The 230,686-nt window shown below is 63.3% G+C and carries 158 protein-coding genes and 1 tRNA gene (2 of these 159 only partly in view); 56 read left to right on the top strand and 103 right to left on the bottom strand.

The window, feature by feature from the left end; genetic code table 11:
- The 7 genes from S7S_RS05865 to S7S_RS05835 form a co-directional block, all read left to right on the top strand.
- Window positions 1-914: the 3' portion of a ribonucleotide-diphosphate reductase subunit beta gene (locus S7S_RS05865; RefSeq protein WP_035204996.1), read on the top strand. It extends 367 nt beyond the left edge of the window; the window shows 914 of its 1,281 coding nt (coding positions 368-1,281); its start codon lies off the left edge, out of view; it ends in the stop codon at window positions 912-914.
- Between the two features lie 199 nt (window positions 915-1,113).
- Window positions 1,114-1,314, top strand: coding sequence for a hypothetical protein (locus S7S_RS05860; RefSeq protein WP_008737916.1), 201 nt, complete (start codon window positions 1,114-1,116; stop codon window positions 1,312-1,314).
- A gap of 293 nt (window positions 1,315-1,607) precedes the next feature.
- Window positions 1,608-1,952 carry an SMR family transporter gene (locus S7S_RS05855; RefSeq protein ID WP_008737914.1) on the top strand — a complete coding sequence of 115 codons (345 nt, stop codon included), beginning with the start codon at window positions 1,608-1,610 and terminating at the stop codon, window positions 1,950-1,952.
- Window positions 1,949-2,269, top strand: a complete 321-nt coding sequence (gene mdtI / locus S7S_RS05850) for a multidrug/spermidine efflux SMR transporter subunit MdtI (RefSeq protein WP_008737913.1) — start codon at window positions 1,949-1,951, stop codon at window positions 2,267-2,269. The genes S7S_RS05855 and mdtI overlap by 4 nt, the downstream gene beginning before the upstream one ends.
- Before the next feature lie 167 nt (window positions 2,270-2,436).
- Window positions 2,437-4,077 (top strand): acetolactate synthase large subunit, encoded by a 1,641-nt coding sequence (locus tag S7S_RS05845; RefSeq protein ID WP_008737912.1) that lies wholly within the window; start codon window positions 2,437-2,439, stop codon window positions 4,075-4,077.
- 38 nt (window positions 4,078-4,115) lie between these two features.
- Window positions 4,116-5,543 (top strand): aldehyde dehydrogenase family protein, encoded by a 1,428-nt coding sequence (locus tag S7S_RS05840; RefSeq protein ID WP_008737911.1) that lies wholly within the window; start codon window positions 4,116-4,118, stop codon window positions 5,541-5,543.
- Between the two features lie 119 nt (window positions 5,544-5,662).
- Window positions 5,663-5,974, top strand: a complete 312-nt coding sequence (locus tag S7S_RS05835) for a DMT family transporter (protein WP_008737910.1) — start codon at window positions 5,663-5,665, stop codon at window positions 5,972-5,974.
- Between the two features lie 47 nt (window positions 5,975-6,021).
- Here the strand turns inward: S7S_RS05835 and S7S_RS05830 are convergent, their stop codons facing one another.
- The gene (locus S7S_RS05830) at window positions 6,022-6,999 is read right to left on the bottom strand and encodes an NAD(P)H-dependent flavin oxidoreductase (RefSeq protein ID WP_008737908.1); all 978 of its coding nucleotides are present in this window, start codon (window positions 6,997-6,999) and stop codon (window positions 6,022-6,024) included.
- A 164-nt stretch (window positions 7,000-7,163) separates the two neighbouring features.
- On the bottom strand, window positions 7,164-8,813 hold the full coding sequence (locus S7S_RS05825) for a cation:proton antiporter (RefSeq protein ID WP_008737906.1): 1,650 nt from the start codon (window positions 8,811-8,813) through the stop codon (window positions 7,164-7,166).
- Between the two features lie 140 nt (window positions 8,814-8,953).
- Between S7S_RS05825 and acnA the strand changes: the two genes are divergently transcribed.
- Window positions 8,954-11,704: an aconitate hydratase AcnA gene (gene acnA / locus S7S_RS05820; RefSeq protein WP_008737902.1), complete on the top strand. Its 2,751-nt coding sequence runs from the start codon at window positions 8,954-8,956 to the stop codon at window positions 11,702-11,704.
- Between the two features lie 9 nt (window positions 11,705-11,713).
- On the opposite strand, the gene S7S_RS05815 is transcribed toward acnA, so the two are convergent.
- Complete coding sequence (locus S7S_RS05815) at window positions 11,714-12,115, bottom strand: CBS domain-containing protein (protein ID WP_008737900.1); 402 nt, start codon at window positions 12,113-12,115, stop codon at window positions 11,714-11,716.
- 165 nt (window positions 12,116-12,280) lie between these two features.
- On the opposite strand from S7S_RS05815, the gene S7S_RS05810 reads away from it, so the two are divergent.
- Together S7S_RS05810 and S7S_RS05805 are read left to right on the top strand one after the other, a co-directional pair.
- Window positions 12,281-12,538: a hypothetical protein gene (locus tag S7S_RS05810; protein ID WP_008737898.1), complete on the top strand. Its 258-nt coding sequence runs from the start codon at window positions 12,281-12,283 to the stop codon at window positions 12,536-12,538.
- A gap of 23 nt (window positions 12,539-12,561) precedes the next feature.
- The gene (locus S7S_RS05805) at window positions 12,562-13,125 is read left to right on the top strand and encodes a GNAT family N-acetyltransferase (protein WP_008737896.1); all 564 of its coding nucleotides are present in this window, start codon (window positions 12,562-12,564) and stop codon (window positions 13,123-13,125) included.
- A gap of 77 nt (window positions 13,126-13,202) precedes the next feature.
- Here S7S_RS05805 and S7S_RS05800 read toward each other — a convergent pair whose 3' ends face one another.
- The 9 genes from S7S_RS05800 to S7S_RS05760 form a co-directional block, all read right to left on the bottom strand.
- The gene (locus tag S7S_RS05800) at window positions 13,203-14,492 is read right to left on the bottom strand and encodes a TRAP transporter large permease (RefSeq protein WP_008737894.1); all 1,290 of its coding nucleotides are present in this window, start codon (window positions 14,490-14,492) and stop codon (window positions 13,203-13,205) included.
- Window positions 14,489-14,977, bottom strand: coding sequence for a TRAP transporter small permease (locus tag S7S_RS05795; RefSeq protein WP_008737892.1), 489 nt, complete (start codon window positions 14,975-14,977; stop codon window positions 14,489-14,491). Before S7S_RS05795 ends, S7S_RS05800 begins: the two co-directional genes overlap by 4 nt.
- Before the next feature lie 7 nt (window positions 14,978-14,984).
- Window positions 14,985-15,983 carry a TRAP transporter substrate-binding protein gene (locus S7S_RS05790; RefSeq protein ID WP_008737890.1) on the bottom strand — a complete coding sequence of 333 codons (999 nt, stop codon included), beginning with the start codon at window positions 15,981-15,983 and terminating at the stop codon, window positions 14,985-14,987.
- 50 nt (window positions 15,984-16,033) lie between these two features.
- On the bottom strand, window positions 16,034-16,873 hold the full coding sequence (locus S7S_RS05785; protein ID WP_035204994.1) for a TRAP transporter TatT component family protein: 840 nt from the start codon (window positions 16,871-16,873) through the stop codon (window positions 16,034-16,036).
- A 144-nt stretch (window positions 16,874-17,017) separates the two neighbouring features.
- The gene (locus S7S_RS05780) at window positions 17,018-17,875 is read right to left on the bottom strand and encodes a rhomboid family intramembrane serine protease (RefSeq protein WP_008737887.1); all 858 of its coding nucleotides are present in this window, start codon (window positions 17,873-17,875) and stop codon (window positions 17,018-17,020) included.
- Window positions 17,872-18,930: an aminopeptidase gene (locus tag S7S_RS05775; RefSeq protein ID WP_008737885.1), complete on the bottom strand. Its 1,059-nt coding sequence runs from the start codon at window positions 18,928-18,930 to the stop codon at window positions 17,872-17,874. Before S7S_RS05775 ends, S7S_RS05780 begins: the two co-directional genes overlap by 4 nt.
- Window positions 18,930-19,496, bottom strand: a complete 567-nt coding sequence (gene efpL / locus S7S_RS05770; protein WP_008737883.1) for an elongation factor P-like protein EfpL — start codon at window positions 19,494-19,496, stop codon at window positions 18,930-18,932. Before efpL ends, S7S_RS05775 begins: the two co-directional genes overlap by 1 nt.
- 116 nt (window positions 19,497-19,612) lie before the next feature.
- Window positions 19,613-20,392: a lysophospholipid acyltransferase family protein gene (locus S7S_RS05765; protein WP_008737882.1), complete on the bottom strand. Its 780-nt coding sequence runs from the start codon at window positions 20,390-20,392 to the stop codon at window positions 19,613-19,615.
- Window positions 20,389-21,255, bottom strand: coding sequence for a GNAT family N-acetyltransferase (locus S7S_RS05760; protein ID WP_008737879.1), 867 nt, complete (start codon window positions 21,253-21,255; stop codon window positions 20,389-20,391). The genes S7S_RS05765 and S7S_RS05760 overlap by 4 nt, the downstream gene beginning before the upstream one ends.
- A gap of 89 nt (window positions 21,256-21,344) precedes the next feature.
- Here S7S_RS05760 and S7S_RS19190 point away from each other — a divergent pair, with 89 nt between their 5' ends.
- A complete protein-coding gene (locus S7S_RS19190) occupies window positions 21,345-21,566 on the top strand; it encodes a CDGSH iron-sulfur domain-containing protein (protein ID WP_008737877.1) in 222 nt (73 codons plus the stop codon).
- A 75-nt stretch (window positions 21,567-21,641) separates the two neighbouring features.
- On the opposite strand, the gene ppc is transcribed toward S7S_RS19190, so the two are convergent.
- Complete coding sequence (gene ppc, locus S7S_RS05755; protein ID WP_008737875.1) at window positions 21,642-24,308, bottom strand: phosphoenolpyruvate carboxylase; 2,667 nt, start codon at window positions 24,306-24,308, stop codon at window positions 21,642-21,644.
- 193 nt (window positions 24,309-24,501) lie between these two features.
- On the opposite strand from ppc, the gene S7S_RS05750 reads away from it, so the two are divergent.
- Both S7S_RS05750 and S7S_RS05745 read left to right on the top strand, forming a co-directional pair.
- Window positions 24,502-25,452: a hypothetical protein gene (locus tag S7S_RS05750; RefSeq protein ID WP_008737873.1), complete on the top strand. Its 951-nt coding sequence runs from the start codon at window positions 24,502-24,504 to the stop codon at window positions 25,450-25,452.
- A 74-nt stretch (window positions 25,453-25,526) separates the two neighbouring features.
- Complete coding sequence (locus tag S7S_RS05745) at window positions 25,527-26,918, top strand: trypsin-like serine protease (RefSeq protein WP_008737872.1); 1,392 nt, start codon at window positions 25,527-25,529, stop codon at window positions 26,916-26,918.
- Here the strand turns inward: S7S_RS05745 and S7S_RS05740 are convergent.
- Entirely contained in the window at window positions 26,816-28,495 is a 1,680-nt protein-coding gene (locus S7S_RS05740; protein WP_008737870.1) for an FAD-dependent monooxygenase, read from the bottom strand. The genes S7S_RS05745 and S7S_RS05740 overlap by 103 nt on opposite strands.
- Before the next feature lie 127 nt (window positions 28,496-28,622).
- Here S7S_RS05740 and S7S_RS05735 point away from each other — a divergent pair, with 127 nt between their 5' ends.
- Both S7S_RS05735 and dinB read left to right on the top strand, forming a co-directional pair.
- Window positions 28,623-28,994, top strand: a complete 372-nt coding sequence (locus S7S_RS05735; protein ID WP_008737868.1) for a cupin domain-containing protein — start codon at window positions 28,623-28,625, stop codon at window positions 28,992-28,994.
- A complete protein-coding gene (gene dinB / locus S7S_RS05730) occupies window positions 28,987-30,096 on the top strand; it encodes a DNA polymerase IV (RefSeq protein WP_008737866.1) in 1,110 nt (369 codons plus the stop codon). The genes S7S_RS05735 and dinB overlap by 8 nt, the downstream gene beginning before the upstream one ends.
- Before the next feature lie 99 nt (window positions 30,097-30,195).
- Here the strand turns inward: dinB and S7S_RS05725 are convergent, their stop codons facing one another.
- From S7S_RS05725 to S7S_RS05715, 3 genes are all read right to left on the bottom strand, one after another.
- Window positions 30,196-30,447 carry a hypothetical protein gene (locus S7S_RS05725; RefSeq protein WP_008737864.1) on the bottom strand — a complete coding sequence of 84 codons (252 nt, stop codon included), beginning with the start codon at window positions 30,445-30,447 and terminating at the stop codon, window positions 30,196-30,198.
- Between the two features lie 89 nt (window positions 30,448-30,536).
- Window positions 30,537-31,517, bottom strand: a complete 981-nt coding sequence (locus S7S_RS18785; RefSeq protein WP_008737862.1) for an MBL fold metallo-hydrolase — start codon at window positions 31,515-31,517, stop codon at window positions 30,537-30,539.
- 64 nt (window positions 31,518-31,581) lie between these two features.
- Complete coding sequence (locus S7S_RS05715; RefSeq protein ID WP_008737860.1) at window positions 31,582-32,352, bottom strand: 3-hydroxyacyl-CoA dehydrogenase; 771 nt, start codon at window positions 32,350-32,352, stop codon at window positions 31,582-31,584.
- A 257-nt stretch (window positions 32,353-32,609) separates the two neighbouring features.
- Between S7S_RS05715 and S7S_RS05710 the strand changes: the two genes are divergently transcribed.
- Window positions 32,610-33,155 carry an acyl-CoA thioesterase gene (locus S7S_RS05710; RefSeq protein ID WP_008737858.1) on the top strand — a complete coding sequence of 182 codons (546 nt, stop codon included), beginning with the start codon at window positions 32,610-32,612 and terminating at the stop codon, window positions 33,153-33,155.
- 35 nt (window positions 33,156-33,190) lie between these two features.
- On the opposite strand, the gene S7S_RS05705 is transcribed toward S7S_RS05710, so the two are convergent.
- Window positions 33,191-33,847 (bottom strand): DUF2846 domain-containing protein, encoded by a 657-nt coding sequence (locus S7S_RS05705; protein ID WP_008737856.1) that lies wholly within the window; start codon window positions 33,845-33,847, stop codon window positions 33,191-33,193.
- Window positions 33,848-34,015: 168 nt separating this feature from the next.
- Here S7S_RS05705 and S7S_RS05700 point away from each other — a divergent pair, with 168 nt between their 5' ends.
- The 4 genes from S7S_RS05700 to S7S_RS05685 all read left to right on the top strand — a co-directional run bounded on the left by S7S_RS05700 (window position 34,016) and on the right by S7S_RS05685 (window position 39,023).
- Window positions 34,016-34,531, top strand: a complete 516-nt coding sequence (locus tag S7S_RS05700) for a DUF1289 domain-containing protein (RefSeq protein ID WP_008737855.1) — start codon at window positions 34,016-34,018, stop codon at window positions 34,529-34,531.
- A gap of 228 nt (window positions 34,532-34,759) precedes the next feature.
- Window positions 34,760-35,605 carry a metal-dependent hydrolase gene (locus S7S_RS05695; protein WP_008737854.1) on the top strand — a complete coding sequence of 282 codons (846 nt, stop codon included), beginning with the start codon at window positions 34,760-34,762 and terminating at the stop codon, window positions 35,603-35,605.
- Between the two features lie 145 nt (window positions 35,606-35,750).
- Window positions 35,751-38,048 (top strand): acyl-CoA dehydrogenase, encoded by a 2,298-nt coding sequence (locus S7S_RS05690; protein ID WP_008737853.1) that lies wholly within the window; start codon window positions 35,751-35,753, stop codon window positions 38,046-38,048.
- A gap of 81 nt (window positions 38,049-38,129) precedes the next feature.
- Window positions 38,130-39,023 (top strand): alpha/beta hydrolase, encoded by an 894-nt coding sequence (locus tag S7S_RS05685; protein ID WP_008737852.1) that lies wholly within the window; start codon window positions 38,130-38,132, stop codon window positions 39,021-39,023.
- 116 nt (window positions 39,024-39,139) lie between these two features.
- On the opposite strand, the gene S7S_RS05680 is transcribed toward S7S_RS05685, so the two are convergent.
- Entirely contained in the window at window positions 39,140-39,859 is a 720-nt protein-coding gene (locus S7S_RS05680; protein WP_008737851.1) for a YebC/PmpR family DNA-binding transcriptional regulator, read from the bottom strand.
- A gap of 89 nt (window positions 39,860-39,948) precedes the next feature.
- Window positions 39,949-40,389: a hypothetical protein gene (locus S7S_RS05675; protein ID WP_008737850.1), complete on the bottom strand. Its 441-nt coding sequence runs from the start codon at window positions 40,387-40,389 to the stop codon at window positions 39,949-39,951.
- A gap of 191 nt (window positions 40,390-40,580) precedes the next feature.
- Here S7S_RS05675 and S7S_RS05670 point away from each other — a divergent pair, with 191 nt between their 5' ends.
- The 4 genes from S7S_RS05670 to S7S_RS05655 are packed head-to-tail and all read left to right on the top strand — an operon-like array spanning window position 40,581 to window position 47,340.
- Complete coding sequence (locus S7S_RS05670; RefSeq protein WP_008737849.1) at window positions 40,581-42,080, top strand: DUF3375 domain-containing protein; 1,500 nt, start codon at window positions 40,581-40,583, stop codon at window positions 42,078-42,080.
- Complete coding sequence (locus S7S_RS05665) at window positions 42,081-42,827, top strand: DUF4194 domain-containing protein (protein ID WP_008737848.1); 747 nt, start codon at window positions 42,081-42,083, stop codon at window positions 42,825-42,827.
- Window positions 42,827-46,174, top strand: a complete 3,348-nt coding sequence (locus S7S_RS05660; RefSeq protein ID WP_008737847.1) for an ATP-binding protein — start codon at window positions 42,827-42,829, stop codon at window positions 46,172-46,174. Before S7S_RS05665 ends, S7S_RS05660 begins: the two co-directional genes overlap by 1 nt.
- Window positions 46,171-47,340, top strand: a complete 1,170-nt coding sequence (locus S7S_RS05655; RefSeq protein WP_008737846.1) for a DUF3322 domain-containing protein — start codon at window positions 46,171-46,173, stop codon at window positions 47,338-47,340. The genes S7S_RS05660 and S7S_RS05655 overlap by 4 nt, the downstream gene beginning before the upstream one ends.
- A gap of 28 nt (window positions 47,341-47,368) precedes the next feature.
- Here S7S_RS05655 and S7S_RS05650 read toward each other — a convergent pair whose 3' ends face one another.
- The 3 genes from S7S_RS05650 to S7S_RS19185 form a co-directional block, all read right to left on the bottom strand.
- A complete protein-coding gene (locus S7S_RS05650) occupies window positions 47,369-48,100 on the bottom strand; it encodes a phage Gp37/Gp68 family protein (RefSeq protein WP_008737845.1) in 732 nt (243 codons plus the stop codon).
- An 11-nt stretch (window positions 48,101-48,111) separates the two neighbouring features.
- Entirely contained in the window at window positions 48,112-48,966 is an 855-nt protein-coding gene (gene tcmP / locus S7S_RS05645) for a three-Cys-motif partner protein TcmP (RefSeq protein WP_008737844.1), read from the bottom strand.
- A 456-nt stretch (window positions 48,967-49,422) separates the two neighbouring features.
- Window positions 49,423-49,890 (bottom strand): DUF6933 domain-containing protein, encoded by a 468-nt coding sequence (locus S7S_RS19185; protein WP_202966529.1) that lies wholly within the window; start codon window positions 49,888-49,890, stop codon window positions 49,423-49,425.
- Between the two features lie 202 nt (window positions 49,891-50,092).
- On the opposite strand from S7S_RS19185, the gene S7S_RS19555 reads away from it, so the two are divergent.
- Entirely contained in the window at window positions 50,093-50,284 is a 192-nt protein-coding gene (locus S7S_RS19555; RefSeq protein ID WP_144401604.1) for a hypothetical protein, read from the top strand.
- Window positions 50,285-50,443: 159 nt separating this feature from the next.
- Here the strand turns inward: S7S_RS19555 and S7S_RS05640 are convergent, their stop codons facing one another.
- The 3 genes from S7S_RS05640 to S7S_RS19800 all read right to left on the bottom strand — a co-directional run bounded on the left by S7S_RS05640 (window position 50,444) and on the right by S7S_RS19800 (window position 51,601).
- Window positions 50,444-50,761: an addiction module antidote protein gene (locus tag S7S_RS05640; RefSeq protein ID WP_238582944.1), complete on the bottom strand. Its 318-nt coding sequence runs from the start codon at window positions 50,759-50,761 to the stop codon at window positions 50,444-50,446.
- Window positions 50,751-51,119, bottom strand: a complete 369-nt coding sequence (locus S7S_RS05635; protein ID WP_238582943.1) for a type II toxin-antitoxin system RelE/ParE family toxin — start codon at window positions 51,117-51,119, stop codon at window positions 50,751-50,753. Before S7S_RS05635 ends, S7S_RS05640 begins: the two co-directional genes overlap by 11 nt.
- Window positions 51,120-51,355: 236 nt before the next feature.
- Entirely contained in the window at window positions 51,356-51,601 is a 246-nt protein-coding gene (locus S7S_RS19800; RefSeq protein WP_008737841.1) for a hypothetical protein, read from the bottom strand.
- Window positions 51,602-51,716: 115 nt separating this feature from the next.
- On the opposite strand from S7S_RS19800, the gene radC reads away from it, so the two are divergent.
- The gene (gene radC, locus S7S_RS05625) at window positions 51,717-52,211 is read left to right on the top strand and encodes a RadC family protein (RefSeq protein ID WP_008737840.1); all 495 of its coding nucleotides are present in this window, start codon (window positions 51,717-51,719) and stop codon (window positions 52,209-52,211) included.
- Window positions 52,212-52,304: 93 nt separating this feature from the next.
- Window positions 52,305-53,264, top strand: coding sequence for a DUF932 domain-containing protein (locus S7S_RS05620; protein ID WP_008737839.1), 960 nt, complete (start codon window positions 52,305-52,307; stop codon window positions 53,262-53,264).
- A 157-nt stretch (window positions 53,265-53,421) separates the two neighbouring features.
- On the opposite strand, the gene S7S_RS20095 is transcribed toward S7S_RS05620, so the two are convergent.
- Window positions 53,422-53,550 (bottom strand): hypothetical protein, encoded by a 129-nt coding sequence (locus S7S_RS20095; protein ID WP_274544716.1) that lies wholly within the window; start codon window positions 53,548-53,550, stop codon window positions 53,422-53,424.
- 322 nt (window positions 53,551-53,872) lie between these two features.
- Between S7S_RS20095 and S7S_RS18780 the strand changes: the two genes are divergently transcribed.
- From S7S_RS18780 to S7S_RS05605, 3 genes are all read left to right on the top strand, one after another.
- On the top strand, window positions 53,873-54,373 hold the full coding sequence (locus S7S_RS18780) for a hypothetical protein (RefSeq protein ID WP_008737838.1): 501 nt from the start codon (window positions 53,873-53,875) through the stop codon (window positions 54,371-54,373).
- On the top strand, window positions 54,370-55,371 hold the full coding sequence (locus S7S_RS05610) for a YqaJ viral recombinase family nuclease (protein WP_035204985.1): 1,002 nt from the start codon (window positions 54,370-54,372) through the stop codon (window positions 55,369-55,371). The genes S7S_RS18780 and S7S_RS05610 overlap by 4 nt, the downstream gene beginning before the upstream one ends.
- A 106-nt stretch (window positions 55,372-55,477) precedes the next feature.
- On the top strand, window positions 55,478-56,371 hold the full coding sequence (locus tag S7S_RS05605) for a recombination directionality factor (protein WP_008737836.1): 894 nt from the start codon (window positions 55,478-55,480) through the stop codon (window positions 56,369-56,371).
- Here S7S_RS05605 and S7S_RS05600 read toward each other — a convergent pair.
- The 13 genes from S7S_RS05600 to S7S_RS05540 form a co-directional block, all read right to left on the bottom strand.
- The gene (locus S7S_RS05600; RefSeq protein ID WP_008737835.1) at window positions 56,368-56,700 is read right to left on the bottom strand and encodes a helix-turn-helix domain-containing protein; all 333 of its coding nucleotides are present in this window, start codon (window positions 56,698-56,700) and stop codon (window positions 56,368-56,370) included. The two genes, S7S_RS05605 and S7S_RS05600, sit on opposite strands and share 4 nt — an antisense overlap.
- A 271-nt stretch (window positions 56,701-56,971) precedes the next feature.
- A complete protein-coding gene (locus S7S_RS05595) occupies window positions 56,972-60,205 on the bottom strand; it encodes a DEAD/DEAH box helicase (protein WP_008737834.1) in 3,234 nt (1,077 codons plus the stop codon).
- Window positions 60,198-62,012, bottom strand: a complete 1,815-nt coding sequence (locus S7S_RS05590) for a phospholipase D family protein (protein ID WP_035204982.1) — start codon at window positions 62,010-62,012, stop codon at window positions 60,198-60,200. The genes S7S_RS05595 and S7S_RS05590 overlap by 8 nt, the downstream gene beginning before the upstream one ends.
- Window positions 62,006-63,235 (bottom strand): DUF6361 family protein, encoded by a 1,230-nt coding sequence (locus S7S_RS05585; RefSeq protein ID WP_008737832.1) that lies wholly within the window; start codon window positions 63,233-63,235, stop codon window positions 62,006-62,008. The genes S7S_RS05590 and S7S_RS05585 overlap by 7 nt, the downstream gene beginning before the upstream one ends.
- 49 nt (window positions 63,236-63,284) lie before the next feature.
- A complete protein-coding gene (locus S7S_RS05580; protein WP_202966528.1) occupies window positions 63,285-64,868 on the bottom strand; it encodes a DEAD/DEAH box helicase in 1,584 nt (527 codons plus the stop codon).
- A gap of 25 nt (window positions 64,869-64,893) precedes the next feature.
- On the bottom strand, window positions 64,894-67,545 hold the full coding sequence (locus S7S_RS05575; protein WP_035204975.1) for a hypothetical protein: 2,652 nt from the start codon (window positions 67,543-67,545) through the stop codon (window positions 64,894-64,896).
- Window positions 67,545-69,707 carry a DNA methyltransferase gene (locus tag S7S_RS05570; RefSeq protein WP_008737831.1) on the bottom strand — a complete coding sequence of 721 codons (2,163 nt, stop codon included), beginning with the start codon at window positions 69,705-69,707 and terminating at the stop codon, window positions 67,545-67,547. Before S7S_RS05570 ends, S7S_RS05575 begins: the two co-directional genes overlap by 1 nt.
- 22 nt (window positions 69,708-69,729) lie before the next feature.
- Window positions 69,730-72,684, bottom strand: a complete 2,955-nt coding sequence (locus tag S7S_RS05565) for a type I restriction endonuclease subunit R (protein ID WP_008737830.1) — start codon at window positions 72,682-72,684, stop codon at window positions 69,730-69,732.
- On the bottom strand, window positions 72,677-73,855 hold the full coding sequence (locus S7S_RS19175; RefSeq protein WP_008737829.1) for a restriction endonuclease subunit S: 1,179 nt from the start codon (window positions 73,853-73,855) through the stop codon (window positions 72,677-72,679). The genes S7S_RS05565 and S7S_RS19175 overlap by 8 nt, the downstream gene beginning before the upstream one ends.
- Complete coding sequence (locus S7S_RS19170) at window positions 73,852-76,179, bottom strand: AAA family ATPase (protein WP_082027640.1); 2,328 nt, start codon at window positions 76,177-76,179, stop codon at window positions 73,852-73,854. The genes S7S_RS19175 and S7S_RS19170 overlap by 4 nt, the downstream gene beginning before the upstream one ends.
- On the bottom strand, window positions 76,163-77,683 hold the full coding sequence (locus S7S_RS05550; RefSeq protein ID WP_008737827.1) for a type I restriction-modification system subunit M: 1,521 nt from the start codon (window positions 77,681-77,683) through the stop codon (window positions 76,163-76,165). Before S7S_RS05550 ends, S7S_RS19170 begins: the two co-directional genes overlap by 17 nt.
- Complete coding sequence (locus S7S_RS05545; RefSeq protein WP_008737826.1) at window positions 77,680-77,907, bottom strand: hypothetical protein; 228 nt, start codon at window positions 77,905-77,907, stop codon at window positions 77,680-77,682. Before S7S_RS05545 ends, S7S_RS05550 begins: the two co-directional genes overlap by 4 nt.
- On the bottom strand, window positions 77,904-79,397 hold the full coding sequence (locus tag S7S_RS05540; protein ID WP_008737825.1) for a type I restriction-modification system subunit M: 1,494 nt from the start codon (window positions 79,395-79,397) through the stop codon (window positions 77,904-77,906). Before S7S_RS05540 ends, S7S_RS05545 begins: the two co-directional genes overlap by 4 nt.
- A gap of 248 nt (window positions 79,398-79,645) precedes the next feature.
- Here S7S_RS05540 and S7S_RS05535 point away from each other — a divergent pair, with 248 nt between their 5' ends.
- On the top strand, window positions 79,646-80,533 hold the full coding sequence (locus S7S_RS05535; RefSeq protein WP_008737824.1) for a helix-turn-helix transcriptional regulator: 888 nt from the start codon (window positions 79,646-79,648) through the stop codon (window positions 80,531-80,533).
- Between the two features lie 29 nt (window positions 80,534-80,562).
- Here S7S_RS05535 and S7S_RS05530 read toward each other — a convergent pair whose 3' ends face one another.
- From S7S_RS05530 to S7S_RS05520, 3 genes are all read right to left on the bottom strand, one after another.
- Window positions 80,563-81,720: an ATP-binding protein gene (locus S7S_RS05530; protein WP_238582942.1), complete on the bottom strand. Its 1,158-nt coding sequence runs from the start codon at window positions 81,718-81,720 to the stop codon at window positions 80,563-80,565.
- Window positions 81,721-81,817: 97 nt separating this feature from the next.
- Entirely contained in the window at window positions 81,818-82,012 is a 195-nt protein-coding gene (locus S7S_RS05525) for a helix-turn-helix transcriptional regulator (RefSeq protein ID WP_008737822.1), read from the bottom strand.
- A 57-nt stretch (window positions 82,013-82,069) separates the two neighbouring features.
- Window positions 82,070-82,771: an inovirus Gp2 family protein gene (locus S7S_RS05520; RefSeq protein WP_082027639.1), complete on the bottom strand. Its 702-nt coding sequence runs from the start codon at window positions 82,769-82,771 to the stop codon at window positions 82,070-82,072.
- 521 nt (window positions 82,772-83,292) lie between these two features.
- On the opposite strand from S7S_RS05520, the gene S7S_RS18775 reads away from it, so the two are divergent.
- On the top strand, window positions 83,293-84,180 hold the full coding sequence (locus S7S_RS18775) for a hypothetical protein (protein WP_008737820.1): 888 nt from the start codon (window positions 83,293-83,295) through the stop codon (window positions 84,178-84,180).
- Between the two features lie 190 nt (window positions 84,181-84,370).
- On the opposite strand, the gene S7S_RS05510 is transcribed toward S7S_RS18775, so the two are convergent.
- The 7 genes from S7S_RS05510 to S7S_RS05480 form a co-directional block, all read right to left on the bottom strand.
- Entirely contained in the window at window positions 84,371-85,237 is an 867-nt protein-coding gene (locus S7S_RS05510) for an IS3 family transposase (protein WP_041025831.1), read from the bottom strand.
- Window positions 85,234-85,527, bottom strand: a complete 294-nt coding sequence (locus tag S7S_RS05505; RefSeq protein ID WP_041025832.1) for a transposase — start codon at window positions 85,525-85,527, stop codon at window positions 85,234-85,236. The genes S7S_RS05510 and S7S_RS05505 overlap by 4 nt, the downstream gene beginning before the upstream one ends.
- A gap of 59 nt (window positions 85,528-85,586) precedes the next feature.
- Window positions 85,587-86,696, bottom strand: coding sequence for a tyrosine-type recombinase/integrase (locus S7S_RS05500; RefSeq protein WP_008737501.1), 1,110 nt, complete (start codon window positions 86,694-86,696; stop codon window positions 85,587-85,589).
- Between the two features lie 175 nt (window positions 86,697-86,871).
- Window positions 86,872-86,956 (bottom strand) — tRNA-Leu (locus S7S_RS05495).
- A gap of 80 nt (window positions 86,957-87,036) precedes the next feature.
- Window positions 87,037-87,927 carry a coiled-coil domain-containing protein gene (locus tag S7S_RS05490; RefSeq protein ID WP_008737500.1) on the bottom strand — a complete coding sequence of 297 codons (891 nt, stop codon included), beginning with the start codon at window positions 87,925-87,927 and terminating at the stop codon, window positions 87,037-87,039.
- An 80-nt stretch (window positions 87,928-88,007) separates the two neighbouring features.
- Complete coding sequence (locus S7S_RS05485; protein WP_008737499.1) at window positions 88,008-88,550, bottom strand: hypothetical protein; 543 nt, start codon at window positions 88,548-88,550, stop codon at window positions 88,008-88,010.
- Between the two features lie 195 nt (window positions 88,551-88,745).
- Window positions 88,746-89,324 (bottom strand): superoxide dismutase, encoded by a 579-nt coding sequence (locus S7S_RS05480; RefSeq protein WP_008737498.1) that lies wholly within the window; start codon window positions 89,322-89,324, stop codon window positions 88,746-88,748.
- 421 nt (window positions 89,325-89,745) lie between these two features.
- Between S7S_RS05480 and S7S_RS05475 the strand changes: the two genes are divergently transcribed.
- Together S7S_RS05475 and S7S_RS05470 are read left to right on the top strand one after the other, a co-directional pair.
- Complete coding sequence (locus S7S_RS05475) at window positions 89,746-90,927, top strand: acetyl-CoA C-acyltransferase (protein WP_041025934.1); 1,182 nt, start codon at window positions 89,746-89,748, stop codon at window positions 90,925-90,927.
- A gap of 160 nt (window positions 90,928-91,087) precedes the next feature.
- Window positions 91,088-92,929, top strand: coding sequence for a beta-ketoacyl synthase (locus S7S_RS05470; RefSeq protein WP_008737494.1), 1,842 nt, complete (start codon window positions 91,088-91,090; stop codon window positions 92,927-92,929).
- Window positions 92,930-92,963: 34 nt separating this feature from the next.
- On the opposite strand, the gene S7S_RS05465 is transcribed toward S7S_RS05470, so the two are convergent.
- Both S7S_RS05465 and S7S_RS05460 read right to left on the bottom strand, forming a co-directional pair.
- Window positions 92,964-95,033, bottom strand: a complete 2,070-nt coding sequence (locus S7S_RS05465) for a CocE/NonD family hydrolase (protein ID WP_008737492.1) — start codon at window positions 95,031-95,033, stop codon at window positions 92,964-92,966.
- A gap of 123 nt (window positions 95,034-95,156) precedes the next feature.
- Window positions 95,157-95,444: a hypothetical protein gene (locus S7S_RS05460; RefSeq protein WP_008737489.1), complete on the bottom strand. Its 288-nt coding sequence runs from the start codon at window positions 95,442-95,444 to the stop codon at window positions 95,157-95,159.
- An 84-nt stretch (window positions 95,445-95,528) separates the two neighbouring features.
- Here S7S_RS05460 and S7S_RS05455 point away from each other — a divergent pair, with 84 nt between their 5' ends.
- Window positions 95,529-96,968: a phospholipase D family protein gene (locus tag S7S_RS05455; RefSeq protein ID WP_008737488.1), complete on the top strand. Its 1,440-nt coding sequence runs from the start codon at window positions 95,529-95,531 to the stop codon at window positions 96,966-96,968.
- Window positions 96,969-97,019: 51 nt separating this feature from the next.
- Here S7S_RS05455 and dsbG read toward each other — a convergent pair whose 3' ends face one another.
- The 3 genes from dsbG to dsbD are packed head-to-tail and all read right to left on the bottom strand — an operon-like array spanning window position 97,020 to window position 100,371.
- Window positions 97,020-97,775 (bottom strand): thiol:disulfide interchange protein DsbG, encoded by a 756-nt coding sequence (gene dsbG / locus S7S_RS05450; protein ID WP_008737486.1) that lies wholly within the window; start codon window positions 97,773-97,775, stop codon window positions 97,020-97,022.
- Window positions 97,776-97,779: 4 nt separating this feature from the next.
- Entirely contained in the window at window positions 97,780-98,610 is an 831-nt protein-coding gene (locus S7S_RS05445; RefSeq protein WP_008737484.1) for a TlpA disulfide reductase family protein, read from the bottom strand.
- Window positions 98,611-98,613: 3 nt separating this feature from the next.
- Window positions 98,614-100,371: a protein-disulfide reductase DsbD gene (gene dsbD / locus S7S_RS05440; RefSeq protein WP_008737481.1), complete on the bottom strand. Its 1,758-nt coding sequence runs from the start codon at window positions 100,369-100,371 to the stop codon at window positions 98,614-98,616.
- A 119-nt stretch (window positions 100,372-100,490) separates the two neighbouring features.
- Here dsbD and S7S_RS05435 point away from each other — a divergent pair, with 119 nt between their 5' ends.
- Together S7S_RS05435 and S7S_RS05430 are read left to right on the top strand one after the other, a co-directional pair.
- Complete coding sequence (locus S7S_RS05435) at window positions 100,491-101,162, top strand: response regulator (RefSeq protein ID WP_008737480.1); 672 nt, start codon at window positions 100,491-100,493, stop codon at window positions 101,160-101,162.
- A complete protein-coding gene (locus S7S_RS05430; RefSeq protein ID WP_008737478.1) occupies window positions 101,159-102,490 on the top strand; it encodes an ATP-binding protein in 1,332 nt (443 codons plus the stop codon). Before S7S_RS05435 ends, S7S_RS05430 begins: the two co-directional genes overlap by 4 nt.
- On the opposite strand, the gene S7S_RS05425 is transcribed toward S7S_RS05430, so the two are convergent.
- A complete protein-coding gene (locus tag S7S_RS05425) occupies window positions 102,451-103,149 on the bottom strand; it encodes a DUF3592 domain-containing protein (RefSeq protein WP_008737476.1) in 699 nt (232 codons plus the stop codon). The genes S7S_RS05430 and S7S_RS05425 overlap by 40 nt on opposite strands.
- A 122-nt stretch (window positions 103,150-103,271) precedes the next feature.
- Entirely contained in the window at window positions 103,272-104,906 is a 1,635-nt protein-coding gene (locus S7S_RS05420; RefSeq protein ID WP_008737474.1) for a cyclic peptide export ABC transporter, read from the bottom strand.
- A 115-nt stretch (window positions 104,907-105,021) separates the two neighbouring features.
- Here S7S_RS05420 and fhuF point away from each other — a divergent pair, with 115 nt between their 5' ends.
- From fhuF to S7S_RS05395, 5 genes are all read left to right on the top strand, one after another.
- Window positions 105,022-105,771: a siderophore-iron reductase FhuF gene (gene fhuF, locus S7S_RS05415; protein ID WP_008737471.1), complete on the top strand. Its 750-nt coding sequence runs from the start codon at window positions 105,022-105,024 to the stop codon at window positions 105,769-105,771.
- Between the two features lie 46 nt (window positions 105,772-105,817).
- Window positions 105,818-106,918 carry a GNAT family N-acetyltransferase gene (locus S7S_RS19930; RefSeq protein WP_008737469.1) on the top strand — a complete coding sequence of 367 codons (1,101 nt, stop codon included), beginning with the start codon at window positions 105,818-105,820 and terminating at the stop codon, window positions 106,916-106,918.
- Window positions 106,919-106,928: 10 nt separating this feature from the next.
- Window positions 106,929-108,239, top strand: a complete 1,311-nt coding sequence (locus S7S_RS05405) for a lysine N(6)-hydroxylase/L-ornithine N(5)-oxygenase family protein (protein WP_008737468.1) — start codon at window positions 106,929-106,931, stop codon at window positions 108,237-108,239.
- 260 nt (window positions 108,240-108,499) lie between these two features.
- Window positions 108,500-110,653 carry a TonB-dependent siderophore receptor gene (locus S7S_RS05400; RefSeq protein WP_008737465.1) on the top strand — a complete coding sequence of 718 codons (2,154 nt, stop codon included), beginning with the start codon at window positions 108,500-108,502 and terminating at the stop codon, window positions 110,651-110,653.
- 73 nt (window positions 110,654-110,726) lie between these two features.
- On the top strand, window positions 110,727-111,656 hold the full coding sequence (locus S7S_RS05395; RefSeq protein ID WP_008737463.1) for an alpha/beta hydrolase: 930 nt from the start codon (window positions 110,727-110,729) through the stop codon (window positions 111,654-111,656).
- A gap of 91 nt (window positions 111,657-111,747) precedes the next feature.
- Here the strand turns inward: S7S_RS05395 and S7S_RS05390 are convergent, their stop codons facing one another.
- The 3 genes from S7S_RS05390 to S7S_RS05375 all read right to left on the bottom strand — a co-directional run bounded on the left by S7S_RS05390 (window position 111,748) and on the right by S7S_RS05375 (window position 115,617).
- Complete coding sequence (locus tag S7S_RS05390; protein WP_008737461.1) at window positions 111,748-112,935, bottom strand: fatty acid desaturase family protein; 1,188 nt, start codon at window positions 112,933-112,935, stop codon at window positions 111,748-111,750.
- Window positions 112,936-112,945: 10 nt separating this feature from the next.
- Complete coding sequence (locus S7S_RS05385) at window positions 112,946-114,058, bottom strand: ferredoxin reductase (protein ID WP_008737459.1); 1,113 nt, start codon at window positions 114,056-114,058, stop codon at window positions 112,946-112,948.
- Between the two features lie 641 nt (window positions 114,059-114,699).
- Window positions 114,700-115,617, bottom strand: coding sequence for an alpha/beta hydrolase (locus S7S_RS05375; RefSeq protein ID WP_008737455.1), 918 nt, complete (start codon window positions 115,615-115,617; stop codon window positions 114,700-114,702).
- Window positions 115,618-115,736: 119 nt separating this feature from the next.
- On the opposite strand from S7S_RS05375, the gene S7S_RS05370 reads away from it, so the two are divergent.
- Window positions 115,737-116,300 (top strand): TetR/AcrR family transcriptional regulator, encoded by a 564-nt coding sequence (locus S7S_RS05370; protein WP_008737453.1) that lies wholly within the window; start codon window positions 115,737-115,739, stop codon window positions 116,298-116,300.
- Between the two features lie 29 nt (window positions 116,301-116,329).
- Here the strand turns inward: S7S_RS05370 and S7S_RS05365 are convergent, their stop codons facing one another.
- Both S7S_RS05365 and S7S_RS05360 read right to left on the bottom strand, forming a co-directional pair.
- Window positions 116,330-116,968 (bottom strand): TetR/AcrR family transcriptional regulator, encoded by a 639-nt coding sequence (locus S7S_RS05365; RefSeq protein WP_008737450.1) that lies wholly within the window; start codon window positions 116,966-116,968, stop codon window positions 116,330-116,332.
- Between the two features lie 95 nt (window positions 116,969-117,063).
- Entirely contained in the window at window positions 117,064-118,644 is a 1,581-nt protein-coding gene (locus S7S_RS05360) for a bifunctional 3-(3-hydroxy-phenyl)propionate/3-hydroxycinnamic acid hydroxylase (RefSeq protein ID WP_035204777.1), read from the bottom strand.
- A 147-nt stretch (window positions 118,645-118,791) separates the two neighbouring features.
- On the opposite strand from S7S_RS05360, the gene S7S_RS05355 reads away from it, so the two are divergent.
- The 5 genes from S7S_RS05355 to S7S_RS19795 are packed head-to-tail and all read left to right on the top strand — an operon-like array spanning window position 118,792 to window position 124,838.
- Window positions 118,792-119,769, top strand: a complete 978-nt coding sequence (locus S7S_RS05355) for a phytanoyl-CoA dioxygenase family protein (RefSeq protein ID WP_008737445.1) — start codon at window positions 118,792-118,794, stop codon at window positions 119,767-119,769.
- A complete protein-coding gene (locus S7S_RS05350) occupies window positions 119,766-120,842 on the top strand; it encodes a VOC family protein (RefSeq protein WP_238582941.1) in 1,077 nt (358 codons plus the stop codon). The genes S7S_RS05355 and S7S_RS05350 overlap by 4 nt, the downstream gene beginning before the upstream one ends.
- A gap of 15 nt (window positions 120,843-120,857) precedes the next feature.
- The gene (locus S7S_RS05345; RefSeq protein ID WP_008737441.1) at window positions 120,858-121,817 is read left to right on the top strand and encodes a fumarylacetoacetate hydrolase family protein; all 960 of its coding nucleotides are present in this window, start codon (window positions 120,858-120,860) and stop codon (window positions 121,815-121,817) included.
- Window positions 121,814-123,784 (top strand): acyl-CoA synthetase, encoded by a 1,971-nt coding sequence (locus S7S_RS05340; RefSeq protein ID WP_008737439.1) that lies wholly within the window; start codon window positions 121,814-121,816, stop codon window positions 123,782-123,784. Before S7S_RS05345 ends, S7S_RS05340 begins: the two co-directional genes overlap by 4 nt.
- Window positions 123,785-123,803: 19 nt before the next feature.
- Window positions 123,804-124,838: an alcohol dehydrogenase catalytic domain-containing protein gene (locus S7S_RS19795; RefSeq protein ID WP_008737437.1), complete on the top strand. Its 1,035-nt coding sequence runs from the start codon at window positions 123,804-123,806 to the stop codon at window positions 124,836-124,838.
- Between the two features lie 213 nt (window positions 124,839-125,051).
- On the opposite strand, the gene S7S_RS05330 is transcribed toward S7S_RS19795, so the two are convergent.
- From S7S_RS05330 to S7S_RS05275, 12 genes are all read right to left on the bottom strand, one after another.
- Window positions 125,052-132,800, bottom strand: coding sequence for a non-ribosomal peptide synthetase (locus S7S_RS05330; RefSeq protein ID WP_008737436.1), 7,749 nt, complete (start codon window positions 132,798-132,800; stop codon window positions 125,052-125,054).
- 172 nt (window positions 132,801-132,972) lie between these two features.
- Window positions 132,973-144,900 carry a non-ribosomal peptide synthetase gene (locus S7S_RS05325; protein WP_052269210.1) on the bottom strand — a complete coding sequence of 3,976 codons (11,928 nt, stop codon included), beginning with the start codon at window positions 144,898-144,900 and terminating at the stop codon, window positions 132,973-132,975.
- A 24-nt stretch (window positions 144,901-144,924) separates the two neighbouring features.
- Window positions 144,925-148,041 carry a non-ribosomal peptide synthetase gene (locus S7S_RS05320; protein WP_052269209.1) on the bottom strand — a complete coding sequence of 1,039 codons (3,117 nt, stop codon included), beginning with the start codon at window positions 148,039-148,041 and terminating at the stop codon, window positions 144,925-144,927.
- A gap of 29 nt (window positions 148,042-148,070) precedes the next feature.
- Entirely contained in the window at window positions 148,071-154,715 is a 6,645-nt protein-coding gene (locus S7S_RS18770; RefSeq protein ID WP_008737432.1) for a type I polyketide synthase, read from the bottom strand.
- Window positions 154,712-157,957, bottom strand: a complete 3,246-nt coding sequence (locus tag S7S_RS05310; protein ID WP_008737430.1) for a non-ribosomal peptide synthetase — start codon at window positions 157,955-157,957, stop codon at window positions 154,712-154,714. Before S7S_RS05310 ends, S7S_RS18770 begins: the two co-directional genes overlap by 4 nt.
- Before the next feature lie 17 nt (window positions 157,958-157,974).
- The gene (locus S7S_RS05305) at window positions 157,975-158,946 is read right to left on the bottom strand and encodes a TauD/TfdA family dioxygenase (RefSeq protein WP_008737428.1); all 972 of its coding nucleotides are present in this window, start codon (window positions 158,944-158,946) and stop codon (window positions 157,975-157,977) included.
- 23 nt (window positions 158,947-158,969) lie between these two features.
- Window positions 158,970-159,626, bottom strand: a complete 657-nt coding sequence (locus S7S_RS05300; protein ID WP_008737426.1) for a 4'-phosphopantetheinyl transferase family protein — start codon at window positions 159,624-159,626, stop codon at window positions 158,970-158,972.
- A complete protein-coding gene (locus S7S_RS05295) occupies window positions 159,604-160,356 on the bottom strand; it encodes a thioesterase II family protein (protein ID WP_041025933.1) in 753 nt (250 codons plus the stop codon). The genes S7S_RS05300 and S7S_RS05295 overlap by 23 nt, the downstream gene beginning before the upstream one ends.
- A complete protein-coding gene (locus S7S_RS05290) occupies window positions 160,353-160,580 on the bottom strand; it encodes an MbtH family protein (protein ID WP_008737422.1) in 228 nt (75 codons plus the stop codon). The genes S7S_RS05295 and S7S_RS05290 overlap by 4 nt, the downstream gene beginning before the upstream one ends.
- 330 nt (window positions 160,581-160,910) lie before the next feature.
- Window positions 160,911-161,108, bottom strand: coding sequence for a FecR/PupR family sigma factor regulator (locus S7S_RS05285; protein WP_008737421.1), 198 nt, complete (start codon window positions 161,106-161,108; stop codon window positions 160,911-160,913).
- Window positions 161,109-161,364: 256 nt separating this feature from the next.
- Entirely contained in the window at window positions 161,365-161,877 is a 513-nt protein-coding gene (locus S7S_RS05280; RefSeq protein WP_008737419.1) for an RNA polymerase factor sigma-70, read from the bottom strand.
- Window positions 161,878-162,197: 320 nt separating this feature from the next.
- A complete protein-coding gene (locus S7S_RS05275; protein ID WP_008737416.1) occupies window positions 162,198-162,902 on the bottom strand; it encodes a class I SAM-dependent methyltransferase in 705 nt (234 codons plus the stop codon).
- A gap of 166 nt (window positions 162,903-163,068) precedes the next feature.
- Here S7S_RS05275 and gloA point away from each other — a divergent pair, with 166 nt between their 5' ends.
- A complete protein-coding gene (gloA, locus tag S7S_RS05270) occupies window positions 163,069-163,620 on the top strand; it encodes a lactoylglutathione lyase (protein WP_008737414.1) in 552 nt (183 codons plus the stop codon).
- 18 nt (window positions 163,621-163,638) lie between these two features.
- On the opposite strand, the gene S7S_RS05265 is transcribed toward gloA, so the two are convergent.
- From S7S_RS05265 to S7S_RS05245, 5 genes are all read right to left on the bottom strand, one after another.
- Window positions 163,639-164,622 carry an Rpn family recombination-promoting nuclease/putative transposase gene (locus S7S_RS05265; protein WP_008737412.1) on the bottom strand — a complete coding sequence of 328 codons (984 nt, stop codon included), beginning with the start codon at window positions 164,620-164,622 and terminating at the stop codon, window positions 163,639-163,641.
- A 115-nt stretch (window positions 164,623-164,737) separates the two neighbouring features.
- Window positions 164,738-165,715: a bile acid:sodium symporter family protein gene (locus S7S_RS05260; protein ID WP_008737410.1), complete on the bottom strand. Its 978-nt coding sequence runs from the start codon at window positions 165,713-165,715 to the stop codon at window positions 164,738-164,740.
- Window positions 165,716-165,916: 201 nt separating this feature from the next.
- The gene (locus S7S_RS05255; protein ID WP_008737409.1) at window positions 165,917-166,846 is read right to left on the bottom strand and encodes a patatin-like phospholipase family protein; all 930 of its coding nucleotides are present in this window, start codon (window positions 166,844-166,846) and stop codon (window positions 165,917-165,919) included.
- A complete protein-coding gene (locus tag S7S_RS05250; RefSeq protein WP_008737407.1) occupies window positions 166,830-168,317 on the bottom strand; it encodes a flavin-containing monooxygenase in 1,488 nt (495 codons plus the stop codon). The genes S7S_RS05255 and S7S_RS05250 overlap by 17 nt, the downstream gene beginning before the upstream one ends.
- Complete coding sequence (locus tag S7S_RS05245; protein WP_008737406.1) at window positions 168,314-169,171, bottom strand: SDR family oxidoreductase; 858 nt, start codon at window positions 169,169-169,171, stop codon at window positions 168,314-168,316. The genes S7S_RS05250 and S7S_RS05245 overlap by 4 nt, the downstream gene beginning before the upstream one ends.
- Before the next feature lie 125 nt (window positions 169,172-169,296).
- On the opposite strand from S7S_RS05245, the gene S7S_RS05240 reads away from it, so the two are divergent.
- Genes S7S_RS05240 through S7S_RS05230 form a run of 3 tightly spaced genes read left to right on the top strand, consistent with a single transcriptional unit; the run spans window position 169,297 to window position 171,967 of the window.
- Window positions 169,297-170,328 (top strand): AraC family transcriptional regulator, encoded by a 1,032-nt coding sequence (locus tag S7S_RS05240; protein WP_008737404.1) that lies wholly within the window; start codon window positions 169,297-169,299, stop codon window positions 170,326-170,328.
- A complete protein-coding gene (locus S7S_RS05235; RefSeq protein WP_008737403.1) occupies window positions 170,325-171,647 on the top strand; it encodes an MATE family efflux transporter in 1,323 nt (440 codons plus the stop codon). Before S7S_RS05240 ends, S7S_RS05235 begins: the two co-directional genes overlap by 4 nt.
- Window positions 171,644-171,967 (top strand): antibiotic biosynthesis monooxygenase family protein, encoded by a 324-nt coding sequence (locus S7S_RS05230; RefSeq protein WP_008737401.1) that lies wholly within the window; start codon window positions 171,644-171,646, stop codon window positions 171,965-171,967. The genes S7S_RS05235 and S7S_RS05230 overlap by 4 nt, the downstream gene beginning before the upstream one ends.
- Here the strand turns inward: S7S_RS05230 and S7S_RS05225 are convergent.
- The gene (locus S7S_RS05225; protein ID WP_238582940.1) at window positions 171,939-173,561 is read right to left on the bottom strand and encodes a C13 family peptidase; all 1,623 of its coding nucleotides are present in this window, start codon (window positions 173,559-173,561) and stop codon (window positions 171,939-171,941) included. The two genes, S7S_RS05230 and S7S_RS05225, sit on opposite strands and share 29 nt — an antisense overlap.
- A 133-nt stretch (window positions 173,562-173,694) precedes the next feature.
- Window positions 173,695-175,560 (bottom strand): DUF1302 domain-containing protein, encoded by a 1,866-nt coding sequence (locus S7S_RS05220; protein WP_008737397.1) that lies wholly within the window; start codon window positions 175,558-175,560, stop codon window positions 173,695-173,697.
- A gap of 363 nt (window positions 175,561-175,923) precedes the next feature.
- On the opposite strand from S7S_RS05220, the gene S7S_RS05215 reads away from it, so the two are divergent.
- Window positions 175,924-176,976: a lipid A deacylase LpxR family protein gene (locus tag S7S_RS05215; RefSeq protein WP_008737395.1), complete on the top strand. Its 1,053-nt coding sequence runs from the start codon at window positions 175,924-175,926 to the stop codon at window positions 176,974-176,976.
- An 8-nt stretch (window positions 176,977-176,984) separates the two neighbouring features.
- Here S7S_RS05215 and S7S_RS05210 read toward each other — a convergent pair whose 3' ends face one another.
- Window positions 176,985-177,692: a ZIP family metal transporter gene (locus S7S_RS05210; RefSeq protein WP_008737393.1), complete on the bottom strand. Its 708-nt coding sequence runs from the start codon at window positions 177,690-177,692 to the stop codon at window positions 176,985-176,987.
- Window positions 177,693-177,865: 173 nt separating this feature from the next.
- On the opposite strand from S7S_RS05210, the gene S7S_RS05205 reads away from it, so the two are divergent.
- The gene (locus tag S7S_RS05205; protein WP_008737391.1) at window positions 177,866-180,826 is read left to right on the top strand and encodes a parallel beta-helix domain-containing protein; all 2,961 of its coding nucleotides are present in this window, start codon (window positions 177,866-177,868) and stop codon (window positions 180,824-180,826) included.
- 44 nt (window positions 180,827-180,870) lie between these two features.
- Here the strand turns inward: S7S_RS05205 and S7S_RS05200 are convergent, their stop codons facing one another.
- The 21 genes from S7S_RS05200 to S7S_RS05095 all read right to left on the bottom strand — a co-directional run bounded on the left by S7S_RS05200 (window position 180,871) and on the right by S7S_RS05095 (window position 228,277).
- Window positions 180,871-181,581 carry a hypothetical protein gene (locus tag S7S_RS05200; RefSeq protein ID WP_008737390.1) on the bottom strand — a complete coding sequence of 237 codons (711 nt, stop codon included), beginning with the start codon at window positions 181,579-181,581 and terminating at the stop codon, window positions 180,871-180,873.
- A 162-nt stretch (window positions 181,582-181,743) separates the two neighbouring features.
- Window positions 181,744-182,286, bottom strand: a complete 543-nt coding sequence (locus S7S_RS05195) for a porin family protein (protein WP_144401600.1) — start codon at window positions 182,284-182,286, stop codon at window positions 181,744-181,746.
- A gap of 32 nt (window positions 182,287-182,318) precedes the next feature.
- On the bottom strand, window positions 182,319-182,912 hold the full coding sequence (locus S7S_RS05190; RefSeq protein WP_008737387.1) for a porin family protein: 594 nt from the start codon (window positions 182,910-182,912) through the stop codon (window positions 182,319-182,321).
- 182 nt (window positions 182,913-183,094) lie between these two features.
- Window positions 183,095-183,475, bottom strand: a complete 381-nt coding sequence (locus tag S7S_RS05185; protein WP_008737385.1) for a VOC family protein — start codon at window positions 183,473-183,475, stop codon at window positions 183,095-183,097.
- A gap of 43 nt (window positions 183,476-183,518) precedes the next feature.
- Entirely contained in the window at window positions 183,519-183,857 is a 339-nt protein-coding gene (locus tag S7S_RS05180; protein WP_008737384.1) for a zinc ribbon domain-containing protein YjdM, read from the bottom strand.
- Window position 183,858: 1 nt separating this feature from the next.
- On the bottom strand, window positions 183,859-185,436 hold the full coding sequence (gene prfC / locus S7S_RS05175; protein WP_008737382.1) for a peptide chain release factor 3: 1,578 nt from the start codon (window positions 185,434-185,436) through the stop codon (window positions 183,859-183,861).
- A gap of 69 nt (window positions 185,437-185,505) precedes the next feature.
- A complete protein-coding gene (locus tag S7S_RS05170) occupies window positions 185,506-187,578 on the bottom strand; it encodes a sensor histidine kinase (RefSeq protein ID WP_169745551.1) in 2,073 nt (690 codons plus the stop codon).
- Between the two features lie 97 nt (window positions 187,579-187,675).
- Entirely contained in the window at window positions 187,676-189,703 is a 2,028-nt protein-coding gene (locus S7S_RS05165) for a sensor histidine kinase (RefSeq protein ID WP_008737379.1), read from the bottom strand.
- A gap of 12 nt (window positions 189,704-189,715) precedes the next feature.
- The gene (locus S7S_RS05160; protein WP_169745550.1) at window positions 189,716-194,365 is read right to left on the bottom strand and encodes a CshA/CshB family fibrillar adhesin-related protein; all 4,650 of its coding nucleotides are present in this window, start codon (window positions 194,363-194,365) and stop codon (window positions 189,716-189,718) included.
- A 2-nt stretch (window positions 194,366-194,367) separates the two neighbouring features.
- Complete coding sequence (locus S7S_RS05155; protein ID WP_144401598.1) at window positions 194,368-197,247, bottom strand: DUF11 domain-containing protein; 2,880 nt, start codon at window positions 197,245-197,247, stop codon at window positions 194,368-194,370.
- 18 nt (window positions 197,248-197,265) lie between these two features.
- Entirely contained in the window at window positions 197,266-197,856 is a 591-nt protein-coding gene (locus tag S7S_RS05150; protein ID WP_008737372.1) for an OmpA family protein, read from the bottom strand.
- A complete protein-coding gene (locus S7S_RS05145) occupies window positions 197,853-204,116 on the bottom strand; it encodes a DUF11 domain-containing protein (RefSeq protein WP_008737367.1) in 6,264 nt (2,087 codons plus the stop codon). Before S7S_RS05145 ends, S7S_RS05150 begins: the two co-directional genes overlap by 4 nt.
- Before the next feature lie 115 nt (window positions 204,117-204,231).
- Window positions 204,232-207,153, bottom strand: coding sequence for a beta strand repeat-containing protein (locus S7S_RS05140; RefSeq protein ID WP_008737363.1), 2,922 nt, complete (start codon window positions 207,151-207,153; stop codon window positions 204,232-204,234).
- A gap of 161 nt (window positions 207,154-207,314) precedes the next feature.
- Window positions 207,315-207,794: a DUF11 domain-containing protein gene (locus tag S7S_RS05135; RefSeq protein ID WP_008737361.1), complete on the bottom strand. Its 480-nt coding sequence runs from the start codon at window positions 207,792-207,794 to the stop codon at window positions 207,315-207,317.
- 429 nt (window positions 207,795-208,223) lie between these two features.
- On the bottom strand, window positions 208,224-210,860 hold the full coding sequence (locus S7S_RS05130) for a hybrid sensor histidine kinase/response regulator (protein WP_082027634.1): 2,637 nt from the start codon (window positions 210,858-210,860) through the stop codon (window positions 208,224-208,226).
- Window positions 210,861-210,863: 3 nt separating this feature from the next.
- The gene (locus S7S_RS05125; RefSeq protein ID WP_082027633.1) at window positions 210,864-211,661 is read right to left on the bottom strand and encodes a response regulator transcription factor; all 798 of its coding nucleotides are present in this window, start codon (window positions 211,659-211,661) and stop codon (window positions 210,864-210,866) included.
- 136 nt (window positions 211,662-211,797) lie between these two features.
- Window positions 211,798-212,274: a ribosomal protein S18-alanine N-acetyltransferase gene (gene rimI / locus S7S_RS05120; protein WP_035204749.1), complete on the bottom strand. Its 477-nt coding sequence runs from the start codon at window positions 212,272-212,274 to the stop codon at window positions 211,798-211,800.
- The gene (locus S7S_RS05115) at window positions 212,267-212,962 is read right to left on the bottom strand and encodes a hypothetical protein (protein ID WP_008737353.1); all 696 of its coding nucleotides are present in this window, start codon (window positions 212,960-212,962) and stop codon (window positions 212,267-212,269) included. Before S7S_RS05115 ends, rimI begins: the two co-directional genes overlap by 8 nt.
- Window positions 212,963-212,989: 27 nt before the next feature.
- Complete coding sequence (gene rrtA, locus S7S_RS05110; protein WP_008737351.1) at window positions 212,990-213,601, bottom strand: rhombosortase; 612 nt, start codon at window positions 213,599-213,601, stop codon at window positions 212,990-212,992.
- A gap of 210 nt (window positions 213,602-213,811) precedes the next feature.
- A complete protein-coding gene (locus tag S7S_RS05105) occupies window positions 213,812-227,656 on the bottom strand; it encodes an autotransporter outer membrane beta-barrel domain-containing protein (protein WP_144401597.1) in 13,845 nt (4,614 codons plus the stop codon).
- Window positions 227,657-227,743: 87 nt separating this feature from the next.
- A complete protein-coding gene (locus tag S7S_RS05095; protein WP_008737342.1) occupies window positions 227,744-228,277 on the bottom strand; it encodes an invasion associated locus B family protein in 534 nt (177 codons plus the stop codon).
- Window positions 228,278-228,459: 182 nt separating this feature from the next.
- Between S7S_RS05095 and S7S_RS05090 the strand changes: the two genes are divergently transcribed.
- Together S7S_RS05090 and S7S_RS05085 are read left to right on the top strand one after the other, a co-directional pair.
- On the top strand, window positions 228,460-229,116 hold the full coding sequence (locus S7S_RS05090) for a response regulator (RefSeq protein ID WP_144401596.1): 657 nt from the start codon (window positions 228,460-228,462) through the stop codon (window positions 229,114-229,116).
- Window positions 229,113-230,686, top strand: partial view of a sensor histidine kinase gene (locus S7S_RS05085; RefSeq protein ID WP_008737339.1) — the 5' portion only. It continues 220 nt past the right edge of the window; 1,574 of the gene's 1,794 nt are visible here — the first part of the coding sequence; its start codon is at window positions 229,113-229,115; its stop codon lies off the right edge, out of view. Before S7S_RS05090 ends, S7S_RS05085 begins: the two co-directional genes overlap by 4 nt.

The following is a 230,686-nucleotide window of genomic DNA, read 5'->3' as shown; positions in this document are numbered from 1 at the left end:
ACGGCTGCTCCAACCACTGGATGCCGCAGGAAGTGAACATGTCTGCGGACGTGGCGCTGTGGAAAAACCCGGAAGGCCTGACCGACGACGAGCGTCGCATCGTCAAGCGTTCGCTGGGCTTCTTCTCCACCGCCGACTCGCTGGTGGCGAACAACCTGGTGCTGGCCGTGTACCGGCTGATCACCAACCCGGAGTGCCGCCAGTACATCCTGCGGCAGTCATTTGAAGAAGCGATCCACACCCACGCCTACCAGTACTGCATCGAGTCGCTGGGCATGGACGAAGGTGAAATCTTCAACATGTACCGTGAGCTGCCGGCGGTGGCCAAGAAAGCCCAGTGGGGCATCCAGTACACCCGCGAAATGTCTGATCCGGAATTCAAGACCGGCACCGTGGAAACCGACAAGGCCCTGCTGGAAAACCTGATCGCGTTCTACTGCGTGCTCGAAGGCATCTTCTTCTACTGCGGCTTCACCCAGATCCTGTCCATGGGCCGCCGCAACAAGATGACCGGCGTCGCCGAACAGTTCCAGTACATCCTGCGCGACGAGTCCATGCACGTGAACTTCGGCGTCGACGTGATCAACCAGATCAAGATCGAGAACCCGCACCTGTGGGACGCGCAGATGCGCGACAAGGCCACGCAGATGATCCTGGAAGGCACCGAACTGGAAATCCAGTACGCGCGCGACACCATGCCGCGCGGCGTGCTCGGTATGAACGCGAAAATGATGGAGGAATACCTCCAGTTCATCGCCAACCGCCGGCTGGCCCAGCTCGGCCTGCCGGAACAGTTCAAGGGCGTCGAAAACCCGTTCCCCTGGATGAGCGAGATCATGGACCTGCGCAAGGAGAAAAATTTCTTCGAAACGCGCGTGATCGAGTATCAGACAGGTGGCTCGCTGAGCTGGTAACACCCATGACGATGACGGTCCCCCACACACTGCGCCACGGCACCATTCGACAGTGTGATGTGACCGTACATCGCCATGCGAAAAAACAAGGGCGCCTGCGGGCGCCCTTGTTGTAGTATCAGGGTAAGTGAGCCGGCACTGTCCCTGCAGACGCATCACCGCCGGCATCATGTGACCAAGCCACTACAGGAGCACACGCATGAGTGATCACCTGGAACTGGATGCAGATGACCTGCTCACCACGCTCGAGCAAGTGGAAGAAACCCTGTCGGTCATGACCGGCGTGGTCGGCCACCTGAAAGAACAGGTACTGGCCCAACTCGACGAAGACGCCGTGCTGGAACTGAGCGCCGAAGAATTCCTGGAGCGCTGCGACAACACCACCGGCACCTGGCACTGATTTCCCCGGCCGCCACCTGACGCGCGGCCGACATCGACGACGCGGTACTGTCCAGGCGGGCGCCACGGCTCCGCCGGACCCACTGCCTCTGCGGGCCTGGCAGCAAATCTTTTTGCGGCCTGCTATACTGCCCGCCATCATGACACCCGTTACGCAATCTCCCGCTTTCGTGACCAGCGAACACTGCTGGCGCCACCGTCTCTAGGCCACGGCCCGCGCGCGCCTGCGCGCCTTTCCTGATCCGTTCCGACCTGAACGCTCTGTGCCCGCTCTGGGCGCCGTGGAGTATTGTCATGATTTACTGGTGTTTTCTGATGGCGGCGATCATCGCCGAGGTGCTGGGAACCAGCGCCATGAAACTGGCCAGCGGCAACGCGCCGCTGGTGGGCTATCTGGCCATGTACCCCCTGATTGCCCTGTCCTACTACTGCCTGGCCCGCGCCGTGGAACGTATTCCGCTCGGCGTCGCCTATGCGCTCTGGGAAGCGCTTGGGCTGAGCCTGATTGCCGTGGCCGGCGCGCTGCTGTTTGCCGAATACCTGTCGGCCCTGCAACTGCTCGGTATCGGGCTGCTGCTGGGCGGCATAGCGCTGCTGAAAGCGGGCACCCACGAACCGGCAGCGGAGGTGCACTCATGAACAGCCCCGCCCTGCTGTGGCTGCTGCTGGCCGTGGTGCTGGAAGTCGCTGCCAATATCCTGCTGAAGTACTCCAACGGGTTCCGGCGTCACGGCATCGCGGCAGTGTCGATCCTGTGTGTGCTCGGTGCCTTCACCGCACTGGCCCAGGCGGTACGCGACCTGGACCTGGCCGTGGCCTATGCCCTGTGGGGTGGCTTCGGCGTGCTGGCCACGGCCGCCGCCGGCGCGCTGCTGTTCGGCCAGCGGCTGGACATGCGCGCCGGGCTGGGTCTGCTGATCCTGTGTCTCGGCATGGGCTTGCTGAAGTTCGGCTGACGTCCGTGTGAATCATCAATGTAACAGATCATTCTGATAGACACCGGCCGGGCTACAACCCGGCCCGGTATCGCTATAGTGTAGGGCCTGTTCACGCCCCGCCTCAGCGGCGGGGCCAGTTTAGACGCGGCCCGCCAGCGGCCGCCTCCTGCCACCGGAGCCCCTGCATGAAAGCCTCGGACCTGTTCGTCAAGGCACTGGAAACCGAAGGTGTCGAGTACCTGTTCGCCATTCCCGGTGAGGAAAACCTCGACTTGCTCGAATCACTGCGGCATTCCTCCATCCGCCTGATCGTGACCCGTCACGAGCAGGCCGCCGGTTTCATGGCCGCCACCTACGGCCGTCTGACCGGCCGCGCCGGGGTGTGCCTCTCCACCCTCGGCCCGGGTGCCACCAATTTCGTCACCGCCGCCGCCTACGCGCAGCTGGGCGGCATGCCGATGGTGATGCTCACCGGCCAGAAACCGATCAAGAGCAGCAAACAGGGTCAGTTCCAGATCATCGACGTGGTCGACATGATGCGTCCGCTGACCAAGTTCACCCGACAGATCGTCAGCGGCGACAGCGTCCCCTCGCGCATTCGCGAAGCCTTCCGGCTGGCACAGGAAGAGCGCCCCGGCGCCACCCACCTTGAATTGCCGGAGGACATTGCCCGCGAGCACAGCAACATGTCAGTGCTGCTGCCCAGCTTTGGCCGCCGGCCGACGGCGGAAGAAAAAGCCGTGCGCGCTGCGGCCGACGCCATCCGCCAGGCCAAGCGCCCGCTGCTGCTGGTCGCCGCCGGCGCCAACCGCAAGCTGACCTGCAAGATGCTGCGCCAGTTTGTCGACAAACTCGGCATCCCCGTGGTCACCACGCAGATGGGCAAGGGGGTGATCGACGAGACCGACCCGCGCTTTATCGGCAATACGGCGCTGTCAGATGGCGACTTCGTGCACCGCGCCATCCACGCCGCCGACCTGATCATCAACCTCGGCCATGACGTGGTCGAAAAGCCGCCGTTCTTCATGCGGGCCGGCGGGCCGAAAGTGGTGCACATCAACTTCAACTCCGCCCAGGTGGACCCGGTGTACTTCCCGCAGATCGAAGTGGTGGGCGACATCGCCAACAGCCTGTGGCAGTTGAAAGAAAGCATCGAGCCGCAACCGCACTGGGATTTCTCCGAGTTCCAGCGCATCCGCGATGCCCTGAAAACCCACATCACCGAAGGCGCCGACAGCGATGCCTTCCCGATCATTCCACAACGGCTGGTGCGCGATATCCGCAAGGTGATGCCGGAAAACGGCATCATCGCGCTGGACAACGGCATGTACAAAATCTGGTTTGCGCGCAACTACCCCGCCTACCTGCCGAATACCGTGCTGCTGGACAACGCCCTGGCCACCATGGGCGCCGGCCTGCCGTCGGCGATGGCCGCCAAGCTGGTGTACCCGGATCGCCGCGTGATGGCGATCTGTGGCGATGGCGGCTTCATGATGAACTCGCAGGAGATGGAAACCGCCGTGCGGCTGGGCCTGGACCTGGTGGTGCTGGTGCTGCGCGATGACGGCTACGGCATGATCAAGTGGAAGCAGGCGCAGATGAACTTCGACGACTACGGGCTGGATTTCGGCAACCCGGATTTTGTCGACTATGCCCGCGCCTACGGCGCCAGCGGTCACCGCGTGGAAAAGACCGCCGACCTCGCCCGGCTGATCGAGGAATGCTACAGCGCCGGCGGCGTGCACCTGATTGATGTGCCGGTGGACTACAGCGACAACGACCGCATTCTCAACAACGAAATCCGCGAACTGAGCCAGGCGCTGTAAGCGCCCCTTCTCACCCGGCAGAGCCGAAGGAGAGCAGTATGTTGAAGGAAGCCTATCCCTACTACCTCGCCAACGAGGCGGTGTACGCGAACAAGGACCTGGAAGTCACCGATAAATATTCCGGTGAGGTCGCCACCTATGTCGCCATGGCCGATGCCAAGGCGATTGACCAGGGCATCGCCGCCGCCGTGGACGCGACCAGCGCAATGGCCGCACTGGCCCCCTATGAGCGCCAGGCGATCCTGAACCACTGCGTCAAGCGGTTCCAGGAACGTGCCGAAGAACTGGCCATGGCGCTGTGCATTGAAGCCGGCAAGCCAATCAAGGATTCCCGTGGAGAAGTGAGCCGCCTGATCGACACGTTCCGTGTCGCCGCCGAGGAAGCCGTGCGCATCGAAGGCGAAGTGCTGAATCTGGAAATCTCTGCGCGCGCCAAAGGCTATCGCGGCTTCACCAAGCGCGTACCGATTGGCCCCTGCTCGTTCATTTCGCCGTTTAACTTCCCGCTGAACCTGGCCGCGCACAAGGTCGCCCCGGCCATCGCCGCCGGCTGCCCGTTCGTGCTGAAACCCGCCAGCCGCACACCGATTGGCGCACTGATCATCGGCGAAGTGCTGGCCGAAACCGACCTGCCGAAAGGGGCATTTTCGATCCTGCCATGCCACCGCGAAGGCGCGGACCTGTTCACCGTGGACGAGCGCCTGAAACTGCTGAGCTTCACCGGCTCACCTGCGGTTGGCTGGGATCTGAAAGCCCGCGCCGGCAAAAAACCGGTGGTACTGGAACTCGGCGGCAACGCCGCCTGTGTGGTGGACAGCGACGCCGACCTGGAAGACGCCGTGGCACGCATCGTGTTCGGTGCCTTCTATCAGTCCGGCCAGAGCTGCATCGGCGTACAGCGCATCTATGTGCACACCACACTCTACGACAAGTTCAAACAGAAACTGGTGGAAAAAACCAAAGGGCTGCGCATGGGCGACCCGCGTGACGAAGACACCTTTATCGGCCCGGTGATCTCCGAAGGTGAGGCCAAACGCCTGGAGAACTGGATCAACGAAGGCGTGGAGCGTGGCGGCACCCTGCTCTGCGGCGGCAAGCGCGACGGCGCCATGCTTGAACCGACCCTGCTGGAAAACGTACCCGCCGGTTGCAACATCGTCGAGGAAGAAGCCTTTGGCCCGGTGGCCGTGCTGGAACCGTTCGAGGATTTCGACACGGTGCTGGAAAAAGTCAACCAGAGCACCTTTGGCCTGCAGGCCGGTATCTTTACCCGCGATCTGTACAAGGCCCAGAAAGCCTGGGACGTGCTGGAAGTCGGCGGCGTGGTGATCGGCGATGTGCCGTCCTGGCGGGTGGACAACATGCCCTACGGCGGTGTGAAGGATTCCGGCCTGGGTCGTGAAGGGATTCGCTGGGCTATTCGCGACATGACCGAAGAACGTCTGCTGGTCATCCGCACACCGTAAAATAACCTCCCCGCCCTTGAATTCGGGGGCGGGGACACTATCCTGACCCGGCTGGCAGAGACGACTCTGCCAGCTTCATATTGCTCCAGGGGACGGCCCCGCTTGATGAGGAAGCTGTCATGTCCTGGATTCTCCTGTCTGTCGCGGGTCTGCTTGAAGTGGTCTGGGCCGTGGGCCTGAAACGCCTCGGCGCGGATGCGCCGGTGCTGCTCTGGTTCGGTGTCGGCGCTGCACTGGCCGGCAGCGTCGCGCTACTGGCGCTGGCCATGCGCGAATTGCCGCTGTCACTCGCCTATCCGTTGTGGGTCGGTATTGGCCTGCTGGGGTCGGTGCTGGCCGGCATGCTGCTGTTCGGGGAAAGTATTTCGCCGCTCAAGTGGGCCAGCATCGGCCTGATCGCGCTCGGCATGCTGGGCCTGAAAGCGCTGTAGCGCAGGGCTGCGGGACGGGTTGCACTGCACCCGCCCCGCAGATCAGGTCAGAACGGGGCGGTGTAATCGATGAAACGCCCGCGCGCGTCGGCAAATTCCGCCTTCAGACGCTCCACCAGTTCCGCCACCGGCGGCGCATCGGTGATACCGCCGATGCCCTGCCCGGAACCGAGAATATCCTTCCAGACTTTCTTGTCGCTGTTGCCGCCGGAACCGAAATTCATTTTCGACGGATCGGATTCCGGAAGGTCGTTCGGATCGTAACCGGCTTCCACCACCGACTGCTTGAGATAGTTGCCATGCACGCCGGTGAACAGGTTGCTGTAGAGCACGTCCTCGGCGGTCCCTTCAATCAGCAGGCGCTTGTAGCGCTCGTCGGAATTAGCCTCTTCGGTAGCAATGAAACGTGTCCCCATGTAGGCAAAGTCCGCGCCCATCGCGACGGCACCCGCAATCGCATGGCCATCACCGATCGCACCGGACAGGATCACGGTGCCCTTGAACCATTGCTTCACTTCGCGCAGCAGCGCGAACGGGCTTTGCGTGCCGGCATGGCCACCCGCACCGGCGGAGACCAGAATCAGGCCATCCACGCCCTGCTCGGCGGCCTTGCGCGCGTGGCGCTGGTTGATCACATCGTGGAATACCAGGCCACCGTAGGAATGGGCCGCTTCCACCAGCTCCGACGGCGGGCGCAGGCTGGTGATGATGATCGGCACCTGTTCTTCCACGCACACTTTCATGTCGTCGATCAGGCGGTCATTGCTGGCGTGGCAGATCTGGTTCACGGCAAACGGCGCCACCGGCTTGCCCGGATTGGCGTCGGCGTATTCAGCCAGCTCGCGCTTGATGCGCTGGATCCACTCGCGCAGCACCGACTGCGGACGCGCATTCAATGCCGGAAACGAACCGACGATGCCGGCCTTGCACTGGGCAATCACCAGCTCCGGACCGGAGACAATAAACATCGGTGAGGCAATCACCGGCAGCGACAAACGACCTTTGAACAACTCAGGCAAAGCCATGCACACTTCCTCTTTCCTGCGGGTCTTGTCGGGCGGCCAACGCGCCCGGCAACCTGGATAATCAAGGGGATGTTTCACGAACGGTCAGGGACATTAGCAGCTTTGCGCACTCACCGGCAGTGACCGGATATGACATTCCCCCCCTGGCGCCAGCGACTTTCCGGTCATTGAACCGGGTACGATTGTTCACTGACCAGCGTCGCCGCATAGTCCGCCGCATCGCGGTAAGGGCGCAGCACATGGCTGACCCCGGCACGCGTCAATGCCTCGGCGTCGCGCTCATGATGGAGCGTGGCCGCCACCGCGCCGGCATAGCCGCGCGCCCGCAGCACGCCAGCCAGATTCAGGTTGGCGCCCAGCTCCGGCACCGTGCTGATCACCCAGCGCACCTGCTCCAGCGGGAGATGGTCGATGAAGTCGCCACTTTCCAGATCACCATAGGCCACCTGATAGCCGTCACGGCGCATATGGCGAATGATCTCGGGATCAAAATCCAGCCCCAGCACCTCGATACCCTGTTCGCGCAAACGCTGCATCAGACGGCTGCCATAACGGCCAAGGCCAAACAGGATCACCGGCGCGCCGCTGGCCACTATCGGCGCGGTGGTATTTTCACGAAACGGATTGCGGCGCTCGAACGGCCGCAGCCACGGCGAGAGCCAGTCAAACAGCGGGTGTGAGTAAAGGATCAGATAGGTGGACAGGGTAATGGTGATGATACCCACCAGCGTGATCAGCCCCAGCGTGCTGTCATCCACGTGGCCGAGGCTGATACCCATGGCGACGAAGATGATCGAGAACTCGCTGATCTGCGCCACCGTCAGCCCGGCCAGGAAACCGGTGCGGCGGCGGTAGCCCATCATTCCCATGATCACCATCACGATCAGCGGGTTACCGACCAGCACGAACAGCGAAAAAACCGCCGCTGGCAGTAATTCGTTGCCGAGCGCAGCGAATTCCAGTTGCGCACCAAGATTGACGAAGAAGAACAGCAGCAGGAAATCCCGCACGCTGCTCAACCGCGCATTGACCGCCTCGCGGTAGCGCGTGGAGGCCAGCGAAAAGCCGGCCAGAAACGCCCCCACTTCCTTGCTGAAACCGGCCAGCTCACCCAGTGTCGCCAGTGACGTGCCCCAGGCCACGGCGAAGATCAGCAGCAGCTCCGGTGAGCGCGCCAGCACCTCCATCAGGCGCGGCAGGACATAGCGCATCATCAGCACCACCAGCAACAATGCCACCGCCAGCCGCGCGATGATCGACAGCACCAGCAGGCCGGTCTGGCCGGCGTCGGTCACGCCGCCGGCACTGAGGCTGCCGACCACCATCATTGCCACCACCACGGCGATGTCCTGCACGATCAGAAAGCCCATGGCGATACGGCCGTGCAGTGAATCGATCTCGCGTTTGTCCGACAGCAGCTTGACGATGATGATGGTGCTGGAGAACGTCAGCGCCACGGCCACATACACCGCCTTGATCCAGTCCATGCCCAGCGCCAGGCCAATCAGAAAACCGAAAACAATGGTAAAAAGCAGTTGCCCCAAACCGGTCGCCAGCGCCACCGGCCCGAGGTGCCGGACCAGGTTCATGTCCAGCTTCAGCCCGACCACAAACAACAGCACGGTGACGCCGATCTCCGCCAGCAGACGGATCTCCGAATGCGCCGTCACCAGATCCAGCGAGGCAGGCCCGATCAGGATCCCGACCAGAATGAAGGCGATGATCAGCGGTTGCCGCAGACGGATCGCCAGCACCCCGAGCACCGTGGCGGCGAACAGCACCACCGCAAACTGGTAATACACATGTTCCATCATGGGTCCCCGCACCCGCACGCCGACGGACGGTTGTGATGATTGATTCTGCCTATAACCTGTCGACTCAGGTCGCTATTCATGTCTCTGTCCCGTGCGCGTAGTATGAAAGGCCCCCCGAATTGCCGACAAGGGAGCATGTCATGACACAGATCGGTCACGATACCCTGAAGACCGCGACTGAGCTCAAGGTAGGTAACAAGCAATATCACTATTTCAGCCTCGACAAGATCGCCGACAAAGGCTGGGGTGACATCCATCGCCTGCCCTTTTCCCTGAAAGTCCTGCTGGAAAACCTGCTGCGTTTCGAAGACGGCCAGACCGTCACCACCGACGATATCCAGGCCCTGGTCCGCTGGCCCGAACAACGCACCTCCGACCGCGAGATCGCCTACCGCCCGGCACGGGTACTGATGCAGGACTTCACCGGCGTGCCCGGCATCGTTGACCTGGCGGCCATGCGCGATGCCATCGTCGCCGCCGGCGGCAACCCGGACCGCATCAACCCGCTGACCCCGGTCGATCTGGTCATCGACCACTCGGTGATGGTGGACAAATTCGGCAACCCGCAGGCCTTTGCGGAAAACGTGGAAATGGAATTCCAGCGCAACCGCGAACGGTACGAGTTCCTGCGCTGGGGCCAGAAAGCCTTCAACAATTTCCGCGTGGTGCCGCCGGGCACCGGTATCTGCCACCAGGTAAACCTGGAATACCTGGCCCGTGGCGTCTGGTCGTCCAGTGACCTGAACGACAACGGCAAGACCTGGGCCTATCCCGACACACTGGTCGGCACCGATTCGCACACCACCATGATCAACGGCCTGGGCGTGCTCGGCTGGGGTGTGGGCGGCATCGAGGCCGAGGCCGCCATGCTGGGCCAGCCGGTGTCGATGCTGATTCCGGAGGTGATCGGCTTCCGCCTGGACGGCAAGCTGCGTGAAGGCGTCACCGCCACCGACCTGGTACTGACCGTCACCGAGATGCTGCGCAAAAAAGGCGTGGTGGGCAAATTCGTCGAATTCTTCGGCGACGGCCTGGCCGACCTGACCCTGGCCGACCGCGCCACCATCGCCAACATGGCCCCCGAGTATGGCGCCACCTGCGGTTTCTTCCCGATTGACGAACGCACCATCGAGTACATGCAACTCTCCGGCCGCGACGACGACACCATCGCGCTGGTGGAAGCCTACTGCAAGGCCCAGGGCCTGTGGCGCGTGCCGGGCCAGGAAGCCCCTGCCTTCACCGACACCCTGACTCTGGAACTGTCCGAGGTGGTGCCCAGCCTGGCCGGCCCGAAACGCCCGCAGGACCGTGTCCCGCTCACCGGCGTACGCGCTGCCTTTCTGGATGTGCTGAGCCAGTCACTCGGCCCGCACTCCACCGAGGAAGCCAAGCTGGAAAGTGAAGGTGGCGGCCACACCGCCGTCGGCTCGGATGAGCACGCCGGCGCCGTCCCGCTGCAGCTCAACGGCGGACAGCATGTGCTCAACCACGGCGACGTGGTCATCGCCGCCATCACCTCCTGCACCAACACCTCCAACCCGAGTGTGATGCTGGCCGCCGGCCTGCTGGCGCGCAACGCCGTCGCCCGTGGCCTGCACAGAAAACCCTGGGTCAAGACGTCGCTCGCACCCGGCTCCAAAGTGGTGACGGACTATCTCGCCAAGGCCGGTCTGGACGACGATCTCGACAAACTCGGTTTTGATCTGGTCGGCTACGGCTGCACCACCTGCATCGGCAACTCCGGCCCGCTGCCGGAAGCCGTCGACAAGGCCATCGCCAAGGGCGACCTGATCGTGGCATCGGTACTCTCGGGCAACCGCAACTTCGAAGGGCGCGTACACCAGAGCGTGAAAACCAACTGGCTCGCCTCACCACCGCTGGTGGTGGCCTATGCCCTCGCGGGCACGGTAAAGATCGATTTTGAGAAAGACGCACTCGGCCACGACAGCGACGGCAAGCCGGTCTACCTGCGAGACATCTGGCCGAGCAGCGCCGATATCCAGAAAGCCCTGCTGAGCGTCAGTGGCGACATGTTCCGCAAACAGTATGCGTCGGTGTTCGAAGGCGACGAGATCTGGCAGTCACTGCCGGTGGGCGACGCCCAGACCTACGGCTGGAGCACCAAGTCGACCTACATCCAGCATCCGCCCTACTTCGAGGGGCTGACCGCCGAGGTGCCGCCGGTACAGCCGGTGAAAAACGCCCGCATCCTGGCGCTGCTGGGTGATTCCATTACCACCGACCACATCTCGCCCGCCGGGGCGATCAAGGCCGACAGCCCCGCCGGACATTACCTGCAGGGGCACGGCGTGGAACCGATCGATTTCAACTCCTACGGCTCGCGGCGCGGCAACCACGAAGTGATGATGCGCGGCACCTTCGCCAACATCCGTATCCGCAACGAAATGGTCCCCGACGTGGAAGGCGGCTTTACCCGTCACATCCCCGGCGACGAGGTATTGCCGATCTACGGCGCGGCAATGCGCTATCGCAAGGACGACGTACCCACCGTGGTGGTTGCCGGCAAGGAATACGGTACCGGCTCCAGCCGCGACTGGGCCGCCAAGGGCACCGTTCTGCTGGGTGTGCGCGCGGTGATTGCCGAGAGCTTCGAGCGGATTCACCGTTCCAACCTGATCGGCATGGGCGTGCTGCCGCTGCAATTCCCGGCCGGCACTGATCGCAAGACGCTGGGCCTGGACGGCAGCGAAGAGGTGGATATTCCCGAGCTGAACAACGATGTCAGCGCCGGGCAAACCATCGAGGTGACGTTCCGCAAGGGCGGCCAGTCACAGACCGTGCCGATGCTGTGCCGTCTGGATACTGCCACCGAAGTGGAATACTTCCGCCACGGCGGCATCCTGCATTACGTGCTGCGCAGAATGATGTAACGCCCGCGCTCAGGCGGCGTCATCGCCGCCTGACGGCAGGAAGGGTTCGCGCAGCCGGGCGGCAAAGGCATTGCAGGCATCCGTCCAGGTAAAGATCCCCGCCAGCCGGTCGTGGTGACACAACACCACGATCGACTGGTGCGTCTCCGCCATCATCTCCAGCACCTCATCCGCGCGGGTGTGGACGTCCAGCCTTGGCACCGGCATCAGCCAGTCCGCCACTGGCTCCGGCGTGTCGGGGATAGCGCCCAGACTGAGCAGGCCCAGCACATGATGGTCGGGGTCGGTCACTGGCAGGTGATGGATACCATGGCGCAGCATCAGCGCGCGGGCCGCCTGCACGGTGGCCGAAATATCCAGATGCCAGGGAAACGGCGTCATCAATGTGCCGATCGAGGGAATACGTTTCATGGCGCCCTCCTGCGCCGCGGGGCTGTAGAGCATCATGCCACGAGGCGGACAGGCGGGGCACGCGGGGCGAGAGAGTACGGGCCGCAAGTCTGCTATCATCGCCCTCCCGGCACCGTTGCGACCGCCGGGCACCTATCCCAGAGGCGAACAGGACCGGGGGTTCTCATGCGCCGCGCCGTCACATTGTTGTTGTTTGCCAGCCTGTCCGGCCCGGCCCTGGCCGCTGACGACAGCGAGGCACTGCTTGCCGAACAGCGTGATGCCGCGCAACGCGAACGCCAGGAACTGGCCGAGCGCACCGACGCCCTGGCGGCACAACTGGCCGAAACACAGCGTCTGCTGAAGCTTCAGGACGCCTACCTGGAACGGCTGGCCGAGGAACTGGCCCGCCAGAGAGAGACAGCGGATGAACCCACTGAATAACCGTCCCGCCACGGAGCCGGCCCATGTTTGACTGGTTGCGCCGCCGGCGCACCGGACCCGGGCTGGAGACACCACCGGACACTGACGACAGCCTGCCGGTGATGGATGGCGGGCCGTTTTTTATTCGGCCCATGGAAGCGGCCGACGCCGAACTGTTGCCGCGCATTTTCCGCGCCGCCATTCACGGCCAGGGCGCCGCCTTCTATTCCCCCGCGCAACGCAAGGCCTGGGCCTCCGCCGCCGACGACGCGGCAGCGTTCGTCGCTGGCCTTGAACAAGGCGTCACCATCGTTGCCGACCTCGACGGCCGTGCCGGTGGCTTCGCCCAACTGCATCCGGAAAATACCCTGCACATGATGTACGTCGCACCCGGCCTGGCCGGCTACGGCGTCGCCACCCTGCTCTGCCAGTATCTGGAAGACGAAGCGCGTATCCTCGGGCAGGACGTGCTGCACACGCATGCCAGCCTGGCGGCGAAGCGCTTTTTTGAGCAGATGGGGTTCAAGATGGAAGCCGAGGAAACCGTCACCCGTGCCGGTGTGACGATTCCGCGTTTCAGCATGACGAAAATTCTGCGCAGGACCTGATCGATAAGGGCGGGAACAACACAGCGCCTCCCGCCACGTTCAGGCATCACCTCACTCCCGCAAACCCGGCATCACTTTTACCGCACCAGAAACAGACTCAACTGCGGCACATAGGTAATCAGCAACAGCGCCAGGATCAACACGAACATGAAGGGTATCGTGGCCGAATACAGCTCCGTAATGGACTTGCGGAAACGGTAGCTGGCAATGAACAGGTTCATCCCCACCGGCGGCGTAAAATAGCCGATCTGCATATTGGCCACGAAGATGATCCCCAGATGCACCGGATCAATCCCGTAGCCCACCGCCACCGGCAGCAACAGCGGCACCATGATCACCAGTGCCGCAAAGATATCCAGCAGCGCGCCAAGAATCAGCAACACGATATTCAGCAGGATCAGGAACATCAGCTTGCTGGAAACGTGTTCCTGCATAAAGGCGAACAGCTTCTCGGGCACGCCGGCATAGACCAGATAGCCGGTGAACGACATCGCCACCGCCAGGATCAGCAGAATCCCGCCGACCATGACCATCGATTCGCGCATCAACCCCGGCAGGCGCCGCAGGCCGATCTCACGGTACACAAACACTTCCACGATCAGCACATACAGCGCCGTGATAGCCGCCGCCTCGCTGATCACCAGGAAGCCGGAGAAAATACCGCCCAGCACCACGAATGGCAGCGGCAGTTCCCAGCGCGCTTCCCAGGCCGCGTTGCGCAGTTCACGCCATGCAAACGCCTGGCGCGGAATCGGATTCTTGCGGGTGGCCCACAGGCAATAGCCGTACAGCAGCCCGATCATCAACAACGCCGGCACGATGCCGGCCAGGTACAGGTCGACGATCTCCACCGACGGCATGTCCAGTTGCTGCGACATCTGCTGGGCAATGATGCCGTAAATGAGCAGCGGCACCGACGGCACCAGCAACAGCCCGAGGCTGCCAGAGGTGGTCACCAGCCCGGTGCTGAAACGCTCCGGGTACTGGCCTTTCAGCAGTGCCGGCAGCAACAGGCCGCCCAGCGCCACGATGGTCACGCCGCTGCCACCGGTCAGCGCGGTGAAAAAGGCGCAGGCAATCAGCGCCACGAACGCCATGCCGCCCGGCATCCAGCCGAACGCCGCCTGCGACAGCCGCAGCATGCGGTCAGCGGTTTTCGCCTCGCTGAGCAGGAAGCCGGCAAAGGTGAACAGTGGCAGTGCCATCAGCACCACGGAATCACTGAGCTGGTAGATATCGATGTGCAGCACCGACAGGTCGATGTCGAGGCTGTAATACCCCACCGCCGCCGCAGCGATCATGATGGCGAACAGCGGCGCACCAATCAGCGCCATCACCACCAGTAGCAGAATCAGCAGCCAGATCATGCGTCCGCCAGCCCCGGCCGGCGGCCGGCCATGTTGAGCACAAACAGCACCGCGTAGCGCAGTGCAATCAGGGTGAAGCCCACCGGAATGATGATCTGCAACCACCAGGCCGGGATGCCGGAAAAGGCGTTCATGCCCAGTGACGCCTCATCACGCACCGAGTGCAGGCTGAACCAGGCCACCACCGCGCACACAGCACAGGTGAACAGGTCCACCAGCAACGACAGGGCGCGGCGCAGCAAGGGCGACAGATAGTGCGAGGCGATATCGATACGGATATGTTCGTCGTTGCGCGAAGCAATCATGGCACCGAGCATGCCGATCCAGAGCACCGCGTTCTGCAACAGCGGATCGACCCAGACCAGGCTGGTGCCGTTGAGATTGCGCAGCAGGATCTGCGTCACCGCCAGCAACACCATGCCCACCAGCACGATCACAATCAGCGCATCTTCAAGCCGGTGCAGCCAGCGCAGCAAGGTGTTCATGCAGGCATCACTGTTGGGCGCGGAAATCGTTGAGCAGGCCGTTCAGACGGTCCAGCATGCCCTGGCTGATTTCACCGTTTTCCACCAGCCGCTCGGTGGCGCGCTGCGACCGGGCACGCCACTCGGCCAGTTGTTCGGCATTCGGCGTAACCACTTCCAGGCCCTGCGCCTTGACGGCGGCAAAGGCCTCGCGATTGCCCTGCCGCTCGGCGCGGTCCAGTTCGGCAAAGGCGGTGGTCAATACCTCGCGCAATACCTGCTGGTCTTCGTCGGAGATACGCGCCAGATGCTGCTTGCCGATCGCCAGCACGCCGTAGGTGTACAGCAGCGGCATGTCTGTGAGATGGCCCACACGGGTGTACCACTGCAACGTCAGCGCCGCCACCGGCGGCGCGGCAAAGGCATCGATCACGCCCGTCTGCAACGAGGTGAGCACCGCACCGATATTCAGCACCACCGGCGACACATCAAATTCCTTCACCGCCATGGCCGAGCCGGAATCATTCGCCGGCAGCCAGACTTTCTGGCGCTGCAGGTCGGCCACACTGGCCACCGGGTTGACCGTCATCAGGTAAGCGAAGCCACCGTCCGCCGGGCCGAAGACCACCCAGCCGTTCTCCTCGAAGCCCTGCCGGATGACCGGATCAAGCGTCTTGCGGACATGGTCCACTTCTTCGTAGGAACGAAACACCAGCGGCAGGTTGAGCACCTGGCTGTCGCGGTAATAGCTGGCAAACGCCCCACCCTGGGCCATCATCCCGTGCAGCTGGCCAATGCGGATGCGGCGCTGCACAGCACGGTCGTCGCCCATCACGCCGCCGGCATAGACACGCAACGTCACGCGGCCGTCGGTCTTCTGCGCCAGCTCTTCGCCGGCCTGTTTCAGCCGCGTCACCGAGGCCGTGCCGTCCGGATACAGGGTGGAAATCTTCAACTCGAACGCAGTGACGCCGGCAAACGGCAGCATCAGGACGATCAGGCTGACAATACGTACAACACGCAACATGCTCACTCCGCCAGCGTACCGCCCGCAGGGCAGCCGCTTATCAAGGCTGTTCAGAAATAATCGTCGGCTTCCGCCAGCAACTGTTCCGCCTGCTGCTGCGCAAAGGTGTTCTGCAGCGTCAGGCCATGCTCGGCGGGGTCGGCTTCCAGCACCTGCTGCAACAACCGGTCATGCAGCGGCCGGTCAAACGTCATGCGGGCATAACGCTCGGCGTACAACACCATCGCCATCAGGTTACGGCTGTCAGACAGGGCAATGGCTTGTTCAAAATGGGCTTTGGCGGACGCCGGCTGGCCCCCCAGGGCCTCCGGCAGCAGGCTGTCGAGCACAGCCAGGTACATATGCGCCTGGCCGCGCTCGTAGTGTTCGTCCAGCGCGATCACGCGCTCCAGCAGCGCACGCACGCGAGCCAGATCGGCCACGGCGTTCCAGTCGCTGCTGTGAATCTGGATATACCCGGCCCAGACCGTGCCCAGCGTGTAGAGCACGGGCACATCGCCGCGACGGGTATCCTCCAGGGCCTTTTCCAGCGCCAGCACATTCAGGCTGCGCACATTGCACAGCGCGTCATCACGCTCGCAGGCCGCCCGCACGGCGTAGCCCAGTGCCTTGGTGGAAAGTGTCGAGGCGCGCTCGGGGTCCTGCACGAACAGACCGGCGTAGGCACTGTACAGGCCCGCGCCACCGCGCAACAGGTTTTCGCTCTCAGGCCAGTTGGTGATCAGGCCGTCGATCATCAGCAGGTAGGTCGGCAGGCCATCGCGCACCAGCTCGACATCGTTATTGTTCAGCACGCCGTACGGCAGATTGTCCCCGACACGCGCCACCGCACAGCCGTGCAGCGCGACAAGACAGGACAGACTCAACAACAAAGAAACTAATCGGGACACCGGATTATCCGTTCTGATGCATGATGACGAGGCCTCCTGGCCCGCCGGCCGCTGACGCGGGCGTGCGGTCTTTATAACAGGGCACCCACCCCAACTCAAACGCCGATCATGCCATTGAAAGATGACGGGCCGCTTGCAAATCAATCATTTATCCGTTTGTTCATAAAAGCGGCGCCGACGATAGTAGCCGGTCAGCGCGCCCAGTACACACCCGCTGATCAGGCCGGCCAGGTGCGCTTCGTTGGCCACGATGCCGGCCAGCCCGACGTAACAGATCACCAGCCACACCAGCATGAAGATCACGATCTCGCGACGCAGCGCATAGCCCGCCCGTGGATTGACTCGTCCATACAGCCACAGGTAACCGAGCAGTCCGTAAACGACCCCCGACAGGCCACCGAAGGCCGGGCCACTGGCCAGAAATTGCGCCAGCGAGGAAATGCCGCTGGTCACCAGCGTCACCCACACCAGTTGCAGGCTGGACTGATAACGCTCGATGGTACGCCCGAGATCGAGCCACCAGAGCAGATTGAAGGCGATGTGCAGCACACCGAAATGCAACAGCATGGGCGTGAACAGTCGCCACGGCTGGCTCAGCAGCCCCTCCAGTGTCGGCGGGAACATCAGCGCGCGATAGATGCCACTGCCGAACAGCATCGGCGAGAGATAGACCAGCAGCGTGACGATCAGCACCAGTTTTGTCACCGGCCCCATGCCGGCCAGCCAGCGGCCACTGAACAACGGCGGCTGGCCGCCCTGCCCCTCGCGGTGTTGCACCGGTTCACTGGCCTGCCAGGCGGCATCACTGAAGCGCGGGTCATTCGGATTGCGCGCGAAGGCTTCCAGCAGCGTACGGGCCTCATCAAAGCGCGCCGGGTCTTCCAGGTGCATCACCGTCTGCCCGCCCTCTTCATGCAGCACACTGGCAATGCCCTGGGCTTTCAGCACCCCGGCGAACATCCGCGCCGGTTGCGCGTGCGGGAAACGGGCAAGTTCGATCATGGTGTCATCCACTGGTTGAGTGCCGCAGTGCGTGCCGGCAGCGGGAGATCGGCCAGCCGCTCGACCGCCTGCCAGAAGCACGTCCACTGGCCACCACACTGCAGCAACAGGGCGTCGAACGCGGGCACCCACTGATTGTAGTCGCTCAGGGTGTTCAGTTGGGCATTGTTGAGCGGGCCGTCGAACCAGCGCTGATAAGGCGCCAGGGACGGATCCAGCGCCAGCGCGGCGCGATAGTCCTCGCGCAGGCGCGCCTGGATCGTGGCCTTGCCGGCGCGTTGCGCACTCTCGCTGGCGGGGCTGGCGTACAGGGTGGCCAGCTCGCCACGGGCGGCCTGCACCAGCTCGATCACCCTGGCACGGGCGCGCTCGCTGTCCTGCAATGCGTTCATCTGCGACGGGTCACCGTGGGCCGCCAGCCAGCGGCGTGCGCCTTCGCGGCCCACGCTGGTGGCCAGGCTCTCGTTAAAGCGGGTATCGCCGGGCAGATAAAAACGGCGGTGCGCCAGTTCGTGAAACAGCAGTTCGGCCACGTCGGCGTCGGTGCCGCGCAGCATCGGCGTGGTCAGCGGGTCGCTGAACCAGCCCAGGGTGGAATAGGCAATCGCACCGCCGCCATACACGTCCAGGCCCTGTTCCCGCATGCGCTGGGCATCCCGCTCGGCGCGGGCCAGATCAAAGTAACCGCGATAGCTGCTGCACCCGGCGATGGGAAAACACCAGGTTTCGGGTGTGAGGGACAGCGCCGGCGCGGCGAACAGGTTCCAGACCACAAAACCCCGCTCGAGCGCCACGAACGTACGGTAAGCGTCGTCCACCGGCAGGGCCAGCGCCTGCTCGGCAAAGCTGAGCATGCCGTCGACCTGCGCCAGCCGCTCGCGCAATGCCTCGGGGGTGGCGGGGTCGGCGATCACCGTCTCGACCGGCACCCGCTCGCGCATCAGGGCCGTGTGGCCGCGCGCCAGATGCCAGTAATAGCCGGCCTGGCAGCCGGTCAGGGTAAACAGCAGGCAGGCGGTCAGCCAGACACGGCAGCCGCCCCGGAGTCCGGTCATCAGGCCCGCGACATGAAGCGACGCTCGGCGGTGTTCACGCGCACGCGCTCGCCGGGTTCGATGTATTCCGGCACCTGCACCACCAGCCCGGTACTCAGCGTGGCCGGCTTGGTGCGGGCGCTGGCCGAGGCGGCTTTCATGGCCGGGGTGGTCTCCAGGATGTCCAGTTCCACCACGGCCGGCAGTTCCAGGCCGATCACCTGATCTTCCACGCGCAGCACCAGCAAGCCCTGGGTGCTTTCAGTGATAAAGGCCAGCTCATCTTCGATGTCGTCGCGCTTGATCGGGTACTGGGTAAAGTCCTCGTTATCCATGAACACGTATTCGTCGCCATCGATATAGGACAACTGCACCGCGTGGCGGGTCAGCGCCACGGTGGTGACCTCCTCGTCGCCCTTGAAGCGCTCTTCATATTTCTGGCCACCGCCGACGGCGCTGGCACGCACCCGGTACAGGGTGGCCGCACCACGGGCGGAGGGTGACTGCACGTCGATCTGGCGCACCACGAACAGGTTGCCATTGACGCTCAGTACATCGGATCGTTTCAGTTCACTGGCCTTGGTCATACCGGGTTTCCGATCAGTCTTGTCTGGGGCGGGTGGGCAGATGCTACCCGAGGAACCTGACGACTGTCAGCGGCTGACGAAGGCCCGGTGGTGCATGGCCGGCAACAACCGGGCAATCAATGGCCGGTAACGGCCTGAAGGACGGTGCGGTGACATTGCTGCGACAGCATTTCCGGTGTCTCGTCGGTAGCGATCACCGGCTCACCGAACGTCACGGTTACCGGCACGTCATCGCGCAGCAGCATGGCCCACAGGTGGGTATGGAAGGCGTCGTCGTTGATAAAGGCGATGCCCCGGTCCGGCTCGCCGTGGCGATCCCGGTAGCGCAGCGCGACCGGTTGCACCGGCGCCTGCGCCAACAGCGGCGCCGTAAACAACTGGCGGAAGAACCGCCGCACGGATCGCCCGTCGGTGGTGGTGCCTTCCGGGAAGACCAGGATGTTATGCCCATTGCGCAGATGGCCGGCGATCTCTTCGGCTTTCTGCCGCGACTCGCCACTGCCGCGCCGGATGAACAAGGTGCCGGCAGCGGCGGCCAGATGCCCGATCAGCGGCCAGTTGCGCACTTCCGCCTTGGACAGGAAATACACATCGGTCTGGGCAGCCAGCACCGGGATATCAAGCCAGGAAACATGGTTGGCAACGAGAAAATGCCCGGCCACCGGCGGCGCTCCCTGCACCGTCACCTGTACGTTCAGGATGCCGAGCAGATGCTGCAGCCACCAGCGCGCGATTCGGCGCACCACCGGACGGTACGGCGCCCAGAAGGCACCGAACACCAGCGCCAGCACAAAGCCGAGCAGAATATGCGCCAGCACCCGCGCCACCCGCCACAGGCGGCGCAGTTGCGGCCAGGCGCCCTGGCCTGTGGCAGCGGAGACGGCCTCGGTGGTCATACCGCCTGCGACAACGTCTGCTGCCGGGGTTGCAGGAAGTGCTGCACATAGCGCTCCGGCAGCTTGTCCACCGCCATCAGCACAAAGAAATCCAGGCAGTTGAAGTCCGGGTCCCAGCAAGGTTCGCCGCAGATCTCCGCGCCCATGCGCAGGTAGGCCTTCAGCAGCGGCGGCATGCGCGCGCTGCCCTCGCCCGCCTGCGGCAGGGCCGGCAGGGTGTATTTCGGGTGTACCCGGTGCGCCGGTGCGCTCAGGTGCCGGTCACGAATCTGTTCAGCGATCGCGCCCACGTCATAGCCTTCGCTCAGTGCCAGGCTCGCGCAGCCGATCAGGTAGCGGATATTTTCCTCGATCATGAACTGCGCCAGGCGCGCCCACAGCACGGTGATCACCGCGCCACCACGGTAGTCGCGATGGATGCAGGTGCGGCCGATCTCGGCCACACGGCCATCCAGACGGCTGACCATGCCCAGGCTGAACTCGCTGGCGGAGTAAAAACCGCCGGTTTTTGCCAGCCGGTCGTCGGTCAGCACGCGGGTGTAGCCGACCAGTTCGCCGGTCTGGTTGTCCCGCACCATCAGGTGCAGGCAATGCTTGTCGAAACGATCACGATCCAGCCCGAACGGGGCCTTGATATTGGCGCCGTACTCTTCGCTGAAGATACGGTAGCGCAGCCGCTGCGCGCGCATGATCTCGCGCCGTGAGCGGCTGAAGTAGGCGCTGAATCGGGCCGCTGTCCCTGCGGACTCCGCCTCCTCTCCCTGAGGCCTGAACCGGTCGGCCGTGGCGAGAAACGGCTTCGCCAGTGCCTGTCTGATCTGCGGGCTGAACGCTTTGATTTTCACTGCGGTCTGCGCAAGCATACTCGCACTCCCTGAAGGTATTGGGCGCAGTGTCAGCCGCAGCGATTGCCGGTTGATGAAATGTTTATGACAGTTCCGGGACAGCCCGCATGCCCAGATCCAGCGATCCGCAGCCAGTGCGTGTGACAAAAGGGGAGACGTACCAGTGGTGTGCCTGTGGGCACAGCGGCGAGAAGCCGTTCTGTGATGGCCGCTCCTGCGGCGGCATGGCGCCGATGCCGTTCACGGCACCGCGCAACCAGATTGTGTTTTTTTGTGGGTGCGGGAAAACCGGGACCGCGCCTGTGTGCGATGGCAAAAGTCATCGGTGAGGGCTGCCGGGGGCAGCCCAGCGACGAACTACGAGCAAACAGGCCTGTTGCCTTTGGCTCGCAGCTCGCAGCTTTTTACCCCGTATTGCGCATCCCTGCCGCGATGCCGGTGATGGTCACCATCAACGCACTTTCCAGCCGCGCATCGGCCTCCGGCTGATCCCGCAACCGGCCCATCAGTTCAGCCTGCAGCAGATGCAACGGATCGGTATAGGGGTTGCGCACTTTGATCGACCAGCGCATCACGTCGTTATTGGCCAGCAGGTCCTGGTGGCCGGTGATGCGCTGCAGCGCCGCCACCGTGGCCAGCAACCGTTCGCGCAGTTCGCTGCCGAGCTGGCGCAGCGCCGGGTCGTCGGTGAGGCGTTCCTCGTAATAACTGGCCACCGCCACGTCGGCTTTCGCCAGTACCATTTCCAGCATGTCCAGCACGCCCTGGAAGAATGGCCAGTCGCGCTGCATCGCCAACAGATGCCCGGCCCGCGCCGGCTCGGCCAGCGCTTCTTCCAGTGCCACACCGGTACCTAGCCAGGCCGGCAGCATCAGGCGCATTTGTGTCCAGGCGAATACCCAGGGAATGGCCCGCAGCGATGCCAGCCCGCCGTCGGTCTTGCGACGTGCCGGGCGGCTGCCCAGGGCCAGGCGGGTGAGTTCCTGTTCGGGCGTCACGGTGCGCAGGTAGGTCACCAGTTCCGGTGTGTCGCGTACCACATCGCGATATGCCTGCACGGAGGTATCGGTGAGGCGGTGCATTTCTTCGCGCCAGGCCGGTGTGGCGGCAGGCGGCGGTGTCAGGGTCGCTTCCAGCGTCGCGGCAACGTACTGCTCCAGGTTATGAATCGCCACTTGTGGCTGGCCGTACTTGAAGCGGATCACTTCGCCCTGTTCGGTAACGCGGATGCGGCCATCAATGGCACCGGGCGGCTGCGACAGCAGCGCCATGCGCGTCGGCGCGCCACCCCGGCTGATGGAGCCGCCGCGACCGTGAAACAGCGTCAGCGGAATACCGGCCTCGGCGCACACGGCGGCAAGCTGTTCCTGCGCCCGGTACTGCGCCCAGGCGGCGGACAGGAAGCCGGCGTCCTTGGCCGAGTCGGAATAGCCGATCATGATTTCCTGGCCGTCACGGACCTGCTCGCGATACCAGTCCATCGCCAGCAGCGTGCGCAATGTGTCCGGCCCGCCGTCGAGATCACTCAGGGTTTCGAACAGTGGCACCACGCGCATGAAATGCGTCACGCCAGCCTGCCGTTGCAGCAGCATCACCGCGAGCACGTCCGACGGCGAGGTGGCCATGGAAATCACATAGGCGCCGAGCGACTCCGGCGACTCACCGGCGATCACCGCGCAGGTGTCGAGCACTTCGCGCACGTCGTCGGTACATTCGGGGCTGTCAAAGAAACGTGCATCCACCAGCGGCCGGCGGCCGGACAGTTCGCGCATCAGGAAATCCTGCCGCTGCGTTTCGTCCCATTTGAGGTAACTGCCCAGGCCCAGGTAGCGGGTCATGGCATCCAGCGTTGCCGCGTGGCGGCTGGATTCCTGCCGCACATCCAGTTTCAGCAGGCAGATGCCGAAGCAGTGCAGCCGGCGCAGGGTATCGCGCAGGGTGCCATCGGCCAGGGTTGCCATATTGCAGGCGCGCAGTGATGCGTCGATCAGCATCAGCGGTGCAAGCAGGTCATCACAGCAGGTGATGATCTCGCCCGGCGGCGGCTCTTCGCCATTGACCAGCGCTTCCATGTGGCTGCGGGTATTGCGCAGTGTCTCGCGCAACTGCCGCAGCAACACACGATACGGCTCCGGCCCGTCGCCGGTCACCGCCCGCAGCGCCGGGCTGGCATCATGCATGGCGAAATCCGCCAGCAGGTCGTCGATATCACGCAGGTACAGGTCCGCCGCCATCCAGCGCGCCAGGCGCAGCACTTCGCGGGTCACGGAGGCGGTCACGTTCGGGTTGCCATCGCGGTCGCCGCCCATCCAGGACGCAAACCGGATGGGCGTGACCGCCAGCGGCAACGGCCCACCCAGCAGTTCGCCGGCCACATCGTCCAGTTCGCGCAGGAACGCGGGGAGCGCCTGCCAGAGCGACTGTTCCAGGGTGACGAAACCCCATTTTGCCTCGTCCACCGGCGTCGGCCGTTCGCGGCGGATCTCGTCCGTGCACCAGGCGGAGAGAATGCTGCGCTGCAGGTCATCACGACAACGGCGCAGCTCATCTTCCCCCAGGTCGGTGCGCGCCAGCGCGGCCAGTTGGGCCGCCATCTGGTCGTACTTGCGGATCAGTGTGCGGCGCGATACCTCCGTCGGGTGTGCCGTCAGCACCAGTTCCACGGACAGGCTGCCGAGTGTGTCGCGGACGCGCTCCACACTGTGCCCGGCATCCAGCAGGCGCCGCACCACCTGCCCGAGGTTTTCAGCCTCACCGGCATCGGCGGCATAGCGCTGGCGTTGACGGCGCAAGCGCACCCGGTGCTGTTGCTCGGCCAGGTTGGCCAGATTCAGGAACTGGCTGAACGCACGCGCCACATCGAGCAGTTGCTGTTCGTCCAGCGGTTCCAGCAGGGTTTTCAGGCGCGCCATGTCCACGGCGCCTTCGGTACGGGCGGCCACGGCAACCTGGCGGATGTGTTCGACAGTTTCAAACAATGCTTCGCCCTGCTGGTCGCGCAGTGTGCGGCCAAGCATTTCACCCAGCATGCGCACATCGTCGCGCAAAGGGGCATGCAGATCCTGCGTCACGGATGCTCTCTCCCAGTCATGCTTCTCACAACACGGTACGTTCGCCCGCATCATCACGCCATCAAGGTTACACTGTCCGCCGCGAACACACCGCCAATGGCTGTTTCAAGCTGTGACATCCCGTTTGCCGGGGCTTTCTTCCGGGGCGGACTTACCGCACCATAGGCCCTCGGATCACAGCGTAATAATGATTATGAACCTGCCCAGCTCGATCGCCTCCGAACGCGGCCTGAACACGCTGCAGTTCGCTGCGCGCGCCCTGTTCGCGTTGCTTGCCACCCTGTATTTCATCGCCGTGCCGGCGCTGCATCTGCCGATGCCGAAAGCGGTGCCCGGTGCCTTGCTGGCGGTATACCTGCTGGTCCACGGCGTATTGCTGGTACGGCCGTTCACGGGCAGCCTGCAGGTCGCCAACGTGATTGACCTGCTCGCGCTGGGCACGTTGCTGCTGCTGGATCCGTCCGACCCGCCGCCGACCCTGGCACTGATTGTGGTGGCGGTGCTCAGCACCGGGTTGCTGGGCGGGCTGCCCCGTTTCCTGTCCCTGCTGGCTGGCGCCGCCGTGGTGCTGGCCATCGTGCTGCCGCTGCGGCAGGAGCCCGGCGGCATGCCGCTGGCCGCCAGCAGCCTGTTCCTGCTCGCAGTGATGCTCACCTGCGCGCTGTATTTCGGCCTGATGCTGTACCGCAACCGGGTGCTGACCCGGCGCGCCCAGGACGCCACCTGGCAGGACCCGGACACCGGCCTGATCAGCCGCGCCGCGCTGGCACACACCGCTGGCTGGCTGCTGCCGTTGCACGAGCGCCTGTCCAGCCCGCTGACCGCCATCCTGCTGCGCCCCCACAACGCCGCCGATCTGGTGACGCTGGCCAACAGCCTGGGCCAGCGTCTGCGCCGCAGCGACATTGCCGCTCGCGCCGATGACGAGTGCCTGGCCCTGCTGCTGCCCGACACCAATGTCGGCAATGGCGAGCGGGTACTCAATGCACTGCGCGAAATAGCCCCGCCGTTCACCGCCGTCATGAGCGCGGTGCCACGGGAAACCAGCCTGGAGCTGGTACTGGATCACCTGGCCGCGACATTTCAACGCGGCACCCAGGAAGACGCCCGCGAGCTGATTCACGCGCCGCCGTTGCGGCCATAAGCGGGTTATTTCACGCCGGCCTCATGAAGCGTGGTTATGCTCAAAGACGCCGGCTTGTTACGGGGAACTGACACATGATTCGGTTACTGTTGCCTGCGCTGGGCAGCGCAGCCCTGCTGATGGCGGCACCGCTGGCGGCGCAGAACTACGCAGTACAGCCCCGGATTTATGGTGGAGATGATGCTGCCAATGGCGACTGGCCGTGGATGACACTGGTCAGTGCTGTGGACCCGAACGACAGTTCGCGCTCGCAACGTTGTGGCGGCGTGCTGATTTCCCCTTACTTCGTCATCACCGCCGCGCACTGCATGTACAACGAAAACTTCCAGCGTTCGCAGACTGTGTTGCTGAACATGGATGACGTCGACGTTCCGTTTTCCTCTCTGTTCTATACCACCCGGTCCACCGGCACCAACATTGAGGTCAACCCCGATTACGTGACGGATGACGATAACTACGAACACGACATTGTGCTGATGCGCGTGGAAGATCCCGTCACCGTATCGCGTTACCCGTCGCTGGGCAGTCTGGCGGAAATTTCTCGCCTGAACAGCCTGTCCGCATCGCAACGCAATGAAATCGTGACTGCCCTCGGCTGGGGCGAGACCGACAGCGGCACGCTGGCCAACGCACTGCAACAGGTCACGCTCGACTACATCCCACGCAACACCTGCAACAGCCAATGGGGCAGCCAGCCCATTACCGGCAATATGATCTGCGCCGCCGAAACCAGCGAACCCCCGCCGTCCGGCCAGGATACCTGCCGTGGCGACAGCGGCGGCCCGCTGTTTACAGGCACCACGCGCAACCCGGAAGTGATCGGCCTGACCAGCTTCGGCACCACTACCTGCGGCGGTGCCGTGCCACCGGCCGTCTACACCAATGTGGCGGCCTATCTGACCTGGCTTGAACAGCGCACCTTCGCGTTTGATGAACCGATCGTTGATGTGGCAGCAACCCTGCCCACTTCGGTTCGCAGCGGCATCGGCACCACCACCAAACTCACCATGACAGTGCGTAACGCGAGTGTATTCAACGAGGCGCAGGACATTCAGTTCACTGTGACCGTCCCGGCTGGCACAGTCATCGACAATCTCCTGCTCGACGGCAGCCCGGCCAGTTGTACCGGTGTCAGCACACTCACCTGCGATGTCGCCGACACGCTGCTGGCCGGCGCCTCACACAGCGTGACAATGGACATCACCCACACCGGCGATAGCGACATCAACCGCACGCTCACCTTCAACGTGACTCACAATCGCTTCGATTACCGCAGCCTGAACAACACCGATGTCGAGGTGCCGCTGACGTTCAGCGATGCCCCTGTCGGCGGCGGTGGCAGTTCCTCCGGCGGCGCGCTGTTCTACACGCTGCCGTGGCTGGCACTGGGGGCGTTGCTGCGGCGGCGGAAGTGGTCGGTGAGCCAGCCCACCAGTTCATCGGCATCGTCCAGCGGCGCCCGATAGGCCAGGTGACCATCCGGGCGCATCAGCCAGAGATGGCCCCCCTCCCCAAAGCGGCGGCGGAAACCGCCGTCGCGATCACACCAGAGCGTCATGGGATAGCTGCGCAGTTCATTCAGCACCGGTGGCCACTTCCCGGCCGCAATCACCTGCACGTCGAGTAATTCACCAAAGTCCTGCGGCAGCCGTGTGGCGAGTGCAAACAGCGTCAGCACGGCAGCATGTTCCGGCGCGTCCGGCACCTGGATCAGCAGTTGATAGCGGGCCTGACGCAGCAGGTCATGCACGCGCCCGGGCATGCCACTGGCCGCCGGCGTGAGCGGTGCATCCGGCACCCGGTCGCCGGGCAGTGGGCCGGGCGGGCGACGCAACAGGGCCATGCCGCTGCCCTCGCCCACCATCGGCGACTGACGGTAATGCACATCCAGCTGGCTGGCCCGGCGCAGCAACCGCGCACCAAAACCCTGCTGGCGACCCACCAGCCGCAGCAGGGTGTCGCGCATGCCACGCAGCGGGGCAGCGCGGGCAAAGGAACTGCGCGACAGCACGTCCACGGCGTTGAGCATCTGCCGCGCCACCGGCCGGCGTTCCTGCTCATAACTGTCGAGCAATGCACCACCACCGATCCCGCGCAGGAACAGTGCCAGCTTCCAGCCCAGATTGAAGGCATCGCCGATGCCGGTGTTCATGCCCTGCGCCCCCAGCGGGCTCTGGATATGGCAGGCATCACCGGCCAGCAGCACACGATTGCGGCGATAGCGGCCCGCCAGCCGCCGGTGGATGGAAAAGCGGCTCAGCCAGCGTGGCTCGCCCAGCATCGGCGGCTCATCCAGGCATTGCGACAGCCGCTGCCGAAAGGACGCCAGATCCGGGACCGGTTGCAGGTCATCATCTTCGGTCTGGTTCATGATCAACCGCCAGCCGTGCGGCATCGGCAAGGCAATCAGCGCGCCTTCCGCCAGCAGGAAACCGTGCGAGGCATCGCGGGCCAGCGGCCAGTCGATGTCCACATCGGCAAGCAGGAAATGATCGGCATAGCGCACACCATCGAAACTGATGCCCAGCACGTGCCGCACCCGCGAGGATGCACCGTCGCAACCCACCATGATGGACGCGCGCAGGGTGTGTTCGCCGGCCGCCCAGGCCAGCCGCGCCTGCACGCCGGTATCGTCCTGAGTGAAGTCCAGCAGTTCGCAGTCACGCACCAGCATGCCCCCCAGTGCCGTGAAACGGTCCTCCAGGCAAGCCTCCACTTCCGCCTGCGGGCAGGACAGCACCTGCGGATGCGGTGCATCCAGCACGGTCAGATCAAGCTGGAACAGCGGCCCGCGCTCGCCGTACACATGCACCGCTTTCTGCACCAGGCTGCGGGCGCTGATGGCGTCCAGCACGCCCAGTGCATCGAAAATCTCCAGCGTGCGCGCATGCAGCCCCAGCGCCCGTGACCAGGGCAGTGCTGCCGGCAGTTTGTCGATGATGATGCAACCCACGCCACGCTGGCGCAGGCTGATGCCCAGGGTCAGGCCGGTGGGGCCTGCGCCCACGATCAATACGGCTGTCTGCGCCGGCAAACCACTCATGAATACCCTCGTCGATATGACCCGCTTTTGCGCAACATGCTTTATCCTGATCGCTGTTGATCCTGACGGCTGTCCAGCCACTGCTGACAGCCTGTGTCGCCACGTCCCCGCATACTCCGAGGCCGTCATGAAAACCCGCTACGCCGACCAGCCCACCTACCAGACCCGCGACCAGTCCGAGATCCGCGAGCTGATGCACCCGGCACGCGATGCGGCCCTTGGCGCGGCACGCCAGTCACTGGCCGAGGCGCGCGTGGCACCCGGCGCCTGCACACTGCGCCACCGCCACCACACCAGCGAGGAAATCTATCACATCACTGGCGGTCACGGCCTGATGGAACTCGGCGCAGAACAGTTCGCCATCGCTCCCGGCGATACCGTCTGCATACCGCCGGGCACACCCCACCGGCTGCACAACACCGGCACCGAAACACTGGTGGTGCTCTGCGCCTGTTCGCCCCCCTACCGCCACGAGGATACCGAACTGCTCGATGCGTGACGCGGCCGCCCAGCGCAAGATCATCCACGTCGACTGCGACTGCTTTTATGCCGCCGTGGAAACCCGCGACGACCCGCGCCTGCGCGGCCGCCCGGTGGCGGTCGGCGGCGACCCGAACCGGCGCGGTGTGATTGCCACCTGCAATTACGAGGCCAGGCGTTTCGGCGTGCATTCGGCGATGGCCTCGTCGCAGGCCCTGCGGCTGTGCCCGGAGCTGGTGATCCTGCCGCCGCAGTTCGACAAATACCGCCGCGTGTCCGCCAGCATCCAGCAGATTTTCCGGCGCTATACTGCACACATCGAACCGCTGTCGCTCGACGAAGCCTTTCTCGACGTCAGCGACAGCCCGCATTGCGACAATAGCGCCACACGCATTGCCGAAGCGATCCGCGCAGCGGTGCGCAGTGAGATCGGCATCACCGTCTCGGCCGGCGTGGCGCCCAACAAATTCCTGGCCAAGATCGCCAGCGACTGGCGCAAGCCGGATGGCCTGTTCGTGATCCGCCCGGAGCAGGTGGCTGAATTCGTGCGCGCCCTGCCAGTGAAACGGCTGCACGGCGTCGGACGCGTCACCGCCGGCAAGCTCGAGGCCATGGGCGTGAAGCACTGCGCCGACCTGCAGGCGATCAGCCGCCTTGCACTCAGCCAGGCGTTCGGCAGCTTCGGCGAGCGGCTCTACCACCTGGCCCGTGGCGAGGACGAACGCTCGGTGCAGTCCTCACGCCGGCGCAAATCCGTCAGCGTCGAGGAAACCTACTCCCAGGACTTGCCCACGCTGCGCCACTGGCAGGACCAGTTGCCGGACCTGCTCGAGCGCCTGCGCCGGCGCATGGCACAACTGGATACCGGGTATCTGGTGCAGGGCCTGACGGCCAAGATCCGCTATACGGACTTCAGCCAGGCCACCTGCGACGGCCCGGGCGAAAAACTGGAGGAAGCGGCGTTCACGGAACTGCTGGAAGCACTCTGGCACCGGCGCGGTGAACCGGCACGGCTGGTAGGCATTGGCGTGCGTCTGCGCGACATGACCGCACCGCAGCAACCGGATCTGTTTGAGGAAGAGAGGCGTCAGGCGCTGACGCGCCAGCGGGAAAGTCTGTAACGGGAAGGCAATGGCCGAAGGAAGGGGCAGGCAGGCGCCTGCACCAAGCTGGCCGGTATCAGTTACCGGGTAACCCCCGGCACTGACCCGGCCAGCGGATCAGACGTGATAGCGTTGCTGTGCCTCGGCGTTGCGGGCGGCACCCACCATCGCCATCCAGTCTTCAAACTGTTCCGGCAACAGCGTGTCCATGATTTCCGTGCCGCGACGACGGACCGGCTCCATCTGGCCACGCAGATAATCCCTGAGCACATCAACACACTCGGCGCACCGGCTGAACTGCTCCAGCCCGGGATGCAGGCGAGCTGCCTGTACCGCACGATCCAGTTCATTCAGATATTTGAGCAACATGGTTGATTGGCTCCCACCATTGATCGGACCTGATAAGACCCTATCAGTGTGCGAGGACAACCATAAGCATCTGAATCTGAAACTTTGTGTCAGGATATTTCGCTTGTTGAAACAGCTCGCCATGACTCGCGGGTCACCTGCTCGGCGAGCCCCTGCGCGCGCAATCTGGCCAGCAAGGCATAGAGCTGTCCGGCCATCAGCATGAACATCGGGCCCTCCGCCGCGCGCCCGAAAACCGCGTCGTTCAGCGCCGCGACCGGCGCCGTGCCAGCCTCGTCCAGATGGCGGCGCAAACGCCGCAGCCGCGTGTCATGGTGGCGCCGGATCTGCACGCACCGGGCGGCGAAATCGGTAAACACATCACCATGGGCCGGGAAGGCTTCTTCCACATCCAGCGCGGCCAGTGACACCAGACTGCCCAGATAATCCCCCAGCGGGTCACCCTCCAGCCCATGCCACACGCTGACATTGGGGTAGATACCCGGCAGCACCTGGTCGCCGGTGATCAGCCGCTTGCCCGCGCGGTCATGCAGCAGCAGGTTGCAGGCGGTGTGCCCAAGGCCCGCCTGCAGGTGCCAGGCGTGGCCATTGACCGTCAGCACCTCACCCGGCGCGACATACTGTACCGGGCCGGTCAGCGACGGATTGCCGGCGCGAAAGCCGGACATGAACGCAAGCACGGCCTGTTGCTGCAGCTCGGTCGCTCCCCACTCGGCGAAAAACGCCATCAGGGCCTGCGGCTGCGTTGCACTGCCACGCCAGAAGTCCTCCATCAGCCGGTGCTCGGCTTCGGCCAGCAACACCCGCGCACCCGTCTGCGCCGCCAGCCAGTCGGCACTGCCGCTGTGGTCCGGGTGCGTGTGCGTCAGGAAGATGCGCTGGATGCCGGCGCCATACTGCGGGGAATCGAGAAACCCCTGCCAGACCTGTCGCGTCGCCTCGTCGTGCTTGCCGCAATCCACCGCCAGCCAGCCCTCACCATCGCGCAGCAGATAACTGTTGATATGCCCGGGCGCAAAACGCACCGGCAGGCGCAGGCGCCAGAGATCACTCGCCAATTGTTCCAGCATGGGGAAATTCCGTGTCGACAACACGGCGGCCCGGCACGGGCCGCCGACAAACACTACAGACCGATCAACGCGGCTGCATGCGAATGGCGCCATCCAGGCGGATGGTTTCACCGTTCAGGAAGGTGTTCTCAACCATGTGGCACACCAGCGCCGCGTACTCCGGCGGGTGGCCGAGACGCTTCGGGAACTGCGTCATTTCGATTAATGGCAATTTGACTTTATCCGGTGCGCCATTCATCAGCGGCGTGCTGAAAATACCCGGCGCGATGGTGTTGCACCGAATGCCGAGCGAGGCCAGGTCACGGGCAATCGGCAGCGTCATGCCGACCACGCCGCCCTTGGTGGCGGAGTAGGCCACCTGGCCCACCTGCCCGTCGAACGCTGCCACCGACGCCGTGTTGATGATCACACCACGATCGTTGTCTTCACCGGGCTCGTTCTCGGCCATGGCGGCGGCGGCCAGGCGCAGCACATTGAAGGTACCGATCAGATTGATTTTCACCACGGTCTCGAACACACCCAGATCGTGCGGCACATTTTCGCGGCCCACGGTCTTCATCGCCGAGCCGACACCGGCGCAGTTGACGCAGACATGGATGGCGCCGAACTTTTCTTTCGTTGCAGCAATCGCAGCGCTGACGGAATCGGCGCTGGTGACATCGCACTCCACCCAGGCAGCACTGTCACCCAGCGACGCGGCCACCTCGGCGGCCCGGGTCGCATCACGGTCGAGGATCATCACCCGACCACCCCTGGCAACGAAGGCCTCGGCCGTGGCACGGCCCAGGCCGGAGGCACCACCGGTCACGACCGCCACTTTGTTGGCAATTTCCATGCTCTGCTCCTTTAATTGTTGAACTGCCGCCGGCACCAGGGCATGGGGACCGGCTGGTCACGGTCGGGCAGTATAGCGTTGTGCCTGCCAGAGAACAGCCCTGCCCGGCTATCGGGCAGGCGCATCGGAACATCGGCACAGGCGCACCAAAATGGTACAAAGAGAGCATTGATACCACGCTGACATCCGGTGATAAACATGGCTATACTGCGGAGCGTTTCGTACGGGGTGCTCACCCGTTCGGGGGAGGTTTCTGGATGTTCGAATTAATCAGTGCCGCCATGCGTCGCAAGCGGCCGCCTACGCATGGCCTGTTCGATACAGTGTCAATGGAGTTCCGTGTCGGCCTGACGGACCTCGATCTGAACCTGCATCTGAACAATGCAAAGTACCTGAAGTTCATGGACCGCTGCCGGCTGGAGCACTCCGTGTGTACCGGCCTGCTCAACGAAATGATCCAGGCACGCTGCAACGCCGTGGTAGCCAATACCGAAATTGCATATGTGCGCGAGCTGCGTCCGTACCAGCAATTCGATGTGCGCACGCGCATCCTCGGCTGGGACGACAAGTACGTGTACTACGATCAGCGCTTTGAATCCCAGGGCAAGCTGCACACGCACGCGCTGTTGCGGCTGGTCAACATGTATGGCGGCAAGGCCATCAGCCCGCAGTCCGTGCAGGAAATGACCGGCATCAACAAGACGTCACCCGCCCTGCCGGATTATGTTGAGCAATGGAAACGACTGTTGCAGACAAAACGCCGCTATACCGAACAGGGTCTCGATATTCCCGCCGATCTCTGACGACACGGTGGATGCCTTCATCCACCGTGCGCGAGTCAGAACCAGCCCGCCACCCAATCCTGCATGCGTTGCCAGCGGCTTTTCACCGCCGGCAGTAACGCAGTACGTTCCGGCGCATCGTAACTGAAGAAAGGTGCCCAGCGCGGTTCGCTGTAGGCATCGCCACCGTAGTAATAACCGGCTTCGTCGAGGCGCAGGTTGCGAATTTCTGCCAGTGCCAGCGGCGCCGGCACCTGCTGTAGCGGGCCGGCCTGCATGAACTGCGTCGGGTCCAGTCCGCGCGCTGCATAATCCAGCGGCTGGTCTTCGGAGTAACGCAGATAATAGGTCTCCCCGCCTTCCACTTTCAGCGGCAATTCGAAGATGGTTTTCAGGAACAGGATACCCAGCGGGCGGCGGGCATACAGATCGTATTCACCACCATGCAATTCCAGCCAGGTGTAAGCACCGCTTTTCAGACCGGCGAGTTGCTGTTCGTTGATAAAGAAGGTCGGTGCCTGGACTTCCTCATACCCCCACTGATTGCCGGGGCGGTAGAGGTAGACCATCGCATTACGCGGGTCCAGTGTGTCCATCGGCTCGAACGTCTCGCCGCTCGCCGCTTCAATGAAGGCCCCCGGGGTGCGTGGCATGGCCACAGTGCCGCAGCCGGTGACGCACCAGGCCAGCAACACGATCAGGGTTACGCGCATCTTATTATTCTCCATTATGCTTGAGCGCCTGCTTGAACACAGGCGCCGCGAAACCGCCGTTACTATCGCTGATTTGAGCGCGGCTCACAAGCCGCGCAACCCGCACGGCGCGGGCCTTGCGGCCAATCCCGCTGGCGGCCTGCGGGGCCATTTGCTAGGCTTGCCGCCATGGCCTCCGACATCCCCGTCACCACATTAAAACGCGTCAGCACGCCCTGCATCGGTGTCTGCTCCACCGTGTTCGGCGATACGGTATGCCGTGGCTGCAAGCGCTTTGCGCACGAGGTCGTGAACTGGAACGCCTATACCGAATCCGAGAAAGCGATCGTCTGGCAGCGGCTGGACAGCCTGCTCAAACTGGTGGTCGGCAACTATTTCCTGGTGACGGACGCCGCCCGTCTGCGCGCCGCAATGGAATACCAGAACCTGCGCTTCCAGTCCGAGCTGTCGCCGGAAGGCTGGGTGCCCGACCTGCTCAAGGCCGCCGGCAGCCAGCGGCTGGACTACACCGCCTTCGGGCTGGCCCCCCTGTTCGACCCGGCCACGCAAACGGCCCGTGCCCTGTACGACACCATCAGCCTGGAGCTGTATGCCCTCTCCCGCGCCCATCACGAGCGCAGTTTCGTGCAGGCCGGACGCATCCCGATGCTGGTGGAAGAAGCGGCCCGCGCACTGACGGAATAGCCATTCCTGCGGATTGTCCGACGATTTTCCGGGCTGCGTCGCCACGCCTTGCCGCACCGCCCAAACCCGCATTCTGCCTGGCGTTGCCATCCCGATTGGTAGACCTGCCCCTGCCCCGCTGTCAGCACGGCCAACCCTTTCGACCTACCGCTTGCTCGGGACGCTGGCACTGCGCCACCCCGGACGATACCATCGAGCAATGTCACAATAACTAGAGGAAGCAACGTCATGAACATGGCCGTCCTCCCGATTCGCCGCGATCTGAAATTCAACCTGCCTGCCGACAAGGCCACCGACTGGCATGAAGCCGGCATGCACGTTGCCCAGTTCTTCAATACGCTGAGCCTGTTCTTTCCGGTCGGCGAGCGTTTCTTTATTGATTCCGTGCGCCACTACCGCGACCAGGTCACCGACCCTGAACTGAAAAAGGCCGTAACCGCCTTTATCGGCCAGGAAGCCATGCACGGCCGTGAGCACGACGAGCTCAACGACCTGCTGGACGCCGCCGGCGTGCCCGCCAAGGCGCAGGAAAAATTCGTGCTGAACCTGCTGAAAGGCGTACAGAAATACACGCCGAAGCACTTCCAGCTCGCCGCCACCGTGGCGCTGGAGCACCTGACCGCCATCCTGGCCGACTCCCTGCTGCGCAACCCGGAGACCCTGGGCAAATCCGACGAACGCTTCGTCGCCCTGTGGAACTGGCACGCACTGGAAGAAACCGAACACAAAGCCGTGGCGTTCGACGTCTACACCACCGTGATGGGCAAGACGCTGTATTCCTACGCGCTGCGCACCAGCACCCTGGTCCTCGCCACCAGCATCTTCATGGCCCTGCAGTACCCGTTCTATATCGAGAACGTGCGCCGCAAGGGTGGCCTGTTCAACCTCAAGGGCTGGGTCAAAACCTTCCAGTACCAGTGGGGCCGCCCGGGCACACTGCGCCAGGCCGTCGGCGACTGGTTCGACTGGTTCAAACCCGGCTTCCATCCATGGGACCACGACAACCGCGCGTTCCTGGAACGTCTGGACAGCGTCCTCGAAGTGATCACCCGCGAGGAAGAAAAGGCGGCCTGAGCGCCGCCTGCTTCCCGCCAGTCAGATTTATATGCTGTAGCGCCGGGCCACTGCACTATCCGTGCAGTTGGCCCTTTTTTTTAGAAACAGCTACGAGCTGCGGGCACAGCAGCGCGCGCTCGCAGCCCGTCGCCCAGGAGTTCTTATGTTTTCGCTGTTGATGAACTGGATGCGTGACGCCCGGATCCTGCCGCAGATTTCCGCCACCGAACGCCAGGCGCTGGAAGCCGGCGATGTCTGGATCGATGGCGAATTCTTCGGCGGCAATCCCGATTTCGACCGCATGCTGAAGGAGAACTACCACCGCCTGCCTGCCGACGAACAGGCGTTCCTCGACGGCCCGGTGGAAACGCTGCTGAAGATGGTCGATACCCATGCACTCTCGCGCACCCGGCGCCTGCCGCAGGCCGCGTTCGATTTCATGGCCGAAAACGGCTTCTTCGGCTTGCAGATTCCCACCGAATACGGCGGCCGGCCGATGTCGACGCTGGGCAAGTCCTGCGTGATGGCCAAGATCACGCCACACTCCGGTATTCTCAGCTCGCTGGTAGTGATCCCCAACTCCCTCGGCGCCGCCGAACTGTTGTGTGAGTACGGCACACCAGAACAGAAACAGCATTACCTGCCAAAACTGGCCAACGGCGAATACGTGCCCTGCTTCGGCCTGACCGAACCCACCGCCGGCTCCGATGCCGCCTCCATCAAGGCCGAAGGCATCGTGTTCCGCGATACCGATGGCGACATCAAATTCCGGCTCAATTTCCGCAAGCGCTACATCACCCTGGCACCGGTGGCGAACCTGATTTCCCTTGCCTGCCGCCTGCATGATCCCGACAACCTGCTCGATAAAGGCGAAGACGTCGGCATCACCGTGCTGCTGATCGAAAAAGGCACACCGGGCCTGCATATCGGCGACCACCACGAACCCATCGGCGATGTATTCGCCAACGGCCCGATTGTCGGCCGTGACGTCGTGGTGCCCGCCACCGACATTCTTGGCGGCCTCGAATACGCCGGCCAGGGCTGGAAAATGCTGATGGAATCGCTGGCCGGCGGCCGCATGGTGTCACTGCCCGCCACCGCGCTGTCGACCATGCAACTGGCCACCGCCGCCGCAGGCGCCTACTCCATGGTGCGCACCCAGTTCGGCATTCCCGTCGGCCGCATGGAAGGCGTGGAATCGAAAATCGGTCACATGGCCGCCATGACCTACATGTTCGAAGGCGCGCGTATCTTCGGCTGCTCCGCGCTGGATCGCGGCATCCAGCCGCCGGTGGCCTCCGCCATCATGAAAGCCTATGCCACCGAAACCGCCCGCGAGGTCGGCACCCACGCCATGGACGTGATGGCCGGCGCTGGTGTGATGCAGGGTCCGAACAACGTGATCGGTCGCAATTACTGCTCCGCCCCGGTGGCCATCACCGTGGAAGGCGCCAACATCATGACGCGCACGCTGATGATCTTTGGCCAGGGTGCGACCCGCTGCCACCCGCACGCCTACCAGGTGGTGCAGGCCGTGGAAAACAACGACACCGGCAAATTCCGCAAGCATCTGCTCGGCTGGATAGGGCAGTTTTTGCTCGGCATGCTGATGACCGTTCTGCGTGGCCTGACCCGGGGACACTTCACGGTGAACATGCCGACCGATGTCGCCCCGGAAACCCGCACCTATTACCGCCGCCTCGGCTGGGCGGCCTCCCGTTTCGGCCTGCTCACCAACCTGGCCATGTTCCTGCTCGGTGGCAAGCTCAAGGCGCGCGGCAACCTGACCGGCCGTTACGCCGACGCCGTCGCCTGGCAGTACCTTGCTTTTTCCGCCCTGCGCCGCTTCGAAGCCGACGGCCGCCTGCGCGAAGACCTGCCGCTGCTGCACTACAGTTGCCGCTACGCCCTGGCACGCACCCAGCAAGCCTTCGAAGGTATCTATGAAAACTTCGGCGGCCCGCTGGGCCTGTTGCTGCGCACCTTTGGCCGTCTCGGCCTGGGCCTGAACCCGCTGACCCGCTTCCCCGACGACGACGCCACCCGCGCCGCCGCACACACCATGCAGACCTGGAACGACCAGTACCGCCGCCTGTGCGGCGACAGCTACCTGCCCGATGATCCGCAGCGCGGTTTCGGCCGCCTGATGCAGGCGTTCCGCCTGACCAGCGAAGCCGAACCGGTCCGCGCCAAGATCCGCACCGCCCAGCGTGCCGGTCGCCTCGGCCGCGGCGCGCCGGAAACGCTGGCACAGCAGGCACAGGAACGGCTGGTGATCACCAGCGCTGAAGCCGCATTACTGGTTGCCGCACAACAGGCCTGCCTGGCTGCGATCGAAGTGGATGTGTTTACACCGGAAGAGTTCTACGGTGAGCAGGCACCAGCCGGCCTCACCGCCACCGGTGATGGCGGGCTGGAAAAGCACGCAGATCAACCGCCCCTGGCCGCCACTGGTTCCTGACGTCTTTTGGCCTGATTAGTCGTCGCCAGTACCGCGCCCTGCCGCTATGGTAGGGCGCGTCTGTTTTCAGGAGTGTCTACCGTGTCCAGCCTCACCGCCCGACTGGTCAAGCTGTTTTCCCGCCGCATGATCAAACGCCACAACCTGTCCGAACAGGCACTGGTGAAACATTTGCGCAAGGCGTTCAATCACCCGCCGGGGCTGACACTGCTGCCACGCGGCGTGCGCCTGAGCCGCATCGAAACACGCGGCTTCACCGGCGACCGCATCGCCACCGCCACACCGGAACGCGCCATTCTCTATATCCACGGTGGCGCCTACATGGCCGGCACCACACGCACCTATCACAACCTGGCCGGTCGGCTGGCCAAACAGCTCAACGCCGCCGTGTACCTGCCAAGCTACCCGTTTGCCCCCGAGCACCCGTTCCCGGCCGCCGTGAACCAGTGCCTGGACGCCTACGCCTGGCTGCTCAACGAAGGTTTTGATCCGGCCTGCATTACTATCGGCGGCGACTCCGCCGGCGGCGGCCTGACCCTCTCCACCCTGCTCGGCACCCGCGAGCGCGACCTGCCACTGCCGGGCCGTGCGTTCATGTTTTCCCCGGCCACCGACGCCCATGGCCGCGGCCCGAGCCTGGACCTCAACAACGACGCCGACTGCATGCTCTCCGCCAGCATGATCCGCACCGCCGCCGACGTGTACGTCAGCGCCGAACACCGCGACAACCCGCTGGCCTCACCCTGCCTGGGCGATTACACCGGCATGCCGCCGCTGATGATTCTGGTGGATAAAAGCGAGTGCCTGTACAGCGACGCCGAAGCCGTGCGCGACAAGGCCCGGCAGGCGGGCGTGGACGTGACCTGGATTGCCCGCGAAGGGCTGTTCCATGTGTGGCCGATCATGGTGCCGTGGCTGCCGGAAGCGCGGCGGGATGTGGACGAGGTGGTGCGGTTTGTGGGGGGCAAGGTCTGACGTCGGACGTCTGACGTCGGACGCTAAAACCCAAAGACAAGCCGGCTCTGTCTTTTAAAGCGTCAGACGTCCGACGTCAGACGTCCGACTCGTCTCTCAGACGTCCGACTCGTCTCTCACCCCAGCTCCACGTTGTGATACACGTTCTGCACATCATCCAGGTCATTCAGCATGGCCATGAACTTGTCGAACAGCACCCGGTCTTCCTCGCCCAGCGTGGTAAAGCTCTGCGGGACAAACTGGATTTCATCCACTTCAAAATCGATGCCCGGAAACGTCTCTGTCAGCGCCTGGCGCGCTTTCGCATAGGAGGTATTCGGCGCAAAGACGGTTAGCAGGCCGTCTTCGTTTTCGATATCCGTCACATCGACATCGGCTTCCATCAGCGCTTCCAGCACCGCGTCTTCGTCATCGTGCCTGAACACAAAAATCGCCACATGATCGAACATGTGGCTGACCGTACCCTGCGTGCCGATCTTGCACTTGGCCTTGGTAAACGCCAGCCGCACATCACCAAACGTGCGGTTAGGGTTGTCCGTCAGACACTCGATCAGCGCCATGCAGCCACCGGGGCCATAGCCCTCATAACGGGCCGGCGCGTAATCTTCCCCACCGCCACCCTTGGCCTTGTCGATCGCCTTCTCGATCACATGCGACGGCACCTGGTCCTTCTTGGCCCGGTCAATCAGGCCACGCAGCGCCAGGTTGGCTGAAGGGTCCGGCCCACCGGATTTCGCGCACACATAGATTTCCCGGCCATAGCGGCTGTAGACCCGGGCTTTCATGTCCGAGGTTTTCGCCATGGATTCTTTGCGGTTCTGATAGGCGCGACCCATAAAAATGCTGCTCCTGAACAAAGGGATGCCGGGATTTTAGGGGAAAACCCGGACCGGGCCTACGGTGGCGTGCTGCCTTCTGTGGGCTGCTACTGGCAATACCTGGCCACCTGCTCGCGGGTGCGCTCGGAGTCGCCCTGCTGCCGCCAGAAATCACAGAACAGCGCGGCTTCCTGTTCGCGGATCGTTGCCCACTCCTCCTCGGTGAGTGCCCGCGGGGCGGCGGCAATGGGCGAGTCACCTGTCGCCTCCACGGCCACCCCGGCGGCCGGCGTGCCCCCGGCCCCGGACGACTGGGCGATGGCCAGCCAGCGGCTGCGCTCCGGCTCGTCCAGTTCCCAGACTTTCTTGCCGGAGGGCGTTACATAGCAGGCCGGCGCATCGGTGAATTGATCACACAGGGCGCCATACAGAGTTTTGCGCGACATGTCGGATACCGCGCTGCTGAAGCGCTGGAAAAAGGAGCCTTCTTCTTCTGCCCAGGTGAATGCCGGGCAGAGCAGGAGGCAGGTCAGCAGGATGCGTAGCATGGTGTCCCCCAGTTGGCTGCTCTACACAACAGTGGCATTGTTTTTCCGCCATCATGCCATTAAGAGAACGGCGGAGTAACTCCCCGGGGTTCTGGCTTCCCCGGGGCTGCGCTCACATGACGAAGGGTGTCATGCCATGCCAATATGGCCCCTGCGATAGTAAGGATGGCGGCTTCTCGCGACAAAAAGCCATGGATAACAGCCCTCAACACCGCACCCGAAAGTACATTGCTGCCCGTCGGCAGCATCCGGCCTGGCTGCTGCTGGCCTCACCCCGTGCGCCACTGGTGCTGGGGTGCCTCACCGCCCTGTTCGACTTTGCCGAAGACGGTATTGCCGAGACGGACGCCCTGCAGGCCCTGTCGGACATGCTGGCCAATTATGCGGCGCAGGACGAATACGACATCGACCCGGACAATACCCGCCTGCTGGCTGCCCGCGAGTTGCGGCAGTGGATCAAGCGCGGGCTGGTCATTGAGCGTGGCCAGCGCATCTATGGCACCGATGCGCTGTCATCGGCGATCCAGTTCGTTGAGGCACTGGATAATCGCATCATGACGTCCACCGCCTCCCGGCTGTCGGTGGTGCAGCGGGAAATCGAAAACCTGGAGGTCGGGCTGAACCCCGACGCGTCCAGCCGCAAGGCCGCTATCCGCCGGAAAATCACGCTGCTGGAGAATGAACTGGCCGACGTGGAAGCAGGCCATGTCCCCGTGCTGACCGAGGCCGAAGCCGTCGAGCGCATCCGTGAGGTGTACACCCTGGCGACCGGGCTGCGGGCAGACTTTCGCCGGGTGGAAGACTCCTGGCGCGAGGCAGACCGTGCGCTGCGCCAGTCGATCATGTCCGAGCATTATCACCGGGGCGAGATTGTCGACCGGTTGCTGGATGGCCAGGCCGCCCTGCTGGATACCGCCGAAGGGCGGGTATTCGACAGTTTCCAGCAACAATTACGACAGAAAGTGGAGCTGGACAACATGCGCCAGCAACTGCGCAGCATTCTGGCCCACCCGGCGGTGGAGAAAGCGCTCACCCGCACCCAGCGACAGGATCTGAAACTCCTCCGCATGCGGCTGGTGCTGGAAAGCCAGGCCGTATTGCAGGCTCGTGCACGCAGCGAGAAAGACGTCAGGGCCTTTATCAAGACGGGGCTCGCGGCTGAACATCACCGGGTCGGCCAGTTGCTCAATGAGGTGCTCAACGTGGCCCAGGATCTGGACTGGCAACAGCAAAAAGTCCGCCGTGCCGCTTCGCCCCTGCCGCCGCTGGGCTTTGCGCTGACCAACCTGCCGGTTGCGGAGCGATTACGCTTTAAAGCACTGGAGAGCGACGCAGAGAATGAACTGGACCTGTCCCCGCAGGATGCTGATCTGAGCGGCATCGAAGACGAATTCTGGGACGCCCTCGACGGGCTGGACCGTGAGGCGCTGGTACAGGACACGCTGGCAGTGCTGTCGAAGGAAGAAAGACCTTTGACCCTGGCCGAGCTGGCCGAACGTTTACCGCCAGCCCATGATCTGGAAACACTGGCCCTGTGGCTGGGCATGGCCCGCGAAGCGGGCATTGACATCATCACGCAGGACACCGAAACACTGACACTGACCGACAAAGAACAGCGCGAGTGGCTGTTCCGGGTGCCCAGGGTGGCACTGAGCGAACAGGCCTTCGACGGCATTGAATGGGAGTTTTAAGTGGCGGGGATTTTTGATCAGATTACCGGGCAACCGGCCGGCGACGAACCGGAGGATGCGGACAGCAACACCGATGTTGACCCCGGTGAAACGACAGGCGCCTCTCTGGCTGAAGCCGACCGCACCGACCGGGCTCTGCGCGAAGCGGCTCAGGAATTGCTGCGCCTCGGGCTACTGGAACACACCCACCGGCCCAATCTGTATCGCACAGCCCTGGTGGCACTGGATCAATTGAATGCCATTCTTGAACCGCTGGATCTGCTGGCGCGCGTTGACGACATTCGCGGGCTGGTGTTTCTGGCAGTACGCCATACCACCGACTCGCCGCAGGGCGCAGCGGCAGAACAGGATGACTGGTCACACCCCCTGGTGCGCAAACAGCGGCTGAACCTTGAGCAGACCCTGCTGGTGGCGATCCTGCGACAGCATTTCATTGCCTATGAACAAGAAGCCGGCAGCGGCGCGACCGAGGCCATCGTGGCGGTGGACGAACTGGTGCCGTCATTGCAGCTGTACCTGGGTGACAGCGGCAGCGAAGCCCGCGAGCGCAGCCGCGTATTACAGTTACTGGATCAATTGAAGGGCCACGGTTTGGTGTCCGCCCCGGACAGTCACGAGCGTGTGGTCATCCGGCCAATGATCGCGCACCTGGCCAACCCTGAAAACCTGACCGCCCTGCTGCATGCACTCAAGCAACAGGTTGCCGAGGCGGCCCGGAACCAGGATGGCACCGGGGGAGAACGCTGATGGCGACACAATACACGCTGGACGCCGCCGGACAGACGAACGGCTGGCAGCTGGCCGCCACCTACACACTGCATTCCCTGGAACTGTTCAACTGGGGCGGCTTCAACGGCCTGCACCGGGCGGACATCGACTTGCAGGGCACCGCCATCATCGGCCCCACCGGCAGCGGCAAGACCACGCTGGTGGACGCACTGATGACCCTGATTACCGCCGCGCCCCGCTACAATCTGGCCTCCACCGGCGGCCACGAGAGTGACCGGGACCTGGTGTCCTATGTACGCGGCGTCACCGGCCCCGGCGACGGCAGCGAAGCGCAGTCGCATATTGCCCGGCAGGGCCGCACCGTCACCGGCCTGGCCGCCACACTGCATAACGGCGACGGCCTGGTCCGCCTGGGCGCCCTGCTGTGGTTCGACGGCCCCAGCATGTCGCCGTCGGACATGAAGAAACTGTGGCTGTTCAGCACCCATCCCGAGCAAACCCTGCAAAGCTGGTTAACCGTGCAGCACGAAGGCGGCATGCGCGCCCTGCGGCAACTGGACAAGACCGGGAGCGGCATCTGGACCTACCCGAGCAAAAAGGCTTTTCTGGCGCGCCTGCGCGACCACTTCGAGGTCCGCGACAACGCCTTCAACCTGCTCAACCGCGCCGCAGGCCTCAAGCAACTGAACAGCATCGACGACATCTTCCGGGATCTGGTGCTGGACGATAACGCCCAGTTCCAGCGCGCCCGCGAAGTGGCAGACAGCTTCGATGACCTGACCGCCATCCACGAAGAACTGGACATCGCCCGGCGTCAGCAACGCTCCCTGGAGCCCATCCGGGCCGGTTGGGACAAGTACCAGCAAAACCGCACATTACTGACCGACAAGATCACCCTGAGCGAAGTTCTGCCTGTCTGGTTTGGCGAACAGGCCCACCGTTTGTGGAAAGCCGAATCAGAGCGCCTGACGCACCAGCTGCACCAGGCGGAAGCCGCCCTGGCCACCGCCGAGGAACAGCATCGCCACCAGCAGCAAACGCGCAACCAGTTGCACGAGGCCTACCTGCAACTCGGCGGGGCCGATATCGAAACGCTGGAAGACCTGATTCGGGAAAAACGCGCCAACCTGGAACGCTGCCAGCACCATGCCGCGCAGTACCAGCAACTGGCCCGCTCCCTGTCACTGCCCGACACCCTCACCCGCGAAGCCGTGCTGGCCAACCAGACACAGGCCGCCGAACAACTGCAGCAGGTCACCCAGGCGCACCAGGACGCACAGGAGCACGCTTTTGAACAGGGCAGCCATCGCCGCCAGGCAAGCAACACGCTGGACGCCCTGCGCCGGGAACGGTCCGAGGTAGAAGCGCGCCCGCGCTCCAATATTCGCAGCGACTACCAGCAATTCCGGGCCCTGCTGGCCGAAGAGCTGTCACTGACAGAAGACGACCTGCCTTTTGTGGGCGAACTGGTACAGATCAAGGCCTCAGAGAAAGCCTGGCGTGGCGCCATCGAGCGCGCCATTGGCAGCCACCGGCTGCGCATCCTGGTACCGCCGGGCGCCATGAGCCAGGCGCTGCGCTGGATCAACAGCCGTCACAATGCCCTGCATGTGCGTATTCTCGAAGTCAAAGCCCCCCAAAAACCGCCGCAGTTTCTGGAAGACGGCTTTACCCGCAAGCTCGATTACAAGGACCACCCCTACCGGGAAACCATCAAGGATCTTCTCGCCGGGCTGGACCTGCATTGCGTGGACTCATCGGAGACCTTGCGTGATACACCGCATGCAATAACGATCGAAGGTCTGATGTCGGGCAAGGCACGCTTCTTCGACAAACAGGACCAGAAACGCCTCAGTGCTGACTGGCAGACCGGCTTTGACAACCGGGATCGATTGGCCGCCCTGACGCAAGAGATTGCCGACAGTCAGGCAGCGCTGGACGCCGCCCGTGCAGAGGAAGAAAAAGCCAAGTCGTCACTGGCGGCCCTTGAGCAGCAGATGGCCTCTCTGAATCTGCTGAAAAATCTGGACTACACCCAGATCAATGTGTCACAGGCCGAGCGAGAACTGCGAGAGCAGGACAGCCGTCTTCAGGCATTGAAAGCACCAGACTCCGACGCCGCGGTTGCCAAGGAAAAACTAACCGAAGCAGACCGTTTACTCGCGCAGCTGGATACTGCGCGCACGGACTGTATTGGCGCCTGCCAGAAGCTGATCGCCTCACTGGAGCAGGCAGAACGAGCAAAGCGCAACGCTTTCAGCAAAGCCGAAGCCGGCCTGAAGAATGCCGCGCGGCAATTGGCCGAAGCCCATCTGCCCGCGCTTGAACCGCAACAGCTCAACGATATAGATAACATCGAAAGACAGACCGCCAGCGATCTGAAACGACAATTGGATAAACTGCAGGGCATTGACACCCAACTGGCCAAAGATCTGGTCAGGGCCATGGGCAACGCCCAGAAAGAAGATCGCGGCGCCCTTTCGGAAGCAGGCACCGAGCTGGAAGATGTGCCGGAGTACCTGAAACGGCTCACTCTGCTTATCGAGGAAGCCCTGCCGGAAAAACAGCAACGCTTCAAAGAATACCTCACCCGCTCCTCCGACGAAGGCGTATTGCAGTTACTGTCCACCATCGAGGGCGAAGTCGAGCGCATCGAAGAACGCCTGGAAGACCTCAACCACACTCTGCGACGGGTCGACTTCCAGCGCGACCGCTACCTGCAACTGGTTGCCAACAAGGTCGTCCACGAAAGCCTGCGTACCTTCAACAAGGCGCAGAACAGCCTGAACTCATCACGCCTGGTCGATGACGGCGGCGAAAGCCAGTACACGGCCCTGCAACATATCGTGCGCCTGCTGCGCGACGCCTGCGAACGGCACCGTACCCTCGGCGCGCGCGCCCTGCTGGACCCGCGCTTCCGGCTGGAATTCAAGGTATCCGTACTGGATCGGGAAAGCGGCCGCGTCATCGAAACCCGCAGCGGCTCCCAGGGCGGCAGCGGCGGGGAAAAGGAAATTATCGCCTCCTATGTGCTCACCGCCTCTCTCAGCTATGCCCTGTGCCCGGACGGCAGCAACCGGCCCCTGTTCGGCACCATCGTGCTGGACGAAGCCTTTTCCCGCAGCTCCCATGCCGTGGCCGGGCGCATCATTTCTGCACTGAAAGCATTTCACCTGCACGCGCTGTTCATCACCCCCAATAAGGAAATGCGGCTGCTGCGCAACCACACCCGCTCGGCCGTCGTGGTCCATCGCCGTGGCAATGAATCCAGCCTGACGCCGGTAAGCTGGGAGGCGCTCGACGAGGCCCGCGCACAACGCGCCCACACCGACAATGAAGTAATGAACGATGAAGGGAGAGCATGAAATCCCCCACTGAGCTGGCTGAACGACTGGCCCGCCAATGGCATCGGGCACCGCTGCGGGTGGAACGCCTGCTGTCTGCAGACAGCTGGCCATTGCGATTGCCCATCGGCAAGCCCACCGGCGGCCAGTTTGCCCATCAGATCCCGCAGGTGCAGGCGCATGTACAACGCTGGCGAGCCGTCAGCATCGGCGAGGTCATCTGGGAAACCGTCAATTATCGCGCCGGCGCGGAACCGGTGTCCGTGCCGGTGTACTGGTGCCTGCGGACGCCATCGGAATGGGTGGCGGCCACCGGCAATGATCTCGTCCGTGAAGAATTCAGCATTCTGGAGGAGCTGGCGCACGGCGTCTCCCCGCTATACCGGGAACTGCTGGTGACCGAACGCCCGTTGTGGCGCAGCAAAGCACCCCGTGACGTGATAACCGCCGCCACCCTCGCCGACACCCTGTCCCCGGGCATCGCCGCCGGGCGTCCGCTCAGGCTGCTGGGCGGGCTGGAGGTAGACACCAAATTTGTCGAGCGCCATGCCACCCTGCTGACCCGGCTGCTGGATGAACGGTACAACGGCGCCGCCAGCGAACAGGGGTTATACCCTTTTCTCGATGCGCCCGCAGACAAGGACCACTGGCTGATGATCGTGCCGCTCCAGGCCGGGCTGCTCCCCTTCCGGCGCCAACGCGTCACCGCGCAGGAACTGGCCCGGGCCCCCTTGCCCGGCTCACGCGTGCTGGTGGTGGAAAACGAGCAATGCCTGCACCTGTTACCTGCCCTGCCCGATACCGTCGCCATTCTCGGCGCCGGGCTGGATCTGCAATGGCTTGGTGCCGACACCTTCCGCGATAAGCAGGTGGCTTACTGGGGCGATATGGATACCTGGGGGCTGCTGATGCTGGCGCGTGCCCGGCAGTATTGCCCAGCACTTTGTTCATTGATGATGACACGGGCGCATTTTGAGCGGCATGCGCCGGGGTGTGCTGTGCCGGAGCCTGTGCCCGCCAAACACAGTGCGCCCGCGGAGCTGAACGACGAAGAGCGGGCCTTTTTTGAGTTTCTCCTGGGGCAGGAGAAGGGGCGGCTGGAGCAGGAGTATCTTCCTGAGGAGGTGGTGCATCGGGAGATGGGGGGCTGGGGAAGATGCCACGGTATTGAACACCAGGCCCTTTAAGCGCCGGGCCACGGCATCTCAGGTTGTATCACACCATCACGGAAGGGATCATGTTCCAGACTTGGCCATCCAGCAGACGACCATTCGCTTTCTTGGTACGCTGCTTTCCATCCGCCCCCCATGCACCCCACTGCTTAAAAAAGAAATCGACTCCTTCGGTCAGGCACTGATTACGGATGTTAAGCGCCCACTCCTGCTTCATGGGCCTGGCACCCACACCAGATTCACCGCCCACGATGACCCAATGGATACCTTTCAGATTCATATGTCCAAGATCCTCGAGCAGGGGCTCCACGGACAGGAAACGGGTCCTGGCTTTAATCGCCTGAAGTTCAGTGATACGCGGCTTACCGTACTTTCGGTCCTCGACGGAAACACCCAACCAAGCATTGTCGGGCACCCTGCGGCCAGCAAAGTAATCCCGCATGTTACCGCTGCGCTTGGTCAGTATCTGGTAAGTGTGCTGAGGCGTGGTACGAATCACCTCCATGACCTGGTCAATAAAAGAGTCAGGCACACCATCCTGGAACAGATCACTCATCGAGTTCACAAAATACATCGTCGGCTTACGGCGGCGCAGAGGCTGCGCAAGCCGCTCCGGGAGCAGACTCAGGCCAAAACCATTTTCATACCCAGGCGCCCCCATCGCCTGTAGCCGGTGCGCCATGGTTTCTGCATAACAATGCTTGCACCCCGGAGAAACCTTGGTACATCCGGTCACCGGGTTCCAGGTCTGCTCAGTCCACTCGATCTTGCTCATAATGAAGGCTCCTACTTCTGCTTCATAATGGAATGCACCGCCCGCCGCGCCAAGCCCCATGCACTCCTTGAAGGGTTGGAAACCGCAAAATAGAAAAGAAACAATGGATGTCCGTTATTCTCGAGCAACATTGGCTCGGGCACAAAGGCGAATATCTCTCGCAATCTGCCTGTTACCCAATGCCCAAGCTCTCCTGCGTCGATACGCTGAATGCCAGAATCTTTGCTGTCACCAAAGAGATCGTCGATGGCCGGCTCGACAGAAGGCTTGTAGAAAGCCTGCTGCCAATCCTGTGTTCCCAGGAGTCGCGTCAAAGTGCCATCCCACTCAGGCCTGAGCTTGTCACCATCGCGGGGCGTCATGCGCAAGATCACCGACAAGGGAAACAGCATCCACATATCGACTTTGCCGGATGCGGCCACATGCCTCAATGTAGACCAGTCCAGTTGTGTACTGTAGGGGTCGAGAAAGAGCACTGCCCGATCGCTTCTGCCCATACTTGCACAGAACTGTGGCACGAAAACATTCGCATCCTGTTGGTAGATATGGATCACCTTATCGGGATGACTGTCGGATAACTGATGGAGTTCTGCAATATGATCAGGGTTAAGGTCATTGAAATGATAGTGGTGAAACGCGGGCTCGACTGACAAAGCCGCCTGTACAGACCCCCGAAAATCCTCGTAGGGAATCAACATTTCCTGATCAGCCTGCATCGCTGGAGAGTGAGACCCTGTGCCGGCGAAGGCATCGGCGTAGTGGAGCGTGAAAGACTGCTTCTTTAACGCGGTCATATAAAAAGCAAGGTAGCGCTCCAGTACCCCCAACTTCTTTCTGGTCCATATCCCTCCAAAACTGTGCGTCATACCCGTTGGCCTCCTGCCAAATTATACTGGTCATATGTGCAGTATTATTGTGTTTTGTACACCCCTTTCCTGATATGGTCAACGACCAGAGTTAGACCGGATTTTCTGTGCGCCACGCAGTTTATTTGTGCAAAGCATAGTTTTGCTCATATTTTGATTGCGCTTTGCCAGATACCGATCTGCCCGCTTTGTGCCGGTGGCTGTATGGCGCTTCCACCGCGATTTAAATCCTCTTGTGCTATCCAGCTGTCCAGATACCGGCCTTTGCTGGTCTGGCTGAGATGGGCCCAGGGTTGGTATTGATTATCGGACGTGTGGTGGGGGAGGGACAGTTCCGCCTGGGTTTGCGGGAGTGAACAATGGCTTGGACGTGGTGGGTTTCGCCGTTGGCTCTACCGCACCCTGTCGATTCATTCGGTGTTTGTCGGGCTGGTACCGGCGGGATGAGCCAGGTCGTCAAGCAGCGACAGCCTTTCTTCTTTTGGTCACAGGAAAGGGCTGCCTTTGATTGAGCCTGGTGTGATGGCCAGCCAGGCGCTGACGCCATAGCCGATCATACCCGCTACTTTCAGGTCGCCGTAATGCAATAGCAGTTCCAGCTCTTCCTTCATGCCGCTGAGTGTCGCTTGCTTCACATTTCATCATGGCTGTCATCAATACATCCACAAAACAATCATTCAATTCGGCGAAATCGGGTTTGGTCAACGCGAAGAACGCCAGCGGAAAGCGGGTGGCGTTGTGTCTCAGCAACATGCAGTTGCGGTGCTGCATCGTCACCAGCTTGCCGTGCCAGTCACTCAGCGGGTTGATATGCAGTGCGGGTTGCTCATAAAGCCACTCGGTCCATCCGGTTACGGGCAACTGCCCCTCACCATTCAACGGCGGTTTCGCGAACAGCTTGCGCGTGGCGTGGAGTGTGATCATGTATTGTTAGGCTATTGCCGGAGAGTCGGTGCACCTGAAAGGGCATGACGCTTCGAGGTTGCAGGCTTCCGTTCGCTGCGCCTGTATCTGAAGGCGCATTGCATCGCGTGCAGGGCGCCCTGCCCTACGACTGAATGCTACAGGACGTTAATACGGAATTTCCTAAACGGCGTTTCTCAATGTTCTATGGGTGAAGAGAATAATGCGCTATGCGCATGTTGCTCCGGATCCTTTGCGGGAAGCGATTCAGTTCGACTCAGCGCCGTCGCTGCCTGAATTTTTCGACAGTTTTTCGACACCTAAGAAAAAGGAAGGGGAAAATAACAATAAAAACAGTGGCTTATTGGTGCGCCAGGAGGGACTTGAACGAAAGGTAAAGCATTATGATTGCTAAGGAAATTTTAAATTGGGCGAAAAAGTTACCCCTGAAATTACCCCCGCTTTCAAATCCGTTTTACGGGTTCAAGTCCCGTTTTAGCTCACAGTCGCTGATTCCCGCACCAGCCAAGGCACTATAATAGCAGCTTCACAAGCAGCGCTCTAACCGCTCCCACTAGTGTGCTTTCGCAGTCGGAACAGCTTGCAGATCAACACCCAACGCATGAAGAACTTTCACCACAGTATGGAAGCGTGGCTGGGAGCCAGGGCGCAGGGCTTTGTACAAGCTTTCGCGACCCAAGCCTGCGTCCCGCGCCAGATCCGCCATACCTCGCGCGCGTGCCACCTGACTGATTGCCTCCAGCAGCTCATCCTGATCACCATCCGCCAGTATCGAAGTCAGATACTCGGCAATGACAGCTTCGCTATCGAGGTGCTCAGCAATATCAAATGGCTTAACGCCGTATTTGTCGCTCGCTGCCTTAGTCATCATTCGCTTCCTCTCTGATCTCGGCAGCCATCTGCTGCGCTTTCTCAATATCGTCCTGCTGGCTGCTTTTGTCGCCACCCACCAGCAGCAGATAGACCGCATCAGCGGTCTGCATGTAGTACACCCGATACCCTGGTCCGGCAGGAATGCGCATCTCGAACACGCCCTCCCCTACCGACTTATGGTCTCCGAAGTTACCTTTCTGGGCTCGCCCAATCCGCCTCAGCACAGCCGCCTTACCAACGGGATCTTTCAACCTGTTGAGCCAGCCCCGGAAAACGCTTGTGTCGTTAATAGTGAACATCGGCCAATCGTATCCAATTGGATACATATTATCAAGGTGATATGCCTGAAAAACCACGCTTCGTCACCGACATACATGCAGTCATTAACGACATGTATTATTTATATACATAACTTAAAATCCCAAATAATTTCAAACACATATCACCCTCCTGAGGCTGGCCATCCTTTCCTTCCATGCGCCCCAGCCCACTTCTGGCGCATGCCACTTCAGGAGCCCTCATGATTCTTCAATGCCCCAGCTGCCGGTCCGTCCGGATCGCAGCCAATCACACAGGCCGTAAGGTCTGCACCTCAGTCGGTACGGTTGCCGGTGCGGCCAGCGGTATTGCCGCTGCCACCTCCGGCGCTCGGATCGGCGCCACCGTTGGCGCCCTCGCCGGCCCTGCCGGCCCTGCCGGCTCTGCCTTGGGCGGACTGGCTGGCGCCCTGCTGGGCGGTCTGGTCGGTGGTGTTGCCGGCGGATCGGCCGGTGCCGCCCTCGGTGATTTCGTCGACGAGAACATTCTCGATAGCTTCGAGTGTATGGAATGCGGACACACCTTCAGCGTGGACACTGACTGACCCTGTCGGTGCCTGCTGATCGATTCCACCTCTCTACCCCATCAACCTATTAGCCCGCCTCGTGCGGGCTTTTTGCCGTCTGGAGGACCTTATGGCCAAGACGCCTTACGTCAAGAACGATCAGGGCTTGTACCGGGTCCGGGGCTACGTCAGCCAGGACACTCTGGTTCAGATTGCTGCTGACATCCTGCTGGAGAGCCTCGCCGGTCAAGAGAACCTGACCAAGCCCGAGGATGCCGCCCGCTTCCTGCAGCTGTCACTGGCCAAGGAGAAGAACGAGCACTTCGGGGTGCTGTTCCTCAATAACAAGCATCAGGTGATCAGCTTTGAGCGGATGTTCACCGGGACCATCGATGGCGCTGCCGTATATCCCCGAGTGGTGGTGCAGCGGGCGCTGGAGCACAACGCGGCTGCAGTGATCTTCTCGCACAACCACCCGTCCGGCTGCGCCGAACCGTCCGAGGCAGATCGCTCCATCACCCGGCGACTGACCGATGCACTCAGCCTCGTCGATGTCCGAGTGCTGGATCACTTCGTTGTATCCCAAACCCATTGGGTCAGCCTGGCCGAACGCGGCTGGATCTGACCTTCCCTTGTCCCCAATGCGACCAATTTCGTCGTGATGCCCTGTCATGCTGGGTATCCGTCGTTGCTGGTCGCCTGATTCAGGAGATTCACCATGGCACATCAAGTTGAACAAATGGCCTTTGTTGGCCGCACGCCCTGGCATGGCTTGGGCAACAAGCTGGCGGAGAAGCAGCCGCTGGAGGTCTGGATGACGCAGGCTGGTTTGGACTGGTCTATCCACGAAACCCCGGTGCGCTTCATGAGCGGCAACAAGGGCCACCTTGGAGAGATACTCTCCTTCGATGACCACAAGGTGCTGTACCGCTCGGACACCCATGATCCTCTGTCCGTGGTTAGCCAGCGCTACCAGGTCGTTCAGCCCCGGGAGATCATGGAGTTCTACCGCGACCTCACCGAGAAATCTGGATTCGAGCTGGAGACTGCTGGCAGCCTCAAAGGCGGTCGCAAGATCTGGGCGCTGGCCAGAACCGGCCAAAGCGGTGTGATCAAGGGCAATGATCGCACCGATGCCTATGTGCTGCTGGCAACGGCTTGTGACGGCACGCTTGCCACCACTGCGCAGTTCACCAGTGTTCGGGTGGTGTGCAACAACACTCTGGCCGTGGCACTCAATGGCCAGTCGCAGTGCGTGAAGGTGTCACACCGCAGCGTGTTCGATGCTGAGGCCGTGAAAAAGAAAATGGGCATTTCCGTGTCTGCCTGGGATGACTTCATGTACAGCCTGAAGACGCTGAGCGAGCGCAAGGTGAAGCAGTCGGAAGCCGAGAAATTCATCCGTTCCCTGTTCCAGCCACGCCCCGACCAGGTAGAGCAGAAGGCCAACGAACGTGCCATGGGCAAGGTCCGCGCCCTGTTCGACGGCGAAGGTCGTGGGGCACATCTGCCCTCTTCCTGCGGCACTGCTTATGGCCTGCTAAATGCCGTGACGGAGTTCGTGGATCACGAGCGGCGGGCGCGCAGTGATGATCACCGGCTTGACTCAGCCTGGTTCGGTCAGGGTGCATCTTTGAAGCAGCAAGCACTCAGTAAGGCCCTCGCACTGGCTGCCTGATACGACACTTTCAACGAGCACCTAGGGCCCGACAGTAGAATGTCGGGCTGCTTACTTCAAGGGAGCTCCGATGACTGTGGAGCGCCGAATTCATGTAGCCGAAAGAGTCAGCACGTGCCGCTAAATTGTTTAGTAGTTTTTAACTTATTTTTCACGGTCAGTCTTCATACGACTCATCATCTTCGTCTTCTTCGCTCTCAATATCCTCGGGATGCAGATCTTCCCAGTCATAATCTGTATGTGCGCCATCTTGGTCGTACTCATAACCATCAACTGTTCTACTCATAAAACTCTCCTTAAGCCCAAACAAGGCGATATCGTGAATGCACTCACCCACCTAGCTGCAGAGACGGTGAATGCCTTTACTTTCCATACCCCCCTGTCTTTTCAAGATATCAGATATTCTGATCATCCTAGAATACTTACGTTGAGAGACTTTTAATATATAAAAGCTATCGCTGCGCGGACAACTTCATAATAGTTTTAATACATACCATCCTTTAGGCACAGACTAAAACAACGTAATCGCTCTATCTCCGGAATCCTGCCCAGCCATCCGAAGCCCGACCGGGAAACCGGCCGGGCTTTTTGCCGTTAAGGAGCAAACCATGACTACCAACCAAACAACCGCCGAGCAGCCCACGCAGGCGGGCGCCCCACTGCCGCCGATTTCCCCCCATCTGGCCGCAGTCTGGGGCGCCTTCCTGCACGAGGGGATGATGCTCAATTCCGCTGATATCGAACGCTCCATCCGAATACTGGATCTCTGGGGCAACGGCTGCATCGAGCTGATCCAGTCGGTGTGTGAGTACATCCCGGTGATCTGGCAATACGCCCAGCCCTACTGGGACCAACCTGAACCATTCCCTGGCGTGTTCGAGTACGAGGTGGTTTCCATTCTCGGCGAGCAGATCTCCACTCACCTGCTGAACCACGAAGGCAATCTACCGAGTGATCGCGAGTTCGCGCAGATGGCCAGCGAGTTGGTCACGCAGTTTTTTTCCCAGGGTGACACACCGCCCGACCCACCTGCCGGGAAGGGGCTTATGCCCCTCTCGGTTTCATCTTTCCTGGACGCAGCCCGTCGCTGCTTTGGAGGTAGCCCGTGAGCACATCACGCATACGAGACAACGCTCAACGGCCAGCGCTACGCCTGGTCTCCACCAAGGGCATGAGCCGCGAAGACTGGCTCAAGGTCCGCAAGCAAGGCATCGGTGCCAGTGACGCAGCAGCAGCCTGCGGCATCAGCCCGTATCAGTCACAGCTGGAGCTGTGGATGATCAAGACCGGCCGCGATCAGGATCTGCCGAAAGTCGATCCCGGTGACATGACCTCACCCATGTACTGGGGCAACGTGCTCGAACCCATCGTGGCCGAGCACTACAGCCGCAAGACCGGCAACAAGGTACGGCGTATCAATGCCGTGCTGCAGCACCCGGACCCGGACAAGGCCTGGATGCTGGCCAATCTGGATTACACCGTGGTCGGCAATGACGAGGTGCAGATTCTGGAGTGCAAGACGGCCGGAGAGTTCGGCTCGCGCTTGTGGCGTGACGGGGTGCCTGAGTACATCCAGTGTCAGGTACAGCATCAGCTGGCCGTCACCGGCAAGCAGGCAGCCGATGTCAGCGTCCTGCTCTGCGGTCAGGATCTGCAGGTGTTCCGGATTGATCGCGACGAGGAAGTGATCAGTCGCCTGATCGAGCTGGAGCGGCAGTTCTGGCATTACGTCGAAACGGATATTCCGCCTCCGGCAGATGGCAGTGATTCTGCAGGCCGGGCTTTGCAGGCGCTCTACCCCAGAGACGCCGGCACGGTGATGGATCTGTCTGAGGATCTGTCCCTCTGCGGCGATTTCGATGAGCTGATCGATATCCGCGAGAAGCTCTCCCGGCTGGAACAGCGGGAATCCGCCCTGAAGCAGCGCATCCAGGAAACCATGGGCGATGCCAGCAAGGCGGTATTCGCCAGCGGAGAAGCCAGCTGGAAGCGGAGTCAGGACAGTACCGTGCTGGACACCAAGAAACTGCTGCAGGCACACCCGGAACTGCTCAACGAGTACAGCACTATCCGCGCCGGCTCACGACGTTTTCTGATCCGCACCTGATCCACCTACCTGACTACCCACTTACCCGCCTACCCACGGCATAGAAGGCACCCGGCTTCGCGCCCGGTGCCGTTTTTTTATTTTTTGACCCAACAGGAGACACACCATGATCAAAGGCCTCGCCATTACCCCACCCATCATCGGCCGCATCAGCATTGGCCGGGTGATCGAGAAGAACGGCAAGCGACTGCCGGAGAAAGATGATCAGTTCACCGTTACCACCCAGATCCAGAGCAAGGACGGCTGGCTGCTGCACCCGCTGGACGAGCAACTGCGCAAGGACGCTCCGGGCAACAAGCTGCGGGCCATCCCGGTACGCATGCTTTTCAACGACCCCGACCTGAACCTGCGTGCCGAATACTCGCTGTTCGACCGCCAGACTGGACGACCACTGTGTGTCGGCGATGGCGAGCTGTGTCGCCGGCAAACGGCTGAAGGTTGGGAGCACCTGCCCTGCCCCGGGCCGGACCAGTGCGACATCGGCAAACAGGGAGGCTGCAAGCCCTACGCCCGGCTCAGTGTCCGTATCGGTGACGATGAGGATCTCGGTGTGTTCGTATTCCGGACCACCGGGTACAACAGTATCCGCACCCTGACGGCGAGACTGCGTTACTACCACGCCATCTCTGGTGGCCTGCTGGCCACCCTGCCCTTGTGTCTGCGACTTCGCGGCAAGAGCACCACCCAGAGCCACCGGGCGCCGATCTACTACGTGGATCTGACCACCCCGGATAACCTGCCACTGAGTGCGGCTATCGCTCAGGCAAAGCAGGACTCGGAACGCCTCGCCATGGAAGGCCTCAGCCAGAACGCATTGGACGAAGCTGCACGAGCCGGGTTCTGCGCTGCGGCATTCGAGGTCTTGGAGGAGGAAGGACTGCAGGTAGTCGAGGAGTTCATGCCGGAAAGCGAGGATGAGCAGACCACAGCACCCGAGAATCCGGCAGGCAAAGGGGGACTGCGGGAGCGCCTTGCAGAGCGGGCACTCGGGACCGGTTAATCGATCATCTCAAGCAGCGCCTTGCGGCGTCTGGCCGGCAGGCGGCGGAAGGCTCTCAGGAGCTCGGCCTCAGCTTCATTGCGGGTCGTCAGTTTCTCCGGGGCCGATGCCGCCGGTTCTGTCTTGCCACCTTCGCCACAGATCAGGGAGTCCAGAGACACCCCCAGCACCCTGCGGATGGCCGGCAAGAGCCGGAAGCCGAGCCCTTCCCTGCCGTTCTCCCAGGCGGAGATGGAGGCCTTGGTGACATTAAGCTCAAACGCCAGCTGCTCCTGGGTCAGACCCAGTCCGGTTCGCGCTGCTTTCAATCGCTCGGGGAAACCTGCCATGGCAGAGCCTCTCATCTCATGAGCAAGTGAAGCTACGGAATCTCCGAACCACTGTCGTATTGCATTACTTGACTTTCAAGGTATGGTTTTTCCATACTTTTGGCGTACTGGATTTCTGCACCCCGTGTGCGCGGCCAGAACTACTGGGAGCACCGGTCACGCCTGTCGATTCAATGGCGGGTAACACCGGATAAAGAAAAGCAAAAACAAGGATATACATCGGGGATGGCCAATTCGGTTCCAGCGACGCCCTTCAGCGCGTCAATCGCCCTCACTGACGTTGGCCAGACGCTGATGTAGGTAGAACTGGCGTGTTTCCCTCGGTGAATTCATCATTCAAAAACGTTTCCGGTGGCTCAAGCGAGATCAACCAGTCGGCTAAATCTGCTGACTCATGGTTACCGTTCTGGCTAAGGCTGAACAGCAGATCCTCTTGGCGGGGTTGACCAAAAACCATCCGATAAAGGGCCAAGCCTTGCTTCAGTCGTTTTAGCCTCCCAACTTCTTTGCTGTATGGAAGTAGAGGTATACGGCGCTCAACCCGGGCGGAACCATCTTCGAAGATCCAATATGGGATGAGATCGGAGTGCCCATTAGACTTTTGCTGGGCCGCGATATGGAACAGGGTCTGCCACGGATCACCTTCCTCAAACGCCTCGGAAAGAGCAGTCAGACCATATCGTTCCGCGATATTCTTTCTGACCGCATGGCCTTTGTAGCGATGAACCCGCCCTTCGCGCTGTTCAAGGTCAACGGGATTGGAAGGCAGGTTCCAATGGACCACCGCATGGCACCAAGTGTGAAAGTCCAACCCTTCCTGGCCAATTGAGGTCGACGCTAGAACGAAGGGACGAAACGGTGAGTTGAAGGCATCCCGCACTGAATCGGCGCGAACGAGAGCCTGGTTGTTGTCGTCCCGAATATCCCCGAATCGGAGCGCGAAACGACAGCGGGTGCTGAAATCGTCAAGAGCAAAGCCGTCGCCCGACATCTTTATTTCATCGATTCGAATCTGTGCGGTCCGCAGTGACAACACCGATTGGATACACTCGGCGATGCCAGTCACTTGTTCTTCCGGTGATCGATCTCGGAGACCCAAAGACTCTCGAAGGACATGCACGTATTCGTCGAGCACCGATTGGAGATTGCCGTCAATACCGTACTGAAGCGTTAAACGCCAATAAGTGTCTTCGCCGGAGCCTCGCAGCATGGCAATCGTTTCAGGCATATTGAAAAGAGATCTGAAGCCGGATGCGATTCTGGCGGCGGCCGAAAGAAGGTTCGGGTCGGACACGTCAAGTTCGGCACTGATACGGCGAAGTGCTCTCAAGGCACACACGCCAGGACCAGCAAGGGCCAGATCGCAAAGCACATCGACTAGATCTTCCGGCTGAGGGCCGAGAGGAATGTTACCCTCTGCCATGCTGACCAGCAGGTCGATGTGATCTTTGAAGCGAGTGCCAGATTCATGGTCCGGTGTAGCGGATCTCCATCCCGAATGGCTCTTACACCAGTCCAGCAACCCGTTATGAGAATCGAGTAAAACGGGAGCCGCCCAATACCATCGCTCATCAGCTCGCGTCCCTTCCCCGGCACGAGGCAGGGTTTCGACCAAACTGCGGCAGGCAGCCCTAACCTCGCTCCTCAATCTCTGGGCGTCCACTGGCCCGCTTCCATGGCGACATGCAATCTCGAGCGGATCGATCTTGGTGGCAAGTGTTGGGGACGGCAACAACCAAGCAATGACAGGCATACCAGTAAGGCGATTATCGTTTGAGGCTACCGCAAACCGCAGCAATGGCTTGATCTTGTCATAGAGCTCGCTGTGGGAAACCGAGGTTCCGGCGATCATCATTCGCTCGGCTTCATAGGAGCAAATTGACGCAACCGCGTCCGGAACTGCGCTCCAAGAGGAAAACACAAGGGCTTTGGTCAAACCATCCTTGTCCTGGTATGCACCACCTGGCTTGATATACGGCATGGACGGCGGCATCCATAAAAGCTGCCACATGCCCTTATCAATAGTGTCTTCGAAGAGCAAGCGCATCCTTGGATTGGCAAGATCGAGAGCCTGATAGCCCTCCAGTTTGTCCTTCGTCAGCAACTGTCCATTTGCCGATAAAAGAGTTCCGCGAAGAGCATCTGAAGGGTCATTTAACTGGGCATCCAGCTTATGTCTCAGCTCGTAATGTTTCAGAAAGTTGATCAAGTAAGGCGCAGACTTCCAGTATTCAATTGGTTCCCCTGCTTTCACGCAGATCGCCACTGCGTCAACGGTCGCAGCGTGCCGAAGATCCGCTGGCGTGAGGGGAGCCGTCCGCTCGATCTCGGTCAGCATTGAGTTGTGATCACGAGTCGTCGCGACCCGCTCCGTTCGGCACATGACTTTCAGGAGCGCTCGTTCAAGTTCGGCCTTTTTTCCCGGATGACATACGGAGCCCTTTGCGCAGGCGTGGAGCGTTGTTCGATGCTCTGACAAAAGACTTTTGACCTCGTCGACCTTGCCGGAATCATTGAAGAGGAAGTTCAGTGTCCTAATGAAATCTGGATAGTGATCGTCCTCGTCATTCTCCTGGTCGAGGGTGAACATCTTGTAGGGCGTTGCAGACAGCAGGAGAACGCGAACGTCGGGATGTTCAAAGAGCGCGGTCGCCAGCATGGAGGCTTCATCATCGCCGTCCAGCAGGTGCTTGAATCGTTGAAATTCATCAAGGATGACCAAATCGGGCTCAAGCGCGGAAAGGCACACTGACGCCAGCTTGCTTCTGAGTTTTCCGATCAGGTCGTAGCGAAGCTCAGAGTCCTCCCAAGGAATTCTGCTGTAGTCCCGGTATCGGGCAAAGCGTTCACAGCCTTCCTTCAAGGCCGCATACAGTTCGGCATCCTCAAGAACTGCCCGGCGGAAGGCCTTGGAAAGGTCTGTATCCAGATCCTCTGCTGGAAGGTTTTTGGCCTTGGCTCGCCAGTTATACTTACCTGCTGTCGCCTGAAGAATGTTGAGGAGGCCTACGCGCAGCCGTTTGCGCCGTTCATTTTGCGCCAGGGGCAAGTCGTACAGCATCCGATAGAGAATTGCCCGTTCGTCGGCATGCCCGCCTCGACTGCGGGCATGGTCGAAGGCTGTACCAGGCGTCAGGCTGATGAAATTTACCTTGTTCTGTCGCAGCGAGCGTACTTGCCTGGGCAGGTACGTCAGTCGCGTAGCGATAGAAAAACCATCCGCGTCGCTGACATTGAGCCGATTGACATTTTGGGTCGCGATGGCGGCATTGGAGCAGATGTAGATCACATCCACCCGATCCACCTCGTCTTGAAGGTGCTCCAAGGTCTTGGCAATGATTCCCCGGGCGACTAGCGTTTTCCCGAGTCCAACTTCATCGGCGATCAGAAAACGGGAAGTTGGCTCATTGCCATAGAGCCGCTTGAAGACGTACTCCACGGTCTTCCTCTGGAAATCTTTCAGACCAGCCAAGGCGGGAGCAGATAAAAAGCAGTTGCTATGCATCACGCCTCCCGATGGCAGACTCAAAAACCGTCCAGAGGTTTAAAAAGTCCTCGGGGATAATCGCATTCTGGCTTCCCTGGGACAGATCGCGAACCAGCCCCGAGATTTCCGATAGTCTCTCCGGGTGTCGGCTGTACGTGCGGGTCAGCTCTTCCAGTAGAGGGATATCTTCACCATCTGCCAACCGGGCCAACCATTTGGCAAACCCGGAGCCACTACCTGGATCAAGTCCGGATACCTTATCATCCCCCAGCAACAGCAGGAGATAACGCAGGAATCCCTCCTGATTACTGATCACGGTTTGCAGGATCGCAGAGTTACGTTCTTCAGGAACGCCGGTAACGGGAACATTCAGAACGAACCGGGCCGAAACATCCGGATGGTTGGCCTTAAGCTCAAACGCGATGAGCCCCGTTACAGAAGAGGCGGAGAACTCTCCGAGGCCGATCCCACAGTGAGCATCGCCGTTAAGAATATCCACCGCGAAGTCCCGAGTAACGGTTATCGGCCATGCAATAGCACTGACGATCCCATCAAGGGATGGGATTTCTCCTGTCAAAACCATTGCCCACAGACCGTCCTTCGATCCCGGACTGCATTCGATGGACAGGGCTGTTTCAGCTATCCGGGAGCGAGCCCTCTCAACGGATTCCTCAGCCGCCTGCCGGAGCGCATCAATCTCTGCTTCCTTGCTCGTGTCAAAGTCGACAAGATATTCACCTAATCCGTCAGCGCCAAGAAGCTCGTCGATGCCGCCGACTTTACTCTTCCGGCCAACTAGCCCGACCAGAATCTCGACATTCTTCGAAGCATTCAGCGCCGCGTTGGTTGCATTCGCAGACCCCATGATCACATGGGTGTAGTCTGAATAGTACCTGGTCTCAAACAGATAGACCTTTGCATGGAGGCCGGTCGCAAGCGGCTTTTCGATGGCATCGTCTTCCTCGCCATCCTCGGTTTCCGCCGCGTCGTCCAGATGGAGAGATTGCGTGAAGAGCTCGAGAGTCTCCTTCTTCAGGGCTGACAATGACTCAGGGCGTGAGATAAGGGCATCAGCGGCCTTGGTTTTTTTCGTCAACGCCCGCAGAGCCTCATCTGAACAGAACGGTGAGATGACGGCCATCCGATTTGCCATGGGAGGCTCCCAGTCATACGCTTTCGTTCCCGGAAGATAGAAGGTCAGCTCGTCAAAGCCGTCGGGGAGTTCCCACTGGACTCGATGCAACTCGTCCGCGAATCTGAGCGCTTGTTCGCTCCTGCCGGGCTCTGTTGTTCCGGTGGCCAGATCAGGAAGCGTCTTGAAGAAATGAGCCAGCGGTTCATTTGATTTGGACTTCCGGCCCGCAATCGTCCCTTCGAGCTGAAGTGACAGGTCCCAGGACTGATCGGTGGTCATATTTCTCGTCAGGACAACCAGACGGTACATCGAGCTGCTTTGATCGGGACTGACAAAACGGATTGCCCAGACTTTTGGATGGAAGACGCCTCCGCCAGGGGCCGTTACCTCGACGACCATTTCCTCCAGAAACCCAAACAATGGATTGGGCTTGGCAATCTGGGGCACTTGAATCCGTCCTCGTTGCACATAGACAGTGATTCGTTTCGAGTACCTGCGGATGGCTTCAAGCACAGACAACGGATCAGGATCGGTCTGACCATCCGCCGCCATTAATGCCAGGTAGACAGGTGCCTCAAGCAGTAGCGCTGGGTCCATCGAAAAGGTGGTCGCAACGGCCTCGTCAAAAATCATCCCCGGCGGTGGGGTCAATGCAGAGGTATAAAGGCTCCGGGAGTTTGGGTTTAGCATTTCTCCTCCCGGCTCATCCCCTGGTACAGGTCGTTCAGAAGCACCTTCACATTCGGCCAGCGATAGACAAGTCTTCCGACGCCGGAGTACCCGCCCCACTGCTCGAGCGCCCTCTGGTTCCTGAATCGGGAACGCGTGCCTTTGAGTTTCATTTCCCTTCTTTTGATCAGGGTGAGAGCATCTGCGTTAGTGAGGAGGTCATTGGGGGACCTCCGGGTATGGTCGATCCACTGCTGAACGAAGAATCTCGTTTGCGGAGTGATGGTGTGGCCATGATCCATGGTCAACTCCCAGAGGCGGTTCACCGACCAGGAGCGAATTTCCTCCAGGGAAAGATTTGCGGTCCATTCATCGAAATTTGCCTGATGCTCGGCGACAAGGTCTTCATGATTTCGAAGTCTGGCGAGCTGAACATTGTACGAGAGCGCCGCTCCATGCATCACCTCCGAGAACAGCCGTGCATGGGTCAGGAGTTCTTTATGCTGTTCGGAAAAGCGGCCGTAGTCCGGATGCTCCCATGGAGCTTGGGTGTCGGCGGGTTCGCAGTGCAGTGCCAAGAACGAGAGGAGACTGTTGGGGCAAGCGACATGGATGCGATCCCGAACAAATTCGGCTTCTTCTCTGGATAAAGCGAAGTTCACCGCCCCCGGAAAATCTTCCGGAGGTGCTGGCAATCGAGGATGCCAACTAAGAGTGGCCATCCGCTGCTCAACATCGATGTCGTCTCCCCGTGCCTTTGCGTCTTTCTCAAGAGCCGTCAGGGTATTCCGGCCACGGTATGTTTCGTCGATGCGCCTGTGATATTCGTCCTGCGAGAATGGCGTAATGCGTATTCCCCAGACACCGAGACCGGCCCAGCAGACGGAGCTGGGCAACCGTTTGAGCCTCTTTCCTGCGGTCTTACCAAAGACGCCAGCCTGATCATCGGAATCCATCAATGGCTGAACCAGGTCTCTTTCCAGCTTGTCAGCCTGGATCGAAAAACTCTCTGCAGGTAGTCGCTTCTCTTCTAGCGAATGGTAAATCCATGGCACGAAAAGCATGTAGCGAAGGCGTGTCTGGATCGTGCTTGTTCCTGGAAACAACTGATCGGCAAAGCTGTCCCGCACGGAGCCGAGCCCAAGCTCGTCACGACTTTCCTTTTCCTGGAAAAGGGAAAGGATGCGAAGCGTGCGTTCCCTTGCTTTCGAGTCATGATCAATCCATGCAAGGACGGAAGGCATCTTTCAGTACTCCCCCCCTACAGCCACAAATGGATCGGCGTTGATTGCATCAAACTCCATTCTCGTATCGCCCCCTCAATTTGCATCTCATGGTCGACAGAGCACCGCGTTCAAAGAACGGCAAGTCGATGGTGTCGCATACCGAACTGCAATATTGCTCGGCAAAGAGCTGCAGGTGAGCGGCGTCACGAGCCAAGTCCGGATCGGATGGCAGATACTGGAGAAGCGCGTCGCTGATAAGCATCACAAACTTGCTTCTCGCCCGGGTCAGCGTCACATTGAATCGTCGTGGGCTTAGGATGAACGCATCTTCAGACGCAACAAAATCCCGGTCGGCCACCACATAACTGGAAAGGATCAGGTCCCGCTCCTGACCCTGGAACCGGTCTACGGTGTCCACAAATGGAGGCGGGTCCATCGTCATACCGGCTGCGTCCACGAGCAGATTTCTGATGGATGCCATCTGGGCTCGGTGGGGAGTCACAATGCCGATTTTCTGCGTCCAAAACTCCTGGGCGCTTACTCCGGACTGTTGGGCGTCGACCAGCTTCTTGTACAAAAGGGTCAAAGCGGAAACGATCTGCGCCTCAAAAGGGTTCGATAACGTATAGGTGTTGGCGGAATAGCTGATCACCACCACAGGGCAAGCCGGGTCAAGAATGCGGAGAAACTCGTCGGACCATGGCAACTGCTCAGGCCAGTCGGCGGGTCTTCCATCAATATTGATGGCGAGATCCAGCTTTCTCTCGGGGAAGAACGCTTCGTATTCGTTCTTATAAAAACGCTTACAGGGCCATGCGGAAATTTCCACGTTGGTCCGGTAGTTGTGTTTAAGCTGCACCGGGGTGATGCCGTGGGTCTCCTTCATGTAAGAGAAAATGCAGTCAAACAGCCCTTGAACGCTATCCTTCATCTGGAAGCCGTAGATCGGCCCAAGCTGCCGGTCGTCACCTGCAAGGACAACATGCCCATCAGACTTCAAAAGCAGAAAGTAGGCCGCAGCCGCAGCAACCTGAACCTGTGATGCCTCGTCGATCACCAGAAGATCAAACCATTCGGCTGTCGGCTCGCTATCCTGGTGGTCTTTCTCGGCAAGTCGTCCAAGTTGTTGCCAGGTGCCCCCCACGATGATGATCCCGGGAGCGTCGCCTTTCAGGGCATTCACAAAACCCTGAGCCCTTGCAGAGGTCCTCGGCATATCTTCGATCTGATCACTCAAGGGGGGTGCGGAGGAGTCGCTCCTCACCCTTGTGACACGAACCGGACAAGCTAACGCTCCGACCGAGGCCGTCCGTCTGTTGATCAGTTCCAGGACTTCGTTGAGGACGTTATCGATAGCGTTGTAGTTGCTGGACCCGATACCGACACGCAGCGGAGTTCCCGCCTCGGCGTAATGTTCAATCCACCCAAGAATAGTCCCGGCCAAGACCGTGGTCTTTCCTGTACCCGGCGGCCCCCAAAGCAAAGAAATCCTGTTTCCGAATGCATCGTGAAAAAGGGATTCCTGCTTTTCGTTAAAGGCATCCTTCAGATATGGTGTTACCTTCGCGTACAACTGGTTGGTGTCGGCGAATGCTTTTCCTGCTGCCAGCGAGCCGGGGGTATACATCAGGCTATGGGCTGGTTCGGTCATTTTTGTCGGTCTCTTAGCCATTGCCTTACCTCCGCTTCCTGGCACGTTTAATCGGTGCTGCCTTGCCGCCGACAGACCTCAATGCTTTTTCTATCCTGTCGCTCGAGAAATCCCGGTACATCGGATCGAGGACAAGCGGTGAGTCGAGCGCCACGAGTCCTTGGGCGACGGCAAACTGAAAGAGCCCCTGGTGCCCCGGCTTAAGAACCACATAGGGATTGTCCTGCATGGCCTCCAACCGAATGACCTCTACCTGAAGCAATGCCCCTATCGACTTGTTCGTCATCCACCGCTCGGTCAGGCCGTGTTCGCCCAGCAGTTCTTCTGCATCCTGGAAGCCCAGTCCAAGTCGCCGACGCCACGGTTCGTCGAGATCCACGTATTCATTCTCGTTGGATAGGGCGACGGTAAATTCGCCTTCCTTGATTCTGGAATCCCTGCTGGTCGGAGAAAAATCGAAAACATAGAGCGTTTCGGGTTGGTACTGTGGATTCGCGAACTTGATCTCATCGATGATCGGGTCAGCCTCTGCTTGAGGCTTCAAGGTCAACCCGCGTATCGAGAAAAACCTCGCCTCCCGTTCATCGACGGGCAGTGAGCGAGTGTTCCGGTTCTCCATTTCCTGGCACGCGACATTGAGCTTCTCAAAAGCGATCAGGCTTCTTGCCGCCTCTGGAACACTTGCCTGGGAGGATCGTGCGGCAGAGAAGCCGCTCTTTTTTAGCACTAACCGGTCTTTGTAGTTTTCACGCAGTCGCCGGACGATGTGCTGCAAAGCTTGCAGGTGAACCTTCGTGGCCCGCTTAATGCCATCGTAGAGTTCGTCCCGGGTGTAGCGTCTCCACTTGGATGGGTCAGTAGGATGAAGTTTATTGAAATGGCGAACGAAAATTTTGTCCTGCCACAGCTCATAGGCCCGTTCGAATGGGATCTGATCGCTCATTGGGGTAGCGAACCCAAAAGGCAGATCGAATTTATACGGGGTGCCATCCTCCCGAACATTTGGGAAGAAACTGTTCGCTGCATCAAACAGGGAGTAATCGTGGGCAACCGGCAGCCCAACCAGCATTCGAAGAACTTCCTTGACGATGGTACCTGGCTGAGACTTGAAAGCATCCGGATCGGGCAACAGGCTGTCCGGGGGGAAGAATCGGGTAAGTACCTCGATCAGCTCGATCACGTCAGGGTTCTGCATATGACGCTCGAACATGCGCTTGAGCTGACGCACCTCCAGCATGTCCCAGAAGAAGATGTGGGAAGAGAGACGGTCACGAGCCGGTAGACCTGTGTTGACGGTCGACACCTCATCTAACCACTCAGAAACCACGGTCGCAAATTCCTTTAGCCTCTCGCGCTCCGTTTCCGGGTTCATCGCATCGACACGGTCGACGATGAAAATTTTTTCGTCCGTCACCGGAGGATCGCCGGGTTTGCGGCCGTGCGGAAAATAGAGCCGCGCCGCGCCCAGGGCAAAGGAGATACCAGAGCCCGGGTCGAAATGAATCGTGATAAAGATGCTTTGGTCAGTCCAGGCAGGGATCATCGCGCTGCGCCGCCCATCGACCGGTAAGGGTGCCCCCTCGGTCAGGGAACGGGCACGAGTGGCCAACGCTGGCCCATCCGCCCGCAACTGGTGGCTGGAGTCGATAACGGATTGCCAGCGATCATCGGCGGTAGTCACGGCTTCGGTCAGCTCCGCTGTAGAGGTAATGCCATTTGAACGGAGCAATTCCGCCTGCCCCTGATTGAGCCAGGCCAGCCGGGAAAGATGATCGTATTCGGATGCCTTGTCTCGGCAGTAGCGAACGTAGTCGCAAAGCTGGCACTTGGGACCGACATGCCAACTGGCATCCTCCATATTGGTCTGTAGAACCCGGAGAAGGCGATTCTCGAAAAACTGCTTTACGTGGACTTCATAGACTTCATACGGAACCCGAATCAGCGTTTCGCTGAGGGCCTCGGAAACGGGATCTGCGGCTCCCTTGGCCTGATTAAGCTGGACCAGGTTCCTGAACGCATTGATGTCGTGGCTTCCTGGCCAGATGGTGCCTTCCGCCGAAACGGCATATCTACCGCCAAGTCCCTCTTGCTGGATTGCTGTGGCCAACGCCAAAGCGTAGTAGGTCACCTCTGTGAAGTGCCGGAGGGATGGCTCCGCAGCCATTTTCACATCAATGATATGGACTTCGTATTCAGGCACAGTCCCATTGCCGATCAGCGGCGCACCAGTACCGCCTGGACGTATCCAAAGGATGTCCGGGCGCACTCTTACCTGGTCGAGACCGAAATCGTCGTATGCCTTTTGAAGACCGGGAGTAATGTTTGTGGGAACCGTGAATTCCGCCTCGATAATTGCCTGAGGTGGTTCTTGTTGCCGGAGGATGTCAAAAAGGTTCTGGATCTTCTTGAAGGGCTTCCGTCCCAGTAGATCATCGACCTTATCCTCGAGAAGGAACACAACTTTCCCATCATCCGAGGTGTCGATCAGATCCTGATATTTGTCGGCTTCCCAACGCCGCCCGGCTGCTTTGATAAGTTCAATACCAGGGCGCTTGTAGGTTTCGGCCGAGACCCCAAGTGAGTCCCTTTCAGCATCACTGGCCAGACGAAACCGGAGAAACCGGTCACAATCGAATTTGAATGTTAGGGCAAGCGTTCCTTTATCGAGTTTCGCCATCACAACTCTCCCGGGGTTGGTATGTTCTTCAATGCATCCGACATCGGTCGTGTGCTGGTATCCGCCTCACCTAAGAAACCTCTACTGACGACCAACGCCCGAGCCAAATTTGTGAAATCAGGTATTTTGAAGCCGATCCGTTTATAGGCGGACAAGGCCTCAAAGTGAGATTCCGCCTCCACGACAGCGTCTTTGAAGGCGGTTTCGCTGATGACCGGAACACCCCTCTTAATGACGCCTTTCTTCTTGCGACAGACCAGCACCGCGTCCCACTTGATGGTGCCATCGTAAGTGTGAAGGCCTCCTTGGCCTTCGCCACGCATGGGCAGCACTTTGGTTACCGAGAGTCCCGAATGAAGCAGAGCCGTGCCGAGAGCATCCCACGCCGATGCGAGTTTATGGTGGTAGGTGAACACGCAGATCCCATCCGGCTTGAGCACTCGATTGCATTCCATGAAAATCTGCTGAAGCCGTTCCTGGTATCCCTTGATAGCTTCGTCGGACCGTCGCGTGATGGCCAGGTTCTGCAGTATCGGAGCCGAAGTGGCGTTGTCGTCATACGGGGGCGGTGCGATTCCCAAAGCCTGATGCCAGGCCAAATAGAAGTCCGAGAGTTCCGAGTAGCTCAGATTGTCGAAATACGGTGGATCGGTCAGCACGAGATCCACTGAGCCGTCCGGTAGTAAGTGGAGCTCCTCGGAAGATTGGGTTTCAATCGCCGCCGTGGCGCTGCCGCTCAATACATCATCGACTGAGCCAAGACAGGCTTGTTCGCGCTCGAAATCATCTTCATAACCGACTCTGGCGCCTTCCGGATGCAGCTCCTGGGGCGCTTTGGCAAAGGCAATCGCCTTTGATATTTTCCGGACCGTGTTGATGAACGTCCCCCGTCCAACGCCATCCTGCCAAGGGTTCAGCTCGACCGGACGAGTGATGTGCCGGTATGAGTGAATGGAGAACATTGGGCTCGTTCGGCGATAGCCAAACGCATAGGCCGTGTACATGCAGTTCGTGGTGAGATGTTCACTGAAGGCCAGCTCAAGGCAGCGCCGCGCCTCATCGCTTTCCGCTCGGCCGATGGCCGAACCGAGAAGGTGCAGGTGGAGCTTCTGCCGGTCATTGAAAAAGTCTGCGTAATGCCGAATCCCGTGGATTAGAGGTCGACCATCTGAGCGCCCCTCGCGGGGAATGCTTCTTGTCGGCACAAGCAAGCCATCCCCGATCATCCGCAGCTTACGGGTGGCTCGGTCGTACAACGCCTGGTCCGCCTCTTCGACGCGCTTGAAATGCCTGGTGCAGTTCTTGCCGGTTCCGACCAGATACTCCTGGGCAAAGAGCCTCCAAGCGGGACGTTCGGCACCGTCAAGGTCGTCCGCTGCGATCTTTTGTGTGTGCTTGCAGGTCGGGCAAGTCATGATCCCGTTGCCGTGCGTGCCCGCGCTGATAGTGGTGCGCTTGCCGCAAGAGCAGTGCAGCACCTTGCGTTCAATCGGCAATTCGTGGACCGCATGACAGTCCTTGCAGAATACCCACTGCAGGCCCTTCTCTTTGGAGTAGGCCAGTTGGAAATGGGGATGGAGCTCTACAACGTTCTGGCAATTCGAGCACTGCTTCACCTGGACCCAGAAATGATGAAGAACATCCCGTTCGACGCCGTCCACCATAGTCCGATGCAACGGCATAATGAGTTGGGCGATCTCATTGCAGATCTGCTCGATTTCCGGGTAGTGATCCTCCATCCGGGAGGCGGCCAATTCAAATCGGGTAATAAAGGTCGCGATCGGGTCGATATCAAAACCAATCACCCGGGCGTTGCAGCGCATAGACTCCACCAAACTTGTCCCGCCGCCGATGAAGGGATCGAGAACGACAGCGCCATGCACGGAGGTTTTGCCGAGATAGGTATTCCAAAAGGCATCAGCCTTGTCAGGGGGAAGGGTCAGCGCGGTGATAATCGAACGGAACTGAGAGCCCACCCGGCGAGCAAACCAGCGGTGGACCCGATACAAAGGATTCGAACTCTGTCCTTCACGCAGGGCAAGCTCGGCGATTTGGGCAATGGGAATGTCGCCCGCCTCCAGCAGGGTACGGGCAGGCCAACCGCCAAAGGTGTCGCCTCTGCGGTTTTCAATGATCTGCTTTGCCTGACCTGTTTTAGCCATAGAGCCCCATTTCCATCCCTTTTCAGTAGTACTGCCGAATATATCCGAACGCCTTATCGAACAGATCCTGGTCCTTGACCTGGTACTTCACGTAAATCACTTTTCGTAGGGCCTTCTGGACCTCGCGTTCTCCCGCCTTGGTGTCTTGCCAGCCGGGGAACCGAACCAGGCGTACGATCTCGTCGATGTCGGTCACGATCCGCTCGACCACCATCGGCGTCTTGCCGTTCTTCACCTCGGCGAACAGTTCGGTCAGGGCCGCTTTAGCCTTGGCCTGTCCATCGACAGGGTCCACCTGCTTCTCGGCCTGGACGACCTCCTTGGCCAAGGTCAGCAGTTCCTTGAGGAAGTCGAGGCTATGGAGCAGGCCCTGTTCGTGCCGCTCCTTGAGCTTTTCGAGGCGCTCGCCCAGGGCGACAAACTTCGGATTGTCCTTGTGCTTTCGCAGGCGGGCGATGAGCTTGATCTCGATTTCCTTGGATTTCTTGTCCGGGTCCTTGGCATCGAGCAGCCCTTCGAGTACCTCGGCGTCCATCACCAGGGTGTCCAGATCGTCGCGCACCGTCTCCAGATGCACGTTCTCATGGACCAGTTCGATGGTCTTGGCACCCAGGGCGTGCCAGAGCAGCTTGCCGTTGCCGCTCGGGGGCTTCACCGATTCATAGACCTGAGTCAGCCACTTGTAGTCTTTCTCATAAGGGCCGAGACACGGATCGGGAGATAGCGCCTCCCACAGTCGGGAGAGCACCGAGTATTCCGCCGCTAATTTATCCCGTGTCTCGTTATCCGGCAGGCAGTCCTGCGCCGCGATCAGCCCCTCGTAGCCGCCTACGGTTCGATCCACGCCGGGAAAGAACGCCAGGCATCTCGCTACCACGCCGGGCAGCTCTTTCTTGAGGTCATCCAGATTGGTGATGACCTTCTGCACCGCCTTTTCATCGAAATCGAGGGCTGTGGCCACGTCATCGAAAATGCCCAGGTAATCCACGATCAAGCCGTGGGTCTTGCCGGGATAAACACGGTTGGTACGGCAGATGGCCTGCAAAAGATTGTGATCCTTCATTGGCTTGTCGAGGTACATCACCTGCAGGATGGGCGCATCAAAACCAGTCAGCAGCTTGGACGTGACGATCAGGAACTTGAGCGGGTCGTTAGGGTCGCGGAAACGGTCGAGAAGCTTTTCCTCTTCATCACGAGACATCTTCCATTGCGCATACTCATCGCCTTTGCCACCTGTCGTATGCATCACAATGGCGCTTGCCTCCGAGCCGACAAGCTCATCCAGCGCCTGCTTATAAAGAACACAGCATTCTCTGTCGAAGGTGACGACCTGGGCTTTGAACCCGTTTGGCTCTACCTTATCCTGGTAATGCCTGACGATATGCTGGCATATAGCGCTGACTCTAGCTGGCGACTTGATTAGCACCGCCATTTTCGCGGCCCGCTTCGCCAGATCGTCTTTGTCTTCTTCACTCAGCTGATCAGTCATCTGAGCATAAGCTTCGTCGATAGCGTCCTTGTTGATATGCAGCTTCACGTCTACCGCCTCGAAATGGAGCGGCAGCGTGGCCTTGTCCCGGATCGAGTCCTGGAACGAGTAACGGCTCATATAGCCCTGCTCATCCTCGTCCGCGCCGAAGGCCCAGAAGGTGTTGCGGTCCCGCTTGTTGATCGGCGTACCGGTCAGACCAAAGAGAAAGGCGTTAGGCAGCGCGTCGCGCATCTTGCGGCCCAAGTCGCCTTCCTGGGTGCGGTGCGCCTCGTCCACCATCACGATGATGTTCGAACGCTCGTTCAGGCGGCCGCCCGCCTCTCCGAACTTGTGAATGGTGGTGATGATGATCTTGCGGGTATCGGCCGCCAGCAGGCTTTGCAGTTCCTGCCGGGTGGCGGCTCCGATCATGTTCGGGATATCGGCGGCATTGAAGGTGGCGGTGATCTGGGTGTCCAGGTCGATGCGGTCCACCACGATCATCACCGTGGGGTTGCCGAGCTTGCGGTGCATCCGCAGCTTCTGAGCCGCGAACACCATCAGCAGCGACTTGCCCGAACCCTGGAAATGCCAGATCAGGCCCTTCTTGGGATAGCCCTTGACCACGCGGGCCACCATCAGGTTCGCGCCTTCGTACTGCTGATAGCGGCAGATGATCTTGATACGCCGGTGCTTCTTGTCGGTGGCGAACAGGGTGAAATTCTGCAGGATGTCCAGCACCACATGAGGACGGAGCATGGAACGGATGGAGCGCTGCACGTCCGCAAGGGTCCCCTCGGCCTTGTTCTCGCCCTCGTGCCACGGCCCCCAGATATCGATGGGCATGCGAACCGAGCCGTAGCGGTAGCACTTGCCCTCGGTGGCAAAGGAGAGGACGTTGGGCACAAACATCTGCGGCACGCTCTGTTCGTAGCCGTTGTGGATGTCGCTGGCCCCGTCCACCCAGGTCACCGCCGGGCGCACCGGCGTCTTGGCCTCGCCGACCACCAGCGGGATACCGTTGACCAGCATAATGATGTCGAAGCGGCGGCCGCCTTCCTTGACCGGGTAAACCCACTGGTTGGTGACCACGTAATCGTTGTTGCTGAGGTTCTCGAAGTCGATCAGCGCTACCTGTGTATGTTCACCGCGCTCGCCGAAGGGCATGGATTTCTCGCCCCGTAGCCAGTCGGCGAACAGCTCGTTGGCCCGCACCAGGCCTTCGCTCTGCACCGACAGCGGAATGGTCCGCAGGCGATAGAGCACCTCGTCGGCGCGGTCGGGCTGGGCCTTGATTTCCGGGTTCAGGCGGATCAGGGCGTCGCGCACCATCGACTCCACCAGCACGTCGGAATGTTGACGCGGCAGCTCCTCGGCGGACACGAAGCGCCAGCCTTTGATCTCGCCACCGTAGCTCGCAAGCTCTTCGGCAACCATGTTCGAAGTTACGCCGCCGCAGAGCGTGTCGAGAACCATCTGTTCGACAGTGTTTTCTTCGTTAAACATGGGCTCCCTCTCCATTTACACTGGCCTCGAAAAAGCCTTCTACAAGAGTTTTTAATGATGCGATGCTTCGAGCACAGCAAGCTTGCGCGCTGCGGATAGCAATACATTCAGACGCAAACTGTTCCTGAATCTTCAGGTCCGGGATTGGAATTCTTATTTTCCGTAATTCGCCAATGTTTATCCCCTGTACCGCCAGCCCGGTTATCTTGGCGGTTATCTGCCGTTGCACATAGTTAGACTCGAGAATCGTTCGTACATAGCGGTGGTGTAAATCACTCTTGATTGATAGCCTTGCAGTGTCTTGGGTGATATTTGCTCCGTCTAACTCTGGGGGGACTTCGGCAACACGACCAACAGTGCCCCGGATCGAAATCAAAATGTCTCCAGGAACAAGCCGTGATCGTTTGTATTCCTTTTCGATTTCTGGCGTTGTATGTAGCAAGTCATCAAGAACAATGACTCCATTTGGATAGTCTCGGACTTTGACTACTGGAATTCCTCCCTCGAAATTGAGTCCTGGCTTAAGAATTCCATAGGTAATCGGTCTATTAGGTTCTATGCAGTCTGCCAAAAAATGCTCATTGCCGCGTTCGGCCTCTTGATGAGCAAAATGATTGATCTTGACCTGAAGCAATTTTTCAAGATTGGCATTTACAAGACGTTCCGCTTCGGCGCTTTCATCCGCTGCCCACAGGATCTCGGCAATACGCTTCTGTTCATCAATGGGCGGCAGCGGGAATTCAAAGTCCTTCAATGCTGTCCAACTGGTTCTCGGCGACAGCGATCCGGCCGAGGTGTCAAGCGCATGATCAAAGAAGGCATCACTCTGGCAGATAAACGGCAGAAGTTCCGGCAGCAGAACCTTTCTGTTCTTCGGCTCAAACGTCAGGATATCCCCGGAGCAAATGCCTTCAAACTCAGCGTAGGCGACCTTGCGTTGATAGGCCCGGCGCTTACCGAAAAGCGTCTGTCCCGGTACGAATTTGCGGGTAAACGAGGTGCCATCCACAACGGAATTCCAGCGCCGGATATGCAGATTCTTGGGGTCGATGTGTTCAAGCCCGACGATTCTTTCAACGCCATTGGTCTCGGGATCTCGCTCCACAAGATTGGCGTTCTTCACCACCTCGCCGAACTTCACCATCTTCCAACCGGGTTTCAGGGAACTCATATATTCCCTCCCGCGTGAATCACTTTCAGAGTTCTATCTACATAAGTTTTAAGCTCTCTGGCTTCTGGTTCGTCAGCGACCTCGCCAGTTCCGCCGTGATGAAAACGCTGGCTGTACGTATTGATATGCGCAAGCTCCTCAACCAGGGGTTGGCAATGTGATAGTGACGTTCCGGTTTGTGCTTCGCGAATTTTCCGAATCATGTCTCCCAGCCAATCGTTATCTGCCCATGCTTTAGGAAATTTGAGGCGCAGGTACTCCTCCAAGATGATACGAAGCGTGTCTGCTACCTCTTTGAGGTGCTGAAGATGATCGGCGGGGTTCTCAGAATAATTGTGCAGGAGATGATAATTCTTCAAATAGGCCTGACTGGGAAGAGGCGGAAATGGCTGTGCTTCGAGGGTTGCCGGGTCAATGAGTGGATTGAGGACGAAGGTCTTCGCTTGCGTACCGGGGCGGCTCTCAACCGCTCGTGCAAATTCGAGATCATGCGAAAATACAAAGCACTGATTAGCAATTCCGGCAAGATGATGGATTCTTTCGATAGTACACTGGCGGCGACTGCGATCCTGATTATGATAGGGGTCGTCAAAAACCACTACTGATCTACCAGCATCGGATGCCATTTCCACCTTTGCCAGGAAAAATGCGAGAGCCAAAGCGCTGCGGTCGCCGCCACTGAGCGTATTCGCCAGGGACACTTGAGATGGGTCAGACGCAGATTCTGGTGTGGCAGAAACCCGTTCACCTCTTAGCTCAATCGCGAGTTGACCGGATGGACCACCTCTGAAGGTCACCCCGTCACTGACAATTCGGAAATCCGCACCAAAAAGCGTCAAGAATTCATTAATTCGTGCGCCATAACGCTCGAAAAGTTGATTGGATTGCTCACGAAGCGCTTCGTTGGCTCGTTGCTTCTCCTGTTGTGCTGTCGTTTTCTGACTGGTAGCCACATCGTATGCTGCGTAAGCATCTACGGTCACCTGCTCATGCCGTTTCTTAGCAGCATTCAATCCAGTCAGTCTTTGCTGTAACGGTGACAGATCAATCACTCCAGCATTAGCCTGGCGATTTTGTAGTCCACCGTTTATCGCACTTAAAGCTTCATTGTACGCTTTCAGTGCGGCAGCCTTCTCATTCCAAGAGGTTACTGCGGCGGACTCTTCAGCGGTCAGGGGGGCTTCGCTTCCCGGGTTTGCCTGCTTTCGTGCCAATGCAGAATCTATCGCCTGATGAGCGGCTTGCAGCAAAGCGATTATGGTTTCAATATCGTCAATTTCCGGTAACGCAAATTCAAAACCAGCAGCGTCCTTCCACCAGTCCTGTTCGGTCTTGTGAGAGGTGAGGGTTTGCCTAATCTGATTTTGCGCAGCTTCACCAAATGCGCCCTGGACAGCAGACTTCGTTGATTCCCGAAGCTGTTCCTGAGCTTGCAGTTCGCCGGAGAAGAACGAGCGATATGCATCCAGAATATCCAGGCCTTGCATGTCCTGCCCGCAGTGTGGGCAAGCGGTACTGCTCTGAGCATCGAAACCTTGTTTAACCCAGCTTATTGGAAGCCCTTGAGATGTGGCGGCGAGGTGATCCCTGATTTTTGCCTCCGCAGCCAAAGAAGCTGTATCAAGTGTCGAGCTCAATACCTTATCCAATGTCTCTGGAACTTCAGCTATCGGTAATGCAGCCAGTGGCCTGCGAGCCCGAATGGCATCTGCTTTTGTTTTTGTTTGTTCTGCTGTTCTGTATTCGCTGGTTGCTTCAGAAATTTTGGTATCCACATCATCTACAAAAGCAAGATTTCTGAACGAGTCTATGGTGTAACCAGTGGGAATAAGCCTGGTCAGGTCTGAGTGCGCAGCATTAAATGCAGTAGTGGCGTTGCTCAGCTGTTGTTCTGCCGTATCGACTGCCTGTTTCGATGCGATGGCCTGATCACCGATCACCAGTCCATACAAGTTGCGGCGCTGATCAACGCTGATGTGATGCCCGATGAAAACATTTTCTGCTACAAACCGGTCATCATAGACATGAATCGGCGGACAATGATCACGCTCATGCCACTGAGCGTTTTGGAAACGGGTTGCTTGCCCCCCTTCCAACGAAATGACAATCTCTGGCTGGGCGTCCGATCCAAGTCTCTTCCGGCCAATTACATAAGCGGGGTTGCCGGTATCAAGGGAACGGAACACATCGCACAGGGTACTTTTCCCACATGCGTTGCTTGCGTAGATGACGTTCAAACTGGAAAAATCGCCTTCCGTGCCTCGCGTGGGGTTCAGTGCGGAAAAACGACCAATTCCTTTTAGCACATTAATTCGCTTGATCATTTTCAACCTTTTCCACCATTGAAAACATTTCGTCCATCGACTCCCGCAAAGCCATCGAGCTTTGCTGCCAGTTCGCAATGGCCTGTGTGAGGCTGACGGTTTCGGCCGCGCCGTTGCCATTGCCGTTTCCGTTTCCCACCCGCACGTAGAGTGGGATGCTGAGGTTGCTGCCTTTCTCCCGGACCTCGTCATTGCTGACCACCCGGGCAAAGCCGTCCTCGTCACCGAAAGCCTGGTAAGCATCGACAATGCGCTGGATGTGGTCGTCGGTGAGGAAGCTCTGTGCCCGCTCGCGGGTCACTTCGTTCACCGCGTTGATGAATAGCACCTTGTTCCTGCGCTCCTTGGGTTTGTTCATCCGGCAGATGACGACGCAGGCTTCCATGGGCGAGTTGTAAAAGAGGTTGGGACCGAGGCCCAGCACACACTCCACCACGTCGTGGGCGACCAACTTCTCGCGCATGGCTGACTCTTCGTTGCGGAAGAGAACGCCATGCGGAAACAGGATTGCGCAGCGGCCGCTCTTGGCCTTCATGCTTTTGATGATGTGCTGCCAGAAGGCATAGTCGGCACGGCCCTGGGGCGGGGTGCCGTAAAGGTTCCGGCCCCACGGATCGGCGGACCAGGCATCGCGGTCCCACTGTTTAATGGAGTACGGCGGATTGGCCAGGACCACATCGAACTGCATGAGCCGGTCGCCTTCGACAAAGGCGGGATTGGCCAGGGTGTCGCCCCGGATGATACGGAAGTCCTCAATGCCGTGCAGGAACAGGTTCATCCGGCCGATGGCCGAGGTGAGCAGGTTGCGCTCCTGGCCGAACAGCCGCAGGTTCCGCCACTCCTTGTTCTGCCGCTTCAGATGGGTGACAGCGGAAAGCAGCATGCCCGCTGATCCACAGGTGGGGTCATAGATCGACTCGCCCGGCTTGGGCTCGAGCATCTCGGTCATCAGGTGGACCACGGTGCGGTTGGTATAAAACTCCGCAGCGGTGTGGCCGGAATCGTCGGCGAACTTCTTGATCAGAAACTCGTAGCCCACGCCCAGCTCATCCTCCGGGCAGTTGGAGAGCGAAAGCGTCTGCGAGCTGAAGTGCTCGATCAGCTCACGCAGCATGTGGTCCGGCAGGCGGTCCTTGTTGGTCCACTGGGCGTCACCGAAGACCCCGTACAGGGTGTCGGGATTGGCCGTCTCAATGGCCCGCAAGGCATCCTGAATGGCCTTGCCCACGTTCTTGACCTTGGTTCGGGTGGCCTTCCAGTGAGCGTCTTCCGGGATCTGGAAGCGGTGCTGTTCGGGAAGCGCGGCGTATTCCTGATCGCCGCCGGATTCCTCCAGCGCATCGGCCAGCTCCTCGTCATAGACGTCGCACAGGCGCTTGTAGAACAGCAGCGGGAAGATGAACTGCTTGTAGTCCCCGGCGTCGATGTAGCCGCGCAGCAAGGTGGCTGCGCCCCAGAGGTAAGATTCCAGCTCCGACTGGGAAATGTGTTTGCTTTTCTTCATCGCGCTACCACATCCCATTCAGAAATGTCCGTTGGGATATCGACGCCATCCAGGGAGTCCCAGTCGTAATCGCCGGTCGCCTGCATGTAGACGTCATCGGCGGCCGCCATGGCCGAGAAATAGGAGCCAAGCAGGTCAGCCTTAAACCACAGCCCCCAGCGGCTGTCGGCATGCGGCTTGATCAGAAAGAGGCCAAGGGGCGATCTGTACTGGTAGATATTCACAACAGACCCTCCCGAAGCAGCAGCGCCTTCAAGCGATCTTCGGCCGCATACGCTGCCTCCAGCGATTCCTTTAGATTGGCGACGGCTTGATCGATGGTCATGGATTCTTCCTCGATCACCGGCTCCACGTAGCGGGGGATGTTCAGGTTGAAATCGTTCTCGCGGATCTCGTCGAGCGTGACCACCCGGCAGATCCCCTCCACATCCTGATAGCCCTCGTACCAGCGATGGATGTTGTCCACGTGTTCCGGCAATAGCTCGTTCTGGGCACGGCCGGTCTTGAACTCCTTGGAGGCGTCGATGAACAGAACCTTCTGGCGGTGCGCCTTGGGTTTGTTGTCGCGGAAGACCAGGACGCAGGGCGCGAGACCGGTGCCGTAGAAAATGTTCTGACCGAGACCGATCACCGCTTCGAGCATGTCCATCTCCAGCAGCTTGCGGCGAATTTCCCCCTCCTTTGACATGCGAAACAACACGCCATGGGGAAGCACCACGGCCATGCGGCCGGTTTTGCGCGCCATGGACTTGATCATGTGCTGCACCCAGGCAAGGTCGCCTGACTTACCGGGGGGAAGACCGGCGAAATTGCGTCCATACGGATCATTAACCCAGACGTCTTCCCCCCACTTTTCAAGGGAGAACGGAGGGTTAGCAATGACGCAATCAAATGCCGCAAGGCTGTCGCCTGAGTAGAAGGCGGGCGAGCGCAGTGTGTCACCTCGCTCGATATGAAAGTCCTCGGCGCCGTGCAGAAACAGATTCATTCTGGCGATTGCCGAAGTGGTCAGATTTTTTTCCTGACCGTAGAGCTTTCCCAACATCAGATGCTCGTCGCCACCATGCTCCTTGACATAGTGCAGCGCCTCAAGAAGCATTCCACCGGTTCCACACGCAGGGTCGTAAATAGTCTCGCCTGCTTTAGGCGCAAGCATGCGCACCATCAGCGCGACCACCGATCGCGGCGTATAAAATTCACCGGCTTTCTTGTTGGTCAAGTCAGCGAACTTCTTGATCAGATATTCATAGGCCTGACCGAGAATATCTGCCTTACAGTACGCGTTACCAAGATTGAGCGATGAGAAATGCTCAATGAGGTCCTTCAGCAGCGCATCAGAAAGCCTATCTTTATTGGTCCACTGGGCATCGCCGAAAATGCCATGCAGTGTATCCGGGTTCGCCTGTTCGATACTGCGCATGGCTTTCTGAAGCGCATGGCCAATGTTCGCGCTCTTGGCCCGAACATCATTCCAATGTGCTCCCTCCGGAATCATGAACCGGTGATTCTCGGGAAACTGGGCAAACTCGACGTCGCCTCCAGACTCCTTCAGTGCAACAGCATACTCCTCGTCGTAAACGTCTGAGACGCGCTTGAAGAACAGCAAGGGAAAGATATAGGTCTTGAAATCGGCCGCGTCGACCGGCCCCCTCAAGATGTTGGCAGCCTGCCAGAGGTGGGACTCAACTTGGGACAAGGTTATTGTTTTCGTCATGAACTGCTATCCGCTAGCCAATCGCCCCGGCACAGGCCCAGGGCCCGGGATAAGACCAAAGGCATATAGTACAGAAATCAGAGGGTTAGGTAATAATTCCTAGATAGATTACCCAACCTGAGCTTCACAATGGTGGAGCACCACCTTCCCGCACTTTACCGAATGACAATATATGTATTTAATTACGACATGTTAATACTGAATACATAAACACGTCGCCTTTCCAAGCAGATTCTAGGAATAAGCCCATGGCACAACTGCATACCTCAACTCAGGGCTGGCCAACCCGCTGGGATCTGCTACTCCGCTACCGGCTGATCGAGGTAATCAGCCTGTGGGAGGGCCGTCTCACCACCAACCACCTGATGCGCGCCTTCGGCATCGGCCGCCAGCAGGCATCCAAAGACATCAACACCTATTTGGCCGAGCACGGCCAGGGCAACCTGGAATATGACCGGCACCTGAAGGGCTACCGACCCACTCCCGGCTTCCGGCCGGTCTTTACCCGGGGCCTGGCGGACGAATACCTGCACATGATGCACGCCCGGGAGGATCTGGCCTGCTCCTTTGAAAGCCTGGCGGTGCGCGAGCTGAACACCGAAGTGCTTCTGCCGCCAGCCCGAGCGCTAAAACCGGAAATCTTGCGCCCTATCCTGCAGGCCTGCCGGGAAGGCAAACGGGTTGAGATCCGATACGCCTCGCTGAGCAATCCAGAGCCCGAATACCGGGTGATCCAACCCCACACCGTGGTGCACTCTGGCTACCGCTGGCATGTCCGTGCCTGGTGCGAGAAGAGCAGTGAATTCCGGGACTTCGTGCTGAGCAGAATCAGCGAGGCACCCGGCATCACCCTGCCGGCAACCCATGGCGCAGATCAGGACGAAGCGTGGAATGCCTCCGTTACCCTCACCCTGATTCCCGACCCCCGGCTATCACGCGCCCAGAAAGCCGTGATAGCCGGAGATTACGGGATGACGGACATGCAGCTCAGCATTCCCACACGGGGCGCGCTGGTCAGCTATGTGCTGCAGCAGCTCAGGGTGGACTCTTCTCCTCGGGAGCGATCTCCCGAAGCTCAGCAGGTGGTGATCAAGAATCGGGACGAGGTTGCCCGGTGGCTGATCAATTCTGGCTAGGTGGTTGCTGTGGGCCCATACAAGGCAAATCAGATCTCACTGATCAACCCCTGACACTCAGGTATGGGCGGCCGATCAATTTGCAGCATGACCGTCCCGCCAGTTGACGCACTGCGGAAGTATGCCGTACCCGGCGGGCTTTCCATCGATACCAAATCTTCTGGCATGAGCCCCATTTGAGGTGCCACACGCCTGGCCTCCCGGGGATCCATTCTCCGCATGACAAGGCGAGAGGAGACCATGGCATGCACTTCGCTGCCGAAGTGAGACATCATCTGGGAGGCAAGGATCAGCCCTATGCCGTACTTCCGCCCCTCGGTCACCAGCACATTGAGGATATGCCTTGAGTCCTCGGTGTTACCGCGTCCGAGGCTGAGTATTTTGACCTCATCGATGATCACGAAGACACGGTACCGCTCGGAGTCTGAACGGGGGTTTACGGGTATCGGCCCTGTAGCCCGAGCCGTTTCAAAGAGCATGTCCAGAACTGTCTCCGCCGCCAGCAATCTGGCCTCACGCCCCAGCTGGCTGCAGTCCAGCCGCATATTCCAGGCAAGCATGCCCTGTACCGTCAGTGGCCAGGGGTGACGAAACAAGGCATTGCACGACAGCGTTTCAACCTTGGCACGGCACTCCCTCAATGTCTGCTTATCGAAGCCCTCCATACCCTCCTCGCACGCCAGGCTCAGACGATTGAAAATATCGACCAGACTCGGATACGCAGCGCGCCAGCTGGAGTAGAGGGTATCGCTAATGCCGAACTCCCTGTACAGATCTGTGATGACCTTTCGCAGGCATGAAGCCTGCTTGTACCCGAGACGGCCGGTGGCCCGACCAATCCGGTCCACTTCGTTGGCAATCTTTACCTCCAGTCCACGGCCAGCCAGTGTGGCCGGGTCGATTGCCAGAGGATTGAGACCCTGACCACCCGACTGAGGCGCGTGGCCGTAAAGCGTGTTCTGGCCCTCGAAGATCACATCCCCATGGAAGTCGATGGTGATCACCGGGATACCATGGCGTACCAGCGATCCTCCAATCAGCTTGAGAGCCTCGGTCTTCCCTGACCCGGATCCGCCCGTGACCATCATGAATCCATTGATCTCCTTTCCCGGCTCCCAGCTGTAAGGGGTCTGGCCCCCGTCCATAGCCGACGCCTGCCCAAGCGGGACTCGAATGGGCATCAACATGTCACGGCACTTCTGGTATTCCGGCACACCCGGCCGGATACCCCTTCTGGCAAGTAGCCGGAGCCACCGGGAGACGGCTTCCGGCTTAAACTTCTTGCTATTCGCCCGCCAGTGCATCGCGCTCTTCCATCCGGTCCTTGATCCAGGCCTCGATTTCCGTCGAGACCCAGCGGACAGCCCGCTCGCCGACATTCACGGGCTTCGGGAAGATACCCTCATTCATCATCTTGTAAGCGGTGGTTTTCTTGATGCCTGCCATCTCGCAGGTTTCATCCAGTCGCATGAGTCGCATTGGATACTCCGGTTATTCGCTCATGTGATAGCGCTCGCCAGTAAAAACTTACCCGCCTCAGGCATGGCTGTAGCCGAAGTTACGGTGCCCATCGTCGTACAGCTTGGTATCTGCCTTGGCCATATAACTGATGCGCTTGAATACCTCCTCGTACTGCACCTTGAACATCGGGGACCCCGTGGCGACCAGCTGAACCGGATTGGCGGGAATCTGGACCAGGCCGACCCCCTGGCGATCCGATATACCCAACGCGCTGCACCAGGCCCGCTGGATCCGCTCAGCCATATTGACCACGGCCTGCTCCTCTTCCATCCACCATGGATAGTCTGGCTCAGGCTGGCCGGCTATTCGGCCCAATACCGAGTAAGCATCCCGGTTCACCAGAACGGCCATGTGGTAGTGGGGCTGCCCCTCCTTTCCAAACTCCCGGCACCAGATCAGACGGACATGGCAGTCATGTACTCGCTTGCCCTGCCGGCGCTTGCGCTGCAGGTCAAATTTGATCTGGGAACGAAGAGACTTGATGAACCGGTTTGCCAACCCGCCTGACGGCCCCTGCCAGCCGTATGGCAGACGGGGCAGGATGTGCATGACACAGGTTCTGGGATGTTCAGTCAGGGCACGATCCAGAACGGATCGGCTTGTCTCAAGGTAGTTAACCACCAAAGGACGCTCCGGCCTTGCCAATACTGGCAGGCCTTCCCAAGTGGCATCGTAATGGAGTTTGAGATTGGTGTTTTCTGGATGACGCTTGTTCATGTGTGGCTCCCGTGAATGTTCATAGGAACCAGCACGCTGGTAAAAACTTACTTGTTAATGGGCTGGCTTTGAGGCCAGCCCTTATCTCCTTCTTATGGCAGACACTCTGATCAACCAGCCTTCACAAGTGGGCTGGTATAAGGGCCATATATCTATTACCGACATCTCTGACCGCCCTGGGCACACCTTGGATCTGCGCCAAGGCTAGGCGTCCCCAAGAGCGATCCCCTTAATCGCACTCTCCAGAAATATCAAAACCGACCGCGCTCAAACCAACCCTTGTCGGCTGGACATTTGGCGGCATTCTGGTAGGCTTACTTGCAGAAAAGCCCGATACAACTCAATCAGTTAGGCCATTCCCCCCCCTGGATCACCGTAAATTCTACGGTGGATTCGACGTGTTCCCCATCAGAAATTCAGCACGAACTCTGCAGGCATTTCTACAAAATTCTTGACAAGCGAAATTACACAGGAATACATTTGTCTTATCTACATTGTAGGCAGACAAAAGGATAACGATCATGAATAGCTGGCAGCGGCAGCCCATTGAGCTACCGGAAGAATTCAAGCGGTTTAAGGACAGAGACTTTCGTTGGCTCTGGCGCTACATGACGCAGCTTGGGGCGCCATTACCCTTGGAGCACTCGGTGGCGCGCTCTGAACGTCAGGCCACCATTGCTTCAACCATCAACATGGCACAGAACCCGCAAGCGTTCGTTAGGCAGCTCACGGCAGCTCATGCAGACCTTGTGATGAGTGAGGACCATCTCAAATGGCTCGACAAGGACGATGATCGCTTGCTCATCTGGATGCTTGCCCGAGTACAGGAGCTCTATCAACAAGCTCCCGGCCAACTGCCCTTTCAATTGCTGTGGACTGCTCCCGAGGCACGCCGGGATGAAGTCATCCTGGCCCTCGACCTGTGGAATATTCCCGTCGATCAGAAGATCCAATGGATGCATGGGTACAGAGGCCAATGGGCACAGGCCAGAACACCGGACGCCGACACCCAATGGATAGATCCGAAAGACAGGAGCCAGCTGACCTGGGCATGGGACTATCTGCACAAGGCCTTCAAGGCCATGAACCTTCCTGCACCGACCAATACTCGGGACTATTACGCCTGCGTGTTGGCCTCGCTGGATAACTTGTCGCTCGGTCATCCTGCTGAGAAAAAGCTGTTCCTTGAGAAGATGAAAAAGACCTGGAGTCAGAAGAAGTACCGCGACTCCGGGAAGGCCAAGAAGCCCTACTACATGCCTCTATCGAAAGAGGCGCGAAGCAAGCTGGAGACACTGGCAAAACACCACGAACTGAGTCCCCATGATTTCGTGGAAATGCTCATTGAGAGTGCCTACAAGGAAGCTCACCCGGATGGGCAAGGACTGATAGTAAACCAGCACTTCTAGGACCAGAGCTTGCCTAGCCGCCAGCCAAACCTGCTGGTGGCCTCCCGGCACTCAGGCGGCTCAAGCCTTGTCAGCCTTGAGCCCATCCAGATAATCCGCCCACATCTGCATCATCGCGCGGCGCTCCTCCAGGTGGGCCGTGCGGTTGTATGAACCTGTCCCGCGAAAACGTACGCCAAGAAGCCGTGAATCAAGCTGCGTGTTTCAGTCTGCTTGCATAGTCATTGGGTGACACGTATCCGAGGGCTGAGTGCAACCTTGTGGGGTTGTAAAAGCCGTGGATGTAGCTGGCAATAGCGTTATGTGCCTCCGCTTTGCTGGCATACGCGCCCGTGACTTCCTCGTTTTTGAGCGTCGCGAAGAAGCTCTCAGCCACGGCGTTATCCCAGCAATTACCTTTGCGACTCATGCTCGGCACGAAGCCCAGCGCAGCGATCATCGCACGGAAGTCACCGCTCGCATATTGGCTGCCACGATCGGAGTGGAACAGCACGCCCTCACCGACCGGCGAAGCGGTCCAGGCATTGAGGAATGCCTGCTGCACCAAGTCGTCAGGCATGCGCTCGGACAGGCTGTAGCCGAGCACCTGCCGGGTTTGCAGGCTGAGTACCACAGCCAGATACAGCCAACCCTCCCTGGTGGGAATGTAGGTAATATCTCCCACCCAGGCCGGCACAGGACTGTCTACGGCGAACTGGCGATCCAGCAGGTTCTGAGCCACCTGCCGCCTGTGCTGGCTATCGGTAGTGCGGGGCTTGAAGCCGCCCTTCACCTTGCCCTGAAGCGCCTCCTCGCGCATCAGGCGGGCAACACGCTTGTGGCCGACAACATGAGCACGGGCTCGCAACGCCCTGACCAGACGTGGACGGCCGTAGGTCCGGCGGCTGACCGCATGGATGGCATGAAGGTCCGCCCGAAGCATCGCGTCTGAATCCCGGCGCGGTGCTGACTGCCGACGCAGGTAGTCATAGAAACCGGACACCGAGACTGCCAGCACTCGGCATAGCAACCTGACCGGAAACAGAGCCCGTTCACGAGCGACGAAGGCGTATTTCACTTGGACTCCTTGGCGAAGAACGCCGTCGCTTTTTTTAAGATTTCACGCTCGATCTTGAGCGTGGCATTCTCGGCTCGGAGCCGCTCCAGCTCACTTTCCAGGTCGCTAACCGGTGCACGCGAGGGTGAGCTCACGGGCCGCTCGGCCCGTGATGCATCCAGCCAGTTGGCCAGTGTTTTGACGGATATATCCAGCTGTCGTGCCGCTTGAGCACGACCGATTGAGCCGGCCAGCGTGACCGCCTGAGCCTTGAAATCGTCTGTGTAGCGACGACGGGGTATACGTTGCATGAGAACCTCCAGGTGCGATGAGAATATCGCTTCCTGGCGTCCGTTTCAGCGGGGCAGGTTCAGTATGCCCGGCCATTGGGATCCCGTACCGTGTGCGCCAGCTGATGCTCGATATAGTCCGGACGCACCTTCAGCACTTCATCCAGGATGGTTCTGGCCATGGCCCGGAAGCCATGACCGCTCATCTCGTCCTTTTCGTAGCCCATACGGCGCAAGGCGGACAGAACGGCGTTATCGCTGATTGGCCGGGTGTCGGTACGGGGGCTGGGGAATACATACTTTCCCTTACCGCTATACGGCTGAATATCCCTGAAGATGGCCACGGCCTGACGTGACAGGGGAACAAGGTGCGCCACCCCCATCTTCATCTTGTGCCCGGGAATCGTCCACTCAGCGGCCTCCAGATCGATTTCAGACCACTCGGCGTGCCGAAGCTCCCCGGGGCGCACAAAGACAAGCGGCGCCAGCTTAAGCGCTGCCCGAGTCACAATGGACCCGTCATAGCCGTCGATCGCCCGGAGCAGCGGCCCGACCTTCTTCGGGTCCGTAATGGCCGCCAGATGGGTCTTCTTGATCTGATGCAGGGCACCCTTGAGGTTGGGAGCGGGATTGACCTCCGTCCGACCCGTAGCGATGGCATAGCGGAATACCTGATCGGCGATCTGATTCAGCCGGCGGGCGGAATAGTAAGCGCCCTTGCCCTCCTTACGCTGCAGAACAGACAGCAACTCCGGCGCCTTGATTTCATCCACCGGACGCTGCCCCAGGAGCGGGAACAGGTCATTCTCCAGGCGCTGCATGATGCGGATGGCATGGCGCTCGGACCAGCGGGTTGCCTGTCTTGCATGCCACTCCAGGGCGACCACCCTGAATGACTTGGTGCTGTCCGGCGCGTTAATGGTCTTGGCAATACGCCGGGTCTCGCCCGGGTCCACGCCCTTGCTCAACAGCTTGCGCGCCTCATCCCGCTGCTCACGCGCCTCCTTGAGGCTGACCTCGGGATAGACACCCAGCGACAGCTGCTTCTCCTTGCCGCCATAGCGATACTTCAGGCGCCACCACTTGCTGCCGTTCGGGTTGTGCAGCAAAAACAGCCCGCCGCCGTCAAAGTGCTTTGTCGGCTTTTCTGGCGGGGCAGCTTTGCGGATGGCAACATCGGTAAGAGGCATTTGGGGGCAACACCCTTAGGGAGCGACTGTAACTGCCCCCAAGCTACCCCAAAAAATGCTCGGCTTGCAACGATTTTTGACGAACGAAAACGGACAAAAATTCAGTATAACGATTTGATTTTGAAAATCTTTTTTATCGTTAACGAACCTTACCGAACTTCGCCAAAAATTGAGATGGTGCGCCAGGAGGGACTTGAACCCCCACGCCTCTCGGCACTGGAACCTAAATCCAGCGTGTCTACCAATTCCACCACTAGCGCGCGCCGGGCATTGTAGCAGCGCGGGCATTCACGTCCAACGAAATGAGGCGCCCCGATGAACAGGGCGCCTCATGGTAATATCACCGTGCCTGCAAGGCATCCAGGCGGGCGTTGACCTGGCGGCGGTATTCGTCGAAGGCGCTGATCGCCGCTTCCACTTCGCGCAGGCGGGTGGCGACGCCACCGCCCTGGCCCTGGGCGGTGGCCAGGGCCTGCAATTGCGGCAACAGGCCACGCACGTCTTCCAGGGTTTTCTGCTGGGCAGTGACACGGCTTTCAAGTTGGCGCAGGGTTTCCTGGGACAGGTCGAGCTGGGTCTGCATCTGGTTACGCGCCACGGTGGTCTGTTGCAACGTGGTGCGCAGTTCCGTCACTTGCTGCTTGGCAGTGGCCGCATCGGTCTTGGCAGTGTTCAGCTCATTGCGCAGCGTGGCCAGGGTGCGGCTCATTTCGGTGTCCTTGCCCTGCAAGGTGCGGATGGCCGCCTGGTTTTCCTCGATCCAGCCTTTGTTGCGCTTGTTGGCCACGTCCCACAGTTTGCGGATTTCGTTCATGTGCTCGTCCAGGCGCTGCTGCACCTGCCCGGCGGACTGGCTGAAGCTTTCATCGGCGGCGGACAGCTGCGAGGCCAGGCTGCCGAGGCGTTCGGTGGATTCGCTCAGGCGATTGTCGAGTTGCGCACGCACCATGCTCAGCTCGCGGTACATAAAGGCGCCCATGCCCAGCGCGACGATCAGCAGGATGACGGTGCTGGCGATCCAGAAGCCGCCACCGCCACTGCGGGCGGCGGCGGGCCGGGGCGCGGCGCTCTGGCGCGGGCGGCGCGGGGGTTCATCACCGCCACCCTGGCCGCCGCCACCGGTCTTGTTGCCCTGCCCCTGGACAGCCTGCTTGCGCGCGGCCTGCCGGCGATCATCGTCAACACTCAGGCGATCAATATCGCCCATCGGTAAATCACGATCCTGGTTCATAGCGTCCACTGTTGCGTCATGTGAAACCCGTCAGCCGCCTGAGACTTGCATCCCGACGGCCGGTTCCTGGTCACGCCCGATCAGTCGCCCACCGGAAAGAGGGGCTGGTCGGTCGCGTAGTAAATCACTTCGCCAGGGGTGCGCTTGCCGGTGTCCTCGTTAGGCAGGAACGGCATGAACAGCACCCAGGCCCGCTCATCGCGGTGATCCACCAGCACCCACAGGCCGGGGATCGGCGGTTCGCCTTCTTCTTTTGCCGGCACATTGTGCAGGCGCACCAGCGCGGCCACCTTGATGGTGTCGTCCCCGGCGGCCATCTCGCGCAGGCGCAGGAACAGGGCCTCGCCCCACTCTTCCGCCGGCGGGCGCAGTGCCGGGTCACCCTGGTAGCCCACCAGTTGGGTCTGGCCATCGGTGCGGCCAATGATCGCGAACGGGTACAGGCCGCCGCTTTCCTGGATGGCCTGCAGGCCGGTCTGCATGGCCACTTCGCCGAGGGCATTGATCTCCTGCAGCGCGGGCGACGCCGCCTGTTCGTCAGCCGGGGGCGTGGCCTGTTCCGTCTGGGCGTGGACCGACAGGGCCAGCCCCATCAGCACGATGCCTGCACATTTCCTGATCATGATGACTCCGCTCAACTGCGCCGGCTGTGCCGGTCGTTTATTGTCATGCGCCGCCCGTTCTCCGGCCCGCGTCATGGCAGCATGATGCCGCAGCGCCCTGCTGGCTGAAAGATCAGACACGCAAAAGGCCGCAAAATTGCGGCCTTTTGCAGGGAAATACCTGAATGGCGACCGTCATCACGGCCGCCGTCGCTGTCAGGCAAAGTTGCTGGCAGCGAATTCCCAGTTCACCAGTGCCCAGAACCCTTCCAGGTACTTGGGACGGGCGTTGCGGTAATCGATGTAGTAAGCGTGTTCCCACACGTCGACCGTCAGCAGTGCGGTCTTGCCGTCGGTCAGCGGGGTGGCGGCGTTGCTGGTGTTGACGATCTCCAGCTCATTGCCGTTTTTCACCAGCCAGGTCCAGCCGGAACCGAAGTTGCCGATGGCGGAGTTGGTGAAGGCTTCCTTGAATTTGTCGAAGGAACCCCATTTGGCGTTGATGGCATCGGCCAGGGCGCCAGTCGGTTCGCCACCGCCGTTCGGGCTCAGGCTGTTCCAGAAAAAGGTGTGGTTCCAGACCTGGGCGGCGTTGTTGAACAGCGGGCCCGGGCCTGCGCCCTTGATGATGTCTTCCAGAGACTGGCCTTCTTTGTCCGTACCGGCGACCAGCTCGTTCAGCTTGGTGACGTAGGTCTGGTGGTGTTTGCCGTAGTGGAATTCCAGCGTTTCCGCGGACATATGCGGCGCGAGCGCATCTTTCGCGTAAGGCAGTGCAGGCAGTTCGAAAGCCATAGTCATGTCCCCTGACGTTGATCCAGCTTTGTGAATGACGCCGGCGCGGAAAGCGTTTCGGGGTAGAGAACCCTTTCCGGGTCGGCGGGCGTACTTCAATCCTGGCACGCTGTGATGCATCGCACACCGATGTTCAGGCATCGCGCACGGCAATCACGAGTGCAGTCAACGGCGCACTGTCGGGAGAGGCGGTCGCTGACTGCCGGCGATAATAGCAACCCACCTTCACACGGGCTACCCGAGGACCATGTGGTTTAACTATCGATAACAACCGCCGGTGGGCCGTGCAGGACGACATGGGGACTTGCCGGTCATTTTTCAAGCGACGGCGCGGGTGCGTGCCTGCAGCATCCCCAGTACAATGCGGCCCTCGAAAACCGGCCGCGTGTGCACTGGCCGTCAATCACTTCAGGAGAACATCATGAGTTTTGATGCCGTCGTCATCGTGAACGGCGCCCGGACCCCCATGGGCGGTTTCCAGGGCAGCCTGGCTCCGGTCAGCGCCCCCGAGCTGGGCGCCATCAGCATCCGTGAGGCGATCGCCCGTGCCGGCCTGCAACCGGCCGACGTTCAGGAAGTGATCATGGGCTGCGTCCTGCCCGCCGGCCTGAAACAGGGCCCGGCGCGCCAGGCGATGCGCCAGGCCGGCCTGCCGGACAACGTCGGTGCCACCACCATCAACAAACTGTGCGGCTCCGGCATGAAGGCGACCATGTTCGCGTTCGATTCGATTGTCGCCGGCACCAACGACATCGTTGTCGCCGGTGGCATGGAGTCCATGACCAACGCGCCGTATGTGCTGGATAAAGCCCGTGCCGGCATGCGCATGGGTCACGGCACCGTGTATGACCACATGTTCCTCGACGGCCTGGAAGACGCCGAGACCGGCCGCCTGATGGGGTCCTTCGCACAGGAAGTGGCCGACAAGCGCGGCATCACCCGCGAAGACATGGACAACTACGCCATCGAATCGCTCAAGCGCGCCCAGGCCGCCATCGCCGAAGGCTGGTTCAAGGACGAGATCGTGCCGGTGCCGGTGAAGACCCGCAAAGGCGAAGCGCTGGTCGATACCGACGAGCAACCGGGCAACGCCAATATTGACAAGATCCCGACCCTGCGCCCGGCGTTCGCCAAAGACGGCACCGTCACCGCCGCCAACGCCAGCTCGATTTCCGATGGCGCGTCTGCGCTGGTGCTGGCACGCGAATCCGTCGCCAATGAGCGCGGCCTGAAGCCGGTTGCCCGCATCCTGGCCCACGCCACCAACTCGCAGCATCCGAGTGAATTCACCCTGGCGCCGATCGGTGCCACGGAGCGCCTGATGAAGAAAGTCGGCTGGAGCGTGGACGACGTCGATCTGTTTGAAATCAACGAAGCCTTCGCCATGGTGGCGATGATGCCGATGATCGACCTGGGCATCCCGCATTCGAAAGTGAATATCCACGGCGGCGCCTGCGCCCTGGGCCACCCGGTCGGCTCCACCGGCTCGCGCATCATCCTGACGCTGATCCACGCGCTCAAGCGCACCGGCGGCAAGCGTGGTATCGCCAGCCTGTGTATCGGCGGGGGTGAAGCCACGGCGGTAGCCATCGAGTTGCTGTAACGCGCTCCCGGCTGATCGCCCCAGACAGGCCGCCTCCGGGCGGCCTGTTTTTTTCCGTTACATATTCGACCAAGTGCGCACTTCCTCCCCCGACCTGATCCGGTAGAATTCCTGACCCATTAGTCAGACTGAATGGTCACGAATCAGCCGGAGCCGTTTCTTGTCCGCACTCCCCGTCATTACCGCCCTCGGCGGCGTCAGCCCCGCCGGCCGCAGTGCCTGCCACCACGGCTTCAATCGCCTGATTTTCGATGCGCTGGATGCCGCCGGGCAGGCCCGTACCCTGCGTGCCCTGCGCAGCCTGGACACCACCGGCCGCTATGCCGATGACGCCGCGCTGCTCGAAGGCAGCCTGGTGCGGCGCCTGGAAGCCCCGCTGCTGGACCCCGACCGCATCGCCATCTCGGTCAGCGCCAGCCAGGGGGAGGCGCCGGCCAGCTTCGTGGTGCGCAATATGGACCTGCCACAGCCGCTGCCCGAAGGCTGGCAGGTGACCCGCGTCGACAACCGCCGCAGCCTGGTCACCCTGCCTGGCGGCAGTGATGTGCTGTTGCCCGGCTACCAGCGCAGCAAGGTGCAGTCCGCCGGGCAGTTGCCGGGGGGCTTTGATCCCGCCCAGCTGTATCCCTCGCGGCATCACCCGCGCCCGCTGCAACTGGCCGTGTATGGCGCCTCCGAGGCGCTCGGCATGCTCGGACTGGACTGGTCGCAGCTGTGCGCCAGGCTGGCCCCGGACCAGATCGGTGTGTACGCCTCCAACGCCATGTCGCAACTGGATGATCACGGCCTCGGCGGGCTGTTCCGCTACCCCGCCACCGGCCGGCGCATTTCCTCCAAACAGGTACCGCTGGGCCTGGGCGAGATGACAGCGGATTTCATCAATGCCTATGTGCTCGGCGCCGCCGGCAGCACCGGCGGCATGCTCGGGGCCTGCGCCACCTTTCTGTACAACCTGCAACTCGGGGTGCAGGACATCCGCGCCGGTCGCCGCCGTCTGGTGGTGGTCGGCACCAGTGAGGCACCGCTGGTGCCGGAAGTGATCGAAGGCTACCGCGCCATGGGCGCACTGGGCGAAGACGAAGCGCTGCGCAAACTCGATCCGGGCCGCGACACACCGGACCATCGCCGCGCCTGCCGCCCGTTCGGCTTCAATGTCGGCTTCACCATCGCCGAGTCGGCCCAGTTCGCCATCCTGATGGACGACGCGCTGGCACTGGAAATGGGCGCCGATATTCTGGGCGCCGTCCCGGATGTGTTCGTGCACGCCGACGGCCCGAAAAAATCCATTTCCGCGCCCGGCATCGGCAATCACCTGACGATGATCCGCGCTGCGCACCTGACACGCCAGTTGATCGGCGAGCGTGGCCTGCGCGAACACAGTTTCGTGCACGCCCACGGCACCGGCACGCCGCAAAATCGCGTCACCGAATCCGATGTGATGGAGCGCACCGCCGCCGCCTTCGGCATTCGCAACTGGCCCGTGGCGGCGATCAAATGCTATGTCGGCCACAGCCTCGGCAGCGCCGGCGGCGACCAGCTCGCCGCGACGCTCGGCACCTTCGCCAGTGGCATCCTGCCCGGCATTTTCACGCTGGACCAGATTGCGCCGGATGTGCACCGTGAGCACCTGCACTTCAGTCAGGCGCACCGCACACTGGATACACCGAAAGCCGCGCTGCTGAACTCGAAAGGCTTTGGCGGCAACAACGCCACTGCCGTGGTGCTGTCACCGGAGGCGGTCCTGCCGCTGCTGACACAACGGCACGGCGCCGAGGCCCTGACGCAATGGCAACACCGTGTCGAACAGACGCGCGAGGCTATCGCCACCTGGGACGAGCAGGCACTGCGCGGTGAAACCCGGCCGCGTTATCACTTCGGTGAAGGCGTGCTCGACAGCGACGACCTGACACTCTCGGACAAAGCCGTCACGGTGCCTGGCTGGGGCCGGCCACTGGTGCTGGAAGAGGATGCGGGGTTTGCGGAGTATCTGGACAAACGCTGAAGAAAGGCAGGGCGGGCGTCCGTGCCCAACGGGTTCAGCGTGGCAGCAGCGGCGCGCCAATCGCCGATGCAGGCAGCGCGGCGCGGCCATCCGCCGTCAACAGCGGCAGCTTCACTTCCCCGTTCACACCGACGGTGATCGTCAGCAGGTCGCGGGAAAAGGTCCCCACAAAGGTCGGGTGCACGCCGTAGAGCATCAGGAACAACTGGTCCCCCGGATGCAACCGTTCGGCAATGCCTTCCAGCATCACGTCGTGCGGGCCGATACCGCGCAGCGGATACACCTGCTCATCAATCAGCTCCGGCACCGGTAACGGCAGCGGTACGCCGGGAATCAGTTCGGCCCGGAGGATGCCGATGCCGGCGAACAGGATCACGTCATCGCCCTTGAGCACCAGCAACGGCGGTGTCGTCTGGCTGCACCGCAGCGGGTCCACCAATGGCCCGAGCAGGCCGCGAATCACGTCGTTGCACAGCAGCGGATCAAGCAGCACTTCTTCCAGCGGGTTGAGCATCGCCAGCGGGTCGGTCAGCGTCACCGATAGGGTCGGAATGCCGGCAATCACCGCCTCTTCCGTCACGCTGCCCAGCGGCACCAGTGTCGGCAGCACACCGGCGGCGCCGGAAAGCGCCGTCACCGGCACACCCGCTGGCCCGGCCAGTTCAAAAGACTGCCCGCCAACCGTCACTTCCGGTACCGTCACCGCATCGCCGTAAGTCATCGTCAGGCAGACATCCTGGCCGGAGGTGATCACATCATCGGCGTTGCCAAGCCCACGCAGTTTTTCATCAAACCAGGCCAGCGTGGCGGCCGTCGCATCCACCTCGCCGCAACCGGCGAAGGCATCCAGGTTACCCTGAGCGAGATCCGGCAAGGCCCCCAGCAACGTCGGCAACCCTTGCACCGTTTCCAGCACAAAGCCCACATTGGGCGCCAGATAATGGTGGCCAAACGGATAGGTCAGCAGGCGCACGTCACCACCCAGCGCGCTCAGGCACTGATAATTCCGGTACGCTTCGTTGAAGGTGAACAGCGAATCACGGAAACCCTGAAACATCAGCACATCCACCGGATAAAGTTCGCCCGGCGGTTGCGACACCACATAGCGGCCACCGCCGGTCAGCGGTGCCAGCAATTGCAGCAAAGGGTCCAGTGCATAATCGTCGGTGCCGGGTGCCGACAGCAACGCCAGCTCACGCGGGTTGCCGCAACTGTAGGCCAGCCCGCTGTAGCTGAGAAAATCCTGCGCTGAATCCGGCATCACGTTCGAGACCGCTGCTTCCACCAGCGTCGCCCGCAGCAACGGGTCCATGGACAGTCCACTGCCAAGGTCACCGGCAGCAGAAAGAAACAACCCCCAATAGGATTTCACCGTGTCGCCGGGGCTGAGGCTGTAGCTCAGGTCATGCCAGGTGATCTGCGGCACCATCGCATCCAGGCGCCGGTCCGGGTCCATGCTGTACAGCATGTACTGGAAACCGCCACCGTAGCTGGCGCCCACCGAGCCGAGCCGGAGATTGTCCAGGCCATCGTCATCCGGCGCGTAGGCGAGATAATCCAGGTGCGCCTCGGCCCAGTCGACAATCTGGATCAGATCCTGGCCTTCGAAATCCGGCGTCATCACCCGCACCGTGCCACCGCTTTCACCATGGCCGCGCTGGTCGATACTGATCACCGCATAACCCGCCTCGACCAGCTGCGCCACCGGCCCGGAAAAGCTGCTGCCGGCCGTGGTCTGCCGCGAACCGGCAAAGCCGTGCCCTTCCAGAATCAGCGGATGCCTGGCGGTGCAATCGAGAGTGCGCGGTTCGAAGACCTGAAAGACGATGGCGGCGCCGTCAACGCGCGACGGCATTTCAACACGATAACTACGGCCGCCATCGAGATCGGTGCCGGCCTCGCAACTGGCGGCGGGCAACGCAGCATGACTGGTCGGCAGCGGCCGCACCTCACGTACCGGCGGCGTCCCTTCATCGGGCGGTTCTTCACGGGGCGTGCCGGCACCACTGCCGCCACCTCCGCCGCCGCAGGCGGCAAGCGAACAGGAGAACACGGCCGCACCAAATAGCGGCCACCACCGGCGGGCAAAAGAATCACACATCATGGCAACGTCCTGAGCAGGTATTGTTATGGGTATGGCCTGCTGGCCATGCCTCACTTAATCACCAAGCCTCAGGCACCGCTGTGCCAGAACTGTCCACCATCTGTTGGTGAACTGTGAGCGGTGTTAACGAAAGTATCCCCGTTGCCGCAGCCAGAACAGCATCGGCGACACTGCGCAGATCAGCGTGATCAGCACCAGGCTCCAGACCAGCGTCGGTGTGTGCCCGCCGTCAATGAGCGTCGTCTCCGGCAACCCTATCAACAACACGCCGGCACACAGCAGCCAGACACCGGCCGGCACACCAAGCTGCATCAGCGCCGGGTCATCCAGGCCACGCAGGCGCAACAACGCACGCGCCGCCGCCAGTGCGCCCCAACCAAGCAATACCACCCCTGCCAGAATTGCCGTCATAACTGCCTCCTGCCGTCTCGGCGGCAGCATAGCAGAAACCGGCGCTGTGATTTAAAGTCGGGGCACCTTGTGAAGGAAAATGACATGCTCCGTCTGCTGTCCCGTATCGCCACCCTGGTCATTCTGCTGATGGTCTGCACCGCCCTGTTGAACAGCTGCAAATCCCTGCCCGCCGGCCTGAGCACCAGCACGCCGCCACGTGTGGTACAGGACGCCCGCCTGCTGGTGGACTACACGGGCGTCGATGGCAAGGGCCAACGGCATATCGACCAGCAGATTTTCGACGAGGTGTTCCGGCTGATTGACCAGGCGGAAAAACTGATCGTCGTGGACATGTTCCTGTACAACGATTTCCAGGGCGAGCCACCAGAAAAGCACCGCGCCTTGTCCAGCGAACTGACCCGTCACCTGATCGAGCGCAAGCAGGCCGTACCCGGTCTGCGCGTCATCGTCATCACTGACCCGATCAACAATCTCTACGGCGGACTGCCGGCGCCCCATCTGGACGCCCTGCGCGACGCCGGCATCGACGTGGTCATCACCGACCTGAAGAAACTGCGTGACTCCAACCCGTCCTGGTCCGGTCTATGGCGCCTGTGCTGCCAGTGGTTCGGCAACAACGACCAGCACGGCTGGCTGCCGAACCCGGTCGGCCCCGGCAAGGTGACGTTGCGCAGCTATCTGACGCTGATCAACTTCAAGGCCAACCACCGCAAGTCACTGGTGGTGGATGAAGGCGCAAGCTGGACCGGCATGGTGATGTCCGCCAATCCGCACGATGGCAGCAGTGCACACGGCAACGTCGCCCTGCGTTTCGGGGGCCCGGCGGCGCTGGACCTATTGCACACAGAGCTGGCGGTGATCGGTTTTTCCGACGACAGCATTGACCTCACCGGCCTGCCTGTGGCACCACCGGCCACCGCCGTGGCACCCGACGACGCACTGATACAGGTGCTGACCGAAGCCGACATCCGCGATGCGCTGATTGCGGCAGTCAACAGCGCCCAGCCGGGCGACCAGTTGCAGATCGAAGTGTTCTATTTTTCCCATCGCGATTTACTGCAGTCACTGCTGGACGCCGCCGAACGCGGCGTAGACCTGCGCATCCTGCTCGACCCGAACAAGGATGCCTTCGGCCGCGAGAAAAACGGCATCCCCAACCGCCAGGTTGCGCTGACATTGCACCGCGCCGGCATCCCCGTGCGCTGGTGCAATACCTCCGGCGAACAGTGCCACACCAAATTGATGCTGCTGGTGCGCGCCAACGGCAACGCCGAGCTGATTCTCGGTTCAGCCAATTTCACCCGTCGCAACCTGGATGATTTCAACCTGGAAACCGATGTGCATGTACAGGCACCGGCAGATCACACGCTGATCCGCGACACGCTGGGCATGTTCGAAAAACGCTGGGGCAATACCGGTGATGTGATCTACAGCCTCGACTACAGTGCCTTCGAGGATGACTCGACCATGCGCTACTGGCTGTACCGGTTCATGGAAGCCAGTGGCTGGTCGTCCTTCTGACGCTGCTTTCTGCAGGGAGGACAGAAATCCACCCTGCCGCCAATCTGCGGATTACGGTTTCGGGCTGCCCATGACGTGCGCCATCTCCGCGTCACCGGGCAAGCCCTGCTTCACCACCACATTGCCCTCTGCATCCTGGTAGAACGTCGCGGGCGTACCACCCAGCCCGAGACTGCGCATGACGTCGGTGTTGGCCTGCACTTGCGAGGTCAGCGTACTTGATGGCGTTGGCGCCGGCGAAATGCCGCCCTGTTCATAGGCATGATTATGCCGCGCCAGCGCCGCACCCGGGTCCTCGTCCGCCAGCATCGCCACCGCTTTTGGCAGGCTGTCCGGGCGCAGCATCGCCACCAGCACATGCCGCACCTGCACCTTGCCGGATTCGACCCACGGCTGCGTCGCCTGCCAGAAGCGATGGCAGAACGGGCAGTTGGCATCGGTAAAGGTATAGATCACACGCGGCGCATCGTTATCGCCGTCAGCGATCCAGTGGCTGTTCTCCAGCGTGTCCCAGGCGCCGGCGTATTGCGCTGACATGGCGGCGTTCAGCGGCGCTTCCGACAGGTCATTGCCCTGCGCATCGAGCAGCGTGCCGACCAGTGCGTGCTGGCCATCTTTGGTGACAAATACAGTGAGCTGACGGCCTTGAACACTCATCACATAACCGGACAGATCACCTGGCGCCTCGAAGGTATCCACCACTGACAGACCGCGTGTGGTCAGGGCCGTGATCGGCGCAGGCAGGGCATCGTCCGCTGCCACCGGCAGGCTCAGCACCCACAGCAATCCATAAAACAATGCGCGCACGGGGTTACTCCTTTTCAGATGATTCACTCGGTGCCAAGCGTTGCAGCGCGTGCCGCAACGTGGCGTGGGAGACTTCACCGAGGTGACTGTCCACCAGCTTGCCCCCGGCGTCATAAAACAGCGTGGTCGGCAACGCAAACGAGCCCACATGCGCGGACAGTTCACCCTGTGTATCCAGCACCACATTGGTCAGCTGCAACGATTGCTGCATCAGAAACTGCTGCACCGTCCACAGCGGCTCGCGCTGATTGACAAACACGAACTGCACGTCCGGACGTGCCTGCTGCGCCACTTCCAGCACCGGCATTTCACGTCGGCACGGCGGGCACCAGGTAGCCCACAGATTCACCACCATCGGTCGGCCATCGTGGCGTGCAGCAAGCGAGGTGTCGCCACCGCTGAGCGTCGCCAGCGGCACCGCCGGCAGTTCCCGTGCAGTATTTTCCAGCGACAGAAACGCCACCGTACTCAGCAGCCAGACACCCACACCGGTACCCAGCGCGATGGCCAGCGGTCGCCGCAACGCCGCACGGCGCCAGCCAACCCAGCCGGCATACAACACCGCCGCCAGCACACCGCCGAGCGGATCAAAACCGCCATCGCGGATGTCCACGATCGACCAGGGCGCGGCGGCGTAATCACTCCAGTAACGCACCACAAACACCAGCCGCGCGCCCAGCACACCCCAGCCCAGCACCGAGATCACCGCGTCCGCCACCGGCACCCGCCGCTGCCGCGCCAGAAACATCGCCACCATCAGCGCCACCAACACCGCCAGCACCAGCAACCCGCGCTGCACCGACATCACCAGCGGCCCCAGACTCACTGACAACATGCCCTACTCCTGTTCCGTCGCCGCCTGCCAGCGGGCAAGAAAATCCGCCGCATTAATTTCACCCATCACCCGTTGCGCACGCCGCTCTTCACCGTCCGGCCCGATCAACAACAGCGTGGGCGGGCCGATAATGCCATAGCGTTGCATCAGTGCCCTGTCGTCGGCGTTGTTGGCAGTGACATCCGGGCGCAGCAACTGAACCGAGTCCAGCGCAGCCTGCACCGCCGGATCACCGAATACTTCGGCCTCGATCACGTGACAGGAGACGCACCAGTCCGCGTAAAAATCCACCAGCGTCCACTGTCCCCGCGCACCGGCATTCGCCAGTTGTGTCGTCAGCGTGGCCACATCCGGCACAGGTTGAAAACGCGCCATGAAATCATTCTCCGACCCTGGCGCCGCCGCCCTCGCCAAAGGCGCCAGCGGCTGCCAGGGCGACTCGCCACCGACGGCAGCGCCGCCAAGCATCAACAGCGACCAGACCCCCGCCAGCAGTGCCAGCGCGCCTGCCAGCAGCCCACCCGGTGTAACCGGTGCGCGCACTTGCCCCGTGGCACGCCAGAGCATCAGCGCCGCCGAAAGCAGCAACGTGCCCCACAGCGCCAGCACCAGCGCCGATGGCAACAGCCGCGCCATAAACCACAGCGCCATGCCCAGCAGCACAAATCCGAAACCCGTTTTCACCGCGTCCATCCAGCCACCCGGTTTCGGCAGCAGATGCGCGCCTGCCGTCGCCACCAGCAACAGCGGCACGCCCATGCCCAGACCCAGCGCAAACAATGCCAGGCCGCCCTGCATCACATCGCCACTTTCCGCGATATACAGCAACGCGCCCGCCAGCGGTGCGGTCATGCACGGCCCCATAAGAAACGCGGACAACACGCCCATCGCCGCCGCACTGAGCAGCGTGCCGCCGCGCTGGCGTTCACCGGCACGGTTCAGCCTGTCACGCAGCCAACCCGGCCACTGCAGCGTGAAAAACCCGAACATCGCCAGCGCCAGCAACACAAACAACACCGCAAACAGCGACACCACCCAGGGCTGCTGAAACACCGCCTGCATGCTCGCGCCCGCCAGCGCCGTCGCTACGCCCAGCGCCGCATACGTCAGCGCCATCGGCAGCACATAGGCCAGCGCCAGCGTAAAGCCCTGCCAGCCGCGCGCCTGCCGCCCCACCACCAGCGCGGACAGCACCGGCAACATGGGCAACACACAGGGCGTGAAGGCCAGCAGCAGACCCAGACCAAAAAACGCCGCCACACCCCAGAGCAGGTGACCGTCCGCCAGCGTGGCCGCCAGTTGCTGATCCTCGGCGGGCGCCGGCACATCGGGCTCGTTCATGTCCGGCCCGTTCACGCCGGGCAAGGTCACGCTGGCGTGCTGAGGCGGATAGCACAGCCCCGCTTCCGCACAGCCCTGCCAGGTCAGTGACAGCGTGCGAGCGGCACCTGGCCGGATCTCGATCACCGCCTGGTGGAAATACACTTCCGAGGCGCCGAAGAACTCGTCCTCGATCATCTCGCCCTGCGGAAAGTCGATGGCTGCCAGTGGCGCTGGCGTGCCGTTGATCTCGAACGCCTTGCGGTACAGGTAGTAGCCGTCCGCGATGTCCCAGTGCAGCGTCACCAGGCCATCGTCCCCCGGCGTCAACTGATAACGGAAAGCCTGATCGGGTTGGAGAAAGCTCGCCTGTAGAAAGTCCGCCCGGGCCAGCACTACACAGCACAACCCCAGCACTACCAGCATCACCGACCTGACCATTCACGCGCTCCACCGTCCATTGCCATGGCAGGCAGCCTGCCGTGCGCGCATTAAGTCAGCATTAACATTGAGCTAATCCCCGGAGGCGATACTCTTATACCAACGATTCAGGAGCCGACATGCATATCCTGCTGGTAGAAGACGACACGCTGGTGGCCTCCGGCATCCAGGCCGGACTGGCGCTGCACGACTTCACCGTCGACCATGTGCGCACCGCCAGGGCCGCGCGCGCAGCGCTGGACACGCTGCACAGTGATGCAGTGATCCTTGATCTCGGCCTGCCCGACCAGGACGGCATAAGCCTGCTGCGCGACTGGCGCGCCGCCGGCAAACCTATGCCCGTGCTGGTGCTCACCGCCCGCGACGCGGTGCCGGACCGTGTCGCCGGGCTGCATGCCGGCGCCGATGATTACCTGTCCAAGCCGTTTGATCTGGACGAACTGGTGGCGCGACTGCACGCCTTGCTGCGCCGCGCTGCGGGCCGCGCGCAACCGCTGATCGAACATGGCCCGCTACAGCTTGATCCGGCAGCGCGCCATATCACCTGGCAGGGCGTAGCGGTGAACCTGCCGCGCCGGGAACTGTTGCTGCTGGAAAAACTGCTGCATTCCCGTGGCGCCGTACTCAGCGCCGAACAGCTCAAGGACAGCCTGTACGGCTTCGACACCGGCGTGGAAAGCAATGCACTGAACGTGCACATCCACCACCTGCGGCGCAAACTCTGCCCCGGCATCGTGCAGACCGTGCGCGGCCTCGGGTATCGTCTCGGCGCAGTGGATGAACTGACATGAGCCTGCAACGTCGTCTGCTGTGGATACTCGGCCTGTCCTTCAGCCTGCTGTGGTTGCTGGCCGCCTTCTGGTTGCAACGCGATCTTGAACAGCGGCTACAAGACACGCTGGACCAGCGCCTGGCCGCCTCAGCGCGCATGGTCGGCGGACTGGTAATGCAACTGCCGGAAGATGCCTGGCAAGTCCCCGGCGGCGCCACGCTGTCCGTGCCGGCAGATATCAGCGTCGCCTGCCAGGTGCGCGACGGCAGCGGCGGTATCTTCCTGCAAACCCACAGCGCGCTACCCGACCTGCTGGCCGGCGGCGGCGTCGGCTTTCATGATCGCGATATCGGCGGCGAACCCTGGCGCGTCTACACCCGCGAATTCAACGGGCTGTTTATCAGCACCGCAGATCGCCTGACCGAGCGCCACGCCCTGCAACGGGAAATCCTGTTCGCCGCCGCGCTGCCGTTTGTGATCGCCCTGCTCGGCAGCCTGCTGGCGCTCTGGCTCGGCATACGGCGTGGCTTGCGCCCCCTGGCGCGGCTGCGCGACGCGCTGTCCCAACGTGATCCGGCCAGCCCGGAAGCCGTCGATATCGGCCCGGTGCCGGATGAGCTCGCACCAGTGCTGACCACGCTGGACCGACTGCTGCGCGACACCGGCGATCTGCTGCATCGCGAACAACGTTTCACCAGCGACGCCGCGCACGAACTGCGCACACCGCTGACCGCCATCAAGACCCACCTGCAAGTGGCTCGCCGTACCGACCCGGCCCGTGCCGACGCCTCACTGGCGCAAGCAGAAGCCGCCGTGGCACGGCTGCAGCGCACACTGGAACACCTGCTGATGCTGGCACGGCTGGACAGCCACGAAGACTGGCCCACTGGCACGCGCATCGGCCTGGACGTGCTGCTGCAACAGATACGTGACGCGCTGCCACCCACCGAACGCCTGCACCTGCCCCGGACCTTGCCCGCCCGCGCACCGCACCTGCCCAGTGAACTGGCAGCGGTCGCGCTGCGTAATCTGCTCGACAACGCCCTGCGCCACACCCGCGGCGCCGTGACCGTACAGGTTACCGAAACACAGGACGATGAATTGCTGATTGAAGTCTGCGACGAAGGTGAACGGCTGAGTGACACGGACATCAGCCAACTGACGCGCCGCTTCTGGCGTCATCCTTCCAGCGACGGCAGCGGGTTGGGGCTGGCGATTACCGAAGCCATTGCCCGCCGCGCCGGGGGCAGGCTCGAACTGGCGCCGGGCCAGGCCGGTGGCCTGCGGGCCACACTGTGCCTGCCGGCTTATCCGGCCAGGGCGGGCAGAAACGACAGATCGACGTGATAACGATCCGGATCAGCCGGATCAATATAGACAGGAATCTGCGTGCGGGTGATGTACTCCGACGGGTCAAACCAGAGGTTGTCACTGCGGAACACGTGCACCTGCGAGGTGGCCGGATTCTGCCACTGGCTGATCACACAGAACGGATGACGGCCGTTGACCGTCAGCGAGGTGTTGTGCTCCACGCCCTGGAACGCCGCCTCGATCCGCCGGCCGCTGGCACGCAACTGCGCCGCACGCCGTTGGCGCAGCATCGGCACCAGCACCATGCCCAGCCCGACCAGCGCAAACACGCTGCCGAGGATGCCGACAATCAACGCGCCACCCCAGAGCGAGAAAAACCCGTCGATACGTGCCTGCTCCGGTGACCCCGAGCGGTACAGCACGCGCACTGTTTCGCCGACATGATAGGCCGGTGGGTTGCTGCTGGTCCGGGAGGTAAAGGCGTGCGCACGGCCCTGTGCATCGGTAAAGGTCACCTGCGGTGCGTAAGTGGTCGAGTCACTGGAACGCGAGCGCACCAGTTCCACCACCGTGCCCTCGGTCGCCGTCGATGTGGCAACAAACTCACGGGCATCGCTGTACAGCAGCCAGGCGCCCGTCAGCGCCCCGAAGCCGATCAGCGGGAACAATACCTTGAACACCAGCAGGGTTTTCATGAGACAACAATCCGTGTTTTCCGTGACGAGGCGCATTATACGACCCCGCCCGGACGCGACAACGCCGGTCATCCACCGGGCACATGGGGAATGCAAAGCCGGTCACAGAACGCGGAAAAGTCTCAGTTTTCTGCCAGCACCGCACGCGCGGGCGGCGCCGCCTGCAAGGGCGACAGGCGCCCGCTGTCCAGCCGCAACAGGCGGTCGCCGGCATCGAAATAGCGGTCATCGTGGGAAATCACCAGCACCGCCTTGCCCTGTTCGCGCAGCGCCGGCAGCACCTCGTGATAGAACACTTCCTTGAACACCGGGTCCTGATCCGCCGCCCACTCATCGAAGATCAGAAACGGCCGGTCCTCAAGACAGGCCACCACCAGCGCCAGCCGCTTGCGCTGGCCCTGTGACAGCGCCTGGGTGGTGAAGGCACCGTTGCGCACCTGCACCTTGTGCTGCAGATGCAACCGCGCCAGCAGCCGGTTGCCGGCCTCATCGGAGGCGGTGCCGGGCGCTTCCAGCAGGCGGTCAAAAAGATGGAAGTCCGAGAACACCGCAGAAAAAAGTTGCCGGTAGTCATCGCGGTCACGTTCCGTCACCGGTTCGCCATCCAGGCATATCGTGCCTTCCTCCGGGGTGTACAACCCCGCCAGCAGTTTCGCCAGCGTCGTCTTGCCACTGCCGTTGCCGCCGATCAGAAAGGTCACCGTGCCCGGGCTGAATGCCAGATCAATCGGTCCCAGTTCGAAAAATTCGTCACTCTGCTCGTGGTAGTAACGGTGCCGCACCCCCTGCAGTGACAGGCGCCGGAATTGCGTCGGCGCCGTCCGGCCCGCTGGCGTTTCCGCGCCGATATCCGTTGTGATCTCTTCGATCCTGGCCGCCGACACCCGCGCCAGATTGGCACGCGGGATATTCATCAGCAGCACTTCCAGCGGCGTCACCATATAGACGAAGATCAGCGCAAAGCCGGTCATGATCCGCGCCCGGTCCGGCACATCGCCCACCAGCACAAACAGCACCAGCCCGATAAACGCATAGATCAGGAAATTGCCCCAGCTCGCCGAGGCGACAAAGATCGACATGCCGGTGGCGCGTGCATGGCGCACGGATTCAATCGACTGGCCGAGCACATCGTCGAGAAAGCGTTGCCGCTTGTCACGGTGCAGCCGCAGTTCCTTGGCACCATCGGTGAGCGCGCGGAAATACCCGAACAGCCCGTCCTGCGCCACCGATGCTGCGCTGAGATGCCCGAGCGCACGCAGATGCGCCAGGTGATAACCCAGCGACCCCAGGCCGATCACCACCACCGCCGCCAGCAATACCTGCCACGACAACAGCGCCATGTACACCAGGCAGGCCAGTACCACCACGGCGTTATTCAGGATCGCCGGCACGCTGACAAAAAATTGCGCCACGTTGGTGCTGTGCTCCGCCAGTGCCGACTGCACCCGCGCACTGCCAAGCTGCTCCACCTGGCGGAAATCCGCCGCCATCACCCGCGCAGCTATCACATGCCGCAGCCGGGCCAGCGCGTACTGCCCCAGTTGTTCCGACAGCATCGCAGCCAGCGCGCGAGTGATCATCATGCCCACGGCCAGCGCGGCAAACGTCCACGCCAGCTGCGTGCGGGCCGCTTCATCGGCGCTCAGCGCGCTGTTGATCTGCGCCACCAGCAACACACCGCACAACCCCGACAGGACACTGGCGATCACCGCCACAAGCATCCGGCGGCGGGACTGGCGTAACAACAGGGCAAGCATGGCGTGGCCTCACGGCAAGGGGCTGTACCCAGACTGACGTTTGGCTGCCGGCGATATTTACTGAAAAGACGGCCCGCTCATTCGTCTGTCCATCAAAGACGACACCGGGCTCTTCATGATCGATCTGCTCAAGCCGCTGTTCCCTGGCACGCTGGCGCCACTGGCCGAAACACTGCAGTGCACGCCCGGCGCAGATGGCCTGCCCCTGCAGCGGCTGCTGACCGATGACACCTCCCTGCGCAGCCTGCTCAGACGCCACGGCACACACCTCGGCACACAGGACCTGCGCGTCATCGCCTGCGCCTGGCTGCTGCACTATCTGGCGCAGATACTGCCGCCGGTGATGGCCGGCCTGAGCCTGCTGCAACAGCGCTGGCCACTGGCGCCGGACGAGTGCGCGCTGCGGCTGGACGCTGACGGCCACACGCAGGCACTGGTGATCATCCATCCCGGCGAGGCGATGCCCGGCGACAGCGCCAGCCGCTATCACGCGCTGCTGCATCACCATCTGGCGCCGCTGATCCGGCGCCTGAGCGACACCGCGCGCGTCCCGGCGCGGTTGCTGTGGGGCAATGCCGCGCGGCGGCTGGAAGGCGTCTTCCGGGAGGCCGGCGAGCTGTGCCGGCAAGAGCCTCTTTTACTGTCGCGCCTGCGGGCCGACGAGCAGTTTCTGCTGCACCAGCGTCGCTGGCCACCGGCACAGAAAAACCCCTTGTACGCGCCGCCGCGCATCGTCGCATACCAGGGCAATGCCATCACGCTGCACCGGCAGTGCTGTCTCTACTACCGCCTGCCAGATCAAGGTTATTGCACCGCCTGTCCGCTGGCCCCCGAATTCAGAAAACCTAAACAAGCCCATCGCTGATTCGTCTGGCTAGTAACGAGTCATTTAACCGCAGGGAGCACAGCCGGTGCCGGACACTGCCACCGAACAACGCCTGTCGCCAAGTTTTGTCTCGCGGCCGCGTGGCACGACTTACCTGGCCACAGGCGAATCGCATCGCCTGAGCCTGGTGCGGCTGCCCGAACGCCGGCACAGCCCCTGGACACTGCGCGTGCGCGGCGACCTGCTCACACTGGCCTGGCAGGGCGAGCAACTGCCCGATACCGACGACGTACTGGCCGCACTGGAAGCCACCTTCTCACGCACGCCCGGCACGCGCGCTCTCGGGCTGCGGGTGCCGGCACCACTGCACGCCGAACTGCGGCGGCTGGGCGTGCTGATTCCGGACACCCACCACGGCCATGTGGTGCTGCAAAGCCTGCTCTGGCAGCAAGGCACACTCTGGCTCGGCGACGGCCATGCCCCGGATTTTCCCGTGCAGCACGTGATGCAGGATGGGCGCCGCCATCCCTTGCGTGCGCCGAAACCTGCCGGGGTGGTGTACCGCCGCCATATTCCCTGGCTGAACGCCACGTTCTCGCTGCGCGTGGCCGATATCGATACCGACCTGCCGCGTTTTCACCGCTGGATGAACGACCCGGTGGTGGCGCACTTCTGGGAAGAACAGGGCGAGTTGAGCCATCACCGCCAGTATCTGGAACGGGTCACCCATGCCCCCGGCATCCTGCCATTGATCGCCGCCTTTGATGACACGCCGTTTGGTTACATCGAAGCCTACTGGGCGCGCGAGGACCGCATCGCGCCCTACTACGACACGGATGATTTTGATCGCGGCTGGCATGTACTGGTGGGCGACGCCGCCTTTCGCGGCAAGCCGTGGCTGGCCGCCTGGATGCCCTCTGTCTCGCATTACCTGTTTCTGGCGGACCACCGCACCCGGCGTCTGGTGATCGAACCGCGCTCCGACAACGACCGGATGCTGCGCAACCTGTCGCGCTGCGGCTACGCCCTGGTCAAGACGTTCGATTTTCCGCACAAGCACGCGGTGCTCGGCATGCTCTCGCGCGAACACTTTTTCAACGAACGTCTGTGGGTGCCCGCGCCGCCCCATCCCGGCGCACCCTTTTCGTCCCCCTCCGGGCCTTTCCCCACCGAATCGAATGAATGAGGTTTCCATCATGCATATCCACGATCTGATCGGCATCGGCTTCGGCCCGTCGAATATCGCCCTGGCCATCGCGCTGGAAGAACACGGCCAGCGCCACGGCAAGGTGGACGCCTGTTTTATCGAACGCCAGGGCGGCTTCGCCTGGCACCCGGATATGCTGCTGGATCATGCGCACATGCAGATTTCCTTCCTCAAGGATCTGGTCACGCCGCGCAACCCGTCGAGCCGCTACAGCTTTCTCAACTACCTGCACGAAAAAAGCCGGTTACAGGACTTCATCAACCTGAAAACCTTCTTCCCCAGCCGCCATGAATTCAACGACTACCTGGCCTGGACCGCGTCGCATTTCGAGCACCAGTGTGCCTTCGGTGAAAGCGTGTTCGAGGTGTTGCCGGAAATGCAGGGCAAGGACGTCTCGCTGCTGCGCGTGCGTTCCCGCGACGCCAGTGGCCAGGTGCATGAACGCCTGACCCGCTCACTGGTGATCGGCGTCGGTGGCGCACCGAACATTCCACCGAGCTTCGCCGGCCTGCAAGACGACACCCGCGTGTTTCATTCCAGCCGCTATCTGTCAGAGCTGGGCCGCCAGCAGGCCCCGCGCCGCCTGGCAGTGATCGGCGCCGGCCAGAGCGCGGCAGAAATCTTCCTCGACCTGGCCCAGCGCGACGGCACGGAAGTCGACCTGATCACCCGCTGCTGGGCATTCAAGCCCTCCGACGACAGCCCGTTCGTGAACGAAATCTTCAACCCGGAATACACCGACTATGTGTTCAACAACGCCACCGGCCAGCGCGCAGCGCTGCTGGAGGAGTACATGAACACCAACTACGCTGCGCCGGACCTGGAGCTGATCCAGCAGATTTTCGAAGTGTTCTACCGGCAGAAAGTCACCGGCAGCCAGCGCCACCGTTTCCGCCGCCGTCATGAAGTGGAAGCCGTGGTGGCCGATGACGCCGGCGTGCACCTGCGCGTGGCCAACCTGGATACCGGCGACAGTGACAGCACCTGCTACGACGGCGTGGTGCTCGCCACCGGCTACCAGCGCCAGGTGCACCGCGACCTGCTGGCACCGCTGCAACCCTGGCTCGGCGAGTGCAGCGTGAACCGCCATTATCAGGTGCAGGCCGCCGAGGGCTTCCGGCCGGCCGTGTTCCTGCAGGGATGCTGCGAACCCACCCATGGTCTCAGCGACACCCTGCTGTCAGTGATGGCGGTGCGCACGGCGGAAATCTGCCAGGCATTGCAGCATGCCCTGCCACGGGCCAGTGCGCGCGCCAGTGCCGCCCACGCCGAGCCGGTGGCAGCCATGGCGCAGGGCTGACCCGGTTTCAGCGGCGATGCGGGCATGATCACAGGCATATCAGCGCCACGGTGATATCAAAACGCCCGCATCGCGCTTTTTCTTATGGCCAAATGCCATCTCAGCCTTCCTGAAATATATATTTTCTTCCGTTCCTGCTTTTTGGCGTGAAACGACTCCCGTATGCAAATAGAATCAATTCTCATTTGAGCCGTCACTCGCAACGGCCCGATGACAGGCAATGCATTGCCTGGACACGACGATCCACAAGGAGGCTTTTCATGCGTCGTTCTTCCTTCCGCCACCTGCTTGCCGTGGCGACCCTGGTGGGGACTTCTGCCCCGCTGTTTGTTGTTTTTGCCAATTCAGCCCACGCCCAGGATGCCCAACTCGACGAGGTGGAGATCACCGGCGAGGGCTTCAAGGACGCCAGCACCGAATACAGCGGCGCCTATACATCGAATCGCGTCACCATCGGCCGTGGTGAGCGCTCCCTGCGCGACATTCCGCAATCGGTGGGCGTGATTACCCGTGAGCAGATGAATGACCAGGCTTCACAATCCATCGATGACGCCCTGGGCACCATGGCCGGGGTAACCGTCAACCAGTTCAACACCAACGCCAAGAGCTATTCGATACGGGGCTTCCGAGTCTCAACCATGCTGCTCGACGGCAGCCCTTACCGTGCTGACGTCGGCTATACGGATACCGGCGCCTTCGATACGGCGATCTTCGACCGCATCGAAGTCTTGCGCGGCCCGAGTGGCATGCTGCAGGGCGCGGGCGAGCCCAGCGGCACCATCAATCTGGTGCGCAAGCGTGCCTCCACCACCCCCGGCGCCAGCGTCGCCGCCGCGGCCGGTTCCTGGGACACCTACCGCGGTGAAGTGGACGCCACCGGCCCGCTGGATGACAGTGGCCGGCTGCGCGGACGCTTTGTGGCGGTCTATGAAGATCGCGGTTCGTACATTGACTATGTTGAAAACGAAAAGACCGTTATCTACGGCACGCTTGAGTACGACATCACACCGGACACCACTTTCTCCGTGGGGCTGATGCAGCAGAATGGCAACGGCACACCCAACCTGGGCCTGCCTGCCCGGGATGACGGCAAACTGCTGGACCTGGACCGGGAAATCTTCCTCGGTTCCAAATGGGACAACAAGGACGAGCTGTTCCAGCGCTACTTTGCCGAACTGGAACACAGGTTTGCCAACGGTGGCAGTTTCCATATCAAGGCCAACACCATGGAGCGCTACACCGACATCAAACAGAGCAGCGCCGGCAACAGCCAGCCCTCTGTCGGTAATAACGTGATCGACATGTTCCCCTGGCGTTCAAAGCACACCCTGCGTGACAGCTCACTGGACGTGTACACCAGCCAGCCAGTGAACTGGTTCGGGCGTGAGCACCGCGTGCTGGTGGGCGCCTCACACCAGATTGGCAAGACGCAGCTCGACTGGGGCGGCGGCACGAGCGGCACCATCCCGCAGGACATTTTCAATCCGGACCCGAACACACCGGAACCGGCATTCAGCATTTCGCACCTGCCCACCACCACCACGACCCAGACCGGCCTGTACGCACAGGGTGATTTCTCTGTCACCGACCGGACCACACTGGTGCTGGGTGGCCGCTTCAACTGGTGGGAGAGCCGCAACAACCGCGATGCGTCCGGTGATTTCGAGATCGACAACGAGTTCACGCCCTATGTCGGCGTGCTTTACGACATCACGGAAGAACTCACCGCCTACACCAGCTACACCACCATCTTCCAGCCGCAATCCGACCAGGACATCAACTTCCGTCCGCTGGAGCCGCGTACCGGCGACCAGATCGAGGTGGGCCTGAAAGGCGAATATTTCGAAGGCGACCTGAACTGGGAAGCCGCCCTCTTCCAGATCAACGACAAGGATCGTGCCGTGGATGTGACCGGTGTGACACCGACACCGGACCAGAACCCGTGGCCGATGGCCAACGCGGGCAAGGCACGCAGTGAAGGGGTCGAGCTGTCGGTCAGCGGCCGTCCGCTCGATCGTCTCGACATTACCGCCGGCTACGCCTATATCGACACCGAATTTCTCAACGGTGCCCAGGACGGCCTGCGTCTGTCGCCGGACACACCGGAACATAATTTCGCACTGTGGGCCCGCTACCGCTTTTCCGACAACCGGCTGCAAGGCTGGCGTATCGGTGCGGGTGTCAATGCGCAAAGCAGCATTTATTCCCAGGATGGCGCCATCAAGACTGAAGAAGGCGGCGTTGCACTGCTGTCCGCCATGGTCGGCTATCGCCTCAATGCCCATTTCGACGTGACGCTCAAAGGCAATAACCTGACTGACAAGGAGTACTACTCCGCTGTCTCCGCCTGGAGCCGCCAGAACCACTATGGCGACCCGCGCAACTACATGCTGACCATGCGCTACACTTACTGAGCACACTGCAACACCGACGGGGCCGCAAGGCCCCGTTCTGTTTCAGAGGAATAAATCAGAGGAACGGAAACCCATGTCACTGCACCCTGATCTCGATGCCTTTCTCACTCTGGCCCGCGACAAGGGGCATCCCCCCTTCCACACCTTGTCCGTTGAGAAAGCACGCGCGCTGTACGACCGCACCGCGACGCAACTGGACGCGCCCTCGCAGGTTGCCACATCCGCCTTGCAGTTCACCGCGCGCGATGGCGTGCAGATTCCGGTGCGCCGTCATGATCCCGGGGAGACCCGCGCGGCGCTGCTGTATTTTCATGGCGGCGGCTATACCGTCGGTGGCCTGGATTCCCACGATGGCCTGTGCGGCGCCCTCGCAGCGCTGACGCCCTGCGTGGTGTTTGCGGTGGATTACCGGCTGGCGCCGGAACATCGTTTCCCCACCGCGTTTGAAGACTCGGAAGACAGCTACCAATGGTTGCTCGCACACAGCGCATCACTCGGCATTGACGCCTCCCGCATCGCCGTGGCCGGCGACAGCGCCGGCGGCACGCTCGCCACGACGCTGTGCCTGAGTGCACGCGATCACGGCTGGCCGCTGCCCTGCGCCCAGGCGTTGCTGTACCCCTGCACCAGTGCCCGCCAGGACAGCGCCTCGCACCAGCGCTACGACACCGGCTATCTGCTGGAGCAACAGACGCTGCAATGGATGTTCGGCCATTACCTGCGCGATGAACGCGATCGCAACGACTGGCGTTTCTCGCCGCTGAATGCCGGCTCACTGACGGATTTGCCACCCACCTTTATTGGTCTGGCTGAACACGATCCGCTTGTCGATGAAGGCATCGCCTACGCCGGCCGGTTGACCACCGCCGGTGTGGATACCCGTCTGGAAATCTACGACGGCATGGTGCATGACTTTGCGCGGTTGATGCAGGTCGTGCCGGACGCGGCAAGGCAAGTGCGGGAAGATATGGCGGAGATGCTGGCCGAGTGTCTTGGGGGGTGATGTGTCCTGCTCATGCACACCCCTTTGACACGAGGTGGCGATGACGCTGTGACCGGCCGCGTGCCACGCGGCCGGTCCACCGTCGACAGGCTCAGGCGCGGGCAGGCTCCGGCGGCAAGGTGCCTCCCGGAAACGCCAGCCGCAGGTTCTTCAGCCATGTCGTGCCGAACTGCCGCCACAGCGGCGCGGCGTTGTACGGCAGGCCGTAGCGGTCCGCCAGCGCTTTCACCCGTGGCGCCACCTCCGGATAGCGGTTGCTGCACAGATCGGGAAACAGGTGGTGCTCGATCTGATGGCTGAGATTGCCGGACATCACGTGGAAAAGCGGGCCGCCGGTGATGTTGGCAGAGCCGAGCAACTGGCGGATATACCACTGGCCACGGGATTCGCCTTCCACCTGGTCCTGGGTGAAGTTGTAGACGTCGGCGGGAAAATGCCCGCAGAAAATGATCACGAACGCCCAGATGTTGCGGATGACGTTGGCGACGGCGTTGGCACCGGCCACCAACAGAAATACCGTCAGCGGTGACTCCGGCACGTAAAAGGAAACCGGGATCGCCACCAGCGCGGCAAGGCCGGGCCACATGATGTAGTCCTTGCGCACCTGGCCCCAGATCTTGCGGCCGATGTGTTTCATCAGCGGCAGGATTTCCCTGGGCTTCTTCTTGCCTTCGCCCACGTCGATGATCGCCTGCTCGTGCAGGGCCACGCCTTCCTCGAACAGCAGCATCAGCAGCACGAAGTAGATCGGCTGCAACAGATAGGCGGGCTTCCAGGGCTGCAGGGGCGTCACGCGCATGATGCCGTACCCCACATCCAGGTCTTTCTCCAGCACGTTGGTCCAGGTGTGGTGCACCACATTGTGCGAATGCATCCAGCGGTCGGAGGGGCTCATGGTGTCCCACTCCCAGGTGTTGGACTGGATCTCCGGGTCTTTCATCCAGTCCCACTGGGCGTGCAGCACGTTGTGGGCGATCTCCATGTTTTCCAGAATCTTGGCCAGGCCCAGCATGATCACGCCCAGCGCCATCACGGCCAGGGTGCTGCCCCAGCCGGCCAGGGCGTGGGGCCAGGCCGGCAGCAGGAACAGGCTGGCGTAGATGGTGAGCCGCCCGAACAGCGCCATGCTGCGCTGGATACGGATCAGCCGCAGGATGTAGCGCCGGTCTTTTTCACCGCGCGAGGCCAGGGTTTCGTAATAGATGGCATCCATCTCGCGACCGAATTCGTCGATTTGCTCTGCCGTGAGGTCCACGGGCAAGCCTTGTCGTTTGCTCATCACGCTCTCCCTAGATATCCAGTTCACAGTCGCCGGCGGTGGCGCACACGCAGACTTGCACGATGGCACCGGGCTCGTTGATGAATGCGCCACTGCGCAGATCGCGCACGCAGCCGGATTTCAATGTCGTGTTGCAGGTGTGGCAGATACCCATGCGGCAGCCGTGCGGCGGGTTCAGCCCGGCGTCCTCGGCAAGGCGCAGCAGGTTGGTCTGGCCGTCCGCGTCCACATCAACACCGCTCCGTGCGAAGCGCACCTTGCCGCCCACCGCGTCGTCGGGGATCGGCGCCAGCTCGGCGCGGAACCGTTCGATATGCAGCCGGTTCGACAGGCCTGCGTCTTCCCAGGTCTGCTCCAGTGCCGCCAGCAGCCCCGGCGGCCCACAGGCATAGCAATCCCGTTCGCGCCAGTCCGGGCAGAACTTTTCCAGCGCATCGCGGCTGAAGTGGGCAGCACGGCCGTCCTGCTTACGCGTGTGCACTTCGTGCAGATGATAATGACGGTGCCCGGCATCCAGCTTGCGCAGTTCCTTGCCGAAAATGGTGTCGAATTCGTGTGGCGCGTAATGGATGTGGACGGTGTCCGGCAGGCGCTGCTGCGCAATCAGGCTGCGCAACATGCTCATGGCCGGGGTAATGCCGCTGCCGGCGGTGATGAACAGCGGCTGGATCGGCGAGGCGTCCGGCAGATAGAAATCGCCCTGGGGCAGCCCCACGGGAATGTGGTCGCCCACTTTCAGGTGCCGCACGATATGGTGCGACAGGCGACCGCCATCGATCTTTTTCACGGTGATCGTGAAACGGCCGTCATCCCGCTCCGGCGGCGATGAAATGGTATAGGTACGGGTGTAATGCCGGCCGTCCACCGGGATGCCGACACGGATGTGCTGACCGGGGCGGTGCAGCCGCCAGTTGGCGCCGGGTTGCAGGGTAATGGTGCGGCAGTCGCGGGTCTCGTCCCACACCTCCACCACCCTCGCGTGCATGCGGTGCGTGGTCCACAGCGGGTTCACCAGTTCCACATAGTGGGACGTGCGTAGCGGATAGGCGAACATGTCAGTGATCGTCGAGAGCTTTGCCAGCCAGCCCTTCGAAGGCTTGGGTTCGGACATCGAAGTGGTCATGCCTGGGCCTCCTGAACAGGGGTTATTGTTTGTGAACACGCGTTCACTTTATAGATAATGCAGCGCTTTGTGAAGAGCGTGATGTCAGGCAGGCAAGCGCTTCACGACAAGCGCGGGCCAGGAAGGCTGCCCGGCGGGCACAGCCAGTGCATGGCGCACGCACAAGGCGAGGCGCGAAACAGAGAGGCGTGTAGTCAGGCTGAACCTGGAAGCTGGCCAGGGCCGTTCATGAATCATCCGGCCGGGCGTTTTATTCAGAAATGCGCAAGGCGGGTAGGCCTAACTCTCCGCCTTCGGCAATGGCAGGCTGGCGAATTGATGGCCGCTATCAGCGGAAACGGGCATTGCTCCTGACGGGTGTCGACGATGTCACGACGCGGGCACAAATTATCCGCGACCTGCGGCAGCGCCATTATCCGGCCGATACGCTTGCGAAATGGGAGGCCCTCGACCATCAGCAGCAACTGAACGACCAACGCGCACTGGATTATCAGCAGGCGGTGGCGGCCTTGCAGCATGAGATGGAGGCCGTGAGGCACACGCTTTCCGCGTCTGGCCTACGAACAGTGACCGAGACAGTTGCGGGTGCAGTACTTTCCTGGAACCCGCAGACCTTGAACCCGCCCCGCACACCGCGCTGCTCAGGCGACGAGGCTTTTCAGAAACGCCAGTTGTTTGCTGATAACACTGCTGAACACCGGTTCGAAGTAGGGTTCAAAATGATTCGCTTCTACGGTATCCACCGTGAGGTGCGGGTTGTTCACCCGCCGGATTTTCCCTTCTATAAAGGGCGCCACGCTATCGCCGGTGGCACCCAGCAGCAGCGTGGGAATGCGGATATCCCTCAGGCGTTTGAACGGACGATAAGGCCCCATCGTCATCAATGAGCGCGCCGCAACGCGGTTGTCATAACCCCGCCCGGCGCTCTGCTCCCCCAGGGCCAGCGCCTTGCCGGCATCATCGCGATCCATACTGGAAAAAGCGCCCGGCGCGCTAACCACCTGGATATAAACGGGCTGGCCCGGCTTGATCAGATCGACCAGGCAGTAGAGGCCGAAGCGCAGCAGCCGTGCCAGCGGCACCGCGCGCACCGCCGCCAGCCCGTCGAGCATCGGCACCTGGGCGATGGCGCCGAGCAGCTCCGGATGCTCCGCCGCCAGCTCCACCGCATGGCCGCCTCCGAACGATGTGCCCCACACCACAATCCTGTTCCTGTCGACGCCCGGCCGGGATTTCAGAAACGCCAGCGCGGCATCGGCTTCCCTGACGCGTCCACGGGCCGAGATGGTATGCCGGGGCAGCCCGGCACTGTCTCCCCAGCCCGTGTAGTCGAAGCTCATCACCACGAATCCCGCCCGGGTGAATTCCTCATAAAAGGGCACAGTCAGCGTATCCTGGGTACCGCCCCAACCATGGACCATGAGGATCGCAGGCAACGCGGCATCGCCTGTGGCAGCGGGCCGGTACAGCGTGGCGGCACACCAGGTCCCTTGATAGTAGTAGCCGGTACGCTCGATGCGGCAGGTCAGGTCCGCAGGGCTGTATCGCAATGATTCCATGGATCCTTTCTCCAGACGGGGTTGTCTCGCATGCGCTGTCTTGTATGCTATTCAAGGTGTGAGACTAGCACTCTTGAATGCCATACAAGATGACTTGATTTACCCCTGGAGCTGGCGCCATGGCCAAGAACAAGCGGGATGTGGACGCAAAGGTAAAGAAGGCGGCCCTGGAAGAGACCGCCGCACGTCTGTTCATGGAACAGGGCTTCGAGGCCACCTCCATGCAGCAAATCGCCCGTGCACTGGATGTCGCGCCCAATACGCTCTACTGGTACTACGCCAGCAAGGATGAGTTGCTGGTGGGCGTGCTCAACCGTTTGCTGTCGCAGACCCTGCAACACCTGCCTGCGATGGGCGGCTTGCCGTTGAAAGCACAGATGGCCTGGCTTCTGGACGAACTCGAACAGAGCCGCGAGATGGTCGCCACCGTGCACAGTCGCCTGGACCAGTCACCGGTCATTCGTGCCTGGCATGACCAGTTTCATCAGTTCGTCGAAAGCACCGTCATCTTTGCCCTGAAAACAGCAGGCGTCGAGGCATCACGCTGCGCCACCCTGGCGACGGTGGCGACGTTTCTGGTGGAGGGACTGCTGGCGCACCCGCACAGCGCGCACCAGCGTCACGATATTCTGGAATGGTTTGCGGCCAGTGCCGGGGATCAGTTGGGAGGCGCAGCCGTTTAATCGGCTCATGAACACACCTCAAATGGCTGCTAGTCCGCAGTTCTGGGCAGCGGCAGGCTGGCAATCTTCCTGGCCTTGCTGGCACTCACTCCCAGCGACCGGAGAATCATTTCAGCCGCGACGCGATCCGCATGCTCCATCTCGATGCCTTCCACGACAAGATTCATGGCGCCCATGGTGGCGGACATCACCATGGCCATGGCCATCTCTTCGTTGGCATAGTCGAAATCGCCCTGCTCACGCCCTGCCTGCAAATCCGCCCGCAGGTAATTGGCCAGGGCAGAACGCATGCCTTCTGCGTAGCGCACCACAGTGATCAGCGCGCGCGTCCATTCGGGGTCATCCAGGGCCTTGCCCATGAAAGTGCGTACGCCGATACACAGGCGCTCAGCACCACTGCTGACGCCCTCACTGAATACCAGTATCTGCTGCGAAAGCTGGACCGCCAGTTCCAGGCCCACTGCTTCCAGCACCTCCTCGCGCGTGCGGAAGTAGTTATAGACGGTGCCATTGGACACCCCTGCCTCTTCCGCCAGCGTATTGAGCGCCAGGCCCGCCACGCCGGTGCGGGCATAGATGCGCAGCGCAGCGTCCAGAAGTTGCTGCCGGGTGCGCGCCTTTTTCTTGTAACCACGCGTCAGAGTGTTTGCCGCTGCTTTCTTTGCCATGAACTGCCCCGTCAGACCGATTGTGGACCTCCTCGTACCGGGCTCATCATACTGGGAACATATCAATATTGAGAGTGCTTCATCAAAAACGCCTGTCACAGCGCTTGCAGGCATTCGTCCACCAGACGCTGCGCCTCCTGTGCCGGGCCATCGTGCATGATGACGCGGTCGGGGCGGCTGACCATCACGGTGCCCCGGGACCGGTTATTCGCCAGCGCATCCGACAGGTCCTCGGCAAAGGCGGTGTGCGCTCCGGGTCGTTGCCCGCGCAATCCGACCTGCAGAAAGGCACCGCCGCGGGCTTGCCAGCGAGCCTGGGCGGCCTCATCCAGATACTGGCGCGGATCCACACCGAAACCGACCAGCGTCAGGTGATCACCGAACACCTCGTCGCTGGGACAGATCTGGCCCTGATGCCGGACAAACCCCTGCGGCAGCAGCGCGCCACGGCACACTCCCCTGCGCGCGCGGCCCTTGACCAGGCATCCCTCGCGGAAGCGGTTGGGGGGTTTGATTTCCAGCTCCTCAAGCTGCCGGCGCAACGGCGGTATGAACCGGCACAGGCGCATGGCGCCGTGTACCGCCAGGGCCTTGAAGGTATTGCGGGGCATCACCAGATGCCCCATGAGCTTGGCCAGGCCGATCATCTTTCTGGCATGCGGGCGGCGCTCGGTGTCATAGCTGTCCAGCAGCGCAGGCGATGCCTGCCCCCTGACCACCCAGGCCAGTTTCCAGCCCAGGTTGGCCACGTCCCGCAGCCCTGCCACCAGCCCCTGGCCGACGAAGGGCGGCGTGATATGGGCGGCGTCGCCCACCAGAAACACCCGCCCCTGCTGGAACAATTCGCAGCAGCGGGCATGAAATCGATACACCGCCTTGCGCTCGATCACGAGGTCTTCCGGCGCGATCCAGGGGGCGAGCAGTTCGGCGACTTTTTCCGGCCGCTCCATCTCTTCCTTTGTCTCGCCGGGCTTGAGCATGAATTCCCAGCGCTCGCGCCCTCCCGGTGCAGGCATATGGGGGATCGGCCGGTCGGGGTGGCAGATGAACTCGACATGGTCGATCGCCTTCTCCTCCCGGCGTATCGCATCCACAATCAGCCAGTCTTCCGGATAGGTCTGCCCTTCAAAGCCCTGGCCGATCAGGCCGCGCACGGTTGAGCTGGCGCCGTCGGCACCCACCAGATAGCGCGCCACCACCTCGTGTATCTCGCCAGCGCCGTCCTTCAGTTGCGCCGTCACCCCTGCCTCCGCCTGGGTGAAACTCACCAGCTCGTAGCCGCTGTGAAATGCCACGCAGGGGTAGGCCGCCACCTGTCGCCGCAAGGCATGTTCCAGATCCGGCTGATAGAAGGTCACCAGCTTGGGGTGCCCGTCAATCGTGCCGCTGGTGTTGGCCCGGCCGAATTGACCGAGGTAAGGGCAATGCATGCGCACCTCGGGAATGGCGAGCCGCTCGAACGCCCCCTCCCCCAGCCCGGCCATCTGCAGGATACGCAGCGCCTCGTTGTCCAGTGCGATGGCGCGTGGCGCGCGCATCACCGCCGCCACCTTGTCCACCGCCAGGGTGGTCACGCCGTAGCGCCCCAATAACGCACACAGCGCCGCACCCACTGGGCCGAAGCCAATCACCAGTACATCCGTCGTCCGGGGCAGCCCATCAGATCCGTTCGTCATCGCAGTCTCGTCAGCAAGCTCGTGAGATAGGGGAACGAGAACCTTTTTACCCGTTATTGACATTAGTTTCAATATTGAATTAAATCCCATAATTGCAGTTGAGCTGAATCAGGCCTCGACGGGCCGACGCAACAGGAGACCCCGCCCATGCCGTTCGTAGCCCAGCCACGCCGTGCACTCACGGCAGAAGAGATCAGGACGTATCAGGAAGACGGCGTCATCATGTTGAAACAGGCTATGGACCCCAACTGGATGGCCATGGTCGAAGCCGGTATTGAAGAGGCCCGGCACAATAGCTCCGTGCTCGGCAGGTTCATGTCGCGCAAGGTCGAGGGCTACCAGATGGATATTTTCCTCTGGAAACGCATCGATATCCTGCGCGACCTGATTTATTACAGCCCCTGTGCGGAATTGGCCCGGCAACTGATGAAGTCGGAGGAAGTACGCTTCTTTTACGACCAGATGTTCGTCAAGGAACCCGGCACCGATGCCCCCACCCCCTGGCATCAGGATCTGAGTTTCTGGCCGATTCGCGGTGAGCAGATCTGCTCGTTCTGGATTCCCTGCGACCCGGTGAACCGGGAGAACAGCGGGCTGCTTTACGTCAAGGGCTCGCACCGATGGCCGCAGCGCTTCAAGGCCATCTCGCCGGATTATGTGGCCAGCATCATTGACGATGACATGGAAGACATTCCCGATATCAATGCCAACCCGGGCCAGTACGATCTGATCGACTGGGACATGGAGCCTGGCGATATTCTGGCTTTCCATCCCCTGACCCTGCATGGCTCCTACGGCAACGCCTCGCGCAAGCGTCGCCGTCGCGCACTGGCGCTGCGCTGGACCGGCGATGATGTGATCTATGCGCCCTCCAGCAAGCGCATGCCGATCCACTACCGGCATGCGTCGGTCGAAGGTGGGCCGCTGCGCGGCGGCGCCTTCCCGCGCATTCTGCCCGCTCCCGACCCGGCAGAACGCGCCGCGCGGTTACAACCGGAACGCGCCCGGTTCGGGAAGCTGGCTGCATCCGCCATGGGTAATGCCGTGGCCGCCGCGCGCCAGACCTTCAAGCGCCCGCGCACCGAACAGCTGAAACAGACCTGGACGACACAAGGCGAAAAATGATGGCTGAGCTGACGACACCCCAACCCGCGCGGCATCCTGACCCGACTGTCAGGGCGCTGGCGCTGGCATATCTGCTGTTCGAGCGTCCTGATCTGGAAAAGGCCGGGCAGTTTCTCAGCGACTTTGGTCTGCAGACCGCGTCGTGTTCACCGCAAGCCCTTTATTTGCGCGGCGCCGGTCCGGAGCCGTTCTGTTATTGCGTGCGGCGCGCAGAAAAAGCGCGCTTCATCGGCTTCGGGTTCACGGTATCCTCGCGCGAAGATCTGACCCGGCTGAGCCAGCTTCCCGGCGCCTCCGCGATGCAGCCTGCGGAGTATCCCGGCGGCGGCGAACTGGTGCGCCTGACCGACCCGTCCGGGTTCACGGTCGAGGCGATCTGCGGGCAGACCCCGGCTGAACCGCTGCCACATCGCGACGCGCTGCCGTTCAACACCGCTGCGCAACAGCTCCGCGTCAATGACACGCAACGCCCGCCGGTGAGCCCGCCGGAAGTACTGCGGCTCGGCCATCTGGTGCTTGAGGTCGCTGATTTCCAGGCGACCTGCGGGTGGTACACCCGGCACTTCGGTCTGATCCCCAGCGATGTGCAGGTCCTCCCGGACGGTTCACCGGCCGTGGTGTTCCTGCGCCTGGATCTCGGCAATACCCCGGCGGATCACCATACCCTCGCCATGGCCCAGGGCTTCATGCCGCTGTACAGCCACAGCGCCTATGAGGTGATCGACGCCGATGCGGTGGGCATGGGGCAACGCATATTGAAAGCGCGCGGCTGGCAACACGCCTGGGGCATCGGACGGCATATCCTCGGCAGCCAGATTTTCGATTACTGGCAGGACCCGTGGGGCGCCAAGCACGAACATTATTGCGATGGCGATGTGTTTACGGCGGACCATCCCATGGGAGTCCACCCGGTAAGCCGGGAGGCCATGGCCCAGTGGGGCCAGGACATGCCGGCCAGTTTCACCAAACCCAAACTCACGCCTGCGGCTCTCAAAGGCATGCTGCACCACCTGCGCCACAGCCCCGACCTGTCGCTGAAAAAACTCATCACCCTCGCCAAACTGTTTGGCTGACTGGAGAACATTATCATGGCCATTCATATCGTCCGTTTTCACCATCAGGACCAGACCCGCTGGGGCCTGCTCGATGGCGCCCGGATTCAGCCCATTGACGCCCCCTGCACCACCACGTCCGCATTGATCGAGCTGGGCTATGACGGAGTCCAGAGCCGCCTTGCCACCGATCAGCCAACACTGGATCCCGGCAACGTCGTGCTGCTGTCTCCCATCACCCACGATGCCAAGGTGCTGTGCCAGGGCGCCAACTACCGCCAGCACATGATCGATTCCGGCATGAACCCGGCTGACAAAAGCTTCAACATGTTCTTTACCAAATCATCGGCGTCCATCACCGGGCCGACGGGCCGCATCGTGAAGCCGCGCCATGTTGAACTGCTGGACTACGAAATCGAAATGACGCTGGTGCTGGGCAAACGCACCGACGGTCCGGTGCAGGTCACCGACGACAACCTGCATGAATATGTGGCCGGTATCTGTATCGGCAATGACGTGTCGGCGCGGGATGTGCAGATTCCGCAAATGCAGTTTCACAAGGGCAAGAGCTATCGCACCTTTTGCCCGCTGGGTCCGGTATTGTGCCTGCTCAGGGAAAGCGAAATGCACTACCTGGGCGAGATGCAATTGCACCTCACCGTCAACGGGGACACGCGACAACAGGACAGCACCGACAATCTGGTCTTCAAGCCGGCAGAAACCCTGACGGAATACTCGCAGGTCCAGGATTTTGCACCCGGCGATGTCTTGATGACGGGCACGCCGTCGGGCTGCGCCCTGGGGTTGCCCAAACCTGCGCTGGTAAAAATGGTCGGCCTGCTGCCGGAGGCAAAAAAATGGCAGCTGTTCGTCAAGTCGCAGAAACGCCGCAAGCACTATCTCCAGGCCGGGGATGTGATGGAATCCACCATTACCAGCGGCGATGGCCACCTCAATCTGGGCACGCAACGGCACACCGTCGAGGATGAAGCATGAGCGCTGCGTCCGGGATCAGTTCACTGGCCGATGTGACCACCAGGGAGCAGGCCGTAGACTCGCTGGCTTTACCGGACAGCACCTATGCGATGATCCGGCAGGGTCACGACCTGGCACCGGACGCACCAGCGCTGTCGTTTTTTCTGCAGACCGCCTCGCACCGCCGTCCACAGACCTGGACGTACCGGGCACTGCTAGGCCGGATTCATCAGACAGCCAACTTCTTTCACTCTCTGGGCGCAGATAAAAACACGGTCATAGCCTACGTGCTGCCCAACCTGCCCGAGACCCATCTCACCATCTGGGGTGGCGAAGCCACCGGCATTGTCTGTGCCATCAACCCCCTGCTCGAAGCGCCCGCCATCGCGGAACTCCTGAATGCGGCCGGTGCCACCGTACTGGTGACGCTGGCGCCTTTCCCCGGCACGGATCTCTGGCCCAAGGTACAGCGCGCCATTCAGGAGGTGCCCGGCCTGCGCCACCTGGTGCTGCTCAACATCGCCGATCATGTGCATGGACTGAAAGGCAAGGTGGCGGGGCTGCTGCAGAAGCGCGAAGCGGTCGGCCTGCATGGCCTGGGAGGCGTACGGCGTGCCATCCCTCGCCGCATCGCACTGCATGACTTCAATCGCGCTCGCCGCCGCCAGCCCGGCAGCCACTTGCGCAGCCGGCGCATCATTCACCGCGACGACATCGCCTCCTATTTCTGCACCGGCGGCACGACCGGCACGCCGAAACTGGCGATGCGCCGACACCGCAACGAGGTGGCCAATGTCTGGAGCGCCGCGCAGTTTCTCGGCGATGGCGTGGGCACGGGCAAGAACCTGTTCTGCGGGCTGCCGCTGTTCCATGTCAACGCGGTGCTGGTGACCGGCCGGCTGCCGTTTTCATTGGGGGCCCACGTGGTGCTTGGCACGCCGCAGGGGTATCGCGGCGATGGCGTGGTAAAACGCTTCTGGGAAATCGTGGAACACCACCAGATTCATTTCTTCAGCGGTGTGCCGACGCTCTACTCGGCATTGTTGCAGGTGCCCGTCGGCCAACACCGGATTGATTCGCTGGAGTATGGCCTGTGCGGCGCCGCCCCGATGCCGGTGGAAGTGTTCAGAACGTTCGAAGAACGCACCGGCCTGAAAATTCTGGAAGGCTACGGGCTTACCGAAGGCACCTGTGTCAGCAGCGTTAATCCGCCACTGGGCGAACAACGCCTGGGCTCCATCGGACTGCGTATCCCGGGCCAGCCGATGAAAGCCGTGATCCTGGATGACGAAGGCCGCTATCAGCGCGACTGCGGAGTGAACGAGGTGGGCATCATTGTCATCCGTGGCCCCAACGTTTTTGCCGGCTACAAGGTGGCAGAGCACAACAAGGGCCTCTGGATCGACGATGACGATGGCGAGCGCTGGCTGAATACCGGCGATCTGGGGCGCCAGGATGCCGACGGTTATTTCTGGCTGACCGGTCGCAAGAAAGAACTGATCATCCGTGGCGGTCACAACATCGATCCGGCCAGCATCGAAGAACCACTGCATCGCCACCCGGCGGTGGAAGTGGCTGCAGCGGTGGGGCGCCCTGACCTTCATGCGGGCGAGGTGCCAGTGGCCTATGTGCAACTGCGTGCCGGGGCCACCGCCACCGCCGAAGCACTGATGACGTTCGCCCGCAACGAGATCAACGAACGCGCTGCACAGCCGAAAGCGATCCGCATTATCGATGAAATGCCGCTCACCGGGGTCGGCAAAATCTTCAAACCTGAACTCAGGCACCGCGAAATTGCCGAAACACTGCGGGCAGCCCTGCAGGATGCGGGCATCACGGTGCGCGCGCTCACCGTGGAAAACCACAAGGTGCATGGCACAGCGGTCAATATCACCCTGCCCGCCCACACCGCGACCGAACAGGCAGAGCGGATACTCGGGCAGTTTCCGTTCTTCTGTACCCTCACCACTGCAGCAACGGACACCTGATGCGCCCGGGGAGAAGGCAATGAACGCTTACATGATCAATGGCTACGAACCCGGCACGCTGGTTTTACAGCCGGTGCCCGCATGCACCGCACCCGGCAAATACGAGGCCCAGCTTGCATTGATCGGCACGTCCATCAATCCGATTGACACCCTGGTGGCCCGGGGCTACGGCGCGCCGTTACTCAATCCCAAAGGGCATTTCCCGCTGATGCTGGGCAGAGACGCCGTCGCCCGCGTTGTCGCGACCGGTCCAGGCATCACGGATTTGCAGCCGGGCCAGCGCGTGCTGGTGGCCGCGTCACCCCGAATCGGTGGCACCTATGCAGACCTTTTCACGCTGCCGCGTCACTGCCTGGCGCCCATCGATGACGCACTCAGCGACACCGTCGCTGCGGGCCTCGGCTACGCCGGGCTGACCGCCCTGCAAGCCCTGGCCGCGGTGAATCTGTCGGCGGACACAACGCGTGGAAAACAGGTCTGCATCAACGGCGCCAGCGGCGGTGTCGGTTCCATTGCGGTGATCCTGGCGTTGCGCTGGGGTGCGCGGGTGACCGCCGTGGCATCCCGCCAGAACCGGGAATGGCTGCAACGCCTCGGCGCGCATGACATTGTCGATTACCGTGATCCGTCCGCGATGTCGGCGATCAGCGCGGACATCATTGTCAACTGCGCCACCCCGGCCGGTGACCACCGCGAGCATGATCCCTTGATGGACGTATTGCAGCGCCGCCGCTCACCGGGCCGGGCCTACGTCACCACCAGCAACCCCGTCCTCGGCTCTGTCACCGACAACGGAGTGGTTCGCGGGCTGGCGGGTAGCGGCAAGACCTATCTGAAAAAACGCCTCGCGGCGCGTCAGCAGGGCATTCGTTACCGCTGGGTGCTGTTCAAGGAAAATCCCAGGCAGCTTGAGTACCTGGGACGGTTGTTCGCGGATGGCGCACCCGACATCGTCGGCGCCTGTCATGCCCTCAGCGCACTGCCTGAGGTGTTCAATGACCCGACGGCGCTGCGCGCACCGGGAAAGACCGTCTTTATGAACGCCCCGGCCTGACCGACGGTCGGCGATGGCTTGTGGTCGCCGGCGCCAGGCTCATGCCGATGCCCGCCGGCGCGGCGAACAGGCGCACCTTGTAGCAGTTCATCTCGTGGCGTTTCAGGGTGCGCTCCTTATTCGTGAGCAAGGCTATTGATTGACCGCCTGTGATCCAGCAGCCGGAGGCGAATCAACGCGGGCTTGCCGCGCACGGCCACCACCAGACACCCGCTAGGCGCGTCGCCGCTGTCGCCGCCCCGCCACTTTTTCCACACAATGCACTACCAGTTCCCGCAGCGCGTTTTCATACAACGTCACCAACCGCTCGACGGTTTCCACCTCATACTGATGCCGGCTGAAAATCCAGTTCAGTGTCAGCTTCTGTCCGTACACATGCCCGACGATTTCCAGCCAGTTTGCCAGTGGGGCGGCATCGCTGCGTTCGCGTCCTGCAGATTCCAGTGCCGGCTGAAAATCGCCGTCATCGGAAAAGCTCTGATCGAACTGGCCGAGGTAATTGAAGGTGATGCGCGGTGACGCGATGCCGAGTTTTTGCCGGGCCGTCTGGTCGCCGAGATACCACAGCACGCCATAGCCGATGCCCTTGCCCGGCACCGCACGGCGCTGGTTTTTTACCGCGCGGATCAGGGCACCGGGTGCCGCCTGCCCCTGCACCAGCCGCAAGGGATACACACTGGTGAACCAGCCCACGGTGCGGCTCAGGTCCAGGCCGGCGTCATCGCCTTCGCGGCCGTGCCCTTCCAGGTTGACCAGCGTGCTGTGTTCACCGCTCCACTGCCATACCGTGCGGGCCAGCGCCGCCAGCAGCAGGTCATCAATGCTGGTGTCGTAGGCGGCAGGTGCTTCGCGCAGCAATTGCGCGGTCAGGGTTTCATCCAGCTCGCAGCGCAGGGAATGGTCCGCACCGGTCAGGTTCAGGCTGTCGTGGTCGCGGGGAATATCGGCCACGCCCTGGAGCTGGGTGTGCCAGTAATCCACTTCGCCCTGCAAGGCAGGCGCGCGGGTGGCCAGATAATGCGCCCAGGCGCTGAAGGGCGCACTGGCCTGCGGCAGCGCATAGGGTTCTCCCCCGCACAGCGCCCCATACAGCCCCTGCATTTCTTCCAGCAGCACACGCCAGGAAACACCGTCCACGAACAGGTGATGGATCACGATCAGCAGGCGCGATGACTGGTCCGCCATGCGCAGATACACCACGCGCATCACCGGGCCGTCCTGTAACGACAGGCTGCGCTGCGCGGCCTCGCCAATACGCAGAATATCCTCCGCGCTGCACGCATCGCGCACCCAGAGGATGCCCGCGCTGTCGTCCGATGCAACGGGTGCCTGCCGCCACTGTCCGTCGCCGCTTCGCACCAGGCGCATCCGCAGCCCTTCGTGATGGGCCACCAGCCGCGCAATAACCTCGCGCAGCACATGCTCATCCAGCGGCGTTTTCGCACGCAACAGCACAGACTGGTTGAAATGATCCGGTGAGGGAATGTCTTCCTCAAACAGCCACGCCTGGATCGGCGTCAGCGGTGCCGGGCCGGTGGGCAGCGTCGTCACTGCCACGGGTTCGGCGGTGTGCTCGTGCGTCTGCCCGGCGTGTTCTATCAAACCCTGGAGAGTGGGATAACGCATCAGGTCGCGCAGCCGTACCGTGATCGGCAGGCCAGCCTGCCGCACGCGGGAAATCACTTGCAGGCTGAGAATCGAGTCACCGCCCAGTTCAAAGAAATGATCGGTCATGCCGACGCGCGGCACGCCCAGCACTTGCTGCCAGATATCCGCCAGTTGCCGTGCGGTGTCCGAACAGGGCGCCACGTACGCCGTCCCGGCAGCGGAGGTCGGTGCCGGCAGGCTGTGGCGGTCGAGCTTGCCGCTGATCAGGCGCGGCAAGGCCGGCAGCGTCATGAACTGCGCCGGCACCATGTAATCCGGCATACGGCCGGCCAGGTGCTGACGCGCAGCCTGGCTGTCGTCCTGATCGCTTTCCAGCCAGGCCACCAGTTGCCCGTCGTGGACGTCCACCGCCGCATCGCGCACCGTCGGCACTTCGCGCAGGACGGCTTCGATTTCACCGGGTTCGATCCGGAAACCACGCACCTTCACCTGACGATCGGCACGGCCGAGATATTCCACCTGCCCGTCCGGCAACCAGCGCGCCAGATCGCCGGTGCGGTACAGACGGCCGCCGTCGCGGCTGAACGGGTCCGCGACAAAACGTGCGGCGGTCAGTGCGGCACGCCCGGCGTAACCACGCGCCAGGCCGTACCCGCCGATGTACAGTTCGCCGATGGCCCCGGCCGGCACCGGCTGCATCGCCGGGTCCAGAATCCAGGCCGTGCGTTCGCCCACCACGCGGCCGATGGGGGCGAAGGGTGTGGTGAATTCAGTGTCCGCCGGCACCTTCCAGATCAGCGGTGTCACCACGGTTTCGGTCGGGCCGTAGCCGTTCAGCAACCAGCGCGGACGCAGGGTATCGCGAATGCGCGCCAGGGTATCGCGGGGCATGGCCTCGCCACCGAACACATACAGCGACACCGGCGGCGGCGCGTCGCCTGCGGCGTGCCACTCGGCCAACTGGCCGAGGTACGCCGGCGGAAAGGCGGCGGCATCCACCTGCCGGTCGCGCAGTACGGCGCTGGTCTGTTCGGCGCTCCACAACTCGTCGTCGCGCAGCACCAGGCCGACGCCCTGGCACAGCGCCGCCAGCCAGCGTTCGTGCGCGCCGTCGAACGAGAACGACATGAAATGCAATTCGCGGCTGCCGGGCGGCATGTCGTACATCGCAGCCACCGCGCGGCAATGCATTGCCAGCGGGCCGTGTGTCACCATTACACCTTTTGGCTGGCCGGTGGAGCCGGAGGTGTAAATCATGTACGCCAGTTGCTGCGGGTGAATGACCTGCGCCAGCGGCGTCGCCGGCGCTTGCTGTTGCAGCAGGTCCTCCAGCGTCCAGATCGCCGGTGCGCCCAGCGTGTCGCTGTCGGCGCGCAGTGCCTCGGTGGTAATCAGTGCGCGCAGGCCGCTGTCACGGACCATGAAACGGCGCCGTTCCTGCGGCAGCGCGCTGTCCAGTGGCACGTAGGCGGCCTCCGCGCGCAGGATGCCGAGCAAGGTCACCAGCAACTCTGGTGAACGCGGCAGTGACACGCCGATCAGCGTCTCCGTACCGATACCCCGCGCGCGCAACCGCTGCGCCATGCGGTGCGCCTCGGCATCAAGGGTGGCGAAATCCAGCTCCCTGTCGCCCAGCGATACCGCCAGCGCCGCCGGTTGCTGTGCCGCACGCCCGGCAATCAGCGCCGTCACGGGCCGGTCGTCCTGTTCGGCAGGCGGGTTGCTGCCCCAGGCCGTCAGTTGCCGGACAGCGTCGGCACTGATACGCGGCAGTTCACCCAGCGGCCGCGAGGCCTCCTCGCTCAGTGCGGCAAGCATCTGCTCCATGCGGGCGCGCACCTGCAGCACCTCGGCATCGCTGAAATCGGCGCGGCGGTAGCAGTATTCGATTTCCAGTGTGTCCTCCACCTGCACCTGTACGTCCATGGCGTAACCGGTCAGCCCTTCGCCGTGCATGGCGCCAAAGCGCAGCCCGTAGCGGCCGGTGTCACGCAGCGCCTCATCCAGCGGATGGTTTTCAAACACCAGGATGCTGTCGAACAGTGGCCGGCCTGCCGCACCGGCCCAGCGCTGCACATCGGCCAGTGCGCTGTATTCGAATTCGCGCAGTTGCAGGTTGGTGTGCTGCACGGTGCGCAGGTATTCGCCCACGGTCTGGTGCGGGGCGGTGTTCACCGGCACCGGCAGCGTGTTGATAAACAGGCCCACCATCTCCTGTGCTCCCGGCAGCGTTGCCGGGCGCCCGGCAACGGTGGCACCGAACATCACCTGCTCGCGCTGGCAGCAGCCTTGCAGCACCAGTGCCCAGGCGGCCTGCACGAGCGTATTCAGGGTGATCTGCTGGGCGCGTGCAAAGGCTTGCAGGCGCGCGGTCACGTCGCCGTCCCAGCGGGTATAAATCCGTTCATAGCCGGTGCGCGGCTGCGCGGTGGCCGTGGCGGCAAGCAGTGTGGCGCCCTCCTGGCCCGCCAGTGCGCTGTGCCAGAAATCCCGTGCGGCGTCCTGATCCTGTCGTTGCAGCCAGCGAATATAGTGACCGTAACCCGGCGGCGGTGGCGGCAGTGTTTCGCCGGCGTAGCAGCGTAGCCATTCACCGAGCAGGCGCGCATCTGCCCAGCCATCGGCCAGCAGATGGTGGCGGGTCCAGATCAGCTGGTGTGCATCGTCACCGGTGCGGATCAGCGTCAGGCGCGACAGCGGCGGCCGTTGCCAGTCGAAGCCGGCCTGCAGGTCCTGCGCCAGGAATGCCTCCAGGCGCGCTGTCATGCCTGCCTCACCGCGCCAGTCGAGATGATGGATTTCCGCCTCGACATCGCGCCATACGCTTTGCAGGGGGCGCTGCATGCCCGGCTGCCAGAGCACGCCGCTGCGCAGGATCGGGTGCCGGGCCAGCATCGTGCGCCAGGCCTGCGCCAGCCGCTCGGCATCCAGCCCCTGCACCGCGATGCTGAGCTGGTTGATGTACATGCCTGGCTCTTCCATCGAATGGAACAGCATGCCTTCCTGCGTCGGCGACAGCGGGTAGACGTCTTCGATCTGTGCTTCATTCAGCGCCAGCCTGTCACACAGTTCGTCCGGCAGAAGATCACGCAGGGTTGCGCGTTTCTCCTCCATGTGTGTGGCCTGAACAGGCTCGGCCACGGTGGCCAGTGCGGCGATGGTCTGGTGCTCGAACATCTGGCGCGGGGTGATCTGCCAGCCGGCCTGCTGACAGCGCGCGACAATTTGCAGGCTGAGAATGGAATCGCCACCGAGATCAAAAAAATTATCGGCGCGGCCCACCTGCTCCACCGACAGCACCTGTTGCCAGAGGCGCGCCAGCATCTGTTCAATGTCGCCCTGCGGTGCGGCATAAGGTTGTTCGCTGGCAAACACTGGTGCCGGCAGGGCCTGTCGATCGACTTTGCCGTTGGCGTTCAGCGGCAGTGCCGCCAGCACGGTGATCACGGCCGGCACCATATAGTCCGGCAGTGTCTCGCCCAGCGCCGCGCGCAACCGCGTGGCATCGCTGTCGCCCTGCAACGACACCCAGGCCACCAGCGCGGTGCCACCCGGTGCATCGCAGGCCATCACGGCCGCATCGCGCACCGCCGGTTGCGCCAGCAATTGCGCTTCGACTTCGCCGGGTTCGATGCGGAAGCCGCGCACTTTCACCTGCTGGTCGATACGGCCGAGATAATCCAGCGTGCCGTCCGGCAGCCAGCGCACACGGTCGCCGGTGCGGTACAGGCGCGCGCCAGTGTCGCTGAATGGATCGGCCACAAACCGCTCTGCGGTCAGCGCCGGGCGGCCAAGATAGCCGCGCGCCAGCCCACTGCCGCCGAGGTACAGTTCTCCAGACTGCCCCGGTGGCACCGGTTGCAGTGTGTCGTCCAGTACCCAGGCACTGCGATCACCCACTGGCGTGCCAATGGTCATCGCCGACGTGGCGCAGGGGCTGTCGGGGAAGGCACAGCCAAGCGTCGGCGTGATCACGGTTTCCGTTGGCCCGTAGCCGTTCAGGATGCGTGGCGGTTTGAGCACCTGCTGTACGAGCGCCAGCGTGGCGCGGGGCATGGCTTCGCCGCCCACGGTGTAGGAGCGGATCGGCAGGCGGCTGGCCGGCTCGCCGACCAGTTCGGCGATCTGGCGCAGGTAGCCGGGGGTAAAGCAGGCGAGGGTGATGCCGTGGCGGGCGATTTCCTCGCAGGTGCGCGTCACCGGCCAGAGTTCATCATCGCGCGGCATCAGCGCGGCGCCGCTGATCAGCGGCACCCAGATGCGTTCGTGCGCGCCGTCGAAGCAGACCGAGGCAAATTGCAGTTCACGATCCTGCGGCGTCATGCCGTAACGCTCGCTGATCGCCTGCACATGCATGGCAAACGGACCGTGCGCCACGGCCACCCCTTTCGGGCGGCCGGTGGAGCCGGACGTATAGATCAGATAGGCCAGTTGTTCGGGATGCAACACCACATCCGGTGGGTGCGTGGGCGCGTCATCCGCCAGTGGATCGGCACACAGTACCTCGACCTTTTCCGGCACGGGCAGCGACGGCAACAGGGTCTGCGTTGTCAGCAGCAGGCGCATGCCGCTGTCGTCCATCATGTAGCGCAGCCGGTCCGCCGGATAGTACGGGTCCAGCGGCACATAGGCGCCCCCGGCGCGGTGGATCGCCAGCAGCGCGATAATCAGACCCGCGTCACGGGGCAAGGCCACGCCGACCCGCGTTTCGGGACACACGCCCGCCGCGATCAACTGATGCGCGAGGGCATTCGCCCGTGCCTCCAGCTCGGCGTAACTGAGCGTGCCCGTCGGTGTGATCAGTGCATCGGCATCGGGCCGTTGCCGTGCCTGGTCACTGACCCGTTGATGCGCCGGTACAAAGGCCGGCGCCGTGGCAGGCGATTTTCCCCAGGCCGTTAATGTGCGTTGTTCGCCGTCGGTCAGCAGGGGCAGATCGCCCAGCACGGCGTCAGGCGTCTGCACGAGGGCGGTGACCAGTGTTTCATACTGCGCGGCCAGTGCGGCAATGGTGTCTGCTTCAAACAATTCCCGCGCGTAGGTAAAGGTGGCCGTCACGCTGCCGTCGGCCTGGGCCAGCGTTGCCAGCGCCAGTTCGAACTGTGCCTGGCGCGGCCGCAGCGGAAACGCACTCACCGTCACGCCCGGCAGGGTTACCTGCTCTGCATCGCCCTGTTGCTGGTGATCAAATGCCACCTGGAACAGCGGGCTGCTGTCGAGGCTGCGCGCCGGGTGCAGTGCCTCCACCAGTTCCTCGAACGGCAGGTCCTGATGCGATTGCGCGGCCAGGGTGGTGCTGCGCACCTGTTGCAGCAGTTCATCCAGCGTCATGTCCGGTGACAATCGTGCGCGCATTATCTGTGTGTTGACGAAAAAGCCGATCACGCCTTCGGTTTCCGTGCGCTGCCGGTTGGCCAGCGGCACGCCGACGCGAATGTCGTCCTGACCGCTGCGCCGGCCCAGCAGTACCTGGAACGCCGACAGCAATGCCATGAACAGGGTCACGCCCTGCCCTGCTGTCCGGCCGCGCAGATCATTCATCAATGAGGCCGGCAAGTGTAGCGTGTGGCGCGCGGCGGTGTAGTGAGCGCCGGCGCGGCGCGGTGCGTCCGTCGGCAATTGCAGCACGGGTTGTGCCTCGCCCAGCTGTGCGCGCCAATGGGCGAGTTGCCGTTCGCGCTCGCCAGCCTCCAGGGCGTGGCGTTGCCAGAGCGCGTAGTCCGCATAGCTCACTGGCAAAGGCGGCAGTGTCGTGCTGCCTCCTGCGGCATAGCATTGCATCAGTTCGTGCAACAGAATCTGCATCGACCAGCCGTCAGCGACGATATGGTGCACAACCAATACCAGTATCTGTTCGTCCGCGCCGGTGCGTAACAGGGCTGCGCGCAACAGTGGGCCGGTGCGCAAGTCAAAGGGCGCGGCAGCAATCGCTTCGGCACGTTCGCGCGCCAGTGACGGATCGGCCAGGGTTTCTTCCTGCCACTGCACCTCCCCCTGCGGCAAGCATGCCTGCAAGGCGTGGCCGTCTTCTGTTTCGATAAAGCGGGTGCGCAATGCGGCATGCCGCGATACCAATGTCGCCAGCGCTGTGCGCAAGGCCGTCACATCAAGCAGCCCCGTCAGTGTCAGCGCACCGCTGATGTGGTACGCCGTGCCGGCGGGATCAAGCCGCCAGAGAAACCACTGCCGCGCCTGGGCGAAGGACAAAGGGCAGGGGCCGTCTTCGGCGCGGGGCACCATCGGCAGTTGCGCGAAGTCGATGCCCTGCTGTTGCAGGGCGGTGAGAAAATCACGCTGTTTGTGCTCGGGCAAACGGGCGAACCGTTCGGCGATGGTACGCAGGGCGGCGTTCATGGGGTGGGGGTCTCCGGGGTGGGGAAGGTCGGACGTCTGACGTCGGACGTCTGACGCAAAAACCGGAAAAACATAACGCTCATACTCCGTCGCATTTTCTTTTTAGCGTCCGACGTCAGACGTCCGACGTCCGACCCACTCTTCAACCACACCCCAGCCTCCACTCGCCCCCCTACTCCAGCGTATCCAGCAACGCCAGCATGCTGTCGAGATCCTGTGTCCTGTCGTCGCCGTCACCGCGCAGGCGATCAATTTCGGCCGCCAGGGCCCGCAGGGTCGGATGGTCAAAGCAGGCACGCAGCGGCAATGACACCGCGCACTGCTCCTGTACCCGCATCTGCAGTTTCAGCGCCATCAGCGAATGGCCGCCCAGCGCAAAGAAATGATCCGTGCGGCATACCCGTTCGTGGCCGAGCAGTGCGCACCAGATGGCGGCCAGGGTGGTTTCGGTGTCGCCCTGCGGCGGCTCGCCCTGGGAGGTTTCCGGCAAGGCCGGCGCGGGCAGCGCGCGGCGATCCACTTTGCCATTGGGGCTCAGCGGCAACGCCGGCAGCGGGACAAAGCATGCCGGTACCATGTAGTCCGGCAGCCGTTCTGCCAGCGCGTCGCGCAGAGCGCCCGTGGGCTGTTCAGCGTCCGTGACGACGTAGGCCACCAGTTGCGGTTCACCCTGCACCGGCACGGCGACGACCACCGCCGCCTGGACTGCCGGTTGTGTCAGCAGCACCGCTTCGATCTCGCCCAGCTCAATGCGCAGGCCGCGCAGTTTCACCTGATGATCCAGCCGGCCCAGGTAGTCGAGCACGCCGTCGGCACGCCAGCGCACCAGATCGCCGGTGCGGTAAAGGCGCTCGCCATGGCCGGCAAAGGGGTTGGCGACAAATCGCTCTGCGGTCAGCGCCGCACGGCCGTGGTAGCCACGCGCCAGTCCGGCACCGCCGAGATACAGTTCGCCGGGCACACCGGGCGCCACCGGATTGAGGGCGCCGTCGAGCACCCAGGTGTCGGTGCCGGTGATCGGTGCACCGATCGGCACTGGCGCGCCGCGTTCATCGCGGCAGCGCCAGTGCGTCACGTCGATGGCAGCTTCGGTGGGTCCGTAAAGGTTATGCAGCGCCACCTGTGGCAGCCGTTTCAGTACTGCGTCCTGCACCGCTGCCGGCAGTGCTTCGCCACTGCACAGAATCTGCCGCAGGCTGTCGCAGTGCGACAACGCGGCACCGAGCAGGAACGCCTGCAGCATGGATGGCACGAAATGCAGCGTGCTGACCTGATGCTGCCGGATCAGTGCGGCCAGCGCCGCCGGATCACGGTGGTCACCCGGTGCGGCAATCGCCAGGCGGGCGCCCTGCATCAGGGGCCAGAAGAATTCCCACACCGACACGTCGAAACTGAACGGCGTTTTCTGCAATACCGTGTCGGTGTTATCGATGGGGCAGGCGCCCTGCATCCAGCGGATGCGGTTATCCAGCGCGCGGTGACGGTTGCCGGCGCCTTTCGGTTTGCCGGTGGAGCCGGAGGTGTAGATCACATAAGCAAGATTATCGCCGTGCAACGCGACGGCAGGATTGTGTGGCGCCGGGTCGAGTGCCAGTGCATCAACTGCCAGGATCGTCACTGCCTCCGGCACCGGCAGCATGGGGGCCACCGTGGCCTGGGTCAGTAACAGGCTGATACCGCTGTCTTCGATCATGTACGCCAGCCGCTCGCGCGGGTATTCCGGGTCCAGCGGCACATAGGCGCCGCCGGCCTTCATCACCGCCAGCAGGGCAATGACCATCTCCGGCGCGCGCAGCATGGCCACGCCGACCGGCATGTCCGGCCGCACACCCCGGGCAATCAGGTGATGCGCGAGCTGGTTGGCGCGCGTGTTCAGTTCTCCATAACTGAGTTGCGTCTCGCCCCAGCACAAGGCGCAGGCGTCCGGCTGCGCAGCGGCCTGTTGTTCGATGCGGTGATGCACCAGGCCGTCTTCAACGCGCGCGCGATTGCACGACCACTGCCGGAGCTGTGACTGGACGGCGTCCGGCAGGCAATGCAGTTCACCCAGCGGGGCGTCCGCCGCCCGCACCAGTTGCCCAAGCAGGGCTGTCAGTTGCGACATCAATGCCTGCGCCGACGCATCGCTGATCCGCGCGCGGTCATGGCTCAAATGCAGGTGCAGTCCGTTCGCCTGGTGCACCGCCAGCGTGACGCCGTAATGGGTTTCCTCACGCTTGTGGCTGTCACCGAAGCGCAGACCGTGCGGCCGTGCTTCGCGCAGGGCGCTGTCCACCGGATAGTTTTCGAACACCAGCAGCGTATCGAACAAGGCCCCCTGCCCGGCCTGGCGTTGCAGGTCGTACAGCGGTGTGTGCTCGAATTCGCGCGTGGCCAGGTTCTGCCGTTGCAGTGCGCGCAGCCAGTCGGCCACTTTCAACGCCGGGTCCGGCGTTACGCTGACCGGCAGCGTGTTGATAAACAGCCCGATGATCTGCTCCGCCCCCGGCAGTTCCGCCGGCCGGCCGGCCACGGTGGCGCCGAAGGTAACGGTGTGCTGGCCGGTGCACTGTTGCAGCACCAGCGCCCAGGCGCCCTGCACCAGGGTGTTCAGGGTAATGCGCTCGCGGCGCGCCATCTGTTCCAGCACGTCCGACGGAAGGCGTTTTTCCAGCACGCCCTGCCCGTCACCGTCGCCCGGCAGCACCGCCGCCAGCAGGGTGGGCGATGCGATGCGCGCCAGTTCGCCGCGCCAGAATGCGTCGCTCCGGGCCGGGTCACGCTGTTGCAGCCAGGCGATGTAGTCGCGGTACTGCCCTGCCGGCGGCAGCGACTCGCCGTTGTAATGCCGCAACACTTCGCCCAGCAGCAGGGCCGTGCTCCAGCCGTCCAGCAGCAGGTGATGGCTGGTCCAGATCAGGTGATGACGGTGTGTGCCCGTGCGCAGCAGCAACAGCCGCATCAACGGCGGATGCAGCAGATCCACGCCACGTGCGAGTTCCTGTTCCGCCAGCGCCTCGCACTCGGCAGGCTGCGCAAGGTCCCGTTCCGTCAGCGGCAGGGTTGCTTCCCGGGCAACCCATTGCAGCGGCTCGCCCTGGCCGGTGATAAAACCGCTGCGCAGAATCGGGTGCCGGTTGATGACCGCCTGCCACGCGCTGCGGAACCGGTTGACGTCCAGCCCGTCGATATCCAGCCGCAACTGGTTCAGGTAGGCGCTGCCCGACGGGGCATACAGGCTGTGGAACAGCAGGCCCTGTTGCAGCGGCGACAGCGGATAAAGATCGGTCATGTCACCCCGGGCAACCGGCAATTGATCAAGCGCCGCCTGATCGATGCCCGCCAACGGAAAGTCCGACGGTGTGGCACCCGGTGTCGCCGCCTCGCAGGCACGCACCAGGTCAGTGAGCGTGGCGCAGAATGTCGTCAGCAAGTCGTTGATGGTCCCGGCGTCATGACGCGCGCGGGAATACGCCCAGCTCAGGTGCAGCTGACCGTCGCTCACCTGTGCGCTGAGATCAAAGCTGCTGCGGCGTTCGCTGTCGGGTGCACGCGCCTGCCCGGCGGATTCCGGTGCCTGGCGCCAGAGCGCGGCCTGCTGCGCTGTCTGGTCGAACTGGCCGAGATAATTGAAGGTGATCTGCGGCACGGCGCCGTCGCGCAGTGTGCCGTCGAGGTATTTCAGGACACCGAACCCCAGCCCCTTGTCCGGCACCGCGCGCAATTGTTCTTTCACGGCACACAACTGCGCCAGCGCCTCGCCGGGTGGCAGTGTGAGTGCGACAGGATACAGCGCGGTGAACCAGCCGACGGTGCGGCTGAGATCGGTGTCGGCCTGCAGCGCTTCGCGGCCGTGGCCCTCCAGCTCCACCAGGACGCGGGCATCACCGGTCAAGGCACACAGGGTGCGCGCCAGTGCGGTCAGCAGCAGGTCGTCCGGGCGCGTGCGCCGGGCGCGGTGGGCACTGCCCAGCAGTGCGCGGGTGGTGGCGGCGTCCAGCGTGGCGTCGCAGGTGGCCATGTCCGCCACGGTGTTGCTGCCGTCGGGCGTTGTCGCAGGGAATGGCGCATCCGGTTGCGCACATTGCGCCTGCCAGAAAGCGGCCTGTTGCCGGAAATGCGGCAACTGTTGCATCAGGGTCACGGGCCAGTCGGTCAGCGGCGTGGCTTCCGGCAGCAACGCGATGCGCTCGCCGTTGAGCAGTTGGCTGCAGGCGGCTTGCAGGTCTTCCAGCAGGATGCGCCAGGAGACACCGTCCACCACCAGGTGATGCGCGACCAGCAGCAGGCGCCGTTCCGTGCCGTCATGCTGCGCCAGCCAGCCGGCGCGAAACGGCCGGTCAAGACGCAGGCTGCGTTGCAGCTGATCGGCCAGTGGTGTGATGTCCTGTTTGTGGGAAAAACCGACCTGCTGAAAAATACCGTCCACGTTTTCCTGAACGGTTTGCCGCCATGTGTCGCCCTCGCGCAGAAACTGCATGCGCAGCGCCGGATGGTGCTGTACCAGCGCAGCCACGGCGCGCTCGGCGATCTCGACGGTCATGGCGTCGTCCGGCACCAGCATGACCGACTGATTCCAGTGCGCCGGCGACGGGAAATCCTGCGCAAAAAACCATTGCTGCACCGGCAGCAGCGGCGCCTTGTGCACACTCGGGCGCAACGGTGTCACCGGCGCGGTGCTCACGGGCACAGCCACTTCGGCAACGGCCGCCACGGTCTGCCGTTCCATCAGGTGTCTGGGGGTGAGGCGCAGGCCACGCTTGCGGCAGCGGGCGACAATCTGCAACGACAGGATCGAATCACCGCCCAACTCGAAAAAGTTGTCCAGCCGGCCGATCTGCTCGCGGCGCAGCACCTCGGCCCAGACATCGGCGATGATCTGTTCCACGTCGTTTTCCGGCGCGGCGTAACCCTGTGCCGGCGTTTCCCCCGGCAGCGGCAGGGCCTGCCGGTCCAGTTTGCCGTTCGCCGTCAGTGGCAGCGCCGGCAAGCCGAGCAGCGCGCCGGGGCACATATAGTCCGGCAGCACATCGGCCAGCGCCTGCATCAGCGGTGCGGTGTCCTGTTCGGGCACCACATAGCCCACCAGTTGCAGGCGGCCGTCGTCCTGTTCGCGGGCAATCACCTCCGCCTGCCCGACGCCCGGCAGTGCGCGCAGACGCGCCGCCACTTCGCTGAGCTCCACCCGGTAGCCGCGAATCTTCACCTGATCGTCGGTGCGGCCGCGATACTGCAGTGTGCCGTCCGCTGCACGGTGCACACGATCCCCCGTGCGGTACAGGCGCTCCCCCTCGCAAAACGGGTGCGCGACAAAGCGCGTCGCGGTCAGTGCCGGCTGGCCGAGATAACCGCGTGCCAGCGCCACGCCGCCGAGATACAGCTCGCCCTCGGCACCCGCCGGCACCGATTGCAGTGCGGCATCCAGCACCCAGGCGCCGGTATTCGGCAATGCCGTGCCCAGCGGCAGCGGTGCGGGTTGCGCGCCGGCCCGTGTCCAGGTCAGTGTGCCGACGGTGGTTTCCGTGGGGCCGTAGTGATTGATCACGCGGCACGCTGGCGCCAGGGCGGCGACACGGTCGAGCAGCGACTGGCGCGCCACGTCGCCGCCGATGATCAGCGTATGGGCCGGCAGCGCCCTGTCCGGTGCCGCAGCGCACAACAGCGCTTCAAGATGACCGGGGACAATTTTCAGCACGTCGATGTGATGCCGGTGCAGGTAATCGGCAAACCGGTCCGGTTCGAACGCGTCCTCCGGCGGCACCAGATGCAGCGTGCGGCCATCGCACAGCGCACCGAACAGCACCGTGTGGCCAAGGTCCGCCGCCACGGTGGAGACCATGGCAAAGGTGCGCGCGCTGTCCGGCAGCGCCAGCCTGGCCAGTACGCCCTGCACATAATTGGCCAGCGCCGCGTGGCTCACCAGCACGCCTTTTGGCCGGCCGGTGGAGCCGGACGTGTAGATCAGATACGCGCCCTGCTGCGGCGACAGCGGCAGAGCCGGCACAACGTCGGGGCTGTCGTCGGCCTGCAACAGGGACAGCACCGGCACCTGCGGCACGAACGCCAGCGGCGAGGCGCTCAGCAATGTCTGCACGCCGGCGTCCCGTGCCTGCCAGGCGAGCCGTTCGGCGGGCAGGTCCGGGTCCAGCGGCACATAGACGGCGCCTGCCTTGAGCACCGCAAGCAGGCCGGTGACCAGTTCGATACCGCGACGGGCATGCACGCCAACGCGGCTTTCCGGTTGCACGCCCGAGGCAAGCAGCCGTGCAGCCAGGGCATTGCTGCGTTGCTCCAGCGCGGCATAACTCAATTGTTGCGCACCACTGGCGACGGCCACCTGCGCCGGCACGCGCGCGACCTGCGCGCGCCACAGGGACAGGACATCCGCATGGGGCCAATGCTGTGCGGGCTCTGCCGTGTGTGCCGTACACGACGGCCATTCGCCCAGCGCGGTGGCCGGTGACGGGTCCAGCCTTGCGCACAGCTGCGTCAGCAATGCCCGGTATTCATCCGCCACGGCCTGCACATCCTCGACACGCGCCGGGTCGTGCAAAAAATCCAGTTGCAGCGTGGCCCCCGGTTTGACGCGCAGCGTCAGCGGGTAATGGTTGCCGCTGTCGCTCTGCACGTTGTCGCAGGCGAGCACGCGGTCGTGTTCGTGCAGCAGCGCATCGACGGGGAAATTTTCAAACACCACCAGCGTGTCGAACAGGCTCTGCCCGCCCTGCCCGGCCCAGCGCTGGATGGCGGACAGCGGCGTGTGCTCGTGTTCGCGGCTGGCCAGGTGCTGTGCCTGCAAGGCGTGCAGCCATTTATCCAGGGGCTGCGCCGGATCGGTATCCACCACCACCGGCAGGGTGTTGATGAACAGGCCGACCATGTCGGCACTGCCCGGCAACGCCGCTGGCCGGCCGGACACGGTGGCGCCGAAGGTGACCGTGCGCTGGCCACTGTAACGCGCCACCAGCAGCGCCCAGGCCGCCTGCACCAGCGTATTGAGCGTCAGTTGCCGGGCGCGGGCCAGTTGTTGCAGTGACTGGCTGAGGTGCGCCGGCAAAGACTGATGCAGTACCGCCTGGGATGCGGCGCGCGCGGTGCGCGGTGCCAGCACGTCGGCGAGCAGCGTCGGCTGTTCGATGCCGGCCAGCAAGGTGCGCCAGTAACGCTCGCTGGCGTCCGCATCGCGTTCGCCCAGCCAGGCAATGTAATCACGATAACGGTGTACCACCGCCGGCAGCTGTTCGCCGGCGTAAGCCCGCAGCACTTCGCCGAGCAGTTGCGCACTGCTCCAGCCGTCCAGCAACAGGTGGTGGCAGGTCCAGACCAGGTGATGCCGGCGCGCGCCGGTGCGCACCATGGCCAGCCGCATCAGCGGCGGCGTCAGCAGATCGACACCGCGTTCGCGTTCCTGGGTGGCGAGGCGGTCCGGTTCAATGCCGGTGTATTCGGTGAGCGGCAGGGCCACGTCCGGTGCCACCCACTGCAACGCCGCCTCGCCCTGTGTGATAAAGCCGCTGCGCAGCGCATCGTGACGGGCCAGCACGGTTTCCCAGGCACGCTGGAAACGCGGCACGTCCAGGTCGGTGATGTCCATGCGCAGCTGGTTCAGGTAGGCGCTGTCCTGCGGCGCGTACAGGCTGTGAAACAACAGCCCCTGCTGCATGGGCGACAGCGGATACAGGTCGGCCATGTCCGCCGCCGGCACCGGCAACCGCGCCAGCCCCGCCGGGTCCAGTTGCGCCAGTGGAAAATCGGACGCCGTGGCACCCCGCGCGCCACTGGTGCAGTGGGCAATCAGCGCCAGCAGTTCATCACGGAAACGCGCTGCCCAGGCGCGCACGGTGGCGGCCCGGTAGCGCGCGCGGCTGTAGCGCACCGCGAAACGCAGCTCGCCGCCAAGCACCTGCCCGTTGATCACGAAGTCGTGTGACTGCGGTGCCTCATCGTCGACGCAGTGGCCGGGGCTTTCCTGCGCCAGCCGCCACGGGCTGTCCGTGTCCAGGCTGGCATCGAACTGCCCCAGATAATTGAACAGCACGCTGGCGCGCGGCACCGGCGGCTGCGTAAAACCGGCACCCAGGCCGTGATGCGGCACCTGGCGCAGACTTTCCTTGACCCGGCACAGGGCTTCGCCCGGTTCGCCCAGCGGCGATAACAGGATCGGCTGCAGGCTGGTGAACCAGCCCACCGTGCGGGACAGATCCGGCGCGCCGGGCAAGGGGTGACGGCCGTGGCTTTCCAGGTCCACCAGCACGCGCGGCTGGCCGCTCCAGTGACACAGCGCGCGGCCCAGTGCGGTCAGCAGCAGGTCGTTGACCTGCGTGCGATAGGCTACTGGCGCAGCGCGCAGCAAGGCGTGTGTTTGTGCGCTGTCCAGGCTGATATCTTCCAGCGTTTGCTGCGCGGCGCAATTGTCACCTTCCGGATGGTCACAGGGCAGTGGGTACGGCAAGGCAGCCCAGGGTTTGGCGGCGCGGGCGCCGTTGTCAAAATAACGCCGCAGGAAAACGGACCAGTCTTTATAACTGCCGGTTTTTTCCGGCAGCCGGATGGCGGAGCCCACGGCCTGTTGTCGCAATGCGGTGTGCAGATCCTGGATCAGGATGCGCCAGGAGACGGCGTCCACCACCAGGTGATGGGCCAACAGCAGCAGGCGCACGCTACCATCGCTGACGTACATCAGCACGGCACGCAGCAGCGGGCCACGGGTCAGATCAAACTGGCGCTGAACGCGGTCGCACAGCGCGGTGATCCCGTCCGGCGTGGTGTTGGCGATGCGCAGCGGCTGCTCATCCGGCAGCGGCAAGGTGTAGCGTTGCTGCCATACGCCATGTTCATCGCAGTGATAACGCAGCCGCAGGCTGTCGTGATGCTGCACCAGTGCGGTCAGTGCATGGCGCAGTGCCTGTTCGTCCGGTGCCGTCTCCGCTTGCAGCAGGATCGCCTGGTTCCAGTGCGCCGGGTTCGGCAACGCCATGCGGAAAAAATCCGCCTGGATCGGTAACAGCGGCACACTGCCTTCGGTGTCTGATGTCGCGGCCTGTGTCGCGGGGGTCAGCACTGCCGCCTGGCTGGCCAGAGTCTGCCGTTCAAAAATCTGCCGGGGTGTCGCCTGCCAGCCGGCCTCGCGCAGGCGCGCGACAATTTGCAGGCTGAGAATGGAATCGCCGCCCAGGGCAAAGAAATTGTCGTCGCGGCCCACCGCCGGCACGCCCAACACATCGCGCCAGACGGTGGCCAGGGCGATTTCCTGTTCAGTCGCCGGCGCGTCCTGTTCCGCGTTCGCCGGCGACGGTTCCGGCAGTGCGGCGCGGTCAAGTTTGCCGTTCACCGTCAATGGCAACGCAGCAAGCCGGAGGATGACGGCGGGCACCATATAGTCCGGAAGCTGTTGCGCCAGTGCGGCGCGCAGGTCGCTGTCGTTGGCGCTCTCGTCGCCCACCACCCAGGCCAGCAGGCGATTGCCGCGCACCGCCACCACCGCCTCCCGCACGGCGGATTGCGCCCGCAGTGCGGCTTCGATTTCACCCGGCTCGATACGGAAACCGCGCAGGCTGAGCTGCGCATCAACGCGGCCGAGATACTCCAGCATGCCGTCGGTGCGCCAGCGTACGCGGTCGCCGGTGCGGTACAGCCGGCCACCCTGTGTGCTGAACGGATCGGCGATAAAGCGGCTGGCTGTCAGCGCAGGCTGTCCGGCATATTCCCGTGCCATTGCGCCCCCCAGATACAGCTCGCCCGGCAGGCCCGGCGGCACCGGGTTGAGCCAGGTATCCAGCACCCAGGCGCGGCGAGCCCCCACCGGCTGGCCAATCGGCGGCACGTCCTCCGGCACGCTGTCGCCCAGCCAGATCACAGGCGAGATCACGGCTTCGGTGGGGCCATAGGCATTCGCCAGTTGTGCCGGGGACAACACCCGTTGCGCGGCAAGCAGATCATCCCGTGTGCAGGCTTCGCCGCCGGTGATGCACAGGCGCACCGGCAGCGAGGCGTCCGGCAGCAGCGCGCACAGTTGCCGCAGCAGCGCCGGCGGCAGATCGAGCACCGTCACGCCCTGCTCCTGCACCAGCGCGGTGAGTTGTTCCGGTGTCAGTGCCGGTTGTGTCGGCAGCACCACGGTGGCGCCCACCGACAGCGGTGCCAGCCATTGTTCCAGTGCGGCATCAAAACCGAACGAGGCGGCGGCCAGCACCTTGTCCTGCGCGGACAAGGCGTAGCGTGCCGCCACAGCCTGGATATGTTGCGAGAGTGCACCGTGGGCCACCGCCACGGGTTTCGGCAGGCCGGTGGAGCCGGAAGTAAAAATCAGATAGGCGAGTTGCTGCGCGTGCCGCCGCGCCGCCGGTGCGCTATGCGTGCCGTGATCAGCGTGCAGTGCCAGGACGGGAACGTGCGGCGGCACGTCCAGGTGCGCGGCAATATCCGCCGGCGCGAGCAGTTGCCCGATTTCCGCCGCGCGCATCATATGGGCCAGCCGGGCGGCGGGCAAAGCCGGGTCCAGCGGCACCAGCGCCGCGCCGGCGCGCAATACCGCAAGCATCGCCACCAGCCGCTGCGGCGATGCGGCGGCCGCCACGCCGATGCGTTCGGCATGCAGTGTGGCCGCCAGTGCGCCGGCCGCGTGCCACAGCTCGGCGTAGGTCAGCGCGGTGTCGCCCTGGCGCACGGCGATGGCATCCGGCTGCGACTGGACTTGCGCGGCAATCAGATCGGTGACGCTGCGCGGCAGGGTCTCGTGCCGTCCGGTGCCCCACCCGGCCAACTGCGAGATCATTGCCGGCGTCGGCAGCACCAGTTCGCCCACGCGCGTGTCGGGCGCTTCGATCAAGGTGGACAGCACACGTTCATAGGCCGCACGCACCCGTTCGATGGTGCCGATGCTGAACAGGTCGGTGTTGTACTCGATCACGGCCTGCGCCCCCGCCGTACCCAGCACCACGTCCAGCGACAGTTCGAATTTCGCCGTGTGTTCCGCCACCGGCACCAGGTCCGCGCGCAGGTCGCCGAGCGCAAACTGTTCGCTGCCATCACGCACCTGCAATGAAAACAGCGACTGGAAGAGCGGGCTGCGCGCGGCATCGCGGGCCGGACGGCGTGTTTCCAGCAACAGTTCGAAAGGCACGCCGGGATGCGCCAGCGCACCGAGCGCGTCCGCACGCACTTGCTGGCACAGTGCGCGCAGCGTGCGCTCTGGCGTGACGCGGGCACGAAATACCTGCGTAGTGACGAAATAGCCCACCAGTTGCTGGGTGGCTTCATCGTCACGCCCCGCCGCCGGGACACCGACGGCAAAATCGCTTTGCCCGGCCAACCGCGCCAGCAGCAGTTGCCATGCCGCCAGCAAGGGCACAAAGGGGGTGCAGTGTTCGATGCGGCAGAACTGTTGCAGCCCGGCAGACAGTGCGGGCGAAACCTCGAACGGCATCAGGGCGCCACGGAAGGTCTGCACTGCCGGGCGCGGATAATCGGTGGGGATATCCAGTGTCGGTACATCGTCGCCCAGGTGCTGTTGCCAGTACGCCAGGGCGTCGTTGAGCGCGCCGTTTTCAGCCGCCTCGCGCTGACGGCGCGCCAGGTCGGCGTACTGCACCGGCAGCGCGGGCAGCGTCACGTCGCCCGGTGTCGTCAGCGCCAGTTGATAGGCGCGGGCCAGGTCGCCCGCGACAATCGGATTGGACCAGGCGTCGGACGCAATATGATGAAAACAGACCGCCAGCACACTGCTGTCATCGCCGGTGCGCAACAGGCATGCGCGCACCAGGGGCGGTGCACCGAGGTCAAACACATGGCCGACAATGTCGCGCACGGCCGCATCCAGCGCCGGGCGCTGTGCTGCGGCAGGCAGCGTACGACAATCCTGGCATTCAAGGCGGAAATCAAAGGTGTCGAGCACGGTCTGTTGCGGCACGCCCTGCTGTTCATGAAAACGGGTGCGCAATATGGCGTGGCGGCGAATCAGTGCGCGAAAGGCACGCTCCAGTGCGTCCGCATCAGGCACGCCGTGCAGGCGGAACACGCGCGGCAGGTTGTAGGCCGTCATGGCCGGGTCAAGACGTTGCAGGAACCACAACTGCTGCTGGGCAAAGGACAACGGGAAAGACGCCGCTACCGAATCGGTCATGCAAGGCTCCGGTCGGGCATGGCGTCAGGGCGCCGTGCCGGTGAACAGGGAATCGCCGCCGCGTCGGGCGCCGCTGCGCAACCAGGCATCGGCCAGCCCGGTGAGGGCATTGCCGTCATGGTGGGTGCGCAGCCAGTCGGCCAGCCGTGCCGGCGTCGGAAAATCGAACACCACGCCGGGCGCCACCTCGACCTGCAATGCCTTGCGAAACCGGGCCACCAGTTTGATCACCAGCAGCGAATGACCGCCGAGCGCAAAGAAGTCGGCATCACGGCCCGGTGACGGGCAGGTGAGCAGATCACCCATGGCGTCACAGATCAGGCGCTCCAGTGCATCGCGGGGCGGGCTGCTATCATGCGCGGCCTGGTCGCGGGTGCTGCTGGCCAGCAGCGTCAGTGCCGACAGATCCGTCTTGCCGTTCGGCAAGCGCGGAAACGCCGTCAGGCACAGATAGCGCGACGGGTGCATGGCGCCGGGCAACAGCGGCGCCAACTGTTCAGCAAACCGGGCGGCACCGGTGTCGGCCAGCGTCGCCTCGCCTTCGAGAAACGCCACCAGTTCTGTCTCGCCCTGGCGCATGGGCTGCGCGCGCACGAGGGCGTTGCGCACGCCCGGCAGGGTGCGCAGGGCCTGTTCCACTTCCGCCGGTTCGATACGAAAACCGCGCAGGGCAATCTGGTCATCCGCGCGGCCGATCAGGCGAAAGCCGCCGCCCGGCAACACACAGGCCAGATCGCCCGTGCGATAAAGCCGGCCGCCCGGGGCCCCGGGGCAGTGACTGAGAAACGGATCGTGGCCGAATACCTCTTCGCCATAGCCACCGAGGTAGCCGGCGCAGACCTGTGCGCCGCCGACATACAGTTCCCCGACAGCGCCGACCGGCGTCAGGCGCTGGCGTGCATCCAGCACATAACAGCGGTTGTTCGGCAGTACGCGCGTCAGCGGCAGGGGCTCGCTGCCCTGCGTGGCCAGGTCGACGGCATGCACCATGACACCGACCGTGGTTTCGGTGGGGCCGTAGTGATTGAACACACGGCTCTGCGGCGCCAGTGCCGCCAGGCGCGACACCAGTGCCGGCGAGGTGGCTTCACCGCCGAGCACCAGCAACGGCGGCACGACGGGTTGCGGAGTCTCCAGCAGCGCTTCCAGATGTGACGGCACCATTTTCAGCGCGTCGATGTTTTCCCGGCGCAGGAAGTCGGCGAAGTGCGCGCCGTCGGCCATGTCGTCGTCGCTGGCGATCACCAGCGTGGCGCCGTTGAACAGAGCGCCGAACAGCGCGGTATTGCCCAGGTCGGTGGCCAGCGCGCCGGTCAGTGCCCAGCGGCGTGCGCGCGGCAGGTCCATCACGGCTGACGCGGCGGCGACGTAGTTGAGCAACTGGCTGTGTTCGATCAACACCCCTTTGGGCGTGCCGGTGGAACCGGAGGTGTACAACACATAGGCGAGCGTGCCCGGCGTGGCCTGCTGCGGTGCGGCCGGCAATTCTTCCCGGGCGGGCATTGCCTTTTCCGGCGGGCGGCCGCTTTCATTGACCGGCGCCGCGTGCAGCACCAGCACCGGTTTCGCATCGTCCAGCACGGCGCGGCGGCGGGCCGCCGGCCAGCGTTCATCCAGTGGCAGGTAGGCCGCGCCGGCCTGCCAGATCGCCAGCAGGGCCACCACCGCCTCCAGGCTGCGGCCCAGTTGCATCGCCACACGCTCGCCCGGCCCGGCCCCCTGCTCGCGCAGCCAGTGCGCCAGTTGCGCAGCACGTTGGTGCAGCTGGTGGTAGGTGAGTTGTGTGGTGCCCTGCACCAGCGCCACGACGTCGCCCTGTTGTGAAGCGTAACGGGCAATCTGCGCCGGTAACGACGCAGGCTCAAAAACACGGCAGTCGTTATTGATGTCCAGCAATGCCTGTTGCTGCGCCGCACTGACCAGCGGCGGCGCGATAACATCCGCAGCCGGTGCATCGGCGGCCGCGGCCAGCAGCCACTGGTATTGCGACAGCAACGCCTGCAACGCCGCTGTGCTGTAGCGGGCGCTGTCCGCCTGCAATACCAGGGTGGCGCCGGTGGCATGGCGCTGCACCTGCAACACCAGTTCAAACGATGCATGCGGCAAGGGGGCCTGCACGAGACGCAGGTCCGCTGGCAATGGCAGCCAGTGAAAACCCGCCGCACGCGTGCGCTCGTCGACGTGATCGAGCGGGTAATATTCCTGCGCCTGGGTATGCGCCGCGCACTGGTGCGCGTGGCGGGCAATGGCGTCGCTGAAGATGATGCCGTCACTGGTCTGTGTCAGCACCGGCAGGATTTTTTCGAACACACCGGCACCGCTGGCCATTACCTCGTAGTCCTGCCGGCAATCGTGTTGCCAGCCGGTGATAAAGCGTTGGGTGCCGCTGACGCGCGCCAGCAGCAGGCACCAGATACTGTGCCACACGGCACGCTCCTCGACCCGGCAGCGCGTGGCCAGTGTGTGCAGGCGCGCGGCGCTGTCGTGATCAAGCTGTTGCGTGACGTGATGCCGCCGGGCCGTGGCCGGTGCCAGGCGCCGCGCCGGCAGCCGCAGTGCGTTGGCGTCTGCGGGCTGTTCCTGCCAGTAGGCGCGGCCGGCGGCGGCATCGTCATCCTGTTCCAGTGCGGCGCGCCAGGTGCAGAACTGGCTGTAGGAAAAGGGCTCCTCGGTGGCCGGTGTACCGACAATTTCCCGTAGCAGGCCGCACAGGCTGCCGGCATCCAGCGCCTGGCATGCGCCGGCCAGCAGCAGATGCTTGGCGTCGTCCGGCGCATGCCACACACCGGCGCGCAAAAACTCGCCGTCGCCCAGTGCAAAGGGCGTCGCCATCAACGCCGCGTTCGCCTCGTCCCGCGACGCGCTGTGGAGTTCGGCCCAGCGCACGCGGGCCGGTGCCGGCAACGGCACGCGACGCAGGCCACGGTAGCCTGGCACGTCACGCAGGGCCTGCCGGAACACATCGTGGCGCGCCACGGCGGCGGCCGTAGCTGCGCGCAGCCTGTCCACCCCGGGGTGCGGCAGGCACGCGCTCAGCAACAGGACGCCGGCACCGGCGGCGCGCTGCTCCGGGCTCAGCGGTTCGCCGCCAGCCAGAGCCGTGGTGTCCAGGGTCATGTCATCGAGGGCCATACCGTCCATTCAAAAAAACTCCAGCAGGCGCGTGCGGATCAGGAAAGGTCCGCGCGCGCAAACATGTCACCCATGGCCACCACAATGCGGCGCGGGCCTTCATAGGGATCGCGGGCGTGGGCGGCGAGCATGTTGTCCAGCAGCACCACGTCACCGCGCTGCCAGTCGAAGCGCACAGCACAGGCTTCGTAGGCGTCACCGACGATGGCCATGACCTCATCGGGAATGACGTCGCCGTCGCCATACAGCACATTGCGCGGCAGGCGCGCCTCGCCAACGGTGGCGATCAGGTCGTCGCGCACGCCGTCTTCCAGGCAGGCGGCGTGGTGCAGTTGCACCTGGTTGAAGAACACCCGCTCACCGGTCTCCGGGTGACGGATCACTGCCGGGCAGCGGGTGCGGGTCTGTAACTCATCGTCACCGAGCCATTGCCAGTCGATGCCGGCGTCGCGCAGGCGCTGCTCCACTTCCGCACGGTTGTCGGTTTTGTAGAAGTCGCGCCAGCTCACATCCAGGTTGCGGGTGAAGGTGCGCACATACAGCAGGCCGCGCTGTTCGAATTCGCGCACGATCTCTGGCGGCAGGCGGGTGAGCATTTCACGGCAGTCGACGATCGGTGTGGCACCGCCCACCGGCGACGGCTGTTCGCAGAAGAACAGTTGTTTGCGCGGCCACTTTTCCAGGTGCGCACTTTCGTTGTGGTACAGGATCATCTGTTTTTCGGGATAGGGCGTGGAGCGGTAGGTGTTGCGGCCGCCCTCTTTTTTCGGCAGGTCGCCGTAGCTGCCGTACAGGGCCGGTTCGATGATTTCAGCGAAACGCTCGAATTCCTGCGGCGTGCCCAGCGCGAAACCACGGAACAGGATGCCGCCGTGACGACACAGTGCGGCATGCAGTGATGCGCGCTGTGCCGCCGCCCAGGCAAACGGGTCCAGGTCCGGGTCGCGCGCTTCCACCAGCAAGGGGAACGGGCGCGCGGCCTGCAGCGGTGCCTGCCGCACCGGCCCGGCAGGGCGCGCCTTGCCCGGCAGGTTGCCCAGCTTGCTGAGCTTGTCGAGTTTGTTCAGTGTGCGGGTATCGCGCATCACCGTCTCCCTGCCCTGCGGTGGTGTGTAAAGCGTCTCGACGCTCGCCTGCGGGGTGGCCGCCACGGCGGTGAGCACCGTACGCCAGGCGTCGCTGAGGGCCTGTTGTGTCGTGCGTTCATACAGCGCGGTGGCGTAGACCCATTCCACGCGCAGCCCGTCGTCTTCTTCATTGACGAATACGGCGAGGTCGAATTTAGATTCGGTGCGCGGTTGTGGCACCACAGCCACTTCCAGCCCCGGCAGTGCAAACCGCAACGGCGGTGTGTTCTGCAACACGAACAGCACCTGCACCAGCGGATTGCGGCTGCGTTCGCGCGGTATGCCCAGCGCTTCCACCAGCTGGTCGAACGGCAGTTCCTGATGATCAAACGCGCGCAGGACCTGTTCGCGCAGGCCGGCGAGATAGTCGCTGAAAGGCTGCGCGGCCTGTGCCAGGCGCGCGCGTATCGGCACCACGTTGACGAAAAATCCGATCAGGTGATCCAGCGCCGGGTCCGGCCGCCCGGCCACATCGGTGCCGATCACCAGGTCGGCGGCGTCCGTGTGCCGGTGCAGCACGATCGCGAACGCGGCCAGCAGCACGGTGAACAGAGTGGTGCCCTGCGCGCGGGCCAGCGATGCCAGCGCATCACGCTGCGTGCCATCGAGGGTAAAGCGCAGCGCATCGCCGGCCTGGGACGCCACCGGCGGCCGGGCATGGTCCGGCGGCACCGTGGACAGCGGCGGTGCCTTGTCCAGATAACCGCGCCAGAAGGCGAGGTCCGTGTCGCGGCTCTTCGCCAGCCGTGTGTGGTGCCAGTGGGCATAATCCACATACTGCACACCCAGCACCGGCAGGCCGGCGTCGGTGCCGTCGCGCAGTGAGGCGTACAGCGCGGACAGTTCGCGCACAAACACGGCGGCGGACCAGCCGTCGAACACGATGTGATGAATGGCCAGGATCAGGCGGTACGCGCGCGGCGCCAGGGTGACCAGATGTGCGCGCAGCAATGGGCCCTTGGCCAGATCAAACGGCGTCTCGGCAACGCGACGGTAGAGCGCGTCCAGTTCGCGCGCCTGCGCGGTGCCACACAACGGCGTCAGGTCAGTCTGCGTCAACGTCAGGGTGAGCGATGGCAGGATGTGCGCAACGGCGTCGCCGTGCCCATTTTCCGGATACACCGTGCGCAGGCTTTCGTGGCGCCGCAGCAGTGCATTGAGGCTGTCCGCCAGTTTTTCTGCGGAGAGTTCGCCGGTCAGCGACAGCATCGCCGGCAGGTTGTAGGCGCTGCGGTCTGCAGGGCCGGCCAGCCGGTCCACCAGCCACAACCGTTGCTGTACGGGCGCCAGCGGCAGTGCACCGCGGCGATCCACCGGCGTGATCGGCTGCTGCGGTGTATCGTCCTGCCCGCCCAGTGCGCTGACCAGCCCGGCCAGGGTCGGATCGCGGAAAAACACGGTCGGCGGTACCGTCACCTGCAGCGCGGTACGGACACGCGCGAGCATGCGCACGGCGAGCAGCGAGTCGCCGCCCAGTTCGAACAGATTGTCGTGCAGGCCGATGGGGGCCATGCCGAGCACGTCCTGCCAGATGTCGGCGAGCCGGCGCGCGGTGTCGGTGTCCGGTGCCACATAGGGCGTGTCCAGCGCCGGGCGGGGCTGGTGTTCACCGGGCGGCGCGGTGTCATCGCCCAGCGCGTCCAGCAACGCGTCCGCATCTGCCCGCAGGCGCCGCGACAACGGCTGGTTGCTGACCAGCACCTGCGCGCGCACCGGGCCACTGAGCAGCCGCGCCAGGGCGGCACTGCCCTGTTCTGCCGTCAGCCCGATGCCGTCCGGCAACGCCAGGCCGGCAGCCATGCCGATAGCGCGCCAGCCATCCCAGTTCACTGCGCATACCGGATAGCCGGTGTCGCGGCGCAGCGCGGCGCTGAGTGCATCCTGGCAGGCGTTGGCAGCGGCGTAGGCACCCTTGCCCGAGCCGGCGGTAAAACTCGCCAGTGACGAACACAGCAGCACAAAATCCGGCATTGACTGCCCACTGCGTTGCAACGCCCCGATCAGATGGCGTGTGCCGGACACTTTCGGCGCCATCACCTGCGCCATTTTTTCCGGGGTCAGGCTATCGAGCGCGCCGTCGCCGGGCAGACCGGCGGCATGAATGACGCCGTGAATATCGCCGAATTCCTGTTGCACCGCGCGCACTGCCGCATCCAGTGATGCCGCATCCGTTACATCGGCCTGCACGGCCAGCATGCCGGCGTCCACACGCTGGGCCTGCCGGCTCAACAGCGCCACCTTCGCCTGCCAGCTGTGCGCCAGATAGCGGGCCAGCACCTGACCCACGCCACCGTTGCCACCGGTGATCAGATAAACGCCGCCGCGCCGCAGCCGGGACGCATCGCCGTGCGCCGGCAACGGTTGCAGGCTGCGCAGCCAGCGATGCTGTCCACGCAGCGCCACCGGGGATTCCTTTCCAGACGCGAGTATCTCCCGCGCCAGCAGTGCCGGTGGCAGGCCATCACGCTGGATATCGATCAGGCGGCAGCGCAGCGCGGGATATTCCTGCGGCACGACGTTGCACAGGCCGAGCATGACGGCCTGTTCCGGGTGCAATGGTTCGGTGCCGGTGACATCGAAAATGCCTTCGGTGACGGCGCAGAGGAGGCAGTCACCGGACAGCCGGGGCAGCAGCGACAGCCATTCGGTATGCGGCGCTGCCGAGGGCAACAGCACCACCACGTCGGCCTGCTCAGGCTCTGTCACGCTGTGGCCGGCGTCATTCAGCACGCTCGCCAGCGCATCACGCAATGCTGACGCCTCACCGAAAAGCGCGACCCGGCGTGGCGCCGGTTTTTCGACCATCTCGTCGGCACGCTGCCAGAACGGCACCGCCAGGCCGTCATCCTGCACGGTATGTTTTCCCGGTGCGGCGTCAACCCAGTAACGCCGCCGTTCAAACGGGTAGCCCGGCAGGGGAATGCGGCGCGCGTTGTCTTCCTCTCGCCACACTGGCAGCACCGGCAGGCCGGCGATCCAGAGTTGCGCCAGGCAGCGCAGCGGTTGCAGTGGATTGTCCTGTTGCCGGCGCGGATGGCACTGCGAGGCCAGCAACGGCCGGCCAGCTTGCGCCGGGTGCTGCCGCGCCAGGGACATGAGCGTGTCGCCCGGCCCGCATTCCAGCAGTACGCGATCCGTTTTCTCCAGTAACGCCGTCAGGCCGTCCGCGAAACGCACAGTGCCGCGCACATGCTGTAGCCAGTAGTCCACGCTGGTGGCCTGCGCCGGTGTGATCCAGGTGCCGGTGACGTTGGACACGAACGGGATGGCGGGCGGTTGCAACGTGACGTTGGCCAGCACGTCGCGGAACGCCGGCAGCATGCTTTCCACCTGCGCGGAATGAAACGCGTGCGATACGTGCAGGCGCTGTACCGGCACCTGTTCCTGTGCGAGGGCTTGCGCCAGGTTTTCAATGGCCGGCACCGGACCGGCAGCGACACACCGGTCCCCGGCGTTGACGGCGGCCAGATCGCAGCCGGTGTCCGCCAGCCAGGGTGACAGTGCGGCCTGGTCCAGTTGTATCGCCAGCATGGCGCCCGGTGCGGTGTCCTGTAGCAGCCGGCCACGCGCGCAGACGACGCGCAATGCATCATCCAGTGAAAAGACACCCGCCAGGCAGGCCGCCACGTACTCGCCGATGCTGTGACCGAGCATGGCGTCCGGTTCGACACCACGGCTTTGCCAGAAGCGCGCCAGCGCATAACAGACGCTGAACAGTGCGGGTTGCGTCAGCAGGGTGTGCGACAGTTTTTCTGCGGCAGCGTCGTGATGCGCCGCCGGCGGATACAGTAACGGACGCAGGTCGGTGCCGGTGAGCGACTGTATCCGGTCGCAGCAGTCATTCAGCGTGTCGCGGAATACCGCTTCATCACGGTACAGCGTTTCGCACATGCCGGGATGCTGTGCGCCCTGCCCCGGAAAAAGAAAGGCCACGGACGGAGCGTCGGACAGCACACGACCGCGCAGCAGGCTGTCTTTATTCAACGCGGTGCGCAGCCCTTCGATATCCTCCGCCAGCGCCACCGCGCGCCGCTCAAATGCGGCGCGCCCGTGGGCGAGCGTATGCGCCACATCGGCAGCGGATTGCGTCGCCAGATCGGCCGCCAGCGCGTCAATGCTGTGTTGCCGTGCCGTGTCGCTGCGCGCCGACAGCGGGAACAGGCGCCATTGTTTTTGCGGCGCCGGCTGCGGCACTGCCGGTGCTTCTTCCAGCAGCAGGTGCGCATTGGTGCCGCCCATGCCGAACGAACTGACGCCGGCACGGCGTGGCGTGTCGCCCGCCGGCCAGTCACGCGTTGCCGTGCTGACCACAAACGGGCTGCCGGCAAAATCGATCTGCGGATTCGGCGCCTGAAAATGCAGGCTCGGCACCAGGGTGCGGTGCCGCAGCATCAGCACCGTTTTGATCAGGCCGGTGACACCGGCTGCCGCATCCAGGTGCCCGACATTGGTCTTGACGGAACCGAGCGCGCAGAAACCGGTGTCGTCCGTGTGTGCGCGAAACGCCTGGGTCAGCGCGGCCACTTCGACCGGATCGCCGAGCATGGTGCCGGTGCCGTGGGCCTCCAGATAGCTGATGCTGCGCGGGTCAATGTCCGCCAGCGCGTGGGCCGCGCGAATCACGTCCGCCTGCCCCTGCACGCTGGGCGCGGTGTAGCCGATCTTGTCGGCGCCGTCGTTGTTGATGGCGGAGCTTTTGATCACCGCATGCACGGTGTCGCCGTCGGCCAGCGCGTCATCCAGTCGTTTGAGCACCACCACGCCGGCGCCGCTGCCGACCACCGTGCCGCCGGCGCGGGCATCGAAGGCACGGCAATAACCGTCCGGTGACAGGATGGCGCCTGGCTGGTAAAAGTAGCCGGCCTGTTGCAGCAGGTTCAGCGACACACCGCCGGCCAGCGCCATGTCGGTGTCGAAATCCAGCAGGCTGCGGCAGGCCAGGTGGACTGCCACCAGCGAGGTGGAACAGGCGGTCTGCACCGACACCGCCGGCCCGCGCAGGCCCAGCTTGTAGGCCACGCGGGAGGCCAGCGCGTCCTTGTCGTTGGCGTTCATCAGGCCGATCAGGCTGGCGATGTCGCGGCCGTTGTGCAGGTCCACGCCCGGCAACAGGTGCCGCATCAGGTACAGGCTGGCGCCACTGCCAGCGAACACGCCGGTGGCCACGGGCGCGCTGTGCGGGGCGTAACCGGCATGGGACAGCGCCTGCCAGGCCACTTCCAGGAACAGCCGCTGTTGCGGGTCGAGTTGTGCGGCATCGCCGGGGGTGTAGCCGAAGAAGCCGGCGTCGAACTGGTCCAGCCCCTCCAGCTCCGCCACCGCGCGCACGAATTCCGGGTCCTGCCACTGCGCAGCACTGACACCGCGCTCGCGCAGTGCCTCGTCGCTGAGGCAGCGTATTGCGCAGACGCCGTCGCGCAGATTACGCCAGAACTGCGCCACATCGGCGGCGCCGGGAAACCGCCCCGCCAGGCCGACGATGGCGATCTCCATGCCGTTGACGTGCTGTGGCGGGTTGGCGTCCAGAACGGGGACGGCGCTGGCCAGGTCATTCATGTGGGGGTGCGCTCCGCAGGGGGTTTGCGACGCTGGCGCAGCGCATCACGCTGCCGTGCGGCGCGGCTGGCCGTGTCGTGGTCACGCGCCGGCGCGCTCTGCTGGCGGGCCAGGAAGGTGGCCAGCGCGGCGACGGTGGGATAACGAAACAGATCGGTGACGGTGACCGGCGTGGCCAGCGTGGTGTGCAGGCGGCGGTGCACTGTCATCAGCAGCAGCGAATGCCCGCCGACGTCGAAAAAGCTGTCGTGCCGGCCGACGGCGTTGACACCCAGCACGTCGCACCAGATGGCGGCGATCTGTTGTTCGGTGGCATCGCGTGGCGGCGCTGTCGGGTCGCGGGTGGCCTGCACCGGCGCGGGCAGCGCCTTGCGGTCGATCTTGCCGTTGCTGTTCAGCGGCAGCGTGTCGAGCAGCATGATCTGTGTCGGCACCATGTAGTCCGGCAGTGTGTCGGCCAGCGCGCTGCGTAACGCCGTGGCGGTGTCATGCCTGCCCGGCTGCAACGACACATAGCCGAGCAGTTGCGTGCCGGCAACAGCATTGCGCGCCACCACCACGGCTTCGCGCACGGCGGGCAGCGCCAGCAGTGCGGCTTCGATTTCGCCCAGTTCAATGCGGAAGCCACGCACCTTGATCTGGTGATCAATGCGTCCGAGGTATTCGATCTCGCCGTCACGGCGCCAGCGCACCAGATCGCCGGTGCGGTACAGCCGCTCGCCCTGGGTGGCCAGTGGATCGGCAATAAAGCGCTCGGCGGTGAGCGCGGCACGGCGCCAGTAACACTGCGCCAGGGCGATGCCGCCGAGGCACAGCTCGCCCGGCACGCCCGTCGGCACCGGCGCGCCGTCGGCGTCCAGTATGCGCGTGATGACATTCGCCAGCGGCCGCCCGATCGGTACGCTGGCGCTGCCGTCTTCCAGGCAGTCGTGCCAGGTGACTTCGATGGCCGCTTCGGTGGGGCCGTACAGGTTCAGCAGCGACACCTGTGGCAGCGCACGCAGCGTGCGGCTGCGCAGTTCCGCGCTGAGTGCCTCGCCGCTGCAGATGACCCGTTTCAGACTGTCGCACGCGTGGATGCCCGGCTCGCCCAGAAACATCTGCAACATCGAGGGTACGAAATGAATCGTGGTGACCTGGTGCTGCCGGATCAGCGCCACCAGCCGCGCCGGGTCACGGTGTTCACCCGGCCCGGCCAGGGCCAGCCGCGCACCGGTGGTCAGCGGCCAGAAAAATTCCCAGAAGGAAATATCAAAACTGAACGGGGTTTTCTGCAGCACCGTGTCACCCGCCCCGATGGGCTGGTGGCCCTGCCCCCAGACCAGCCGGTTGCAGAGCGCGCGGTGGCTGTTGGCGGCGCCCTTGGGCTGGCCGGTGGAGCCGGAGGTGTAGATCAGGTAGATCAGGTGTTCGCCGGTCAGGGGCACTGCCGGATTGTCCGCCGGCATGTGGCCGGTCGGGTAGTCGGCCGGTGTCATGATACGCAGGCCGTCCGGTGTCGGCAGTGTGTCGCGCAGCGCGGGCTGGGTCAGCAGCAATGACAGGCCGCTGTCGTCCATCATGTAGCGCAGCCGCTGCGCCGGATAGTCCGGGTCCAGCGGCACGTAGGCGGCGCCGGTTTTCATCACCGCCAGCAGGCTGATGACCAGTTCCAGGGAGCGATGCATGGCGATGCCGACGCGCTGCGCCGGGCCGATGCCATCGCGGACCAGGGCATGCGCCAGCCGGTTCGCGGCACGGTTCAGCTCGGTATAACTGAGGCGCTCTTCCCCCATCACCACCGCCTCGGCGTCCGGGGTGCGCGCACATTGTGCTTCAAAAAGATGATGTACGCAGTCACCCGGAACAGACGTGACCGGGCCTTCGCTCAGCGTGTGCAGGTGTTGTTGCCCGGCCGCGTCCAGCCACGGCAGCTGCCGCACGGTCTGTGCGGGGTTCTCGGCAAACGCCGCCAGCAGGCGCAGGTAGTGCTCGCCAAACTGCGCCATGGTGTCGGCATGGAACAGGGAGTCGGCATAGATCAGGTTGGCGAGCAGGGCGCCGTCGCGGCGGTGAATATCCAGCGTCAGTTCAAACTGTGTCTGCTGTTGCAGCTGTGTGAAATGGCTGAGTGTCAGCGGCTCGCCACGCACCGACTGCCAGGCGGGCAGGTGCTCATGCTGGTAGTTGCACAGCACCTGCACCAGCGGCGTGTGGCTGAGGCTGCGTTCCGGTTGCAGCGCGTCCACCAGATGGTCGAACGGCAATTGCTGATGTTGCTGCGCTCCTTTTACCGCCTCGCCCGCGCGGGACAACAGGCTCGCCAGGGTGTCGTCGCTGTGTATCCGGTTGGGCATGACCAGCGTGTTGACGAAGAAGCCCATCAGCGGCGCGGCCTCACGTTGCAGCCGCCCGGAAACCGGCACGCCGACACGAATATGCGGCTGGCCGGTGTAGCGCGACAGCAGCAACTGGAACGCCGCCAGCATCAGGGTGAACAGCGTGACGCCGGCCGCCGCCGCGCGCTGGCGCAATCGCTGGTGCAAGGCGGCGTCGATGGCCAGCGCCCGTTGCGCGGCAGGCCAGCTCATCACCGGCTGGCGTGGCGCATCGGTCGGCAATGCCAGCACCGGATGGCTATCGCCCAGCTGCGCACGCCACCAAGCGAGTTGTTGCGCCGCAGCGTCGCTGTGCAGCCATTGCCGTTGCGCGTGCACGATATCCGTGTAGTGCATCGACAGGGCGGGCAGTGTCGTGTCCACGCCGCCGGCACGGTAATGGCGGGAGAGTTCTTTCAGCATCACCTGGATCGAGATGCCGTCGGTGATGATGTGGTGCTTCACCACCAGCAGGCGATACTGTTCGTCGGCCACGCGTGCCAGCGCAAAACGTCGCAGCGGGCCGCGTTCGAGGTTGAACGGGGTCGCGTCCAGTTCGCGCAGCACACGCCAGGCGGCCGACTCGCGCTCTGCGGCAGGCAGGTGGCGCAGGTCCGTCACCGGCAGCGGTACATCATCGCCGGGCGCTGACACCCACTGCATCGGTTCGCCGTCGTCGTTGACGCGAAACACCGTGCGCAGGGTGGCGTGCCGCTGCACCAGCGCGTTGAAGGCGCGGTGCAGTGCCGGCACATCCAGTACGCCGTTGAAGGTCAGCATGCCGCTGACGTGGTAGGCGGTGCTGTGCGGTTGCAGGTGCCAGAGCAGCCATTGGCGTTGCTGGGCAGGCGACAGCGGAAAGCAGGTTTCGGCGGCGTGTGTCATGACATCTCCCTGCAGGTTCAGGCGCCGGCGGCACGTGCGTCGCTGGCGGATTCGGCCATCGCCACCACCACTTTGCGCGGCCCGGAAAACGGTGTGCGGGCGTGGGCAGCGAGCATGTTGTCGAGCATCAGCACGTCGCCGTCGTGCCAGGGAAAGATCACCGTTTCCTCGGCCAGCACGGCGCGCACCTGATCGAACACGGCGTCTTCAATGGCGCTGCCGTCGGCGTAAAACACATTGCGTGGCAAGTCTTCCGGCGGCAGCAGTTCCTGCAGTGATTCGCGCACTTCCGGTGGCAGGTTGGAGACATGAAACAGATGACCCTGGTTGAACCAGACCGGCTCGCCGGTACGCGGATGCACGGCGGTACCCTGGCAATGCTGTTCGGTGCGCAGGCCGCCGTCGTCTTTCCATTGCCAGCGGATGCCGGCGCGCCGGCAGTAGGCTTCCACGGCACGCGGGTTTGTGGTGCCGAACACATCCTGCCATGGCACATCGAAGTCGCCGTAGTTGCGCACGTACAGCAAACCTTCCTCGAAACGTGTGCGCAGCGCGTCCGGCATGCGGCGGTAAATGGCGCGGCTGTCGGCGATCGGTGTTTCGCCGCCCTGCGGCGCGGCAGTGACGCAGTGGAACCAGATTTTCATCGGCCATTCGCGCGTGTAGGCCTGCTCGTTGTGCAACGGGATATGCTGGTGCGCCGGGTACTCGGTCGAGGTGTAGATACCGGACGACACGGCCGTGCGCGGCGTGGAGGCAAATTCATAACTCAGCAGCGGGTGCCCGAAGGCGGCGGCGAAGCGGCGAAAATCCTCCACCGACGGCACCTCAAAACCACGCAGCAGGACACCGCCGATACGAGGCAGCAGCGCGTCGATATCGCCACGCAAACGGGAAAAGGCCTGCAGCAGGGGTTCACCGGGTTGCGCCGGCTCGATCATCACCGGCAGTTCTGAACCGGCGGGGGCGGTGCTGCGGTAGGGTTGCATTAACGGCTCCTTGTCTGGCGTGCTCAGCCCTGTGCCTGCCAGGCCAGCGCAGCGTGGTATCCGTCTGGCGACGGCAGCCGCCAGGCGCGTGGCGCGTTTTCCTGTGCAGGGGGGGTAATGCGGTAGGCGTGACCGTCGCGGGCCAGCACCGACCAGGCCGGCAGCTCACCGTGCAGGCCTTCGCCGCGCGCTTTCAGCAACGCTTCTTTCACCACCCAGCGTTCGGTAAAACAGAGCGCATCAATGGCCGCCTGTTCGGCGGGCGAATACACCTGTGCTGCCAGTGCGCGTTCCGCGTCCTGCGACACCTGACCTTCCACATCCACGCCCACCGGGCCATGCCAGGACAGTGCAATCAGCAGGATGTCGCCGGCGTGGCTGACGTTGAATTCCGGCGCGCCCGGCTCGCGCAATACCGGCTTGCCCTGCGGCAGCGTGTCGATGCGCAGACAATCCGGGCGGCTGCCCGGGCAGGCCTCCGCCAGCAATCGCCGCAGCGCAGCACGACCACGCACGGCACGGCAGCGGTCGGCGTTGTGCCGGAAGCGCAGCGCGCGGCGGCGTTCGCCCGCACTGAGCACGGCCCAGTCGGCGGTCGGGATCGGTTGCGCCAGATGCAGTGGCACCTGCCAGACGCGAATGCCCGACGGCACCGTGTCAGGAAGCGGCAACGGCAGCATGCGCCACCTCCGGGAAGTACCGCGCCAGGCCATCACGCAGGCAGGCCAGCACGGCCGCTTCCTGTTCGCGGATAAAGAAATGCCCGCCGTCAAACCAGCGCAGCGAAAAATCCGCCCGGGTGTGTTCGCGCCAGGCCTGCTGGCTGGCGTCGCGGATCGTGTCACGGCGGCCCGCCAGCACCTGCAATGGCACCGGCAGCGGAAACACGTTCTGGCAAGAAAAACTGGCGCAGACGCGATAATCGGCGCGCAAGGTATTGAGGGTCATGCGCAGCAGTTCGTCGCTGGCAAACACGTCCGGCGGCGTGCCGCCGTGCTGGTGCAGCGCGCGGATCAGGGCCGCGTCGTCTTCCTGCCCGAAGTCTTCCTGCCCCAAGATCTCGCGCTCACGACACTGCGGTGCCGGGCTGCCGGAGACAAACAGCGCGCCCGGCAACGGCAGGCCACCGGCGCGCTGCTGTTGTGCCAGGGCAAACGCCAGCAAGGCACCCATGCTGTGGCCAAACAACGCATAGCGCCCCTGCATGGCCGCGCGCTGCTCGGCACCCAGTTGCGCGGCCAGCTGCGAAAAATCTTCCACGAATGCGTCGTTCAGGCGCATGCCCCGCCCCGGCAGTTCCACCGGCAGCAGCCGCACGGTGGACGGCAGGTGGCGCCGCCAGCGCAGGTACATGCTGGCGCTGGCGCCGGCACAGGGCAGGCACAGCAGTGTGACCGGCGCGTTGCTCATGCCTGGCCGGCCGCCTGCTCGTCCATCCACTGGCGCAGCGACAGCGGGCGCATATCGGTCCAGGTCTGTTCGATGTAGTCGAGGCAGTGCTGGCGTGCACCGCTGACGCCGGTGTCGCGCCAGCCGCCGGGAATGCTTTTCCAGGCCGGCCACAGGGAATATTGCTCTTCATGGTTCACCAGGACGCGGAACTCGCCGTCCTCGCGGTCAAAACAACTGGTCATGGCATCGCCCTCGCAATGGGATTGGCGGCCGGTGGGGCCGGGGGTCTCATTGGGGTGACGAGTGGGGAGGGGGGAAGTTTAAGAGAGAAGGTCGGACGTCGGGCGCTAGAAGACAAGAAGGTCGGACGTCGGACGTCTGACGTCGGACGTCGGACGCTAAAAGACAAAAAGAAAGAAACCGACCGTATGCGTGGCGGAGAAAGAAGTGTCTTTTGTTTTAGCGTCAGACGTCAGACGTCAGACGTCCGACGCTAAAAGATAAAAAAAGAAACCGGCCGGATAGTGTGGAGGGGAAAGAAGGGTTTTTTGTTTAGCGTCCGACGTCCGACATCAGACCTCCCCCTCCCCCGGCAACATCCCCGTCAACAGCCACACGCGCCGTGCCTCCTGATACGCCTTCTGGTGCGCAGGTGCAGCAGCCAGCCAGTCGTGCAGTGTGCGCTGGTCGCTGGCATCGAGTGCGCCCTGCTCATGTTCGCGCATGACCCAGTCCATGGCCTGTTCCCAGGCGGGGTCGCGGTCTGCCATGTCGGTTGTCGTTGTTGTGCCTCGCATCGCCTGCTCCGCCGGCAGCCTTCACCAACGGCCGAGTGTAACAAACGCCTGCAAAAGAAGCAGGCGCCGCTGACACGCCTTACCCAAAGCGCGGGAGGGTCCCGCCGATGCCGGTGATGCCAGCCAGGCTGTTGACCAGCAGCCTGTGCTGACGGCCTGATCGGGCCGCCGGCCACGTCAGCCGCAGTAAGCGATTGATTTTGGTACCCATCGTTGCGGCCTCGTGTCGCTACTCGCCGTACAGCGCGGCGCGGCAGTGGGTCAGTGCATCGCGGATCATGAAGTTCACCAGGGTGGTGGAAACACCCAGCTGCGCCGCGATCTCGCGCTGGGTTTCGCCACCGATGCGGTACATTTCAAACGCCCGCCGGGTCCGCTCGGGCAATTGCGCCATGGCCTGGGCCAGCAGTTCCAGATCCTGGCGGCTGATGGCGATCACCTCCGGTGTCGCCGTGGGCGCGGCGACGTGCTCGCCCTCTTCTTCGCAGGCAAACACGCCGGACTCGAACGCATTGCGCCGGTGACGGTCAATGGCCAGGTTGCGCACCACCTGAAAGGCGTAGGCCATGGGCCGGCGCACCTCCAGCGCGGCATCGGTTTCGATGATTTTCAGATAGGCATCGTGCACGACGTCATCGGCGCGTTCACGGTTGCCCAGGATCTTCATCGCCGCATGACACAGGCGCGTGCGATGCGTGACGAAGATATGTTCCAGTTCGGCGCGCTGTTCACTTGTCTGCACAGACACGGGCCTCCTGCCCCCAAGGTTTGCTCAAAATGCAACCACCCTAAAATAAGAACGATTATCATTTTCGCAAGGCCCGGTCTTGTCAATGCTGGCACAATGGATTTCAGCAGAAATTCTTTTCAGCCGGCGTATCGACGCATAACGCGTGTGGGCATAGCGTGTTTTTGTTGTGATGTGTTTGGCTTTTCTGTGGCTTTCGGGAACGCGCGTGCCGCGTCACCGGTATCACGGATGATGAAAAAACACGTTCATTTATGTGGGTATGACCAGCCACCGACACGCGGGACAGACATCAGTATTCCTGGCGCGCTGCGTCAGTGATCCGGCATCGCAACCAGGATCAGCGATGCCGGTTTGCCGGTGTCGGGGTGCAGGGGTTCGCGGGTGGCCAGCAGTCGCAGGCCACTGTCACGCAGCAGCGCCAGCCAGCCGGACAGCGTACGGAAATACCAGGGCGCGGCCTCGGCAAAACCACTGCCACAGCCCTGCCAGGACCCTTCGCGCCAGCCGTCCTGGTACGGCAGTTCGCCACAGGCCATCAGCGGATGCAGTGTCTGGATCACCACATGACCGGCGGGCACCAGCAATGCCGGCAGCGCGCTCAGCGCAGCGGCCACATCGGCATCACCGATCAGGGCGAAATTGCTCACCACCAGATCAAGCGGCGGCAACCGTTGCGGTCCTTCGCTGGCCAGTTGCCGGTAATCCAGCACCTGAAAGGTCGCACCGCCTGCGGCGCGTGCCGCGTCGACCAGTGAGGCCACTGCATCAACGCCGAACAAGCGCAGCGCCCGGTCCGGCGCTTGCGAGGCCAGCGCGCGGCAGAGCCAGCCTTCACCGCAGCCCAGGTCCAGCAGGGTGCCCCCATGGGGCGCCCACGACAGCACTGTCTGCACGATGGCATCGTCCGTCACCAGCGTGCGGCTGGCGATGCGGCCTTCACGCACGGCGTCGGTCCACGGCAGCGCATTCTGTTGCCATGCCGCCAGCACACGCTCATCACTGAAAGGTTCGGTCACAAGGCTCCCTTTTCTGCTTTTGCTTTTGCACGGCCGGATCCGCGCCTGGCAAGGCATGCCTCTCCGAAGGGTGGATAGCGCATTCGCCCAAGCCTGCCGCTCGCCTTTCAACAAACACCAGGCAAGTCGATATACTATGCACCGACTTTCCATGACAGGAGCCACCATGTCACGCCATTTTGAGCAGGCACCGGGGTTGTGCGAGCAGCCGGATACCGCCACCGCCGCCTTTCGTTTTACCCAGACCATGCTGCGCATCAAGGCCCCTGAGCCGAGCCTGGATTTCTACACCCGCGTGCTCGGCATGCGTCTGGTGCGCAAGCTGGATTTTCCGGAGATGTCGTTCACGCTGTTCTTCCTCGGCTGCCTGGATGACCAGACCGCCCAGGCCATCCCGCGCGACGCCCACGCTCGCAGCACCTGGACGTTCGGCCGTGAAGCGCTGCTGGAACTGACGCACAACTGGGGCACCGAGGACGACGCTGGCTTCAGCTATCACAACGGCAATCAGGAGCCCCGTGGTTTTGGCCATATCGGCATCACCGTGCCGGATATCTACGCCGCCTGCGAACGCTTCGAAAAACTCGGGGTGAAATTCGTGAAGAAGCCCGACGAGGGCAAGATGAGAGGCGTGGCGTTTATCCAGGACCCGGACGGCTACTGGGTGGAGATCATCCAGGCCGACATGATGGAGAAGCAGGCCCGGCAGCAGGACTGAGGACCGGCGTGGAGGACATCAGCGGAAGATGTCCTCCGGGGTGGTGGCGTCCAGTACGCGATCAGTCCATTTTTCCAGCGTGTCGATATCCGCGCTCTGGATGTGTTCCAGTATTTCCGGGGCCATTTCGCCAAAGCGCCTGGCCAGCAGCCTGGACAGGATCAGCCGGGCTTCGGCCGAACGGCCTTCCACCAGCCCTTCTTGCCGGCCTTTCTCCATGCCCTTCGCCAAGCCTCTTTCTTCATACTCCCGATACCACTGCTGCACTCTCTCAGCCAGCATGTCATCCACCTCCTGTAACGCCTGCATCGCCGGGATCGGCACGCCTGGCAGGCGGGCCGGCAACAGCACACGCCTGAGCCACTCGGTAAAACTGCGGCGCAGGCCGGCCTGCTGCTGCGAGTGCAGCCAGTCTATCAGAAGCCGCAGCACCTGCTGAACATCCGCCGCCTCGCGGCTGTTCTCGAGCCGGAACAACGCAGCCACCAGATTACGCAAGGGCGCCAGTTCATGCTCCTGAAACGTTCCCTCGTCCAGCAGCAGATACCGCATCGCGGGCCGATAGGCCGCCAGTTGGTGTGTCACCGGGTGGATCAGTTCCGCCACCTCGGTGGCGGCCTGCCAGCGCCGGGAGCCGTTATACAGCACCAGCGGCAGCACGGGTGGCAGCAGGCCGCCCGCTTCCAGTTGACCGGTCCGGATAAGGTCCTGATACAGCAGCGCGACATAGGCCATGATGCGCACTGCCATATAGGGATCGACGGTGGACTGGAATTCCAGCAGCAGATAAACGTAAATCCATTGCGGCCCGCACCGCACCCGCCAGACGACATCGTCGCAGCGGCTGCGCAGGTCATCGGTGACATAGTTTCCGCTGACTTTTTCCAGCGAGTCCATGTCCAGTAACGCCACCCAATCCTGGGCGACGAAGCCAGTCAGCAGATCGCGCACCATTTCCGGATGCGAAAACAACTGACGGTAGCCGCTATCGTGATCGTCCATGATCCGCCCGTCCGTCTGATACGGCAGGCAGTATGACAAGGCTCCCGCCAGACGCGCTGTGGGTCATGACGGAAAACGGTGTAAGCCTGTCGCCATGCCACGACAGGGAAACGGCTTACAGTGTGTCAGTCCGCCGCGCATAGCGTGCCGCGATCACCGCGCACACCATCAACTGTATCTGGTGAAAGATCATCAGCGGCAACAGCATGGCGCCCACAGAACCGGAGGCAAACAGGACCTGCGCCATCGGCACGCCGGTGGCGAGGCTTTTTTTCGAGCCGCCGAACACGATGGTGATTTCATCTTCCTTGTTGAAACCGAACAGCCGCGCCAGCCAGGTACTCAGGCCAAGCACCAGGGCCAGTACAATGCAGCAGACCACCACCAGACCGATCAGCGCCGGCCACGGCACCTGGTGCCAGAGCCCTTCCAGCACCGCGTCACCAAAGGCGGTGTAGACCACCAGCAGAATCGACGACTGGTCCACATAGCGCAGCCAGGCACTGTTGCGCGCCACCCAGGCGCCGATCCAGCGCCGCGCCACCTGGCCGGCAATAAAGGGCACCAGCAGTTGCAGCACGATTTTCTGGATTGCGTCCAGTGTGGAACCGGCCTCGCCCTGGGTATCCAGCAACAGTTTCACCAGCAGTGGGGTCAGGAAAATACCGAGCAGGCTGGACGCCGAGGCACTGCAAATGGCCGCCGGCACATTGCCGCGCGCCAGGGAAGTGAATGCAATTGCCGATTGCACCGTGGCCGGCAGGGCGCACATGTACAGCAGGCCCAGGTACAACTCCGGGGTCACCAGGGGCGACAGCACCGGTTTCAGTGCCAGGCCCAGCAGTGGAAACAACACAAAGGTCAGCGAAAACACCAGCAGGTGCAGGCGCCAGTGCATGGCGCCGGCAAGGATGGCCTGGCGCGACAGCTTGGCACCGTGCAGGAAGAACAGCAGCGCGATGGCCGCCATGGTGATCCACTCGAAGGCCACGCCCACCTGTCCCTGTGCCGGCAGCACCGAGGCCAGGACCACGGTGACAATCAGTGCGAGGGTGAAGTTATCAGGGACAAAACGGGACAACGGCAGTGACATGGAGACTGACCTGGACAGGACGGGGAGCGGATAGGGGTACTTTAGCCGGGTGGGAGGTGAGTGGCCAGTGTGGGGAAGGGTCGGACGTCTGACGTCGGACGCTAAAAGAAAAGGCAAAAAGGGAGCTGGAGAGTAATTGCCTGGGTTTCGCTCCCTGTTTTTTTGGCGTCCGACGTCAGACGTCCGACGTCCGACCGCCCTTCACACCCCCTCGACCTGCCGGGCCGTCGTCCTCAGCGCTGTCTCAAACACCTGCCTGCGCCGGGCCGGATCCATCATGTTGAAGCCGATGGCGCGCAGGTCATCCGCTTGCGGCTCCAGCCGGATGACGCGAATGCCGGAGTGTTCGAGAGCCGCCACTTCACGATCGACGATGGCCGTCATGTAGCGCCGCACCCGCCGCTCGATTTTTGCCAGCGGCGAACGTGGCGCGTCCGGGTGACGCGAGGCCATCGGCGCCAGCACCACGGCTTCGCGGACGCCGGTGCCCAGCAGCATGTCCGCCGACACCGGCGAGGCGATACCGCCATCCAGATACGTGCGGCCCTGCCATCGCACAGGCGGACACCAGCCGGGCACGGCATAGGACGCACAGACAGCCAGATTGAGCGGCATGCGCGGAGAGTCGTCACGACCCAGCGCGACACGCTCGCCGCTGTCGCGGTCCACCACCATCATCCAGGCATTCGGGTGTGGCGCCCATTCACCGGCGGGCACCACGCTGTCGATCAGATCCATAAAGGGCGTCACGTCCGCGCGGCCGCGAGGCAGTGCCCCCACCAGCGCGGTCAGCGGCGCGACTTCGCGACGCAGCCCCCGGCGCAACAGCGGCAGGCCGGTAAACGAGGCACCGGGCAATGGCGGCAAGGCGCCGCCGGTGGCCGTGTCGTGGTCCCAGAGACACTCCGGCGCCTCGCCACGCTGGCTGGCCAGCAACCGCGATACCGGCATCCCCGCCGCCAGCAAGGCGGCCAGCACGGCGCCCGCCGAGGTGCCGATCAGGATATCGGCGCTGCGCGCGTCCCAGCCGAGTTGCTGCTCCAGGCTGGCCAGGGCGGCAATCGACCAGGCACCGCCGGCGACGCCGCCACAGCCCAGCACCAGCGCGCGTTTGTCAGACGACAGCGACATCGTTGACCTCCAGCACGTCCGGGACCACGTCATAACTTTCCAGATCGAACTGCGACAACAACCGGCGCATGGTCACCGTGCTCCAGGGAAAGCCGGTACTGTTTTTGCCGTTGGCGTCGATGTAATAGCTGGAACAGCCGCCGGTGTTCCAGACCGTGCCGGCCAGCGCGGCCTGCACCCGTGCATTGTATTTTTGCTGCGCGGCAGCACGCACTTCCACCCTTGCCAGCCGGTGCTCGCGCATCGCCGCCAGCGCGGACATGGCATACCGGATCTGCGATTCGATGACGATAAACGCCGAGTTGTGGCCAATGGCGAGGTTCGGCCCGAGCACCAGAAACAGGTTCGGGAAACCATGGATGGTGGTGCCGCGATAGGCCTCCGGGCTGCCGGCCCAGAGGCCGGCCAGCGTGTCGCCACCGACACCCCGCACACGCTGTGCAATGGGCTGGTCGGTGACATGAAAACCTGTGCCCAGAATAATGGTGTCCACCGCACGTTCGCTGCCGTCATCCGCCACGATCACGTTGCCACGGATTTCCCGCACACCGGTGGCGAACACTTCCACATTCGGCTGCGCCAGTGCCGGGTAATAATTGTTCGAGAGCAGTACCCGCTTGCAGCCGAGCGTGTAATCCGGTGTGACTTTTTCGCGCAGCGCCGGGTCCTTGATCGCCATGCGGAGATGCGCCCGCGCCAGGCGCTCCACCTGTTTCAGCATGGCCGGTTTGCGAAAACCGATGCCGAAAGTTTCAAAGCCGGTATAGAGCAACCCGCGCAGCAATTGCTTGATACCGGGCAGCCCCAGCAGGCCGGTTTGCACGGCATTCAGCGTGCTGTCCGGTTTCGGCAGTATCCATTGCGGGGTGCGCTGGTAAACCTTCAGCTGCGCCACCTGCGGCTGGATTTCCGGCACGAACTGGATCGCGGAGGCACCGGTGCCGATCACGGCCACGCGCTCGCCGCGCAGGTCATGGTCGTGATCCCAGCGCGAGGAATGAAATACCTTGCCGGGAAAATCGGCCAGGCCCGGCAGGTCCGGCATGATCGGCTCGTGCAGGTAGCCGGTGCAGGAGATAACCACCCGCGCCCGGTATTCACCGCGCACCGTGCGCACCCGCCAGGCACATTGCGCCTCATCCCAGGCAGCCTCTTCGAGTTCCTCGCCAAAGCGGATGTAGCGCTGCACATCGTGGCGCGCGGCGGTGTCGCGCACATAGTGCAGAATTTCCTGTTGCCCGGCGAACAGCCGGCTCCAGTCCGGCTTCTGCGCAAAGGAGTAGGAATACAGTGCCGACGGCACGTCGCAGGCGCAGCCGGGATAGGTGTTGTCGCGCCAGGTGCCGCCCAGGCTGTCGGCCTTTTCCAGCACGGCAAAATTGTCCACGCCCTGTTCGCGCAGGCGGATGGCGGCGCCGATGCCGCTGATACCGGCGCCGATCACCAATACGTCAAATAAGTGTGCAGTCATGACAAACCCTGTTTCGAACCACGGGAAGACAGCGCGTTGATGCGCTGCGTGTAACCGGCGCGGGCGCGCTCGTCGATCTGTTCCAGAATGCGGCGGTCGCCGAACAGGCGCCGCACGCTGCGCAGCAGCCTCGACGGCGCCACGCCTTGCAGCGGCGCCACCGCCGCCAGGTAACGCGGCACGGTGACTTCCGGCAGGCGCTCCACCAGCGCGTCGAACACCGCGTCCGCGACCTGCTCCGGCGACGCCGTCGGCACGCCGCGCCCGGCCTGCTCGGTGCCGGACGCCAGTTCGGTGGTCACTTTGGCCGGCATCACGGTGGTGAACTGCACACCGCTGTCGCGGTATTCCTCACGCAGCGTCTCGGTGAAGCCGACCACCGCGAACTTGGTGCCGCAGTACACCGCCAGCCCCGGCACGGCCAGCTTGCCGGCCATGGAGGCGACGTTCACCACCTGGCCGTGCCCGCGCGCGAGCATGCCCGGCAGGGCCAGCTTGCAGCCGTGCACCACGCCACGGAAATTGATGTCGATCTGGGTGTCGCTGAGGTCGTCGTCCTCGGCCAGAAAATCCCCGGCGGGCATGATGCCGGCGTTGTTGATCAGCACATCCAGCGGTCCCAGTGCCCGCTCGGTGGCGTCCAGAAAGGCCCGGAACGCCCCCCGGTCGCGCACATCCAGCGGCAGGCCCACGCCGTTCAGTGTGGCGGCGGCCTGCTCCGCCAGGACCACGTCGATATCGCCGAGGCTGACCTTGGCCCCCGCCTGGCTGAGCCGCCGGGCAATGGCCAGGCCGATGCCCCGCCCGCCGCCGGTGATGGCCACCACCTTTCCTTTCAATGTGTTACGCGTCATGGTGTCTCCTTGCACTGCAACCGTGACATTGGCCGATGATTCTATCCGGCCACCGGGCGGCGCGTGATGCGGACGGGCGCCAGGTTGCTTATCATCAGGGGCCATCCGCCAGCCGAAGCCATCCCTTGCGCGATTTCCAGCACCAACCGTCCATCCCCATCGCCTACCTGCAGCTGCTGGTGGAGATCCTCGGCGAGCGCGGCATCAGCGCCGCGCAACTGCTGCACGAACAGCCGCTGGACCCGGCCCTGCTGGACGACAGCCAGGCGCGCATGTCGCCGCTGCAATGGACCCGGCTGGTGCTGCGTGCCCAGGCGCTGACCGATGACCCCGGCCTGGGTTACGAGTACGGCCTGCGCATGCGCCCCACCGTGCACGGTGTGCTCGGCTACGCCGCCATGAGCAGCGCCAGCCTGCGCCAGGCACAGGAAATCTCGGCGCGCTACAACCGGCTGCGACAGGCGGGTTTCAGTTTCGAATTTCATGAAGACGGTGACGTGGGGTATCTGTCGCTGATCCAGCGGCAACCGATCCCGGTGGCGCGCGCCTTCTTTATCGAGAACATCCTGCTCGGCCTGGCCGGGGCCACCGCCGTGCTGCTGGGCCGCACGCTGGCGGAACTGCCCGATCTGGAAATCTGGTTCGACATGCCCGAGCCGCCCTATTACGCCGCCTGGGCCGCGCGGCTGCCGACACTGCGTTTCAACCAGCGCGGCAACCTGTTGCGCCTGCCGGCGCATTATCTGTCGCTGCGCCCGGTGCTGGCCGATCCGCTCGCCTCGCAGCAGGCCATTGCCCTGTGCGAGCGGGAACTGGCGCTGGCCGCCGGGCAGGACAGCGATATCATCGCCCACGTACGCGCCGCGCTGGTGCCGCAGGACGGCGGTGGCTACCCGACACTGGCCGCCCTTTGCGCACCGCTGCATATCAGCAGCCGCACCTTGAAACGCCGGCTGCAACAACAGGGCACCTCGTACCTGCTGTTGCTCGAAGAAGCCCGGCAACAGGACGCGCGCCGCTGGCTGGCGCACTCGCCACTGCCGGTGCGCGATATCGCCACACGCCTGGGTTACGACAACCCGGCCAATTTCACCCGGGCGTTTCGCCGCTGGACCGGCGAAACGCCTTCTGATTATCGCGAGCGCCATCGCTCATGAGCATTCCCGGTTACCGCGACCTGATCCGGCTGGCCATCCCGGTGATTCTGGCCAACGCCGCCGTGCCGCTACTGGGCCTGGCGGATACGGCGGTGATCGGCCGCACCGGCGACGCTGCCGCGCTCGGTGCCATTGCGCTGGGCGCGCTGATATTCAGTTTTCTGTACTGGGGCTTCGGTTTTCTGCGCATGGGCACCACCGGGTTTACCGCGCAGGCCGCCGGTGCCGGTGACTGGCCGGAGGTGCGTGCGGCGTTTGCCCGTGCGCTGCTGCTCGGGCTGGGCATTGGCGTGCTGCTCATTCTGTTGCAGTGGCCGCTGGGCCTGGCCGCGCTGGCGCTGCTCAACGGCAGCGAATCCGTCGAGCTGGGCGTGCAGCAATATTTTCATGTGCGTATCTGGGGCGCCCCCGCGACACTGGGGCTGTTCGCCCTGCTCGGTACACTGATCGGCCTCGGCCACACACGGCAACTGTTGTGGCTGCAACTGTTCCTGAACGGCCTGAACGTGTTGCTGGACGTGCTGTTCGTGGCCGGTTTCGGCTGGGGCGTGCACGGTATCGCACTCGGCACGGTGATCGCGGAATGGACTTCGCTGCTGCTGGGCCTGTGGATGGTGGTGCGGCTGATCCGCCCGCAGGATGATGCGCCGCTGTGGCCCTGGCAACGCATCATGGTGCGCGAGCACTGGCTGCGCACACTGCGCGCCAACGCCGACATCATGTGGCGCACGCTGATGCTGCTGGCCGGCTTTGCGTGGTTTACCGACCAGGGCGCACGGTTTGGCGACGTGACGCTGGCCGCGAACCATATCCTGTTGCAGTTTGTTTCCCTGTCGGCATTTTTTCTCGACGGCTACGCGTTCGTGGTGGAATCACAGGTGGGCCGCGCCATGGGCGCGCGACAGGCGCAGTGGTTCCGTCTGGTGATACAGCGCTCGACGATCCTTGCGGCGGGCACCGCCGTCGCCCTGGCACTGCTGGTCTGGTGGCCGGGGCCGTTGTTCATCGATGCGCTGACCACGGTCGCATCGGTGCGTGAGGCCGCGCGTCTTTATCTGCCCTGGGCGGCGCTGTATGTGCTGTGTTCGTTTGTCGCGTTCCAGCTCGACGGGATTTTTATCGGCACCACCGAAAGCCGGCCGATGCGCAATGCGACGGCGATGGCGCTGGGGGTGTTTCTGCTCGCCGCCGCGTGGCTGGTGCCACACTATGCCAACCATGGGTTGTGGCTGGCGTTCGTGCTGTTTGTGATCGCACGCGGCATCACGCTGGGCGCGTACCTGCCGGCCTTGCATCGCCGCATCAGGGAGGTGGTATGAAGTTCATTTTTGAAGTGCACATCCGCGAGGGCTGCACGGCGGAACAGTATGCCGACGCCTGGGTACGTGCCAGTGAACTGATCCAGCGGGCGCCGGGGGCGCGCGGCACCACGCTGCATCGCAAGATCGGCGATCCGCGCACGCTGATCGCGATCGCCTACTGGGACAGCAAAGCCGAGCGTGATGCCATGGAAGCGCGCCCGAACCCGGCCGTGGAGGCCATCATCCGCGAGGCGTCCCGGTACTGTGATATCCGGCTGATCGGTGAATTCGAGGAGCCGGAATGGGTGGTTACTCCCGCGCCGCCTGCCACGCCCTGAGCTGTGCCAGGATCGGCTCGGGGGCATGAATCTGTGGTTCGGACGGCACCGTGATGCCCTCCTCCGCTTCGCGTTCCAGTACCCGCTCTCTGGCCCGGTGGAACGCGGCGACAAAATCGCCGTCCGCCGCCAGCGTGTCGCGGAAATACGCACCACCGAAATAGGTGAAATCCGCTTCATCGGAACAGCCGAACGAGGTGCGATCCGACCGCGCGGCGGTCATCACCAGCGTCTGCTCATCCGCCAGCGGCGGAATGAACCCGCCGGAATAACAGGCCGACACCAGTACCACTTTCCAGCGGATACCGCTTTCCGCCAGCAGTTCGGCCAGCGTCGCAGCCGGCAGTGACGGCAGGCTCAGGCCGCGCTGTTGCAATGAGAACTGATGGTCTGCGGAACCATGGCTGGTGAGGAACACGAACAGGATGTCGCGCTCGTTGTCCATCTGCTCTGCCAGCCGCGCCAGCGCGCGGCGCACACTGGTGATCGTGGCCAGGGGGTAGGTGTCGGTGGTGGTGCGGCTGTTGACCAGCGTGATATGCCGCTCGCCGGTATCAAACCAGTGGCCGAACATTTCGCTGACGTATTCCACTTCGCGGCGGAACACTTCCTGGGTGCCATCGCCGGCAATGGCCAGCAGATAGAGATTGATGGCGTCATCGCTCGGCGCCACGGACGCCAGCGCCTGCCCCAGCAAGGCCGGCTGGTTGTACAGCAATGGCTCGACGCGCGCGGCGGTTTCCGCCTGCCGTGCAGCTATCGCCGGCAGAAAGCGGCCCTGGCGCCACTGGCCTTGCTGCGGCGGGCGGTCGTCACCGAACTGGCGCCGGCCTTCGCCGTGCGGATGGCCGTAGGCAAACATGCCCTCATAGCGGTCGCCGCTGGCCTCCGTCAGCGTGCCCTGGCCGTGGAACAGGCCGTCGGCGAACTCGCCCTCATAGTGCAGCCCGTCCGCGCCTTCGAAAACGCCTTCGCCGGTCAGCTGCCCGTGGCGGAACACGCCACGGTAAAGATTGCCGTCTGCATCGGTGTACTCGCCTTCGCCCTCGAACGCGCCGTTGGCGAAGGTGCCCTGGTAATGGCCCCCGGCGCCATCGCTGAACTGGCCGCGCACCGGTACGCCATCACGGAATTCGCCGCTGTATTCGCTGCCGTCCGGCAGGCTGAGGCGGCCGGTGCCGTGCAATTGCCAGTGCCGAAATGTGCCCTGGTGCAGGCCGCCGCGTGCATCGGCGAACACACCGCGCACCAGTTGCCCCTGCTCAAACTCGCCCTGATAACTGCCGCCATCCGGCAGCTCCAGCAGACCGGGCCCGTGCATCATGCCGTGCTGCATGGCGCCCTGATAAATTTCACCGGACGCCGTCACCATGCGGCCTTCGCCAGCCAGCTCACCGAACTGGAACGTGCCTTCGTAATAGCTGCCGCCGGGCCAGTCGAGACGGCCCTCGCCGTGCATCAGGCCTTCCTGCAATGGCCCCTGATACCGGGCACCGTCAGCCAGTTGCGCATCCGGCCCCAACTGCTGTGCCAGCATATAACCGAGCACGCCGCCAGCACCGAGCCACAGCACCAGCCGTATCGGTTTACCCACGCATCGGGAAAAAAAAGCCATGCCACCCCACGAAAATGCAGTCTGCCAGCCGGCAGTCTATCAGGGTGTTGAAACAGCCGCTTTCGGCTTTTCAGGCCAGCGTGCCGCACCGGGCCGCCAGGACCGCATGCTGTCAGAAGCTCACACTCAGGCTCACGGCGACAAAATCACGATCACCGAAGTGATCGCCAGGATGGGCAAGGTAGTCGGTATAGCTGATGCCCGCGTACCAGGTATTGAGGTAATCCGCATCCAGTGCCACAGACACCGCGCGATCTCCCTCGCTGAAGACGCCGTTGCCGGCATGGCCCTGCACGTCGTGTGACCAGGCCAGCGAGGGCCGCAGGTTCACCCCGGCAAACACATCGTTGTAGCGCAGCATGGCGCGGGCGCGATATCCCCAGGCCGTACGGGTGACGTAGCCGTCGTTGTGGCAGTAGTTCACCAGCGCACCACCGGTGGCGCATTCTGCACCGGGCGTGCCGCCGGGGCCGGGGCCGTAGCGCACATCATGCAAGGACTCCAGGCCACCGGTATGGACCACACCGACTTCGCCCGCCAGCGTCATCTGCGCAGCACCGAAGACCGGCCCGAGATGGCCGATCAGCGAACTTTGCCACTGCGTCACTTCCTTGCGCTGGTAACCGCGATAATCCTGGCCGGGCACCAGGCTCAGCGGCGACGCGCCAGCATAGGCCACGCCAAGCGGTTTCACGCCGGCATAGACGATATCCGTGGCATTGACCTGTATCGGCAGGTTCGGGCGATAACTGACTTCGCCACTCCAGGCCAGGCCCCCGGGCAGGCTGGTGGAAAAACTCGCGCCGTAGAGGCGGATGTCTTCCGGATAGCTGAGGTAATACCGCGCGTTGGCACCCACCACGACCGGCGCCAGCGCGCCGAAGCCGGCGGCGTTTGCATAGACGCTCGTCTCCGGCAGCATGCCACCCAGATACGGGGTGCGGCTGTGATAGGTCATCGCGTACAGACCGAGCTCCGTCGCTGTGGCAGGCAGCCAGGTGGTCAGCGCCACACCGTACTGCCCGGCATCGCGCGCCTCGCGGTCCGGCGCGCGCGGCATGAGCACGCCTTCATCGGGCGTGCCCCAGCGCACGCCCTGCGCCGCCAGCCCGGCCAGGGTGGCGTCGGCAGTCACAGCGGCCATCGCCGGCGACGCGCCATCCGCAAGCGCCTGGGCATAGACCGCCTCATAGGTATCGTCGCGGGTGATCAGCAGCGTCAGATTGTCGTCGCAGCCTCGCGCGCTCACATCTGCGGTGGAAAAAAATGTACCGCAGTTTTCCAGCACGGTGGCTTCCCAGCGCAGTTGATAAAACAGCTCGACGGTGACGTTGTCGCTCAGCGACCGGGACAGATAGAACAGATCGACCGGCAGCAGCCCTTCGCGCACTTCGGCACCGGGCCGCCGGAACGCCGGCACATCGACCGGATTGATGGCATTGATGCCGCTCTGCAGAAACGTGCTTTCACCCCAGTTCACCACCTGCCGGCCGAGCCGCACCAGGCCCGGTTGCGCCGCCAGTTCAAAACGGTGATCCACATAGGCATCCAGTAGCTGGGCGCCGCGCGTGCGCGCGGCACGCTCGCGGCCATTGTCACGGATCGGCTTGAACGGCCGTTCGTCGTCATGCAGTTCGACGTCATACCAGTACTTGCCGCGCACGAACAGGCTGCTGTCGCCGTAGCGGACACTGAGACTGTGCACGCCCTTGATCACCTGCGAGACGAGGTCACCGCGACGGAAATTCAGGCGGCCGTCGTCGCTGGCTTCCGACAGCGCATTGCCGCCCTTGTTGAGGCCGATGAAGTCCTTGTCCGGCGACGCCGTGGACCAGGTCGCCCCCACCGACAGGATGGAGTCCAGTGATGTCTCGACGGCGCCGCCGGTCAGCAGCACCGCGTGCGCGGGCCATGCCGGCAGCAATGCACAGGTCAGCGCCGAGGCAGCCGCGCCCCTGGCGGCCCATCGCCTGGTCATAGGTGTTCCCCCCGGAGAATCGTTTCCCGGCACGCAGTCCCCACAGCGCCTGTACCGGTCTGTTTTCAGCAGGTGGCCCTGCACGCCCTGTGCCACCGCAACATGAACCGCCCGATTTATAGAGAAAAACCCGGGCGCCCGCCACCGGAAAAAAGGACTGTTTGCGGGAACTGCAGCATTGCTGGCCTGCAGAATCCGGCAACTCTCCCCCTGAATCCGGCTACCGCCCCGCCCGGCCGTTCTCGCAGACTGGTATTCGCCGGTCGCGGCCCGGCTCTCCGCCTTCTTCACGCACCCTACGCCGGGCGCACCGGAAGATCGGAACAGGCCCCACCGACCCGGCGTCACCGGAGGCAAGCGATCATGTACCGCCCGTTTTTCCCCGCCCTGCTCATTCTCACGCTATGGCCTGCCCTGTATGCCGGCAGCGTCGCTGCGCAGTCACAGGAAGCCTGGAACACCGGCTGGGCGCTGTATGTCGACAACGACGTGCTGACGCCACGCTCCACCGACCGTGACTACACCGGCGGTTTTTCGCTGACACTGTCCGGCCGCCGCGCCGCTGAATGGCCGCTGTCGCTGCAACCGCTGCTGGGTGGCATCAATCATCTGCTGCTGCCCGCCACACGCGGCAGCGGACAAGTGCTGCACAGCCTGGAAACGGGCCTGACGGTATTCACGCCGGAAGACATCGAGCAGGAAAGCGCACGCCACGAGGACCGCCCCTATGCCAGCCTGCTGTATGTCAGCAACACCGCCCAGCATGTAGAGCCCTGGCGCGATGTGGCCTGGACTACCACGCTGACCCTGGGCGTACTCGGTCTCGATCTGGTCGCCGATCTGCAGGACAGCTTCCACCGAGTGATCGGCTCCACCGAACCAAAAGGCTGGGACAACCAGATTTCGCACGGCGGCGAGCTGACCGCGCGCTATAGCCTGGCGCGGCAACAGAAAGTGTTCGATGGCGGCTGGGGCAACGGCCTCAACCACGAAACCACGCACACGCTGCGCACCAGCGTCGGTTACATCACCGATGTGTCCTGGGGCATGGCCACCCGTGTCGGCCTGCTGCGCACGCCCTGGTGGTCGTTCAATCCGCAACTGGTGGAATATGCGGAAAAATCCGTGCCGGTGAAACGGGCCAATACCAGCGAGCTGTATCTGTGGGGCGGCTTCCAGATCAAGGCGCGGCTGTACAATGCCTTTTTGCAGGGGCAATTTCGCGACAGTGAAGTGACGTACGCGCGCGACGAGCTGGAAACCTTCGTGCTGGAAACCTGGCTCGGTATCACACAGCAGTTTCGCAGCGGCCTGCGCCTGAGCTATGTGCTGCGCGGCCAGACGCGGGAAATCTCCGAAGGGCCGGCCTCACGCAACAGCATCTGGGGCGGCGTGATCATCAGCCGGGCGTTCTGAACACCGCCTCAGTGAATCAGCATGGTGCCCACCATACCAAGCAGAAAACCCGATACCGCACCCAGCGCCGGGAAATCGTGCCGGGACAAATGTGCGCGCGGCGCGATGTCGTCGAAAATCAGATACAGGATGCCACCACTGCAGAACAGCATCACGCCCCCGAGCACCATCGGGCTGCCTGAGAGCCAGCCGTAACCGGCCCATGCAGCGAGCGGCCCGAGCCACGGCGCCAACAGAAACACCGGCAGCAGGTAACGGCGGCTTTGCTTCGCGCCACGCAATGACTGCCAGGACGCAAATCCTTCCGGCAGGTTCTGCAATGCGATCATCCCGGCCAGCAGCCAGACGATCCCCGACCCATCGATGGCGGCCGCCCCCAGCAGAATGGATTCCGGCACAAAATCCAGCAGCATGCCAATCAACAGCGCTGCCGCCCCGCCGCTGCGTGCCAGCCAGCGATCCAGCCACCAGAACACCAGGCCACCACACAGAAAGGCCAGCGCCGCCGGCACCACCGGCACGTGCTGCATGCCATGCGGCAACAGCACCAGTGCAATGGCGGCCAGCAAGGCACCACCACCGAAATAGGACACAAAACTGTCCAGCTCCTGGCGCTGCACCAGGGAACGCAACGGTACAATCTGGCTGATCAGGGCGCCCAGTGGCATCGCCAGCCCCGCGCCCAGAGCAAGCAATAACGTCAACCCCAACGACATGGCGCCACCTCCGGTTTCAGGCCTTCACGAAGACCTCACAATAATTACACAGCTTGTCACGCACCCCGATTGTACAAACGTACCAGTAATCAGCGATGCCAGAACAACAAACATCCAGGTGCCGGCCCAGCCTGTCAGGCGGCGCGTTTTAAGGCCACAGGGGAGCAGTGACAATGCCAGCCCATTTCCGTTTTTCATTTTCTGCCGCAATGCTCGTTGCCAGTATCAGCCTGCTGTCCGCCTGCGGCGGTGGTGGCGGCAGCAGCCGCGCAGGCAACGACGGCGGTGACACCGACCCGCCACCGCAGTTCAGCGAAGGCCGCACGTTCGAAGTACAACCCGGCCCGGATGCCACCACCGACATGGTCGCCGCCATGATCCAGTTACGCCCCAAGGACACCCTCGCCTTCGGCTGCGGTTTCTTCGAACTGGACCAGGGGCTGTTGATCCAGGCCACGGAAAACGTGCTGATCAAGGGCTGCGGGCGCGACAAGACGGTGCTGTCGTTCCGCGACTCGGTCAACGTCACCGGGCTTGAAGCCCTGAACGTGCGCGGCATTACCGTGCAGGACCTGACCATCCTGGATTCCCCCGGCGATGCCTTCAAACTCAAGGGCGTCAAATGGGGCACGCTGAAAAATATCCGCGCCATCTGGTCCGGCGGCGGCGGGTTGATCACCGCCGACAACATGGCGCAACGCCTGAACGTGGCCTGCACGACACCACCGATGAACGAAGGCGACCCCGCGCCGGATTACGTACCCAGCTCCAGCAGCGGCCGCTACGGCGTCTACCCGGTGGAATCGGAAAACATCCTGGTCGACAACGCCGAATCCATCGGCGCCTCCGATGCCGGCATTTATGTCGGCCAGACCAACACGGCAATCATCCGCAACAGCCGCGCGGCCTACAACGTGATGGGTTTCGAGATCGAGAACGTGCAGGGCGGCGAATACGACAGCAACCTGGCCGAGTGCAACACCGGCGGTTTCCTGATCTACGACCTGGAAAACATTACCCAGTACGGCGACACCTCGGTGATGGTCGACAACATCGCGCGCAACAACAATACCTATAACTTTGCCCACAGCGGGCTGGTGTCCATGGTGCCGCGCGGCTCCGGCCTGATCACACTCGGTTATGACAATATCGAGGTGTTCAACAACGTCTTCGAAGACCACAGCACCGCCGCCGTGCTGTACATCAGCTATGAACTGATCGATGGCCCCGGCGGCACCGCCGACAAGAAACTCGACCCCTACACCGAAGGGCTGCACATCCATCACAACGTGATGCGCCATTCCGGTTATTCGTTGCCGCCGCCGGACCTGGGCGCCGCCCTCAGCGGCAATATCGAAACCCTGCTGCCCACCCTGATCGGCCTGAAGAACCTGCCGACGCTGAACAATCCGGCGGAGTTGCTGAACAGCCTGCAGAACCTGGCCAACCTCGGCCGGGGTGCGCATATCGTCTGGGACGGCCTGCTGGATGAGCTGGACGAAGACTGCCCCTATCCGCTCGACGCAAACGGCCAGCCGGTGCCGGCGGACGCCAACGGCAAGCCGATTCACACCAACCAGCACCCCAACCCCGGCTGCCACTACAACGCCTACAAATTCAATGACCAGGGCGAGCGCAAACTGCCGCAATGGGGCGCCTGTTTCCACAGCAACGAACTCGACGACGAGAGCGCGCCATACCTGAACATCCACGGCACTGACGGCCTGGAACTGGTCATTGCGCTGGCCAGCCAGGACTTGTCCATCCTCACCCCGACCGGCCTGCTGGAGATTCTCGGTGGCCTGCTGAACTTTCCGTCGGACACCGATATATCGGTGCATGCCTGCGAACTGCCGGCGCTACCGCGCGTGACCATTCCGCCGTTCGAACCCAGTGGCGACGTAGACCCGGCATTGTCCGAGGAATACATCCGGCAATTGTGCGAAGCCGATGTCGGCGACAGCGACATCAACCGCGCCGCACTGGCAGTGAACTGCCCGCTGTTGTCGCAGTACAACCTGTTCGCCGATCCGCAGGACCCGCGCAGCCTGCCACATGAAGGCGGCGTGCCGTTTGTGCTCAATACCAAACTGTTCTCCGACTACGCCAGCAAATACCGCGTCGCCTTTATTCCACCCGGCACGCAGGTCGCATTCCGGGATGGCCAGGACGGCAACAACCCGAACGGCACGCTGATGTTCCCGGTCGGCACCGTGCTGGCGAAGACCTTCGCCTTCACCGACGAGGCCAACGGCACCGAGCAACTGGTGGAAACGCGCCTGCTGATCAAGCGCCTGAGCCAGAGCGGCAAGCCGTTCTGGGAAGGGCTGCCGTATGTGTGGGAAACCGATGACAGCGGCGCACGGGTTGCAACACTGGCCATGGGCGGTGCCTCCGTGCCGGCCCACTGGCATTTCCGCGACGTCGACACGGGCGTGCTCACCACCGGCAGCACCAGCGCCTACGCCGTGCCCAACGCCAGCCAGTGCATCACCTGCCACGGCAACGACGACAACGAAACCGGCAGCGCACCGATCGGCCCGAAGGCGCGCAACCTGAACCGCGCCTACGCGCCCGAAAGCGCGTTCCTGGGCACCGATGGCCAGGCCGGTTTCCCGCGCGTGAACCAGTTGCAGTACTGGGCCGATCAAGGGCTGCTGACCGGCCTGCCGGCGCTGACGCTCAACGGCGAAGGTGTCGCCACCAACATTGAGCGCCTGCCGCGCTGGAACGTGCCGGGCGACGGCACTCACACCGCCGGTTCACCGGCGGATATCGAACAGCGCCTGCGCGCCTATCTGGAAGTGAACTGCCAGCATTGTCACAACGACCGTGGCGCCGCGTCGAACACCGGCTACTACCTGGACCACTTCCGGCCCGTGAACGCCAGCTACGGCATCTGCAAGAAACCCACCGCCACCGGCGGCGGCTCCTGTGGTCACCAGCACGTGGTGGTACCGGGCAGCAGCACCACCTCCATCGTCACCTGCCGCATGGAAGCCGAACATGATCCGCAGCGGCTGATGCCACCGATTGCGCGCAGCGTGGCGCACGATGAAGCCGTGCTGTTGATCAGGCAGTGGATTGATACCGTGGTGAGCAGCAGCTATGAAAACGGCAGCGCCTGCCCGTAGCGAAACAGAATGGGCGACGCGGGCAGGCCCGCGCCGCCCGCCTCTCAGGGCTGGATAAGAATGGTGTGAAAACGCATCAGCGGCACCGGCAGGAAACGCACCTCCCAGGCTTCATGCAACTTCGACGACGGCAATGTGCCCTTAATGTAGCGGTTGTTGGCGCCAAACATGTTGCACAACGATGCCTGCCCGCCGCCGCTGCGGTGATACACCAGCCAGTGCGCGCTCCATCCCTGGCTGTGCCCCACCAGCCCGGAATCAGCGAGGATGATCGCGGGGTAACCGGCATTGATCCAGGACTCTTCCACAGCATGACGGTGTGCGTGCCAGGCCGGCTGGTTGGCCGGGTTCATGAAACCGCCCGGCAGCCACGGCTCGATAAAGGTGCTGCCTGCGCGCAGGCCGTGGTCCTTGAGCATCTCGATGATACGCCACGGGCTGGTACCCGCACCGCCGCCGAACAGATCCGGCGGGTACTTGCTGCACAGGTGCTGCATCAGCGCCTCGTCACTGCCGTGACGGTTCTTGCCCCAGCATTTGATAATGCTGGCGGCGGCGGCCTGCCCACAGGTGTTGGTCACACCCGGCACAGTGAGGGCAAATGCCTCAGGTTCATGCACAGAGGCCGTGCCGATGCGCCCCTCCGGTTCCGCCTCGGCGGCGGGCGGTTGCTGGTCGGCGTAGCGCGACTGGGTATCCGTGACCTGTTGCCAGGTGTCGGCGTCAAACCATTGCGGTGCAGTGGCTGTGTTCATGGTGAACCCTCCTTGAATGACATGTCTTCCATGCGGGCCCCTGCCCGCCCAGCGACGCTGCCACATTCCGGGGGCGGAGCAATACCCTGATTCAGGGGGGTATATGGCAGAAACAGAAAAGGCGCCTCGCGGCGCCTTCCTGATAATGACTGGCTGGCAGGATCAGAAGCGGAAACCCAGGCCCACTGACAGCGCGTCCAGGTCATAGTCGTCACCGTTGAGCAGGCGGGCATATTCCACCGACACGAAGCTGTTGGTGCTCAGGTTCAGGTCGGCGCCCACGCCATAGGAGAGATCGGTCTGTGAATCCGTGTCCGACGTTGCCGGCACAACACCGGTGATCTCGCCCTTGATCTTGGAGCGGGTGACGCCCGCCAGCGCATACACCGAGAAGCGTTCGCCCAGCGGCATGGTCGGCTTGATGTAGGCGCTGATGTAGTTATCCACCTCGATGGTCAGTTTGGCCGGACCCTCGCTGGCCGAATCATCACCGGCGCCAAAGCCCACACGGGCCTCCACCGCCAGATAGTCGCTCAGCTGCGCGCCAGCCTTGATGGCGATCGCCGTCGGCTCGACATCCGGTACGCCGCTTTCCTTGTATTCCACCTGCGAGAACTGCACGCCCACATAGGAATGCTGGTTGGCCATGGCCACGGCCGGCAAGACGGTGGCACCCATCATGAGTATCAGAACTCCACGTTTCACTAGACTCTCTCCTTGGCTGCAAGTGCTGAAGTTCAGAAACGATACCCCAGACCGAGCGATACTGCATCCAGATCATAGGCATCATCACTTTGCAGCAGCACATATTCCACATTGGCAAAGATATTACCGCCAAGCATCACATCCAGGCCCAGGCCCAGGGAAATATCCGTCTCGGTATCCGATACCTTCACAACACTGGGCGCCCACATATCAATGCCCCGTGCCTCAAGCTTTGCGCGAGTCAAGCCAAGCAGGCCATAAAAGGCCAAACGTTCATTGACAGGCAACAGAAGACGTCCATAGACCCCCATTAACTGCTCAATTTCAAGCTCCATCTCCGTGACGGAGTCGAGCCTCACGGTATCTTCCGAAGTACCACTGCCCAGGCGAAACTCAAGCGCCAGGTTTTCATTCACATGGCTGCCCAACCTAACATTGAACGCCTTTGGACGCAGGGTTTCGAAGCCGCCCTCATCGTAGTTCATATTCAAATGGTTAATACCGATATAGAAATCGGCAGTGGAAACAGTGCTGGCAGACAACCCCAGCACCAACAGCAAGGCTGTTACGGCATTTTTCATCAAGTTACCCCAGATCAGAGAGGACAATATCAGGCCATCGGCCATTCTTTTATTTTTCACGCCTGTTCAGCGCAATCGGCAGCCCCGAACACACGTCGACACCGCACACTCGGAGAATCGGGTATAACGTGTTTGAACGCAGCACACCGCCCAGACCAGACCACGATATTTTATCAGGAGGCTTTTTACAGGATCGGGCCGGCCGATCAAAGGCTGTCAAAGTGACATCATTTCGTCTGCTGCGCCACCCACCAGGTGGTGCCACCCGCATCGCGAAAACCGCCGCGCCGGTCCGGGTCTTTTTTCTGCATCGGTGCCTGCACGGATTCCGCGCCGGCAGCGATGGCGCGCGCGTAGACATCATCCACGTCACGCACATAGATATGGACATGGCTGTGGATCGCCGGCCAGTCTTTCTGGCCGTCGGCCAGCATGATCACGGTGTCATCGATACGCACTTCGCCGTGCAGGATGGTGTCGTCGTCGCGACGCACAATGCGCAGCCGCTCGGCGGCAAATACCTTGACCAGAAAATCGATGGTGCCCTGCGCGTCCTGCAGGACAAGATACGGTGCAACGCTGGTGTAGCCGTCCGGTTTGAATGCCATGCCCGTTTCCTCCTGAAAGGTGACGGCTTCGCTCCGGTGTCCGTCACGCTTTCCTGACAAATTCCGATTTCAGCTTCATGGGCCCGATGCCGTCGATCTTGCAGTCGATATCGTGATCGCCATCGACCAGGCGGATGTTCTTGACCCGGGTACCGACTTTGACCACCAGCGAGGAACCCTTGACCTTGAGGTCCTTGATGACCGTCACCGTATCACCGTCGGCAAGCGGATTGCCATTGGCATCACGGATCACTTTCTCATCCTGCACAGCAGCCTCACCCGAGGCGGACCATTCGTGGCCACATTCCGGGCACACCAGCAGGTTGCGGTCTTCGTAAGCGTAGGCGGAGGCGCACTGCGGGCAGGCGGGTAATTCACTCATGTCAGATTTCCCGTGTTTCGCGGAAACGGATATCCGGATGGCGCTCTTTCGCCAGTTCCAGGTTGACCCGTGTCGGTGCCAGATAGGTGAGGTGTCCCGCGCCGTCCAGCGCCAGGTTGTCGTAGGCCTTGTCGCGGAATTTTTCCAGCTCCCGGCCGGTGGCGGCTTCCACCCAGCGGGCGGTGGCGACGTTGACCACGTCATAGCCGCACTCGACGCCGTACTCGTGCTTGAGGCGATGCGCCACCACGTCAAATTGCAGCGTGCCCACGGCGCCAAGAATCACGTCATTGTTGCGCAGCGGGAAGAACACCTGCGTGGCGCCCTCCTCCGCCAGCTGCGTCAGTCCCTTGTGCAGCTGTTTGCTCTTCAGCGGATCGCGCAGCACCACACGCCGGAACAGTTCCGGCGCGAAGTGCGGGATGCCGGTGAACTGCAATGTCTCGCCTTCGGTAAAGGTATCGCCGATCTGGATGGTGCCATGGTTGTGCAGGCCGATGATGTCGCCGGCAAAGGCTTCGTCCACGTTTTCACGTTCACCGGCCAGGAAGGTCAGTGCGTCAGCGATGCGCATGTCTTTGCCGGTGCGGCACTGTTTCAGTTTGATGCCTTTTTCATAACGGCCGGAACAGATGCGCAGGAAGGCGATGCGGTCACGGTGTTTCGGGTCCATGTTGGCCTGGATCTTGAACACGAAGCCGGTGAACTTCGGCTCAGTCGCTTCCACGGTGCGTTCCACGGCCACACGGTGCTGCGGCGCAGGCGCCCACTCCACCAGGCCATTGAGCATATGGTCGACGCCGAAGTTGCCCAGTGCCGTGCCGAAGAAAACCGGCGTCAGTTTGCCGGCGAGGAAGCGTTCCAGATTGAATTCGTGGCTGGCACCGCGCACCAGTTCCAGCGCTTCGCGCAGCTCATCGGCGTAGCTGCCGACGGCGGCGTCCAGTTCAGGATTGTCGAGGCCCTTGATCTCGCGCACGGCCTGGATGGTGTGGCCCTGGCCGGTCTGGTACAGCACGGTGGTGTCGGTCAGCAGGTTGTAGACGCCCTTGAACGCCTTGCCCATGCCGATCGGCCAGGTGACCGGGGCACACTCGATTTTCAGCACGTCCTCGATCTCGTCCAGCACTTCGATCGGCTCACGCACGTCGCGGTCGAGCTTGTTGATGAAGGTGAGGATCGGGGTATCGCGCAGGCGGCACACTTCCATCAGCTTGATGGTGCGTTCTTCCACGCCCTTGGCGGCATCGATCACCATCAGCGCGGCATCCACCGCCGTCAGGGTGCGGTAGGTGTCCTCGGAGAAATCGGCGTGGCCCGGGGTGTCCAGCAGATTGACCATGGCGCCCCGGTAGGGAAACTGCATGACCGAGGTGGTGACGGAGATGCCCCGCTCTTTCTCCATCTCCATCCAGTCGGAGGTGGCATGGCGGCCGGATTTCTTGCCTTTCACCGTGCCCGCCATCTGGATCTGGTTGCCGTACAGCAGCAGCTTCTCGGTAATGGTGGTCTTACCGGCGTCCGGGTGGGAGATGATGGCGAAGGTGCGCCGTTTACGGATTTCGTCCAGCGGGTTCATACAGGGCCTCAACACAGTGCGGGCCGCAGTATAGACCGGCAGCGGTGGCGACAAAACCGCCGGGGCGGCTCAGGCCGGGCTGGCGTCGCTGAACGCGGGCAGGTTTTCCGCCGCCGGCGGCGGGAAGCGCACGATAAAGCGGGCCCCCTGCCGGTAGTGCGGGTCCAGCCACACACTGCCGCCGTGCAGGGTGACGACGCGGCGCACGATATGCAGCCCCAGGCCGATGCCGGTGTGGCTGAGCACCGAAGGGGAACGGTAGTAGCGGTCGAATATCTGCGCCTGCTCGGCAGGAAGAATGCCAGGCCCCTGGTCGCTGACCGACACTTCCACCGCGCCGCTGGCCAGTTGACGCACTGAAACGCTGATCGGCGTGTGCGGCAGTGAGTACTTGATGGCATTGCCGAGCAGGTTGTCGAACACCACCTGCACCAGGGCGGTGTCAATCGCCACCCGTACCGGCGCCTCCGGCAGCGTCAGGATGATCTCGCGGCCGGCGGCGATGCGGCGCTGTTCGCACAGTTCGCGCAGCATCGGCGCCAGGTCCTGCCACTCGGTGCGGATGCGCATTTCGGCACTGTCAAGCCATTCGTTGCTCAGGCAGGCGTCCACCAGCCCGACCAGGCGTTCGTTGGCGCGCGCCACACGCGCCACGTCCTCGCGGGTCTCATCGTTGTCATCGTGGCGGCGGCCGATGTTGTAGGCGACCAGGTTCATCACCGTCAGCGGCGTGCGGAATTCATGCGACACCATGGCCAGGAACGAGCGCTGTTCGGTGAGCATGTCGTTGAGCTTGCGCTCGGCGTTGCGGCGCGCCTTCAGTTCGGCGTGCAGCGCCCAGGTACGTTCAGTCACCTGCTGCTCCAGCAGGATGCGCATCTCGCCCGCCATGCGCAGGCGTTCCAGTTCCGCTTCGCGCTCGATCTTGCGCAGTGAACTGATCCGCACCGCCATGCCCAGCAGCACCATGAACACATGGCTCACCGCCATGCTCTGGTAGACCAGTGGCGACAGCGCGGTGCCGCCAATCACGCCGAAGAATTGCAGGATGGCCATCGACACCGGGATGGCGTAGAGCACCACGGCGGACACATACAACAGGGATTCGACCGAAAAGTGCCGCTGCACCGACCAGCAGACGGTACCCGCCACCAGCAAACCGCCCACCAGCCCGATGGCATTCACCACCGGCGCGATCAATCCATAGTAACCGGCCACCGCCAGCAACATGCCGGGCACACCAAACAGCCCCAGGCCGATGATCAGCATCGCCAGCCGTGGTGCACGCTGCTGCAGGCTGAACATGTGCACCGCGACCCGCGAGGCGGTAATCATGGAAAAGCAGATCGCCACGGCACTCAGGCGGCTACTCACCAGCGGATGTTCAGGCAGTAACAGCGAGGCCACCATGCCATTGGCCGACATGCCGCTGATCATCATTCCGAACACATAGACGCCATACCAGACCATGCCACGGTCGTTCAGGCGCCAGCCCAGCAACAGGCCGATGAACACCATCAGCAACATCATGCCGAACAGACTCAGCAGCAGCCCCTCGATCCGGGAACGCGATTCCGCCAGCGCCTGCAGTTGCCAGAAACTGGCCTGCACACTGATCGCGCGCTCCCCGGCGGCACGCATCCACAGCTGGTATTCGCCGGCTGGCAGTTCAGTGCGCAGGGCAACCAGGGAGATGTCCATGTCCCGGCTGGAGAGCGGCGCCAGTATCCCGCTGTGGCGCTGCCAGAGCACCTCGGCGCTGCCCGCCGGGGTGATCCAGACCTGCAGGTCTTCGACCCAGGGGGCGTTGATGACCAGCCACCATTCGCCGGCATCGCCGGGCGGCACACGCAGCCGGGACTGGAGCCAGAAGGCGCTGCGCCGGGTAAAGCCGCCAAACAGGCCATCATCGAGGGGCGTGAAGGCCGGCGCGGTGGCCGGCGAGAGGATATCGTCAAGGGTGTAGTGGGCGCCGCGATCGAAGAACATCGACAGGTGACCGCTCAACGGCACTTCCCCGGCGGCACGTTCCAGCGTCACCGGGGGTAACGGCGCGGCCGGGACGGTCGCGGGGTAACCCAGACCACACAGGCACAGCCACAACCACCCCCCCGGCCAATGCCGGCGCAAGCCCCGATACACGTCGTGAATCCTCAGAACACCCCCGGACAATATCATAATGATATCGCCAAACCGGCCGCGTCAGCATTGTTCATCTGCGCCGACTCGCTGCACCAGATCAGTGCAGCGCTCCCTGCTGCTCCACCTGCATCGCGGTGACCGGCGGGAAACGGACCACGAAGCGCGCACCGGCGGTATAGGTGCCATCCACCCACACATCACCGCCATGCAACATCACGATACGGCGCACGATGTGCAGGCCGAGGCCGATACCGGCATGGCTGAGCACTGTGGGCGAACGGTAGTAACGCTCGAAGACCCGCGTGCGTTCGTTGGCGGGAATACCGGGGCCACGGTCACTGACCACCACTTCCACCGCTCCGCTGGAAAACCGGTGTGCCAGCACATGGATGGGCGCATGCGGCGGGGAATATTTAATGGCATTGCCGATCAGGTTATCGAACACCACCTGCACCAGCGCCGCGTCGATATACACGAACACTGGCCCGTCCGGCAGCACCAGCTCAATTTTCCGGCCCGTCACGATGCGTCGCTGCTCGCACAGCTCAGCCAGCATGGGTGCCAGGTTGCGGTTGCTGCAATTGACCTGCATGGTCGCGTTGTCGAGCCATTCATTACTCAGGCAGGCATCCACCAGGCTGACCAGACGCTGATTGGCACGCTCCACCCGCGCAATGTCTTCCAGTGTCTGGGGATTGTCGGCGTGGCGATGGCCGATGTTGTAGGCGACCAGATTGATCACCGTCAGCGGCGTGCGGAATTCATGCGACACCATGGCCAGGAACGAGCGCTGTTCGCTCAGTGTCTCGCTGAGTTTTTTTTCCACCGCGCGGCGTGCCTGCAATTCGCCGTTGAGTTCCCGGGTGCGTTCGGTCACCTGCCGTTCCAGGCTGGCCTGCATGTCGCTGGCCAGTTTCAGCCGTTCCCGTTCCGCTTCCCGTTCCACACGTCGCAGCGAGGTAATTTTCACCGCCATGCCAAGCAGCACCAGAAACACATGGCCGGTGCGCATCAGTTCCTGTACCCAGCCGCTGATCAGCTCGCTGTCGTACAGATTGAAAAAACGCAGGCCGATCACCATTTGCAGGATGGCGTACAGCGCCATGCCGAGAAAATACAGCACCACGTCTGGCGTCGGGTGCCGCCGCGTCACGTAATAGGCTGCGCCGGTGCCGGTGACACAGACAATCATCGCCAGCACATTGACGACACCGACGATCTGGTCGTACAGGCCGAACATCGACAGCACGGCACCAAGGCCGGCCAGCGAGCCCATCGTATTGAGCAGGAAACTGACGCGCGGCAACCAGCGCACCATGGTGAAAATGCGCACCGCTACCCGCGTGGCACCAAGAATGCTGACACAGATCGCCACGCCGCTGATGCGCGCCGCCAGCTCCGGTGTATCCGGCAACACCAGACTGATCAGGCCAGTGGCGCCCAGTGACGTGCAGACCACGCCAGCAACATAGATGCCGTACCAGATCAGGCTGCCGTCGCGCAGATGAATGCCGAAGGTCAGGCCAATCACCGCCATCAGCAGCATCATGCCGAGCGTGTTGAGCAGGATGCCTTCCTGGCGGATGTGTGCTTCGACAAACGGCTGCAATTGCCAGAACGACGCCTCCAGGCTCAGGGCGCGATCACCGGCAAGACGCATCCAGAGGGCGTAGTCGCCCGGTGGCAGCGGTGTACGCAATGCGATCACCCCGACACGCAGGTCACGGCTTTCCGGTGGCCGCGCCAGACCGGTGTGCCGTTGCCACACCGGTTCGGCACTGCCCTGCCGGGTGATGTAGACATCCAGCAAGGACACCCAGGGCGCCTGCAGCACCAGCCACCATTCCGGGGATTCGCCGGGCGGGACATGCAGCGGCGTGTGCAACCAGAACGCACCCACGCGATTGAAGCCGCCATGGAAGTCGCCGCTCACAGGCGTGAAACGCGACGCCAACGCAGGCGCCGACACGTCGGCCAGCGACAGCTCGCCATCGGCATCGTGCAGCACCGTCATCACGCCACGCAACGGCACCTGCAGCGTGTCTGCGTTCAGCGCCGGCGTAGCGGCCAGCGGGCCATCCGACATCCACAGCAGTAATACCAGGCCACACAGCAGGCGAATCAATTCCGCCCCCCGTCAGTCCGCCACACGCACATCGTAGCGGACCTCTCCCGTGGCCCCGGCGGGCAATGCGCCGGTGAATTGCCATTGCAGGCTGCCTTCGTAGCCACTGCCGTTGGCGCCTTCCGGCGTCAGCAGCACACAGCCACTGAGCCCCGGCGGCAACTGCGCCGGGCAGGCCGCAGCGGCGGCCAGCGCCGTGAACGCTGGCGTGGCATCGTGGATGCGTACCTGGTCGAGGGCCTGCACACCCGCGTTGCGGAACAGAATGCGATAACGCAGGACATCACCCGGCAATGCCTGGTTGCTCAGGTTATCGACCGCGTCCACGTCATCGCCGCTGCCGGCAATGCCGTCCGGGCCGATATTGCGCACGCGCTTTTCCAGCACCAGCTGGCCGGGCAGCACGCGCGTCAGGTCGGTGACAAGCGCGGTATCGTTCAGGCTGCTGTTGGCGAGCACCAGTTGCGCCTGCAACTGCACGCTGTGTTGCGCGCCCAGCGGCGCGTCCGCCGGCGAAAAGACGTGCGCGAGCAGGCACACCACCTCGCCCGGCGATACCGGCTGTGGGCCGGTCAGCAAGGCATCCGCACCATTCACGGCACCATCGCAATCGAGATCGCGGTAAAGCTGTGTCGACCAGCCCGGTGTGTCCGGTGCAGCGTGCGCATTCAGCCACTGGAAACTCAGCGTGCCTTCGGTGCCGGCGGTGTAGCGATGCGGATACAGGATGCTGGCCCCCGGCAGTACATTGCCGAGCTGGTCCGGCGCAAAGGTCGCACGCGGTGCCAGCCCAAACAGGATGTTGTCCCAGTCGGTGCCGAACGGCTGCACGGTCAGCGCCATGCGGCCGTCATCGGGTTGCGCATTGCTGAGCGGGTGCCCGCCATCGTTTTCACTGACCAGCAAATGGCTGGCCGGCGTCTGTACATGGATGCAGGCAGCCAGGCCGACATCGGCCAGTGCCGGCTGCAGGCGCCAGCGGCCTTCTCCATCGGTGATGGCGCTGGCCAGCACAGCGTCGTTCGCGTCGCAGGTGCCGCTGCTGTCGAGATCATGCAGCAGTTGCACCAGCACGCCGGGCACGCCGCTTTCCTGTGCGGACTGCAGGCCATCATGTGCATTGCCGCCCGCGCCGGTGTCATTGAATACCCGGCCACTCAGCACGCCGGCGGCGGCCTGCTGGGAAATCAGGATCTTGTAATCTTCCACTTCGCCGTCGAACACCACCATCGGACCAACGCCGACATCCGGCGTGGTGGACACACGGAAACGGGCGTAGGTGTCGCCGATGTAGGCATTCGCCGGCACGGTCAGGTCCAGGCTGATCCAGCCCGGTGCCGGGTCGTTGTCCAGCGGGCCGTTGTCGCGCAGGTTCAGCGCCACCTGATCCATCGGTTCGGCAAAGCCGCCGTCGCGCTGCCAGTCGATCCAGCCCTGCACGTACGCCTCGCCGACGTTGTCTTCGGTGAGCTGGATGCGGATCGTGGCCGGTTCACCGGGCATCAGCGTCGGGAAGGTCACGCCGTCTTCTTCCACGCCGTCGGCGTCGGCGTCCGGGGAATTCTGGTCTTCGTCTTCCGGTGACGGCGGAATCTCGCCCAGGTACGGCATTGCCGCACCCAGCGTTGCCAGCGTCAGGCTGCGCACGTCGGTGGCGCTGGTCGGCTTGCCGCCACCGGTGGCCACACGGCGGGACAGGTGGCCACCGCTCTGCGGGTAACCGAACGCGATGTCGCCATGGTCCACCTGCACGAACACACCGAACGCCATCGCCTGGTGGCCGCTGCCGGCGACCACGTGACGGGTGACGCTGGTGTTCTGCGTCAGCGCCAGCAGGCTACCGCCGCCGTCGCCCGGCAGCGACGCCAGGCGCATGGTCTGGCCGCCGGCATCGAACTGTGCGCTCAGGTCGTTGGTCTGGCTGGCCACGGCGAACACTTCCCACGGGCCGCCATCGGTTTCAAATTCCAGGTACTCGCCGTCGTCGGTGTCTTCCGCATCGGCGACAATGATGTCCGCCGGAATCGGCTGGCCGTCCAGCAACACTTCCCAGTCCACGCGGAATGTCGGTGCTTCACCGCTGACCGCATTGGCCAGGCCAATCGGATTCACGCCCTGATACAGATCGTCGAGCAGATCGCCGGTCCAGTCGCCGGTGTTGTAGACCTGCACGGAATGGGAAATTTCATGCAGCCGGGCGCGGATTTCCACCGGCCCGAACTGCCAGGTCTTGATGACGTAACTGTTCGCGGTGAACACGCTGGTGCCGGCACAGGCCCAGTCGAGCCAGTACACTGCGTCGCGGTACGGGCCGTCGCCGCCGCTGGCGATGCCACCGCCGGTCAGGCTGCTGCCGGTGGGGCAGAGAATGGTGGGGCGGATGTTGAGGCGATAATCCTCCACCTCGCCATCCGAGGCGCCGCCGGTGGGCCCCAGGCCGGCGGTGGTGGACCAGCGGAAACGCGCGTAGGTGTTGCCACTCGCCGCGCCCGGCGGGGCATCCGGAATGCTGATGCGTATCTCGCCGTTGTTATCCGTGTCCTGCAGGTCGGTGGCGATGCGTTCCGCCGGTTCGTCGAACACACCGTTCTGATTCCAGTCGATCCAGCCTTGCAGATAGCCGTCTGTGCCCTGCACGCTGACCACAATGTCGTCCAGCCCCGGCAGGAAGGCCGGGAAGATCACGCCATCATCGAAGTCATCGGCAGCGGCCAGCACATCGTCATAGCCGGTGGCCTCGGCGGAAATACCGGCCCCGAGCTGAATGCCACTGACGATGGCATGGGACGGATTGCCGAAGCTTTCCGGGGCGTCGCCATAGTCCACCTGCACCTGGTCCGGTACGGCAATCAGGCAGGCTTTCTGCAGGTTGCTGGAGCCGCCGGTGGACCCGGTAAAACCGTAATAGACGTTCGGGTCGTCGTCGAAATCGCTTGCTACCAGACCGCGATTCAGTGTCGTGACCAGCACGTTGTCGAAATAGTATTGCAGCGTCTTGGTGATCGGGTCCCAGACAATACGCACGTCGTGCCACTCACCGTCCTCGATATTGCCGAGGTCGTACACGGGCGAATAAAGATTGCCGCCGCCGGCGTTGTCGGTGTAGTTCACCGGGTTATAAATCGAGGTGTGGTCGTTGGCGATGTCGCCGTAGCCGCTGCCGTTCTGATAGGTATCGAACTCGATAGCCACCGCCGGTGCCAGCCCGCCCACGCCGAGCGCGCCACCGTAGATGCCGGTCACGGTATTGCCGCCGGGGTCATTGTGAAACGCGAATGCAATACCGTCGGCGCCGCTGCTGTCTTTGGTGCCGAGATACACGGCGAATTCCATCGTGAACGGCAGCGCCAGCGAAATACGATCCTGCGACCAGGCGGCGCCGGCCTGGTTGCCGGTGTCTTCGGTCAGTGTGATCTGGTAGGAGCCGGCATCCATGTTCGCGGTGCCGCCGATCACCATGCCCTGGCTGGCGCTGGCGTTACACATGCGGTCGGCGATCACGATGCTGTGATCTTCCACTTCACCATTGCCGGCCGCCGCCGTCGCACTCAGGCCACTGGCGGTGGACCAGCGCCAGCGTGAAATGCGCGCACCGGCGGCGATGCCGTTGGGTGGCGTAATGTCGAGCGTGATGGTGTTCGGGTCGTTGTCCAGGTCGCCGGCGCCGTTATTCACGACATTGCTCGCCACCTGTTCGCCGCTGTTAAAACTGCCGTTGCCGTTCCAGTCGATCCAGGCCTGCAAATAGGACGAGCCGGTGACCGGTTCCACCACCGGCAGCACCACCGTCTGTGTGACGCCGGGATAGAACGCCGGCAGCACCAGATCCTCGTCGGCCCCGTCGCCGGTGGCGGCGCTGGAGTATTCGTTGCCGGACGGGTCGTCATCCGGTGCGACCGCGCCGAGATAACGGTCGTTGGCCTGCGGAATCGCGTGGATCGCACGGCCGAAGGTTTGTGGTGCGTCGCCGAGATCCTGGTTGAAAGAAAACGCCAGCTCGACCGCATCGCCCGAGCCCACCGGGCCGAGCATTTGCACATCAAATGCGAGCACCGTGAAGGTGCCATTGACACGAATGCTGCCGCAGGCAGCGCCGGAGGTATAACTGGTGCGGCACTCGCCATCCCAGCCACCGCCCGGGCTCTGGTTGAAGGAACCGCGAAAACGGCTGCCACCATTATCAACAGTCAAGTGTGATACGCCGGCAATCTTTGTCAGCGATGTCGCACCATCGGAGGCGCCGACATTCAGCGTCCAGCCTGCCGAGTTGGTGTTACTCCCGGAATATCCACCCAACCGGTCGATGTGCAGGACGGGGTCTGTGACCGGATTAGAAAACGTAAAGGTCACACGTCGCGAAGTATTATTGCCATTATTGCCCGGCTCAAACGTGAGAATAAATGAGCTATCGCCTTCGAGATCTGGGACATAGTAACCCGATCCCGGCGCCAGCAAGGTGCTGTTGCCATCCAGACTCCAACGGCTCTGATTACCGTTGCCTGACACGGCATTCAACGTTACCGAGGTGACATTGCCGCCAGTATTGCTGCTGCGGCTGCTGCCGCTGCCGGACCAGGAACCGGTCTGCGTGGCCAGCGCTGCATTCGTGCCCAGCAACGACAGCAACAGACTCAGACCGACAAGACGCCACTGCTTCGCCATGATCATTGCACCCTCAGCCCGAAGATCAGCGTTGCGGTTTCGCCTGCGGCCAGTTCACCGACATTGACGCTGATATCGCCCGTGCCGAAGTCCGCTGGTGCCACCACTGCGCCGGTGCAGGCACCGGCCGGTGACTGGCAGTCCGTGGCGGCGGCCAGCATCGCGGTAAACGGCTGGGTGCGATCGTTGAGTGTCACCTGATGCATGGTTTCACCACCGTTGTTGAGTGCTGTCACCCGGTAGATCACGCAATGCTGTCCCGGCACGGCCTGGAAACGGGTATAGACGAAGCAGCCAGCGCCGGTGCAACTGCCCGGCCCGTCCGGCACACCGTCGCAATTCTGGTCCAGCGCCTGCTCTTTGCTCAGCCGCACCTGCGTGTTGCTGACAGTGGAAACATCCTGCGCGCTGGCGCTGACCGATAATGTGACACCCTGCGCGGTGGCAGAAATTGTCTTGGTGTTGGTGATGCCGTAGGCCGCGTTGGCCGGTGCAAACACGCGCGCGAACAGGGTCACGCTTTCGCCCACCGCCAGGATGCCGTCGCCGCCCACCGTGGCCAGCGGGGTACCGGCCGGCAACGGCTGGTCCGCCGGGCCCCAGTCGCCATTGCCGTCGGTGTCCTCGAACAGCGACACCGACCAGCCGTTGTCCAGCGCGGCATCGGGGCCGCCGGTGAGAAGCACGTTGCTGAGTGGTTCGCTGCCGGTGTTGCTGAGCTGATGCACATACAGGACATGGCTGCCAGGCATCACCTGGCCAATCTGGTCCGGCGTCAGGCTCAGCGCCGGGGCGGTGTTGATCTGCACCGCGTCATGCTTGATGTCCTGCGCGCCGGTGGTCGGTGATCGTGCGCGGAAGTACAGGCTCTGTTGCCCGTTGCCCGCGTTGGCCGGCGCGGTGATGCGCGCGCAGATCACGCGTGACTGGCCGCCGGGAATCAGGCCGGTGTTGGACAGCACCGCACTGGTCGCGCTGCAATCACCGGCGCCTGCATCATTCAGAAGTTGCACCTGCCAGCCCGCCGGCAACTGGCCAGGAATAAAATCGCTGCCGCTGAACGACAGATCGAAATTGTCCTGCACGCTGCCGCGGTTGTTCACCACCAGCACCAGCATCGCACTGCCGCCCGGTGTGATCGGCGCCACCGTCACCGGCGTCGCTTCCGGGCCGGCGCCCTCCCCCGGCGCGCTGCCGTCGGCGGCGCGATCATTGGTGATATCCACGGTACTGGCAACAATATCCGACAGACGCAGCGTCACCGCGTTGCGCACCGTATCGTCGGTCACTGAACTCGCGACAAGCGTTGCGTGGCGCGGCCCGCCGACGGCGTCCGGAGGCAACGACACCAGTACCGACACCACCAGGCCGCAGGCATCACCGGCACCGTTGACGACGAAACGCGCCGGGCACAGGCCGCTGCTGTCTGGCCGTGGCAGTGGGCCGGTATCCGGCAGGCCGTTGCCGTTGGTGTCGGTCAGCGGCGTGTAGCCGTCGGCGCGCAGCAGCATGAAGGCCGTGCCGGCGGGAAACGGATCGGTCAGCGTGCCGCCGGTACGGTGCTGGTCAGTCAGAACGCGCAGGTCAAAGCGGTCTTCACCGTCACCGGTGTTCCAGATCACGCCACTGAAGGTCAGTTGCGCCCCCTGCCCCACTGCCGCGTGCTGAACGATATTGCCGCTGTCGCTGACGTCATCGGCACCGGTGCTGCTGTCGCCATTGTCGTTGTTGGCCACCACACCCGGCACCTGCGCGCGGCTGCGGATGCGCAGCGCCACCGTGTTGCTGTCAAACGGCACGGGGTCACCAAAAGCCAGATCACCTGCGGCATTGCGGTAGGCATAGCGCGCCGTGTTGAGCAACCGGTCACCGTCCGGCAGGCCCGGTGCCACGGTCACTTCAAACGTCAGCGAGGCGGTGGCGCCCGGCGTCACCCGGCTGATCACCGCGCGCACACGATCCTGGCAGCGGATTTCCGCCGCGCCGGTGTCATAGGCGCAGAAATCCATCGTCAGCGGCGCGGTGCCCTGGGCGCCGTCATCGCTGTCGGTCAGCACCAGCGCGCCGGTGCTGCTCCAGCGCGCGCTGCCCGGCACAAACTGCATCCCGGCGCTGACGCCGGCCACGGATTGCAGCGGCAGGATGTCTTCGATCACCACGTCGGTGGCGGTTTCGGTGCCGGTGTTCTGCCAGGTCAGCGTCACGGTCAGTGGCCCGCCCGGCGAGCGCGCATACGGGCTGCTGATTTTTTTCACCACGTCGATGACCGGGCCATTCACCAGCGCGATCTGGTTGCTGTTGCTGGCGGTGAGCGCGTTGTTTGCCTCGCTGCGCGCCTGCAATGCCAGCGCCGCACTGGTGCCGGTGCTGGCCGAGGGCGCGATGTCGGCGCCAATCACCACCTGCAGGCTGTCGCCGGCGGCAAGCAGCGCGGTCGGCGTATCCAGGCAGCCGTCGGCGTCGGTCTGGTCCATCAAGGGTGTCAGGCTGTCCGGCTGGCCGTCGCTGTCGTCGTCGGCATACAGTTGCCAGGCGCTGATCTGCGATGAAACACCGTTGATGCAGAGTTGATAACGGTCGCTGTCGTTACCGGTGTTGGTGAGCACATGCGCAAACAGCACGCGCCCGCCTGGCTGGCCGATACGCTGCTGCGCGCTGACCAGCTCGATGCCCGGCACGGCCTGCACCAGCGTCTGCACGATGTTGGAACTGACGCGCTGTTCGTCAGAGACGGTGGCGCAACCGTCATCCAGGCAGGCGCGGAAGGTGGCCACCGCCTGGTTGCGGATCAGCGTGCCGGCGACCGGCATGGCCGCGTGCACGGCCAGGCCCAGCCCCGCCGCCACGGCCCCCGCGAGCCACGCTGTTCCCCACCGCGTCATCGGCATCCCCGTTCCCCCTTATTTCACCGGCGCCGGCGCGACGAATCGCTCGTCGCCGCTGCCATCGAAATCCACCCGCAGCAGCAGCGGCCGGCCTTGGGCGTCCAGGGGCATCAGTTCCACGCGCCGATTGACGATCCGTTCCTGCACCCCCGTGCCCGGATTGATCGGCGCTTCCATCGCCGGTGCGGCCACGTTCATGCGTTGCCGCGCGATACCGTTCTGCACCAGGAAATTCACCACGGTGCGCTGGCGCTGTTCAGCCAGCCAGCGATTGTAGACGGCATCGCCGGCCTGGTCGGTAAAAGCTTGTATGCTGATCTGTAACGCCGGGTAATGGTTCAGCACGGCGAGATTGCTGTTCAGGCGCGCGCGGTTTTCGTCATCGAGCACCGCGTTGTCGAAGCCGAAATACACCGCCGGTTCCCAGGTGTCGGTGCGCACGCTGCCATCCAGCGTGGCGATGCCGGTCACCGTCACCAGCCCCACCGGCGTAACGGCGATCTCCACCGGGCACAGGTCATCGTACTGTGCGTACAGCGCATCGGTGGTGGCGCAGCCGCTGAGCGCAACGAACACCGCCAGCAGTGCGATCCTCAGAATATTCATCGTGATGCCCCCATGTAGCTGCGCTGGCCAGCCGCCTTGCTGCCCAGCCAGCCGAGATCGTTCTCATCGAATTTGTATTCCAGGCCGATGTAGACGCCGTGGGCGTTGTAGCCTTCCGGGTCGAGGTCTTCATCGCGGAAACCGACCAGGTTGTAGCCGATGCCCATGCGCAGATTGCGGCGTACCAGGGCATTAATGCCGATGCCGGCACTGTGGCGCAGCTCACTCACGCCTTCGGTGCCAAGCACGCCTGCGTGCAGATCCAGATCGAAACGACGGGTGATGTCCCAGATCAGGCGGCCATCCATCACCCAGGCGTCGGTGTAGGCGGTGACCACACCCAGATCGGTGCGCTGCCACTTGACGCCCATGCGGCCGGAGACAATCCAGTTGTCCGCCGCCTGGTAGTTGTGATGCGTGGAGAACATGTGCACGGTGCGGTCGGCGCCGCTAAGGCCGCCCCAGTGTTCTTTCCACTTGTACATGAACAGCATGTGGTGGCGGTTGTCGCGCCGTGGCCGGTGCGCGGCGCCCAGGGTGACGATGTTGTCGCCCTCTTTCGGCTGGCCGTCGGTGTATTGCAGGCGCAGGTCGTCACGCACGACGGCCGACCAGTCGGTGGTCACGCGCCAGATATTGGCCGCGCTCAGGCCGTAGTAGGTGCGGCCGTCACCAAAGCGGGTTTCCACCCGGCCCAGGGTGCGGCGGTTCGGGTTGCGCTTGTCTTCCATGCCGACAGAGATCGCAGTGGCGTCCTGCTGGCTGTTGCCGTCCAGGGTCTCGATCCATTCGATCGACGGGGTGAACAGTAACCCGGGCTGTAGTTCGATATCGGACTTGACGCCGTTGGCCGCCGCCACATCGCGGCCGTCAATGGCACCGCGCTGGCGGTATTCGGAGAACACATCGGTATTGCGGGTCAGCGCCGAACGCGCACCGAAGGTGAACTGCCGCGTTTCGGTATCGCTGTTGAACATGTTCACACCCGCCAGGCTGTTGATCATTTCGTAGCGGCTGTACAGGCTGGTCTTGTCGGTGATCTGCAGATCGGCATCGGCACCGATGCGGCGACGGTCGCTGTAGCTGAACGCCTGTTCGTAGTCGGTGCCGATCTGCAATGGCCGCCCGAACAGGCTGTGGCTCTGGCTGGCGCCGACGATCCAGGTGCCAAAGCGATCGCTGTCGGTGCTGTCGCGCTGTTCGATACCGCGCGCGCCAAGCCGCAGTGCGGTGTTGCCGAACTGCTGTTCGCCGATCAGGCCGACGCTGTTCTGTTCGTCATCGCCATCCAGCTGTTCGCTGCGCAGCCCTTCCAGGGTCAGCGCGGTGCGGGCGGAAAACTGCTGGCGATGTTCCAGGCGCAGCTCCTCGCGCGCTTCGCTGATGCCGGCGGCAGGGTTGTCGAAATTCTCCTCGGCGCGTGCCCAGCGCAGGTCGGTGGTAGAACCATTCTCCCAGGCATGCTGTGCGTTGATGGCGTAGGCATTGCCGTCCGGGTCACCGTTCTCGTGGCCCATGCGGCCGCTGGAGGCGTGCACGCGGGTACGGTCGTTGATGCGGTATTCCGCCGACACACTGTGCAGGTCGAAGCCGTCGGATTCATGTTCGTCGCGGGTGCTGGAGAGGCTGACACCGAAGCGCTCGGTCAACTGCTGGTGCAGGCGCAGGCCGTAGACATTGTAGGCATCGCGGGTACCGTCGATGCTGTAGCTGATGCGGAGGAATACCGGGTTGAGGTCTTCGTCCAGCGTTGGAATCACATCATGGAAACGGATATCGCCCGTGAAGTAGTTGACCGAGTAATCGACGTAGCGGGTCAGTGAGCGGGTGGTGAGCACCAGGCCCGGGTTGTTGCGGTCACGCACCAGCAATTCCACGGTTTCGCTGTCGCGGGCCGGGGTGTTGCTCAGCCGGTACAGCAGTGCGGTGCCGTTGCCGCGCAATTCTTCCGTGACCTGGTCGAGGTCCGGGCGTGCGCCGAACAGTTGGGCGCGGGTGCTGCCGTTGTCGTAGACGGCGTTGACGCCGGTCAGGGTGCGCTGCATGCGGCCCAGGTCCAGCACTTCGTTCTGCGCGTCAGTGAGGTAATCGCCCCACATGATGCTGTGGCGGTTTTTTTCCAGCCGCGCGTACAGTTTGCTGCGGCTGCGCGCGTCGTAGCCGCGCACCGAGGCATCACCGGGTATCGGGTAGTAGTCCGCCGGGTTCAGGTCACGGCGCACTTCGTCTTCTTCGTCGAGGTCCTTGTCGGTGTCGTAGGCCAGCATCAGGTGCGCGTCGCCGCGCACGCGGCCTTTCATGAACACCGCCGCACGGGCGTTGAGGCCATCGTCGTCGATGCCGTCACGCTGATCACTGGGCGACAGGCCACTGTCGTTGATCTTGCTGACGCTGCCACGCAGTTGCACGAAGCCGGTCGCGACCATGGGCCGCAGCGGCGCCACCTGCTCGACGCGGGCGCTGGCAGTGAGCTGCTCCAGGCTGGCGCGCAGACGTACCGGGCCGGTGTATTCGGTGCTGCGCAGGTGCACCAGTGCCTCGCCGTCCTGTACCCGTACCTGGTGGCCGGCACTCTCCGGCTGGATGTCATCTTCCTGCCACAGGCCAAGGTCTGCTTCCAGCGTCACGAAATGCACGCCGCGCGCCGGATAGCCGTTCGCATCGCGCAGATGAATGCGGATCGGCAACGCGGAACGCCCGCCGTCGGCGGCCAGGGTTTCCGCTTCCGGCAGCATCTCCAGCAGCCGTGCCGCACCGGGCCGGACAAATTCTCCCCGCGCCAGTTCGCGCCGGTTGCCGAAACCGTCCTGCGTGACCACCACGACCTGGTTTTTGCCTTCGCGCAGCGTGATGCCGTACCAGGACAATACTTCGGCATTTTCACGGCGGTTCAGCACCCGCTCGCCGAGCTGGCTGTCCGGCACCGGCTCGCCGTTCACTTCCAGCACTGGCGCAAGACCGGCGCGTACCACAACCTGGAAACGCCCGTCCCGGCTGACTTCATCCTGCGGCCACAGCCAGGTGCCGACCTGGGCCTGGGCGTGGGTAATCTTTGCTGCCACCACTTCGGTCACCGGCATCAACGCCTGTTGGCCGGCGCTGTCTTCTGCTGGCGCCACGCTGCCGGCGTTGGCACGGCCGATACGCTGCCAGGCGTCATTGATGGCGGTCGCATCGGTGCCACGGCTCACACCCTGGGTATACACACCACTGCCGAGGTCACCGTCGCCGCCGGCCTGCTGATAACCGGTGCCGGTGCTCTGCTGGCGCATCGGGTCAAAGCGCGCGGCTTCGTCCAGCACCCACTCGCCATCGATGGCGGCGTTGCGTGCCTTGAGTTCTTCAAACAGCGCCTGCGCACGGCCCGGTGTCGGGCAGACCGCCGCAAAATCGGCGCGGTGATACTCACCCGGTGTGAGATCGACAAAGCGGCTGCCGGGATCGGCGGCATGGCGGTTGTCGATCGGTTTCAGGCGCACGCCTTCCGGCAGCGTCAGCGGATCAATCTTGAGCGTGTGCAGGCCGGGATTCAGACCGTAAATGCTGTACTGGCCGTTTTCATCGGTGATCACCCAGGTGCCGTCCTGCAGGTACAGCTTGACGCCACCGATCGGCCATTCCCCGTCGCTCTGCAGGTTGTCGCAGTTGCTGTCGACGTAGATTTTGCCGAATACCATCGCCTTGTCGGAGAGCACGCCTTCGCTGCGGATCTCCACCCGCACCTGGTCTTCGTTGGACCGGTAGACAAAGCCGGACAGAGTGCTGGCTTCCGCCACGGCGCGGTTGATGCCGCTGCTGTCGGCGGCACCGGCGCTCAGGCGCAGGCCGTAATGCAGTGTGACGTTGCTGCCCGGTGCCAGCGGCAATGCGCTGAGGCTGCCGTCGGCGTTCAGCCGTTGCAGCGAGAAGGTTTTCTGCGCGCCGCCGCCGGCAGGTTCGGCAATGCGCACACGCTGGTTGTCCACCTCCAGCCAGGCGCTGTTTGGCACGTAGCGGAAACCGTACGGCAGGGTGTCGATGATGCGCGCGGCGAACAGATCGGTATCGTGATTGCTGGTCAGGTTGATGCTGTAGGCCAGTACGTCGCCGATGGCCGCGCTGGCCATGTCCACCTGCTTGTCCAGCACCAGGGTGCCCCCGTTGCCGCCGTCGGCCGGGTCCACCGGAATATCCACGTAGACGTTTTCTGCACCAAGCAGAAAGGCACCGCGATTGTTGGCCGCGCCATTGCGTGGCGCCAGTGGATCGTAACCGGCCAGGCCATAGGAACTCTCGCTGATGTTCGGGTAGAACATCTGCACCGATGCCGGCGCAATGCGCGAGGGAAAGTGGTAACCGGAAGGTGGCGTCACATCCAGGTAATAGCAGTAACCGGGCGAGGCGTACGGGTAGCGGTATTCGCCTTCGATGAGGCTGTTGTCCGGATGGCTGGTGTCGGTCTTTTCCACCGGCAGTGTGTCGCCGGTGAACGGGTGCGTGGCCAGCACGTAGTCGGACGCCGTCAGCGCGCTGCAACTGGCCGCGCCACTGCTGGCCAGCGGCTGGCGTGACTGGTACAGCATCACGCTGGCGCCCGGCAGCGGGCGGCCGTTGCTGGCGTCAAACACCATGCCGGCCGGGTCCACCGCTGCGGCGGCCGTGACCACCTGCAGCGAGGTACCGCCGCCGCTGTCGCGCATCGGTACGGCAAAGCGCGCGGTCAGGCGGTCCTGTCCGGCGGAGCGCAGCACACACCCCTGGTTGAGCGCATCGGTGGTGGTGGTGCCGGCATGCCAGGACGGTTGCGATGCCAGGGTTGCACCGGCCGGACACAGGCCGTTGTTGCCGCTGGACTGTGCGCTGAGCACCACCGGATAGACGCTACGGAAACGGCCACTGTTGGCAGCGGTTTCACGCATCACCACACGCACGCTGTCGCCGGTCAGGTGTGAGCTGAGCGTGACCGCGATCAGGCGCTCGCCGCTGTCCGTCACTTCCAGCACATCCTGTTCGGTCGGCGACAGGTTCAGTTGTTGCGCATCCAGTTGCACGTACACGCCCTGGCGCAGTACGTCCGGGTTGTCGCTGGCAAGCAGGCGATAAATGTCGGCGCGCTCGAAATCGCCGTCGCTGCCGTGGGCCGGCACGCCACTGCCGTTGATGACCGCCGCACTGGGCCGCAGGAACGCAATCGCCGGCGCGCTGTTGCCCTGCACCGTGTTGCAGACCTGGCTGCTGGTGAATTCTGCCGTGCCATCGCCGTCCACATCGACGCGCGCGCGGTTGAGCAACACGGTGCCGGCACTGATGTTGCTGTTCAGGCGCACGGCAAAACTGAAACCGCCGGAATAGTTGCTGCCCATGTGCGCCGCCGGCACCAGCACGCCGAAACGCTCCACGGCGCTGACGCCATCCCACTGGTCAAAACGCTGCCACTGATCCGCCGCCGTACCGGCCAGGTGCACCATCGCAATGGCCTGTACCGGCGACAGGCCGGTGAGGCTGCCGGCTTCCAGCAGCACGTTGCCGGGCAGCACGTCTTCGATCAGCACACCGGTTTCCGGCTGGCCATCCACCTGCAGGGTGCGCGTCAACGGTGCGGCATTGCCGGTGTTGGTATAAGTGATGGTGTAGCGCAGCGTCTGCCCCGGCGTCACCGGCATGCTGCATGCCTGACTGGAGACTTTGTTCAGGTTCAGGAAGGCACCGTTGCCGACGTGCACGGTGTCGGTCACGTCGTCCGCCACGGCGGAATCGCTTTGTGAGGTGGCGGCCAGGTGCACCTGCAACTGGTCACCGGCGTTCTGGCCGGCGGGAACGGTGCCGGCGATCACCAGCAGCAGGCTGCCACCGGGAGGAATGCTCGGCGTCGCGGTCAGCGGCGGCTCGCCCGGATCGGCGATGCCGTTGCCGTTCTGGTCGTGATACAGGTTCAGTGCCAGCAGGTCGCCGTGATCGCCACCCAGGTTGGTCAGCGCCAGCGCATAGCTGTCGGCGAGGTTGCCGGTGTTGGTGAGCTGGTGGCCGATGCTGATCTGCTGACCGGCCGCCACATAGCGCTCGGCGTCGGCATCCAGTTGCACCGAACGGGCGGCGGACACCACCAGTTGCGAGACATTCGACTTCAGCACCTTGACGCTGCCACTGAGCGGATCGAAGTAACGCACCTGCGCCTGGTTGTAGAGCACGGTGCCCGGCGCGGTCACGGCCGCCCACGCGCTGCCGGCTATCGCCAGCAGCACGATCAGGCTGAAAACCGTTTTAGCGCAGCACCGAATCATCGCGGCTCGTTACCCAGTTTTTTTGGCCCCTGGCGAGGGTTTCCGCAACCGATGCACGCACCGGCTGGGGAAACCCTCCCCTTTTCAGGAGAGGGTCTCAGGGGGGGGACGGTTATCAGTCCACGCTCACGCAGAAGCGTGTGCGTGCGGTGTCACCCGAGAGCAGGTCGCCCACGGTCCACTCCACCACCGGCGCCACGCCGCTGTTGGCCATGGCGCCTGCGCTCGGCACGCAGTTGTTGCCATCGACCGAATCCACACAGGCGTTGTCGGTGTTTTCCAGCGTGGTGAACGGCGTCACTTCGTCAGTGACGGTGACGTTGTAGGCCGTCGCGGCACCTTCGTTGGTGGCGCGCAGTTGCCAGATCACACACTCACCCGGTGCCACTTGGGTGGTCTGCACTTCGGCAAAGCCGGTGTCCGGGGTCCAGTTGGAGCCGTCGGCACAGCCGCAGTCCGCATCCACACCGGCACGCTTGAACAGACGCACCTGGCCGAGGATCACTTCGGTGCTGTCGGTGGCCGAGGACGACGCCGTGGCCGGCGCAGCGCCGTCCATGTTGGTGGCGGCCAGGGTCAGCACGTCCTGGGCGCCCTGGGCCGCGCTGGACGGCGCGAACACGGTGGCACGCAGACGGATGCTCTGGCCCGGCGTCAGGGTGATTTCCGGATAGGTATCGCTGTCGCTGTCGGCGATGGTCACGCTGACCGGGTTACCGGCGGCGTCACACAGCACGATCGGGCTGCCCAGCGGCAGGTTGGTGAGTGCGGTGGCGGTACAGCCTGCGCCCACGAACGCGACAGTGGTGTTGCTCCAGCCGTCGCCGGCCAGCAGGTTGGTGGCGGTCAGCTCAACGGTCTCGGTGGAGTTGCCGTTGTTGGTCAGTACGTGCGGGTAATCGACATTACCGCCCGGCTGCACCTGGTTGGAGCCGTCCGGAGTGACGCTGATGACGCGGTTCGGCAGCACGGTCACGGCGTCGAGTTTGCGGTCGAAAATGCTCGCGTTGGACGCCGCTTCGACGCGGAACTCGATGTTCTGCGTGCCGGCCGGGGCCTGCGCAGCATTCGGCGACACGGTCACTTCTGCGGTATAGGCGAAGATCGCACCGGCCGGCAGACTCGGCGTGGAGGTGACCACGTTGCCGGCCATGCTGGTGTTGTCGACCGGATCCAGCAGGCTGCCGTTACCGTTGACGTCCACGCCTGTTGCACGGAACACCACCGACCAGCCTGCCGGCAGGCCTGGCGCGCTCAGGTTGTAGGATTGCGCGCTGCCGGATTCGTTGGCGAGGAACAGATCGAAGGTCACGGTGCCACCCACGGCGGCGGACAGCGTGGTGACGACACCATTGGCGTAGGCATCCGCGTCGACCAGGCTGTCGCCCATGCCGGTGGCGTCGATGGTGTTGGCCAGATCCACGGCCGGGGCATTGATCGCGGTCAGCACACCCAGGGTGTCATCGGACGCAGCGGGTGAACCCACGTCATTGGCAGAGGTGGCCCGCAGGGTGTAGGCGTATGGACCGGTGCCGCTGAAGCCGGCCGGCAGTTTCGCTTTCACGGTGAACACCTGGCTGCCGCTGGCGCCCAGCACACCGGTGTCGGCGTTGCCGTCACCGTTGGTGTCCGTCAGTTGCACGGAGCCCGCAGCATTCCACAGTGTGAAGGTGGTGCCCGCCGGGAAGGCCGCGGCGCCGCCGGGCTGTTCGGCATGGCCGGCACCGGCATCGTTGAACACGCGCAGTTCCAGTACATCGCTGCCGTTACCCGCGTTGGTCACGTTGTGGAAGAAGGTCACGGTGGCACCAGAGGCGGCGCTGTCGACCAGGAAGGTGTCGTTGTCGGCATCGGCGTCGCCGTTGGCGCCGTCGGTGTCATCCGCCACCACATCAAAGAACTGTGCGATGGTGGTGGTCACCGGCTGCGACGGTACCGGCGGCTCTTCATTGCCGTCTTCGTCGAGGTCACCCTGTGCGGCGAACACGTTGCGGATCTGGGTGCCGGCGGCCAGGTTCGGATCGAAGCTGACGCGGTACACGATCGACACGGTGGTGTTCACGCCCATCACGGCATCGCGGAAGGCGATACCCGAGAGGCCGGTTTCGCCCGGTGTGCCGTTACCGTTCATGTCCACACCCGCCGGTTCATCGACCGTGGTGAGGTTGGCCACGGCGGCGTAACCGTTCGGCAGGTTCTGCCAGGTGTCGTTGTTGTCCAGCCACTGGTCGCCGTTGGAACCGAGCAGACCGTTCACCGACACCATCTGTACGAAGCTGGCATTGGCCGGGATCGCGTCCCAGATCACCACGTCGTTGGCCGGACGTGCGCCGTTGTTTTTCACTTCGAGGGTGTAGGTGATTTCGTTGGTGGCGGTGTTCACGGTGGCGGATTTGTTCACCACCAGGACCGCGTCGGCGGTGACGTTGATGACCACGTTGTTGGTGTCGTCTTCGCTGTCCCCGTCGGCGCCGATGTCGTCCACCAGGCCATTGCCCTGGCTGGAGCGCGCCAGCAGCGTAGCGTTGATGGCGGTACCTGCGGCAGTGCCGGACGGCACCGGCACGGCCAGGATCAGTTGCGCCTGTTGACCGGCGTTCAGGCTCACGCTGGTGGTCGCGACTTCACCGGCATCCGGCAGGCCGTTGTTGTTGCCATCGACGTAGACCTGGTAGCTGCCGGCGGTGCCGCCGCTGCCGTGCCCGGTCAGGCCGTCGAGGGAATAGGTGTCGCTGGTGTTACCGGTGTTGGTGAGCACGTGGGTGAAATACACGATCTCACCGGCTGCACCGGACTTGGTGCCGTCGTCTTCCAGCGTGGCCGCATACACCGGCGCGACGGTCACCACCGCCTCGTTCGATTGTGCGGAATAGCTGTTGCCGTTGCTGTCCTCGTAGGTAACGGTTGCCTTGTTCTTGATGTCGGTTCCGGCAGCCGTCAGCGCCCATGCTTGCCCAGCGGCAAACAGGACACTGCTGGCCAGCAGGCACGCGCCCACCTTCGAAGACAACACGCCCTTATTGAAGGCATGTTTCATGGCTTCTTCCTCAGAGAGTTGGATTGGTGATAAAAAAAACGGACTGCCTTGCGAGAGCGGTCTGAGACCGCAGCGGCTTCCCAAAGCCGCTCACCCAAGGCTCCCCCTTAAAAAAACGGGCGCGACAGCAGGCTGCGCCCGTGCTTCCCGATCCCCCGGGGTTACAGCACGCGTACGCGATAGCTGTAGGTCTGCACCTGACCGGGCTGGATCGCCGTGTTCGGCGTCCAGCGCACGTGGGTGTAGGCCTCGGCCGGGATAACGGCCTGCTCTTCCCCGGCTGAACGCCGGGTGGTATCGATCAGCGGCTCGGCACCGAAGTGGCTGCCGTCGTCTGCGCTGACCACGAAGCCGGCGTCCACAGCGGTCTGTGCACTGGCTTCGACGTATTGGGTGTTGGCGGGTATGGGGCCGGTAACCACCAGGCCGGAAAGCGGCTGTGTGGAGGTGTTGCGGTAGACGAGCTGGTATTCGATCACATCCCCCGGCGCCGCCTGGGTGGTCGGCACACGCTGTTCTTCGCCGTTCTGGCCGCGCTCAATCAGATAACTCTGGATTTCACTGGAAAGCGGGCCTTCGGCCCAGACAGGTGACGCGATAAGCGCTGCACAAAGCAGCAGGCCTGAAATAAATGCACGCATTGTCGACTCCGGTATTTTTATAGCCTGGTCCGGATCTTTCCCCCCCATTCCAGGCACACCCCAAAACCCGCACAGTGGTTTTTTTCACTGTGCTTACGGCGCGAATACTGATGAAAATTCAAGCAGCCGGCCTTTGCTCGACGGTCGGCGGCTTATGCCGGAGCGACTTTGTGATGCAGCGCACGGATTTCGTCGGAAGGATGGAGTTGAAGAGCTGACACTGAGGGGCAGAATGCGCCCGGACGGGCACATGGATGTGACAATTTTGTCTTTTCCAACAATTAGTTAGAACTACATTCCGGATGAGGTCTGCGCTACTGGGGAAAACAGCATGCACCGGCCGCTCACTTTCGAGCGCATTGATGCCCGTCACACTTCACTACACTGGTGCCACGAAAAAGCCCTCGCCTGGCACACCGCACTCAGTCGTCAGGCCGGACGGTCCGCCGGGCCGAGCAACTGTTCCAGTGCTGCCATATCCAGCGCGCGTGCGGCACCAAGCACGCGGCGGGCGAACCCGCTGGCTGCCGGCTGGGTGCGGCAGATTTCGTCCGACCAGTCCTCGATGTCGGACAGTGCCCCGACCTGCACAGCCTGACGCAGGCGCGCCATGGCTGCTGCATCAGGTCTTGTCGTGGCATCCGGCGTGACGGGCGGCGGGTCGTCCGCGAGGCTGGGTTCCAGGTCCAGCACCCGGCACAGTTCCCGCACCAGTGCCGACATCCCGATGGGCTTCAGCAGTATCGCAGCGAAGTCCGTATCGTCATCGGGCATGGCGGACATCCCCTGCACGGTGGCGGACAACAGCAGCCACGGCATGCTGTAACCGTCGCGGCGCGCAGCACGCAGCAACGCCCGGCCGGACAGGCCCGGCATGCGTTGATCGGTGATGACCGCATCCACCGGTTCGGCCGCCAGGCGCTGCAGTGCCGCCTCGCCACTGTCTGCCCGGCTGACCCGGAACCCGGCCGCTGTCAGGCCATCACAGAGCAGGTCCAGATTTTCCGGCGTATCGTCCACCACCAGCAGGTGCTGCACCGGTCCCTGGTAGCCGCGTACCTCGTGTGAGGCGGTCGTCTCGTTCAACGGCCCGGCCAGGCCGGGCACCGCCACGGAGAAATAAAAACGGCAGCCCTTTTCTGGCAGATTTTCGCAGCCAAGTTCACCGCCCATCAGGTTCACCCACTGGCGCGCAATCGGCAGCCCCAGTCCGACGCCCTGCTGATACCCTGCCCCGCGCTGCTCAAAGGAACGAAAAATGCGTGCACGGTCCGCCTCGGGAATACCACTGCCGTTATCCGACACCGCAAAGAACAGGCTCAGCAGTTCCGGCGAATCCCGTTGTGGTGCCACACGCCACTGCAGCAAGACACGGTCCCCACCACTGTGGCGGCAGGCGTTGCTGACCAGATTGAGCAGTATCTGCCGCAGGCGCAGGCCATCGGCCATGACCTGGCAGCCGGGCGGGTTGTCGGGATGCAACGCCAGCGTCACGTTGTGGCTGTGCGCCAGTTGCCGCATTTCGTCGAGCACGCTGTTGAGCAGCTCATCAATCTCCAGCGGCTGCGGCGCCAGCACCAGCCGCCCGGCTTCGCCCCGGGCGTAATCCAGTAATTCATCAATCAGTGCCAGCAGGTGACGGCCACTGCGCTGGATTGCGCTGGCCCGCCGTGTCAGCATCGAGTAGCCGGCGGCGGGTATGTCCTGCAACACCAGTGCGCTGTAGCCGAGGATACTGTGCAGCGGCGTGCGCAGTTCGTGGCTCAGGTGCGCCAGGAACGTGGACTTTGCCTGGCTGGCCGCCTCTGCGGCGTCTTTCTCCAGCGCCAGCTCGCGCGCCCGCAGCGCCTGGGCGCGCAACGCCAGTCGAGCTTCCGCAACCTCGGCACGGGCCTGTTCGCGCTCAAGACGAAACTGCCGCACTGTGTCGGTCAGCACGCGCACCATCATCACACTGCTGAGCAGCATGGCCCAGTTCATCGACAGGCCGTTGAGCGATGGCAACAGCCACCAGCCGAGGATCTTGCCGATGCCGTACAGCGTCACACACCAGGTCAGTGCGAAAGCCAGCAACAGCAGGCGTGCACCGGGCAAGCCCTGCCACGCCGCCCGTACCGACCAGCCTGCCAGCGACACCAACAGCGTGATCGGCAGCAACATCGGCAGCAGGCCCGGCAGGCGAGGCATGCCGAACAGGCGCGCCACGGTATCGGCCAGCAATATCCAGGACAGGCTGTTGATCAGGGTATGACCCAGCGGACAGTGATGGCGCATGTTCAGCAGACGCGTCACCAGCAGGCCCGCTGCTGGCAGCAGCAGGCTGGAAAATATCAGGCTGGCGCGCAGGTTCCAGGCCGCCGCACCAGGCCAGAAATATTGCAGGCCGTATTGCAGGAAACTGATATCGACCAGTGCGCAGCTCGCCACCAGCAGGCTGAAATAAAGAAACGCTGGCTGCCGTGAACTGAAAAACGCCAGCACGCCGTAGGCGGCAAACCAGAGCATGGCACCGAACTGCAAGGCGTTGAAAAAATCCAGCCTGCGTTCGTGATGCGAGAATTCTTCCGGCACCCAGGCACGCGCCTGCACGGCGGTGGCGCTGTTGTGCTCAATGCGCACGTACAGTGTGCGCTCGCCGCCTGCAGGCAACGATACCGGCAGCAGGACTGCCCGGCTGTCCAGCGGCCGCTGCGCCAGGGGCACGCCAGCACCCGTGTGTGCCAGCTGCGAACCGTCCGGCGCAAAAAACTGCACGTCCGCCAGCCGCGCAGGCTCGATCTGCAGCCAGCGCGTCACCGGCTGCTGCAGGCTGTTGTACAACGGCAACCGCAACCACCACACCCCGTCGCCGTGCCGCGCCATGACGCGTTCGCGCGCAATAAAGCCCTGCTGCGCTATCTGGCCCGCAGGCAACGCGCCGGAGACATCAAGGTAACTTTCGAAAGCCCGTTGCCATCCGCCGGGATGGCCCATGTCCATCGCCGGCACGGCGCAGGGCCACAGCAGGCCCATTCCCCAGAGCAGCCAGCATAATGTCCAGTGAGGCTGGCGACAGGGGCGGGCCATGAATCAGTCCTGGTTGTCGGATTTACGAAGGGAGCGACGATAATCGCTGGGCGTAACGCCAAAACGCTCTTTGAACATGGTGGTGAAGTTGGCGGCATTGCCGTAGCCGACCTGATCGCTGACCTGCTGGATGTCCAGCTCGGTATCCGCCAGCAGTTCGCAGGCGAGCACAAAACGCTGTTCGCGCAGCCAGGCGAATACCGTGGTGCCGGTTTCCTTGCGGAACAGCGCATTCAGGCGCCGCTCATTGGTGCCGACCTGGTGGGCAAGATCGGTCAGCGAAGGTGCCTGGCAGATGTCCTGGCGCAGGATATGCATCGCCGCCGCCACCGTGCTGCTGACCGCGCCCGGCTGCAGCGCATCTTCCTCTTCCTCGGTCACCGCTTCAGCCGCCTGGCGCCGGTGCAGGTCCAGGTGGATGCCGATGCGCACCATCACTTCTTCGGGAGAAAAGGGTTTGCTGATGTAGTCCACGGCACCCAGCCGCAGGCCGGTCAGGCGCTCTTCGATTTCTTTCGCGCCGGACAGAAAAATCACCGGGATGTTGCGCGTGCGTGAATCTGCCTTGAGCAGGCGGATGGCAGCAAAACCATCGGTGCGCGGCATGCGCACGTCCAGCAGGATCAGGTCCGGTTGCAGCACCGTGGCCTTCTGGTAACCCTCCTGGCCATCGAAGGCCACCACCAGGCGCCAGCGGGTCGGGCGCAGAAAATCCGCCAGTAGCGAAAGCAGATCAGGAGAGTCATCGACCAGCAGCAGGCTGACCTGCCGGGACACATTAGGGACGGTGGGTCTGTTCATGCTCGCTTTCCTGATACAGCACGCTGCGGCCGCTGCAGGCGCTGTTTTGTATTGCGTCCATCGCCGGTGAGGGACCGGAACGGGCCAAAAATAGCAGCATTCCCTACGGGGTGCGACCCACTTCCTGTAACAGGATTCAGGACGGTGACAACGGTTGCATCATCAGCACCGCGTCTTCCCGCCCGGTAGCGCAACGGTAATATCCCCGGCGCACGCCGGTGACGCTGAAACCGAGTTGCTCGTACAACGCCCGCGCCGGCGCGTTGCCGGCGCGCACTTCCAGGAACAGATAGCGGCTCTCCGGCGCCAGCGCCGTCATCATGTCGGCCAGCAGCGTCCGCGCAATGCCACGCCGCTGCCAGTCGCTGGCAACAGCGATATTCAGCAGATGCGCTTCATCCAGAACGCGGGAAATCACCATGAACGCAGCCAGGGTATCGGGGCCGGCCATGACCACCTGGCACAGATAGTCATCGCGCAGACAATCGAGAAAAACCTGTTCGCTCCAGGGGGTGAACTGGCTCTGCGCTTCCAGCGCACTGACCTGCGGCACATCGGCCGCACACATCGGACGCAGGCTCAATCCCGGTAACCAGGACGCCTGTTCAGGCATGGAAGCCCGCCCCGACCATGGCCTGCCAGGTGCGGCGCTTGTGTTCAGCCGGTTGCGTCAGCATCTCCGTGAGCGAACTGACCGCAAGCCATTCGCCCTGTGCATGGCGCTGCACGCGGAAACGCTCTGGCAGCACCAGCGCGGCGGTATCTTCCCGCGCGCAGAGCAATACCCGTGGCGTACCGCCGCGCGTCAGTCCGTTGAGGAAGGCACCCAGCGCCTGGGCAGCCTGGTCTGCGGGCAGCGGCTGGCCGCCGGGGGGACAAAGAAACCGGCGCGGCTGGCCGGGGCCGACCTGCCAGATGCGCAGCAGATTATTGACCAGTTGCTGCGCTTCGCGGCCAAAGCCGGGGGCGTCGGCCTGTTCCTGTTCCAGCACCAGCCAGACATTCGGCGTGGCAAACGCCTGCAGGGTGAAGCGCGGGCCGGCCATGGCCTGCCGGGCGGGCTCGGCAGGTGACGCCGGGGGTATCGTCGCGGGGCTGGCGGACACGGTGGGCAGCGGGGGCCGCTCAGCGGCCGGTGCCGGCTCCTGGCGCGGCATCTCGGGAACTGCCGCCACGGGAGGTGCGGGCGGCTCGACAGGCGCAAGGACCGGTGTCGGCGCGGCACCCGGCAACGGTGCACAGGCCACCCAGGGCGAAAACCCCATGGCGCGGATATAAGCCTGTCGTTGCAGTTCGTTCATGGACACTCCGGTGAGCAGAGCGGCAGTCTAACATGACACCGACGGGCGACGCAGACGCCGCGCCAGCATCACCCCGGCGGCCAATAGCGCACCAGACAGCGCGCCATATAAATGGGCATTCACATAGACCCGGCCGTCAATCCAGTCACGCAGGTACTCGACGTCATAGCCCGGCAACTGCTCCCAGATCAGCCGCCCCGCCACCAGCGCCAGCACCAGTGCATGCAGCCAAGGATGGGTACGAAAACCCAGCAGCAGCGCCATCACCAGCCAGCCGTGCAGGATGCCCGACAGCCCCACATACGGCCCGCTGGCCTGGTCAACGAACAGCATCAGCCCGCTCACCAGCAGCGGCGATACCAGCAGCCACAGACCCAGCAGCCAGCGGTCATAGATATCGGTAAAGAACCAGGCACACAACAGAAAGCCGCCCAGGTTCATCAGCATGTGCCAGTGGTTGAGGTGCACGAAGTGGGCGCTGTACAGGCGCCAGAGCTGGCCGTTGAGGATCAGGGCGCGCACGTATTCCAGATGCGGATTGACCCAGGTGTGGGCCAGGCCGAGAGCGGCCAGCAAAACTGAAAAAAGGATGAGGTAGCGCCGCAGCAAAGGGTCACGCACGACGAGCGTTGCAGACATGGGGCTGGCTTTCCCGACACGAAGGAGCCGGAAGTATATAGCATTGGCCATCCCGCCGTTCGGGTGGCGATGACCACAGCGCCCGTCCTGCCCGGTCGGCAGGATGGGTCCGGTCCGGCCGTTTGCGGATGCCATTACCAGAATTAACGGCCATTTATTCCACTTTATCGGCCACTTTCACCATGGAAAGTGGCCGATAAAGCGGCCGGGTTACCATCGATACTGCAACCCGATGCTCCCCCCCACCGTGTCATAGGGCGATGACCACTGCCCTTCCACCTCGCCGGTCACACTCAGTGCACGGCCCAGGCTGTACTGCATGCCCAGGCGGGCGATGGCGGTGTCTTCCGCTTCCGGCAGGCTGGAGTCGCGCAGGCGGATGCCGTGGAAATCGCGCTGTATAGTGCGCTCCGGCTCGAAGTCGTGGCGCCAGGCGAGCCGGGCGAAGGACGACAGCCGCGCGCCGCCCGCCAGGGTCCAGTGGCTGCCGATCTGCACACCGAGATCGGCCGGCAGGGATTCGATCACCGCATCGCGGAAGTTCACGCCAATGCCCAGTTCGGCGTTGTACACCTCGCGCGCGTCGTCCTGGTACACCTGCGTCGGCTGTACCGCCACGAACGGCGTGAGGGTCACGCGCCGCGACGGCAGGGTGAAGGCGTAGCCCGCTTCCAGCCGGCCGCCGAGGGTGCGGTTGTCGAAGGTCGTTTCGCCGGCCAGATCGTAGCCGAAACCGCGCAGGCTGCTGTGGTAGGTGACGCGGTTGCTGGCCGCGAACAGCATGGCGGAGGCATAGGCGTTGCCGGCGCGGTGCAGGCCGTACAGGTTCAGGCCGAATTCGTCGCCGGTGGCCCAGGCATCGGGCCGGTCCAGGTCGAATTGCAGCCGGCTGGCGGAGACGCTGGCGCCGACCAGTGTCTGCTCGCCGAGGACCATGTCGGCGCCCAGCACCATGGCCGTGGCATCACGGCTGAGGCCCTCTCCGTTGCTGGTGTTGCCGACCAGGCTGAGCCAGCCGCGCGGCCCCGAATCCGTATCGCCCCCCTGTGTCAGGTGCTGTACCCGCGTGCCGCTCGCCAGTTCATCGGCACGCCAGCCGTCCAGGCGTGCAGTCACTGTGTCCATCACCAGGCTGGCGTTCTGCAGCGACATCATCGGCACCGCCGAGATGCCGCCGCTGGCCACGGTGTCGTAGGCATCGTCCAGCGCCTGCACGTCCGGCAGCTGCGCCAGCAGTGCGGTGATGCCGCGCGACAGCCGGGTGCCGCCGTCACCTTGCAGGCCGGCCAGTACCGTGCCCAGGCGCTCGCCGTCGCCGCGCAGGCCGGCGGGGGTGAAGTCCGCCGTGGTGGTGACGGTGATCTCGCCGTTCTCCTCGGTCAGCGTATGGTGCAGCAGGGCACTGTCGAGTACGCGCAGGCCGCTGAGGTCGATCTCGCCGTCGGCGGAGAGGATCTGCGTGGCGCGGGTGCCCGGCCGGATGTGGCCGGCGTTGACCAGCAGCGGTGTGATGACCCCCGCCAGTTCGGCGGTACCGGTCACGTGCAGCCGGTCGGCGGTGCCGTCACGCTGGTCGAAGCGCAGCATCAGGCTGCCGGTTTCGCTCTGGGTCAGGTCGCCATTCAAAACGCTGTGCCCCACGCCCTCGGCCAGCCCAAGGATGCCTTCGTTGCGGAACACACCATCGCCCAGATCGATTTCCGTACCAGCCAGCACCGTGCCCAGGTTGTGCAGGAGATTGTTACCATCCGCCGCCAGGCGGATGGCGCCATGCAGCACACCGCTGGCCTCGTTGTTGATGCGGGTATCTCCGCCGATGCTGTGCACCACCAGCCCGGCGGCGCCGTCCATCGTGGACAAGGTGCCGCTGTTGTGCAGCTCGTTGCGGCCCGCATCAAAGTAAACCGCGCTGCCACCTTCGCCGCCGGTCACGCTGGAACCTTCGGCAACCCATACCACCGGATCATCCGAGTTGGTGGCGAAGATGCCGTGAGCGTTTTCGCCATACACCGCGATATTGCCGTTGACATAGACGTTGACCAGCCCCGGCGTGCCGTCGAGGGCGGTGTCGCTGTAATGCGCGGTCAAGCCACCGTTTTCAGTGTTACCCATGTCCAGCACCAAGCCGCCGCCATTGGCCACCGACTGGGCTACCACGCCATGGGCGCCGTAACCCTCGGTCACAACATTGCCATTCACGGTGACACTGACATTGCCGCCATTGCCGACGCCATCCAGCACCGTCGTCGCCAGCACATCGCCTTCACTCAAGGCCAGGCCACCACCGCCGCCGATCGACTGCGCCAGAATGCCGTAGGCGTAATCACCCGTGGTGTAGATATCGCCGTTCTGGGTCACGCTCACGTTCTTGCCGTGCGAGCCGCTGGCAGCGCCGCCCAAGGTCACTTCATCGAGCGACCAGCCAACACCGCCACCGCCACCGATGGACTGGGCAATCAGGCCTATCGACGCCTTGCCCTGGGTAACGATAGACGCCGCATTATTGATGCTGACGGTATTGCCCTGGCTGCCGGTATTGCCGCCCAGGGTCAGGTCGCTGACATTGAGCATGGCCAGACCGCCGCCGCCGCCAATCGACTGCACCAGCATCGCGGGCGTGAAATCCGCCGCTGTGCTGATGAGGCTGGCATCGCTCTTGCTGGCCGAGGCAGTCAGGTTGATGGCCCCCGCTGCCGCGCCCGAACCGCCACCCGATGCCCCCAGTTGCAGGCTGCCACCGAAACGCGCCGAGTCCGCCGCCAGCGCAGTCGCAACACCGCCACCGCCGCCGATGGACTGCGCCACCAGGCCAACGCTGTTGCGGCCAGAGGTCACGATGTTGTAGTCGGACAAATCAAGGTTCACCACCGAGGCGTAATGCTTGCTGGACACAGCACCATCAGCACGGCCCAGCCAGGAATCCGCCAGCGTCAGGCCCAGAGTTGCCCCCTCAGCGAGTTGTTCTTCCGAGGCGGCCACGGTCAGCGCCGCCAGACCTCCGCCGCTGGCAATGCTCTGCGCCACCAGGCCAAAGGCGTTGTCGCCCGCCGTCACCAGATAGCTGGGCAGGCTCACGCGGTTGCCCAGGATGCCGAGCGTGGCTTCGATCTCCATGGCCATGCCATCGCTGGGATTGCCGCCGAGATGGAAGCTGGCTTCCACCTCGCCGCCCTGCTCGACCGCACTGCTGGCAAACAGCGCTGTACCGCCACCACCGGCCACCGACTGCATCAGCATGGCGCTGGCGTTGTCGCCTTCTGTGTTGATGCTGTGACGTACGGCTTCCACCTTGGTCGCGCCCACGCTGCCACCGGCCTTGCCCGCATTGTCAAAGCCAAGGTCAAAGCTGACCGCCACGGATTCACGCGCCAGCAGGCTGTCATGACTGTCAATCGCCAGGCCGCCGCCCGCACTCACGGACTGGGTGAGCGCGCCCACGGCATTCACACCTGTCGTCGCGATCTGGAAACCCGTGCTCGAGGTCAGCGCTGTCCAATACTCGTCTGTCGCACCCGCCACGCCCGTGCTGCCGAGCTTGAAGATGCCTTCCACGGCCCCTGCCGAGGCGCTCCCGGTATGGCTGGCAGCAAAACCGCCGCCCGCGCCCACCGACTGCGAAATGATACCGAGCGCACCCGCGCCCGAGGTCATCAAGGCGCTCTGCTCGATTTGGTTCATGGCACCCCAGACGACCTTGTTATTGCTGCCATTGCCCTCGCCGTCGGCCGCGCCGAGGAGCAGTTCCACGGTATCCGTGCCACCCGTGCCCACGGTCTTGCCCAGCGACAGGAAGATGCCACCGCCACCGGCCACGCCCTGGCCTATCACCGCCGTCGCCAGATCGCCTTCGGTCAGTACCGAGCCCTGGAACACTACCCCCGGAGTGTCCGCTATGGTGGCGTTGGCACCACTGCCAAAGCCGCCCAACTGCCCCTTGACGTGATAATCTCCGGTGCCCGCATTGCTGGCATGAGACACCAACAGACCACCGCCGCCACCGACTGACTGCCCCAGCAGGCCCAGGGCAGCATCGCCACGGGTCACCACATCGGTCGCCGTCCAGATGAGGGCACCATTGCCGGAACGGTTGCCACTGCTGTTGTCCGTGCCGCCCAGATGCGCGGCCACGGCCACGCCGTCGGTGCTACTGGCTTCCAGCACTTCACCCACGGTGAGGTCGAAATTGCCCGCAGATAGCTCGCCCGCCACCGCCTGTTCCACGGCACTGGTGATGACCGCCGCATACCCGCCACCACCGCCGATGGACTGCGCCAATATGCCGTGCGAGGCCACGCCTTCGGTAACGATGGCCTGGCCTTGGTCAGATAGACCCGAGCAATAGTCAACGACAGGCTCGGTATCAAACGTGGTTCTGGTATCGCAGACCGACACCATGCCCGCATAGCTCTCCGCCATACCGCCGCCCAGGCGCAGCGCATTCGAGGTCGCACCCGCCATGCCTTCCAGCGTGTTGGTGGTGGCGCTGAAGGTGCCGCTGACGCCGCCGCCGCCGCCGATGGACTGCGCGATGATGCCGGCGGAGTTGGCACCATAGGTGATCAGGGAGCCGGTGTTCAGCACCGTCACATTACCCGCACGGCGCTGCAGGGAAGCCGTGTCGTCGCTGCCAAACAGGCCGCCCAGGTTCTTGGCGGTCATGGACTGCCCCCAGTTGGCGTCCACCGCAGCCTCATGACTGCTACCGCCGCCACCGCCAATGGACTGCGCCAGGATGGCCGTGGAACCGGCGGTGCGCAGCAGGTTTTCACTGGCCACGACATTGCCCGCGTTATCCACCTCGGCACCGGTAAAGATATTGCCGGTATTGCTCACCGTGACATTGCCGCCATTGCCCGCCACACCGTCGGAGCCGCCCAGGTTCACGGCAAAGGCCGCGCCCGCGTCCGCGCCCGATTGCCCGAACACGCGCTCGTCCAGCGCGCCCACCTGGGCGCCGTTTTCGATGATTTCATCGAGCGTCGTCACGCCGACGCGGGCCTTGTTGGTCGCGCCCACCGTGGCGGGCACCGGCAAGGCATCGACCAGATTGCCAAGGATACTGCTGTTGGCGTTGCCGCCACCGCCGCCGATGGACTGCGCCATGATGCCGCCGGAATGCAGGCCGTTGGTGATCAGGGTGGCGCTGCTCGTGACCGTCACCGTGGAAGCGCTTCCGCCATTGCCGCCGGAACCGCCGACACCGCTGGACAGCGCGCCAATGGCCTCGGTGCCGTCGTAGATATGACCGGCATTACCGCCGCCACCACCGATGGACTGCGCCACCAGCGCGGTGGAATGCATGCCCGTGGTCTTGATGAGATTGGCCGCCGTCACATTGACCGTGCTGCCGTCACCGGCGACGCCGCCATTACCGCCCAGCAGCACGGAGCCGGTGACGGCACCGTTCTGGCCGATGCCGGCAAAGCCACCGTTGCCGCCACCGCCGCCCACCGACTGCGCCATGATGCCCGCCGACTGATAGCCAAAGCCACCCGCGCCGGTAACGATTTGCGCCGTGCTGTTCACAGTCACGGCAGCGGCATTGCCGCCCGCGCCGCCATCACCGCCCACCGCCAGGGCAGACGAGGCGGCGAGGCTGTCCGGCATCTCTTCACCAGTGACGTCCTGATAGACACCCTTGACGCCATCAATCGAGGACGACACCAGACTGTCATCGTCGTCTTCCACTTTCACGCCAAACAACGACAGCGATTTTTTCACCGCAGTGGCCAGATCGTAATTACCGCTCAGACTGGCGCCGCCATCACCGCCGCCGCCGCCCACCGACTGCGCCAGAATGCCCGGCGCATTCAGCCCCACCGTGGTCAGGCTGCCGCCGACGTTGATCTCCACCGTGCCGCCATGACCGGCATCGCCACCGTCACCCCCGGCACCGCCCACACCCACCTTGCTGGGCAGCAGGCCAACGCTGGCCGCGCTCAGGGCAATGCCGCCGCTACCGCCACCACCACCGATGGATTGCGCCTTGATCGCCGCCGAACCCGCGCCAAAGGTGGTAATGCCGTCGGTGCAGTTGGCCGAGGTCAGGCAGTCCACATTGCTGTTGACCACCACACTGCCCGCATGACCACCGGCGCCCCCCATGCCGCCTACCGCCAGCGTCGCGCTGGTGGGGCTGTTGCCTGCGGCAATCGCCGCTGCCGAGCCACCCATGCCGCCGGAGCCGCCAATAGACTGCGCCAAAATACCGGAGGACAAAAACGCACTGCCCACCGCGCCATTTTCGACGATGCCATAACCGGTGACGAGGCTGCCGCGCTGATCAACCTGTGCCAGACCCGCGTTACCGCCGATACCGCCTTCGCCACCCACGGCCAGAGCAAAACTGAGATTGCGGTCACCGCCGTCCATGCCCGGAATCACGTTGAGCGTCACATCAAAACTGCCATCGACAGCAATGCCGCCCATGCCGCCGGTGCCGCCCACCGACTGCGCCACCACGGCATGTGACAGGAAGCCGTAGGTCTGCACCACACTATTGCTTTCGACATAAGCATCACCGGCCTGACCGCCTGCACCGCCTTCGCCGCCGGCGGCACCACCGATATTCAGTTTGTACTTCTTGGTCGGGATGACTTCCGCCGTCACCACCGAGGACACGGCCACGCCGCCCATGCCGCCGGAACCGGCGATGCTCTGGCTGACGATGCCGGAGGAAAGATTGCCGTAGGTCACCACCGGCGCATTCACGCTGACATCCACGATGCCGGACTTGCCGCCCGCGCCGCCATTGCCGCCCACCGAGGCCGCCACGCTTTTCACCAGCGACTCCGCCACACCGGCACTGATGCCGCCCATACCGCCATGGCCGCCGATGGACATGGCCAGAATGCCGGGCGACATCAGGCCGGAGGTGGTCAGGTACTGACTGCTCGTGACGTTGACATTGCCGCCGGTGCCGCCGTCGCCACCATTACCGCCGACGCCGGTCACGGCGCTGCCGAGGCTGCTCAGGCCCACTGCCGCATCAAAGCCGCCCGTACCGCCGTTGCCGCCGATGCTCATGGCCATAAGCGCAGGCGATTGCGAGCCCTGGGTCATGACCGGCTTGTACAAATCGCTGTTGGCCGTGGTCACGGTGACTTCACCGGCCCGACCGCCATTGCCGCCGTCGCCGCCAACCGAGGCCACTGCCGTACCGAGGCTCCAGCCGCTGGCCCCCACGCTTGCCGAGAAACCACCCGCGCCGCCTTGACCGCCCATGCTCATGGCGACCAGGCCCGGCGAATGGGTGCCCAGGGTGATCACGCTGCCGGTGTTGTTGAGGATGGCTGCGCCAGCCGTGCCGCCACCGCCGCCGTCGCCGCCGACGGCCACATCAAAACTCTTGTCCGTGGCCGACAGGCCCGCCGCCGCTGCCAGACCGCCCGCGCCACCGCCACCGCCGATGGACTGCACCATGATGCCTGCCGCATTGGCATGGAGCGCGCTCAAGAGCGGATTGCTCTGGCCCGTAATCAAGTTGAACAGGTTGGTGACATCGTCCGGCATTTCCTGCATATCGCCGGAGACCAGCGCCCACGCTTCCAGCGCCTGATTGACACTGGCATTGGGCACCGCCGGGACAGTCACGGATTCGGTTTCCTCGGCAATCACCATGATATTGCCCGAGTTGTCCACCCGCGCCTCGCCCGCCGTGCCGCCTGCGGCACCCCCACCGCCCAGCGCCAGGGAACCGTTATTGCTCATGCTGACCGCGCCGCTGACCGCCAGGCCGCCGATGCCGCCGTCACCGCCGATGGACTGCGCCAGAATCGCCGCCGCACCGCCGCCCAGGGTGGTGAGTGCGCCGGAGTTGGTCACCAGCACCTTGTCGGAAGACGCGCCCGTACCGGCACCGCCGCCCACTGCCACCGCCGCCGCACTGCTGCCCAGCGAGAAACCGGCGGAGACACTGGCCCCGCCCGCGCCGCCAAAGCCGCCGATGCTCTGCGCGGCAATGGCACTGGCACCATAGCCCTGGGTGACAATGCCCGTGGCATTGGTCACCGTGACCGCCTTGCCCGCGCCGCCCTTGTTGCCACTGCCGCCCAGGCTCACCGCGCCCGCATTGCCGGTCAGGCTCACCGAACCCGACACGCTCATACCGCCCGCGCCGCCATTGCCGCCAATGGACTGCGCCAGAATGCCCTGTGAATAATCGCCTGCGGTCATCAACTGACCGCCGCTGCTATCGACCGTGACCACGCCTGCCGTGCCGCCACCGCCGCCCGCGCCACCCAGCGACACGGCAGCATTTTCAGCGGCCAGCGACACCGTTGCCGCGAGACTCATGCCGCCCGCGCCGCCGTTGCCGCCAATGGACTGCGCCAGAATGCCCTGGGCATTGTTGCCCAGCGTCTGAATCGTGCCGCTGCTGTTGGTCACCGTTACCGTGCCCAGCACCTGGCCGCCATTACCACCGGTGCCACCCAGCGCAAAGCTTGCGGTATTGCCGGTCAGATTCACCCCGGCACTGGCCGAGAAGCCACCGACGCCGCCAGAACCACCGATGGCTTGCGCCACCAGGGCCGCCGCTTCATTGCCGGTGGTCACCAGCGTGCCCTCATTGATCACCGCGACTGAGTTTGCCTTGCCGCCATTGCCACCGCCGCCACCGACGGCCACGGCTGCCGAGGCATCTCCGGCCAATGCTACCGCTGCGGCCAGACTCATGCCGCCCGCACCGCCATCGCCACCGATGGACTGCGCCAGAATCGCATTCGCGCCTGCGCCCTGGGTTTGAATCAAGGGCTTGGTGGAACCACTTTTGTAGTTGTTTACCGAGACATCACCCCTGACCTCACCGCCGGAGCCGCCGGTGCCACCGACCGCCACCGACATCGCCACATCGGTCACCGAGGCCGAGCCGGATACCGCCATGCCGCCCGCACCACCGTTACCACCAATAGACTGCGCCACGATGCCCTGGGCATAGTCCCCCGCCGTCAGGATGCGTCCCCCATAGTTGGCCACTCTTGACACGCTGGACGCGCTGCCACTGCCGCCACTCCCTCCGAGGGACACACCCATATTGCCCCCCACCAGGCCGCCGGCCGCCGACACCGCCATGCCGCCTTCGCCGCCATTGCCGCCGATGGATTGCGCCAGAATACCCTTGGCATTCGCGCCCGCCGTGCTGATGACCGCACCGCCCGTAGTGCCACTGGTGCCGTCAGTGGTGCCCTCATGACTCACCGTGACCCACTCGCCCTTGCCGCCCGTGCTGCCCGCGCCGCCCGAGGCAATGCTGACCCCTGCGCCAATGACGTCGCCGGAGGCGCTGAGCGCTGTGCCGCCCGCGCCGCCCTTGCCTCCGATGGACTGCGCCACCACCGCACTGGCGTTTTCGCCCAGCGTGATGAGATTGCCGTTATTGCTCACGGTGACCGCAGACGCCGTGCCACCCGCGCCGCCCGCGCCACCGATAGCCTGGGTGGCGCTCAAGCTGCCAAGGGCCGCCGACGCCGCGACAGTCATGCCACCGGCACCACCGCCGCCCCCCAGGGACTGCGCCAGAATCGCATTGGCACCCGCGCCTTCGGTCTGGATAACAGCCGTTGTCGCCAAACCGACCGATTTGCCGCCTTTGTTGATGACCTTCACCTCGTTGCTAAAGCCACCGCCACCGCCGGTGCCGCCCACAGCACTGGAAACATTGACGCCGACCAGGGTCGCTGTGCCCGCCACCGCCATGCCGCCCGCACCGCCGCCACCGCCGATGGATTGCGCCATGAGGCCGTGGGCGAAATCGCCCTTGGTCGCCACTACGCCAGAATTGTTGATACTGCTGACACCGCCGGTGCCACCAGTGCCACCCGCACCGCCCACGGCCAAAGCCAGATTGCCGCCGGTGATATTGCCCGCCACGCTGACCGCATTGCCGCCCACGCCGCCGCCGCCGCCAATGGATTGCATGGCGATACCGACCGCGTTGGCGCCCTCGGTCAGCACCATCCCGGCATTGTTGACCTCGCCGGCACTGGCGGTGCCGCCCCGGCTTGCGCTGCCGCCCAGCGCCACGCTGGACGACACCGAACTCATGAAGGTGGCCGACCCCGACATGGCGGAGCCGCCCGCGCCGCCGCCACCACCCACGGACTGCGCCAGAATGCCGTAGGCGCCATAGCCCTGGGTGCTGATGACCGAACTGGCATTGCTGTTGTCAACATAAGCGCCCCCGGCGTTGCCGCCCGAGCCGCCGGTGCCGCCGACGGCGGTTGAAAGCGCGCCGCCCGCCAGGGTGCCGGAACCGGCCACGGCATTGCCGCCCGCGCCGCCACCACCACCGATGGACTGCGCCAGGATACCGTGCGAATAATCCCCCGCCGTGCTGATGCTGCCCTCGTTGCCGACGTCCACATCACTGCTGTTGCCACCACCGCCGCCACTGCCACCCAGAGCCACGCCCAGGGTCACGCCCGCCACGCTGCCCGACACGCTGGTGGCATTGCCGCCCGCGCCGCCGCCGCCGCCGATGGACTGAGCCACGATGCCCGCTGCGTTATGGCCTTCCGTGACCAGGTTGCCCTGGTTATCGAGATCAACGACGCTGCCCGCACCACCACTTGACGAGCTGCCGCCCACCGCCACGCTGGCCGTGCCGCCGACCAAGGTCGCCGAGGCCGCATAGCTGTTGCCACCCGCACCGCCACCGCCGCCAATGGACTGCGCCAGGATGGCGTTGGCACCATAGCCTTGCGTCCAGATGTCCGGGCTGTTACTGCCGTAGCGGGTATTGGTCACAAGGACCTGGCCGCCAGCACCACCGCCTTCGCCCGAACCGCCCACGGCCAACGCTGTGTTGACGCCCACCAGCGACCCGGAGGCCGCCACCGAGGCACCGCCTGCACCGCCGCCGCCGCCAATGGATTGCGCGATGATGCCGTGGGAAAAATCACCCGCTGTGCTGATATGGCCGCCAGGATTCTCCGCTACCACGTTACCGCCGCCGCCGCCCACGCCGCCTGCGCCGCCCAGCGAGAAGGCGACCGGTGCGCCCGCCGCCGCTGCCGCGAGGCTCAGGGCATAGCTGCCCGCGCCGCCGCCGCCGCCGATGGACTGAGCCACGATGCCCGCTGCGTTATGGCCTTCCGTGACCAGGTTGCCCTGGTTATCGAGATCAACGACGCTGCCCGCACCACCACTTGACGAGCTGCCGCCCACCGCCACGCTGGCCGTGCCGCCGACCAAGGTCGCCGAGGCCGCATAGCTGTTGCCACCCGCACCGCCACCGCCGCCAATGGACTGCGCCAGGATGGCGTTGGCACCATAGCCTTGCGTCCAGATGTCCGGGCTGTTACTGCCGTAGCGGGTATTGGTCACAAGGACCTGGCCGCCAGCACCACCGCCTTCGCCCGAACCGCCCACGGCCAACGCTGTGTTGACGCCCACCAGCGACCCGGAGGCCGCCACCGAGGCACCGCCTGCACCGCCGCCGCCGCCAATGGATTGCGCGATGATGCCGTGGGAAAAATCACCCGCTGTGCTGATATGGCCGCCAGGATTCTCCGCTACCACGTTACCGCCGCCGCCGCCCACGCCGCCTGCGCCGCCCAGCGAGAAGGCGACCGGTGCGCCCGCCGCCGCTGCCGCGAGGCTCAGGGCATAGCTGCCCGCGCCGCCGCCGCCGCCGATGGACTGCGCCAGCAGCCCCGCCGCGCCATCGCCCAGGGTGTAAAGCCACATGCCGTTGGTGCCCGCATAGACAAGGTTGCCCGAGCCGCCATTACCGCCCGTGCCGCCATAGGCCAGCGCCATGCCGTCGCCAAACAACTCGCCTTGCACGGCAATGGCATAGCTGCCGGAGCCGCCACCGCCGCCTACCGACTGGGCGAAGATCGCCGTCGAGCCGAGACCCGCCGTGGCGATGCCGTAGGCATTGCCGGCATTGCTGCTGAGCAGGGTCGGTGTGACGGTGGTGGAGAGCGTTTGCGTCGGCGTATAGGAAGTAATGTTCTGCGCCTGGCAGGGCGAATAGGTACTGGCATTGCCATAGCTGGTGCAGTTGACCGCGACCATGCCGCCGTGGCCGCCGCCGCCGCCGGAGCCGCCATGGGCCACGGCCTTGCCGCTGAACAGGGAGGCGTCCATGGCGGTAGCACCGCCGCCGGAACCGCCGCCGCCGCCCACCGATTGCGCAAAAATGCCGGCGGAATTGATTTCCGCCGTGGTGATGCCGCCCTGGTTGGCGACCGTGATAAAACCGCCGTCACCGCCGTCACCGCCGGAGCCGCCGATGGCCAGCGACTTGCCCGGCATCAGCCCCAGAAAGCCGCCGCTATGGGATTTGGCCTTGGCGCTGCCGCCCGCACCGCCGCCGCCGCCAATGGACTGCGCAAAAATGCCGTAGGCACCGCCCGCCGAGTCGGATTTTTCCACCAGCTCTTCCAGCGCCACGCCGCAGGCGCCGCCGGTGCAGATGCTGCCGGTATTCGACACCCACACAGCGCCGCCGTCACCGCCGCCACCGCCGGAGCCGCCGATGGCCTTGGCCTTATGCGCGCTGGAATAGGCCATGCCGCCCGCGCCACCGCCGCCGCCAATGGATTGCGCCAAAATGCCCACCGAGCTTTCGGTGTTGATGTTGATCTTGTTCCTGTTATCGACGTTCACCAGCCAGCCGAAACCGGCGTCGCCACCGTCCGCGCCGATGGCGTGTTTGCCGGAGCTGCCACCGGAATTGCCGCCGCCACCACCCACCGACTGGGCAAAAATGCCGTAGGCACCGTGAATGTCGCAGTTCTGGTAGCGCTCGTCGCAGACGCCGTAGAGATGGGGAGAGTTCGCCAAGGTCGCCAGCGTACCGCTGGAGGTATCCATGTCTTCGGTGATCCGGCAGTTGTGCGTCACCGTCTCGCTGCACAGCGGCAGCTTCTGGTCATTGATGGTCAGTACACCGCTGTTGTAGACCGAAACCAGGCCGCCGTCGCCGCCGGTGCCACCACCACCGCCATAGCCTTTTTTATTGACCCCGGCATCGCCGCCAAAACCGCCGACGCTTTGCGCGAGGATGGCGCTGCCGCCATTGGTGGTGATGTAAGCCTGGTTATTGATATTGGCTTCACCGGCATTGCCGGCACTGCCGCCGGCACCGCCGTTTTTGCTGCCGGAATTGGCATTGCCACCTGCACCACCAATGCCACCACCTGATTGCGCAATCAGGCCATGGGCGGTATTGACGACCTGGGTAATCAAGTCGTAGTCATCGATTTGATCGGTCTCCAGGTCATAGTTTATAGAGTAGGTATTGAAGACTTGGACGTCATCGAGAACTGTCAGCCCCACCGTGTTCTTGATCCACGCCTTGCCACCCTGGCCGCCATGGCCGCCATTGCCCGCCTTGTCCTTGCTGCCCTCGCCACTGTCCACAGAACTGCCGCCATCGCCGCCATTACCGCCCAAGGACTGCGCCACCAGGGCTGTGGCGCCATGGATGGTCATGTTTTTGACGCCATCCTCTCCCACTTCATAGGACTTTTTGTCGGATGCCTTGCCCTGATTGTAGGAAATGCCGGCCTCCGCCCCATTGCCGCCATTGCCGCCCGCCTGCCCACCCTTATCACAGGAACCCGTGGTATTGCTGCCGCCCATGCCGCCATGGCCGCCATTGGCTCCCTGGGCGACGATCGTGCCGGTAAAACTGGAGTGAGTATCTGTTGCCATGCCTGATGCTTGGTAATCCGCATTCCCGCCATCACCACCCGCCGTGGGCTTTGACCGTTTTTGGCCATCCCAGGTGGCGCTCCCGTTACCACAATCCAGACCCCGGGCACCTGCATCCCCCCCATGCGAGTAGTAGGTGTAGTAAGGGTCATGCTTGAAAGCCGGGCCGACCTCCACCAACGGCACGGCCTCTACCAGTTCGCCGTCCACCCCCTCATAGATCATCTCCCCGTTGACCCCATAGCTCAGCAAATTCCCCTGGCCGTCATAGAGATAGTCAAGGCTATCCGCCGCCGCCACGCCGGGCAGACAGACCATGGCGCAGCCAAGGGCAAGACCTGCGGCGAGCGCAGGGGTGAGGCGATGGGAAACGTTCCGGGCGGTTTTCATCGTCGGCCTTCCTGATAGTGCGTGGCAGTATTGCTGCCCTCTCCGCCGGGGAGAGGGCATCCCGCTTGCCGTTGTTACCGATTCCACTTATTTGATGGCTCCGAAAACAGCGGTGAAGTCCGCTAGGGAATGGTGCAGTTGCAATGGCGCACCCTGGGCAGTGGTGGCCTGGAGGGTCAGCCGGTTGCCGCGCTCCAGCGCGCGGATTTGCCGGTTGTCCAGTTCCGTGACCGCCAGGCACCCGCTGCCATCGCAGAATTTCAACGGCAGGTCTTGCGTCGCATCGTCATCAATCTGGAAGGTCACTTTCTCGGACACCGCCAGGCCGTTGGGCAGCAGCACATTCATCACCGGCTTGCGGGTGTCGCCCGGCACACTGACCACCACCAGGGACAGGTTTTGCCCGGTTTCCTGGGCGATCAGCCGCTGCTCCATGCGGCAGTCTGCGGGGGCCGCACGTGACGGCGCCACGCAACTGGCCTGCCAGGCCGGTGGCGCCGTCGGACTGTTGTCGGCCCGTGCCATACCGGCGGCGGCCAGTGACAGCAGGATCACCACCACCCCGGTCATCACTGCATGAAACGTCCGGCCCTTCAGGCCGTTATTGTTGTATGCCAGCATTCTGCCCCCCTTGGCGTGATATCTGTGCTGATGCGGGGCAGTATCCCGTGACACACCTTGCCGGGGGCATACCATAAATATAGTAGGGCGGCGCGAAGGACATACCATGAATAGGGTATCCAGCCCTGCCCCGCCCGGGCACACAATGGCCGGGCAGCACATTCACTCGTACGGGACATACCATGATGGCCGATACCACCCAGGCGGCACGCATTCTGCTGCTTGAGGACGACACCCCGTTGCGCGAACGCTTCGCGCACATCATCAACGGCTGGCCCGGCGGCGAGCTGGTGGCCGCCTGCGCGACGCTGGAAGAGGCCCTGGCGGTGCTGAACCGGCAGCCGGTGGACCTGCTGATGACCGACCTGAATCTGCCGGACGGCCACGGCATCGAGGCCATCCGCCTGTTGCGCCGGCTGTACCCGGACGCCGACGCCATGGTGATTTCCGTGCTGGCCGACGACGAGACGGTGCTCAATGCCATCGAGGCCGGCGCCGTGGGCTACCTGCTCAAGGACGCCGATTCCATCGAACTGGTGGAGGCGATCGAATCGCTGCGCGCCGGGCATTCGCCGATTTCCTCCTCTATCGCCCGCATCCTGGTGCGGCGCATGAGCGCACCCGCCGCCAGCCAACCGGGGCCGGAACTGACCCCGCGCGAGACGGAGATCCTGCGCGGCATCGCCAAGGGCTTCACCTATACCGAACTGGCCGAATGGCTGAACATCTCGCGCCAGACGGTGCCGGTGCATATCAAGAACATTTACCGCAAGCTGGCCGCCAACAACCGGTCGGAGGCCGTGTACGAAGCATCGAAGCGGGGGCTGATACGACTGTGATCCGCAAGCTGGGGTTGGGGGTGCTGTGGGCGGTACTGGCCGGGCTGGCCAGCGTGCCGCTGTGGCTGAGCCCGCCGCAACCCGACGTGCTGGCCATCACTGCGGCGCAGTATGAGGAAGACGGTGCCTGGCAGGCCGTGACGCTCCCCAGGGCGCGCCGGGAAGCCGGCGGCTGGGAACATTACCGCATGGCCTTCCGCCTGGAGGATGCCACCCAGCGCTACCTGTTCATCCCCACCATCAGCCAGCGCGCCATCATCACGCTGGCCGGCGAGGAAATCGCCGACACCGAGCACCGCACCACCATGATCGGTCTGGCCTCCGGCATTACCGCCCTGGTGCCCCTGCCGCCGCGTCTGTTGCAGCCGGGCGAGAACGTCATCGACGTGCACCTGCAATCCATCGGCATGGTGCCGGCGTATCTGTCGCCGCTGTACGTGGGTAGCGCCGACCAACTCACGCCGTATTACCGCAGCCGCATCTTCCTGCTGGAATACCTGCGCCTGATGGTCCCCGCCGGCCAGTTGCTGATGGCCCTGGTGGTAATGGTGCTCTGGCTGTACCGGCCGCAGGAGCCGCTGTTCGGCTGGCTGGCGCTGATGCTGGTCACCTCCATGTTCATTTACCTGGGCATGATGCAGGACCTGGTACCGGGCCTGTTCACACTGATGCCCTACCTGCACATGATCGGCTCGTCCGCCAGCGCGATATTGATGATCACCGTGCTGCTGATCGCCGGCATCCCGCCTCCGCGCTGGCTGAAGCTGGCGGCGCTGCTGGTGCCGGCCGGGTGCATCGTGCTCGGCGTCTCGGGGCTGGTATCGGCCTCGCAACTGGTGATGTTCGTCAACGCGCCGTTGAATATCACCGGGCTGCTGATCAGCCTGGGCATCACCGGCTGGGCGGCGGCGCGGCGCGTCAGCGAAGCCTGGCTGTTGTTGCTGCCGCTGCTGCTGGCGGCCCTCGCGGCACTGCACGACTATCTCGTGGTGACCGGCCGGGCCGACGGGCCGATCTTTCTCTCGGTGTATTACCGCCCGGCGCTGATGATCGGCATCGCCATGATCCTGATGCGCCGCCTGGGCGTGAGCCTGAACCGGCTGGACAACGCCAACGCCTACCTGACACAGCGCCTGACCGAACAGGAACAGGAACTGGCGCGCCTGCACGCGGAAGAACGCCGCGAGGCCGCCCGGCGCACGCTGGCCGACGAACGCCGTCGCCTGACCGCGGACCTGCACGATGGCCTCTCCGGCCACCTGGCGTCGATCATCGCGCTGTCCGAACGGGAAAAATCCGCGCAGGTGGAACGCGCCGCGCGCGAGGCGCTGGACGACCTGCGGCTGGTGATCCACTCGCTGGACATCCAGGACCGCGAACTGCCGGCGGCGCTGGCCGGCCTGCGTGAGCGGCTGGAACGGCAACTCAAGCGCATGGGCGTGACTCTCGACTGGTCGATGGCACGGCTGCCGGAAATCGCTGGTGTCACGCCCTCGCAGGCATTGAACGTGCTGCGCATTCTGCAGGAGGCCATCACCAACGCCATCAAGCATGGTCAGGCAACGCACAT

The organism is Isoalcanivorax pacificus W11-5, assembly GCF_000299335.2.
In the GTDB taxonomy this organism is placed as follows: Bacteria; Pseudomonadota; Gammaproteobacteria; order Pseudomonadales; family Alcanivoracaceae; genus Isoalcanivorax; species Isoalcanivorax pacificus.
The sequence above is the reverse complement of the archived record's forward strand: the minus strand, read 5'-3'. Positions and strand labels throughout refer to the sequence as shown.

Coding starts and splice junctions, on each gene's coding strand:
- S7S_RS05860 (WP_008737916.1), top strand. CDS start 1,114: ATGAGTGATCACCTGGAACTGGATGCAGATGACCTGCTCACCACGCTC.
- S7S_RS05855 (WP_008737914.1), top strand. CDS start 1,608: ATGATTTACTGGTGTTTTCTGATGGCGGCGATCATCGCCGAGGTGCTG.
- mdtI (WP_008737913.1), top strand. CDS start 1,949: ATGAACAGCCCCGCCCTGCTGTGGCTGCTGCTGGCCGTGGTGCTGGAA.
- S7S_RS05845 (WP_008737912.1), top strand. CDS start 2,437: ATGAAAGCCTCGGACCTGTTCGTCAAGGCACTGGAAACCGAAGGTGTC.
- S7S_RS05840 (WP_008737911.1), top strand. CDS start 4,116: ATGTTGAAGGAAGCCTATCCCTACTACCTCGCCAACGAGGCGGTGTAC.
- S7S_RS05835 (WP_008737910.1), top strand. CDS start 5,663: ATGTCCTGGATTCTCCTGTCTGTCGCGGGTCTGCTTGAAGTGGTCTGG.
- S7S_RS05830 (WP_008737908.1), bottom strand. CDS start 6,999: ATGGCTTTGCCTGAGTTGTTCAAAGGTCGTTTGTCGCTGCCGGTGATT.
- S7S_RS05825 (WP_008737906.1), bottom strand. CDS start 8,813: ATGATGGAACATGTGTATTACCAGTTTGCGGTGGTGCTGTTCGCCGCC.
- acnA (WP_008737902.1), top strand. CDS start 8,954: ATGACACAGATCGGTCACGATACCCTGAAGACCGCGACTGAGCTCAAG.
- S7S_RS05815 (WP_008737900.1), bottom strand. CDS start 12,115: ATGAAACGTATTCCCTCGATCGGCACATTGATGACGCCGTTTCCCTGG.
- S7S_RS05810 (WP_008737898.1), top strand. CDS start 12,281: ATGCGCCGCGCCGTCACATTGTTGTTGTTTGCCAGCCTGTCCGGCCCG.
- S7S_RS05805 (WP_008737896.1), top strand. CDS start 12,562: ATGTTTGACTGGTTGCGCCGCCGGCGCACCGGACCCGGGCTGGAGACA.
- S7S_RS05800 (WP_008737894.1), bottom strand. CDS start 14,492: ATGATCTGGCTGCTGATTCTGCTACTGGTGGTGATGGCGCTGATTGGT.
- S7S_RS05795 (WP_008737892.1), bottom strand. CDS start 14,977: ATGAACACCTTGCTGCGCTGGCTGCACCGGCTTGAAGATGCGCTGATT.
- S7S_RS05790 (WP_008737890.1), bottom strand. CDS start 15,983: ATGTTGCGTGTTGTACGTATTGTCAGCCTGATCGTCCTGATGCTGCCG.
- S7S_RS05780 (WP_008737887.1), bottom strand. CDS start 17,875: ATGATCGAACTTGCCCGTTTCCCGCACGCGCAACCGGCGCGGATGTTC.
- S7S_RS05775 (WP_008737885.1), bottom strand. CDS start 18,930: ATGACCGGACTCCGGGGCGGCTGCCGTGTCTGGCTGACCGCCTGCCTG.
- efpL (WP_008737883.1), bottom strand. CDS start 19,496: ATGACCAAGGCCAGTGAACTGAAACGATCCGATGTACTGAGCGTCAAT.
- S7S_RS05765 (WP_008737882.1), bottom strand. CDS start 20,392: ATGACCACCGAGGCCGTCTCCGCTGCCACAGGCCAGGGCGCCTGGCCG.
- S7S_RS05760 (WP_008737879.1), bottom strand. CDS start 21,255: ATGCTTGCGCAGACCGCAGTGAAAATCAAAGCGTTCAGCCCGCAGATC.
- S7S_RS19190 (WP_008737877.1), top strand. CDS start 21,345: ATGCCCAGATCCAGCGATCCGCAGCCAGTGCGTGTGACAAAAGGGGAG.
- S7S_RS05750 (WP_008737873.1), top strand. CDS start 24,502: ATGAACCTGCCCAGCTCGATCGCCTCCGAACGCGGCCTGAACACGCTG.
- S7S_RS05745 (WP_008737872.1), top strand. CDS start 25,527: ATGATTCGGTTACTGTTGCCTGCGCTGGGCAGCGCAGCCCTGCTGATG.
- S7S_RS05740 (WP_008737870.1), bottom strand. CDS start 28,495: ATGAGTGGTTTGCCGGCGCAGACAGCCGTATTGATCGTGGGCGCAGGC.
- S7S_RS05735 (WP_008737868.1), top strand. CDS start 28,623: ATGAAAACCCGCTACGCCGACCAGCCCACCTACCAGACCCGCGACCAG.
- dinB (WP_008737866.1), top strand. CDS start 28,987: ATGCGTGACGCGGCCGCCCAGCGCAAGATCATCCACGTCGACTGCGAC.
- S7S_RS05725 (WP_008737864.1), bottom strand. CDS start 30,447: ATGTTGCTCAAATATCTGAATGAACTGGATCGTGCGGTACAGGCAGCT.
- S7S_RS18785 (WP_008737862.1), bottom strand. CDS start 31,517: ATGCTGGAACAATTGGCGAGTGATCTCTGGCGCCTGCGCCTGCCGGTG.
- S7S_RS05715 (WP_008737860.1), bottom strand. CDS start 32,352: ATGGAAATTGCCAACAAAGTGGCGGTCGTGACCGGTGGTGCCTCCGGC.
- S7S_RS05710 (WP_008737858.1), top strand. CDS start 32,610: ATGTTCGAATTAATCAGTGCCGCCATGCGTCGCAAGCGGCCGCCTACG.
- S7S_RS05705 (WP_008737856.1), bottom strand. CDS start 33,847: ATGCGCGTAACCCTGATCGTGTTGCTGGCCTGGTGCGTCACCGGCTGC.
- S7S_RS05700 (WP_008737855.1), top strand. CDS start 34,016: ATGGCCTCCGACATCCCCGTCACCACATTAAAACGCGTCAGCACGCCC.
- S7S_RS05695 (WP_008737854.1), top strand. CDS start 34,760: ATGAACATGGCCGTCCTCCCGATTCGCCGCGATCTGAAATTCAACCTG.
- S7S_RS05690 (WP_008737853.1), top strand. CDS start 35,751: ATGTTTTCGCTGTTGATGAACTGGATGCGTGACGCCCGGATCCTGCCG.
- S7S_RS05680 (WP_008737851.1), bottom strand. CDS start 39,859: ATGGGTCGCGCCTATCAGAACCGCAAAGAATCCATGGCGAAAACCTCG.
- S7S_RS05675 (WP_008737850.1), bottom strand. CDS start 40,389: ATGCTACGCATCCTGCTGACCTGCCTCCTGCTCTGCCCGGCATTCACC.
- S7S_RS05670 (WP_008737849.1), top strand. CDS start 40,581: ATGGATAACAGCCCTCAACACCGCACCCGAAAGTACATTGCTGCCCGT.
- S7S_RS05660 (WP_008737847.1), top strand. CDS start 42,827: ATGGCGACACAATACACGCTGGACGCCGCCGGACAGACGAACGGCTGG.
- S7S_RS05655 (WP_008737846.1), top strand. CDS start 46,171: ATGAAATCCCCCACTGAGCTGGCTGAACGACTGGCCCGCCAATGGCAT.
- S7S_RS05650 (WP_008737845.1), bottom strand. CDS start 48,100: ATGAGCAAGATCGAGTGGACTGAGCAGACCTGGAACCCGGTGACCGGA.
- tcmP (WP_008737844.1), bottom strand. CDS start 48,966: ATGACGCACAGTTTTGGAGGGATATGGACCAGAAAGAAGTTGGGGGTA.
- S7S_RS19185 (WP_202966529.1), bottom strand. CDS start 49,890: ATGATCACACTCCACGCCACGCGCAAGCTGTTCGCGAAACCGCCGTTG.
- S7S_RS19555 (WP_144401604.1), top strand. CDS start 50,093: ATGCGCTATGCGCATGTTGCTCCGGATCCTTTGCGGGAAGCGATTCAG.
- S7S_RS05640 (WP_238582944.1), bottom strand. CDS start 50,761: ATGATGACTAAGGCAGCGAGCGACAAATACGGCGTTAAGCCATTTGAT.
- radC (WP_008737840.1), top strand. CDS start 51,717: ATGGCCAAGACGCCTTACGTCAAGAACGATCAGGGCTTGTACCGGGTC.
- S7S_RS05620 (WP_008737839.1), top strand. CDS start 52,305: ATGGCACATCAAGTTGAACAAATGGCCTTTGTTGGCCGCACGCCCTGG.
- S7S_RS20095 (WP_274544716.1), bottom strand. CDS start 53,550: ATGAGTAGAACAGTTGATGGTTATGAGTACGACCAAGATGGCGCACAT.
- S7S_RS18780 (WP_008737838.1), top strand. CDS start 53,873: ATGACTACCAACCAAACAACCGCCGAGCAGCCCACGCAGGCGGGCGCC.
- S7S_RS05605 (WP_008737836.1), top strand. CDS start 55,478: ATGATCAAAGGCCTCGCCATTACCCCACCCATCATCGGCCGCATCAGC.
- S7S_RS05600 (WP_008737835.1), bottom strand. CDS start 56,700: ATGGCAGGTTTCCCCGAGCGATTGAAAGCAGCGCGAACCGGACTGGGT.
- S7S_RS05595 (WP_008737834.1), bottom strand. CDS start 60,205: ATGCATAGCAACTGCTTTTTATCTGCTCCCGCCTTGGCTGGTCTGAAA.
- S7S_RS05590 (WP_035204982.1), bottom strand. CDS start 62,012: ATGCTAAACCCAAACTCCCGGAGCCTTTATACCTCTGCATTGACCCCA.
- S7S_RS05585 (WP_008737832.1), bottom strand. CDS start 63,235: ATGCCTTCCGTCCTTGCATGGATTGATCATGACTCGAAAGCAAGGGAA.
- S7S_RS05580 (WP_202966528.1), bottom strand. CDS start 64,868: ATGACCGAACCAGCCCATAGCCTGATGTATACCCCCGGCTCGCTGGCA.
- S7S_RS05575 (WP_035204975.1), bottom strand. CDS start 67,545: ATGGCGAAACTCGATAAAGGAACGCTTGCCCTAACATTCAAATTCGAT.
- S7S_RS05570 (WP_008737831.1), bottom strand. CDS start 69,707: ATGGCTAAAACAGGTCAGGCAAAGCAGATCATTGAAAACCGCAGAGGC.
- S7S_RS05565 (WP_008737830.1), bottom strand. CDS start 72,684: ATGTTTAACGAAGAAAACACTGTCGAACAGATGGTTCTCGACACGCTC.
- S7S_RS19175 (WP_008737829.1), bottom strand. CDS start 73,855: ATGAGTTCCCTGAAACCCGGTTGGAAGATGGTGAAGTTCGGCGAGGTG.
- S7S_RS19170 (WP_082027640.1), bottom strand. CDS start 76,179: ATGATCAAGCGAATTAATGTGCTAAAAGGAATTGGTCGTTTTTCCGCA.
- S7S_RS05550 (WP_008737827.1), bottom strand. CDS start 77,683: ATGAAGAAAAGCAAACACATTTCCCAGTCGGAGCTGGAATCTTACCTC.
- S7S_RS05540 (WP_008737825.1), bottom strand. CDS start 79,397: ATGACGAAAACAATAACCTTGTCCCAAGTTGAGTCCCACCTCTGGCAG.
- S7S_RS05535 (WP_008737824.1), top strand. CDS start 79,646: ATGGCACAACTGCATACCTCAACTCAGGGCTGGCCAACCCGCTGGGAT.
- S7S_RS05530 (WP_238582942.1), bottom strand. CDS start 81,720: ATGTTGATGCCCATTCGAGTCCCGCTTGGGCAGGCGTCGGCTATGGAC.
- S7S_RS05525 (WP_008737822.1), bottom strand. CDS start 82,012: ATGCGACTCATGCGACTGGATGAAACCTGCGAGATGGCAGGCATCAAG.
- S7S_RS05520 (WP_082027639.1), bottom strand. CDS start 82,771: ATGAACAAGCGTCATCCAGAAAACACCAATCTCAAACTCCATTACGAT.
- S7S_RS18775 (WP_008737820.1), top strand. CDS start 83,293: ATGAATAGCTGGCAGCGGCAGCCCATTGAGCTACCGGAAGAATTCAAG.
- S7S_RS05505 (WP_041025832.1), bottom strand. CDS start 85,527: ATGCAACGTATACCCCGTCGTCGCTACACAGACGATTTCAAGGCTCAG.
- S7S_RS05500 (WP_008737501.1), bottom strand. CDS start 86,696: ATGCCTCTTACCGATGTTGCCATCCGCAAAGCTGCCCCGCCAGAAAAG.
- S7S_RS05490 (WP_008737500.1), bottom strand. CDS start 87,927: ATGAACCAGGATCGTGATTTACCGATGGGCGATATTGATCGCCTGAGT.
- S7S_RS05485 (WP_008737499.1), bottom strand. CDS start 88,550: ATGATCAGGAAATGTGCAGGCATCGTGCTGATGGGGCTGGCCCTGTCG.
- S7S_RS05480 (WP_008737498.1), bottom strand. CDS start 89,324: ATGGCTTTCGAACTGCCTGCACTGCCTTACGCGAAAGATGCGCTCGCG.
- S7S_RS05475 (WP_041025934.1), top strand. CDS start 89,746: ATGAGTTTTGATGCCGTCGTCATCGTGAACGGCGCCCGGACCCCCATG.
- S7S_RS05465 (WP_008737492.1), bottom strand. CDS start 95,033: ATGATGTGTGATTCTTTTGCCCGCCGGTGGTGGCCGCTATTTGGTGCG.
- S7S_RS05460 (WP_008737489.1), bottom strand. CDS start 95,444: ATGACGGCAATTCTGGCAGGGGTGGTATTGCTTGGTTGGGGCGCACTG.
- S7S_RS05455 (WP_008737488.1), top strand. CDS start 95,529: ATGCTCCGTCTGCTGTCCCGTATCGCCACCCTGGTCATTCTGCTGATG.
- S7S_RS05445 (WP_008737484.1), bottom strand. CDS start 98,610: ATGTTGTCAGTGAGTCTGGGGCCGCTGGTGATGTCGGTGCAGCGCGGG.
- dsbD (WP_008737481.1), bottom strand. CDS start 100,371: ATGGTCAGGTCGGTGATGCTGGTAGTGCTGGGGTTGTGCTGTGTAGTG.
- S7S_RS05435 (WP_008737480.1), top strand. CDS start 100,491: ATGCATATCCTGCTGGTAGAAGACGACACGCTGGTGGCCTCCGGCATC.
- S7S_RS05430 (WP_008737478.1), top strand. CDS start 101,159: ATGAGCCTGCAACGTCGTCTGCTGTGGATACTCGGCCTGTCCTTCAGC.
- S7S_RS05425 (WP_008737476.1), bottom strand. CDS start 103,149: ATGAAAACCCTGCTGGTGTTCAAGGTATTGTTCCCGCTGATCGGCTTC.
- S7S_RS05420 (WP_008737474.1), bottom strand. CDS start 104,906: ATGCTTGCCCTGTTGTTACGCCAGTCCCGCCGCCGGATGCTTGTGGCG.
- fhuF (WP_008737471.1), top strand. CDS start 105,022: ATGATCGATCTGCTCAAGCCGCTGTTCCCTGGCACGCTGGCGCCACTG.
- S7S_RS05405 (WP_008737468.1), top strand. CDS start 106,929: ATGCATATCCACGATCTGATCGGCATCGGCTTCGGCCCGTCGAATATC.
- S7S_RS05400 (WP_008737465.1), top strand. CDS start 108,500: ATGCGTCGTTCTTCCTTCCGCCACCTGCTTGCCGTGGCGACCCTGGTG.
- S7S_RS05395 (WP_008737463.1), top strand. CDS start 110,727: ATGTCACTGCACCCTGATCTCGATGCCTTTCTCACTCTGGCCCGCGAC.
- S7S_RS05390 (WP_008737461.1), bottom strand. CDS start 112,935: ATGAGCAAACGACAAGGCTTGCCCGTGGACCTCACGGCAGAGCAAATC.
- S7S_RS05385 (WP_008737459.1), bottom strand. CDS start 114,058: ATGACCACTTCGATGTCCGAACCCAAGCCTTCGAAGGGCTGGCTGGCA.
- S7S_RS05375 (WP_008737455.1), bottom strand. CDS start 115,617: ATGGAATCATTGCGATACAGCCCTGCGGACCTGACCTGCCGCATCGAG.
- S7S_RS05370 (WP_008737453.1), top strand. CDS start 115,737: ATGGCCAAGAACAAGCGGGATGTGGACGCAAAGGTAAAGAAGGCGGCC.
- S7S_RS05365 (WP_008737450.1), bottom strand. CDS start 116,968: ATGGCAAAGAAAGCAGCGGCAAACACTCTGACGCGTGGTTACAAGAAA.
- S7S_RS05360 (WP_035204777.1), bottom strand. CDS start 118,644: ATGACGAACGGATCTGATGGGCTGCCCCGGACGACGGATGTACTGGTG.
- S7S_RS05355 (WP_008737445.1), top strand. CDS start 118,792: ATGCCGTTCGTAGCCCAGCCACGCCGTGCACTCACGGCAGAAGAGATC.
- S7S_RS05350 (WP_238582941.1), top strand. CDS start 119,766: ATGATGGCTGAGCTGACGACACCCCAACCCGCGCGGCATCCTGACCCG.
- S7S_RS05345 (WP_008737441.1), top strand. CDS start 120,858: ATGGCCATTCATATCGTCCGTTTTCACCATCAGGACCAGACCCGCTGG.
- S7S_RS05340 (WP_008737439.1), top strand. CDS start 121,814: ATGAGCGCTGCGTCCGGGATCAGTTCACTGGCCGATGTGACCACCAGG.
- S7S_RS19795 (WP_008737437.1), top strand. CDS start 123,804: ATGAACGCTTACATGATCAATGGCTACGAACCCGGCACGCTGGTTTTA.
- S7S_RS05330 (WP_008737436.1), bottom strand. CDS start 132,800: ATGAACGCCGCCCTGCGTACCATCGCCGAACGGTTCGCCCGTTTGCCC.
- S7S_RS05325 (WP_052269210.1), bottom strand. CDS start 144,900: ATGACCGATTCGGTAGCGGCGTCTTTCCCGTTGTCCTTTGCCCAGCAG.
- S7S_RS05320 (WP_052269209.1), bottom strand. CDS start 148,041: ATGGACGGTATGGCCCTCGATGACATGACCCTGGACACCACGGCTCTG.
- S7S_RS18770 (WP_008737432.1), bottom strand. CDS start 154,715: ATGAATGACCTGGCCAGCGCCGTCCCCGTTCTGGACGCCAACCCGCCA.
- S7S_RS05310 (WP_008737430.1), bottom strand. CDS start 157,957: ATGACACACGCCGCCGAAACCTGCTTTCCGCTGTCGCCTGCCCAGCAA.
- S7S_RS05305 (WP_008737428.1), bottom strand. CDS start 158,946: ATGCAACCCTACCGCAGCACCGCCCCCGCCGGTTCAGAACTGCCGGTG.
- S7S_RS05300 (WP_008737426.1), bottom strand. CDS start 159,626: ATGCTGCCGTTGCCGCTTCCTGACACGGTGCCGTCGGGCATTCGCGTC.
- S7S_RS05295 (WP_041025933.1), bottom strand. CDS start 160,356: ATGAGCAACGCGCCGGTCACACTGCTGTGCCTGCCCTGTGCCGGCGCC.
- S7S_RS05290 (WP_008737422.1), bottom strand. CDS start 160,580: ATGACCAGTTGTTTTGACCGCGAGGACGGCGAGTTCCGCGTCCTGGTG.
- S7S_RS05285 (WP_008737421.1), bottom strand. CDS start 161,108: ATGGCAGACCGCGACCCCGCCTGGGAACAGGCCATGGACTGGGTCATG.
- gloA (WP_008737414.1), top strand. CDS start 163,069: ATGTCACGCCATTTTGAGCAGGCACCGGGGTTGTGCGAGCAGCCGGAT.
- S7S_RS05265 (WP_008737412.1), bottom strand. CDS start 164,622: ATGGACGATCACGATAGCGGCTACCGTCAGTTGTTTTCGCATCCGGAA.
- S7S_RS05260 (WP_008737410.1), bottom strand. CDS start 165,715: ATGTCACTGCCGTTGTCCCGTTTTGTCCCTGATAACTTCACCCTCGCA.
- S7S_RS05255 (WP_008737409.1), bottom strand. CDS start 166,846: ATGTCGCTGTCGTCTGACAAACGCGCGCTGGTGCTGGGCTGTGGCGGC.
- S7S_RS05250 (WP_008737407.1), bottom strand. CDS start 168,317: ATGACTGCACACTTATTTGACGTATTGGTGATCGGCGCCGGTATCAGC.
- S7S_RS05245 (WP_008737406.1), bottom strand. CDS start 169,171: ATGACGCGTAACACATTGAAAGGAAAGGTGGTGGCCATCACCGGCGGC.
- S7S_RS05235 (WP_008737403.1), top strand. CDS start 170,325: ATGAGCATTCCCGGTTACCGCGACCTGATCCGGCTGGCCATCCCGGTG.
- S7S_RS05230 (WP_008737401.1), top strand. CDS start 171,644: ATGAAGTTCATTTTTGAAGTGCACATCCGCGAGGGCTGCACGGCGGAA.
- S7S_RS05220 (WP_008737397.1), bottom strand. CDS start 175,560: ATGACCAGGCGATGGGCCGCCAGGGGCGCGGCTGCCTCGGCGCTGACC.
- S7S_RS05215 (WP_008737395.1), top strand. CDS start 175,924: ATGTACCGCCCGTTTTTCCCCGCCCTGCTCATTCTCACGCTATGGCCT.
- S7S_RS05210 (WP_008737393.1), bottom strand. CDS start 177,692: ATGTCGTTGGGGTTGACGTTATTGCTTGCTCTGGGCGCGGGGCTGGCG.
- S7S_RS05205 (WP_008737391.1), top strand. CDS start 177,866: ATGCCAGCCCATTTCCGTTTTTCATTTTCTGCCGCAATGCTCGTTGCC.
- S7S_RS05200 (WP_008737390.1), bottom strand. CDS start 181,581: ATGAACACAGCCACTGCACCGCAATGGTTTGACGCCGACACCTGGCAA.
- S7S_RS05190 (WP_008737387.1), bottom strand. CDS start 182,912: ATGGCCGATGGCCTGATATTGTCCTCTCTGATCTGGGGTAACTTGATG.
- S7S_RS05185 (WP_008737385.1), bottom strand. CDS start 183,475: ATGGCATTCAAACCGGACGGCTACACCAGCGTTGCACCGTATCTTGTC.
- S7S_RS05180 (WP_008737384.1), bottom strand. CDS start 183,857: ATGAGTGAATTACCCGCCTGCCCGCAGTGCGCCTCCGCCTACGCTTAC.
- prfC (WP_008737382.1), bottom strand. CDS start 185,436: ATGAACCCGCTGGACGAAATCCGTAAACGGCGCACCTTCGCCATCATC.
- S7S_RS05160 (WP_169745550.1), bottom strand. CDS start 194,365: ATGGCGAAGCAGTGGCGTCTTGTCGGTCTGAGTCTGTTGCTGTCGTTG.
- S7S_RS05155 (WP_144401598.1), bottom strand. CDS start 197,247: ATGACGCGGTGGGGAACAGCGTGGCTCGCGGGGGCCGTGGCGGCGGGG.
- S7S_RS05150 (WP_008737372.1), bottom strand. CDS start 197,856: ATGAATATTCTGAGGATCGCACTGCTGGCGGTGTTCGTTGCGCTCAGC.
- S7S_RS05145 (WP_008737367.1), bottom strand. CDS start 204,116: ATGATTCGGTGCTGCGCTAAAACGGTTTTCAGCCTGATCGTGCTGCTG.
- S7S_RS05140 (WP_008737363.1), bottom strand. CDS start 207,153: ATGAAACATGCCTTCAATAAGGGCGTGTTGTCTTCGAAGGTGGGCGCG.
- S7S_RS05135 (WP_008737361.1), bottom strand. CDS start 207,794: ATGCGTGCATTTATTTCAGGCCTGCTGCTTTGTGCAGCGCTTATCGCG.
- S7S_RS05130 (WP_082027634.1), bottom strand. CDS start 210,860: ATGGCCCGCCCCTGTCGCCAGCCTCACTGGACATTATGCTGGCTGCTC.
- S7S_RS05125 (WP_082027633.1), bottom strand. CDS start 211,661: ATGAACAGACCCACCGTCCCTAATGTGTCCCGGCAGGTCAGCCTGCTG.
- rimI (WP_035204749.1), bottom strand. CDS start 212,274: ATGCCTGAACAGGCGTCCTGGTTACCGGGATTGAGCCTGCGTCCGATG.
- S7S_RS05115 (WP_008737353.1), bottom strand. CDS start 212,962: ATGAACGAACTGCAACGACAGGCTTATATCCGCGCCATGGGGTTTTCG.
- rrtA (WP_008737351.1), bottom strand. CDS start 213,601: ATGTCTGCAACGCTCGTCGTGCGTGACCCTTTGCTGCGGCGCTACCTC.
- S7S_RS05105 (WP_144401597.1), bottom strand. CDS start 227,656: ATGAAAACCGCCCGGAACGTTTCCCATCGCCTCACCCCTGCGCTCGCC.
- S7S_RS05095 (WP_008737342.1), bottom strand. CDS start 228,277: ATGCTGGCATACAACAATAACGGCCTGAAGGGCCGGACGTTTCATGCA.
- S7S_RS05090 (WP_144401596.1), top strand. CDS start 228,460: ATGATGGCCGATACCACCCAGGCGGCACGCATTCTGCTGCTTGAGGAC.